Source organism: Streptomyces sp. NPDC003943, assembly GCF_053605265.1.
On sequence record NZ_JBSGIW010000001.1, the window covers coordinates 1 to 221874 of the forward strand.

Consider the following 221874-nt stretch of genomic DNA (forward strand, 5'->3'; position numbering starts at 1 on the left):
GTCGGTGAGCACGTACCAGAAGAAGAAGCCGACGGCGAAGACGGCGCCGAGGGCGGCGACCACCCACTTCTTCCGGTACATCTGCCAAAAGAAACGACGTCTTAGATCCCCCTATGACTACCTGCGGCGGTGGCTACGTCAGCGCGGGATCTGCCATCGCATTGTCCGGCAAGGGTGGCGAATCCTCGCACGACCTGGGCGCCATCTCTGGGTCGTCGCAAGGACCGTGTCCTGGCTGGCCGGCTGCCGCCGACGGCTCCACCGCCGCTACGAACGCAAGGCCGAACACTTCCTTGCCTTCGTCGGCATAGCCGCGGTCCTCATTGGCTGTCGGCGTCTCGTCCGAATGCCCAGGTGACCTCTGCACGGACCGAAGGGAGGCCCCACGGCTCGACAGCCCCGGTGACCAGGTCGGCAAGGAACTAAACCATCCCTCCGGTGTAGTGCCACCACCCACCGTTGCGTGAAGCGACGGTGACCGCCCATTCCCCGGGTCCGGCAGGGCTGGTTGACCACAGAAAGAAGTCGCCCTGAAGAGAGGTCGCCCAAGGAAGCAAACCGCCTGGTGAGGGATACGGGCACAGCGGGACGGCGAGCTCCGCGTCCTCGCACCACTCGGCGACGATCTCCAGATCGTCGCGGACGCCTTGCACCCAAGCCTGCTCCTGGCCGGGGACCGGCGTGACAGCCCGGAGGAAGTCACCCAGGTCGAACGCCGGATAAAGGCTGCACAGCAGCTTGAAGTCTGCAGGGAGGGCCATGCCCAGCTCAGTCTCCACCACGCCCCAGTCCACGCTGGCCAACATAGGCAGCTGATGTGCGGCAAGGCCGGGCACAGCCCGTTCCAGATAGGCGACCGACTCCGACGGTTCTGTCAGTCGGAGCCGCGGTGCCTGAGTCCCAATGAGGTCGTCCACCCACTCAGATTCTCAGGCCCGCCGCGCACGGCGTCTCCGGGTTCCGAGAGCCAAAAGAGACAACCTCTAAGAGGAGGCGCCGCTCAGGAGCCGATTCCGCAGGCACCACGATGAGGAGTTGCTGAGGCGCTGACAATCAGTGCCAGGGCCCGCAAGGGGACCAGGGTCAGCCGTCGTCTGGGGCGCGCCCTCGCACGGGTGACAATCTGTGCCCCGGGGACCGCTATGCCCTATCTCTGGACTTGTGATCAACCTCGGCGCCGAAGCCGAGGGCATCCACCAGCTCCCGCATGACGACTTCAGCGCGAAGGCGCTCGACCACCAAGGACCATACGTGAACGTGCGTAGGAAGATCACCGTGCTGGCCATGGCCACCGCGCTGACAGCCGGCCTGGCCGCGATCGGTTTCCCGGCATCGGCTGCGGAATGCGGTGTCCGCTCAGACGGCCGACTGTACTGCGGCAACAAGGCCGGGGCCAAAGGGTATGCCGACCGCTCCTACCGTTCGGCGACCCGTGGCCAGCTCAACGGCACCTTCAGCTGGTTCCAGTGCTGGGGCCACGGCGACCCCCACCCGGGTGGCAATGACATCTGGTACTGGACCCAGCTCGACAACGGGGCCTGGGGCAACGTGCCTGCTGTCGATGTCAGCACCGGCCAGGACCCGGCCCCCGGTCTGCAGGAATGCTGAGTGACGGCACCGACAAGCCGCTCTGCACCGGCTGCGTCGCCCCAGGCCGTGCCCGTAAAGTCGATGACTCGTTGCTCCGTTCGTGGTGCGTCGACATGAACTGACTGACGAATCGTGGGCGTTGATCGCTCCGTTGCTGGCGCCGGGCCGGATGGGCAGACCTGTGCGGGACCGGCGCCAGGTCGTGAACGGGATCCTGTGGAAACTGTCCACCGGGGCCGCCTGGCGTGACCTCCCGGAGCGTTACGGGCCGTGGAAGACGATCTACGAACGCTTCCGGCACTGGTCGGCCGACGGGACGTGGGACCGGCTGCTGGCGCATGTCCAGCAGCACTCCGACGCGATCGGGCAGGTGCACTGGACGATCGCGTGCCTCGACTCGACCACCGTGCGGGCGCATCAGCACGCGGCCGGGGCCCGAAAAGGCGGCCCGGGGAAGGCGAAGCGCTCGGCCGGTCACACGGCGGCCTGACCAGCAAAATCCACGTCGCCTGCGACGGCCACGGCCGGCCACTCGCGTTCACGATCCCCGGCGGGAACGTGAACGACTGCACCCAGCTCGAAGCCGTCATGGACCGGATCCGTATCGCGCGTACGGGTAACACAGAGCAGCCCACTCGCTGTCCTCGATCACCGTGCCTGGGTAGTTGGTAGCAGCTCCGGAACGGTGCTGGCGCAGGCGCCGATGACGATGAGCGTGACCTGCTGCTCGGGCGCTAGACAGGCCGAGACCTCCGGCATGCAGTAATGACGCCGGTGTGCGTCTTCCGCGTGGTCGTGGAGACATCCGAGGCGCCGCCATAGCGTGTGGTCGTCGCGCTCCTCAGGGTCCAGGCTGCACGTCGCGTCCTCGACCGCGTCGGCGAACGGGCCGCTGAGCCAGCTGCCGGACGACACAGGCAGGGACCGGATCCAGGCCGCCGCGTGACTGCCGGCCGTCTCCGCGCGGGCCAGCGCCCCCTCCTCACCGGACCACGGCATCCGCGGTTCCGGTCCGGCTCCGGCTCGACATCAAGAGGGGGCAGGTGGGGAAGAGAGACATACCCGGCTGGCTGGATGGGCCTGACCGTGGTTGGCGGCGAGGAAATGCGAAGGCGGTAACTGGCGGCGTGTTGTCAGGATGTCCGAGCTCAACACCCGATGGGAAAGGACCCGACGGCTATGGCGCGTGCCATCACGTTGATCCGCTCTGCCTCCCTGTCCGACGTCGCCGAGTATGCCTACGCGGCCACGGCGCCCGCCGAGTCACGCCTGGTCTTCCTCGCCGGGGCGTGTCCACTGAACGAGGACGGTTCCACGGCAGCGATCGGTGATTACGCGGGTCAAGCCATGAAGGCCCTCGAAAACATGAAGGCTGCCCTCGCCGCCTCGGGCGCGTCGCTCCAGGACGTCATCAGTACAAGGGTTCTCGTCGCGTCGGCACGGCGAGAGGACCTGGTGGCTGCCTGGGAGGTAGTCCGAGACTCGTTCGGCGACCACGACGTCCCGAGCACGTTGATGGGCGTCACCGTGCTCGGCTACAAGGACCAGCTCGTCGAGATCGAGGCCATCGCCGCCGTGCTCGATTCCTGAGCCCGCTGCACGCTGGGCGGCGGCGTGATCAGCAGCCTCCAGCAAGGGCATCCCGATGCCGAGCCGGCAAGAGATCCAGTGCCTCCCGAACTCAGGTTCTGGCTCACATTCTGTGGTCCATCCACGCTGCGTGACCGTTGATCTTTGCCGTACCTCCCGCCAGATCGTCTTGAAACGACCAGGGCTGCCGTGCGGTGCCCGAGAGTTCGGGGCCGTGAACGATGCGCTGCTCTGGTTGGAAGAGCTTCGGTTCTTGTCGGACCACGAGGTCGCGGTGACGTCCGCGGAGGAGGACGGCGAGGCGATCTGGATCGGCGTCATACGCAGGTCTGCCGGTGCCGAACGTCCTGACTCCGGAAGGTGGTCGACTCGGATCCACGGGTCCTACCTGCGGTTTCCGGCGGACCTACCCAGTACAGGGGGCGTGTGGTGTGGCGCTTGCAGGTCCGTCGGTTCGCCTGCCGTGCCCCCGCGTGCGGACGGAAGGGGTTCGTTGAGCAGTCCCGGGGCTGACCCGCCGCCATGGCAGATTGACCGAGCACCGCGCTCAGCCTTGGCCGAGGTGGGCCCAACTTTGGCTGGCCGCGCCGGCGGCCTTGCGAAGATTCTCGGCGTTTCCGTCAGCCGGGGCACGGTGCTGCGACTGGTCGAAGCGATGCGTGTCTCGCCACCGGTCCTGTCTGCGAGCGCCGTTCGCCCTGCCTGGTTCCCAGGCCACGCCGGCGCCGGCTCCCGAAGCTGGTGCTCGCCCGGACCGAAGGGGTACGGGTTCGCCGATCGAACCGCGAAAAGCACTGAGCTTCACTGTGGACAGCAGCTCGCCGGTGCGCGGGAGGCGGGCGGTGAGGTCGTGCCGGCGAACGCGCCGTCGGGGATGCGCAGCGCGAGCCGGTCGCGGTGCAGGACGTGGAGCACGTCGAGGATGTGCCCGGTACCGCGCACCGGGCGGAACATCCAGGAGATGTGCGCGGTGTCATCCGGCCGTGCGTAGGTGAGCAGGTCGCCGAACTTCAGCGCAGACGCTCAAGCGGGTGTAGGCGGCTGGAAGTGCCAGACCCCTCCTCGAAGACGACCGGGTCCTCGATCCCGGCCTCGTCCAGGACGCGGTTCTGCCGGGCTGTCAACTGCTGGTCGGTCGGCACACGCATGTAGACGAGACTGGCCACGCTGCTCCCCGCTCCTGTCGGCGCATCGGACCTCGTGTCATCTAGCCCTGTCGCCAATCGCCATCGGGCTCATCGGGTCGGAGCCGTCGTCAGACCCCTGAATCACAGGGCTCCTTGGACGCACGCCACCGCTGTCGTCATTCGATCGTTTGACGACAGGCTGCCGACGCGTCCGGGTGATGCAGTCGAGACAGGCTGCTGTCTGCCATCGGTGAACACCACCCCGAGCGGACGCAACGGTCATTACCGTCCAGTCGCATGACGACGGTCACAACCCGTACGGTCGTATACCCGGCCGACAACCTGACGATGATCGGATACCTCGCGCTCCCGGCCGGTGCCGAGCGCCGGCCCGCAGTCCTCATCGGCCCCGAGGGGATGGGGCTCAGCGATGTCGAGCGCCGGCGGGCCGAGGCTCTGGCCGAGCTGGGGTACGTGGCCCTGGCCTTCGACCTCCACGGGGGACGCTATTTGGAAGACCCAGGGGAAATGTTGGCCCGTTGCATGCCGCTGCTCGCCGATCCCGACCGCATGCGAGGAATCGGTCACGCCGCGCTCAACGTGTTGCGTGCCGAACCACGGGCCGACCCCGACCGGATCGCCGCCGTCGGCTACGGCACCGGGGGCGCAGTCGCACTGGAACTCGGCCGCGATGGCGTCGACCTGCGTGCGATCGGGACAGTCAACGGACTGACCACGGGCCGACCGGGCGAGGCGGCACGCATTCGCTGCCCGGTATGGGCCGGGGTCGGCTCGGAAGACCCGATCATGCCGCCCGCGCAACGGGAGGCGTTCACCGCAGAGATGCAGGCCGCGGGCGTCGACTGGCGCCTCGTGGTCTACGGAGGGGCCCTTCACGCCTTCCACCACCCACCGGTCGACCACACCGTGCCTCCCGGCGTCGGCTACCACCCACGGCACGCACAGCGAGCCTGGCGTGACATCGTCGCCCTGCTCGCCGAGTGCCTGCCCGTCACGGATTGATCCGATCGGCTCCTGATACTCACTCCTGCCCTCCGTCCTCTTCTTCGTCCAGTTCTGGGGCGTCCGGGTCGCGCAGCGGGCGCAGGGCGCCGGCGGCCGGGACGCCGGCTGTGAAGCTGTAGCGGCCGAGCAGGTTCAGGTTGCGGTGCTTGCGCGGCGACAGGCGGCCGATGTCCCCGTCTCGGATCTCGTGCATCATTTTCGTTTTGCCCGAGCACACCCCGGACGGACCAGTCAGCGTGATGGAGGACTCAGATCACTGGAACCCCGGCCCCCACCCGCCCCACCTCCGGGGTGACGGCACCCGTGGTGCCACCGTGCCCCTGCTTCACAGCAGCCACGCTCTCCGCTAGCTGGCTGCCGGCGACTGCTGACGGTCACGCCGGGACCAGCAGCGCGCCTCCAGACCGCGCGGCGCCCTGTTGAGGTGCGTCGCAGGATTTCGGGTTCCGGTCTGGCGTAACCGGAATCACAAATCGTATAATTTCGGGCATGGAGCAGGTTGAGCCTCGGACCAGCTGGACGTTCGTCACGAACCACGCCCGGATCCTCGCCATGATCCTTCGCGATCCTGAGATCCGGCTGCGTGACATGGCTGACGGCTGCGGGCTCACGGAACGGGCGGCCGGGGCCATCGTCGGCGATCTGGAGAACGCCGGATACCTCACCCGGGTACGTCACGGCCGGCGCAACCACTACCAGGTCGCGTCCGGGACCCTCTTCCGCCACCCGGCCGAGGGTCACCACGAGGTCGCGAACCTTCTGCGCCTGTTGCTCGACCTCGACCCCCGGGCCGGAGCGACCGGCCACCCTTCCACGGATGGTGACCACCGTGAGCGTCAACCGCACGGCTGACCCGCGCACCGGCGCGGGACATGGGCCCACCGTGCCGCCGCCCCCCGCCAGGCCTTCTTCCCGAGGTATCGGGGCGTGAAGGGAGCAGGTAATGTCCCCTCTTCCCGACCGGCTGCCCGTCAGCGCGGCGGAGCACATCAGCGGCACCGTGCACCCTTCCGTCGTCGGTGTGGTCTTCGCGCCGGGGCCGCAGCGGGTGCTGGCCCGCGTGCGCGGCGAGATCGACATGGAAGACGGCGACGGGCTGCGCGGGGACCTCATCGCGGCTCTGGAATCCAGCCGCGACGGCCTCGACGTGGACCTGTCTGCCGTCACCTTCTGCGACACCACCGGTCTGCACATCCTGCTCGACCTGCACCGGCTGGCCCTTCAGGCCGGGAAATCGCTGGTGCTGACCGCCCTCAGCCGCCCGGTCGCCCGCCTGCTGCGCCTGAGCGGGGTGCAGCACGTGCTGACCGTCCGCTCCTGGCCAACGCCCGCCCGGCAGGAAAGCGCGCCCGTCTTCCGGGAGGCCGCTGTGTCGAGTGATCAGATCGGGCTGGGCGAGGTACTGGCAGCAGCTGAGGGCGCCGCGCCGGTGCGCTCCCTGGATGTGGTGGCGCGCAATCTGCGCGACCGGTTCGATGCCAGGTACGTGTCGTTCCTGTTCGTCGACATCGTCGGCCGACGCCTGCTGCGGGTCCACGACACCACGGCCGAGCCGGGACGGCAGCCTGCCGAGCAGGTCCCGCTGGCGGGCAGCAGCATCTACGACGACGTGCTGCGCAGCCAGAAGCTGGTGGTGGCCGAAGACGGCCAGGACGGGCAGCGGGTGCTGGCCCCAGTCACCAACCGCGGCGACACCATAGGTGTCTTGGAGCTGTTCCTCGCGCAGGCCACCCCGGAGGTACGCACGCAGGTCCAAGACGCCGCGCACGCGCTGGCGTACATCATCGTCACCGACCGCCGCTTCACCGACCTCTACCACTGGGGCAACCGCACCGGCCCGGTCAGCCTCTCCGCGGAGATTCAGCGCCAGCTCCTGCCCTCCGCCTCCTGCTGCGAGGCCCCCGAGTTCACCCTGGCCGGCGCTTTGGTCCCGGCCTCCGACATCGCCGGCGACACCTACGACTACAGCCTTGACACCCGCACGCTGCACCTGTCGATCACCGACGCCATGGGCCACGACGTCAGCGCGTCCCTCATGGCCACCCTCATGGTCAACGCCTCCCGCGGCGCCCGCCGCGCCGGCGCCGACCTCGCAGAACAGGCCCGCCAGACCCACCAAGCCCTCCTCGACCACGGCCACCGCAGCATCGCCACCGGACAACTCCTGCGCATCGCCCTGGACGGAACCCACGCCCGGCTCATCAACGCAGGCCACCCCTGGCCCTACCTCATGCGCGCCGGCACGGTCACCGAACTGCAGCTGGCTGTGAACATGCCCTTCGGGATCCCCCAGCAGGGCGCCTACCAGGTCCAAGACCTCGACCTGCGCCCCGGCGACCGGCTCCTGCTCCACACCGACGGCATGCAGGAACGCGACGCCGTGGTGGTGGACCTGCCCGCCCTCCTGCGCAAGACCGAAGCCGAACACCCCCGCGAGGTCGTGCGCACCCTGGTCGGCGCGGTCACCGACGCCTACGGCGGCCGTCCGCCGAAGGACGACGCCACCGTCCTGTGCCTGGACTGGAAAGGTCCCCAATCCCCTGCCCCGAGCTCGCCGCCGGCCCGGTCGACCCGCCGATGAGCTGGATCTGGGGCCATGGCGACGGCAGAGCGTTCTCGGAACGGCGGCACGGGCTCGATGGTGAACGGGTCCGCGGTGCCGGTGAGTTCCAGCAGGCACAGGAAGGATCCCAGTACTCCAGTCGTAGATCGTGATCTTGCCGGCTGAGGCTGGGCGCTTCGGCTGATCCGTGGGCTCCTGCAGTTGGCCGATCCGATCCGTCCAGGGCCTTCACTGGGGCGACGAGATCCGCTCCCCCGCCCCTCCTGGCCCCCTGCCCCCTGCCCCCTGCCCCCAGCCTCCGTTCCGGGATGCGATGGGGACGAGCCACTGGTGCCTGTTTGGCTTTGTTCATGAGAACGAACAGCAGATGTTCACGACTTCGGGAGGCACCGCCGTCTGGCACCGTTCGATTGCGGCAGCAGTAGTCGTGCTGCAACCTCCGCGGCCGCCGCGCCGACCGTTGCTGCCCTCCGTGCCATCCAACGCAGTTGCGGGAGCCAGATGCGATCCTGCACGCATGAACCATCTCGGCGACACGCGCCTGCGCACCTGGACGCTGCGCTTCATGGCCCTCCTGGCAGCCGACACCCAGGATCAACTTGCCTGGCTGGGCACGCGTGAGCTGGAGACGAAGGACGTCATTGAAGAGGTGGAACTGCTCTGCCGCGTCTCCGAAGGACTCGCGGACCGCGGAGTCTTCGAGCACGAGGATCTGCGCGATCTTCGTGCCATCGGTCGTCGCCTCGACGAGATCGATTCCACCTGCCGCGTCGGCCTCTGGGGCAACGCCCTGACCACAGATCCGGCCTGGAAGGACATACGTTCTCTCGCCCGCCAGTTTCTCCTCACGAGCCTGGGTGATTGGCGCCAGTCCCTGCCACGTCCTGTGGGCCCGCCCACGGGCTACCACTGAGCCGTCCAGGCGGCCCGTCAGGCCTCGGCAGCCGACTCTCCGGTCGAAGCTCAAGCAGTGTTCGAATTCTCGGTGGGCTCTAGTGCCTCCCGAAGTTGTGAACATCTGCTGTTCGTTCTCATAAACAAAGCCACCTGTTCTCATCCGTTGTGCTTCATAGAAACTTGTCGCCTTCGTTCGACTCCACGCACGACAGGAGACCGCCCGGTGCGGGTTGCGGCCTGCAGACCGATCGATGCCGAGCCAGCTGACCGCCGGTACGCGTCGGCCTTGCGGCCTGTCCAGCGGATCACGGCCGGGGCCGACTGAGTACGTGCCCGCCCGAAGTTGAGCGGTCGTACCCATGCCCGGGGCGCCCCGGAGATGAACATGGGCTTTCCTTGACTGCAGGAGCCGACCATGGACCCCGATACGTACGTCAAGCTCTATGGCCCCGGCCGGCCGGCGTCGCAGCGCCGTGGGACCGGCGTCGCCTTGATGGCGGGTGTCTTGTGGGCGGTTTCTCTCCTGCTGTTGGGGTGTCTGGGGTTCCTGGCGATGTGGGCAGAGGCCGACAGGGGGCCGACCGAGGGGATGCCGCTCCGATGGGTGCTGATCTGCCTCGCCATCGCAGCCGTACCGAGCGGCCTGCTCTGCATACCGGTCGTACGTCGCCTGTCCGTCCCCGCCCGCATGCTCGTCACCGGCCTCGCGATCTGTTCGATCGTGGTCGGCCTTGCGTTCCGGATGGCCTAGAGCGGTTAGAGAAGGTCGTGATCAGTGGTCCTCGGCGCGAAGCCAAGCCTCGGTCCGCTCATCCGCGCGATCACCGCCCTCACGATCGCAGACGGCCCTGACGGCCCGGACAGCTGGCATCGCGCTCCCGCACACCGAGTGACCGAGCTGATCCGCGACGCCCTTCAGGACGATTCAGGCACGCCAGCCGCTCCCCCCCTGCACCCCTCCATCCACACGATGGGCGTCGCCTCACTGCCCGGAAATTCCGACGATCCGGGACTCCTGGATCAGCTAGGAGGTTTCTTCCGGATCTTGATGCCGCGTGCGGAGTCGGCATCGTGAACCCGCCCGGGACTGCCGGAGCGCGGAAACGACGCGGAGGGGGCGGGTGTGCCACGCTGCGGACGGCAGGCGCGGCGCATGGGACAGAGGTGGGAGGGCAGCAGTGTTCAACATCGCGACCGGGCCTGGCCGGCACGTCTGGTTCACCGAACTCCTCGGCAACGCCATCGGCCGCGTCGAAGCCCTCCTGGGCCGTGGGGGGGCGGCCCGAACGTCACCGGCCCGGCCGACCCCGACGGGTCCAGGCCACGAAAGTCCCCGCCGCTTGCCGCCCTGCGGCACCGGGACACCCCGGGGGCGGCCTCGTTCTGCCGCTGACCACACATCTGGGCCCGGCCTGGACCACCCGGTTCCCCTAGCGCGCTCGGAGTTGAGGACGGGCTCCAGCCCGTCCGGCGGCTCCCATGGGATCTCCTGAAACGATCTCGGGTCCACGTATCGCCCGCAAGGGCATCGAGACATCGCAGCGGCTAGGCCGCCACCGCTGGACCATGGAGCGCACCATGGCTCGGATCGCCGGCTGCTGCGGTCTCCACCGCTGCTACGAGCGCAAAGCCGAACACTTCGTGCCCAGCACCGCCTGCACGCCCATTCGACCGTCACTGGTCACGGGGCTCGTCGACCGTCCGGTCGGCGGGCCCGCACCGTCAGGCCTTCGGAGCCAACCGGTCCAGTTCGCTGCCGATGGCATCCCGCAGCACATCGTGCTGTGGGCCGAGCTTGAACTGCTCGTCACCCCACCGTTCACGCGGATACAGCCACACCGGCTTGCCCACCAGCTCCGCGGGTTCCCACTCGAACCGCGGCCAGACATGGGCATGCAGGAACGGGTCCGTGTTGCCGAGGATCTCCAGGTTGACCCGGCGGAAATCCGGGTCCAGCTGGCGGCAGACTCGTTCAACCGCTTCTCCGAGTCGGTCCATGCCGAAGAGAAACGACAGCCGCTGGCTCTCGGCAGGTCAGTCAGCCGTTGCACACCCGGCTCGTCCACGAGGAGAACGGAGTACCCGGACTGGAACTGAACGTCGCCGATCACCGCGAATCCAGACTCAAGCCGCCGCAACGCGGTCGGATTCTCGCCCCGCAGAGCAGCTCCGATCCGATCCATCCGCCACTCACCAGGCATAGCCCGACCCTACCCACAGGCGATAAGACCTGCTCTTCGCTCCCCACCGTTCACTGTCCTACCCTGCCCTGCCCTCGCTTCGATCGGCGAGGTTGAAGGCCAAGACGGGTCTCACGGGCGCATTGCGCTCTTCCCTCCAGATCGGCGGTTCACTCTGCCCGCGCTCGCGACGGTGCGGGAGGACCAGGGCCGGCGCCTCGACCGTCGGCGATCACGGTGGGGCGGCAATTCAGCTGCAGGATCACGCGGCTGCAGCAGGCGGTGCGGAAATTCCTCGCCATGTTGTGAGGCGCGACGTCTCAGCCGTACGGCGAAGGGCCGGCATACCATCGTGGAACGGTGCGCCGCACCTGCGCGATTGGGGTCCGAACGAACGCGCCCACTCGGTGAAATAGCCCGCCGCATCGGCGAGGAGGCCAGCCGCACCTGAGTGGTTGTACAGCGTGGCCCTTCCGTCCCGGACAGGGACGACGACCTGGTTGGCGACTGTACGACCGGCAGCTACGTTCGAGGTCGCCGGACGCGGTGTCCCGTAGGGGTAAGCCGACACGTACGTCGACGCGATCGCGTTCGTGACCGTCACGTTAACGACGATGGCGGACACGCCGGTGGCCGGTACCCCGCCCCGGCCCGCGACCTGAAGGTTCACGATCTTGCCCGCATCGATCTTGGTCTTGAGCGCTCCCACCCCGGCGACGGTGTTCAGGATCCGGGCCGGGGCAGCCGGGGCCACGTCCTTGAACCGGTCGCCCTGCCCGGCCGTGTTGGTGAAGTACCCTTCCACGTCTGCCAGGAGATCGACCGAACCGGCCTGGTCGTAAAGCGTGATCCTGCCGTCCTCGACCGGGGCGGTCACCGGGCTGGCCACGGTCTGGCCCGCGGTGACGTTCAGGTTCGACGTGGCCGCACGCGGTGTCCCGTACGGGTAGGCCGCAACGTGCGGGGAGTGTCACTGTGCCGCCGGGTCCGGCCTGCGCCTTCGGTGCGCCGATGCCGTTCACGGTGTTGAGGAGGCGGAGGGGTGGTGCACCGCTCCTTCGGATGCAGGTGCTGGGTACGGCTCCGCCCCGATGCCGTTCAGCACACGCCAGCTCGCTGGTCAGGCGGGCTTGCGGATGATGCGTTCGCAGATGGCCTCGGTTTCGGCTTCGTGCGGACGTCGAGACGGCGGTTGATGAGCAGGAGAGTCTCGTAGGCGGAGGTGACGCCTTGGTTGTTGCGGGACATGAGGTTGGTGACGGGGGCCAATGCCGGCGAAACGAGGTGTTTCGACGGGCATCGGTCAGGTAGCGTGCGAACCATGTCGAGTCCTGAGTCAGACAAGGTGGGGGCTTTCGGTCACGCCGTCAGCCCCCTGAACCACTGAGTTCGTAGCTCCGCCGTCGCGCCGCTTTCTGCGGTGGGCCGAGCGCGCCATCCGGGCTGGCCGCGGTGACGAGATGACCTTCTCGTGCCTCTCCTCACCTCGGAGCCACTCGATGCCTCTCCCGCTGTATTTGCTTGCCGTGGCGGTCTTCGCCATGGGCACCTCGGAGTTCATGCTCGCCGGCCTCTTGCCGGACATCGCCTCAGATCTCGACGTCACAGTCGGGGCAGCAGGCACCCTCACCTCGGCCTTCGCCATCGGCATGGTCGTCGGCGCCCCCCTCGTAGCCGCGCTTGCCCGTAACTGCCCCAGGCGCTCCAGCCTTCTCGCGTTCATCCTCGCTTTCGCGGCAGCCCACGCCATGGGCGCCCTCACCACGAGCTTCCCGGTCTTGTTCGCCAGCCGGGTCGTCGCCGCGCTCGCGTACGCAGGGTTCCTCGCGGTCGCTCTGACGGCTGCCGCCACTCTCGTCTCGCCGGACAAGAAGGGCCGCGCGCTGGCCGTGCTGCTGTCAGGCACCACGGTGGCCACGATCGCCGGTGTCCCTGGTGGGTCGGTACTCGGCACATTGCTCGGCTGGCGCACCACATTCTGGGTCGTCGCCGCACTCTGCCTGCCCGCAGCTCTCGGCATCCTGAAGGGGATCCCGGCGGGACGTGGGCAGGACGAGACGGCCGGCGGGCCAGTCCTGCGAGCGGAGCTCGCCCAGCTCAAAAGGCCCCCGTTGATTTTGGTGATGTTGCTCGGCGCGCTGGTGAACGCGGCAACCTTCGCAAGCTTCACCTTCCTCGCCCCCGTCGTGACCGGCATCGCCGGGCTGGACGAGCTGTGGATCTCTGTCGTTCTGGTGCTCTTCGGCGCCGGTTCCTTCGCCGGGGTCACCGTCGCCGGCCGGTTGTCCGACCAGTGTCCCGGCCTGGTCATCGCGATCGGTGGTCCACTGCTGCTGATCGGCTGGCCGGCCCTCGCGATGCTGGCTGACGAGCCGGTCGTCCTGCTCATCCTGGTGTTCGTGCAGGGCGCGTTGTCGTTCGCGCTGGGCAGCACGCTGATCACGCGGGTGCTCTACGAGGCCGCAGGAGCTCCCACCATGGCCGGCTCGTATGCGACCGCGGCACTCAACGTCGGTGCCGCCGTCGGCCCCCTCATCGCCGCGACCACCCTCAGCGCTGAGGAAGGAAACGTGGGGCCGCTGTGGGCAAGTGGGCTGCTGGTCGCCGTCACGCTGCTCATCGCGTTGCCCTTCCGCACTGTGGTTACGGTCGGCCGAAACGCCGAGGGGGTCCGGTGACGCTCGCGAACGCTCCCTTGAACATCGAGGGACGCCGAAGGCTCGTGGAGCGCTGCCGCAGCCGTCCGATCGCCCATGTGGCGGCCGAGGCCGGTGTCTCCCGCACTTGCCTGTCCAAGTGGAAGAACCGGTACGACACGCACGGCGAGAGGGGGCTGCTGGACCGTTCCAGCGTCCGGCACTGCTCACTGGATCAGATCCCGCCCGAGATCGTCGACCGGATCGAGCAACTGTGGCGGGACAACTGTGGTCCGCCACAGGAGTCCCGACTCCACGTCCGTACCTGAGCGGGATACGGATGCGCACAGGACGGCTGGGGTTGATGAGAACCTGGGAAAACGGCCAGGGATGCTCTTCGTTCCCCACTCGGTTGCCGTCGGCAACGAGGGCCAGGGCCGTCCGTTCGTGGAGTGCGCGGGTCGTGCCGAGCGGTCAAGGTGGCTCACGGGGCCCCGTGAGCCAGACACCAGCCGCGAAGTGGGTCGCGGGTAGCCTCAGCCCCGCACCCTCAGAACGGGTTCCGGAAAGACGGTGCCGGTCAGTTCCTCGGAGATGGTCCACAGGCGGCGGGCGGTGGCCGGGTCGCTGGCCGCCGCCGAGCGGCCGGCCAGGGCGGGCCGCGCATCTCGAACATGCCGTCGGGGCCGACGAAGCTGCCGCCGGGCAGGTCCTGGACGGCCGCGTAGAGTGGGTTGAGCGCGCCCGCCTGGCCGTCCTGGGCGATGAACTTGTTGCCGAGGCGGAAGAAGAGGCGCCGCAGGGTGCTGGCGTCGTTGCCCTGGAGGTTGGTGGCGGCCCAGCCGGGGTGGGCGGCCAGCGCGCGGACGGGCGAGCCGGCAGCGGCGAGCCGTCGCTGGAGCTCCAGGGTGAACAGCAGCATCGCCAGCTTGGACTGGCTGTAGGCGGTCATCGGGTCGTACTCGCCGGTCAGGTCGAGGTTGTCGAAGTGGATGCGAGGGCTGCCCGGGGCCTTATGCGCGGTGGACGACAGGGACACCACACGGCCGGTGATGTGTGGCAGCAGCAGGTTGGTCAGGGCGAAGTGCCCCAGGTAGTTGGTGCCGAACTGCGTCTCGAAGCCGTCCTTGGTGCGGCCCTCGGGGACGTTCATGACGCCGGCGTTGTTGATGAGCAGGTCCAGGTCACCGTGCCAGCCGTCGGCGAACTCGCGCACCGAGGAGAGGTCGGCCAGGTCGAGCTTGCGAACCTCGACGCTGCCGTTCACCGTCGCGGCGGCGGCCTCGCCGCGCTTGGCGTCCCGTACGGCGAGGACGACGTGCGCGCCCGCGGCGGCCAGGGCCGTGGCGGTGGCGAGGCCGAGGCCGCTGTTGGCGCCGGTTACGACGGCGGTGCGGCCGGTCTGGTCGGGGATGTCGGTGGTGTTCCAGGGCTGGGTGTGCGTGTTCTTTGCCATGAGTCCAATGTATGCACTGACCACAATGTATGCAACATTAACAATGTGGGTGTCGCTCACACCCGGCTAGGCTGAGGGCATGACGAACCGCCCGTACCACCACGGAGACCTCCCCGCCGCGCTGCTCGCACGGGCCGAGCAGACGTTGCACGAGAAGGGAGCGGGCGCGCTGTCCCTGCGGGAGCTGGCTCGCGAGATCGGGGTGAGCCCCGCCGCGCCGAGTCGCCACTTCAAGTCCAAGCAGGCACTGCTGGACGCCCTGGCACTAACCGGGTTCGAGCGGCTCGCCGAGGCCATCGAAGCCTCGCAGGAAGGCGCTGGTGAGGCGTTCGCCGACCGACTGGATGCTGCGGCCCGCGCCTACGTGGGCTTCGCCGTGGCCAACGCCGCACTGCTCGACCTGATGTTCTCGGTCAAGCACAGCCCGGAGGCGTCGGAAGCACTGGGAACGACTGCCCACCGGTGGTCTGAGCAGCTCCTGGAGCTGATCAGCGACGGGCAGCACCGGGGCGAGGTGCGCCAGGGGCCGCTGGAGCGTGTGGCCCTGCCGGTCTTCGCTGCGCTGCACGGATACGCCGGACTGGCGGTGAGCGGCATGCTGCCGCCCGAGGTGGCCGAGCACGGCCTGGATGACGTAATCGAGGGCATCGTGCGCCAATGCAGGCCGGAGTAGATCGCCGCGACCACCCCCTCGAAGGCAGCGAGTCCGCCCACAACGCGCGCCTCGCGCTGGGGGGCTTCGCCCACCCGGGACCGTGCGCACCACCCCCGGATCTGGCTGGCTATCGGGCGGCCACTCCGCCGTCGCGCCCGGCCGCAGGTCGGCGCCCTGTGGGTGGGGAATCCAGGTGAGCAGGTCTGTCCACTCCCTGAGCACGGGGTGGGGAAATTCAACGAGCCTCATCAGGGTCGCCATCGCGGCGCAGGCGCGTGCAGCCAGGCTCGAGGTCTTAGCGCTGTGACTGCATAGGTTCACCGGGTTGCTCGTTGTGCTGGTTGGAAGTAGATACTTCCAACCAGCAGGGGAGGCGGGATGGCACCACCGGTGATGATTCGGAGGCTAACGGAACTGGAGGGACAGAAGCTCCAGCGGATCGTGAAGCGGGGCAGCACGAGCTCGGTGCGGTTACGCCCCGCCACCCAGTCCTGGCAACCCAACGACGCTAACGAGCACGCCTCCGCCGCGAGAGAGGCATCCGCTGGGGTGGGCGTCCGCTCCGAGCAGCCGCCTAACCAGTCAGCGCTCCAGACTGTCAGGGCACCAGCGCCGCGTGCAACGCGTCGAACATGTCACGCAGGTCCTGGGTGGGGGTCGGATCGAGTTCCATCTGAAGGTGGCACATGGTGTCGTCCCCGTTGGGGGTCAACCGCACGAAGAGGGCGAATCCGTCCCCAACGGGCTGAGCCTTCAATGCCAGGGGATTATTGCGGCCAGGCGTCACCACAGCCGCGAAGCCCACACCTGACGCCGCGTCCAGATGCGAGAGTATTTGCCCCGCGAAGTCCGCGACTTCAGCATCACTGAGGTTCGCGGCGAAGTCGGCTGTCAGCCGGGAGCACCAGTCGGCACTGACTCGCCAGGTGCCGCCACCGGTCCGAATCAGATCCAGCCACGCATCATCAGTGCCGAGGCGCATATGCGGCTCCTCCATCCCAGCCCTCCGGCATCCACTCGTGGGCTCAAGATCCTATAGCGCGAATCACCGCCGCGGGTTTCGCCGGGCGCATCCAACAGGCCATCGACCCGGAGAGCCTTCCCGCTCAGAGCACTAGTTCACGGCGCATCATCGTAGAAACGCCACACTCCAGTCGGCCATTGCGGAAGCCAAATGACCGGTAGTGACCAGGCCGTCGACGTCGACCCTTTGAAGGCGACAAGAAACTCAGGCGGACGAGACTGTGGACTCCATCATCCTGAACAGGTTGGTGATGTCCTTGTGGAAGGTGAACTCGCGCAGGAGCGTGGTCCAGCGGCCTTCTTGGCACCGCCAGACGAAGTTGTAGAGCACCGGAACTCCCTCCTCGGCCCTGCGCATGATGATCGTCCCATGGCCGTCGTACACGCTGGTGGCCAGAAGACTGACGTCGTCGAGTGACTCACCCACCTTCAGTCCCTGGTCCCGCAGAGCGCGGAAGCGGCCCATGAACTGGTTCTTCGTCAGGGTCACCACCTGGCCTTCTTCGTCGAACCGGATGTTCTCGAATCCAGGGTCGTAGAGGGCATCCAGCGCGTCCACGTCCATGGCCAGGCCGGCGTTCAGGTACTCCCACATACGATCCACGAGCGACTGGTTCACGAACGACTCTCCCTCATCACGGGTCCAAACACAGGGGTTTCATCGGCGGTCGTGGACGGCATGAGCGTTCACGGACGCCACCGGCCCCATCCCCAAGGTCGTGGCCCCCACCAACAGAACGCCGACAGGTCGGTGTCCCCCACCGACAGACGTGCGACAACCTCTGTACTCACACTGCGTACGCGGCCACAGTGTCGACGCCGAGTGCCGTTTGGGGCCTGCGATCTTCTTACCCGCGTCGATGCCCTGCCCCGGGCCGTGTATCTTACTCCAGCCGTAGATCGTGATCTTCATGTCCGTGCCGTGCCGGGCTGGTCACCGGTAGCCTGCAGGCGTGGGTGAGATCTGGGACGAACGGCGGCTGGTCGCGGACGGATTCGAGCATGTATATGCCGAGTTGGAGTGGTACGACGGTCCCCGCGACGGTCTTGTCGACGTCGACGGGGTGCCTCACTACTTCCAGTGCCACGACCTGGACTTCTCCGTTGCACCGGATGAGTACTTCGTGTGGCCAGCGGACGAGACCTTGGTCGCGCTGGAGCGTGAACAGTGGGCGATCTTCGTCGCGTGGAACGACTGCTACGAAGCGGGAACCGCCGGGATCGACCGTCATCCTGGTCAGGGAGGTATCGACCCCCGGTATGACGAGCTGACGGCACAGCTCACCCCACACCGCCAAGTGCCGGCAGATGCGAAGCTGCTGGTTGCCGAGTGGCGGTTCGACGGCAAGGGCCTGGCCGGACTCGACGAACACCAGGTTCGCCGCTTCGGGTCCTGGTCCCGCTGGGTCACCCTCGCCATGCTCGCCCATGCCTTCCTCGCTGTCGTCCGAGCCGACGAGCACAACCGCCAGCCGATACCGCAAGGCCTCATACCGCTCACCTGCAACGAGATCCACCGCCTGTTCATCACCCTCGTCATTCAGCCCACCCACGATGCCGCCCACCGGCTCGACTGGTCCGACTGGCGACGCCGCCACCAGGCCCGATCCAAGACCAGCCATTTCCAGCGGCAAGCCGCTGAGGCATGAAGATCACGATCTACGGCTGGAGTAATCTGGGAAGGTTCTCAGTAGTCACCAGAACTGCGGATGTTCCTGAATGTTCGCCGAATATGGCGGCACCGCCTTTGTCATTCCGCTCGTCAACCAGCTTCGCAGATCGACGTATCGGTCAGCGAAAAGGGGCCCTGCCGTCCGCGGCAGAGGTGACCGAGGGCTGGTCCGGAGCGCGAGAGAGGTGTGCTGTTCCTCGTTCTCCGGCGGGGCTTATTGCAGTGGGTTCCCGGAGTCCGGTGCCGGGGACGACGAGGTTTCGTGTGACCTCGTACAACACAGCCGACAACGCAGCGCGTGCACGCCGACGGCCTTCGCGGTACGGCCGCCCGTCTGCGAAGACAGGTCGGTCTCCTCGCTGGGGCATCCGCGACAGACCATCGGCGGAGGTGACAACTACCCGTGCACTCAGAATCTCCTTCGTATGCATGGAAGGAAGGGGGTCACCGCGACCATTGCGCAAGCACCAACAGTGGTCTCCCATCTGGGACACACCGAAGCTTGGCGATGTTCAGCGCGTTCGGACGGCAGCTGGGGCCAGCGGATGTGGTTTGCCTTCGATGGCGGTGGCGTGCTGACGTCATTGACGGTGTGTCGACTGCTCGTTCGCGGAGTGCGGCCGTCGGTCGTCTGTGTCGGCGGCGCGGAGGACTTCGCGGATCAGCAGGTCGAGGTCGTCCGTGGTGGTGCGGTAGTTGCACAGGCAGGCGCGCAGGACTGTGCAGCCCTGTACGGACACGGTGGCGAGGTAGGCACGTCCGCCGGCCTGGACGCGGTGGGCGACCCGAGCGTGAAGGTCATCCGCGTCGCCGTCAGGGTGGGCGATGCGGAAGCAGGCGACCGGCCAGGGGCCGCCCGCCACCAGTTCCAGCCGGGGGTGGGCGGTGATCTTGTCTCGTAGCTGGTCGGCCAGCGTGAGGTAGTACTCGATCAGGGTGGTGACGCCGGCACGGCCGAGGTGGTGCAGGGTGGCCCACAGGGCGAGGGCCCGGGTGCCGGGGCGGGTCAGCTCGATGGTGGCGTGGGAGAGCCACGGGAGCGCGTCCGGTTCGCCGGCAGTGAGGTAGGACGCGCGGTGGGCGAAGGCCGTGTGCAGGTGCTCTGGGTCCGGGACCAGCAGCGCTCCGCATCCCACCGGCACACTGAGCGTCTTGTGCGGGTCCACGGTCAGCGAGTCGATGTTTCCGACACCCCGGTAAAGGGGGGCCAAGGCCGGGACGGCTGCGCCGAGTCCGCCCCAAGCGCCGTCCGCGTGGTGCCACATCCCAGTACGGCGACACAGGTCGGTGACCGCATCAAGCGGGTCGACTGCGCCGGTGGCCGTGGTGCCCAGGGTGGTGACGGTGCAGAACGGCAGCAGGCCGGCGTCCAGGTCGGCCGTGACCGCGGCACCCAGGGCGGCAGGCTCCAGTCGGTCGTTGTCGTCGGTAGGGATGGGACGCAGCCGGTGGGCGGGCAGACCGATGCAGGCCGCGGCCCTGGCGACGGACATGTGCGCCTGGGCGCTGTAGTAGAGGGTGAGGCGAGCATGGTCACGGTCGTAGGCGGGGCCGTCGCCCGAGCCGCGCCGAGTGAGGAACCAGGTGCGCGCCGTGGCCAGGGCGAGCAGGTTGGCCATGGAACCGCCGCTGGTCAGCACCCCGCCCGTGGTGTCTGGCAGCCCCGTCAGATCGGCGAGCGTTCGCACAGTGCCGCGCTCGATGTCCATCAGGGCGTTCTCGCCCATGCCACAGGTTGCGTTGATGGCACCGGCCAGCAACTCGGCGATGATCCCGGCCGGCGCGGGCGGAGAGTTGACCCAGGCGAAGAAGGCGGGGTGCCCGTTGCCGGTCGGGAAGGGCGCGATCTCCTCGCGCACGAAGTCCAGCACCTCTCCCAGCTCCGCGCCGGCGCGGGGCAGCGGTGCCTCGCGCAGCCGGGCCCGCCGCTGCGCTGACATCCGACGGCTGACCGCGTCGGCCGGGAGGGTGCTCAGGTACTGGGACACCCACTCCGCCGCAGCCACGAGTTCGTCCCGCAGGACCTTCGGGTGGACTCCCGGCGGCATCGGGTCCAAAGCCGGGACGGCTGCGCTGCCAGGAGCCGAAGAGAGCTCACACAAACGGTGGGTCATGACGGCGTTTAGTGCCTTTCGTTGTGGCAAGGCCCCAGGTCAACCACCGAGGACCGTGATCGTAACGAGCGGCCCCGCCAACGGGCACGCGGACGGGCGAAACTCGACGCAGCCATCGGCAACCGGACAAGCAGCTGATCCCCACGTGACAAAGCCGCGACAGAGGCGACCGGGAAGCGAACAGTCCGGCCGTGAGCGCTCGGGACTGTCTCGAAGTGTGATGTGCGTAGCGGTGCGAGGCCATCCGTCATGGCCCACCCGCCAGCCCGCCCTTCAGCCCGTCCAACGCCCCTCGTTGACGCGCTCCGCGTGACAGTGCTCCCACCACGTCGTCGCTGCCCTCGCCGTGAGATGACGACATCAACTGCGAGACCAGACAGGAGCCCAGCCTACGACCACCTGCGCCGATGGCTGCGTCAGCGCGACCTCCGCGACCGCATCTCCCGCAAGGGCATCGAGTCCTCGCAGCGGCTGGGCCGACGTCGGTAAGTGGTCGGAGGAACCGTGTCCTGGCTGGCGGGCTGCCAGTGCTTACATCAGCGGTACGCACGCGAAGCGGGACCCTTCCTCACCTTCGTCGGTTACCGCCGACTGCTCCGGTGAGCCAGTCGGCCGGGCGGGAGGTTCGGCCAGCACCGGTGGTGTCAGTGACGGCTCGTAGGGTGCGCTGGTATTCGACGAGGACCTCCTGAGGGCTGTTCGTGCCGCTGTGAGGAGCTGGTCGCCGAGCTGCAACAGCTCCATCCCGCGGGACGCGTCCTGCGGCAGCAGGTACGGCATGGAGCTGTCCGAAGGTCGCCTTTGCCAAGCACGTACACCGGCACCGCCATGTCAGTTCTGCTTCGGAAGCTCGGTAGTCGGCCCCGGGCGCTTGCGGCCCGCGTCCCGGCTCTGCGACGATCCGCGGCGGTCGCGCAGAGACGTGGCGAGGGCCCGGGGATGCAGGCCGCTTGGATCCTGCGGCGCCAGGTTGCAGTGAGGCGGGGGATGGGCGTGGGGGGACGCGTCACCTTCAGGGCGGGGCCGTGGGCGCAACTGCGCTGATCCTGTTCGGCGGACCGGTTGCCGTCGGAACGGCCGCGGGATATGTCAGCGGTGGCCGGCTGCTGGGCGTGCGGCTGCGACGGCTGTGGCTGCTGTGGCTCGCGGCCGCTGTGCAGGTCGCTCAGTTGGCTACGACCAGTCTTCCCGGCGCTGCCGGACGCTCTCTCAGGGCACCGCTGCTTGCGTTGGCCTTCGCCCTTGCCCTGCTCTGGCTGGGTTTCAACGCTCCGGGCAGACCTTGGCCGTTGAAGACCGGGGTGGGACTGACACTCACGGGTGCCGTTCTCAACGCTCTGGCGATCGCCGTCAACGGCCGGATGCCGTGCAGCCTCTCCTCGGCGACCGCCGCCGGTTTGCGCGCCGGGTCCGAGACTGCCAAGAACGTGCCGGCCGGGCGCAGTACCCATCTGCTCGCCCTGGGCGACACCATCCCTCTTCCGCCTCTGCACGCCGTCGTCAGCATCGGCGACGTGCTCCTGGCGATCGGCGCGGCCCTGCTCGTCGCAACCGCCATGCACCACCCAGCCAACGCCGCTGAAGAAAGGAACCAGCCATGTCCCGCACCCTCACCTGGCAGCGCCTGGCGCTGATCGCGTTCACCCTCGTCTCGGTCGCCGTGCTCCTCTACACCCTCGGCGCCCCCGACTGGACCGGCGGCTGACAGTCGGCTTGGTTCACGCCCTGGTACGGCGCCACGATGCGGCCCGCCGGAGTCCGGCGGGCCGCATCGTGGACCTGGGTCAGTTCCAGGACCACATCTGCCATGCCCCGCCGTTGCAGGGGAACCACATCGCCTGGCGGCTCTGTCCGCCGTCCAGGCACTTGGACGCGTCGTGTGCCCAGCGGAAGCGGTAGTAGGTACGGCCGCCGGCGGAGCCCGCGTACTCGACGGTCCACCTCTGCCAGTCGCCGCCGTTGCACGAGAACAGGCCGGAGCTCTGTCCGCCGTCGAGGCACAGGCCCGCGTTGTCGCGCAGCTGGTAGGTGCTGTCCGTAGTCGGGGCGATGTCCTGCCAGATCTGCACCGGGGAGCCGTTGCAGTCCCAGGTGCTGACCCAGCCGCCGCCCCCGTCAAGACACTGGCTCTTCGCGAAGTTGTACATCTCGCCGTTCCGCCAGGCGGCGTTGGCACTGCCCGCCGTGGCGAAGGTGACGCCGCCGGCGAGCGCGAGCGTGGCGGCGGCCGTGGCGAGGGCCCGTCGGGCAGTTCGGAGCTTGAGCATGGTGCTGGTCTCCTCAATCTGACGAGTCGTGCGCTGATCGGGCGTTGCGGATGCTTCCGGTCGTACCGCGCAGGCGTGGCAGGCGACTCGGTCGGAATTCCGCGCCTCGAGTGCGGAGTGTGAGGGCACACTCCGCACTCCTTGCCCGCCCACTGGTCTTCCGTGAGCACCGCTGCGGTGACGCTATGGACACGCGTCCGTCGGCCGTCCTAGATTCGTCCTAGTGCGAGGTCGGCGGGGGGTTCGACGCTGATCGCCGAGTGCCGGGGGGAGCATGAGGTTCGGCGTGCTGGGGCCGTTACACGCCCAGATCACCGGGCGCGAGGTCAGGTTCGACGGGCCGCGGCAGGCCAAGATGCTGGCCGCGCTTCTGCTCGACGCCAACGACCTCGTGGCCATGGAACGGCTCGTCGCCGTGATGTGGGACGGGAAAGCACCCGCCACCGCGGTCCGCCAGGTTCAGGACGCTCTCTCCGGGCTGCGCCGCAACCTCGCAGCGCGCGGAGCACCCGCGTCCTTGATCAGCACGCGGCGTGGCGGATACCAGATCCACCTGGCCCCGGATCAGCTCGACCTGCTGGAGTTCGACCAGGAGCGGCGCCTCGCCGAACGGCACAGGGTCCCGTTCGACCAGGCGGTCGCACTGCGGCGGGCGCTGGCATGCTGGCGCGGAAACGCCCTGGTCGACATCGCCAGCCGGGCCCTGGAGCTCGACGCGGCACGGCTGAACGAGAAGCGCGCGGCCACGCACAAGCTGTGCCTGAGCATCGAACTCGACCTGGGGCGTCATCGTGAGGTCATCGACGAACTGACCGCCCTGCTCCGTGAGCACCCCTACGACGAGCACGTCGCCGAACACCTGATGGTCGCCCTCTACCGGTGCCGGCGACAGGGCGAGGCCCTGCAGGTGTACGAGCGGTTACGCCGGACGCTGGCCGACGAACTCGGCGTCGATCCCACTCCGCCGCTCCAGACGCTGCATCAGCGCATCCTGACCGCCGATCCCGTCCTGGCGGCTCCGGTACCGGAGAGCGGTCCCGCGGACATCCCGTCGGAGAGTCCCGACGCGACGGCCACCGGGCCGACGATGGCGATGCCCGTACGTCAACTGCCGCTGGACGTACCGGACTTCGTGGGCCGGGCGGAGTCGCTGGCCGAGCTCGCCGGACTGCTCGGCGGGTCGGCGCCGAACCGGGCGCCGGTGGCCGTCATCGTGGGCGGTCCAGGGGTCGGCAAATCCTGCCTGGTGACGCATGCCGCGCGGCTGGCGAGTGCCGCGTTCCCCGACGGCCAGCTCTACCTCGACCTCGCCGCCACATCGGACGAGCCCCGGGACCCGGGGCTGATGCTGGCCGAGGCGCTGCGCGCGCTCTCGATCGCCGGCAGTGCGATCCCGAACGGCCTGTCCGAGCGCGCCGCGCTCTACCGGTCGCTGCTGGCGGACCGCCGCATGCTGGTGGTGCTGGACGATGCCGGGCACGCCGATCAGGTGCTGCCCTTGTTGCCCGGGTCCGACGGTTGTGCCGTGTTGATCACCAGCCGCACGCTGCTGACGCAGCTTCCCGGCGCCCGGCACATCGACCTGGACGTGCTGAGCCCGGCCGAGGCACGGGAGTTGTTCACCGGCATCGTCGGGCGGCGGCGAGTCGAGCGGGAACCGGCGGAGGCCGACTCGATCCTCGGCTGCTGCGGCAACCTGCCGCTGGCGATCCGGATCGCCAGCGCCAAGCTCACCGGCCGCCCGGCCTGGTCGCTGCGGGTGTTACGGGAACGGATCGAGGACGAGTCCCGGCGGCTGGCCGAGCTGAGGGTCGGGGATCTGAGCGTGCGAGCCAGCATCGAACTGAGCTTGCGGCTGCTGCCGGCCGACGCGGTGCGCGCGTTGAGCCTGCTGGGTCTGCTCGGTGCCTACACCCTGCCCGGCTGGGTGGTCGGCCCGCTGCTGGGTCGCTCGGACGCCGAGGAGGTGCTGGACACCCTCGTCGACGCGAGTTTGGTGCGGCTCACCGCCACCGACGCCATCGGTCAGCCGCGCTACCGGCTGCACGACCTGATCAGGACCTGTGCGGTGGAGTTCGCCGCGCAGCTGCCGGCGGCGGACAAGCGGGACGCGATTGTCCGGGTGCTGTCCGCCTGGCTCGATCTGACCGGGCGTGGTACCGCTCGGCTGCCGGCCGGGCTGCTGGCCGGCGAGCCCGGCTCGGCGCCGCGCCTGTCGCTGCCCGACGCGGTCGTGGACCGGCTGATGGCCGACGCGGTCGGCTGGTTCGACGCGGAACGCGACACCCTGCTCGGCGCGGTGAAACTGGCTGTGGACTGGGGGCTGGACGAGTCGGCCTGGGAACTGGCGGCCGGCCTGGTGACCTACTACGACCACCGGTGCCTGTACCAGGACTGGGAGCACGGGCACCGGCTCGCGTTGGACGCGGCCGAGGCCGCCGGCAACGTGCGCGGCGCATCGGTGCTGCTGCGCGGTCTTGGCCAGCTGCACATCTACCGGGACGAGTTCGACGGGGCGACCCGCGCCCTGGAGTCCTCCGTCGAGCTGTGTCGGGACGCCGGGGACAAGCGCGGCGAGGCGTTGTCGGTGGCGATGCTGGGCACGGTCAGCCGGGTGCAGGGCCGTGACGACGAAGCTTTCGAGCGGGTCGAGCAGGCGCTGGCCATGGCGGTCAGTGAGGGCGACCGGCACCTCGAAGCGCAGCTGTCCTGCTCGATGGCAGTGATGCGGCTCATGCAGGGCGACCTCGACGAGGCGGAGTCCTGGTTCGACGAAGCCTTGCGTCAGGCCAGGGCGCTCGACGACGGGCATCGGGTGGCGGTCGTGCTGCGACGGTTCAGCCGGCTGCACGACAGGCGCGGTGATCCGGACGAGGCGCTGCGCTGTCTGCGGCAGGCGCTGGCCACGTTCGAGAAGCTGGCCGACGAGCGGTGCGCCGCGTACACGCTGCTGGAAGTCGGCCGCGTGTACGCCGGTCGGCACGACCGGGACCGGGCGAGGCCGGCGTTGGAGCGCGCGGCGGACCTGTTCCACCGGCACGGCGACCGTCAGGACGAGGCCACGTGCTGGCAACTGATCGGCGACCTGGACGCCGCCGCCGGCGTCCACGACCTGGCACGCCGGCACCGCGGGCGGGCGCTGCGGCTGTGGCAGACGATCGGCGACATGAACCAGACGACGGCTCCAGCGCGACCGTCGTCGCCGTGACCTGGCTGACGCGGTACGTGCCGAAACGACGTCCGGGCGAGTCATGTACGGCACTGTGCGTGCCGGAAACCTCATTCAGGCGGGCCGCAGTTCTGCAACCGGCTGAGAAGAGCCCTCCCCCGGCCCAGTCGCGGCATCTGGCCCGGCCCGGCCCTCGGCATGATGATCAACGTGCTGCCGCGACTTGCCTGTCTCGTGGTCGCCAACGCCTGTACTGCGCTGCGCTGCCCCTGCTGTCGGTCGGCGACCAGGACAGCCCTTCCCTACTTCGGATGCCGATTCGCCCCAGGCGGCAGCCGCCCGGCCAAGCCCTCATGGACCTGCTTCATTCTCGTAGCGGGAACGACGCGCGTGCCTGCCACTTCTCGCCGTCGTGAACTATGAGTTCAACCGACGAGACGTGAGCCGTGAACGGGAGCCTCGTCGCGAGGTCGGCCTCGATCTCCTCCAGGACGGCGTCCTCCTGACCCTGAGCGATGGTCAGGTGCGGCACGATGTCGATGAATCGGCCGCCGTACGGCGGAGCCTCAGGCCAACGATGAGCGATCGCCTCCGTGAGCTGCCGCAACTGCGTGTCCGGTTCGGGGACGAGATAGAGCGCTTCCGGAAATCGTCCGCATCTCTCGAACCGCAGGTCAAAGGCCGGGTGGCTGCCCAGCACGTCCGCGAGTGCGGAGTGGACCACCAGCGCATCTGTTCGGCTCGCGTCGAGGAACGGGAAGAGCACGGTGACGTGAGCGGGGACCCCGGCCCGGGCCGAGGGGTCGAGCCGTTCACGCCACGTGCTGACGGACGGCTCCGCCTCCGGTATCCGGACGATGAGAGCCGTCTGGCCCACCTGGAACGCACTGGTGCTGTCATCTGTCATGACACCGCATGGTGTCAGTTCTGCCGCAGACAGCACGAACGGCGGCCTGGCGGGCGTTGGAAGCCCTGGTCGGCGTACGAGGGGACGATGCCGACGACCGGACACCGAAGTCCGGTCCGGCCGCGCCAATCGACCTCTGACTACCCACAGCCGACCGGACCACGGCCATTCCGGGCGCACTTGTAGAAACTTCTGTACTTGCCGAGCGAAATGCGGATGCGGATTGTCGGCACGGGTGCTTACTATCCCGGCCATGCCAAGACCCTTCGGATTCGCCTTTACTCAGCGCCCTGACGGCACCGTGACGATCACCCACCAGGGCCGTCCGGCGGGTACGTTGCGCGGCGCGCGTGCCCAGAAGTTTCTTGCGGAGGTCGAACCGGGGGATGCCCAACTGGTGATGGCACGCTGGACCGGTGCCTACAAGCACGGCAATGAGCGCACCGCGCGTAACCACCCACGTAATCGGGCGTAGGGCCTGTCGGTCGGTTCTCCGCGCCGCCCGTCACCTACGTTGAGGGGTAACTATCCGGCCGCCTCAACCCCTCAGTCAAGGAGAGAGAGCTGACTCCGCATTCCCTCGCGTTCTATGTGGACGTGGTCATGTCCGGAACGGTGCTCGGTGCCAGGCCCACGGACAGTCCCGACCAGGTCAGCGCGATCGTCGGTTCCGACTTCGCCGAGAACTCCCTTGACGACCACACCATGTGGCGCGACTACGGATTGGTCGAGTTCTTCTGGGTCCGGGAGTCGCCCGACCACCCCTGGGAGGGGCACCACTTCACCCTGCAGGTGCATCGGCTTTCGTACTGGGGCAGCAACATCGTCAACAAGACGATTCGCGAGCGGTACGGTCGCTTTGACCGTCACCTCCGCTTCGACAAACTGCAGCGGCTGCTGGCCAACCGCGGCGTGCGCCTGGAGGACGTACCGGACGCCAATGCCCCGGCCTTCACCCTGCATTGGCAGCCCGCATCCAAGGTGTCCGTCATGGCGCTCCGGGAACGCGAGTGGGGGCGGCGCCGGCGACGCGGTAACGATCTTGTCGGCGACGTGCACAAGATCTCGTCGTCAATGACCGCCGAGCAAGTGGCTTGGAACAGAGCACGCTACGGCCGTCAGGGCGGCTAGGGCTGGACGACACTCCCTGGTTCGTCCAGCGGCCAGCTCGTGCCGCCCGGTTCGTACACGGGCGAGGCGCTGAGGCTCATCCCTCGTCGCTGGCGCGCCTCGCGCGGAACGCCGCTGCCTTGACCCGGTTCTGGCAGGCCGTCGAGCAGAACTGGCGGCCGGCGTTGCGGGATGTGTCCACGTAGACCCGGTCGCAGCGCGGGGCTGCGCAGATGCCGAGGCGGCCGGCGTAGTCGCCGCCGAGGGCCATGGCGAGGCCGGTGGCGCAGCCGGCGCTCCAACCGACGGCGTAGGTGTCGTCGGCGCCGTGGAAGTGGACCTGCCACGGCTCGCCGGGGGCGCGGTCGAGCTGGGGGCGGGCACCGGTCTCGTACAGCAGCGCGTTGAGGGCGGCAGCCGCGTCGTCGAGACGGTCGGCGGCCACGGATTCGAACACCGTACGCAGGGCGCGGGCGGTTTCGGCCAGTCGGTCGGCCTCGTCGAGTCCGAGGTCCGGCCCGGCGGAGAGCGCCGCGCGGACCGCTTCGACCCGCTCGGCGCCCTGGGGGGCGAAGTACTGACGGCCGCGTGCCTGACCGTCGGTCAGTGCGTTGACGAGTGCCGCCGAGGCGTCGAGCAGGGTACGCATGTGACTGTCGAACAACACTTGACCAGTTACCTTTCACCTGCCTACGGTGGCCGTCACCGACAATAGACGATTGACCAGTGACGGGAGGCGCTGTGCTGCGCTCCGAACCGCTGCCCCGCACCGTCCGCCTGCTGCTGCTCGCCCGGATCGTCAACCGACTCGGAGCCTTCTCGCTGCCCTTTCTCACCGCGCTGATCTGTGCCGACCACGGCGCGAGCCTGACCACCGCCGGGCTGGTCAGCGCCGCCTTCGGGCTCGCAACGATCCCCTCACGGCTGGCCGGGGGACGACTGGCCGACGGGATCGGCCGGCGCACGACCATCGTGCTCGGCCTCTGCGGATGCGCCGTCGCACAGCTGGCCATCGCGGCCTCCGCATCGCTCACCTGGGCGGTCGCCGGCGCGGTGCTGCTCGGGCTGGCCTTCGAGCTCTACGAGCCGCCCAGCCAGGCGATCATCGGCGAGTCCGTGCCCGAGCGGCAACGGGTGCGTGCGTTCAGCCTGTTCAGCGCAGCGCTCGCGGCAGGCGGCATGGGCGCCGGACTGCTCGCCGCCCTCGTCGGACACTGGGACCTGCGATGGCTCTTCGTCGCCGACGCCGCCACCTGCCTGGCCTGCGCGCTGCTGATCCGGCTCGCCCTTCCCCATGACCGTCCGGCACGAGCCGCAGCGGACCAGGACCACACCACCGTACGACCGCTGAGGGACCGAGCCCTGTTGAACGTCCTGGCCACCGGAACCGCCTACGCGCTCATCAACCAGCAGACCGTGATGACCCTGCCCCTCGCGCTCGTCCGGCAGGGCCTGCCCGCGGCCGATGCCGGACTGCTGTTCACCGCCACCGCGGCCACCACCGTGCTCGCCCAGCCACTGGTCCGGCTGCCCTGGACGAGCAGGCTCACGACACCCGCCGCTCTCGCCCTCGCCCATCTCCTCCTGGCCGCGGGCCTGACCGGCTACGCCTTCGCCCGCGGCCTGCCCGCGCTGCTCACCGCGGCCGCCGTGTGGAGCCTCGGCGACCTGCTGGTCATGGGCCGCATCTACGCGCTCGTCACCGACCTGGCACCACCCGGCGCAACCGGCCGATACCTGGCCGTCTTCGGCACCAGCTGGGGCTTTGCCGCGACGCTCGCCCCCGTCCTCGGCACCCAGCTGCTCGCCCGTGCGGGGACGACCACGCTGTGGTCCACGATGGCCGCGTCCTGCCTGCTCCTCGCCGCGCTGCACCTCCGGGTGACACCACAGTCACCCCGCCTACCCGGTGCCACGGAGGCTGTCCGCCACCCGGCCCGGGGCGCCGCATAGCGGCAGCGAACCCGGCCCGCGAACCGGCGTTGTCACAAAGCAGGTTGCCGGCGGAACTTTCGTACAACGGCCAAGTGGGTGACGACGTGGACCGCGCGTGAGATCCGCGTGAGATCCGCGTGGGTGAAGCCTGGCCGCCCGCTCTGTCGTAGGGGGCCCGTAGGGTGCGGCCATGTCTGTGCCTGACCTGGTGCCCATCCGATATGAACCCGACCACCGCACGTCCACCATCGGGTGGTGGGAAGGCGGACAGTTCTTCGCGCATGTCAGCGGCGTCTTCGCAGGGCGAGGCGGTGACCAGGAGCGAGTACTGCGGCGGTGGTATTCCGTACTGCACGAGTTCGACGCCGCAGGTACACATACGCGCTCCCGCATCGAGTCGGCGGGTCTGGCCACGGACGGACCGGCGAGGGCTTCGGTGGTGGCAGCCGCGCGAGAGCGCGTGGAGGAGTGGCTGGGCTCGCTGCCCGCGGTGAGGTTCGGGGACATCGCGACAGCGCCGTTCTCGATCGACGTCGACGGGATCCGGTTCGGCCTGGTCCGCGAGTGCCACGGGGAGTATCCCGAGGGTGAGGAGCGCGAGGACTGGGCGGAGTTCTATCCGGAGCGGCTCGGATTCGGCGCGCCCTGGGACGGGTCTTACGACACGTGACCGAACGCCGCCACCAGCCGGCGGTGACGCGGCACTGGAAGCCGCCGTGCCTGCCGGGTTGCTCCTCGGGTGCTCTTCCGCCCTTCCGACGCTCCGCTCCCCGACGTCGACACGCCGGCCGATCTGAACCCGCGGTCGGGCTGACGCTCATGTCATCGTCCGCCAATCCGCGGTGAGCGGGCGCGGCGGCTTCCGTGATCTGCCGGTCCGCGACCTCTATTGCCGAGGTTTGCGACTGAGCCCGATCATCCGGTCGGCGACGTCCAGGGGCAGAGCTGGGTTCATGGCCGCCTCGTCAGCGGTTTCCGCGTCGCGCAGCATCGCTACGAGGATGGATGCGGGCAGTCGGTGGTCGCGTAGCGCGGCGGAGCGGATGTGCCGCTCGGGGTCGCTGAGGAGCCGGACGGCGGACGCGGGCGTCAGGCGCGGGTCGGTCGCGGCGCGGTAGCGCACCTCGGGTTCCGTGTCCCGGGTGAACCGTTCCACGAGCTCGGCGGACGACAGGGGGTCGTCCAGCGCGAGTTGCCGCATGCGCGGGTCCGGGTCGTCGGCGTACCGCAGGAGCCCTTCACGCGGGAAGTTCGGGTGGTTGCGTGGGCGACCAGGAAAGCTGAGGCTGCCCGTCCACCACTTCCAGACCCGCAGCAGCATGCCGGCGGGCGCGTCCTCGCAGGATTCCGCGAGGAAGAGCTGCACGACACGGTCTTCGTCGACCGCTAGTTTCCCGACCACGTCCTGCGGAAGGCGCGGGGCGCGGGCGACGCTCCTGCGGACGAGCGGGTGAGCGGAGTCGGCGAGGCGGCGCATGGCGGCGGGATTGTCGTGGAGCGCGGCGACCCAGGAGAGCGTGCGCTCTCGCGAGGTCGGGTCGAACTCGAAATCGATCGTGGCCCGTTCCTGTTCCGTGAGGTCGGGGCGTAGGGCTACCCGGTGGCGCACGTGGGCGTCCGCGTCCCTGCCGAGTTCGGAGACCAGGTCCGGCTCCAGGTGCGGATTGTCGGCGAGGGCGGCGCGCTCGGCGGGCTCGCCGTGGCGGACGAAGTGTTCGGCCGGCGCCCGGTCCAGGCGGCACGTTTTCAGGACGTCGTCGGGCAGGCCACCCGCGTCGAGGTCCGAGCTCGTGACCGGGTGTTGCCGGTGGTGGGCACGGCGGGCAGCGGTCCGCACCCCTGCCACGGGGTCGGCGAGGAGCGCCTGGTGCTGCGCGTCGTCCAGGTACGGCCAGGCGGTCCGGCAGGCGGTGGCCCGGACGGTGCCGTCGGCGTCGGCCGCCAGGGCGACGCCGACCGGTACGGGCAGGCCGGTCAGACGCGCGGTCTCCTGCCGCACCCGCGTGGACCGGTCGGCGGCGAGCTGCCGGCAGGTCTCCTCGGTGACCTCGGCGCGCCGGTCGGCGGCGAGCAGGGCCAGGATCCAGCGGTGCTTCTCGGACTCCTCGCCGAGGATCAGGCGCTCCCAGTGCTCCTTCGTGAGATGCGGATGCACCTCGGCGAGGGTCTGGCGCACTCTCCATTCCGGGTGCGTGAGGGCCGCCTCGAGCGTCTCGCGCGGCAAAGTGCCGTACAGGTTCCAGGTGTTCAGCCCGAGCAGCCGGTGCCGGAGCTCGGCGGGCACGGTCTCGTTCCGCGCGAGCCCGCCGGCCCACGCGTGGCGGAGCCGCTCGGCCAGTCCACCTTCTCCGAGTTCGTCGAGGAACTCGAGGAACTCGATGAACTCGGACCATGCCGCTTCGCGCTCCTGTGCTGTTTCCCGTACGGCTTCGTGCGCCGCCTCCTCGTTCCGCTCGCTGAGCCGGTCCAGGACGGAGAGCCGGATCCGCTCCCCCGCCACGGTCACGGCGAGCAGCGTCTCGCCGTCCGTCGACATCGTCTGGAACCCGTCGCCGTCGCCCAACAGTGCGTACGCGTCCACCTCCGCGGCCAGCCGGGCGTAGGCCCAGATCGCCTGTCCGCCGTCGACGAGAACGACGCCGTCCTGATCAGCCAGCCCCGCCGCGTCGACGAGTCGCCGCCAGTGCTCCCTGAACGCTTCCGTGGCCGTGCGAGGCAGCACGGCTGCCGGCGCCGGTGCCGCCCATGCGAGCAACCGGCGTGCGCGGTTCGGCGGCATCCCCCGGTCCACGTGCCAGGTTCCCACCCGTTCCAGCCCGGCCCGCTCCAGTGCGTGGGTCAGTTGCTCGGTTCGGCTCCTCATGCGTTCATCATCGCTGGTCCCGCCGGGCACACCGGAGGTGCTGACGGCTTCAAGAACCGAGGCATCGTGCAAGGGGGCCGGCACGAAGCCAGAGCACCGCCGGCAGCTACCAGCCCCCCTCCACCGGCCCGATCGGCTGCAGCCCAACCTCTCGGGCCAGCCATTCGGCACGCGCCACGTCGTCCCGCCGGAAGTGAACGAAGACCGTGTGATCCGTGGCGGGTGTCTCCCGGTACACGTCCTGGCTGTTGATGGCGATCTGGACGTAAGCGTCCTTGTTGCGGATGTCCAGGCCGAGTTCCGGAACGGCGGGCCAGCTGAAGAAGTCCCAGTCGATCGAACCTGGCCCGGAGCCGATCACACCGAAGAAGGTCTCTTCGATCGACCCGACCGGCTGGCTCTCAAGGTGGAGCGTGACCGGGAGAAGTGCCTCTGCCCGCGGGTCCCCCGATGAGATCAAGCGCCGGATCTCATCGCGGGACTCGGGGCGGTACGGGTCGTCAGGGCTGATGACAGCCTTCGGGAAGGCGGCAGCCATGTTCTGCGCCTCGGCCGGCGTCAGCGCCTGCGCCTCCGCGCTGACCTGGAACTTTTCCATGGGGATGGCAAGAGCGAGTAGGCGCTGCACCGCATGGTGGGCGTCCCTTAGATCAGGAGTGCGCAGAACCGGCAAGGCGTTCGAAGTGCTCATCCGCGGCAGTGTCGCAGATCCAGCACCGCACGCTTACCCGAGTTTGCGCCGCGCGCCTGCGTTTCCGGCTCCACAGCTACCCGCAGGCAGCGACCCAGCCCTCGCCGCCCGCCCTCGACGCACCAGATGACGCGGTTTCTCAACCTCGCGGCCCGAAACGGCTACGGGGATCAGGGCTTCGAAGGTACTGGAGATGCCGGGTCCCACCGAGGCGGAGTGACGAAACGGAATCGATGTGTCCCTGTCAAAGTCATTGAAAAGCCATGTGACATGTGCAATTTTACAGCGCAGCCCGTCGCGGACGGGACCCCTACTCCCCTCTCCAGGAGCGAATCTTGCGCGCCATGGCCGTCGCCACCGCCCTGTTCATAGCCGCCGTCGCGGCCTCTCCCGCCCAGGCCGCCTCCCAGGCCCCTCAGGCCTCTCAGGCCGATCCCCAGGCGGATCACGCCTTCGCCGACCCGGGCCAGCGCCCGGCCCACGGCAATGTGCAAGGCGCTCTCAGCGCGACCGGGACCACCGGCGGCAGGCTGGAATCGCGCATCCTGCCGATCGTCCACAACTGCAGCCCGTCGCTGCGGATCCGCGCCCAGGAGATGACCACCGACCAGCTGAACGCGACCTGCGCGAGCCTGGCGAACCAGGACGCCTACTTCCACAGCGTGGTCAACGACCAGGGACCGGTCGCGGACGACTACAACACCACCCTGGAGGTCGACGTCTTCAACTCGAGCGCCGACTACAAGACCTACGCGGGGAGGATCTACGGCATCGACACCAACAACGGCGGCATGTACCTGGAGGGAGACCCCGCGAAGACGGGCAACCAGCCGCGGTTCATATGCTACGAGCGCACCGACGTGAGCCCCGGCTGGCAGATCTGGAACCTCAACCACGAGTACACGCACTACCTCGACGGCCGCTTCGACCTGTACGGCGACTTCAACGCCAGCCAGACCACCCCCACCGTGTGGTGGGGCGAGGGCGTGGCGGAGTACATCTCCTACTCCTACCGCGGTGTCACGTACTCCAACGCGCTGACCGAGGCCGGCAAGCACACGTACTCCCTGCGCACGCTGTTCGACACCACCTACGACAACAGCGATGTCACCCGCACCTACAACTGGGGCTACCTCGCCGCCCGCTACATGATCGAGAAGCACCCGGCCGACGTCGCCACGGTCCTCGCCTACTACCGCACCGGAAACTGGACCGCCGCCCGTTCCTTCCTCACTTCGCTGGACTACGAGAGCGACTGGAACGCCTGGCTGACGGGCGTGGCGACGACCGCCTGACCCGACCCGCACTCCTGCGCACGGACGCCGAAGGCTCCGGAAGCGGCGAACATCCCGACCGGTCAAGAGAATCGGTCGGGATCTCGTCACTGCCGGCGCGCGGAAGAACGGATCTGCCGGTCGAGCCACCCGACGCCGCCCGGCTGTGCTCCCACCGTCGTGACCACGGCCCGGCCCGAACAGGAACCGCTCACCCCGTCCGTCCGTCATGTCCACGGGGGCCTCCAGAGGCTCAACGCTCTTTCGCGCTTCACCACCGAGTCCGAGGAGACACATGGCCGACACCGTCAACTCGCTGGCCACCCGCTTTCACGAACTACTGGTGGCGCTCCAGACCGACGGTCCCGCCGCCGTGGGCACCGCGGGCTTCCACGATGTCGTCGCGCGTTCCACGGCGCTCGGCCCCGACGGCGCGTGGCTCGTCGCCGCGGGCCAGGCGGGCCTCGGCGTCCTGGCCTGCGCGTACGGACAGGCGGATCAGGCCGTCTTCCACTTCGACGCCGCGGTGGCAGCCGGCTACAACGACTGCGTGACGCTCCACGCCGCCCCCTTGCGTCCGCTGCACGCCGATCCCCGGTTCCGGGCCCTGTACCAGCGGATGCGCATCACCGAGGCCGACCTCGACGAGCTCTTGTGGCTGCACCAGGAAATGCAGCACATGTCGAGGGAGGCCCAGCAGATGAGCGTCGACAACATCGGCCGCGTCGACACCGGCGTGTCACTGCTCCCCCAGGCCCCCATGCCGACCCGCGAACCGAACACCCCCGGGGTCCTGGTCACCCGCATCGATCTCGCCGCGACCCAGACCGCACTCCAACAGGCCGTCATGAAGGCGGAGTTCCAGCGCAGCTCCGGCAATACCAGCCTCAGTCTCATCGACGACTCCTGGGACCACCCCCGTGCCCGGCACGATGCCTGGCACGCCGACGAGCTGGATTCCCGGCGCCTGCGGGCCGCCGAGGCCCGGGCTTTCGTCGAACGTCCCGGCGCCGGCACCGTGCTCATCCCGTGTCCGCCGCTGGGCTCGATCACCTACCCGAGCTGAGGAGGGCCGAACCGGCGCGATGGGCGGTGCGGGCGGTGCACGCTCGTGCCGGATGAGCTGCTGATGGAGGTCCTCGACAAGGCGAGCTGCGCGTTTCGTCTTCCTTCTCCCCCCGGCGACCGGGGGTTGATTCGAGGTAAGGGTACGAACCGGCAGGAAAGTAGCGATACCGGCGTAACCAGACACGCGAGGTTCCGGCCTCAGCCTCCGCGGTTTGTCCCTGAACTCTCCCGAAATTGTCCGTGATCGGTAACGGACGCATCCGCGGGCCGCCTAGCGTCGTCCTGACAAGTGGTCGCAAGGCGACCAGGAGTTCACTGAGGAACCGCGGGAAAGAGTGGGGGCGGACATGGCGCGGCACGGTAGTGCGCGGGGTTGGTACGGCAAGCTGGTCGGGGCGGCGCTGGGGGTGACCGTCCTCGCCACCGGCGCCTCGGTTTGGACCGCGCAAGCCGACCCCACTGGCGACGCGCCGCCGAAGGCGAGCACGCCGGCCACGCCGAGCAACGACGTCAAGCGGGTCTCGGCGGTCATCGCGCACGCCTCGGACGCCGGTGCGCGGGGCGTCAACATCACCATCGACGACGGCCCCGACCCCGTGTGGACCCCTCAGGTACTCGACGTGCTGCGGGAGTACGGGGTGAAGGCCACGTTCTGCATGGTGGGAACGCAGGCGAAGGCCCACCCCGACCTGGTCAAGAAGGTCGTCGCGGACGGACACCGGCTCTGCGACCACTCCGTGTCGCACAACACCGCGATGGACAAGGCCTCCCAGGACTACCAGAAGCGCGAGATCCTCGACGCCGAACGCATGATCACCGAAGCGTCCGGAGGCGTGCGCCCCGTCTACTACCGGGCGCCCGGCGGGGCCTTCACCCCCTACAGCCGCAACCTCGCCGCCTCCCGCGGCATGCGTCCTCTCGGCTGGAACGTCGACACCAAAGACTTCGAACGCCCCGGCACCGACGCCATCGTCGCCACCGTCGAACGCGAACTCCCCAACGGACCGACGCTCCTCTTCCACGACGCCGGCGGCGACCGGTCCCAAACGGTCCAGGCCCTGCGCCGGATCCTTCCCCGGCTCAAGGAGCAGGGCTACACCTACGGCTATCCCGTCCGCTGAAGCCCCGGCCCGGGGCCCAGGGCCACCCCCGGCCCCTCGGCCCCTGGGCCTCGGCCTCGGGACGCCCAGCAGCGCGACGAAGCCGGGCATTCGACGCCCTGAGGCCTCGGTCCAGCATCACTGTCAGACCCTCACGACATGATGCATTCATGACCGCGATTCCCGCCGCTGAGGCGCGCCCTGTCCTGTCCACCCGTGCCGATTACGAGTCCTCGCTCGACCGGTTGCGTGAGGCGTCGCGCGCCTACTACGGCGGCGGGAACAGCCCGTTGGACGATGCTTCGTTCGACGCGCTGCGCCGCTCCCTACTGGACTGGGAAGCCAGGCATCCGGGCGGGACGGCCGGTTCGCCGACCGGCCTGGTCGCTGACGGTGCCGCGCCCGAGGGCGACGTCCCGCACACCTCGCGGCTGCTCAGTCTCGACAACGTCTTCAGCGCCGAGGAGCTGACCGGGTGGGAGGCGTCGTTGAAGCGGCGGCTCGGCCACGAGGTCGAGGGCGGATTCGCCGTCGAGCCGAAGTTGGACGGTGCGGCCGTCGCCGCCCGGTACCGCGGCGGCCGGCTGGTGCAGATCATCACGCGTGGCGATGGCAGCCGCGGCGAGGACGTCAGTCATGTGATCGGCAGCATCGTCGGTCTGCCCGAGCGGCTGGCCGAGCCGGTCACCTTCGAGGCCCGCGGTGAGGTCCTGTTCACGCAGGAGCAGTTCGAGACCGCGAACGAGGTGCGTGCGGCGCACGGGGCGGCGCCGTTCGCGAACCCGCGCAACGGGGCGGCCGGGACGCTGCGGGCGAAGGACCGGCCCTACCGGCTGGAGATGACGTTCTGGGCGTACGGCGCGGTCGACCTGGACGGCGGATCGTTCCTGACCGCTGGGGCGACGCACAGCGAGGTGCTGGCCGCCGTCGCCGGGGCAGGGGTGCAGACCACGGGCGCGACGCCGGCCGGGCTGCGCGTGGTGAGCACGATCGCCGAGGCCCAGGCGCGGGTGGACGCGATCGCCGCCATGCGCGCCGGCCTGCCCTTCGGCATAGACGGCGTGGTCATCAAGGCCGACAGCGCCGCCGAGCAGGCGGCCGCCGGACTCGGCAGCCGCTTCCCGTACTGGGCGATCGCGTACAAGCTCCCGGCCGTCGAGCGGCAGACCGTCCTGGAGGGCGTGGAGTGGGCGGTCGGGCGCACCGGCGCGATCGCACCGACCGCCGTCCTCGCGCCGGTCGACATCGACGGCACGACGGTGTCCCGGGCCACCCTGCACAACCCGGCCGACATCGCGCGCCGCGGCCTGCACCTCAAGGACACCGTCACCGTCTACAAGGCGGGCGACATCATCCCCCGCGTCCAGGCCCCGGTCGTCGAGCTCCGTCCTGAAGACGCCGTGCCGGTCCCCCTGCCCGAAGCGTGCCCGAACTGCGGTGGCGCGATCGACAAGAGCCAGGAGCGGTGGCGGTGCGCCAAGGGAACCGCGTGCGCGCTCGCCCCGCTGATCGAGTACGCCGCCGGGCGCGACATCCTCGACATCGACGGCCTGGGCAGGACGTACGTCAAGGCCCTGATCGACTCCGGGCTCGTCGCCGACGTCGCCGACCTGTTCACCCTGACCGAGCAGCAACTGACGGACGCCTCGGGCAGCGCCAGGCGCGGCACGAAGCTCGCCGAGCAGCTCGAACTGGCCAAGGCCCGCCCCCTCAGCCGCGTCTTCTGCGCGCTCGGCATCCCGGGCACGGGCCGCAGCATGTCGCGACGGATAGCCGCCCACTTCGGCACCATGGACGCGATCCGCAAGGCCGGCGCGGAGGACATGCAGGCCGTCGAGGGCATCGGCCCCGAGAAGGCCCCCGTCGTCGTCGCCGAGCTCGTCGCTCTCGCGCCGGTCATCGACAAGCTGATCGCGGCGGGCGTCAACATGGCCGAACCGCAGCCGGACACCGCCGCCACCTCGCCCGCCGGCGACCGGCCGCTGGCCGGCAGGACCGTAGTGGTCACCGGCAAGATGACCGGTCGCCTCGAAGGCTTCAGCCGTACCCGGATGAACGAACTCGTCGAACGCGCCGGCGGCCGCGCCGGAAGCAGCGTCAACGCGAAGACGTCCTGCCTCGTCGCCGCCCCGTCACCGTCGGGCAAGCCGAGCTCGAAGGCCAACGCCGCGCAGAGACTCGGCGTCGAAGTCCTCACCCCGGAAGAGTTCGCAGATCTCGTCGCCGACTACCTCACGTGAGTGCTCCCGACCGCGCTCGCCGCGAGGGCCGGCGTCGCGCGGCACTTCGGCGGCGCGGTCCTCGACGGCCACGGCGCCGGGAAGGAGGCCATGGCCCTTCGCGGCCGTCCGGGCCGTCTCGATTCGGCCGGCCGCGGCTTGCCGGCCGGCCGCCTCGCGGCAGGCGGTTCGCGTGCGGGTCACGTGCTCACCGGAGGGTCCTCGTCTCCGGCCATGTCGTACTCGTCGACGTCGAGCTCGGCGCCGGTGGCGATGAGGAAGTCCAGGACAAATGCGGGTGATCTGCTCGTCGACACGCAGGTCCGGTTCCCGGCAGGTGAGCACCCACGAGCACGGTGCCGCCTCGACCGCGGGGGCCGAGACAAGGGGCTGCCTCTCGAACGCCCCCAGCCATTCCCCGTAGGGAATTGTCGCCACCCACAACGGTCGAGAGCATGGCCGGCATGGACATCGGTGTACTGCTTCCGACCGGAACCGCCCAGTGGGGCCCGGACGACGACCCTCGTGAGCTGATCACCCTCGGCCGTCACGCCGAACGCCTGGGCTTCTCCTCGCTCTTCGTCAACGACTCCCTGATCAGCCCGCGCATCGAGGCGCTCACGATGCTGGCCGCGCTCGCCCCGGCGACCGAGACCGTGACGCTGGGCACCGCTGCGCTGATGCCGTTCCTGCGCCGGCCGGTCCAGGCCGCGCAGGCACTCGCGTCGATCGACCTGCTGTCCGGTGGCCGGCTCGCCGTGACCGTCGGCGCCGGCTTCCCCGGCCGCTTCGGACGGCCCCTCTACACGCTGTCCGAGGTGCCGTGGGAACGCCGCTTCGCCCGCCTGGACGAGACCGTGGCGCTGTGGCGGGCTCTGTGGGACGGTGCCGACGCCTTCCACGGCGAGATCCTCCGGTTCGACGGCATCCCGCCCATGACCAGGCCGTACCGGGCCGGCGGCCCGCCGATCTGGCTCGCCGGCGCGACCCCAACGGCGCTGGCCCGCGCGGGCCGGACGTACGACGGATGGCTGCCCTACCCGCCCGACCCCGCCGACTACGCATCGGGCCTGCGCGACATCCGCAAGGCGGCGGCCGACGCCGGGCGCACGGCCGAGGACATCACCCCGGCGCTGTTCGTCACCGTCCGGATCGACGACGACATCGAGGGCGGCCGCCGAGCGCTGGACGCCTACGCGCGGGCCACGTACGGCATGCCGCTGCAGGAGCTGGAGAAGATCCAGGCGGTCGTCGCCGGCTCCGCCGGGCAGGTGCTCGAGCGCCTGGGACGGTACGTCGCCGCCGGCGCTCGGCACGTCGTCGTACGTCTCGGCGCCGTGGACCTGCGCTCCCAGCGCGACCAGCTCGAACGGGCCGCAGACCTGATCGCCGCCGTCCGGCAGGGAGCGGATCGCCCCTCCGCCTCGGAAGGCTCTTGAGACCTCCCGGACTGGCGGCGCCGCGGGCGATCCGCGGAGGCCATGCGTTTTCGCCGCCGCCGGAGCCCCCTCATCTCTCATGGCGGGCACGTGAGTTGAGGTTCCCTTGAGGTGAAGTTGGCACTCCCTGATTACTTGTCAGTAGCATGCGGCGCGCAGGCCTGCTCGCATCACCGACCACTCATGTCCCAGGGGGACCCTTCCGCATGTCCATGCGTACCCTCACGCGCACTCTGCGCGTGTCCGCGCTCGCCATATCCGTGGCGGCCACACTCAGCGCCTGCGGCCAGACGACGCCTGCTCCGTCGGCCGCCGGCAGCACCGGCGAGACCGCCTTACCCACGCACTCCCGCCCGGCCGACGAGAGCCTGCCCGCGGCGGCCACCGGCAGCCCGGAGGCCGCCCTGGCCGGGGGCCGGCCGACGGCCTCGTCCGCAAGGACGTCGGCCCGTCCGGTCGACGTCGGCACCGCGAAGGCGCCCGTCATCGTCTCCCCCTCGTCGTCCGGGTCGGGGACGCCCGCCGTCGTGGACGGCACGCGCGGCCTCAGCCTCGACGCCTATGACCGGCGGACCGGCAAGGCAGTCCTCACGATGCCCGGCGCCGGCAAGGGCGCCCCGAGTCCCTCCGCCACAGCGGCGGCCGTCGCAGCGGTCCGGCCCGGGCAGCTGATCGACAGCCCGCCGTCGGCCGTCGCCCCGCGCGGCGCGCTGCTCGCGATCACCGGCGTCGAGCGCACGGGCGACGGGAAGCTCGAGGTCAAAACCCGTCCGGCGACCGTATCCGAGCTGCTCGGGAAGAGCTGGGCCGACATCAAGAGCGCCCTTGACCCGCGAAAGATCCAGGTCACGCCGAAGCTCAAGGACCTCAAGGCGTCCTACGTCCCGAACCCGGACGGCGCCCGGGGATCCGCCTCCGCCGTGCTGCAGCTGGACGCGAACACCTCCGTCCCGCTGCCTGGCGGCACCAAGGCCACACTCACGGGTTCGGTCTCGCTCGATCCCAGCGTCGTCTTCTCGTACCGAGGCGCCCACGGGATCCTCGCCCCGGAGCAGGCCAAGGTCGGCTTCGATCTGGGCGCGCACGCCGACTGGCGCCTCACCGCGGGTCTCTCCGGCTCCACGGGAGTCAGGATCCCGATCGCCACGCTCACCGCTTCCCCCGTGGTGATGGTCGGCGAGGTTCCCGTCGTCATCGTCCTCAACACCACCGTGTACGCCGTCGCCACCGCCGACGGGACCGTCTCCGTCGACACCACCCAGACCTTCGACGGCAGTTGGGCCATCCACGCCGACTACACGAAGGCCGGTGGCTGGACCTCCGCCACCGAGCCGGTCAGCACCAAGGTGTCCCCGGTCAAGGCGACGTTCACCGGCCGCGCCTCGGTCCGCACCGGTCTGACCGCCGAAGGCTCCGTCGCCCTCTACGACGCGGTGGGCCTGAAGGCCACCGTCGAGCCGTACCTCCGCGCGGACGTGGACGGCACGGTCAGTATCGACTCGGGCGACGGCGTGCCGGCCGTCCGAGGCAAGGCCGGGCTCTACGGCGGGCTCGACGTGAACGGGGCCGTCCTGGCGCGCATCGCCATCCTGGGTACCCCGCTGTTCGAGAGGTCCATCCCGTTCCGGCTCTACCACGACGAGTGGACGATCGCGGCCCACGAGGCGGACGCCCCGCTCCCCGGCACCCCACGGCCGTCCGCCTCGCCGGACAACTGACGAGGCGTCACTCCAGCGTGTCAGAAAGGCGTTTGCCACGCGGGGCTTCCACCGGTCGGCCGCTGAGCGGCCGACCGGTGGTTCGGCTGAGTGGTCCGGCTGGGAGGTCCGGCTGGGTTCAGTCGGCTTCGGCCTGGGCCTCGACGTCCTCGATGCCGCTGGGCCGGCCCGCTCGAATCCAGCGCACGTAGAGGCCGCCGCCGATGGCGAGGGTGGCCACGAGGGAGAGGATCGGCCAGCCGCGGAGGAGGTTGACCAGGAGGGTGAAGGCGACCGCGGAAGCGGCGATGCCGTTGACGGCGGCGAGCAGCGGCTTGCGCTCGGTGCGGGCGAAGCGGGTCATGGCGAGCAGGCCGACCAGGAAGCTGACGAACACGGACACCGCGTAGAACAGCACCAGCTCCTGCTCCTTGCCCGCGGCGGCGACGATGATCACCGCGGCGGCGGCGAGGAAGACCACGACCGACCAGTACGGGGTGTGATGCTTGTTGGTGCGGCCCAGCACCGTCGGCAGCACGCCGGGGCGTTCGTCGGTACCCGCGAGGGCCTTCAGGAGCCCGGGGCCGGCCTGGAAGGAGGAGCTGGCGGCGGCGAGGAGCAGGAGCGAGCTGGTGAGCTGGAAGGCGCCGTAGAGCCAGCCGGGTCCGGCGGCGGCGTGGGCGATGTCGGCGATCTGGGTGGAGTCGGCGCCGGGCAGGCCGATGTGCAGCTGCACGGCCAGGGCGGTGAGGGCGAGGGTGAGGCCGCCGACGATGACCAGGAGCAGGGCGAGGGTGCCGCGGCCGAAGCGCCGGCGGTGGGTGTCGTCGAGCTGGCCGAGCTGGGCGATGGCGGTGGAGGGCGCTTCGACGCCGGTGGCCAGTGCCATGGCGACGGGGAAGGCGAGCACGACGGCGAAGACCGCGGAACGGCCGGGGTCGGTGTGGGCGGGTGCGGTGCCGGTGCTGTGCGGGGCGGTGAAGCCGAGCACCACCACGGCGACGGCGGCGAGGACGAACACCACGGTCATCGCGGCGAACAGCAGCCGGCCGCCGTGCCCGAACCAGGTCAGCCCGGCCACGAGCACCAGCAGGACCAGGGCGAGCGGGATGCGGACCGGCGCCAGGGCGGGGAACAGGGCGATCACGGCGCTCGCGGCGGCCGCGATCGAGATGCCGATGGTGAGGACGAAGTCGACCACCAGGGCACCGATCGGAAGGAACGTCCACCTCGGACCGAACGCCCGCCCGGCTGCCGCTGCGGCGCCGCCGCCCTTGGGGAAGCGGCGTACCAACTGCCAGTAGTTCGCGGTGACCACCACGACCAGGCCGACCACGAGGGACATGGTGGGCAGCAGCAGGGCGAGGTCGCCGTGCAGGGCGTGCAGGGCGGCCTCGATCGCGTAGGCGACGGAGGAGACCGGGTCGGCGATCACGGCGAACGCGAACGCGAAGAAGAGAACGGAGCGGCGCGGGCCACGCACTGGCGGAACCGGCGCCGCGGCAGTGCGTGCGGCGGTCTGGGGAAAGGTCACGGCGGAACCCTTTCGGGAAGGACGGGACGACTTCACGCCGACCAGACTTCCCGGCACACCTGGCAGGAAATGTACGTCAAGAACCCGTCAGTAGCGTGTCAAGGAACCGTTAAAGAACGTCGGCCCTCGAACGGCTCGCGTGCGCGCAAGCGCCTCTTCGTCGGCGTTCTCCCGGCGTCTCAGAGGAAACTCAGAGCATTCGTGTGCGCCTCGCACCGTCGTGAGGGGCGATCCTTGAGACGCCATGAACATCACACGCTCCGGTCGCCCCGCCCTCACCCGCCCCGACGGCACCCCGCTGCGGGTCCTCGTCGTCGACGACGATCCCGACCTCGCCGAGGTGCTGTCCGGGGCCTTGCGCTACGAGGGCTGGCGGATCCGCACGGCCGACGACGGGGCCGCGGCCGTCGCCGCGGCCCGGGAGCTGATGCCGGACGCCGTCGTCCTGGACGTGATGCTCCCGGACACCGACGGCCTGGCGGTCCTGCGCGCGCTGCGTGCGGTGCGGCCGGATGTCTGCGTGCTCTTCCTCACCGCCCGGGACACGGTGGAGGACCGCGTCGCGGGCATCACCGCGGGCGGCGACGACTACGTCACCAAGCCGTTCAGCCTGGAGGAGGTCGTCGCCCGGGTGCGCGGGCTGTTGCGCCGGGCGGGCATGGCCCGGCAGTCGGCGGAGGGCGCGCTGCTGACCGTGGGCGATCTGGTGATGGACGAGGACGCCCACGAGGTGACCCGGGCGGGCAGGCTGATCGACCTGTCCCCGACCGAGTACGACCTGCTCCGCTTCCTGATGCGCAACCCGCGGCGCGTGCTCAGCAAGGCGCAGATCCTCGACCGCGTCTGGTCGTACGACTTCGGGGGCCGCGCCCATGTCGTCGAGCTGTACATCTCGTACCTGCGCAAGAAGGTGGACGCGGGCCGCGAGCCCATGATCCACACGGTGCGCGGGGCGGGGTACGTCCTGAAGCCGGCCTCCGCATGAGGTGGCCGCCGGCGTGGCCGCCGAGGTGGCCGCTTCCCCGCACCCTGCGCGCACGGCTGACCTTCGGGCTCGTGGTGCTGCTGGCGGTCTGCTGCGCCGCCGTCGGCGTGGCCGCGGTCGTCGGGCTCAAAGGCCTTCTGACCAGCCGCCTCGACGAACAGCTCGCCGAGGCCGGCGCCCGGTTCCCGGCGAGCCTGGAGCACGGCGGCCGGCTGCCCGACGACCACGACGGCGACGAGCACGGCGACACGCGCCGCCAGCCCGCGGGCACGTTCGGCGCCCGTCTGCGCCACGGCACGGTCACCGACGCGGCCGTCGTGCGCTCCGACGGCACCGCGTACGTCACGCTGACCGCCGCCGACGTGGCCCGGCTCGCCTCGGTCCCGATCGACGGCAGGGGCCACACCCTCGATCTGGCCGCCCTGCGCGACTACCGGGTCATGGCGGCGTCGGGAATCGACGGCGACGTACTGATCACCGGACTGCCCTGGGAGCCCGTCGAGGCTCCCGTCCACCGCCTGGAGCTGGTCGCCGGGATCGTGTTCGGCGCGGCTCTCACCGTCACCGGCGTCGCGGGGGCCTTCTGGGTGCGCTGGTCGCTGCGCCCGCTGAGCCGAGTCGCCGCGACGGCGACCAGGGTCAGCGAACTCCCGCTCGCCAGCGGCGAGGTCACCCTGCCCGCGCCCGTCCCCGAGCCGGATCCGCGCAGCGAGGTGGGCCTGGTCGCCGGCGCCTTCAACCGCATGCTCGGCCACGTCGAGAGCGCCCTCTCCCAACGGCATGCCAGCGAGGAGCGGCTGCGCAGTTTCGCCGCGGACGCCAGCCACGAGCTGCGCACGCCGGTCGCCACCGTACGGGGCCACGCCGAACTCGCCCTGCTGCACCCGGGTCCGGTGCCACCGGAGGTCACCCGGGCCCTGGAACGCATCGTCGCCGAATCCGGCCGGATGGGCGCCATGGTCGACGACCTCCTGCTGCTCGCCCGACTGGACGCGGGCCGCCCGCTCGAGGCGCTGCCCGTCGACCTCACGCGCATGATCCTCGACGCGATGACGGACGCCCAGGTGGCAGGGCCGGCCCATCGCTGGGAACTGGACCTCCCCGAGGAACCGGTGACGGTCACCGGCGACGAGCACCGCCTGCAGCAGGTTCTCGCCAACCTGCTGGCCAACGCGCGTTCGCACACTCCCGCCGGCACCAAGGTGACGGTCACCCTGGAAACGGACGAGGCGACCGCCACCGTGAAGGTGCACGACAACGGCCCCGGGGTCCCCGAGGACGTTCAGCCGAGCGTCTTCGAACGCTTCACCCGTGCCGACCGCCGGACGAAGGACGCGGGCGGCGGCGCGGGGCTCGGCCTGTCGATCGTCGCGGCCGTCGTGAAGGCACACGGGGGGAGCGTGCGCCTGGAGAGCGGACCGGGGTCGACGACGTTCACGGTGCGGCTTCCGCGAGGAAGCGCCTGAGCCGGAGCAGGATGCGCACGCGGCAGGTCAGTCCTCGTCTCCGTGCCCGCCTGTCGCCGTCTGGGAGAAGCCGTCGTGCCACGCGGCCTTCGCGCCCGAGTCGCCGATCCGGTACACGTCGACCGCGGCGCCCACGGCCACGACCAGCGACAGCACCACCGCCACGATCCGCACCGGCGCGGCGGACCAGCGCGCCCCCGTCGAGGCCCCGGACGCGGAAACGGGCGCGGACGGGGACGGGGACGCGGACACGGCGCCGCGGCGCGCCGTCCACCAGACGACGACGGCCAGCGCGAACAGGCCCGCCGCCCAGGGCAGCAGCCCGTCGCCGAGCTGGGCGTGCCGGCGGACCAGCGCGTCGCTGTCGACGTGCCGCTCCAGCCACTCGCCGGCCTCCGTGGCGAGCGGCACGCTCCCGAGCGTGACCAGGGCGAGCACCGGCAGCGCGATGCCCATGCGCCGCGCCACCGTCGGCCGGACCGCGCCGGCGACCAGCGCGAGCGCGGTCAGGGGGACGAGCACGATGACGAAATGCACGAGCAGGATGTGCGCGGGCAGGCCGTTGACCAGGCTCACGTGGGCTCCTTCGCTGGATGGGGGTTCACACCATGTGTCGAACAGGTGCGTAAGGCTGGCACGCGAAGCTCTCAGCTTCTTCTGAGCGCTCTCGCCAGGAGCCCGGTGCGAGAAGACCCCGTGTCCGTATCGTGCCTGCCTCCTAGACTGGAAGACGTGGTCCGGACCAACGAGGAGGTCGAGGCGCTCCTTCAGGAGTACGCGGACCTCATCGCCATCACCGGGGGCGAGGCGTTCAAGGCGCGCTCCTACGAGAAGGCGGCACGTGCGATCGGCGGTTACCCCCGCGACGTGTCCCACCTCGACGCGGACGAGCTGCGGGAGATCCCGGGAGTGGGCAGGTCGATCGCCGAGAAGGTCGTCGAGTACTTCCGCACCGGCAGGGTCGCGGTGGTCGAGCAGCGGCGGGCGAGCATCCCGGCGGGGGTGCGCGAGCTGATGGCGATCCCCACCCTCGGTCCGAAGCGGGCGATGACGCTGTACCAGGACCTGCGGATCTCCTCGGTGGACGAGCTGGCCGACGCCATCAAGGCGGAGCGGTTGCGCGACCTGAAGGGCTTCGGGGAGAAGACCGAGGCGAACATCCTGCACGGCATCGACCTCATGCGGCAGGCGGGAGGGCGGATCCTGCTGAGCACCGCCGTGGAGACCGCCGAGGACATCGTCACGGACCTGTCCGGGATCAGCGGCTGTGAGGACTGCGCGTACGCGGGCTCGCTGCGCCGCATGCGGGAGACGATCGGCGACATCGACATCCTCGTCGCCGCCGACCGGTCGGCGCCGTTCATGGCCGCGCTCACCGAGCTGCCCTCCACCGCCGAGGTCCTCGTGCACGGCGCCAAGAAGACGTCCGTCCGGACGGTGAAGGGGATCCAGGTCGACCTGAGAGTGGTGCGACCGGACTCATGGGGCGCCGCCCTGCAGTACTTCACCGGATCGAAGGCGCACAACATCCACACCCGGACGATCGCCGTCCGCTCGGGGCTGAAGCTCTCCGAGTACGGCCTGTTCGACGCGGAGAGCGGTCAGCGGATCGCCTCCCGGTCGGAGGAGGAGGTGTACGGCCGGCTCGGTCTGCCGTGGATCCCGCCCACGCTGCGCGAGGACCGTGGCGAGATCCAGGCGGGTCTGCGCGGCGAGCTGCCCGAGGTCGTGACGGAGGACGACATCAGGGGCGACCTGCACACGCACACCGACCTCACCGACGGCCTCGCCCCGCTGGAGGAGATGGTGGTGGCGGCCGCCGCGCGGGGCTACGCGTACTACGCGGTCACCGACCACGCGCCGGACCTGGCCATGCAGCGCATGACCGACGAGAAGATCCTGGCCCAGCGCGAGCACGTGCGGTCGCTGGACGGCAGGCACCGCAGGATGCGGCTCCTGCACGGCACCGAGCTCAACATCGGCCCCGACGGGGAGGTGGACTGGCCCGACTCCTTCCTCCGGGGCTTCGACATCTGTGTGGCCTCGGTGCACTCCCACTTCGGCCTCGACCGGGACGCGATGACCCGACGGCTCGTCCGCGCCTGCGAGAACCCCGGCGTCAACATCATCGGTCACCCCACCACCCGGCTGATCGGCAGACGGCCGGGCGTCGACGCCGACCTCAACGCGGTCTTCGCCGCCTGCGCCCGCACCGGCACCGCCCTGGAGATCAACGCCCAGCCCGACCGTCTCGACCTGGGTGACGAGGACATCCTGCGGGCCAGGGACTTCGGGGTGAAGTTCGCCGTCGACACCGATGCCCACTCGCTCCCCCAGCTGGCGTGCCTCCGCTACGGCGTGGGCACGGCGCAGCGAGGATGGCTCACTCCCGACGACGTGATCAACACCTGGCCGCTGCGGCGGCTGCGCACGTTCCTGCGCAAGAACCGGAGCACCTGACGTGTCCGGTGCCGGCGTCGTCCGACGACGAGGAACGGCTCCGCCGAGAGGCAGCCCTCTCACTCCCGGCCGGGCGGCATCGGGATGCGCCAGTCGAGTACGGTCCCGCTCTCCGGGGCCGGCCGCCCTCGAACGGACAGTTCACCGCCCAGTCGCTCGGCCCGCTCGGTCAGGTTGCGCAGTCCGCTGCGGGCGGCGCCCGGCGGGACGCCGACGCCGTCGTCGTTCACCGTCACCGCCAGGATGCCCTCCCCGGCGACCACCGCCACCTCCGCGCGGCGGGCCTGGGCGTGCCGGGCCACGTTGGTGAGCGCCTCGCCGATCACCGCGACGACCTCCTCGGCGGCCTCCGCCGTCACGTCGGTGTCGAGCAGGCCCTCCATGCGCAGGGCGGGGGCGAACCCGAGCGTCGCGGCGGCCTGGTCCACCGCCTTGACGATGCGGCTCCTGAGTTTCGGCGCGGTTCCGGGGGATTCGTGCTCCCGGAGGCCGAAGATGGTCGACCTGATGATCTTGATGGTGGCGTCCAGGTCGTCGATCGCCCGCGTCAGCCGGTCGGCGGCCTCGGGGTGCTCGACGAACCGACGGGCGCTCTGCAGTGTCATCCCGGTGGCGAACAGGCGCTGGATCGCCAGATCGTGCAGGTCCCGGGCGATCCGGTCGCGGTCCTCCAGGAGGCTCACCTGCTCGGCGTCACGGCGCCGGTCGGCCAGTTCGAGGGCGAGGGCCACCTGCCCCGCGAAACCGGGCAGGTCGATGATCTCGGCACCCGAGAAGGCCGACCGTCCACGGCGCCGCGCGAGGATGAGCACTCCGCTCAGCCGCTCCTTGGTGCCCACGGTGACGGCCACCGCCGGTCCGAAGCCCTTCCAGCGTTCGGGCTGCACGGTGACGCGCACGTCGTTCTCGACGTCCGCCGCGGTGATCAGGCCGTCACGCGTCAGAGCCGCGGCGGCGAGGGTTCCTTCGCTGCTGGGCAGCACGACACCCTGGTGGGCCTCCGCCCCTTCGCCGCTGGCCAGCGATCCGCGCAGCTCGCCGCCCGGCCCGACCAGGTAGAAGACGCCGATGTCGGCGTCGGCGATGTCCACCGCCCGCTCCAGCATCCCGTCCAGGACCTCGGTCTCCCCCACACCGGACAGGAGCGCGCTGGTGAAGTCGGAGCTCGCCGCCAGCCAGCGCTGGCGCAGCCGGCCCTCCTCGTAGAGCCGGGCGTTCTCGATGGCGATGCCGGCGGCGACGGCCAGCGTCGTCACCACGGCCTCGTCCTCGGTGTCGAAGTCGGCCCCGCCCCGTTTCTCGGTGAGGTAGAGGTTGCCGAACACCGCGTCGCGGACGCGGATCGGGACACCGAGGAAGGTGTGCATCGGCGGGTGGTTCGGAGGGAAGCCGTACGAGGCCGGGTGCTCGGACAGTTCGGTCAGACGCAGCGCCCGCGGGTTGCGGATCAGCTCGCCCAGAATGCCGTGTCCGGACGGCAGTGGGCCGATCCGCTCGCGCAGCTCGTCGTCGATGCCGATGGGGACGAACTCGGAGAGCCTGCGGTCGTCGCCGATGACGCCCAGGGCTCCGTACTCGGCGTCCACCAGCGTCACGGCCGCCTCCACGATGCCGCGCAGCACCTGCGACAGGTCGAGCTCCCGGCCGACGGACATGACGGCTTCGAGGAGTCCGTTGAGCCGGTCCCTGGCGCCCCGGACCTCGTCGATGCGCGCCTGGAGCTCGTCGAGCAGTTCGTCCAGTCTCAGCCGTGGCAGCCGCGCATTCGCGGACTCGGCGTCCTCCCGGGTCATCGATACCTCCGGTCGCGTCAGGCACGCGGACGGCACCTGTCGTTCCCGCCTTCACGGTAGCGCCGGTGGCCCGGCCGTTCCTGCTGGGCTCGTCCGCCGGAAGGCGGTCCTGACCAGACGTGCCGCGAGGAATCCGGCCGGTGCGCAGGCGGCGGCGACGGCGACGCCCGTCCAGCCGAGCGGTTCGGTCTCCAGGACCGAACTCAGGAACGGGACGTACAGGGCCGCGCCGGCCAGGAGGGCGGAGGCGAGGACCGAGAGCGGCAGGAAGGGGTTCTCCCTGGTGAGCAGCCGGGCGCGGAGGCCCAGGACGACGCCGAGCTGGGCGGCGAGCAGGGCGAGGAAGAGGACGCTCTGCCAGGCGAGGCCGAGGGCCTGGGCGGCCAGTCCCGCGCCGAGCGTGGCGGTGGTGACGACGGCGGCGAGAAGGAGCAGCCGCTGCCAGGCGCCGCCGCCGAGGATGTGCTGGTCCGGCGGGCGGGGCGGACGTCGCATCGCACCGGGGGCGGCCGGTTCGGCGCCCATGGCGACGCCGGTGAGGCCATGGGTGAGGAGGTTGATCCAGAGGATCTGACCCGCCCGGAGGGGAAGGGGCAGTCCGAGCAGCGGGCCGGTCAGCATGACCAGGATCTCGGCGGCGCCGCCGGCCATCCCGTAGATCAGGAAGCGGCGGATGTTGTCGTAGACGCGCCGCCCCTCCTCGACCGCCGCCACGACCGTCGAGAGCTCGTCGTCCGTGAGGACGAGGTCGGCCGCCTGCCGCGCCACCTCGGTGCCGCGCTCCCCCATCGCGACGCCGATGTCGGCCCGGTGCAGGGCGGGGCCGTCGTTGACCCCGTCGCCGGTCATGGCGGTCACGGCTCCCCCGGCCCGCCATGCCTCCACGATGTCCAGCTTCTGCTGCGGGTCCGTGCGGGCGAAGACCCGGACGGCGGTGAGGTCGGCGACCCGGCCGGCCGTCACGTCCGCACCCGTGATGACCTGCCCGTCCGCCTCACCGCCTCCGTCGTCCCCCAGGAGCGCCACGCGGGACGCCACCGCCCGCGCGGTCGCGGGGTGGTCTCCGGTGATGAGTACGGGGGTGATGCCGGCCGCCCGGCACGCCGCGAGGGTGGCGGCCGCGTGCGACTTGGGCGGGTCGCTGAGCGCGACCAGGCCGAGCAGCGTGAGGCCCGACTCCGCCGCGGTGATCCTCTCCGGCACGTCGTCCCGCACCCTCGAGGCCACCGCGAGCACCCGGTAGCCGCGCTCGGCAAGGTGCGCGGCCTCGTGGCGGGCCTCCGCGACCGCGCCGGGCCCGTCGTCGAGAACAGCCGGGTCCAGTACGGCTTCGGGGGCGCCCTTGAGACAGACGAGCACCCGGTCCTGGCCGGCCGCGTGCAGCGTGGTCATGCGTCGGCGGAGACTGTCGAAGGGTGCCTCCGCGATCCGGGGCCGGGTCGCCACGAGCTCCGCCGGGTGCGGGCAGCCCGCCTTGGCCGCGGCGGTGAGCAGAGCGGCCTCCATGGGGTCGCCGAGTGCCGTCCAGCGGGCGCCGGGCGTGGCGGGGTCCGGCGGCCGCAGCGTGGAGTCGTTGCAGAGGGCGGCCACGGTCAGCAGCTCCCGTACGGACGCGAGTTCGCCTTCGCGGGCCGGTCGCCCGTCGACCAGGACCTCGCCCTCGGGCTCGTACCCCACGCCCGTGAGTTCCGCGCTCGCCTGACGGGTCCGGACGTGCTGGACGACCATGCGCCCCTCGGTGAGGGTGCCGGTCTTGTCGGTGGCGAGGACGGACACCGAGCCGAGCGTCTCCACGGCGGGCAGCCGGCGCACGAGGGCGTGCCGGGCGACCATGCGGCGTGCGCCGAGGGCGAGGGCCAGGGTGACGACGGCGGGGAGGGATTCGGGGACGGCGGCGACGGCCAGGCTGATGGCGGTGACCGCCATCGTGCCGGGCGGGAGCCCCCGCGCCAGGCCCAGCGCGAAGACCAGCAGGCACAGGCCGAGCGTCACCGCGGCCAGCACGCGCCCGAGGGCGGCGAGGCGTCGTTGCAGCGGGGTCGGCTCACGGCGGTCGTCGAGGAGGGCCGCGATGCGGCCGAGTGCGCTCGCGGCACCCGTGGCCGTGACCGTGGCCACGCCACGGCCCCGCAGGACGACGGTGCCCGCGCTCAGCGTCGCCCCCGTGTCCTTGTCGACGGGCGTGGACTCCCCGGTGAGCATGGACTCGTCGAGCAGCAGGGCGGACGCCTCGGCGAGTTCGGCATCGGCGGGCACGATGTCGCCCTCGCCCAGGAGGAGGACGTCGCCCGGAACGATGCCGGCGGCCGGCAGGTCGCGTACGGAACCGTCGCGGCGAACGCGCGCGTGCGGGGCGCTCAGGGCCGAGAGGGCGGCGACGGCGTTGTCGGCCCGGATCTCCTGGGCGACGCCGACCGTGGTGTTCACGAGGACGACGAGCGCGATGACGATCGCGTCGGGATGGTCGCCGATCGCGAGGGTGAGCGCGACGGCCCCCAGGAGCACCACGATCAGCGGGTCGCGCAGCTGCGCCAGGACGCGGCTGCGGAGCCGTACGGGCTTCCTCGCCGAGACCTCGTTGGGGCCTTGCTCCGCGAGCCGACGGGCGGCCTCCGTCGCGGTCAGGCCCGTCGCGGTCCCCGCCTCTCGGGTCGACGCGGCTGCCGGGGTCGTCATGGTGGGCTCACGCGACGGGGGTGTTTCCGGTCATGTCGTCCTCCCGTGGCCGAGTCCGGTCCCGGACCCGTGCCGGGGGATGAGCTCCACCGGGCAATGGGACACGTTCCGCGACCTCGGCCACGGCGCGCACGTGCTCACGGACGGGCGGGCCCCCGCCGCCGCCCGGGTGGACGGTGACCCGTCCACGCCGACGACGACCCTGCCGAGGCCGGGGCGGTCCGTGGTTCCGTCCATGGTTCCTCCTCGTCCGGGTCTCCGGCTCTCCGGGTCGCCGGGGGTGCGGTCCGGAGGATCCCTCTCACCCTGACATTCCGTGTCAGGTGACTGGAGGGCCGCTGGGGGCAGGGCAGGGGCCAAAGGTCCCTTGCCGCTCACGCGGGTCCGGTCGGGCCCGGGGTTGCACCGTTCGGCCCTCACAGGTGGTCCGGCGCGCGGCGGACGGTGGTGTAGCGGGGCGAACCGCCCGGGGGCGCGGCCGCCCGGAACAGTGAAGAGGAGGCCGGACGATGAAGCACCTGAAGGTCGGCGCCCTGATGACCGACAGCGTCGTCTCCGTCATCCCCACGACACCGTTCCGGGATGTGGCGAAGCTGCTCGCCGAGCACGACATCAGCGGTGTGCCCGTCCTCGACGAGGACGACCGGGTCGTCGGAGTCGTCTCGGAGTCCGACCTGCTCGCGCGCCGGCGGCTGACCGCGCGGGAGCTCATGACCGCGCCGGCCGTCACGGTGCACGCCGAGGAGACCGTCACCGACGCGGCCCGGCTGATGGTCCGTCGTGGCGTGGAGCGCCTGCCGGTCGTCGACGAGGAGGAACGGCTGGTGGGGATCGTGACCCGCCGCGACCTGCTGTGCGTCTTCCTCCGCCCGGACCGGGAGATACGACGCCGCATCCGGCAGGACGTGCTGGTGGACGCCATGGAACTGAGCGACGACGCGGTCGACGTGCACGTGCTGGACGGCGTGGTGACGCTCGAAGGCCGGGTCAGGCAGAAGGACCAGGCCCGGACACTCGTCGGACTCGCCGAACGGATGGACGGCGTCGTCGCCGTCGTGGACCGGCTGTCCGTCGGCGAGACCCGCACGCCCCTCGCCTCCCCGGCGCGCGGCGCGCGCGACATCACCTGGTGACCCGCACGGAGCAGGACGACGGACCTGGTGACCCGCACGGAGCAGGACGACGGGCAGGACGGACGGCCCCGGCGCCCGGACAGGATCAGCCCGTGGCATCGGTGGCCTCCACGGCCGTGTGCTGCGGGCCGCCGAGCGCGACCTTGATGGCTCCGGTGTCGGCCGCGCGTCCGAACACGTCGTACGCCTCCTCCATCTGCCCCAGTTCGAAGCGGTGGGTGACCAGTTCGCCCGCCGGCAGCCGTCCGGCCGCCATCATGCGCAGCAGCATGGGCGTGGACGAGGTGTCCACGAGGCCGGTGGTGATCGTGACGTCCTTGAACCAGAGGTCTTCGAGGTGCAGCGTCGCGGGCTTGCCGTGCACTCCGATGTTGGCGACCCGTCCGCCCGGCCGGACCATCCGCGTGCACATCTCGAAGGTGTCCGGGACGCCCACGGCTTCCATCACGACGTCGGCGCCCAGACCGTCCGTCAGATCCTCGACGAGCCGGTCCGGTTGCTCGCCGGCGGACGCGGTGGCGTCGGCGCCGAGCTTGCGCGCCACGGCCAGCCGGGCTTCGTCGAGGTCGACGGCGATGATCCGGCCGGGGCTGTAGAGGCGGGCCGTCGCGACGGCGGCGAGGCCGACGGGGCCCGCGCCGACCACTACGACGGTGTCGGCCGGCCGTACCCCGCCGTTCAGGACACCCACTTCGTAGGCCGTGGGGAAGATGTCCGCGAGCAGGACGGCGTCGAAGCTGTCGACCGCGCTCGGCAGCAGGTGTACGGACAGGTCGGCGAACGGCACGCGGACGTACTGCGCCTGCGTCCCGTCGATGAGGTGCCCGAGGGCCCAGCCTCCACCACCGCGGCACTGGCCGTAGCTGCCCTCGCGGCAGAACCGGCAGCGGCCGCAGGACAGGATGCAGGAGATCAGGACCCGGTCGCCGGACCGTACGGTACGCACGTCCCGCCCGGTCTCGACGACCGTGCCCACCGCCTCGTGGCCCAGTACCCGGCCGGGCGTCACCTCCGGCACGTCGCCGTTGAGGATGTGCAGGTCGGTACCGCAGATGGTCACGACGTCGACCCGTACGATCGCGTCCTCGGGATCCTCGATGCCCGGGTCGGGTACGTCCTGCCAGGCGATACGGCCCGGTCCCTGGAATACGGCTGCCCTCATGGTTGCCCACCCACTTCCGTCGCGCGTGCGCGTGTCCTTCGCTGCCAGGCTCGGAGCTGCCCGGCAGCGGCACATGTGCCGATCGGCCCATGGAAGAGGGCCGCTCGGGCCCTGGGGCCCGGGCCGGCGTGGATGCGACCGTGGAGACCGGCCACGCTCCGAAGGAGGGCTGACCATGCCCGAGGCAGCACAGGCTTCGGCCGCCACGGCTCCCACGGCCCCACGACCGGCCCTGCTGACCTTCCTGGGCGGCGTGGGCACGGTCACCGGCAGCAAGTTCCTCGTCGAGAGCGACCATGCGCGGATCCTCGTCGACTGCGGCCTCTTCCAGGGTTTCGCGGACCTGAGGCGCCGCAACTGGGAGCGCCTCGCCCGCGACGCCGCGGACTTCCACGCCGTGGTCGTCACCCATGCCCATCTGGACCACTGCGGCTATCTGCCCCGCCTGGTGCGGCAGGGCTTCCGGGGGCCGGTCCTGGCCAGCGCGCACACCGCCCGGCTCGCCGGGATCGTGCTGCGCGACAGCGCCAGACTGCAGATGGAGGCCGCACGGCACGCCAACGAGCACGGCTGGTCCAAGCACCGCCCCGCCAAGCCGCTGTACGACGACGCCGACGTCGAGAAGACCATGACGTTCTTCGACCCGGTCCCCGTCGGCGAGGACGTGGAGATCATGGCCGGGACCCGGCTCACCCTGCACCACGGCGGGCACATACTCGGCTCGGCCTGGGCCCGTCTCGCCCTGGAGGACGGGCACACCCTGGCCGTCTCGGGCGACCTGGGACGGCCCGGGCACCCGCTGCTGCTGCCGCCGGAGCCGTTCTCCGGCGCCGACGTACTGCTCATGGAGTCGACCTACGGCGACCGCCGGCACGACCAGGAGTCCGCGCGGTCGGCGTTCGCGGACGTCATCGCCCGGACCCTCGCCCGGAACGGCACCGTCGTCATCCCCGCCTTCGCCATCGACCGCACCGAGGTCGTCCTGCACGAACTGACCAGGCTGCGCGAGTCGGGATTCCTGCCGCGCTCGGTGCCGGTGTACGTGGACAGCCCCATGGCGCTCGCGGCCCTCGACGTCTACCGCGACGCCGTGCGCGAGCGGTCCGCCGAGCTGCGGCCCGAGATCCTCGCCGAGGGCGAGGCCGCGCTGAGCCCGGCGCCGTTCCTCGCCGCCCGGACGGTGCAGGAGTCCGTCGACATCAACAGCGCTCACGGGCCCGCCGTCATCGTCTCCTCGGCCGGCATGGCCACCGGCGGCCGTGTCCTGCACCATCTGCGCCGGCTGCTGCCCGACTCGCGCAACGCCGTCGTCGTGGTCGGCTTCGCGGCGGCCGGCACGCGGGCGCGGGACCTGGTGGACGGGGCACGTGTGCTGAAGATGTTCGGCGAGTACGTGCCCGTACGCGCCGAGGTCGCCGACGTGCCGCACTTCTCGGCGCATGCCGACGCCGGGCAGATCGTCGACTGGCTGCGCGGCGCCCCCGCCCCGCACACCACCTACCTCGTGCACGGCGAGCCGGGCGCGTCCGGGTCGCTGCGCGACCGCATCGACCACGAGCTGGGCTGGACGGCCGTGGTGCCCCGCTCCGGTGAGGCCGTCCTGGTCCGCTGAGCCGGGCCCTTCGGGTCGCGCGTCGCGTCCGCCGCACTCGCCGCCACCCGCTGCCCACGCCGGCGTCGACGCCAGGCTCGCCGCAGTTCGTCCGTGCCCCACACCACCACGGGGAACGTCAGGATCAGCAGGACGACGTCCACGGGGAGGGCAGCGGTGCCGAAGAGGTGCTGGAGCGGCGGCGCGTAGACCAGGGCGGCGGTGAAGGCGAGCTCGAAGGCGATGCCGGCGAGCAGCAGCCGGTTGGAGAACACTCCGATGTCGCGGAGTGCGGCGTGGTCGGTGCGGGCGGCGAAGGCGGTGCCGACCTGGCAGGCGACGATGCCGGCGAAGCTCGCGGTGGTGGCCGTCAGGTAGGCGTGGTGGAGGGGGCTGCCGGTTCCCGTCGGGTCGCCGGGCTGCCAGCCCGCGCGCCAGAGCACGTAGAAGAAGCCGGTCATCACGAGGGTGGCCGAGACCATCCCCAGGTAGCCCCAGCTGCGGACGAGCATGGCGCGAGAGATCACGCTCTGGTGCGGGGGCCGGGGCGGGCGTTCCATGATTCCGGGTTCGGAGCGCTCCCTGCCGAGAGCGAGGGCGGGCAGGGTGTCGGTGCCGAGGTCGATGGCGAGGATCTGCAGGACGGTGAGGGGCACCGGGACGGCGCCGGCGGAGAGCGCGAAGACGAGGAACGGCACGATCTCCGGGGTGGCGTGGGTGAAGATGTAGACGATGAACTTGCGCACGTTGTCGTAGACACGGCGGCCGGACTCGATCGCCGTGACGATGGTGGCGAAGTCGTCGTCGGTGAGCACCATGGCGGCCGCCTCGCGGGCCACGTCCGTGCCCGAGCGGCCCATGGCCACGCCGATGTGGGCGCGGTGCAGTGCGGGGGCGTCGTTCACCCCGTCGCCGGTCATGGCGACGATCCGGCCATGGGCCCGCAGGGTGTCGGCCACCTTCAGTTTGGTCTCGGGCGAGGAGCGGGCGAAGACGATCTCGGCGTCGCCCTCCACCAGGAGCCGGTCCAGCTCGTCGTCGTCCAGCGACTCGGAGGCCGCGACGACCTGCAGACGGGGCAGGCCGATGCCGACTTCGCGGGCGACGGCCGCGGCCGTCGCGCCGTTGTCGCCTGTCACGACGTGCACCTTCACCCCCGCCTCGTGGCAGCGGCGGACGGCGGCCGCGACCTCGGGGCGCGGCGGGTCGTACAGACCGACGAGACCGAGCAGGGTCAGCCGCGACTCGGCGTCCTGGCGGCGCGACGGCCGCTCGGCGGCGGTCGGCAGATCGCGGACGGCCACGGCGAGGACCCGCATGCCTTCCCGGGCCAACCCGTCCGCCGCCGCACGGGCACCGTCCTCGTCGGCGCCCGGTCGCAGCCGGGTCAGGACCGCCTCCGGGGCTCCCTTGACCAGGACGCGTGCGCGATCCGCCGCCTGTTCGTCCCTCTGCACCACCGACATCAGCCGCAGCCGCGGATCGAAGCGGAACAGCCCGAGCCGCCCCGCGTCTCGCCGGTCGGGGTCCACCGGGGCGCCGCGCTCGGCGGCGCCGGTGACGAGGGCGGCCTCGGTCGGGTCACCGTGCGGTTCGCCGTCGGCGTCGAGGGTGACGGTGGTGCAGAGGGCCGCCGTCCGGATCAGCTCGTCGGCCCAGGGGCCCGGTTCCGGGCCGTGGTCCGGCGTCCACAGGGCGCGCAGTCGCATCCGGTTGCGGGTGAGTGTGCCTGTCTTGTCCGTGCAGATCACGCTCGTGGAGCCGAGCGTCTCCACCGCGCTCAGCCGTTTCACCAGGGCGCCCCGTCGGGCGAGGGCGCGGACGCCCACGGCGAGGGCCAGGGTGATGGTCGGCAGCAGTCCCTCGGGGACGTTGGCGACGAGGAGCCCGATGGCGAACATCAGGGAGTCGGTGACGGGAAGTCCCACCGCCACCCCGACGAAGAGGAAGACGACGCCCATGCCGGTGGCGACGCCGGCGATGAGCCAGGCGACCTTCTTGACCTGTCTCTCCAGCGGGCTCGGCTCACGACGGGTGCGCTGGCTGAGCGCGGCGATCCTGCCGAGTTCGGTGTGGTGGCCGGTGGCGAACACCACGGCACGGGCCTGGCCTTCGACGCAGGTCGTCCCGCTGAAGACGAGGTTCGGCTCCTCCAGCAGCGGGGCGCCGAGGAGCCCGGCGGCGGCCATCCGTTCGGCGGGCACCGACTCCCCCGTGAGCATCGACAGGTCGACTTCGACCCCGCCCTCGGTGACGCGCGCGTCGGCGGGGACCTTGTCGCCCTCCTCCAGGAGGATCACGTCCCCGGGCACCAGGTCCCGTGCCTCGACGGTCAGTTCGCTGCCGTCACGCACGACGAGGGCGTGCTCGGGAAGATAGCGCGCGAGGGTCTCCACGGCCCGCTCGGCCTGGCGTTCCTGAAGCAGCGCGAAGGCGGCGTTGACCGCGATGACGGCCAGGATCGCCCAGCCGAGCACCGCCAGGTGCGCGACGAAGGCGAGCCCGGCGGCGGCCCAGAGCAGCAGCGCGAGGGGGTGGACCAACTGTCCGGTCAGCTCCCGCGCGAAGGAGGAAGGTGCCTTGCGCCGTACCTCGTTCGGGCCGTGGACGGCGAGGCGCCGGGCGGCCTCGCGGGCGGACAGCCCGTCCGGACCGGTGGCGAGTTCACGGCGCAGCCGGGGCAGCGGCTCGCTGGGGTCGAAGGGAGGCGCCTCGTCCGCTCCCCGGGCCTGCCGCTCGGCCGCGGTTCCGCCCGTACGGTCATTCATCGGCGGTCCCGGAGCCGCTTCCCCTCCGGAGCCGGCCGGACCAGACGGGTTCGACCTGTGCCCATTCCCGCTCCCAGGCGGCGAGGCGACGGCCTTCGGAGCGCCTTCGTACGAGGGCGAGGACGCCCGCACCGGACGCCGTTGCGGCGCCTGCCGCTGCCGTGCCGCCCGCGAGCGCGGTCAGCACGAGGTCCGCCGTGCTGTCCGGCGGGCGGGCGGGGCTGCCGCGGTCGTCCACCCAGATGGTCAGCGTGCGCCCCTGCGGCGTCCGCGGCGGGACCTGGACCGTTCCGGACCTGCGTACGTGGTCGGGGTACGCCCAGACCGCCGGGGCGGAGGACTGCGGCTTGGCACCGGGCCGGACGGCGACGGGCGGGTCCTCGGCCCGCGCCGTCGTGGTCGCCCGCACCTGGTGACGGTGGGCGGCGAGATCCCGGTTGGCGTCGGTACCGGCGTTCCACAGCAGGACGGCGGCCACGGCGCCGCAGATCAGGGCGATCGTCAGGACGATGATCGAGGAAGCGCGCAGGGCAGAGCCGCCGCCGGCCGGGACGGGCCGGGGGCCCGAGGTCTCCGGGTGACTCATGTGGCACCTCCGGGGTGGCGGGTGCGCCGTGGGTGTGGCACCTCCGGGGTGGCGTGCGCCGCGGGTTTCGGCGGCGCCGCTCAGCGCTCGGGGCCGAGCTCGCCGCCGATGTGGTGGGCCCATTCCTGGATCCGCTCCGGATTGCGGAAGTCCCCGCCCTTGCCGTGACTGACCATGGACCGGGCGATGCGGCCGGGTGTCCCGGCGGTCACGGAGCCGCCGAACGTGATGTGCTCCCGCGCGCCGAGTTTCTTCATGCGGCGGGCCACGCCGCGCACGGGCGGGATGTCGTGCTGTTCGGCGGAGCTGTCGACGGGGCCGCTGCTGAAGAGCCAGACGGGCCGGTCTCGGAGCTGCGCGGCGTTGCGCCGGGCACAGCGGCTGGCCTTGCCGCTCCAGCGTCCGGCGTAGAGGGCGCCGCCGAGTACGACGCCGTCGTATCCGCTGACGTCGTCGACGGTGTCGGCCGGCTGGACGACCGCCTCGATGCCGTCGGCCCGGAGCGTCCTGCCGATCTCGTCGGCGATGCCCGCGGTCGCGCCGTGCTTGCTGCCGTACGCGACCAGTACGCGTGGCGTGTTCATGACTGCCCTCCCTCGGCCGTGTCGTCGGCTCGCCGCACGGGGATCTTCCGTCGGGTCTCCGTCTTCTCCTCGGGCATCGGGACGCGGATGGTGAGGATGCCGTCCTTGTACGAGGCGTCGACGTCGTCGGCGGGGATCGTCGAGGGAAGCCGTACGGTCCGGCGGAAGGATCCGTAGCGGAACTCCGAGTGCTCCTTGTCCTCCGTGGTCTCGCTGTGCTCCGCGGTCACCGTGATGAGGTTGTCGTCGACGGTGATCGTGAAGTCGTCGGGGTCCATGCCGGGCAGTTCGGCGCGCAGCACGTACCCGCCGGCGTCGCTGGAGACCTCCACCGGGATGGAGTGCGCGGCGGTGGCGGGGCGCCATCCGGGCAGCCCCGGGAACTCGCGGTTGAACCAGTCGTTGAAGTCGGGGAAGAGGCTGTGCCTGCGTTCCACCTTGTCTCCGGTCATCGTTCTGCTCCTCGTTCCGCTCCCCGTGTGTTCCTGCCCCCCCACGCCTTGTCGTTCTCCCACCGTGGCACGCGAGGACGGTGGTATCCCCGTGCTGAGCGGGTCAGCCGGTCGGGGCCGGTCGGTCCGTACGGGTCCGGGACCGGTCGGCCCCGGACGAGGTGCCGTCTGTCTCTCCTGTCTCCGGCAGCGGAACGGTGATCACGGGGCACTCGGCGTGGTGCAGCAGTCCGTGGACCGTGGACCCGAGCCGCATGCCGGAGTAGCCGCCCCGGCCCCGGCGTCCGACGACCACCGCCAGGGCCTCCAGAGACGCGCGGGTGAGCTCCTCGACGGGGTGTCCGCGCATGACCACCTGCTCCACGTCTACGTCCGGATGGCGATCGGCGCAGCCGGCGACCGCCTCGGCGAGCAGTCGGCGGCGGTCTGCCAGGTCCTCGGTCTCGTCTCCGTGGGACAGCAGGGGGCGGGGCCATACCCAGACCGCCATGAGCCGTGCCTCGCGCAGGCTCGCCTCCGCCGCGGCGAAGGCGACGGCGGCCCGGCAGTCCGTGCTGCCGTCCACGCCGACGACGATCAGCGGCGGGTGGACGGAGGTGTGCTCCGGTTCGCGGATGACGACGACGGGGCAGTCGGCGCGTGCGGTCAGCGGGACGACCACCGACCCCTCGCTGATCATCTCGGCTGCCCTGCCGAGGCGGCGTGAGCCGACGACGGCGAGTGCGGCGCCCGGTGTCCTGTCGCGCAGCACGGCGGCCGGCGTCCCGTCCACGAGTTCCGTCGCGGTCCACAGCCCGTCGTGCACTTCCCGTACCAGGTCCTGGGCGTTGGCGAGCGCCGACTCCGCTCGGATCCGCAGGGAGCTCTGGTGGGCGATCGCGGCGTACGGGAGCCGGTCGTGAACCGGAGGCACGGCGGCCACCAGGCGCAGTCGCGCGCCCCGGCGGCCGGCCTCGTCGGCGGCCCACATGAGAGCCGGAACGGACAGCTCGCGGGGGTCGATGCCGGTCAGGATGTCGCTCATGGCTCCACGTCCCGGGTCACCAGGGCGGACGGGACGATCTCCACCGGGCAGTGGGCGTGGTGGATCAGGGTGTGGGCGACGCGGCCGAGGGACGGCACGACGCCCAGCCGTCGCCTGCCGCGGCCCATCACGAGCAGGTCCGTGTGGGCGCTCGCCTCGACGAGGATTCCGGGGGTGCTCGTGCCCGTCTCCACATGGTGCCCGACGATCAGCTGGGGGTAGACCTCGCGGACCCGGTCGGCGAGGGCCTTGACCTGGTGCACGCGCTGTCGTGCGACCGCGTCCAGGTCGTCGAGCATGGTCGCGACGCTGCCCACGTGGGTGAGCACGTTCCAGACGCTCAGGATGCGCAGGGCCGCCTTGCGGGCGTCGGCCTCGGCGGCGGCGAGCAGCAGCCAGTCCAGGTCCGTCATGTCGTGGACGGCGGCCGTCACCGAGCCGGTCTCGGGCCGCTCGTTCTCGCCCCGTACGACGATCACGGGACCTTCCGCCCGGGCCGCCACGCCGAGGCCGACCGAGCCGAGCATGAGGGCGGAGAAGCCACCGAGCCCCCTGCTTCCGACCACGATCGTCCCGCGACGGCCGGCCGCGTCGCACAGTCCGGCGACCGGCTCCCGGCGGCTGAGCTCCTTGATGACGGCAAGCTCGGGAAAGCGCTCCTGGGCGGCCTCCGAGGTCGCGGTCAGCAGGTCCCGGCCCGCCTCGCGTACCGCCTGTAGGGTCTCGGCGTCGGTCCAGTAGGCGCGCCCGTCGGTATTGGCGGCGTGCACGAGGTGCAGGGCACGACCCCGGCGGTCCGCCTCGGCGGCGGCCCAGAGCGCGGCGGTGCGTGCGATCGGCGAGCCGTCGACTCCTGCGACGACGTCGCCGAACTCCGGCCGGGCGAGCATCTCGCTGGTCATGGTTCCTCCTGCGGAGTACGCCCCGCGGGGGCCGGAAAGGACGCCCCGGGAAGGGCACCTCCCACGCTGGCACCACGGCGGTCCTCCTGAGGATGGGCCGTTCGGCCCTGATCGAGACCTGCTCGGCCCCTCCGGGGCGCGGGCCGGCAGGCACAGCCTGAGGTCCTGGAGTCCTCGCGCCGTCAGGCTCCAGGACGCCGGCGCACGCCCCGGCCACGCACGGCCCCGGATCAGGAGGCAGGTCATGACAGCCCAGGTCACCATCGGTCTCGACGGCTCGGAGGAGAGCATCACCGCCGCGCACTGGGCGACGAGGGAAGCGGTGCTCCGTGAAGTGCCGCTCCGGCTCGTCCACGTGGGCGAGTGGCCCGACGCGCCCGAGATCCCCGTCTCGTACGCCCGTGACGCCTTGGACCGGGCCGAGAGCCTGCTCGCGGACACGGCGAAGCGGGCGCGGAAGGAGTACCCCGATCTGGAGGTGATCACCGAGTACGCCCGCGGCCGGGCGGCCGAGGTACTGACCGCCGCCGCGAACGAGTCGGATCTGACGGTGCTCGGCTCGCGCGGGCTGGGCGGCGTCCTCGGCTTCGTCGTCGGCTCGGTGTCCCTCGCCGTCGTCGGAGCGGCCCGGCAGCCGATCACCCTCGTGCGCGCGGGGAGCCGTGCAGGGGGCGAGCGGCGGACGCCGCCCGGCGGCGAGATCGTGGTCGGCGTCGACATCCACCACCCGTGCGACACCCTGCTCGGGTTCGCGTTCACGGAGGCCGCTCGAACCGGCCTGCCCCTCCGTTTCCTGCACAGCTGGACGGTGCCCGCCTCCTACGGCTACGCGGCGACAGTGGATCCGGGGATCGGCGAGGAGCTCGGCGATCGACTCCTCGAAGGTCTGGACGATCTGCTGGAGCCGTGGCGGAAGCGCTACGACGGCGTGGCGGTCAAGGCCAGGGCCGTCGTGGGGTCCGCCGCGTACCAGCTGGTCGCGGCGGCGCAGGACGCGGATCTCGTCATCGTGGGACGCCGGACCCGGAAGGTCCCGGTGGGCCCGCACCTCGGCCACGTGGCACATGCCGTCATCCACCACAGTCCCGCACCGGTCGCGGTCGTGCCCCTGGCGTGAGCCGACGACGGCGAGCCCGGGGCCGGGCAGAGGGGTGCCGGGGGGTGCATGGCCACGCCGGGGGCGCCAGGGTGGGCGGTGGGCCCTCTTTCCGGTGAGTTCACGGCCGCGGCGCAGCCGCCTCGCGTGAGTGCGTGAAGTGCTGGACACGCGCGTCCGGGCCCGGGAAGACCAGGGTGACGCGGCCCGTGTCCGACCAACGGACGTCGAACGGCGGGGTGCCGTCCGCGTGGTGCAGACCGACGATCTCGCCGTCGCGGCCCGCGTCGCCGACGGTGACACCGCCGACGATCAGCCGGTCGCCGAGGCGAGCCCACAGACCGGCGCGGTCCGCGTCCGGGTGCTTTCGGGTTCCGGTCCCGGTCATGGCCCTCTCCTCCCGGCACGAGCGCGGAGCCACGGCGTACGGGAGCAACGCTGTCTCCGTCCGGGGTCTCCGTCCGGGGTCTCCGTCCGGGAGCCACGATCTCTCCGCGCCCTTGCGGCTCTTCCCTCCACGCTGGCGGGCCGGCCGACCTGCCGCATAGGGGCTAACGGTCCCGGAACGGGACCGTTCGGCACTCCTGTCGAAAAGGTCGGCGCATCAGGGTGGGACCCACGAGGACCGCCCGTCCGGTGAGGGAGGAGCGTCATGCAGCACCGCAGGATCGACGCGCTGATGACCCGTGAGGTGGTGAGTGTCCGCGGTGACGCGCCGTTCAAGGAGATCGTGCGCGTCCTGGCGCAGCACCGCGTCACCGCGGTGCCGGTGGTGGACGGAGAGAACCGGGTCATCGGTGTCGTCTCCGAGGGCGATCTGATGCGCAAGACCGCCGACCAGGCCATGGCACCGGGAGACATGCCTGCCGTGCCGGGGCTCGAGGCGTGGGAGCGGGCGAAGGCCGAGGGGACCCGCGCGGAGGAACTGATGTCGGCACCGCCGGTGTGCGCGCGCCCCGAGTGGACCGTGACGGAGGCGGCGCGTCTGATGGAGGTGCAGGGTGTCAAGCGGCTCGTCGTCGTCGACGACGGGGACCGGCTCGTCGGCATCGTGAGCCGCCGGGATCTGCTGTCGGTCTTCCTCCGCGACGACGACGACATCCGCCGCGAGATCGTCGAGGACGTCCTCGGCGCCACCCTCGGCCTCGATCCGGCCGAGCTGACCGTCGACGTGCGAAGCGGCCGGGTGGAGCTCGGCGGCAGGGTGCGGTACCGGAGCATGATCCCGGCGATCGAGCGCATGTGCGCGACGGTCGACGGGGTGGTCTCGGTCTCCGCCATCCGGCTCACGTACGAGAAGAACGACAGCGCACCGGAAGGTGGACGATCATGACACAGAGCATCGTGGTCGGCGTCGACGGCACGGAGCAGGCGAACGCCGCCGCCGAGTGGGCGGCGGAGGAGGCCATGCTGCGCGAAGCCGGGGTGCACCTGGTGCACGCGAAGGAGGCGTGGCCGGCGTCCGTCGTCCCCTTCGCGGCGCGGGAGTCCGAGGAGCCGTGGGCCGAGGAACTGCTCGCGCGGACCGCCGAGCGGCTGCGCGAACGGCATCCGGGCCTTTCGGTGACCACCAGGCTGCTCCCCGCGTCCCCCGTCCCGGGCCTCGTGGCCGCGGGCGAGGCGGGCGACCTCCTGGTGCTGGGTTCGCGCGCGCTGGGCGGTGTGGCCGGCTATCTGGTGGGATCGGTCGGTCTGACGGTGGCCGGTGTCGTCGAACGGCCCGTCGTCCTCGTACGAGACCTCCCCGGTATCCCGCCGCGCGGCTCCGTCACCGCGGGGATCGACGCGCAGAACCCCTCGGACGCCGTCCTGGAGTTCGCGTTCGAGGAAGCCGCACGCCGGAGGGTCGGCGTGGACATCGTCCACACCCAGCAGCTTCCGCTGTACGCGACGCTCGGGCCGGCCATGGTGCCGGACATCCGGGCCGCCGTGACCCCCGAGATCGAGCGTTCCCTGGACGACCTCCTTGAGCCCTGGCGCGCCAAGTACCCCGACGTGACGGCCACCCTCCGCGTGGTGATCGGATCAGCCGGTGTCGAACTGGTGCAGTCCGCCGACGACGCGGCTCTCGTGGTGGTCGGCAGACGTACGCGGCGTTCGCCGCTGGGCGCGCACGTCGGCAGCGTGGCCCACGCCGTGCTGCACCACAGCCGCGCCCCGGTCGCCCTGGTCCCCCACGACTGAACCCGCCGGCACTGCACCCACCTCACCCCGCGGCACCGCACCCGCCTCACCCCACGGGCGTCACCGCGCCGCCCCGCGTCATCCGTGCGGGGCCGTCGGCCGCAGCCGTACCGCCGTGACCTTGTACTCCGGGCACGAGGTCACGGTGTCGGCGTGCTCCGACGTGAGTGAATTGACGGCCTCGTCCGGGAAGTGGAACGCGGAGAAGACCTGTCCGGGCGCGAGGTCGGATCCCACCCGGGCGATCAGCCGCGCCTGTCCGTGGCGGCTGTCGACGACGACGGGGGCGCCGTCGCGCACCCCGTACCGTGCCGCGTCCTCGGGGTGCAGGTCGAGACGGCCGTGGGTGTCGAGGACGAGGTTGCCGCCGCGCCGGGTCATGCTGCCCGAGTTGTAGTGGGCCCAGCGGCGGCCCGTGACGAGCAGGAGCGGGTAGTCGGCGTCCGGTTCCTCGCCCGGCGGGAGATACGGAGCGGCGCACAGGTGGGCGCGGCCGTCCGGGGTCGCGAACTCCTCGGCGTACAGGGTGGCTTCGCCCGGCTGGTCCGGTGCGGGGCAGGGCCAGGGCACGGCGCCCTCGCGGTCGAGGCGGGCGTGTGAGATCCCGGCGAAGAGCGGGGTCACGCGGCCGCATTCGGCGAGGGCCTCGGCGGGGGTGGGGCAGCCGAGGTCGGCGCCGAGTGCGGCGGCGACGGCGTGCACGGCAGCGAAGTCGGTACGGGCCCCGCCGGGCGGGGCGACGGCCCGCCGTACCCGCTGGAACCGGCGGTCGAAGTTGACGAAGGTCCCGTCCTTCTCCAGCCAGGAGGCCACGGGCAGGACGACGTCCGCGTGCCGGGCGGTCTCCCCCAGGAACAGTTCGTTGACGACGACCAGCGGGCAGGCGTCGAGGGCCTCGGCGACGCGCCTGCTGTCGGGGTCGGTCGAGCACACGTCCTCGCCGATGATCCACAAGGCCCGCAGCCGGCCCTCGCGGGCCGCGTCGAACATCTCGGGGATCCGCAGACCCGGCTTCCGCGGTACCGGCCGGCCCCAGACCGCTTCGGCGCGGGCGCGGGCCTCGGGGTCGGTGACGCGGCCGTAGCCGGGGAGGAGGTCGGGCAGGGCGCCCATGTCGGAGGCGCCCTGGACGTTGTTCTGGCCGCGCAGCGGGCTGATGCCGAATCCTCGTCCGGTGCCGCCGACGGCGCCGCGCAGGATGGGCAGGTTGGCCAGGGTGCGGACGCCGTCGGTGCCGTGCAGGTGCTCGGTGACGCCGAGCCCGTACAGGACGGCCGGGCGCTCGGCGCGGCCGTAGAGCCGGGCCGCTTCCGTGATGTGCTCGGCCGGGACGCCGGTGATCCCGGCGACACGATCGGGCGGGTAGTCGGCCAGGAGTGCGGTGAGTTCGTCGAGCCCGGTGGCGCGTTCGCTCAGGAAGCCGGGGTCGGTCAGGCCCTCGGCGACGAGGACGTGGGCCAGGCCGTGGAAGAGGGCGACGTTGGTGCCGGGCCTGGGGCGCAGGTGCAGGTCCGCGTGGCGGGCGAGGCCGACGGCCCGGGGGTCGGCGACGATCAGCGTGGCGCCGGACAGGGCCCGTTGGAGGAGCCGGGCGCCGACGACGGGGTGGGCCTCGACGGGGTTGGCGCCGACGACGAGGAGGCAGTCGGCCGTCTCCACGTCGTCGAAGGGGTCGGTGCCGCCGGCCCGTCCGAAGGACGCGGTGAGCCCGGCGGCGGACGGTGCGTGGCAGAGGCGGGAGCAGTTGTCGACGCTGTTGGTGCCGATGACGGTCCGCAGGAACTTCTGTACGAGGTAGTTCTCCTCGTTGGTGGCCCGGGCGGAGGAGATGGCGGCGACCGCGTCGGGCCCGCCCTGGTCGACGGCGGCGCGCAGTCCGTCCGCGACGACGCCGATCGCCTCCTCCCAGCTCACCGGTGTCAGGACGCCGGCGCGGCGGACGAGAGGTTCGGTGAGCCGGTCCGGCGAGGTGAGGTAGCCGTACGAGAAGCGGCCCTTGACGCAGGCGTGCCCCTGGTTGACCGGCCCGTCCCGGGCGGGGAGGACGGCGGCGACCCGGTCGTCGCGGACGACGACGTCGAGGGTGCAGCCGACTCCGCAGTACCCGCAGGTGGTGCGGGTCCGGCCGGGATCGGCGTGCCGGGAGGTGAGGCCCCGGCCGGGTCCGGGCTGGGTGATGGCGCCGGTGGGGCACGTGTCGACGCAGCCGCCGCAGGCCACGCAGTCGGATGCGGCCCAGGGCCCGCCGGTGCCGGGGGCTACGACCGTGTCGGCTCCGCGTCCCGTGAGGGTGAGCGCGAAGGTGCCCTGGACGTCGGAGCACATGCGGACGCAGCGCCCGCAGGCGATGCAGAGGTCGCGGTCGAGGTGGACGTACGGATGGGTGTCGTCGCGGCCGCGCGGCTGCGTCGGGGCGGATCCGTCCGGAGTGATGCCCGCCTCCCGGCAGGCTTCGGCGAGTTCGCTCGGCGTGTCGTCCCCGAGCGCGTGGGGCGGAAGCGCCGAGGCGATGAGGGCGAGGGCGTCCCGGCGCAGGGCCCGTACCTCGTCGCCGGTGGTGTCGACCGTCATGTCCGGTGCGGCCGGGGTGACGCAGGCGGCGACGGTCCGCCCGTCGGCGTGGACGAGGCAGGTGCGGCAGGAGCCGGCCGGCCGGAGGCGGTCGTCGTGACAGAGGGTGGGCAGTTCGGCGCCGGCGGCGCGTACCGCGTCGAGCAGGCTCGCTCCGGCCGGCAGTTCCACTGCGACACCGTCGACCTGAAGGTGTGTCGTCGGGAGGTGTGTCATCGGCCGTTGTGTCATCGGTTCCACTCCGTCAGGGCGGCCCCGTAGGCGCGGGCGAGGCTGCGGACGGCGACGGGCACGCGGCGGCCGAAGGCACAGAGGCTCGCCTCGCCCATCAGCCGGGCCAGCCGTTCGTACGCCTCCCCCGGCGCGCCGCCTCGTTCGCGGGCGAGTTCGAGCCCCCGTCTCGTGCCGACCCGGCAGGGCGAGCAGGCTCCGCAGCTCTCGTCGGCGGCGAACTCCCAGACGTGCCGGAGGAGCCGGTGCGGGTCGGTGTCGGCGTCGAAGGCGACCAGGCCGGCGTGGCCGAGTGCGGCTCCGTGGTCGGCGAGCGCCTGGGAGGTGAGCGGCAGGTCGAGGTCGTCGGCGGAGAGGAAGCCGCCGAGGGGGCCGCCGACCTGGAGGGCGACGAGTGCCCGGCCGTCCTTGAGTCCGCCTCCGTGTCTGCTCACGATCTCCCGTACGGGGGTGCCGAGTTCGACCTCGTACGCGCCGGGGCGGGCGAACCGCTCGGAGAGGCAGACCAGCTTCGTACCGCTCTCGCCGGCCGCGCCGCGCCGGGCGTAGGCGGCGCCGCCGTGCTGGACGATCCAGGGCACGGTGGCCAGGGTCTCCACGTTGTTCACCACGGTGGGCGCGTCCCACAGTCCGCGGTCGGTCGGGTACGGCGGCCGGGGGCGCGCGGTGCCGCGGGCGCCCTCCAGGCGGGCGATGAGCGCGGTCTCCTCCCCCGCCACGTAGGAACCCGCTCCTTCGACGATCTCGACGAACGGCTGCGGCCCGGCCGCCTCGACGGAGGCGGCGAGGTCGCCGGCCGCCACCGCGTCCTTCACCGCCCGGCGCAGGCGGGCCACCGCTCTCGGGTACTCGGAGCGCACCAGCACCGTTCCCCGCCGGGCGCCGCAGGCGAAGCAGGCCAGGGCCAGCCCGGCGAGGACCCGCTGCGGGTCCTCCTCCATCAGCAGCCGGTCGGCGTACGAGCCGGGGTCGCCCTCGTCGCCGTTGGCGACCACGACCGCACCCGGCCCGCCGGCGACCGCGGCCCACTTGGCCGCCACCGGGAAGCCGGCCCCGCCGCGCCCGCGCAGCCCGGAGGCGGCGACCTCCTCGCGTACGTCGTCGGGGCGCAGCCCGGCCGCCGCCCGGCGCCACACGTCCCAGGCGGACTCCTCGTTCACGATGCCCGCGAGCAGGACGGGCGCCCCGGTGGTGTCGGCGGCGGGAATGCCGGGCGCGCGCGGCTCCGTACGACCGGCGAGCTGGTCGGCCAGGTCGGCCCCCGCGCACGGGCGCGTGCCGTCGAGGGCCGCGGGGCCCGCGTAGCAGTAGCCGAGGCAGCGCACGGTCTGCAGCGAGGTGCGGCCGGCGTCGTCGACCTGGCCGGCCGTCACGCCGAGCGCCTCCTCGGCCTCCGCCAGGTGCCGGCCGCCGCGGGCGGCGAAGCACGCCGTCGCGGTGCACACGCGCACGTGCCGCTCGCCGCGCGGGGCGGCGAGATCGGCGAAGTACGTGGCGGGACCGAGCCCCGCGGCGGCCGGGAGTCCGGCCGCCGCCGCGACCTGGGGCGCCCATTCCTCCGGCCCCGCGGCGGTCGCCGCCCTGATCCGCTCCAGCGCGGCCGGCAGCAGGCCGCCGCGCGCTCCGTGCCGTGCGGTCAGCTCGCGGAGCGCGTCACGGGGTCCGCCCGGCTCCGCGGGCGCCCGTCCGGCCATGGTCCCAGGGTGACCGGGCGCGTCCGCGCCCGCATCCCGGCGAGGTCCCTGGGCGGAAGCTATGGCTCCGCACTCCGCAGGGTGCTCAGGCGCCTGCGGTACTCCTCCTCGTCGATCTCACCGCGAGCCAGCCGCTCGGCCAGGATCTGCTCGGGCGCCGTGGGGCCCTGACGCGCCGGCCGTTCCGCGGCACGGTCCAGCGAACGGAAGATCAAGACGACGGCGGTGATGAGGAGGCCCCAGAACAGGACCATGCCGGCCGCCATGGCGAACCAGCCCCATCCGTTCATGCCGTTGCCGTACCAGAACATCATGTCCACCTCACGCTCCCGGCGGCCGGACCGGCACCCGCGGAGCGTTCCTGTCCCGGTCCGGCCGGCCACTCCCACGGTGCCCCGGCCGGGACACGGCGCACAGGGCCGACCGGATCCCCCGCCGGGACCGGTCGGGCACGGAAGGGGACGAACGGCCCTTGGGGCCGGGATCCCGCCTCCGGGACGGTGGGAACCGGCAGGGCTCCGCGCCGACGACGCGGGCCACTGCCGGGAGGCATCATGATCCGGATCACCGGGAGACCGCCCGGCGCGGACGACGCGCCCCGGCCGTGGCGGATGCTGCTCCTGGCCACGGTCGGATTCACCCTCTGCTTCTGGGCATGGGCCCTGCTCGCGCCGCTCGGCCCGCGGCTGCGCGACGACCTGGGCCTCAGTTCGTTCGAGCAGTCCCTGGTGGTCGCCGTGCCGGTGGTCGTCGGCGCGCTCGGCAGGATCCCCGCCGGGGCGCTGACGGACCGCTGGGGAGCCCAGCGGATGTTCCCCCTCGTCGCCGCGCTGACGATTCTGCCGGTGCTGTACCTGGGGCATCTCGCCGACTCGCTGCCGGAGGTGCTGGCCGGCGGCTTCCTGCTCGGGCTGGGCGGAACCGCCTTCGCCGTCGGCGTCCCGTTCGTCAACGCCTGGTATCCGCCGGCGCGCAGGGGCGTCGCCCTCGGGATCTTCGGCATCGGCACCGGCGGCACCGCCCTGTCGTCGTTCACGACCGTGCAGCTGACCGACGCCGTCGGGCGTGCCTTCCCGTTCGATCTCGTGGCCGGCTGCCTCGCCGGGTACGCCGTGGTGGCCCGGTACCTGCTGCGCGACCGTCCGGGACGCGCGACCGCGGCGGGTTCGCTCCGGTCCCGCACCGCACTGGCCGCGCGCACGCCGTCGACCTGGCACCTGGCGTTCCTGTACGCCGTGTCCTTCGGCGGGTTCGTCGCCTTCAGCGTCTACCTGCCCACCTATCTGACCCGGGCCTACGAACTCAGCCGCTCGGACGCGGCGCTGCGGACCGCGGGCTTCGTCGTCCTCGCGGTCGCCATGCGGCCCCTGGGCGGCTGGCTGTCGGACCGCATCCATCCCGTCCCCGTGCTGACGGGGTCGTACGGGCTCGTCGCCGTGTGCGCACTCGTCGCCTCCTTCGAGGCGGATCTGGTCCCGGTCGGAACCGCGGCCTTCCTCGGCATGGCCGCCGGTCTGGGCGCCGGCTCCGGGGCGGTCTTCGCCCTCGTGGCCCGGCTGGTGCCGGCCGAGCGGGTCGGCTCGGTGACGGGCCTGGTGGGGGCGGCGGGTGGTCTCGGCGGCTTCTTCCCACCGCTCGTGATGGGCGCGGTCGACAGCGTCGCACACGACTACACGTGGGGCTTCGTCCTCCTCGCCGTGACCGCCCTGGTCGCGGGGGCTCTCACCGCCACTGTCGTCCGGCGGCGCGTGCGTGTCTCGGCGGACGCGTGACCCGGCCCGCCGGTTCCGGATTGGGCCGTTCGTCCCCCCTGCCCGGGCCAGGATGGCCGTGGCGGCCGGCTTCCTCCGGGTTTCGTATGGAAGGCATGAACAGCGACCGGCCTCTCCTCGTCGCCACGGGAGTCCGCAAGATCTACCGGACGGGCTCGGTGGCGGTCACCGCCCTGGACGACCTGGATCTCGTCGTACGCCACGGCGAGCTCGTGGGGGTCATGGGCCCGTCCGGTTCCGGCAAGACCACCCTGCTGAACTGTCTGTCCGGGCTCGACGACATCGACGGCGGCCGGGTGGAGATCGACGGCCGTGACCTGTTCGCGATGTCGGACGCCGCGCGCACGGAGCACCGGGCCCGCACGATGGGTTTCGTCTTCCAGTCGTTCAACCTGATCCCCGTCTTCTCCGCGGTGGAGAACGTCGAACTCCCGCTCCTGCTCGTCGGCACCCGGCCGCGCGAGGCGCGCCACAGGGCGCTGGCCATGCTCGACCGGGTCGGCCTCGGCCACCGGGTCGGGCACCGGCCCAGCGAACTGTCCGGCGGTGAACAGCAGCGGGTGACCATCGCGCGCGCCCTCACCGGCCGGCCGGCCATCGTGTGGGCGGACGAACCGACCGGCAACCTCGACAGCGCCATGGCCGATCAGGTCATGGACCTGCTGTGCGAACTCAACCGGGACGAGGACCAGACGATCGTCCTGGTCACCCACGACAGCACCATCGGTGCCCGTGTCCCCCGGCTGATCCGGATGCGCGACGGGCGGCTGGTCGACGACCTTCCGCAGCGCGTCCCGGCCACGGAAGCAGCCACCGACGCGGCCACCGACGCCCCCCGGGGCCGATGATGTATCCCAACCTCCTGGCCCCGCTGCTCATCGCACTCGCGCTCGTCCTCGTAGCGCTCGCCCTGGTCGCGGTCCGACAGCCGGTCTCGCGTCGCCTGGCCTTCCGCCAGCTCGCCCGACGGCGCACCGAGGCCGCACTGGTCATCGGTGGATCGGTCCTCGGCACGGCCATCATCATCGGGGCCCTCGTCGTCGGCGACACCCTCAACTTCTCGGTGCGCCAGGAGGCCTACCGCACGCTGGGCCCGGTGGACGAGCGCGTCGTGGCACCGCCCGGCCCGGCCGGACGCGCGGTCACCGAGCGGCTCGCCGCCCTGCGGACCGGCCCGGACGTCGACGGCGTGCTGACCGCCCGGACCACCCAGGCATCGGGCGTCAGCCGCCCTGAGGGCCGTCCGGTCGCCGAACCGCGCGTCCTGGCCTGGCAGATGGACTTCGACGAGGCGTCCCGCTTCGGTGCGGCGGGCGGGAGCTCCGGTCTCACCGGGCCCGACCCGAAACCCGGGCAGGTCGTGATCAACGCGCCGCTGGCCCGGTCGCTGCGCGTGGGCGCCGGGGAGCCGATCACGCTCTACCTGTTCGGGAACCCGCACACCTACCGCGTGGAGCGGGTGGTGCCGGAGCAGGGTCTGGCCGGCGTCGGCCTGGGCGGCAGGCTGAACCGTGACGCGTTCCTGGCTCCGGGAACCCTGGACGCCGCGGCCCGGGCCGCCGGCACCGAGGCGCGTGCGGTCACCTTCGTGTCCAACCGCGGCGGTGTCGAGGGCGGCGACGCCCTGACTCCGCAGGTGACCTCGGACATCCGCGAGGCGCTGGGGCCGCTCTCCCGCCAGACGACGATCGACACCCCGAAACACACGGTCCTGAGGGATGCCAAGCAGGCCGGGGACTCGCTCGGCGCGCTGTTCCTGATGATCGGCAGCTTCAGCATCATCGCGGGCGCCCTGCTGCTCGTGAACATCTTCGTCATGCTGGGCGAGGAGCGGAAGGCGCAGATGGGCATGGTGCGGGCGATCGGCATGAAGCGCTCGCGTCTGATCGGGTCCTTCACACTCGAAGGGGCCGCCTACGCGCTGCTCTCCGCGCTGCCGGGCGCGGCCATCGGAGTGGCCGTCGGCTGGGGCGTCGCCGTGGTGGCCGCGGAGATCTTCCGCGGCTGGTCGGTCGGCGGCAGCAGCATCCGGATCGCCTTCGCCGTCACGCCCACCAGCATCCTGAACGGGGTGGCCATGGGCCTGCTCATCGCGTTCGCGGCCATCCTCGGGACGAGCACGCGGATCAGCAGGTTCAACATCATCGCCGCCATCCGGGACCTGCCGTCGGCACCCGGGCGCGGCCCGCGCCGCAGACTGCTCGTCGTGTGCAGCGCCCTGTCGGTCCTCTTCGCGGTCGCGGCCGTGCCCGCCGTGGCCCGCAGCCAGGCCGACGCCACCTACCTCATGCCGGCGCTCGCCCTCGCCTTCGCCACCCCCGCCCTGCTGCGGGTGATGTCCCGGCAGGCCGCCACCACGCTGGTCGCGGGCTCCGTACTGGCCTGGACCCTGCTGGCACCGGTCCTGCGCCCGCGGATCTTCGACGCGCCCTCCATGTCCGTGTACGTCATCCAGGGCGCCCTCGCCGCATTCTCCGCCGTGGTGCTCGTCAGCAACAACCAGAAGACGCTGCTCCGCCCCGTACGGCGCCTCCTCGAGCGCCCGTCGGAGTCGGGCCTGGCGGCGCGGCTCGCGGTCGCCTACCCGCTGGCGAAACGGTTCCGTACGGGCGCAACGCTCGTGATGTACACGCTGATCGTGTTCGTTCTCGTCCTGCTGACGGAGATCTCCGGCATCCTTCGCGCCGGCGTCGACGGAGTCGTCACCGACGCCACCGCCGGCTACTCCCTGCGCCTCGACTACAACCCGCAGGTCGCGGGCGACCGGCTCGTCGCCGGGCTTCGGAACGGCCCGTCGGCTTCCGGCATCGACACCGTCACGCCACTGCTCAACGGCACCGGCCGGGCCACCGACCCCGGCCACCGCAGCACCCAGCTCCTTGACGTCGCGGCCGTGGGAGTGCCGAACGGCGCGATCACCGGCATCACCTTCCGTGAACGGCTGCCCGGACTCGCCAACGACCCGGCGGTCTGGCACGCGCTCGCCGCCGATCCCCGTTACGTCGTGATCGACGCCTTCTTCGGGAGCACCGGCGGCCCGGCCGGCGACTACTACGACCCCGGCGACACCCTCACCGTCACCGACCCGCGGACCGGCCACAGCGAACAGAAGATCATCGCGGGCGTCCTCAGCAACGGGATGGTCTTCTACCCGGGCACCGGCGCCAGTTCGACCACCTACCCCGTGGTCATGGGCGAGCAGAGCATGCGCAACCTGTTCGGCGACCAGGCCCAGAACGCCTCCGCCCTCGTCAGCACCCGACCCGGCACGTCCCCCGACACCCTGGCGACCCAACTGCAGGGCGAGCAGTTGTCGTCCAGCCTGGTCGCCACCCCGATCGCCTCCGAGATCCGCCACCAGTTCGACTCCAGCACCGCCTTCTTCCGCCTCATGCAGGGCTTCCTCGCCCTGGGCCTCGGCGTGGGCATCACCGGCCTCGGCGTCGTCATGGTCCGCGCCGTGCGCGAACGCCGGCGCACCATCGGAATCCTGCGGGCCCTCGGCTTCCGGGCGCGGACCGTCCGCCGGTCCTTCCTCTGGGAGAGCGCCTTCGTCGCGGCGGAGGGAATCGTGCTCGGATCCCTGCTCGGTGTCCTGACGACCTGGCTGATGTACCGCAACAGCGCGGCCTTCGAGGGCCTCGAAGGCGGGTTCCCCGTCGAGTGGGCCGGCATCCTCGGCCTGGCGGTGGCCACCTTCGTCGCCTCGCTCCTGGCCACCGTGGGTCCGGCCCGCCGCGCCGCGGCCATCCGCCCCGCACGCGCGGTCCGCGTAGCGGACTGACCCGCGGCTCCCGGCCCCTGAAGGTCGCGCCGCGGCTACGGGAAACTACGGGAAGTGGGGGGAACCAGGCGGGCGCGGCGCGCCGAGCCGCCCGGCGATGCCCTCGGCCCAGTCCTCGATCGCCGCCCAGTCCCGGTGGTCCCCGTAACGACAGCCGAGCAGACGGAAGAACACGGCTCCTCTGCGGTCGAGGTGCTCGCGCCGGATCACTCCCGAGAAGCGCCGATGCTCCTGCGGACGCACGGCATCGACGAGCGCGGCGATCCGCGGCTGCACCGCACGTTCCGCGAGCCCGCGCAAGGGCCTGGGCAGGGCGGCGGACATCCCGACGCTGAACATCCACACCGGCAGCTCCCGCAGCTGCCCGGCCCCGCCCCGGACGACGGCTTCCGCCTCCGGCAGCCAGGCCCCGTCATGAACCGCGCTCCCCACCACGTACGCGTCGGCCTGCGGGAGCCGCCCTCGGTCGGAGCCCGTACGCAGCGGCTGCACGTCGACACGGTGACCGCTCGCGCTCAGCCGGGTACCGATCCGCTGGGCGATCTCCTGGGTGGAGCCGTGCCGGGACGCGTACAGGATCCGCACGAGAACCATGACGCTCCTTCCGGGTCGGCTCGGCACCTCTCCCACACCGGCGCTCGATCAGCTCCAGTCTTCGTTGCGTCGGTGACGATCAAGTCCCACGGCGTCGAACTCGTCCTCGCCCAGGCTCCTTCGTGCACCGAGCCTCCGCAGCGCCTGGGAAATCGGACTGATCGTCCGTGAGAACCGCTTCTTCACGGGTGCATCCAGTGGTCCGAGCACGAGCGCTCCGCCTTCCCAGACGGCTGCTCGCTGCTCGCCGGCTCCCCCGAAGTACTCGGCTTCCACATAGGCGATCGGCCCGGTGGAGGACCAACGAGCGAGGAGGTTCTCGAAGCCCCCCGGCAGCCGCCAGAACCCCAGGTCCTCACTGTCGCTGCCACTCGTGACGGCATCGAAGACATCGTCGGTCATCGGCATCAGCGACAGGCCCTGACGAACAGGCACCACCCGAGCTCCGGGGACCTCCCGTGACGCGACGCGCAGGATCTCCTCGCCCGCGATCACCGCATGCAGTACGTAACCCACCCCGAGTCCCTTCCGGTCGATCGTCCCCTCATCCTGCCTGCTGCCTGACACACCGCGCATGAACCCACGTGCCTCCCCCTGCGGCTCCCCCTCACTCCGACCGACGCCGTGTCACCTCACCGGCGCGGCTCGCAGAGCCTGCGGCCGGCTCCGCCTCCGCCTCCTCCTCCGCCGACAGCAGGAAGTCCGCGAAGTGCTCGGTCAAGGGCTCGCCGGTGAGGGGTTCCAGGAACAGGAACTGGCCCTGAGGGTTGACCTCCAGCCACACCGGCTCCCCCTGCGGAGTCAGCTTCAGGTCGACGATGCCCATGCGCAGGCCGAGGCGCCGCAGGACCGTCGTCACCTGGCGATGGAGGGTGTCGGGTACGCGCCACGGGCGGATGGGGACGTCGAGGTCGGGACGCCAGTCCAGCTCCTGCGTCTCGATGAGGGCCGCGTACATCCGCTCGCCGAAGCAGTTCAGCCGTACATGGTGGCGTCCCTCGATGTACTCCTGGTAGGTGGCGGGGCAGACCTCGAACGAGGATGCCGGGAAGGACTCCGGGGAGTCGATGCGACGGGTCCACAGCGACGGGCCCCGCGCGCCGACCACGGGTTTCACGATGGCCCGGCCGACCTCGCGGGTGAAGGCGACGACCTCCTCGCGGGACTGCGAGATCAGGGTGCGGGGCACGCGGAATCCGGCGTCACGGGCGACCGCGAGTTGGTAGACCTTGTCGGCGGCACGGTCGGTGGCGTCGGCCGGCGAGATCCACTGCCCGTGGAAGGAGGCGGCGAGAATGCCGCCGAGCGCGCCCCGGCAGTCGTTGTTGACCAGGCTGCGCTCGTGGGCGCTTGCCGCTCCGGCGGCCACGGTCTGGTCCGCCCGCGGCCGCCGCCACCACAGCACGCCGGCCTCCTCGGGTGCCACACGGGCACCGTCCGCCGTCATCACCGTGGTCGAGCCGAACCCGCCGTCGGAACGCCAGGACAACGCCCGTCGGCCGCCGATGCTGTCGCTCTCCACGATGTGGAACTCCCGGCCCCGGCGACGTACAGCGTGCTGCACGGCCAGCGCGTGGAGGTCCTCGTGGACCGAAACGGAAAGGATCACGCCAGACCGCAGTCGTCGCTGTGGCTGGCCTCGCCGTAGGAGCATCCCGTCTCGGACGCCACGCCCGCCAGGTTCTCGGCGACGATCTCCAGTCCGGTCGTCTGACGGACCGCCTGCTCCCAGGCCCGAAGCTGCTCGGGCGTCTTGAGCACCACGTAACTGTCGGGCTGGGCACGGAACACGACCGGCGGCGGCATCCTCACGACGTCGTCGTCATAGCCGTCCAGGGAGTCTCCGAGCTTGAAGTCAGGCATCCTGCCCACCTCGGAATCGGTAGAGACGTGAAGGATCGGGGAGGCATGCGCTCCCTTCCACGAAACCACCGATGGGATACGCCTGCATGTCGGGATGCGCCTGCGCGCTGGTCGGCCGCGGTCAGGAGCCGAAGGTGCGACGACGCGGAGGGGGAAGAGTGCCCAGCAGTTCCCAGAGCGGCGCCGAGCCGGCGGCCCACTGGGCGAGGAGCTCGCGGTCCACCAGGTGAAGACGCTGCGAACGGGCGAAGACAACGGCCTTGCTCGTGAATCGGCCGTTGGTGACCAGCACGACGACATCGCCCTTGTGGACGGGCCGTCCGGTCCCGTTGAGGACATGCAGGTCCGGAGTCCCCACCGCAGCACCCGCCAGACCGGTCTTGCGGTGCTTGCACTGGATCACCCACAGGCGGCCGAAGGGATCGGTGGCCTTCACATCGGCACCGTTGTCGCCGGCCCCACCGACCCGGGTCGTCCGGTGACAACCGTCGCGGCGCATCAGAATCCCGTACGGCTTCCTCGAACTGCCGGTGATGCAGGGCATCGATCTGCGGCAGCGCGTAACGCAGCCCCCGGTCCCGCAGGCGCTCCCGACGGGCGGCCTCTCGCTTCCGACGCACCCATGCCCCGCCGGCCGTCGCAACGGCCAACAGGAGCGCGACCGGCATCCAGGGATGTGCGGCCAGCCATCGAATCGCGCCGGCGACCAGACTCCACACCACCGCAAGCAGCAGAAGGCACAGACCGGCCCGCTCCCAGCCAACAGCCCGTATCTGCCGGCGGGTTGCCGCACCACTCCTCGACAGCGACCGGGCCGGCCGGCGGCGCGACGCCGGCTTCGCACGAGGACGGTGGCCGCCGGGACGGGACCGCCCACTCACGATCCGGCCTGCGAGATGCCGCGGACCAGCTGACCGATCCCGTTGAAGATGCCCTGGCCCACCGGAGTCGGAGCGATCCCGATTCCCAGGGCCAGGACGAGAAGCGCGGTGTTGCGCCCCCAGCCCTTGATCCCGGCGGGCCCGTCGAGCAGGGGACGGCCCTCGCCGAAGCCATCCATCACATGGGGAACGAAAGCAGGCGGACCTCTCCAGCAGGCCAGTGCGCACCCTCGCGCAGTGGCGTCCACATGGTCCGCAGCGGCATGATCACGGGCCCCTCGGGTTGTTCGACGTGGACGTCCTGCTCAAGGGTTCGCCAGCCGAGCCGCTGGTAGAGCGGGACCAGCGGTGGCCGACAGAAGAGAAGCCCGTGCTGTGGCCCCATCGTCCGTGCGTGGTCCAGGGCTGCCGATACGACCGCCCGCGCCAGTCCGTGTCCCCGCAGGTCAGGAGCGACAGCCACCCCGCCGACGCCCACCACCTGTGTGCCGACGCCGTCGATCGATAGGGGGAGTTTCAGTAGACCGGCGTGCGCGACGAGGCGGCCGTTCTGCCTGATGCCGAAATGATCTTTCTTGGGCAGCCATGTCAATCCGGCGTCTGCGACGCCGAAGGGATCCGCGCTGTCGCCGAGGATCTCGATCTGCTCGGTCTTCGTGTACTCCATGAGTCGCACCACGGTCGGCGACGCAGAAGAATGGCGATCTGTCATCTCACCATGATCTCTTCGTACCGGCCCCTGGCCAACTGAAGCACCAAGGAGGCCAACCGAGTTGCTCGGCCGCCCTGACGGAGGGCGGTCCGCAGACAGGTGCGGCCATCACTGATCAGGTTCTCGTCTACCTGATCTACGCCAATCGACTGGCCGCGCCGCAACACGGCAGCCGCTGCCCGTCAGCCACAGTGTTGCTGTTGACCGGCGTAAGGGATGGAGGATTGAATTCCATTTGCGAAAGCCGTTCACATCGGCTTGTTCTGTCGCAGCGGCGCGCCCGAACCGGACACTAGCGTCACCCTTCCGATACACCGGAAGGCATAGCGGCATGGCCTCGACGCACCACTCCAAGCAAGATCGGCCGGACAGCTGCAAGACGCCGTCTCATTTCGTACTGGGGAGAGCCCTTGCCACGAGCAGGGCGAGCCGGCGAAGGCGCTCGTAGTACTGGGTTCCTGCATGGTTGGCGATCTGAGGCATGACTCGGTCCAGGTCCTCGATGCAGCTCTGCAGGATGCGAGTGCGCTTCGGGTCGAGAGTGCCGCCGTTGTTCAGCCACGAAAGAACGCAGCCGGCGGTGTCCGCGTCGAGCAACACCATGTCTGTGCCCCCGAACTCGGCACCTCGCAGGTCGGCGGGAAAAGGTGCATGAAGGTGTTCGTGCCAGAGACGGGATACGTCCTGCGCCTGCTCAGTAGATTCGCTCACCTGCACCATGTTGCCGCAGCGGGAACTGGGCCCCGCACACGGGCCCGCGGTCATCTGCCTGCGCGGCTGGCCGTACGACATCCACGGCTATGTCGACGTCGCTCCCCTGCTGGCCGACCAGGGATACCGCGTGATCGTGCCCTATCTGCGTGGTCACGGCACGACGCGCTTCCTGTCCCCGCGTACGTTCCGGAACGCCCAGCGGTCGGCGATCGCCCTGGACGTCATCGCGCTCATGGACGCCCTCAGGATCCAGCGGGCGGTGATCGCCGGTTTCGACTGGGGTTCGCGAACGGGCGACGTCCTCGCCGCCCTATGGCCCGAGCGCGTGAAGGCCCTCGTCTCGGTAAGCGGTTACCTCATCACCAACCGCGCCATGCAGCTGGAGCCGATCTCGCCCGCTGCCGAGCACACCTGGTGGTGCCAGTACTACTTCGCCACCGAACGCGGCAGGGAGGCCATGGAGCGCAAGGACCTGCGCCACGACCTGACCCGGCTCGTCTGGAACCTCGTCTCCCCGACCTGGGAGTTCGACGACGCCGTCTTCGAGCGCACCGCTGCGGCGTTCGCGCAGGCCGTCGTCGACGTGGACCCCTTCTAGTGTCCGCGCTGGTGATCCGCCTGTGAGTTGAGCGCGAGGTGGTGGCGGACGGCTTGGGGAGGTTCCGGCCAGCTACTTGTTGGCGAGTCGGGCCTTCTTGACCCTGTTGCCGCAGGTGTTCATGGAGCACCAGCGGCGGTTCGCGCCGCGACTGGTGTCGAGGAACAGGCCGGCGCAGCCGGGGCCTTCGCATGCCTTGATCCGGTGGCGGTCGGGGCCTCCGAGTACGTGGATGGCGTCGGCGGCCAGCACGCCGAGCGCGTCCGGTACCGGCGCTTCCTTGCCGAGGTTCCAGACCGCGAGCCCGTTCTCGCCGAGCGCCGGCCTGGACTGCCCGGCCGCCGCGACCCTGTTCAGGATTGCCGCGTCACCCGGATCGGGCAGCTGGGCGACGGTGACGGCCAGTCCGGCACGGTAGATCGCTTCCCTCAGGCTGAGCGCACCCTGAAGTTCGGCCGGTGAGACGTCGGGGACGCCGAGCCCCGCGGCACGCAACCAGAGCTTCAGCCGGCCGTGGCTGGAGAGCCGCTCCCGGGGCGCCGCGCCGGCCCGGTCGCTCATCGTGGCAGTGAAGCGGAACGCCAGCACCTCGTTGTCCAGTCGGAACAGTTGACGGGCCTCCACGGTCACCACCTTCCGCACCACCATGGACCGCTGCTCGAACCAGCTTAGCCGGTTCGACACGGGCATCGACCCGCGTCACAATGGAACCGTCTCAGATGGTTCACAGGGGAGGTTGCGTGATGGGCGAGGTCGCAGTCATCGGTCTGGGCGGGATGGGGCGGGCGATCGCGCGCAATCTGGTGCGGGCAGGCCACGAGACCGTGGTGTGGAACCGTTCAGCGGGGCCTGCGGAAGAGCTCGCCGACGCCGGTGCTCTCCGCGTCACATCCGTCGCGGAGGCATTGCAGTGCCCGGTGGTGTTCTCGGTTCTGTCCGACGACGCATCCGTCGAGCAGGTCTTTCTCGACTCCGGGGTCCTTGGCGAGGCCCGGCGTGGTGCGGTCCACGTCAACGTGGCCACGGTGAGCGTCGAGCTGGCCCGCCGCGCCGCAGAGGAGCACGCCGCGCACGGGATCGGCTACGTCGCCGCCCCGGTGTTCGGCCGGGTCAGCGTCGCGGAGGCCGGTTCGCTGAACGTCCTCGCCGCAGGGGAGCCCGAACTCGTCGACCGGGTCCAGCCGTTCTTCGACGTGATCGGATCCCGCACCTGGCGCCTGGGCGAGCTGCCCGAGCAGGCCAACATCGCCAAAGTCCTGGGCAACTACCTGATCGCCTGCGCGATCCAGTCGCTCGGGGAGGCGGTCAGCGTCGCCGCCGCGGCCGGCGCCGACCCGGGCCAGTTCGTCGAACTGCTGGCCTCGACGCTCTTTCCCGGGCCCGTCTACTCCGGATACGGGTCGATGATCGCGCAGCGGACTTACCAGCCGGCCGGGTTCACCACGGCACTCGGACGCAAGGACCTCCACCTCGCCCTTGAGGCGGCAGCCGGCCAAGCGGTCTCCCTGCCGTTCGGCGAACTGCTCAGGGGCGTGTTCGACCAGGCGATCGCCGACGGTCGCGCGGCGGACGACTGGGCTGTGATCGCCGAGCAGCAGCCGCGGTGAACGCCACTCTCCCGTACGGCCGTTGACGCGCGGCGCCCAGCGACCGGCGGAAGTTCATCGACCTCATCGGCGAGACGAAACCGCGAACACGGAAGAGGCCCGGCCGGCCGCATAGCCCTGGGGTCGGCCCGGCGGCGGGCCGACGTCCGGCCCGCCGCCCCCTGTCAGGCGTCACGGAGGCTTCACCGTGACGAAGGATCAGGGTCCGCCTCCAGAACAGCCTGCAGTTCCGCGAAGCGCCGGTCCTGCGAGGTTCCCGAGGCCAGCTCGCTCAGCGCGTAGGCCGTGGTCTTGAAGCCGTCTCCGTGATGGAACTCCGCACCCCACGCACCGAGCCGCACCGCAGCCACCTCGTCCAGAGCCAGCCGTTGGGTACCCCACGGATTGACCGCCACGATCCCGTCAGGACCGACCTCGAGCCGGACCCGGAGAATCGCCCACCAGAAGAACGACGCAACGCCGACGGCCAGTCCCGTCCACACGCCGGCCAGCCGGGCCGTCTCCGGCCCTGGCGAGGAAACCCAACCCGCCCAGCCCCAGAGCGCCTTCACCCCCACGACAACCGGGATCGCATAGCCTGCCCCACGAGCCGTCCCGTCCACCCGCCACACCGACACCGAGTCCCCACCCCCGTCATCCATGCCCGCATTGTGAGCCGTCCAGCATGATCAAAGACATAGGGGCGCTCCCCCAGCATGCAGCCGTCCCGATCACACCGACGCCGTACTGCGCAGCATGCTCAGGCGCTGCCGGCCCTCACCCGGTTCTTTCCCGTTTACCCCGGCGTGGTCGGCGGATCAGTAGCGGGACGAGGAGACGCACCGGAAGCGCGGCACCGGCGGCGAAGGCGCTCCCGCCGACCGTCTGCAGGCGTCCGCTCCAGCCGTCCTTGGGCAGCCAGACCTTCACCTTGGCGTGGTCGCCCTCGCCCGGGTGGGTGCCTGCGGGCGCCTGCACGGTGACGGTGGAGCAGCCGAGCGGCTGGGCGGCGAGGTTCTCGGTGTCCGCCCGGGCGGTCGGCAGGTACAACGCGGCGGCGAGCGGCACGCCCGCCGCGACGGCGGTCACAAGTCGTCGCTTCATGGTTTCCCTGTCTGAAGCGGGTATCCGCCCGAAGCGGTGACGCGGATGCGTGACGCCTCCCGCAAGGCGAGTACGAGAAGAGACTGACACCTAGTTGGTAACCGGTCAAGATGGTTACGCGCTGAGAAGCGTCCGCGTGCGTCACGCCCGGCGCAGGGTTCATGAGCACACCTCGGGGCATGTCGTACGAGATGAGCCTCCGCGTCGATACCATGCGCAGCGTCATCCACTTAGGGAGTGAACGGTTGTGACCAGCCAGCCGGCCGCCACGCTCCGGGCGCGGATCGTCGATCAGGCCGCGTCGGATCTGGAAGAGAACCGTCGACGTCAGCAGGAGCTGACCGAGAAGGTGAAGTTGCTGAAGCAGGAGGAAGCCCTCCTGGTCGACATCCTCAAGCTCGCCGAACGGTACGAGGGGTTGGCGCAGGGCCCGGCCCGGCCCGAGCAGGCCCAGGAAGAGCCCGCGCCCAGCGGGACGACGTCGCGCCGGGCATCCGCTTCGGCCACCGCACGCACCGCCTCGCGGCAGGCGGGACGCAAGGCACGAACGGGGAAGACCGCACGGTCGGCCGCGAAGGGGACGTCGCCGCAGCCGTTGCTCGTAGACCTCCTGACGTCCCTGCTCGCCGGCCATGACGAGCCGCGCCTGGCGAAGGAGCTGCGGGACGAACTGGTGGAGAGGCACCCGGACCGCAACCCCACCCCCCAGGTCGTGCGCAACGCCCTGGAGTCGCTCGTGGCCGAGGGGCGCATCCAGCGTCACAAGCAGCAGCGGTCAGTGATGTACACCCTCGCCGAGTCCGCCTGAAAGCGCGGGGTCGCACACCCCGCCGGTGACTTCCCGCGCCAGACCGGCGACCCCGGACTTCCGGGAGCGAAGGTCGTAAGGTGGGACACGCATCTGTCCGTTCGTCGGCGCTTTGAGGATGTGAGGGCTTCGTGACGACAGCACGCGACCTTCTCATGGTCGTCCTGGGCGAGAAGGCCGACCGGGAGGTGCGTCCGGGCGATCTGTCGCTCGCACTGGCGGGGGCAGAGCTCGTCGACCTGCTGGAGGTCGGTGCGGTCGCGCTGCGGGCGGAACTCGTCGTACCCGTGGGAGACCCCCTCCCGGCCGGCGACCTCCTGTCGCGGGCGCTCGCCTCACTGCGCCGGGAAGAGCCGTACGAGTCGGTCGGTGACTGGCTGTGGCGCAGAGGCGATGGGCTGGCCGAGGCGTACCTCGCGGCTCTGGAGACGGAGGGCGCGCTCACCCGGCGGCGGCATCGCGGGCTCCCCCTCGCGGACGGTGCGCCGGTCCTGCAGGACTCGGCGGCGCGCCGCCGGGCCGCGGATCTGTGGTCTTCCGCCGACCCGGTGCTCGTGAGTCTCGCCGAGGAGCTGGGTTTCCGCGCCGAGGAGGCGTCCGAGCCGGGCCGCGTCGAGGCTCTCGACGACTCGGTGACGCTTGTCCTGGCCGCCGTCGGCGACGCGCTGCTGGAGCTGGAGGGCGTACGGCAGCGGCGGACCGTCGAGCAGGCGGCCTTCGACAACGTGTGGCGCGGCCCCGGCTGACCGGACCGGTCAGCCCTTGAGGGCGAAGAAGTGCATCGGCGAGTTCGGCCGGAATCCGATGCGCGGGTACACCGGTGCCCCCGCGACGGTCGCGTGCAGGGTGGCGCGGGTGAGGCCGGTGGCGCGGGCGCCCTCGTACAGCGCCTTCCTCGTCACCGCCTCGCCGTAACCGCGGCGCTCCCACTGCGGGTCGGTGGCCACGAGCACGACGAAGAGCCGGCCCTCCGCCTCCACCGTCGCGGCGCACGTCACCGGGACACCGTCCCGTACGCCCAGGTAGGCGTGCACCCCGTCCTTCCACAGCACGGAGCCGGCGAGGCCGTCCCGGCCGTCTTCCAGGGGGAAGCCGTAGGCACGGGAGTTGAGGTCCGCGTACGCCTGGAGCTGTTCGTCGGTCGACACCCGCACGAATGTCAGGTCCGGATGGACGGGCTCCGGCAGGGGCAGCAGGTCCCCGGCCATGCCGGTGCCGGGAAAGGCGTGCGCGAGGCCCGCCCGTTCGGCCGCCGCCTCCAGGCCGGGGCGTGCGTCGGCATCGATCAGGTCTTCGAAGACCCAGAGGAAGCCGGGCTGCCGCTTCGCGCGCATGACGTCCGCGGCTTCGTGCAGTCGCCGTTCGAGGAGCCCGGCGTCGGCGCCGACCTCGGTGAGGGTGACGCAGTTCCAGAAGGCGAAGCGGCAGTCGGCCCAGCGGACGGCGATGCCCGGGAGATCACGGACGTCGGCGTCCCTGTCCCGGTCGAGGACCATGGCCCGCCAGACCAGGGCCAGTTGCTCCATCGATTCGACGGAGTCCGCGAGAACAGTCACCGGAATACCTCACTTCGTCGAGACAAGTGGAAGGTCTCGACGAGTGAACCACGTTTCCGGTTTGCCCCACAGGATGCGGTCAGCGTTCCTCGGACTCCCGTGCGGCTGCCGGCTCCGGGCCCCGCCCCGTACCCCGGCAGGTCGTCTGAGGTGCCGGGGTGGGCGGGCCGGATCAGGTCAGGACTCGCCCCGCCGGGGCAGCCGCCAGCCGGCGCGGGGGAAGTGGCAGGTGTAGCCGTCCGGGTAGCGCTGCAGATAGTCCTGGTGCTCGGGCTCCGCCTCCCAGAACGGGCCCGCCGGGGTGACCTCGGTGACCACCGGTCCCGGCCACAGGCCGGATGCCTCGACGTCGGCGATGGTGTCCTCGGCGACGCGCCGCTGCTCGTCGTCCAGGTAGAAGACGGCGGAGCGGTAGCTGTCCCCGATGTCGTTGCCCTGCCGGTTCTTCGTGGTGGGGTCGTGGATCTGGAAGAAGAACTCCAGGAGGGCCCGGTAGTCGGTCGCCGTCGGGTCGAAGACGATCTCGACGGACTCCGCGTGCCCGTCGTGGTGACGGTACGTCGGTTCGGCCAGTTCGCCGCCGCTGTACCCCACCCGCGTCGCCAGCACACCGGGCTGCTTGCGGATGAGTTCCTGCATGCCCCAGAAGCAGCCGCCCGCCAGTACGGCCCGTTCCTCGCTGCCGGTCATCGCCCGTCACCGTCCTCTCGTACGTCGCGTCACTCCGGCCGGCCTCACGAGGCCGACCGGTCTGCCTGGGTGTGTCACCTCGCCGGGGGATGCGACACGCCCCCAGACTGACACAGCCGCCATCACCGGTCAAACAGGTGATGGCGGCTGAGCCGGCGGATTCCGGGACCGGGCGGTCAGTCCTGGGCGGCGTGCTGGCGCGCCCGGTAGTTCGCCGCCTTGACCCGGTTGCCGCACGTCCGCATCGCACACCACTCGCGGCGATGCCCGCGCGAGCGGTCGAGATAGACCTGCGTGCACTCCGGGCGGGCACACTCCCGCAGCAGCGCGGCCTCGTCCCCGCCGACCAGCTGCACCGTCTCTCGGGCGAGGTCCGCCAGCCCCTGGGCGACCGACCCCGACCGCATCACCCCGTCCGGTCCCAGCCGCAGCGTCACCGGCAGACCGGAGGCGTGCAGGTTCACCTCCGCCACCGACTCCGCCGGCAGTGAACGGCCGTCGAGCCGGGCGGCCACCAGGTCGTAGACCGCCTCACGCAACTGCACGGCGATCACCACGTCCGCCTCGCGGGCGCCGGGCGGGAGATCCAGCATCCCCGACTCCATGAACCAGTCGTCGAGGAGCCCGGGCGTGGCCAGCTTCTCCAGGGGAGCGGCGTTGCGCCGCGCCCGCAGCGTGCCGACGAAGTCCAGGCAGAGCGTCCCACAGGGAAATGCGTGATTCACGTAACCATACTGACCAGTGACAGGCCGCATGGCAAGTCCCGGCCCGCCGCCCACGGCCCGGTGGACGGGGAGAATCACCCCGAGCCGACGGCCCCGGAACTCCCCGCGCTCCGCGCGCTTCCCCGGGAGGGCCGGCGGGGTCAGCGGCCGAGGACGCGGATGGCGTTCTCCTTGAGGACGAGAGGGCGGACCTCCGGCTTGATGTCGAGGGCGTCGAAGTCGGCCAGCCATCGGTCGGGCGTGACGACGGGGAAGTCCGAGCCGAACAGCACCTTGTGCCGGAGGAAGGAACCGGCCGCCTTGACGAGCTGCGGCGGGAAGTACTTCGGGGACCAGCCCGACAGGTCGATGTACACGTTGGCCTTGTGCGTGGCGATGGAGATCGCCTCGTCCTGCCAGGGCACCGACGGATGCGCCAGGACGATCGTCAGACCGGGGAAGTCGGCGGCGACGTCGTCCAGGAGCATCGGGTCGGAGTAGCGCAGCTTGATGCCGCGCCCACCGGGCAGGCCGGCGCCGATCCCGGACTGTCCGGTGTGGAACAGGGCGGGGACCCCCAGTTCCTGGAGCACCTCGTAGAGCCGGTAGTGCTCGGGGTCGTTCGGCGCGAACGCCTGGAGGCTGGGGTGGAACTTGAAGCCGCGGACGCCGTGGTCGAGGACGAGCGCGCGGGCCCGGGCGACGGCGTCCGGCCGGTGCGGGTCGACCGAGCCGAACGGAACGAGGACGTCGGGGTGGGCGGCCGCGGCCTCGGCGATCTCCTCGCTGGACAGGGCGGGGTGGCCCAGACCCGTGGTGGCGTCCACCGTGAAGATCACGGCGGCCATCCGGCGCTCTCGGTAGTGCGCGGCGATCGTCTCGACGGTAGGGGTGCGGTCCTGGCCGGCCTTGAAGTAGGCGGCCGAGGCGTCCATCAGCTCGGCGTCGAGCGCGAGGTGACCGTGGGCGTCCTGCTCCACGTGCACGTGGAAGTCGATCGCGGTCAGGTCGGCTGGGTTCATCGGGGTGCTCACAGGTGTCCGGTCCTCTTCTTCGCGTCGAGGAGGAGGTTCAGAAGGGTGTCGCGTGCGGCGACGAGGTCGGCCTCCGGGGTCCCGGCCAGCTCGTCGGCCACGCCTTCGGTGATCGCGCGCGCCAGCTCGGGCGTGAGGCGTGGTGCGCCGAGGTCGGCCCACCATGCCTCCATGGGCGGGCCGAGGTGCTCCAGGACGTGGGCGATGCCGCCGGGGCCGCCCGACAGGTGCTGGTTGAGGAAGGGCCCGAGCAGCGCCCAGCGCAGTCCGGGGCCGTGGGCGATGGCCGCGTCGATGTCGGCGACGCTCGCCGCGCCCCGCTCGACGAGGGAGTACGCCTCGCGCCACAGCGCCGCCTGGAGCCGGTTCGCCACGTGGCCCGGCAGCTCCTGGCGCAGCCGGATCGGATGGCGTCCGAGCGTGCGGTAGAAGGCCATGGCCTTCTCGACGGCGGCCTCGGCGGTCCGCTCGCCCGGCACGACCTCGACCAGCGGGATGAGGTGCGGCGGGTTGAACGGATGCCCGACGAGGACCCGTTCGGGATGGACGGCGCAGGCGCGCTGGATCCGCGACGGCAGCAGTCCGGAGGAGCTGCTCGCCAGGACGGTTCCCGGCGGGGCTGCGGCGTCGAGTACGGCGAAGACCTCGTCCTTCAGCTCGGGGCGTTCCGGGCCGTTCTCCTGGACGAAGCCGGCGTCCGCGACCGCCTCGGCGAGGTCCGGGGTGAAGAACAGCCGCTGCTGGTGGGCGGGGACCGCCGCCCGGAGCCGGGCCTCCGCGCCGGGCGCGGGGTCGGTCGCGACGACCTCGTGCCCGTACTCCAGGAAGAGGGTCGTCCAGGAGGCCCCGATGACCCCGGTGCCGACGACGGCGACCTTCATGACGCGCTCCCGGGCCCGGTACCGGTCCCGGCCCCGGGGAGGGCCCGTGCGTCGGCGCCGCCGTCGGCCGCCCGTCCGGCGGCGAACGCGACGAAGGAGTCCAGGGAGCGCGGGTCGGCGAGGACGTCGGTACTGGCGACGGACTCGGGGCGGGCGCCGAGGAGGATCCGCTTGACCGGTACCTCCAGCTTCTTGCCGGTGCGGTTGCGCGGGATGGCGGGCACCCGCTCGATGACGTCCGGGACGTGCCGGGGCGACAGCGCCGAGCGGAGCGCGCGGGCGATGCTCGTGCGCAGGGCGTCGTCCAGCGCCACCGGTCCGGCGACGAAGAGCAGCAGTTCTCCGTTGCCGCCCTCGGGGTCCTCGATGTGGACGACGAGGCTGTCGTCGACCTCCGGGAGGTCCTCGACGACCGCGTAGAACTCGGCGGTGCCGAGCCGGACCCCGCCGCGGTTGAGGGTGGCGTCGGAGCGTCCGGCGACGATGCAGTGGCCCTCGGGCGCGAACCGGACCCAGTCGCCGTGCCGCCACACGCCCGGGTACTCCTCGAAGTACGCGGCCCGGTAGCGGGAGCCGTCGGTGTCGCCCCAGAAGCCGACCGGCATCGACGGCATCGGTTCGGTGATCACCAGCTCGCCGAGCTCGCCGACCACCCGCTCGCCCTTGCTGTCGTAGGCGTACGCGGCGACCCCCAGGCAGGGCCCGGAGATCTCCCCGGCGCGCACGGTCTGCAGGGGGCTGCCTTGGAGGATGCCGGTGCACACGTCGGTGCCTCCGCAGCCGACGTTGAGGAGCACCCGGTCCCCGAACTGCTCGGCCACCCAGCGGAATCCGTCGGCGGCGAGCGGGCTGCCCGCGGCGCCGAGCTGCCGCAGCCGCGACAGGTCGAACTCCTCGGCGGGCCTGATGCCGGCCTTGCGGCAGGCCATCAGATAGCCGGGGCTCACGCCCATCAGCGTCGCTCCGGTGTCGGCGGCGATCCGCCATTGCTCGCGCAGGTCGGGGTGGACCGGGTTGCCGTCGATCATGACGATGGACGCGCGGACGAGCAGGGCGGACACCAGGGTGTTCCACAGCATCCAGGCGGTCGTGCTGAACCAGAGCATCCGGTCGCCCGGCTTCAGGTCCCAGCTGAGCGCGTTGTTCTTGAGGTGCTCCAGGAGGATGCCGCCGTGCCGGTGCACGATCGCCTTGGGGATGCCGGTGGTCCCGGAGGAGAAGAGCACGAAGAGCGGGTGGTCGAACGGCACGGCCTCGAAGGCGAGTTCCGCCGGTCCTTCCGTTTCGTCCGGTGCGGCGAGCAGCTCGGTCCAGCCCAGCGCGTCGGGCAGGGTGTGCTCCCCGTACGGGACGTGGACGATCCGTTCCACGGTGGGGAGCCGGGAGGCGATCTCCGCCACCTCGGCACGGCGGTCGATGTCCCGGTCCCCGTAGTGGTAGCCGGCGACGGTGAGCAGCACCTTCGGTTCGAGCTGGGCGAACCGGTCGACCACGCTGCGGGGGCCGAACTCGGGTGCGCAGGCGGCCCATACGGCGCCGAGGCTCGCGGTGGCGAGGAAGGCCACCAGGGTCTCGGGGATGTTCGGCAGGTACGCGACGACCCGGTCGCCCTTGCCGACGCCGAGGCGGCGGAGCCCGGCGCGGGCGCGGGCCACCTGGTCGCGGAGCTCGCCGAAGGTCAGCTCCAGCGGCGCCCTGGTCTGGGAGTGGGCGACGACCGCGACGGCGTCCGTGTCGTCGGCGGACCCCTCACGTCCGAGGGCGTGCTCGGCGTAGTTGAGGGTCGCGCCGGGGAACCACTCGGTGTCCGGCATGGACCTGCGGCCCAGGGTGGCCGTGGGCCGGGCGTGCGGCCGGACGTCGAAGAACTCCCAGACCGACGACCAGAAGCCGGCCAGATCGGTGACGGACCACTGCCACAGGCTGTCGTAGTCCGGGAAGCGCAGCTGCCGCTCCGACTCCAGCCAGCGGAGGTAGCGGCCGATCTCCGAGTCGTCCCTGACGGTGGGGCCGGGCGTGCTGAGGATCTCGTTCATCGGGCGGCCCTTCCGGTGGTGACCTTCGCGGCGCGGCCGTCCAGGAAAGCCCGCATCCGCTCCTGGGCGTCGCCGCTGCCGGCCGCGACGGCCGACATGAGGGATTCGAGCAGGAGGCCGCCGGAAGGCGAGGCCTCGGCGATCCTGGGGAGGGCCTGGAGGACCGCGAAGTTGGTCAGCGGCGCGTTGGCGGCGATCCGGCCGGCGAGTTCGAGGGCCTTGGCGCGCGCCCCGCCCTCGTCAGTGAGGTACTGCGAGAGGCCGGCGGCCTGGCCCTCGGCCGCGTCCAGGACGCGGCCGGTGAGCATCATGTCGGCCATCCGGTGCGCGCCGATCAGCCGGGGGATCCGGACCGAGCCGCCACCGCCGACGAAGAGCCCGCGCTGCCCTTCCGGCAGCGCGTAGAACGTGGACGGGTCGGCCACGCGGATGTGCGCGGCGGCCGCAAGCTCCAGGCCGCCGCCGATGACCGCGCCCTTCAGCGCGGCCACCACGGGGACACGTCCGCCCTCGATCGTGTCGAAGACGCGGTGCCACATGAGCGAGTGCTCCAGGGCCTCCTCGGTGGACCGCTCGGTCAGCTCGCCGAGGTCGAGCCCGGCCGAGAAGTGGTCGCCCTCGGCGTCGAGGACGACGGCCCGCACGTCGGGGCCCGGCTTCCGGAAGAACTCCTCGATGCCCAGCACCGTGGCGTCGTCGAGGGCGTTGCGCTTCGCCGGGCGGCGGAGCGTCAGGACCGCCACTCCGTCGCGCCGGTCAATGGAAAGCGTGGTCAAGGGAAGGCTCCTCAATCATCAGGAATCCTGAGTATCGGAGGGCCTGCCGCCGCCGAGCAAGGGGTTGGGCTAGAATTTTCGACAGGAATCCTGATGATGGGGAGAGCATGTGAAGGACGTCGCTCCGCCGTCGTTGCTGTACTCGGTGAAGCAGGTCGAGCTGGCCACCCGCGCCCGGCTCGACGAACTGCTCAAGCCCTCGGGCGTCACCGCTCTGCAGTACACGGCGCTGACCGTGCTGGAGCGCCGGGACGGCATGTCCGCGGCCGAGCTCGCCCGCAACTCCTTCGTCACGCCCCAGTCCATGTCCGATCTGGTCGGCGCGCTGGAGCGGCGGGGTCTCATCACCCGCTCCCCGGACCCGGCGAGCCGGCGTCGCCACGTCATCAGCCTCACCGACGACGGCCGCGACCTGCTGGCCCTGCACGCGACGGCCGTCGAGGAGTTGGAGGACGAGATGCTGCAGGACTTCACGGCGGGCGAGCGCGCCGTCTTCCGCGACCTCCTCAACCGCGCCCGCGCGGCGCTCGGTTAGCGCTCCGGCCCGATCGCGTCGCCGACCCGCTCGGCTGGAGCTCCGGCCCGTCCGGCAGCCAGCTGCCGTGGAACCCGTACGGGACCCGGGCCGGCAGGTGGACGACGGCGACCGGGTCGGCGGCGAGGTCGGCCGCGTCGAGCACGACCAGGTCGCTGCGGCCCGTAGCGGCGTCGTGGACGTACGTCACCAGCCAGCCCGGCCCGCCGGCGGTCCCGTCGGCCGGGGCGAACACCGCCTCGCCGGGGGTGCGGCCCGGACCGAAGTCGTGGGCCGTCGCGGCTCCGGTCCGCAGGTCGTACCGGAGCAGCGCGTGCGCGCTGGTCATGTGCCCGAAGTCGGCCTGGAGGCCGGTCAGTCGGTCGTCGACGCGGGGGAACTCGCCGGGCCGGTCGTCGCACTGCTCCTCGTGGACGGTGCCGGTGGCCGGGTCGAGGGTCCACTTCCAGAGCACGGCCTCCTGGGCGCCGGTCACGGACCCGGCACGGTCGCGCCGCCACAGTTCCGGGTAACGCATGACGTGCGCGACGACCGTCCCGTCCGGCGCGTCGTACGCGTTGAGGACGTGGAACACGTAGCAGGGTTCGACGTCGAACCAGCGGACCCGGCCGTACGGGTCGTCGCGGCGCAGCAGGCCCAGCCGTGCCCCGTACGCGTCGTCCCAGCGGTAGGGCATGCCGGCGCCGAGCAGGGCGGGGTCGAGGACCACGGGCAGGTCCATGAAGACGACGTGCCCGTCGGTGAGGCCGAAGTCGTGCATCATCGTCGGCCCGGGCACCTCGACGGGCCGGCTGACGGTCAGTTCGCCGGAGGCGTCGGCCCGGTGGTAGGTGAGGTAGGGGACGGTCAGGATGCCGTAGCCGAAGAAGTGCAGCTCCCCGGTGACGGGGCAGGCCTTGGGGTGCGCGGTCATCGCGGTGGTCAGCCGGCCGCCGAAGTCGTACGGGCCGACGGTGCCGAGGTCCGGGGCGAGTTCGTAGGGCAGGGCCGTCTCGACGAGGGCGAGGGTGCGGCCGGCGTGCCGGATCACGTGGGTGTTGGCCGGTCCGGCGGCGAGGTCGCGGCGGCCCTGTCCGTCGTATGTCCGGGCACCGCCGGTGAGACTCTTGGTTCGTACCCAGCGGTTGCGGTAGTCGACGGCCCGGCCGCCCTCCAGGCGGACGCCGTGGACCATGCCGTCTCCGAAGAACCAGTGGCCGGAGGCGGCGTCGGCGGGGTTGGGGCCGTTGCGCAGGTACCAGCCGGACAGGGCGTCCGGGATCCGCCCGGTGACGGGCAGGTCGCGCGCGGTCAGCTCCTCGGCGACGGGCGCGTAGTTGCCCGACAGGTGGCGGGGCGTGCCGTCGGTGGGGGTGTCGGTGCTCATCGGGCGCTCGCCTTGGCCTGGGTGGCGGCGACGTAGCGGCTGGTGAAGAGCATCGGGAGGACGAAGCCGGCGGCCTGGACGAGCGTGGCCGCGGTGGAGTGGCCCTGGCCGGCGTGGGCGAGCAGTGCGAGACCGGCGGCCGTCAGCGCGAAGGCCCCCGCCCACACGCCGCTGATGACGGTGTTGGCCCGCACGAAGGGCCGCAGTCCCCACACCTCGCGGGGCGTGCTGCGCTTGGCGATGCCCAGGGTGAAGGGCTTGCGGATGAGCAGCGAGACCCCGGCGACCAGGGCCAGGACGGCCGAGGAGAGGGCGGCCGAGTAGCCGTGCACGGGCGAGCCGGGGTCGGTGAAGGCGATGCCGGCCAGGACCGCGAAGAAGGCCGCGGAGCCGGTCTCGATGATCAGTGCGTCGAAGCCGACGCCGTCGCGGCGCTGCTGGACGATGATCGCCGCCGCCGCGAGCAGCGCGGCCAGGGCGCCCCACTGCCACTGGGCGGACGGAATCACCGCGAAGACGATCCACGGCAGGAAGGTGCGCAGGTACGACATCGGAATCCCCCGGTCGGTCAGTCAGTCGGTCCGCCGGTCGGCCCGGCCGGACTCATATTCCTGTTGTGACATGTCGAAAGTAGACCTTCCTAAACTGACATGTCAAGGATGGAATGTAGAGTGGGGGTCATGAGCCTTCGCCACGCCCTTCTCGGACTCCTGTCAGAGCGCCCCGCCAGCGGCTACGACCTGCTGAAGCGCTTCGAGACCTCCCTGGCCAACGTCTGGCCCGCCACTCAGAGCCAGATGTACTCGGAGCTGTCCAAGCTGGCGGCGGCCGGACTGATCGACGTGTCGGCCGAGGGCCCGCGGGGCCGCAAGGAGTACACCCTCACCGACGAAGGGCTGGCGGAGCTGCGGCACTGGCTGACCGAGACCAGGCCGCAGCGCAACACCCGCAGCGACATCCTGCTGCGGGTGTTCTTCCTGGGAGTGCTCACTCCCGAGCAGGCGCGCGGCTACCTGACCGAGCTTCAGGAGCTGTCCGAGCAGGAGTACGAGGACCTGCGCCGGCTGGAGGCCTCGATCGACTGGGGCGACGACCCGCTGTCGGTGCACGGCCGGATCGCCCTGGAGTACGGGCTCCGGTTCAACGCGATGCGCCGGGAGTGGGCACAGTGGGCCGCGGGGCAGCTGCGCTGACACCGCGTTCGGCGGCAGGGCGGCGGCGTCCGCCGCCGCTCAGGCCCGCACGGGCCGCGCCTCCCTCGTCCCACCCGCCTCCGGGCCCGCCGCTGACACCTGCCAGGCCGCCCGGCCCAGCAACAGGCACAGCGGCGTGTAGAGCAGCAGGTTGAGCCAGTAGAACGTGTCGGCAGGATCGGCCCAGGCCCCCGTCACCCAGACCAGTCCGACCGCGCCACGGGCCAGCAGTCCGGCGGCCACCGCCCGGCTCCCCCAGCGCGGCAGCACGGCGGGCAGCCGGCGGGCCAGGGCCGGCAGCCGGCCGCCGTGGACCAGCACCAGCGTCGCGCCCGAGAAGAGCAGCCCCGCGAGCGGGACCAGCCCTTGCGGGGTGAACGGCACCTGGGTGTTGAGCACCAGCTGCGAGAGCCGGTGCGTGCTGTGCACCGGCCAGGTCCGCCCGGTGGCCCAGTACAGGTGGATCAGCCCGTCCACCGCCAGCACCGCGCCGATCGCGGCGGCCTTGCTGCGGGTCTTCGCCGACTTCACCGGCTTCATGTCGTCACCTCACGGAGTGTCAGGACGCTTGGACACCCGAAGGAGCGCCCCGGCCGTCGATCCGTTCCTGTGACGAGGAACACTGCGGACGCGCGAAAGTCGCAGGGAACGTTTCGCCGTCCCGGAGCCTCCCTCCACGGACCGCTGTCACCTATCGACGGAGAACGCACCATGCAGGAGCCACCGCCCGGCCTTGCCGAGCTGGTCCGGGCCGCCCAGGGCGGCGACCAACTCGCGGTCGGCCGGCTGCTGGACCTGATCACCCCGTACGTCCGCCGGCTCTGCGGCCCGATCGCGCTGGACGACGGCGCCGACGCGACCCAGGAGGCGCTCATCGCGGTGTTCCGCCGACTGCGCCAACTCCGGGACCCAGAGGCCCTGTTCGGCTGGGTCCGGGCCATCGCCGTACGGGAGGCGGTGCGGTACGCCACCCGCGCGGCGCGCTCGCAGCCGGCCGAGCTCGGCGAACTCCCCGCGCCCGGCGACCCCCAGCTCGCCGCGGACATCCGCGACGTGCTGTCCCGGCTCTCGCCCCAGCACCGCGCCGTACTGCTCCTGCGCGACCTGGAGGGGCTGGACGAACGGCAGACGGCGGCACTGCTCGAGGTCGCGCCCGGGACGGTCAAGTCCCGGCTCTCCCGGGCCCGACTCAGCTTCCGAAAGGCATGGCAGCAGTGACCGAGACCCCGATGCCGCAGTGGCCCGTCGCCGACTTCGACCCGGTGCGCCGGCTGCACGTGATCGCCGCGAGCACGCCCGGATCCGCGCGGATCGGCGAGGCCGTTCTCGACGCGCCGTTCGAGCGGGTCTGGTCACTCGCCCAGGACCTGGAACGCACGATGCCACTGTGGATCCCCGATGTCCGCACGGTCCGTATCCTCACCCCCGAGTCGGCCGGTGCTCCGCTCCAGGCCCGGGTCCACGGCCACACCCGGCTCCGCGCGACCTTCGCCATCGACCTGTCCCCCGGCTGGTGCCTGATGCAGAGCCGCCTCGTCCTCGGCGGCATGGCGGCCCGCCCCGAGACCGACCGTACGACCCGCTTCGCCTTCCTCGGCGGCCTGCGCTTCCCCGGCGCACGCCTCCTCGCCCCCGCGCTGCGCCCGTTCGCGGGGGATCCCGTCGCCCGGTTCGCCGCCCTCCTCGACGGGGAGCAGCCCTGAGGAAGGTCCGGGTGCTGCTCGTCGGCACGGGCGACGAGCGGCCCCGGGTCGGCAACCATGGCAGTAGGACACATTCGCGGCGCGAGCCATGCCTCCCGCGGCGGCGGCGCGCGGCGCACGGTGGCGGACGCGAGGAGGAACGCCATGATCGTCGACTGCGCGCACTATCGCGACGGGCGCCGCCAGCAAGAGGGCCCGATGCCGCTCGAACAGGCGGCCGCGTGCCGCGAAGAGGGTGGTTTCGTCTGGCTGGGTCTCTTCGAGCCCGGGGAGCCGGAAATGAGCGAGGTGCGCAGGAGTTTCGGGCTGCACGAGCTCGCCGTCGAGGACGCCCAGGCCTTCCACCTGCGGCCGAAGGCCGAAAGGTACGAGGACGGCACCGAGCTGATCGTCCTGCGCACGGCGCGTTACGACGACGACCGCGAGGAGATCGACACCGGGGAGATCAGTGTCTTCCTCGCCCACAACTTCGTGATCACCGTGCGCCAGGGCATCGCCAGCGAACTGCACGGCGCCCGTGCACGGCTCGAAGGCCGCCCCGAGCTGCTGCGCTCCGGCAGCGCGTCGACGCTCTGGGCCATCCTCGACCAGGTCGTGGACAGCTACGCGCCCGTCGTGGCGGAACTCGACCGGGACATCGAACAGATCGAGGAAACGGTGTTCTCCGGCGCGGTCGCCCCCACCGAGCGGATCTACTTCCTGCGCCGCGAGGCCACGGACTTCTACCGCGCCGTGCACCCGCTCCTCTCCGTGCTCGCCCGCCAGCTGCAGCCCGGCAAGGCGCCGCCCGAGCTGCTGCCGTACCTCCACAACGTGCACGACCACCTCCTCCTGGTGAACGAGGAGGTGGCGGCGCAGCGTGACCTCCTCGCCACCGTGCTGGAGGCGAACATCGCGGTGGTCTCCGTCGAACAGAACAAGATCAACCTCCGTCAGAGCGCGACGATGGAGCAGCTCACCATCCTCGCGACCGTGTTCCTGCCGCTGTCGTTCGTGGTCGGCTTCTTCGGACAGAACTTCTCCTGGCTGATCGCTCACATCGACGGTTTCACGGCCTTCGTCGTGGTCACCGCAGTCGGACTGCTGCTCCCGTGCCTGGCCCTGTTCCTCTGGCTCCGCCGCCGGCGTCACGCCCAGCCACCGGCGCCGGACATGACCCAGAGGATCTGAGCCGGCGCCGACGGTCCCGCGACCGGCCGCCGGCCCGGAGCATCATCGGAAGTGGGGCGAAGGGTCGACAAGAAGAGGCGATGAGCGATGAGGCTGGCCTTTCTCGAGAGCCTCTACGCGGAGCCGGGGCCGTACGTCTCCGTGTACCTGAACACCTCGCGGGACGGCGACCACCCCGAGCGCGCGATCGCGTTGCGCTGGCGGCGGCTGCGCGAGAGCCTGTCCCGGCAGGGCGCCGACGCGGCGCTGCTGAACAGGCTGGAGGCGGTGGTCGGCGCCGACGCGGAGGTGCCGGGCGTGCACGGGCAGGCCGTCTTCGCCGCCCACGGCACGCTCGTCCTGGACGGGGAGCTGCCGATCCCGCCCGAGCACGACTCCGCCCGCTACGGCACCCTGCCGGACGCGATGCCCCTGGTCGCCCAGCACGTGCCGGAGATCCCGTACCTGGCCGTGGTCGTCCACTACGGCGGCCTGCCGACCGCCGAGACGCACGGCTGGGTGACGCTGGAGGCGGAGGCCGGCACCTGGCCCGCGTCCACCGTGACCCCGGGTGAGCGCCTGCACCGCAGGGTCGCCGTGTCGATCTGGCACCGCGCCTCCGCACGGATCGGCCACCAGCTGGACGCCTGGGCGCGGCGGATCCACGCCGACGCCGTCGTCGTGGGCGGGAACGAGTGGGCGTGCAACGTGCTGGTGCGCCGGCTGCCGCGCAGCCTGCGGGACCGGGTCGTACGGGTCGGCGGCCCCACGCCGACCGATACGGGGCGGGCCCTGCTGGAACCGCAGCTCGACCAGGTCCTCCGCGGCCACATGGCCGCTCACGACCGGGAGATCGTCGACCTCTTCGTCCGCCGGCGCGCTGTCGACGGGCCCGTGGCGGAGGGGCTCGCCGCCACCGTCGCCGCCCTCCAGCGGGGACAGGTCGCGGCGCTCCTGCTGAACCGGCCGCCGGGGTCCCCGCCCTCGCCTCGGCTCTGGGTGGGCTCCCGGCCCACCCAGCTCGCCCTGACCGAGGCGGAACTCCTGTCCTTCGGCGTGCGCGCCCCACGAGAGGAGCGCGCCGACGAGGCGCTCGTGCGGGCCCTCGTCGGCACCGGAGCCGAGCTCGTCGTCGTACCGGAGGACGAGCTGCGGCTGTACGAGCAGGTCGGCGCGCTGCTGCGGTACGGCGACGGGGGCGGCCGTCACTCCCCTCAGCGCTGATACGTGCCCACCAGGGCGCCGGACGCCAGCTCCCTGCCCTTCAGGGCGCGGTGCACGTCCTCGGCGCCGGGGTGGCCGTGCAGCGGCAGCGGCTCCGACAGGGCGTACAGGCGGAAGAAGTAGCGGTGCGGTCCGTGGCCCGGCGGCGGCATCGGGCCGCCCCAGCCCACCTGCCCGAAACCGTTGGGCCACGGCAGGCCGCCCTGGGGTTTCTGCCCCTCCACCACCCCGGTGGTCCCCGGGTCGATCCCGGTGACCAGCCAGTGCACGAAGGTCGTCCCCGGCGCGTCCGGGTCCTCGCACAGGAGCACCAGCTCCGTGGCCTCGTGGGGCACTCCCGACCAGGTCAGGGGCGGCGAGACGTTCTCGCCCTCGCCGCTGTAGCGGCGGGGGATCACCGTGTGGTCGTCGAACGCGCTGCTGCTGATGTGAATTCCGCTCATGCGCGCCGCCATACCCGCGACGAAGGCACCGCCACCGGTCCACACCGCTATCCCCGCCGTTCGGCCGAACCCGGTCGAACGGCGGGGAGGTCCTGGGCGGCCGGGTCCGGTCCGGCCGCCGCGCGGGTCCGACGGTCCTTACTGCCAGTCGTCCCAGGGCGGGTCGATCTCCTCCGGGTCGAAGGGCGGCTCGTCGTCGTCCGGCGGCTCCGGGTAGTCGGCCGGCGGCTCCGGGTGGTCGGCCGGCGCCGTCGGCGCGGCGGGCTCAGTTCCGGCGAACTCCGCCAGGACGGCGAGGACGCCCTCGCCGTATTTGGTGAGCTTGGCCTCGCCGACGCCGCCGACCGTGCCCAGCTCCGCCACCGTGCCGGGCAGCAGCGTCGCGATCTCGCGCAGCGTCGCGTCGTGGAAGACGACGTACGCCGGGACTCCCTGCTCGCGGGCCGTGGCGGCCCGCCAGGCGCGCAGGGCCTCGAAGACCGGGACGGCCGTCGGCGTCAGGTCGACCGGCACCCGAGCACCCTTCGCGGAGCGCGAGCCCGAACCGGTGCCCGAGCCCGGCGCCGCGTCCTTGCGGAACGGAGCGGCCGGCTTCTGCTCCTTGCGCATCGGGACGCTGCGGCGCCCCGCGAGCACCTCGCCGCTGGCCTCCGTGAGCACGAGCGTCCCGTAGTCGCCCTCGACCGCGAGCAGCCCCAGCGCGAGGAGCTGGCGCACGACACCTCGCCACTCCGCCGTGCCCAGGTCCGCCCCGACGCCGAACACCGAGAGGCCGTCGTGCTGGAACTGGACGACCTTGGCCGTCTTCTTGCCCTGCAGGATGTCGATGATCTGGCCGGCGCCGAACTTCTGGCGCCGTTCCCTGGCCAGCCGCCACACGGTGGACAGCAGTTTCTGCGCCGCGACCGTGCCGTCCCAGCACTCGGCCGGTGTCAGGCACGTGTCGCAGTTGCCGCACGGCCGGCCCGACTGGCCGAAGTACGCGAGGAGCCGCACGCGCCGGCACTCGACGGTCTCGCAGAGCGCGAGCATGGCGTCCAGGTGCGCGGCCAGGGAGCGGCGGTGCGTCTCGTCGCCCTCGGAGCCGTCGATGAGCTTGCGCTGCTGGACGACGTCCTGCAGGCCGTACGCGAGCCAGGCGGTCGCCGGTTCGCCGTCACGCCCCGCTCGGCCGGTCTCCTGGTAGTAGCCCTCGACCGACTTCGGCAGGTCGAGATGGGCGACGAAGCGCACGTCCGGCTTGTCGATGCCCATGCCGAACGCGATCGTGGCGACCACCACGACCCCGTCCTCCCGCAGGAAGCGCGCCTGGTTCGCCACACGCGCGGCGGCGTCCATGCCGGCGTGGTACGGCACGGCGTCGATGCCCTGCTCCACCAGGAAGGCCGCGGTCTTCTCCACCGAGGACCGGGACAGGCAGTAGACGACTCCGGCGTCCCCGGCGTGCTCGGTCCTGATCAGCTCCAGGAGCTGCTTGAGCGGGTTGTTCTTGGAGACGATGCGGTACTGGATGTTCGGCCGGTCGAAGTCGGCCACGAAGTGCCGGGCGTCCTCCAGACCGAGTCGCGCCGCGATCTCCGCGTGCGTGGCCTCGGTGGCGGTGGCCGTCAGCGCGATCCGCGGCACCTTGGGCCAGCGCTCGTGCAGCATCGACAGGGTCAGGTAGTCGGGCCGGAAGTCGTGGCCCCACTGGGCGACACAGTGCGCTTCGTCGATCGCGAAGAGCGACACCTTGCCCCGGTCGAGCAGCTGTCGGCAGCCCTCCGTGCGCAGCCGCTCGGGAGCGAGGTAGAGCAGGTCCAGCTCGTCGTCGAGAAACGCCCGCTCGACGGCCTGCCGCTCGTAGGGGTCCTGCGTCGAGTTCAGGAACCCCGCCCGCACCCCGAGGGCGGTGAGCGCGTCCACCTGGTCCTGCATCAGCGCGATGAGTGGCGAGATCACGACGCCCGTGCCTTCTCTGACCAGCGCCGGGATCTGGTAGCAGAGCGATTTGCCGCCGCCGGTCGGCATCAGGACGAGCGCGTCGCCGCCCGCGACGACCTGCTCGATGATCGCCTCCTGGTCGCCCCGGAAGGAGTCGTAACCGAAGACACGGCGGAGCACGCCGACCGCGTCGGAGGTCGCGGGAGCCTCGGGGGTCTCGGAGGGCGGGTGGGGGAGGTCGGATGAAGCGTCGGTGAGTGCCACACGAAAAGGCTAGTGGCCTGCACTGACATCCCGGACCACCGGCCCGTTGACGATCACGGGTCTCCGACCCCCGCCCCCACCACCCCGGCCCGCCGGGCGGGGCCGGACCGGGGAGCGAGCCGGCCTCTCAGCGGCGCTTCCGGACGACCGCCATGCCCTCGTCCAGGTCGATTCCCATCCCGCTTCCGGACGTCCTGGTTTGCAGGAGGCGGCACAACCACGCAGGGCGACCGACTCCCACCAGTACGTGTCGGATCGACGCCGGCACGAAGGAGACAAGCACCGACATGCGTCAACGCCCTTGCGCCGCAAGCCGTTCCACGCTTCGCGTCGGCGCATCCGCAAAGCCGTCGCAAAGATTCCGTAGTCATGATCGACGATCCGGGTCAGGCTCCGAGGCGCGGGGGTAGCGTGGCGCAGCGGACAGCCTTTTCGATCAGGCACGGGGGTGTCGTGATGTCGTTCGACGAAGAGTGGGCCGCGGAGAAGGCGGCCGTTGCCATGCGGCTGAACGGGGCCGGCAGTACAGGGGGTTCGGCCGCCGCGAAGGGCTCGGCCGACTACGTCGTGGAGGACGACGATCTCGGCGAGATCGGGCACGCCGCGTACGGCCTCTTCAACGGGCTGGAGCCCGCCGGGAAGCACGCGAGCACGGCGAGCGAGAGCGCGGGCACGAGCCTGAAGGGCGACGGCTTCGACTCCGGTGCGGCCCTGAGCGAGGTGAACAAGACGTGGGAGACGCAGGTCAAGACGCTGCTCCAGGCCTGCGCCCACATCTCCAACCACCTCAACTACACGAAGAAGTCCGCCAGGGCCGAGGACGACCTGATCGCCGCCCAGCTGCGCATCGTCGGCCCCGTCGCGCCCGGCGCCGACGGCGCCGTGTCCGCCTCTCAGATCGACAAGTACTTCCGCTAAGGAGCCGAACCACCCATGCCCACGTTCGAGCAGCTCCTGAACGCCAAGCTCGGCCCGATGGACACCGCCGCCACCCAGTGGACCGAGATGATCGCCAAGCTGACGCAGCTGCAGACCGACGCGTCAGCCATGAAGACGAAGGCCGACAAGTCGACCTGGCGGGGCGAGAACGCCTCCGTGACGAAGGAGTTCGTCACCAAGACGGCCAAGGAGTTCGGCGACGCCGTCACCGAGGCCACGTCCGTGCGCGACCTCCTTCAGGACGCGCACACCCTGCTGAAGTCCGCGCAGGACGACCTCAAGGCCGCGTACGACAACCCTCCGCCGGGCATCACGATCTACCCGAACGGCGTGCTGAGCCACCGCGTCCATCCCGACCGGCGGTCGGCCGACAGCACCGAACCCGTCGCCACCGAGGCCCAGTTCGACGCGCTGCGGGAGAAGCTGGAAGGCATCCTGAAGCGCGCGGCCGAGGCCGACGAACTGTGCGCCTGGGGCCTGCGCGCGCTCGTCAAGAACCACCCCAACGATTTCGGCAGCACGGACATCGAGGGTGTCGCCGAGGCGAAGAAGCTGCGCGAGGAGGAGCGGCAGCAGACCGCCAACGGCCGCGAGGCGGCCAAGCTGTACGCCCGCTGGGACTACCTCGACGGCAAGGAGCGCGAGCGGCTGCTCACGCTCGTCGAGGGCGGCAAGGACTCGCCCGCGTTCGCCGCCGAGCTGATGACGAACCTCGACTACAACGGCCGCAAGGACCAGGAGGCGGTGCTGCTGCTGGCCGGCAGCCTGGAGCACGGCGGCCGCGACGGGCAGGTCTCGACGACCGACGCCCGCCTCTACAAGGCCCTGTCCGGCACGCTCGCCACGGCCACCGGGCCGGACTCGCCGATCGGCTCCCCGGGTGGCGTCACCTCGGCCTGGACGGACCGGCTCGTCGCCATGGCCCGCGACGGCAACGGCCTGCCGGACCAGCATCCGGGCCAGCTGAAGGGTGGCGCGGCCGGCCTGAACGCGCTCACCCGGCTGATGGCCGCGGACGCCGGCGACAGCCCGTACGACCCGAAGGACCCCAAGGACAGCCCGTTCCGCAAGGACAAGGGCGACCCGGTCTACAGCCAGGCGTTCCTGACCAAGGTCGGTGACAGCATTCGTGAGTGGGAGACGCACGACAAGCACGCCTACGACGGCGTCATGAAGAACTGGCAGGGCACGCAGGAGGACCCGATGAAGGGTCTCCTCAACGCGATGAGCCGCAATCCGTCGGCCGCCACCCACTACTTCGACCCGAACACCGGGGACAACCTGAAGTACTTCATGGAGGACCGGCACTGGCCGGGCGGCGACGTCCAGGACAAGATGCCCGAGGATCTGCAACGCAGCTCCGCGCGCGCCGAGTTCGCGGCCGCCCTCGACGCCGCGGCCACGGGCCGCGAGCCGGGCAGCCCGCTGCACCCGGTGGGCACCCACCACGACGGTGCGCAGACCGCCATCCTCGACCGGGTGCTCGACGAGTACGCCGAGGCGACGAAGAAGAACCAGAGCGCCGTTCCCGTCCCGATGCGCATGGCCATGGGGGAGATGATCGGTGACTACGGCTCCGACGTGCACCAGATCCTCGGCAAGAACATGGACGGGCCCACCGACTTCAACCACCTCGACATCGACCGCGGCGCCCTGACCCGGATCATCCGGTCAACCGCCGATGACCCCCAGGCCTTCGGCGTCATCCACGCCTCCCAGACCGCCGTGATCGCCGACGGCCTCGACCGTTTCCCGGCGGACTCCTTCCGCAAGGAGGACCCGGAGCTGCGCGCCTGGATCAAGCAGTCCTCGTCCGTCCTCGGCCACCTCGACGGCGTGCGCGGCGACGTCATCTACGACCTCGGCCAGGCACAGAAGGACGCCAACGGCTGGAACAAGATGATGAACTACCACGTCATCGGCACCCCTCTGACGGCCATCCCCGTCGCGGGCGACGCGATCCAGCGTTCGGTCGACGTGGCGACCGCCGAGTACATGAACGGTCTGAACGCCAAGGTCGACGCCGAGACCCGCAACAACATGATCAACCACTACGACAACGGCGAGCGCGAGATGTACGCCATGCTGCGTCAGATGGCGAAGGAGCGCGGCCTCGCCACGGCGGAGCTGGATGCGAGCCCCGGCGAGTACGAGGACGGTCTGCAGCCGACGGCACAGCAGTGGTACCAGAACGGAATGAAGGACGCCGACATGAAGATGGGCGAGCGCTACTGATGGACAGGAAGTACCTCGTGCTGCCCGCCGTCCTGGTGGCCGCGGCGGCCGTCGTGGCCGCCGTCCAGCTGTGGCCCAGCAAGCTGAAGGACCTGCGGGCCCAGAACCTGTGCCTGGGCATGCTCACCGAGCAGACCGCGGCCGGGCTCGACGACCGCAGGGGCGGCGAGCTGACGGTGGACGAGCACGAGCCGGAAGCGGCGAAGGGAGACCCGGTGTTCTCCACCATCTGCTTCGTCGGGCGCAAGACGGGCAAGGAGACGGCCTACCGCACCCAGTACACCCTCGACGTCCAGGCCACCGACGTCCTCGACGCCCCGGCGGCGGGCGCCGTCCCGCCGGGCAGCGGCCGCTCCGGCTGGGTGGGACCCCGTCAGAGCGAGGTCCAGCTTCCCGGCGGCTGCCCCGGGAAGATGCGGACGGACGCCCCGTACGTCACCGTCGTCCTGAAGGTCGCCCCCGGCGTCGCCGTGGCGCAGAACTGGAACGACAAGGCACTGACCGAGGCGTCCCGCAAGATCGTCCTGGAGGCGGTGGACAACCTGTCCGAGCAGTACGGCTGCGAGGCGTAGGACCGGCGCCGGGAGACGTCCTGCTCGGCGAGGCCGCCTCTACTTGCGGCCGACGCCCGCGTACATCGCGACGTCCGGCGTCGGCGTCTCCGGCCGCCACGCGGAGCAGGACACCACTCCGGGCTGCAGCAGCTCCAGGCCGTCGAAGTAGCGCGCGATGGCGGCCGGGGTCCGCTGGGTGAGCTTCGGCGTGCCGTGCTCGTTCCAGAACGCCACCGCCGCGTCGACGTCCGGCATGTCGGGGTGCGTGACCGTGTGGGACAGGACGAGGTGGCTGCCGGGGGCGAGCGCGTCCAGGAGCCGGCGCACGATCGCGTACGACTCCGCGTCGTCCTCGACGAAGATGACGACCCCGAGCAGCATCAGCGCGACCGGCTGCGAGAAGTCGAGCGTCTTCGCCGCGGCGGCCAGGATCGTGTCGACGTCCCGCAGATCGGCGTCCAGGTAGTCGGTGCGGCCCTCGGGCGTCCCGACCAGCAGGGCGCGGGCGTGCGCGAGGACGAGCGGGTCGTTGTCCACGTACACGACACGCGCGTCGGGGGCGACGCGCTGGGCGACCTCGTGCGTGTTGTCGGCGCTCGGCAGCCCCGTGCCGATGTCCAGGAACTGCCGGATGCCCTCCTGCTCCGCCAGGTACCGCACCGCCCGCCCCAGGAACAGCCGGTCCGCCTTCGCGTACTCCCCGATCCCGGGATGCAGCTCCCGGATCCGGTCGCCGGCCTCCCGGTCGACCGGGTAGTTGTCCTTGCCACCGGTCCAGTAGTTCCAGATCCGGGCGGTGTGCGGCCGGGAGGTGTCGATGCGCGGTTCGATGTCGGTCACCGTCCCAACGTATCGCAGCGGACATCAACTCCCTTATGGGGATGTCCCTTTGACCTGCTCACCGGAGGGACGCAGACGTTCGGCCAGGAAGGCCAGGATCTCGTCACGGGCCCGGACGGTGGGGTGGCCGGCCTCGTCGACGAGATGGGCGGTGACGACGCTGTGCGGCGTACCGACCAGCTCGGCGAAGAACGGCGGCGGCTCGGGATTCGCCGCGCTGTCCGGGAGGACACGGCCGTCGAAGGCATCGCCGAGCAGCGCGCGGTACGCGGCGAAGCGGCGACCCGTGCACCAGCGGTCGCCCTCGAAGCGGTAGGAGAGGACGGTCAGTCCGTCGCGGGCCACCCGTTCCCGGATCGCGCGCGCGTCCGCCGCGTCGAGTTCGAGCCCGCCGGGGTCGTCGAGGGGCAGGGAGGGGTGGTTGACCACGGGCGCGATCACGGCCGGCTCAAGGGCCATGGTGAGGGCGAAGTTGCCGGTGAAGCACAGTCCGATCGCACCGACGCCCGGACCGCCGCACTCGGCGTGTGCCCGGCGCGCCAGACCGCGCAGCCACGCCGCGACCGGGCTCGTACCGCCCCCGGCGAACGCCCGGAACTCCGCGCTGACGCACGCCCGCCGGACCACTTCCCCGCCGCCCTCGACCGTCGGGAAGGCGCCGTCGGTCCCGAACAGGGAGGGCACGTGGACGGTGAAGCCCGCGTCCCGCACCCAACGCGCGAGGCGCAGCACGTCGGGACTGATGCCGGGCATCTCGGGCAGGACGACGACGGCGGGCCCGGAACCGGCCGTGTGGACCGTCTTCACCACACCGTCCACGTCGATGAGCCGGTGGGTGAAGTCGTCGATCGGATCGTCGGCGGAAGAAGTCATGGACTCAGCGTCGCCCGCCGGACGGGAGTCGGGTGAGAGGCGACATCGCCAGGTACACGGGTAATCTCGCCATCATGAGCGCACTGCGGATCGGGGTCCTGGCGTATCCGGGCTGCTTCGGATCCGAAGTCTTCGGCGTGCCGGACCTGTTGACGATGGCCGCGCACGTCGCGGGGCCGGACGGGCCCGGTTATCAGGTGGCGATCGTCTCGCCGCGCCGCCAGGTCACCGCCTCCGGCGGCGCGCGGCTGGACGTCGGCCCGCTGCGTGAGGTCGACGTCCTCGTCGTCCCGGGCTTCGAACTGCTGCCGGACGCGGACCTCGACGCACGCCTCGGTGCCCTCGCCCCCGAGATCGCGGCGATCCGCGCGCACTTCGCCGCCGGCACCGCCGTCGTCTCGCTCTGCGTCGGTGCCTTTCTGCTCGGCGACGCCGGACTGCTCGACGGGCGCCGCGCCACGACGTCCTGGCTCCACGCGGACGCCCTGGCCGGCCGCCGCCCCGCCGCCGACGTGCGACCCGAGGAACTCGTGGTCACGGACTCGGGCGTGACGACGACGGCCGCCTTCAGCGCCATGTACGACTTCGCGCTGGACCTGATCCGCCGGCACGGCGGGCCGCGCGTGGCCCGTACGACCGCCCGGCTCGCCCTCGTCGACGACGCGCGCACCTCCCAGACCCCTTACGTCGACGCCCGGCTGCTCCCACAGCCCGGCCGCGCGTTCTCCGAGCGGGTGATGCGCCACCTCGACCAGCACCTCGCCGCCCGCTACGACCTCGCCTCTCTCGCCGCCGCCTTCGGCGTCAGCACCCGGACCCTGCTGCGCCGCTTCGCCGCCGAGACCGGCCGCACCCCGCTCGCCCACCTCCAGTCCTCGCGCGTCCGCCGCGCCCGCCACCTGCTGGAGACCACCGACCGTACGGTCGCTGCCATTGCCACGTCCGTCGGCTACGGCGATCCGGGCACCTTCACGGCCCTCTTCAGCCGGCACACGGGCCACCCGCCGAGCACGTACCGCGCGGTCTTCCGCCGTCGCGGGAACGCGGACGGTGACGCGGAGGCCGGCACCGGTGCCGATGCCGATGCCGATGCCGAGGCCCGTGCCCTGCCCGATGTCCGTGCCGCTGCCGCTGGCCTCCGGCGTGCGGACTGTTCGTGAGTCCTCCGGTCCCAGCGCGCTCAGCACGCCCGCCCGCGCCGCCGCCCTGCCGAACTCCGGCATGGCAGCCGGACACAGCCACCGGCAACGGCGGAAGCGGCCCGCGTTCAGCTCTCCTGTCGCTCCAGCCGCTCCACCTCGCGGCGGGCCCGCTCGGCCAGTCGCCGCGCCCGCTCCAGGGCACGCTCCGCGGCCTTCGCCTCGGCACCGGCCTTCGCCGCGGCCGTGTCCCGGTCGAGTCGGGTCTGCCGTGCCTCCTGCAGTTCGCGCTCCAGACGGTGAACCTGCTCGGCCGCCTCTTCCGCCTTCGCCGCCGCCACCTCCTGCTCCCGTCGCACCTCGCCGAGCTCCCGCTCGTGCCGGTCGACCTCGGCGTCGGCCTCCGCCACCGCCGTACGAGCACGCTCGAGGTCGCGCAGCCGCTTCTCCTCCGCGCGGCTCGGCTTCTCCTTCGGCATCGGCTGCTTGGCCGGCGCCGCACGGGCCGGCTTCTGCTTCGACGTCGGCTGCTTGGCCGGCGTCGCCGCGCGGGTGGGCTTCGTCTCCGGGGCGACGGCGGCGAAGTCGACCGCGGCCTCCGGAACCTTGGCCAGCCGGCCCTTCGCCCACAGCTCGGCAACATCTGGATGGGCGAGCACGCCCTGAAGGGTCTGCTCGATCTCACTCAGCACCGTGTCGCTCACCGGCTGCCCGGCCTCGCTCGCCAAGGCCGCGGCCGTACGGGCGAGCGTGGCGACGAGCTGATGCCGCTGCCTGCTCGCCGCGCGCAGCTGCTCGGCGTCGAGCGTCCGATGCGCCTCCCGCAGCGTCTCCCCCAGCGCCAGGAACTGTCCGGCTTCCTCCGGCCGCCGGCGAGCGAGCAGGTTCGCGACCCACACCGCGAGCGCGGGCCGGCGCAGCGCGGCGATCGCCTTCGCCGCCACAGGGTCCTTCGCCTTGCGGGCCTCGGCGACGTACGCGTCCCGCGCCGCGACGAAGTCGCCGGGCTTCAGGCCGTACAGCTCCTCCGCCACCTTGTCGACATCCACGTTCCCACTGTGCGCGGCACGCGCCGTACGGGTACGGCCGCGGGGCCGCCGCTCCTCCGGTTGCCGGGCGTGATCACCCGCTCGGCCCGACCCGCGCCCTTTCCGCAAGCCACTCCTGACCGGTGCACGTACGGTCGGACACGGCTTCCGCCAGGACGGGTGCGATCGTCTGGGCGCCCACCCTGACCATCGGCGTCGGCAAACCGGCGACCGTCGACATCACCGTCCTCTGGAGTGGCACCGGCCCTGAAGCGGCACCTTGGTCCCCATCCCCCGTACAGGGACGGCGTGTCGATGGTTGAGTGGGTCCATGGACAACTTGGCGATCGACGAGAACCTGGTTCGCGCTCTGGTGCGTGAGCAGCATCCGGACCTGGCGGAACTGGACGTGCGTGAGGTCGTCGGCGGCTGGGACAACCAACTCTGGCGTCTCGGAGACGAGTTGGCGGTCCGTCTGCCTCGTTCGGAGCGTGCGCCGTCCCTCCTGCGCAAGGAGCACCGGTGGCTTCCCGTCCTGGCCCCGCGCCTGCCGCTTCCGGTGCCGACCCCTGTACGGGTGGGCGAACCGTCCGCGCGCTTCCCGCGCCCCTGGAACATCGCGACCTGGGTTGCCGGAGAGCCGGCCGACCGGGCCCCGATCAGCCACGACAGCGCGGCCGACACCTTGGCGGGCTTCCTCAAGGCACTCCATGTGGAGGCGCCCGCGGACGCACCGGTCAGTCGTGATCGCGGCGTTCCGCTCAAGACGCTCTCGGACGGTTTCGAAGAGGGTCTCGCGGAAGTCGAAGTCGCCTTCGAAGGCGATGCCGCCGAGCTCCGGAAGGTCCGGGACATCTGGGACGCGGCCGTCGCCGCTCCGGATTGGGACGGCCCGCCCGTATGGCTGCACGGCGACCTTCATCCAGCGAACGTCGTCGTCTCCGACCGGACCCTTTCGGGCGTGATCGACTTCGGTGACATGTGCGCCGGCGACCCGGCGGTCGATCTCGCGGCCGCCTGGATACTGCTCCCGGCGGGCGCGGCCGTGCGGTTCTTCGACGCGTACGGGGATGTGGACGAGGCGATGATCCTTCGTGCCCGCGGGTTGGCCGCCGGGAAGTGTCTCGCCCTCATCCTCATCGGCCGGGCCGGCGACCGGGGCCTGCCGGGCGGCAAACCGACATGGGGCCCCGCGGGCCGAGCCGCGCTCGAGCGGGTCCTGGCGTCAGTCCAGTAGGCCGGCGGACCTGCCGTCCGGACCGACGTGCGTGAAGCGCGCAGCGGCCGCGGCGGCCTTCACGCCGCAGGCTCGATGCCGAGTTCGGCGAGCAGGCCGCGGACACGTCGCCCGATCTCGTCGCGGATCGGGCGGACCGCCTCGACGCCCTGTCCCGCCGGGTCGTCGAGCTTCCAGTCGAGGTAGCGCTTGCCGGGGAAGTACGGGCAGGCGTCGCCGCAGCCCATGGTGATCACCACATCCGAGGCCTGCACCGCCTCGGGCGTGAGGACCTTGGGGGTCTCGGCCGCGATGTCGATACCGACCTCCTCCATCGCCCGCACCACGGCCGGATTCACACCGGCCGCGGGGTCGGAACCCGCCGAGCGGACCTGGACGCGGTCCGCTCCGAGACGGTTGAGGAAGGCGGCGGCCGTCTGGGACCGGCCGGCGTTGCGGAGAAGACCGGCGCCGCCCCGGACAGCTGCTGCGGCTCTGCCGACCGGCAGGCCGCGGCCGCGGCCCGGTAACCCGTTGTCCTCGGGGGGGACACCTGTCGACCCCACCGCCCCTGCTAGAACAGTGACCGATGGGCATCAGAGAGCGTGAACGCAAGGTGTACCGGCCGCTGCGGCGGGCCGGGCTCGAGGTCGTCCCGGACGCCGTGCCGGACGGGACGATGCCGTTCGTGCACGGATACGAGGGCGAGGACATCGCCGGCGGATTCTCCCACCCGTACGACACTCCACGGCTCGTCGAGCGACTGAACGCGGACTGGTACGACCTCGCCGTGTCCTCTGGCCTTCTCGACGACCGGCGTGAGTTCCTCGTCCAGCTTCCGCAAGGCACCAGGACACACCGGGCAGCCCTGCAGAACATGCACGACGGCATCACCACGCCACCGCCGGCGCTCTGGACCCGGGTCCGGCTGCTCGATCGGTGGGACATCATGGGGCGCGGCGCCGCCTCGGCGTTCCTCGGCGTGCACGCGGGCCACCCGGGCTTCGCCATGATGGCCCTCGACGGCAGCGTGTACCTCGTCTGCTCGACGGGCGAAGTCGGCGTCGACGTCCTCACGGTGCCGCACCCGGCCCGCTCGGCGAACGTCCTCCGGTACCTGGAGTGGACCGTCGCGTACGACAGTCCGCACCTCAACCGCGAGTACAAGGAACGGATCGCCTCCTGGCTCGCGGGCCGCACCCCATCCGGGGTCGGCCCTCCCTGCAGCTGACGCCGGGCGTCCGTCCGGGCTGGCGGCGCAGGCCGAAGACGCTGCGAAATTGCGCTGCCTTCGCGCAACAGCCCTGTCTACGGTGGCCCCGTGAAGAACGATCGACGCCTCCGGCGGCTCGTCACCGACCAGGGGACCTGGTACTGGTCGGTGCGGCAGCGGCTGCGGCCCGACTACGACGCCTGTCGCTTGGTGTTGTCCCTGTTCCCGGACGCGACGGGTCCGGGAGGGCGTTCCCGGCGGCGGCTGTCGCTGGTGTTCCGGCCGACCGCGGGCCGTGTCATCTCCAACTGCTACTTCGAGTCGGGCACGGTCGTCCGGCTGTCCGACCGGAGCCGGCTCAATCTCCACGAGCCGGGGGCGGTTCGGCGTCTGCTGGATGCCGCTGCGCCCGTCCTGGAGAGCCGGGCGGGGCAGCGGCACGTCGAAGTGGACGGCTGGACCTGCTTCGACGCGGTCGTCGACGGCGGACGCGGCCCGACATGCACACCTGCACCGCGCGCCGTACCGTCGCAGTAACACCCCCGATGGGTGCTTCTGTAGGCGGCCCCGCGTAATTCGCACGGCGCGGGGCCTGCCCAGGTCGTCGGGCCTGCACATGACGGCTTGAGGCCCGGTTCGAAACCCCTTGGACGGCACGCGGACCGGCTTGCTGGAATAGGAGACGTCAGCTGCCGGAGTCGAAGGGAGTCGCCGATGACCGAGATCAGGCTGCATCTCTCGGTGCGCGACCTGGCCGAGGCGGACCCGCCGTCCTGCGGTTGGGCCGGCTCCTCCAAGCACGTGCGCGAGCTCGTCCGTAGGACGGCTCGCTCCAGCGGTACGAGGCGATGTGCGCGCTGATGCGCAAGGAGCCGGCGTGACGGCGGAGTTCGCGGAGTTCGTCGCCGAGGCCGCATCCGACCCGGCCGTCGTCGGGCTCGTCCTCAAGGGCTCCAGGGCCCACGACGGCATGACCACCTCTCACTCCGACCACGATCTCTACGTCATCCTCGACGACGACGCGGCGAGTGAGCTGGCGGCGCTCGACGGCTACCGCTCCGCACGGCTCGACCTGGTCGTCACCACCCTCGAACGGTTCCGCAGGCCCGCCGACTGGGAGCGGTATGCCATCGCCCGCTCCCGGGTGCTGCTCGACCGCCGCGACGGTGAGGTCGCCCGTATCGTCTCCGCGATGGGGCGGCTGGGCGCCGAGGACGCCTTCCGGTCCGGCGCCGCCCTGCTGGACGCCTACGCCAACGCTCTCTACCGCTCGGTCAAGAACCACCGCGACGGCGACGCGCTCGCCGGCCACCTCGACGCGGCCGCCAGTGTCGGCTTCCTGCTCGACCTGCTGTTCGCCCTGGCCTGCCGACCGCGCCCCTACAACAAGTACCTGGCCTGGGAGCTGGACCGGTTCCCGCTGCCCGGCTGGGAGAGCTCCGCGCTGCTCGACACCGTCACCCGGATCACCGCGACCGGCGAAGTGGCGCCGCAGCAGCGGCTCTTCGCCCGGGTCGAGGCGGCCGCCCGGGCGGCCGGGCACGGGGCGGTGCTGGACGCGTGGGGCGAGGACCTGCTGCTGATGCGGCCCCGCCCGGACTCCCCCGACGACAGCCCTTGAGCGCGGCCGGTCATTCCACCGGCCAGGTGTGGACCGGCGCGTTGAGGTGCATGAAGTCGATGTACTGGCTGGTCATCCGGCGCAGGGCGGCGGGCCGGTCGAGGTGGGCGATGTCGTGGAGGTGGTGGAACATCTCCGTCTGCCACACGGCCCCGTTGCGGGCGGAGACGCAGCGCTGCTCGATGATGCCGAGCAGCGGTTCGCGCCAGCTCGTGTCCAGGCCCAGGGTCTCCAGGCCCCGGTGGGCGAGCGGGAGGAGCCGGCGCAGGACCAGTTCGGTCGCGGGCACCTGGCCGGTGCCGGGCCAGAAGAGTTCGGCGTCGATGCCGCGTCGGGCCGCCGTGTGCAGGTTGTCCTCGGCGGCCGCGAAGGACATCCGGCTCCACACCGGCCGGTCCTCGTCGACCAGGGCGCGGACGAGACCGTAGTAGAAGGCGCCGTTCGACATCACGTCGGCCACGGTCGGCCCGGCCGGCAGCACGCGGTTCTCCACGCGGAGGTGCGGGACGCCGTCGACGACCGCGTAGACGGGACGGTTCCAGCGGTAGACGGTGCCGTTGTGCAGGGTGAGCTCGGCCAGGTGGGGGATCTCGCCGCGGTCGAGGGTCTCCTCGGGGTCCTCGTCGTCGCAGAGCGGCAGCAGCGCCGGGAAGTAGCGGGTGTTCTCCTCGAAGAGGTCGAAGACGCTGGTGATCCAGCGTTCGCCGAACCACACGCGGGGCCGCACCCCCTGGATCTTGATCTCGTCGGGCCGGGTGTCCGTGGTCTGCTCGAACAGCGGGATGCGGGTCTCGCTCCACAGTTCCTTGCCGAAGAGGAAGGGCGAGTTCGCGGCGAGCGCGACCTGGACGCCGGCAATGGCCTGGGCGGCGTTCCAGTGGGCGGCGAACTCCTCGGGCGCGACCTGGAGGTGGAACTGTGTGCTCGTGCAGGCCGCTTCGGGCGTGATGGTGTCCGCGTAGGTCCGCAGCCGTTCCACCCCGTCGATCTCGATGAGCAGGTCCTCGCCGCGTGCGGCGAAGATCTGGTCGTTGAGGAGGTGGTAGCGCGGGTTCTCGGACAGCGCGGCGCGGTTGGCGTCCCCGCGCTCCAGAGTCGGGAGGGTCCCGATCATGACCAGGTGCGCGCCGATGGCGGCGGCCTTGCCCTCGGCGTGGTTCAGAGCGTTGCGGATCTCCTCCTCCCAGGTGTCGGGGCCGCCCTCGGTGAGACGGCGCGGCGGGATGTTGATCTCCAGGTTGAACCGGCCCAGCTCGCTCGACCAGGCGGGGTCGGCGACGACCTCGAGGACCTCCGTGCTGCGCATGGCGGGTCTGGCGGTCTCGTCGACGAGGTTCAGCTCGATCTCGAGGCCGACCCGCGGCCGCTCGACGTCGAAGCGCGCCTCGCGCAGCATGCGGGCGAGGACATCGAGGGAGGCGTGCGTCCTGTCGCGGAAGCGGCGACGGTCGTCACGCGTGAAGGTCAGAGCCGGGACGTCACGTCCCATCGGATCCTCCCGGGGCTCGGCGGCACGGATCCTTCCTCGTTACCTTCAGCGTGCCACCGGCTGGCTCGCCCTGCGACCAGCGGCGGCAGCCCCGGCCGCCGCCGCCCTGGCGGACTTTCCGCCGGCTTTCAGCCGACCAGCCCGGGCGGCCACGGCCTCTCCCACCCGGACGACGGCGGTCACATGATCGTCCTGATACGTCCCGGGGATTCGGCCGGCCCGTGCCCGCCGTGTTTTCCTTGGTGGGAACCCCATCGAAGAAGGCATGGCACTCATGAACCGCTCGGCCCGTACGGGAGATCTCACCGGCCTCGCCGCTCTCACCGGCGACACCGGTACCCCGCCGCTCCCGGCCGCGGAGCGCTTCGACGACATGGAGCTGCCCGAGGCGGTCCTGACGACGCTGGCCGCCCAGGGCGTCACCACCCCGTTCCCGATCCAGTCCGCCACCCTGCCCAGCGCGCTCGCGGGCCGCGACGTCCTCGGCCGCGGGCGTACGGGGTCGGGCAAGACGCTCGCCTTCGGGCTGGCGCTCCTGGCGCGTACGGCCGGCCGGCGCGCCGACGCCAAGAAGCCGCTCGCGCTGGTCCTCGTACCGACGCGCGAGCTGGCCCAGCAGGTCACCGAGGCGCTCACGCCGTACGCCGAGGCCCTGAGGCTGCGGCTCGCCACCGTCGTCGGCGGTCTGCAGTCGGGCCGGCAGGCCGGCGAGCTGCGTGCCGGGGCCGAGGTCCTCGTCGCCACCCCGGGCCGCCTCAGGGACCTCGTCGAGCGCAGGGACTGCCGCCTCGACCAGGTGGAGATCGCGGTCCTCGACGAGGCCGACCAGATGGCGGACATGGGCTTCCTGCCCCAGGTGACCGAGCTGCTCGACCAGGTGCGGCCCGGCGGGCAGCGGATGCTGTTCTCGGCCACGCTGGACGAGGACGTCGAGTCGCTGGTGCGCCGGTATCTCGAGGATCCGGTGGTCCACGCGGTCGACCTCACCGAGGAGACCGGGTCCAAGGTCGAGCACCATGTGCTCCACGTCCACGGGGCCGACAAGTTCGCCACCGCCACGGAGATCGCCTCCCGCGACGGGCGCGTGATCATGTTCCTGGACACGAAGGCCGCCGTCGACCGGTTCACCCGGCACCTCGTGGGCAGCGGGGTGCGGGCCGCCGCGCTGCACGGCGGCAAGTCCCAGCCCCAGCGGACCGACACCCTGGAGCGGTTCAGGACCGGTGCGATCAGCGTCCTGGTGGCCACGAACGTCGCGGCCCGCGGCATCCACGTCGACGACCTCGACCTCGTCGTCAACGTCGACCCGCCCGCCGACCCCAAGGACTACCTCCACCGCGGCGGCCGTACGGCACGGGCCGGGGCCTCCGGAAGCGTCGTCACCCTGGCCCTGCCCGACCAGCGCCGTGACCTGGCCCGGCTTCTCGCGGACGCGGGCGTCCGGCCCCGGATCACCAAGGTCCGCCCCGGCGAGTCCGAGCTGCGGCGCATCACCGGAGCCAGGACGCCCTCCAGCACCCCCGAGACCGGCAAGCCCGCCTCCGCGGGCGGCGACCGGCGCGGCGCGGCCTTCCGCGGCATGGGCACCGTCCCGGGGAAGCCCGGCCGCGCGAAGAACGAGTCCCGCAGGTCCGCCGAGGCACGGCGCACGGCCGAGGCCCGCAAGGCCGCCCGCGTGCGACGCGGCTCCTAGGCGCGGCGCGGCTCACAGGCGACGCAGCCCCAGGCCATCCAACGGCGGTCGTGGGGCTGCCCGGTGACGGCGCCTCAGGCATCAGCCGGGGATGTGTTCGCCGTCCACCCGTACCCGCAACCGTCCCTTCGTCTCCAGCCGCGCCAGCCGTCGCTGCTCCTTCGCCGCCCATCGCCGTACCCGGTCCGGCTCCAGCACGCCGCCGTGACCTGCGTGCAGCCGTTCGGGGCCGAGGTCGAGCATGCGCCGGAGACTGGCGAGGTTGGCGAGCGGATCGTCGTGGAAGGGAGGGTTCCACGGCCGGCGGGGCAGGAGTCCGAGGAGCGGTGTCGCGATCAGGTCCCCGGCGACGAGGTCGCCCGCCTCGGTGAGGACCGACATCGACCCGGCGGTGTGGCCCGGGGTGGGGACGATGCGGGCGTCGATGCCGTAGTCGGCCAGCGGCGTCTCCCCGCGGACGAGGAGCTTCGGGGTGAACGGCTCGGCCCGGACGTGGAAGGGTGGAAGCGTGGCCAGCAGCCTGCCCAGCCTTCCGGTGGGCAGGTAGGGCTCGCGCACCCGGCCGCTGGTGTACTGCCGGAGGTCGCCCACGTGCGCGGCGATCGGTGCCCCGGTGAGACGGCTCAGTTCGGCGGCTCCGCCGAAGTGGTCGATGTGGCCGTGGGTGACGACGATCAGGGAGACGTCGTCCGGGTCCACCCCCTGCTCGGCCACGCGTTCGTAGACCTTGCGGCCGCTGCCGGGGACTCCGGCGTCGACGACGACCGGCCGGCGGCCGAGGAGCAGATAGGCGTTGACGTTCCGCTTCCCGAGGACCGGGAGGGGGATGACCTTCGTGCCGGGCACGGAATACTCCGTTCAGAGTGATCAGGTTCGGATGGCTCGACGCTATGAGCACCGATTGAGCCGATCCATGCCTGTGATGCGCGCTTTCATTGCCGTTCGTCTCACGCCAGGCCGAGGCGTGGACTACGCTGCCGGCATGGACGCGCTCGCGGATGTCCTCGCCGCAGCCAAGGTCGGCGGCAGTGTGCTCGCCCGGGTCGACGTGGCGGCACCCTGGGGCATCGAGTTCCCGAAGCTGCCGATCGCGGTCTTCCACACCGTCGTCAGCGGCTCCTGCTGGCTGCGCCGCCCGGGGACCGAGCCGATCCGACTCGTCACCGGCGACCTGGTCCTGCTGCCCGTCGGCGCCGGCCACGTGATGTCCGACGCCCCGAGCGGCCCGGCGACCGCCTACGACGACCTCGTGGCCGCGCGGCCCGGACACCGGGGGTCGGAGATCCACGTTCCGGGACCCGGGCCCCGCACCCGGATCATCTGCGGCGGCTACCGCTTCGACGGACGCGTCTCCCGTCCGCTGCTCACCCTCCCGCCGGTGCTGGTGCTGCCCACCGCCGACGGCGGGACACCCGAGCGGAGCGAGCTCGCCGACATCCTGCGCATGCTCACGGCCGAACTCGCCGAACCCCGGCCCGGTTCCCAGACGGTCATCGACCGGCTGACCGACGTGCTGTTCGTCCACATCCTGCGCCGGTGGACCGCGGACCGGGACGAGCACGGCGCCTCCTGGATCCTGGGCCTGCGCGACCCGGAGACCGCCGCCGCCATCTCGCTCCTGCACGAGGACCCGGCCCGGCCCTGGACCGTCGAGGAACTGGCACACCGGGTCGGCGTCTCGCGCGCCACGCTCTCCCGCCGCTTCACGGAGCTCGTCGGCGAGCCACCCCTGGCGTACCTCACCCGCTGGCGCCTGGAACTGGCGGGCCGGCGACTCCGTGACAGCTCCGACGCGCTGCCGGCCGTGGCCAGAAGCGTCGGCTACACCTCGGTGTCGGCGTTCTCCCGGGCCTTCACACGTCAGTGGGGAACACCGCCGAGCCACCACCGCAGCGCCCGTCACCCGCCCTGAGCCCCAACGTCCGCCGCCCCGCGTTGCCGTGGCTCCCACGTGGGTGGACACGGTGCGGTTCCCTCCGGCTTCCGCTCGCCGTTCGCACAGCGACACGTAGACAGTCGCCATCCGCAACGCGTGGTACGGCAGGTGACGCCACGTCGCTGACCCGGCACGCCCGCCCCGGCGTCACCGCCCTTGGTGGTGACGCCGGGGCGTCGCGGTGCGGCCTGGGCCTCGGGACTTCCTCGTCGCCGACGGCTACTTGCGGTGGTCGTGGTGCTTGAGGGAGTCCATGATGCCCGCGGCGCGTTGCCGGGCGTTGTGCGCGGCCTCTCGTACCTTTGCCTTCGCCTGGTCGGTCCGGCCCTCGGACTGGAGCCGCTCGTTGCCGGTGAGCTTGCCGACGGCTTCCTTCATCCTGCCCTTGACCTTGCCCATGGCGGCGTTGTGGCCCATGGCGCCGGCCCCCTTCGTCGCTGGATCGGGTACGGCGTCCACACTAGGAGCGCTCGGGTGATTCCGCCTGTCGGTCCCGTGCCCTTGTGACGCCTGCCTTCCGGATCAGGCCGTGGGGCGGCGGGCGCGGAGCAGGCGGACGCCCTTCACGACGTGGACGCCGGTCACCAGCGCGAAGCCGGCGAGGCCGAGCCAGGACCAGGACTCCGCCACCACGCTGCTCAGCAGCAGGCCGCCGAGGAGCAGCAGGGTTAGCGGCTCAGGCCTCGGTGGCCATGGCCGGGAGCGGCCGCCAGCTGACGGGGACGTCGCGCATGACCAGGGCGCAGTCCAGGGTCGCGCTGCCCGGCGGGAAGCAGTCCGGGTCGTCGAAGAAGGACGACGTGGCGGAGCGGACCCGGCCGGCTGCCACGTGCCAGGCGTCGGTTCGCAGTTCCATGCCGTCCAGGTGGCGGCCGGAGCCGGTGGCCGAGTAGCCCTTCGCCCCGCGCTGGAAGAATCGGGAGGCCTCGGCGAGATCGGCGAAGAGCTCGCTGTCCCGCAGTTCGTCGGCAGGCTCGACGGTGACGTCCACGCGGGTGTCGCCGTCCCATGTCCTCAGCGCGACACGCATCCGGTCGGGCGTCTCGTGCACGTCGAAGTCGGCGCGGCCGTGTTCGCCGGGGAAGAGGCGGCCGCCGGCCCAGGCGTTGAGCCGTGAGGCGGTGTCGCGCCGTGGGATGTAGACGCCGGTCTCGACGCCGTCCGGTCCGTCCCACTCGACGGCGATCCGATGTGCCGCGTTCTCGCTGCGCAGTCCGAACGCCTTGGGCGCCCAGGCGGGCCGGACGCTTCCCAGGCGCAGCAGGCAGATGCCCGCGACCGCGTGGCCGTTCACGAGTTGCGGGCGCAGCGGCCCGGGGAGCAGGCGTGCCGCGGCGTCCGGGGCGACCCGGTAGTTCACCAGCAGCCGTCGTTCGACGACGCTGGACAGGCGCGGGTGTCTCATGATTCCTCGCTCTGCGCCGCGGGGCGCCATCTGGTGTGGCGGAGCACTATCTGCTCGGGACACACGGCGCTGAGGAACCGCCCGATGCTGGTGGCCAGGCGGTCCTCGGCCAGCGTGTAGAGAATCCGGTTGCCCTCCCGTCGCTCGGTGACCAGTCCGGCGCTCTTGAGCACGCCGAGATGCCGTGAGATGGAGGGCGCGCTGATCGCGAACCGCGCCGCGATCTCGCCGGCCGCGAGCTCGCCGCCTCTGAGGTACTCCAGGATCTGGCGCCTCGTCGGATCGGCGAGGGCGCGGAAGGCCCCGGCCTCGTCCTGAGCTTCTGTCATGCTCACTATTTAGCACGTCAGCTAAATACCTAACAAGCAAGTAGGCTCTGCCCGCTGGAGTCGCTGGGTGCACTGATCGCCGCAGTCGTCTCCGCGCGCCGCTCAGCGAAAGGTCCTCGTGAACCGACACGCCCATGCCTGTTGTGACCGTCAGCGCACTCCGGCCCTGGACGGGTCCAGCCGGTGAGCTGGTGGGGGTGGCTGCTCGTCGCGTGGCTGGTCGCCCAGCCCGTCCTCGCACTGCTCTGGCACCTGTTCATGCGCACCCGCAAGCAGCAGGATCCCCCGTGAAGATGGTGGGTGTCGAATATCGGATGTTGGATGTCGGATGTCGGATGTCGGATGTCGGATGTCGGATGTCGGATGTCGGCGAAGCCTGATCGTGGCTACAGTGACAGAGTGCTCAACTCTCGCAAGGTACACAAAGAGGACGCCTGGGACGGCGTCGTCGTCGACAAGGTCCGCAGACTCACCGACGGCTCCAACCTCTACCACTACGTCGAGGTCCGCCTGCAGGACGGCACCACCAAGAAGGCCCGGATCGAGAAGGCACTGTGGGAGTCGCTGACCACGGGCGACCGCCTCGTCAAGGAAGCCGGTGCCACGGCCCCGACCAGGGCACCTGCCTGAGGGACGCCACCCGGTGACGGGTCCCGAGCCGGCCCGCTCAGGTGTCGAGCGTGTGCCCGGTCGTCGCGTCCACGTGGTCCGGGACCTCATCGTGGCGATCGCCCACCGTCAGCGTCCCGGTGGGTTCGAACATGAGGATCGCGGCGCCGGACGGCGCGTACGGCTTGTGTTCCGTGCCCCGGGGAACGGTGAAGACCGCCCCTTGGTGGAGCAGCACCGTGCGCTCTCCGTGGGGCTCGCGCAAGGAGATGTGCAGCTCTCCGTCGAGGACCAGGAAGAACTCGTCGGTGTCGTCGTGGACGTGCCAGACGTGTTCGCCCTCGACCTTGGCGATGCGGACGTCATAGTCGTTGACGCGCGTGACGATGCGGGGGCTCCACAGGGCATCGAAGGAGGCCAGAGCCCTGTTCAGGGAGATGGGGTCGTTGCTCATGGGCTCATCCTGAGCCGTTTCGCACCGCTGACGTGAGTGCTACGAATCGCACATGGCGAAAGAATCCTCGCAGACACCGCCCGCGGCGGGCGCACACCGGGTCGTCGTGATCGTCGACGAGAACTCCAACCCCTTCGAGCTCGGCTGTGCGACCGAGGTCTTCGGTCTGCGCAGACCCGAGCTCGGCCGTGACCTCTACGACTTCAGGCTCTGCTCCCCCGAGCCCCGCACCCTGATGCGGGACGGGTTCTTCACGCTCACGGAGGTCGCCGGACTGGAAGCCGCCGACACGGCCGACACCTTGATCGTCCCCAACCGTCCCGACGTCGAGGTGCCCCGCCGGCCCGCCGTGCTCGACGCCGTACGGCGGGCACACGCGCGCGGCGCACGCCTGGTGGGCTTCTGCAGCGGCGCCTTCACGCTGGCCGAGGCCGGAGTCCTGGACGGGCGCAGGGCCACCGCGCACTGGCAGTGGGCGGATTCCTTCCGGGCCCGGTTCCCTTCCGTCCGCCTCGAACCGGACGTGCTGTTCGTGGACGACGGTGACATCCTCACCGCCGCGGGGAGTGCGGCCGCGCTCGATCTCGGGCTGCACGTGGTCCGTCGCGACCACGGCGCGGAGGTCGCCAACGCGGTGAGCCGGCGACTGGTCTTCGCGGCGCACAGGGACGGCGGTCAGCGGCAGTTCGTGGAGCGCCCCATACCCGACCTGCCTGACGAGTCCCTGGCGCCCGTCCTGGCCTGGGCCCAGGAACGGTTGGACTCGCCGCTCACGGTCGCTCGCCTCGCGGCCCGCGCGGCGGTCAGTCCCGCGACGCTGCACCGCCGCTTCCGGGCTCAACTGGGAACGACGCCGCTGGCGTGGCTCACGGGGGAACGGCTGGCCCTGGCATGCCGGTTGATCGAGCGAGGCGAGTCCCGGCTGGAGATGGTCGCGCGGCGCAGCGGACTCGGCACCACTGCCAATCTGCGCACGCTGATGCTCCGCGAGACGGGCGTCACTCCATCGGCGTACAGACGTAGGTTCGGGCCGGAGGCGAAGTGACGGCGCCGGGGCCCGCCGGTCACCGGCGGCGGCGGACGTGGGGGCGTCGGACGAGGGGCGGTCAGTACAGGGCGTCGCCCATGGGGGAATCGCCACCCGTGACGTACGCGCGGATCGATGCCAGGTACTCCTCGCGGCTGACGCGGCCGTCGCGGTCGCTGTCCAGTGCCTCGAAAGCGGCGTCGGCGTTGCCGGCCCGATTGCCCAGTGCCTGGCGGAGCGTCGTGAACTGCGACCTGTCCAGGGCGCCGTCCTGGTCGGCGTCGAAGAGGTCGAACAGAGCGCCGAGAGCGTACTGGCAGATGTTGTCGAACTTCTCGGCGTCCACCCAGGCGACGTACTCCTCGTAGGTCATCACGCCGTCGCCGTTGGCGTCCATCGCGGCCCATGCGCGTTCGCCCGTGGCGCGTGCGGCGATGACGAGGGGGTCGTGGTCGTCGCGCCCGGCCGCCTGCTGGGCCCGTTCGATCCGGACGAAGTAGTCGTGCCGGGAGGCGACCCCGTCCCCGTCCGTGTCCAGCATCGCGTAGATGCGGGCCTTCGGGGTCACGAGGTCGGCCGGGGCCAGGGGCGGTTCGGTGCGAGGGAGCGCCATTCGGGTCTTCCTTCGGGTGGGGGTCGCGTACCGGTCGTCCGGGCTTCGCGACCGTCCGGTACGGCGGCCTTCCAGCCGCCACGGCCATGATCGACGGGCGAGCCCTTCGCGTCCGGACGACCCGCCAGGAGCAGGCGGAGGAGAGTCCCTGAGGGCGATGCGACGCCGGCTCCGGACGGCGTCCGGTACGAAAAGCCGCCGCTGCCGCCCCGAGCGGGCGCGCCGCCGGTCCGCGCACCTGCTCACCGGGCAAGGCCCGCGCCATCGGGGACGACCCTGACGGTCCCCCAGGTCCTCCCCGACGCGACGTCCGGGTTGCACGTCAATTCACCGTCCTCCGGTTCACCCTGTCAGGTGGCGCGGGTTCGCCAGGCGGCAGTGGCATCCGGTCAGCGCGGGCGGTGCGCGAGGGGGTGGAGTGGCCCGGGTGCGGAACGGGGCGCTCCGGGAGGCACGGGAGCGACCGACAGCGCTGAGGCCCAGGGTGCCGGCGCGCGCAAACCTCCCGGGCCGGGGTGGCCGGGACCTCTTCGCCGCGACTGTACGGGACCCGCCGGCGGGCGGTGAGCTACGGAGCGTTCCTCGCCCCGCCGTCCCGTCCCGCCCGCGCCGCGGGCGTCACGGGCCGCAGGGCGGCAGCGCACCGTCGACAGACCGGAGACGTCAGCATGAGCACACCTCCCTCCGCCCCGCTGCGGGTGGCCCTCGTCAACGGAAGCTTCGAGCAACCGGCCGTCACCGACATGGCGTTCCTTCCGGACGCCTCCCAGACGCAGGCCCCGCGGCACGTCCCGGGCTGGCTGACCACCGCCACGGATCACATGATCGAGTTATGGCACTCAGGGTTCAACGGCGTGCCGTCGGCGGAGGGCGAGCAGTTCGCCGAGCTCAACGCCAACCAGGTCTCCACGCTCTACCAGGACCTGCCGACCACGCCCGGCACCAAGCTGTACTGGCGGCTCTACCACCGCGGCCGGCAGGGCCAGGACACCATGGCCCTGGACATCGGCGCCCCCGGCGGCGTGGTCGAGCAGCGCAGCTTCACCGACGGCAACACGGCATGGGGGTACTACACCGGCACCTACACCGTCCCGGCCGGCCAGACCACCACCCGCTTCGCCTTCCGCTCCGTCTCGGCCGCGGGCGGCAACCAGGGGATCGGCAACTTCCTCGACGGGATCTTCTTCGGCACCGCACCGCACGTGGTGCTCACCAAGACCGCCGTCCCGGCCGGCCCGCTGGACGTCGGTGACGTGGTCACGTACCGGATCACCGCGACGAACGAGGGCGGCGGCGCCGCCGAGCGGCTCACCCTGACCGACGTACTGCCGGCCGGCACCACGTACGTGCCCGGCTCCCTGCGCGTGATCGACGGTCCGAACACCGGTGTGAAGACCGACCGGGCCGGAGACGACCAGGCGCACTACGACGCCGACGCCCGCGCGGTCCTCTTCCGGCTCGGCACCGACGCCTCCGCCACGCAGGGCGGAAGCCTGGCCAACACCGCGTCCCTGCCCGGCGGCACGACCGTCGAGTACCGGGTCGTGCTCGGTGTGGAGACGGCCGGGACGCGCGTCACCAACACGGCGACCGCCGCGTACGAGAACCGGCTCGGCCCCACCCCCGAGCCGCTCACGGCCACGTCCGACGAGGCCGTCACCGAGGTCCGCCCGGCGGCGGACCTGGACGTCGTGAAGGCGGCCGACGCCACCACCGTGACCGTCGGACAGACGGTGAGCTACCGCGTGACCGTCCACAACGCCGGCCCCAGTCCGGCGACCGGAGTGACCGTCGCCGACCGGCTCCCGACCGGCCTCGTGTTCCTCTCCGCCGACGCCTCCCGGGGCGCCTACGACCCCGGTACCGGACAGTGGACGGTCGGCGAACTCGCCGACGGCGCCCGAGCGACGCTCACCGTACGAGCGAAAGCGACCAGGACCGGGCGGATCACGAACACGGCCTCGGTCACCGCCGTCGAGAAGGACCCCGACCCGTCCGACAACACCGACTCGGTCGTCATCTGCGTCGAACCGGTCCCGCCCTGCTGCGACCCCTGCCCGCCGCGCGCCTAGGCCAGGTCGTCACAACGCGAGGACCGTCCCGGTCCGGAACCTCCCCACGATCCCGTTCAGGCCTTCGGGCCTTTCGGGCCTCGCGGACCTGCGGAGGCCACGGACCGGGACTCCTCGCGAAGTGACCGGCCGGCGGTCCCGTCACGCCCGGCCGGGGCGGCGGAGCGCTACGACATGGTCGCGCTCTGCCGTCGGTGGCCGTCGGATCCGCGCGTCGCGCTCCTACAGGATCATCGCGCGTCCTTCTGCGAGAGTGGTCACCGGTGTAACTCTCCATCCGCAGGGCAGGAGGCGCCAGGTGACACAGTTCAGCGGACCGGCCGCCCGGTACGCCGACCTGGCGAGGCGGCTGCGTCATGATCCCTTCGTCGTGCAGACGCTGCGGTCCACGGCGGCGGCGACCCTGTCGTACCTCGTCGCGCTCTGGCTCAGCAGTGAGCCGGCGCCGCTGACGGCGCCGCTGACCGCGCTGCTCGTCGTGCAGGTGACGCTCTATTCGACGCTCACCACGAGTCTGCGCCGGGTCAACTCCGTCGTCGTCGGCGTCCTCATCGCCATCGCGTTCAGTGCGATCGTCGGGCTGTCCTGGTGGAGTCTCGCCCTGGTCATCCTGGCCTCACTGGTCGTCGGGCGGTTCGTGAAGGTGGAGGAGTTCATCCCCGAGGTCGCCATCAGCGCGATGCTCGTGCTCGGCGTCACCCAGGTCGCCCACACCGCCTGGGACCGTGTCCTGGAGACCCTGATCGGCGCCGTCGTCGGACTGCTCTTCAACCTGCTGCTGGCGCCACCCGTCTGGGTGGACACGGCGGGCGACTCGATCGAGGACCTCGCCCGCCGGATGCGCAGGCTGCTGCTCGACGTGGCGGAGGAGTTCGCCGGGGCGCCCCCGGTGGAGCGGGCGGCGGCCCGGCTGCACGAGGCGCGGCGGCTCGACAACGACGTGGCCGACGTGGACGCCGCGCTGCGCACGGCCGAGGACAGCCTGCGGTTCAATCCGCGGGTCAAGGAGGGCCTGCTGCACCGCATCGTGCTCCGCACCGGCCTCGACACCCTGGAGATCTGCGCCGTCGTCCTGCGGGTGCTGGCCCGCAGCGTCACCGATCTGGCGAAGGTGCGCGCCGGCGAGGACCTGCTGCCCCGTCCGACCGCCCTCGCGCTGCAGGAGACGGCCCAGCACACCGCAGACGCCTTCGTCAGCTACGCCGTCCTCGTCACGGCCCCGGACAGCGAGGCCGCCGAGGCGGCCGAGACCCGGCTGGCCGGCGAGCTGCGCGCCGCCCGGGCCCGCCGGGCGCACTCCGCCGAGCTGCTGCTGGCCGGCGCCCTGCAGGAGCCCGGCCACTGGCAGCTCTACGGCGCCCTGCTCGCCGACTTCGACCGCGTCCTCGACGAACTGGACCCCGAACACCGGGGCCTGCGCCTCATGGAGGAACTCGACCGCCACGCGCGCGAGCGGCAGGAGCGGCGAGAGCGGCGCCTCCGGCTGACCCCGAGGCCCGGCCGGGCTCGCGCGGAGCGCTGACCGGGCCCGTACCGCGTCAGCCCTGGCACACGCCGCGCGTGTAGTCGTACGTCGCGGTGGCCTGCGAGTACGTCCACTGCCGCGCGAGCAGCCCGTCCGCCAGGTCGCGCGCGGCGGCGGGGCTTTCGATCACGTAGCCGAAGTCCTGGAGCCAGGAGGGGTACAGGTTCTTCGAGCCGATGTAGAAGGCCGAGTCGTCGACCGAGACCAGCTTGTGGTGCTGGGCGTACGGCTTGCCGTCCGCCCAGGCCGGCCGGTCGGAGGCGCGGAAGGTGGCCAGCTGCAGGTTCTGGCACATCGCGGCCCTTGCCTTCGGCGCGTCACCGGTGAGGGCCTGGAGGCGGCCGCGCAGGGCGTCGCTCACCTCGGACAGCGACTTGATCTGCGAGTAGCCGCCGCTGCCGATGGTGCCGCGGTTGGCCGGGTCACTGACGACGATGCGCACCTTCACGCCGGCGGCGAGTTTCGCGGCAAGGGTGTCGTAGAGGCGGATGTCGTAGCGGGGCAGCGGCGGGCAGGTCGCGTTCATGTCCTGCTGGGAGATCTCGACGTGCCGGGTCGCGCTCGCGACCAGGGCCCGCAAGGCGCTCTCCTCCGGGTTGACGGTGTCGTAGTCGCGGTCGGCGTTGGTGTAGTCGTGGACGCCGAATCCGCAGGTGGTGTCGGAGGCCGTCGGCAGGACGGGCCGGAACGACGAGGACGGGTCGCTCTGCCGGATCCCGACGCCGAGGCCGCCCACCGCGAGGGCGGGGACGTCGCCTTCGCCGGCGGGGGCGGCGGGCCGGGGCAGGGTGGGCAGGCAGCCCGCGCCGTTGGAGGAGGCGAACCAGACGGTCGTCCAGTTGCTCTTGTTGCGGCAGGTCCAGTCCCACAGCGTGTCGAGGTAGCGGCCGGCGGAGCCCGCCGCCGGGCCGGACAGGGCGAGGTCGACGTCGTTCACCGGGTGGGTGGTGTCGAGGTAGTCGTCCTTCCAGCTGTTGATGCCGCCGGTGATCACCGAACTCCCGTCCACCACCACCAGCTTGGAGTGGTTCCAGGAGAAGCCGGTCTTCGACGTCGTCATCGAGGCCACGTTGAGGGTGACGCTCGCGGCCGCCGGGCCGAGCTTGGTCACCAGCTCGTCGCGGTAGGAGGACGGGATCACGTTGGCGTGGTAGACCGGGGCGGCGCCGACCAGGACGCGGACCTGCAGCCGGTTGCCCTTCTGCGTCGCCTCCTTCAGGCCGGCCACGATCGCGTCCTGGAAGGCGCCGTTGGGGAACGGAGCCAGCGTGGATATGTCCACGGTGTGCCGGGCTCCGGCGATGTCCTCGCGCACCTTCTCCAGGAGGCGTCGGGAGCCGGGGCGGTCGGTGCAGCCGGGGTCGCCCCAGCAGCCGGGGGTCTGGAGCAGCCAGTCGGAGGCGCCGGGGACGGAGGCGCCCAGCCGGTTGCCCTCCGTGCGCTCCCACACGGAGCCCTCCAGGCCCGGCGAGACCTGACGCAGGGACTGCTCCACCACGTCGAGGTGCGGGGTGGGAGCGTCGGCGAACGCCGGGGCAGCGGACAGCAGGAGGGTGGAGAGGGCGAGCGGAAGGGCCGTCGTGCGAATGGTGCGGGCCAATGTGGTTCCTTGCCTGGGGGGTGGCTCGGGCCGATCGCACCGTGAGCGGGCGTCGACCTTGATCAACTCCCGTAAGTTACCAGCGCGTATTCCCCAATTCACCCCAGCCCCGGCTGCTTTCGGCCGTTATCGCGCCACGCCGTCCGCTCTCATTGGTGCCCGTGCTCCAGCAGGGCGCAGACGAACTTCTCCTCGGTCGCCCGCAGCCGGGCGAGCAGGGCCGGGTCGAGCGTGAGCTGGCTGCTCACGGACACCGTGACGGCGCGCCGGCCGTCCGGGGTGGCGGCGGCGAACTGGGTGTAGCCGGGGGTGTTGCCGGTGTGGCCGAGGACGACGCCGCATCGGGTGGTGTAGCGGAACAAGGCGAGCCCGGCCGCGTTCTCGCCGGGACCGGCGGGTTCGGAAGCACCGCCGGGCAGGAAGTCCCGCTGGGCGTGGCGGGTGGCCGGGGTCAGCAGCCAGGCCCCGGCATAGCCGCCGATGAAGGTGGAGAGGTCGGCCGGGGTGGAGACGATGCCGCCCGAGGCCCAGGCGCCGGACGCGCTGATCGCCTCGCTGATGTCCTCCGGCGGCTCGCCAGGGGTCGTGTCGTAGCCGTGCAGGAACGGGCGGGGCAGTCGGTAGCCCTGCGGCAGGCTGGTCTCGTGCAGTCCGAGCGGCCGGTACACCAGGTCGCGCAGCAGGGCCTCGTACGGGCGCCCCGTGGCCTGTTCGGCCATCAGCGCGACCGCGATGTTGTCCGAGTTCGAGTAGGCGTAGCGACTGCCGGGCGGGAAGGCGAGGTCCTGGTCGGCCACGAAGTCCAGCAGCCGGCGGGAGTCGAAGTGGTGCCTGGGGTCGGCGCGGACGATGTCCTGGAACGCCTTGCTCCGGCTGAAGTCGGGGAGGCCGCTGGTGTGCTGGAGGAGCTGGCGCAGCGTCACCGCGTGCCAGGCGGCGGGCAGGTGCGGCAGCCGTTCGCCGATCGTGTCGTCGAGGGCGAGGGCACGCCGGTCCACCAGGCCGAGAGCCACCGCCCCGCTGAACGCCTTGGCCGCGCTCGCGATGCGCATGTGGTCCTCGGCCCGGGGCGGGCGTCCGGTGCCCAGCTCGGCCGTGCCGGCCCGGTAGACCCGCCGTACGCCGTCCCTGGTGAGCACGGCGATCGCGCCGGGCGGCCCGCCCGGCGCGGCCACCAGGCCGGCCAGGGCCCGCTGGAGTCCCTCGTCATGAGGCCCGTGGCCGGCGGGCGGGGGCCCGTCGGCGGAGACGGGCGCCGCCAGGCCGGTCAGCACGGCGCCGGCCGCGAGGGCCGCGGCGACCGCCCTCCTGACGGCGCACCGACCGGTACGGGCTGCGGGGAGGGAAGCGGGCATGTGTGGCCTCCTCAGGCGCGGCGATGGCGCCCGCGGGCGCGACAGGGGTCCGACGCACCCAGCATCGGCCCGCTCCCCGGTCGCCGCTGCTCCACCGCATCCGCCCCTACTCCATCTGGCCCTGGGGCGTGCTGCGGCCGCGCGTCACGGCGGCGGCCCGCGAGGGCGCCGCGCCCCTTCAACTTGCTCTCTCCGGACGGAACATGAGCGATTCGGACCGCCTGCTACGGTGGCCTGATGTCATCGATCAAGAAGTTCCAGGTCACCTTCGACTGCGCGGAAACCGTGCGCCTCGCCCTCTTCTGGTGCGAGGTGCTGGGGTACGTCGTACCGCCGGCACCCGAGGGTTATTCCTCTTGGGACGATTACGCTCGCTCGGTGCCGGCCAAGGAACAGCCGCAGTATTTCGCGTGCACCGATCCCACTGGCGAGGGGCCGCGGCTGCTTTTCCAGCGCGTTCCCGAAGGAAAGGCCGTCAAGAACCGGGTGCATCTCGATGTGCGGGTCGGCACCGGGCTCGTGGGCGACGAGCGCCTGGCCGCCCTCGAGGCCGAATGCGCGCGGCTGAGCGCGCTCGGCGCGGTGCACCTGAAAACGCTGTACGCCGACGAGGAGAACGAGTCCTGCATCAACATGCAGGACATCGAGGGGAACGAGTTCTGCCTCGACTGAGTCCGGTCTCACCACTCCCCCGCGAGGCCCGGTCGCAGCACCGGGCCTCACGGGCTCCGTTGAGGTGACAGAGGCTTCGACCGGAAGGGATGAAACGGGGCATATTATCCCGCGCCGCCTATGGTCCGAGCATGCACACGGCGCACTCTCCTGTCAGCACGCCCCAGCCCCCGTACGTTCCGGCCGACGCTCCCACGCCCCCGCCCACCGCCCGGCCGAGCCGCCTCGCGGCCGCGGGCGCGGCCCTGGTGCCGGCCGCCGCCATGCTCGGCGTCGGCCTGTGGGGGCTCGACCGCGGCACCATGTGGCGCGACGAGTCCGCGACGTTCCAGATCGCCCGGCGCTCGGTGCCGGAGATCTGGCGCCTCCTGGGCGGTCTCGACGCCGTTCACGGCGTCTACTACCTCCTCATGCACGCCGTCCTCGCCGTGCGGGCCGACGAGGTGATGCTGCGGCTGCCGTCGGTGCTCGGCGCGGCGTGCACCGCCGGACTGGTCGGCGCGATCGGCTGCCGGCTGGCGCGTCCCCGGGTGGGCCTGTGGGCCGGGCTGCTGTACGCGGCCACCCCGTTCGCGTCCTTCTACGCGCAGGAGGGCCGTTCGTACGCCCTTGTGGCGGCCGGTGCCGCCCTCGCCACCTGGTGTCTGCTGAACGCCGTCGAGCACGGCTCGTTCGGACGGTGGGCGGGGTACGCGGCGGCCATCGCCGGCACGGCGCTGCTGCACGAGTTCGCCCTGCTGATGCTGGTCGCCCACGGGGCCACGGTGCTGTCGGCCCGGTCCCGCCCTGGGGCCTGGCGGCGGTGGGCGGCGGCCGCGGGGGCGGCGGTCGTGCCGGTGGTGCCGCTCGCCGTGATCTCTTCGGGCCAGGGCGACCAGATCTCGTGGATCCAGGAGCCGGGATCGGCTGAAGTCGGGCTGCTCGCACTGCAGTTCGCCGGACCGGACGTCCGGGTGCTCACGGCCGCGGCGGTGCTCGCCGGGCTCGCGGTGCTGCGGCCGCTGCGGCGAACGGGTCCCGTCGGCCTGACCGCGGTGGCGCTGCCGCTCGTCGTCCTGCCGGTGGCGGTGCTCTTCGCGGTGTCGTCCGTGAAGCCTCTCTTCGTCGACCGCTACCTGCTGTTCGCCTTCGCCGGCGTCCCCCTGCTGGTCGCCGCCGGCCTGGAGCGGCTCCTGGGCTTCCTGCGCGCCGCGCCCTGGCGGCCGGTGGTGGCGGTGGCCGGTGTCGCGGCGGTCGCCGCCGCGTTCTGGTGCCAGCTCCCCTTCCACCAGCAGGAACGGGGCAGGGGCGGCCGCATCGACGACCTCCGGGAGGTCGCCGCGTACGTGGCCGCCGAGACCCGGCCGAACGACGCGGTGCTCTTCGTACCGTCGTACCAGCGGCACATCTTCCTCAGCTACGACCGGGAGTTCACCGGCCGTCGCGACATCGCCCTGAAGACGGGCGCGGCCGCGTCGGGCACGTTCTACGGCGAGGAGCTCGACGCGGCGCGGGTGGAGGAGCGGATCGGCGCGGAGCGGCAGGTGTGGGTGGTGGCCTGGCCCAGCGCCTGGAGCGAGCAGTGGTTCCACGAGGACCCGAAGATCACCACCCTGCGCAAGGGATTCGACCTGGTCCGCAGCACGAAGCTGAAGAGCGCTCTGGTGCAGCTGTACGTGCGCAGGTAGACCGGCGCCTCCCGGTCCGACGCCGGTCCGGGACGCCCCATCCGTCGAACATCTGAGCCCGGCACGTGCGTACGGTCGCGGCCGACCCACCGGGCACAAGGGGCGGGCTCACACGTGCGGGTGACGGCGCCGGACCGGGCCGCCGGGGCGGCGCGGGGCATGCGGAGCGGGGAACACCCCGCGGAATCGGAAGGGAAGGGATCGGCCGAACAGCCGAACAGCCGAATTGCCTCCGCAAAAATAGGCCCGTATGCACATACGCTTTCGCTGCGTTTTCCGAGAGTTCCGCTTCTGCCCGCTGATCCGGCCGGGTTTTCCGGCGGCTCACGCCCGCAAGGCGGAAGGCCATTCCACTTCCCATTCCTGGAGAAACACATGCGCGTTGCCGTGACCGGTGGCAGTGGTTTCCTTGGGTCACATCTGTGCGAAGCGCTCCTGCGGCGCGGTGACTCGGTGGTGTGCCTGGACGACTTCTCCACGGGCGACCCGGAGAACATCGCTCCGTTCCTGTCCCGTCCGGGCTTCTCGTTCCAGCACGCCGACGTGAGCGTGTCGGTGGAGGTCGACGGGCAGGTCGACGCCGTCGCCCACCTCGCCTCCCCCGCCTCGCCTCCCGACTATCTGCGCAGGCCGCTGGAGACCCTCAGGGTCGGCAGCCGCGGCACCGAGAACGCGCTGCGGCTGGCCCTGCGCCACGACGCACGTTTCATCCTCGCGTCGACCAGCGAGATCTACGGCGACCCCCTGGTGCACCCGCAGGAGGAGACGTACTGGGGCAACGTGAACTCGATCGGCCCCCGCAGCGTCTACGACGAGGCGAAACGATACGCCGAGGCCGTCTCCGCGGCCTATCACCGCACCCACGGACTCAACGTCGGCATCGCGCGCATCTTCAACACCTACGGGCCGAGGATGCGCCCGCACGACGGCCGGGTGGTGTCCAGCTTCATCACCCAGGCCCTGACCGGCGAACCCCTGACGATCTACGGCGACGGCAAGCAGACCCGCAGCTTCTGCTACGTCGACGACCTGGTCCGCGGCCTCGTGGCGCTCCTCGACTCCTCCGAGATGGGGCCGTTCAACCTGGGCAACCCGGTCGAGCGGACCGTCTCCGAGCTCGCCGAGACGGTCCTCGCGATGACCGGGTCGCGTTCCGAGGTGAAGCACCACCCGCTGCCGGTCGACGATCCGGTCCGCCGCCGGCCGGTGATCACCCGGGCCCAGGAGGTACTGGGCTGGCAGCCGGAGATCGACATCACCGAGGGCCTGCGCAGGACCGTCGCGTACTTCGCCGCCCGCCCGGAGCGGCTCGGCGCCTCGGCCGCGGCGATCCGCGGCGGCCAGGACGAGACGGTGCCGCTGGCCTCGGTGAACGGCGCGGCCCCGGCGGCGCAGACGATCCCCGGCCCGGCTTCCGCCACCACCGGTGCGACGCCCGCGGCGGCGGCCAGTCCGTCCGGCTCGGGCGGCTGACTTCGCGGGGCGGTCGCGCAGGCCCGGCCGCGCCTCCCCGGCGGACCGAGTGCGCACCGCCCCGCCGCGCCTCCCCCGGCGGCGGCCGCTGCCCTCCGGCCGCCGGCTGCCCCGGTTCCCGCCGCCTCCTCCGTATCCCACGGTCCGCTGACGCACCGCCTGGAGAACTCGCTGACATGACGTCGTTGGAGCAAGGCCCCGCCCTGAGCATCGGAACCGTCCAGGATCCTCCCCTCCCCTCCCCCGCCCCCGGCTCACCGGAGGAATGGGAGGCGCTCGGCGCGGAGATCCGAGCCCTGTCCGACGGCTCCGTGGCCGCCATCGGCCCGGACGGGCCGGTCCTGGCCGGGCCGCCGCGCCGGCTCGACACGCTTCCGTCCAGCTTCGTACGGGCCTTCTCGCGCCTCGACCGGTTCCTCGTCGTCCTGATGTCCCTCGGCTGGGCGGCCTGCCTGGTCTGGTTCTGGAGCTGGTGGCTGCAGCCCTCCCACCGCATCGGCTGGCTCGGTCTCGTCGTCAACAGCGCGCTGCTGCTCTACCTGACGTACCTGCCGGTGCACTTCCTCGTCGCGCTGATCCGGATGCGCCGCACCGATCCGGCCGTCGAGGTGCCGGCGCTCCACACCGCCTTCGTCGTCACCCGCGCCCCTTCCGAGAGCTGGGACATCGCCCGCGCCACCCTCGAGGCCATGCTCGACCAGGACTTCCCGTACGCCTACGACGTGTGGCTGTGCGACGAGGACCCGACCGAGGAGATCCTCGACTGGTGCCACGACCACGGCGTCGCCGTCTCCTGCCGGCGCGGCCGTCCCGACTACCACCGGGCCGAGTGGCCGCGGCGCACCCGCTGCAAGGAGGGCAACCTCGCCTTCTTCTACGACCACTGGGGCTACGCCCACTACGACGTGGTCGCCCAGCTCGACTGCGACCACGTCCCCGGGCCCCGGTACCTCGCCGAGGTCGTCCGCCCGTTCGCCGACCCGGCCATCGGCTACGTCGCGGCGCCCAGTATCTGCGACTCCAACGCCGCCGAGTCCTGGGCGGCCCGCGGCCGGCTCCAGCGCGAGGCCATGTTCCACGGGCCCGTGCAGCTGGGCCACTCGGCCGGCCTCGCTCCCGTGTGCATCGGCTCCCACTACGCCGTCCGCACGCAGGCCCTGCGGGACATCGGCGGCCTCGGGCCGGAGCTCGCCGAGGACTTCTCCACCACCTTCCTGCTCAACTCGGCGGGCTGGCACGGCGCGTTCGCGATCGACGCCGAGGCGCACGGCGAGGGCCCGCTCACCTTCGGCGCGATGATCACACAGGAGTTCCAGTGGTCCCGCAGCCTGGCGGTGATGCTCCTCGGCATGCTGCCACGCCACCTGGGCCGGATGCCCCTCAAGCTGCGCATGCGCTTCTCCGCCGCGCTGCTGTACTACCCGCTGCTGGCCGCGGCCACCGTCATGGGCATCGTGCTGCCGCCGCTCGCCGCGGTCACCGGCACGCCCTGGATCAACGTCAACTACTTCGAGTTCCTCGCCCACTTCTGGAGCATGTCCGTCTGGCTGATCCTGCTGACACTGCTCTGCCGCCGCCGCGGACTGCTGCGCCCCAAGGACTCCGCCGTCTTCAGCTGGGAGATCTGGCTCTTCGGTCTCTCCCGCTGGCCCTACGTGGCCTGGGGCGTGCTCGCCGCCGTGATGCAGAAGCTGCGGCCCCGCCAGATCACGTTCAAGGTCACGCCGAAGAAGCGCGACGGCCTGGAGCGGCTCCCGCTGCGCACCGTCGCCCCGTACCTGCTGATCACGACGTTCCTGTCGGGCTCGGCGCTCGTCGGCCAGTTGACCGGCCCCGCCGTGGGCTATGTCTTCCTCTGCCTGCTCGGCGCCACCTCGTACGCCGCGGTGCCGCTCGCGATCGGGGCGCTGCACGTCAAGGAGACCGCCCGCGCGACCGGAGTCCCCTTCTTCCGGGCGCTGCGCACGGCCGCGCTGCCGCTCCTCTGCGGCCTGCTGTGCCTGGCTCCCCTGGCGCTCGCCGCCGTCCTCTTCCCCACCTATCTCACCGGCTTCTACGCCTGGTGACGGCCCGGCCCGCCCGGCCGATCGAGAAATGAGGTTCCCGATGCCCCGTACGGTCCTTGTCACCGGTGGCGCCGGCTTCATCGGCAGCCACACCTGTGTGGAACTGCTCGGCTCCGGACACGAGGTCGTCGTCCTCGACGACCACTCCAACAGCTCGCCCGAGGCGCTCGAACGCGTCGCCAAGATCGCGGGGCGGCCCATCGCGGCGGCCCACGTCGGGGACGTGCGCGACCGCCGGACCCTGGATGCCGTCTTCACCCGCCATCCGATCGACGCGGTGATCCACTTCGCCGCCAAGAAGGCGGTCGGCGAGTCGGTGCAGATCCCGCTCACCTACTACGACATCAACGTCGGCGGCACCACGGCCCTGGTCTCGGCCATGCACGACCACGGCGTGCACCGGCTGGTGTTCTCGTCGTCCTGCTCGGTGTACGGCGACACGACGACCGTCCCGCTGAACGAGCAGTCCCCGGTCGCGCCGACCAATCCGTACGCCAGGAGCAAGCTGACCTGCGAGCGGATCCTCACGGACGCGTGCCGGCACGTGCCCGAGCTGCGAGTGCTCGCGCTGCGGTACTTCAACCCGGCCGGCGCCCACCCCACCGGGCTGCTCGGCGAGGACCCGCACGGCGTGCCCGACAACCTGATGCCGTACCTCGCCCAGATCGCCGTGGGCCGCCGCGACGAGCTGAGCGTCTTCGGCGACGACTACCCGACGCCCGACGGCACCGGGATCCGCGACTACATCCATGTCGTCGACGTCGCCGAGGGGCACCGCGCCGCCCTCGACCACATCGACGACGAGCCCGGCATGCGCGTCTTCAACCTCGGCACCGGGCGCGGCGCGTCGGTCCTGGAACTCCTGCGCGCCTTCCAGGAGGCGTCGGGGCAGCCGATCCCGTACCGCGTCACCGAGCGCCGGCCCGGCGACGTCGCGGAGCTCGTCGCCGATCCGTCGAAGGTCTACGAGGCCTGGGGCTGGGCCGCCCGGCACAACCTGGCCGCGATGTGCCGGGACGCCTGGCACTTCCAGCAGCAGAACCCGTACGGCTACGCCCCCTGACCCTCCGCCTCGGCCGTCCACCCCCTCGAACTTCTCTTTCCCCCCCACGCAGACAGGAGCACCACGCATGCGGTTGACCGTCATCGGTACGGGATATCTGGGAGCCGTGCACGCCGCGTGCATGGCCGACATCGGACACGACGTCCTCGGTGTGGACGTCGACGCCGAGAAGGTGGCCGACCTCGCCGAGGGCCGACCGCCCTTCTACGAGCCGGGCTTCGAGGAGGTCCTGACCCGGGCGCTCGGCTCCGGACGCCTGCGCTTCACCACCGACCTCCGCGAGGCGGCGGCGCACGGCGAGGTCCACTTCATCTGCGTCGGCACCCCGCAGCAGGCCGGCTCCCCGGCCGCCGACCTGCGGTACGTGGACGCCGTCGTCGACGGACTGGCCCCGCACCTCTCCGCGCCCTGCCTCGTCGTCGGCAAGTCCACGGTCCCGGTGGGCACGACCGCCCGCCTGACCGAACGCATCGCACGTCTGGCGCCACCCGGCGTGCGTGCGACGGTCGCCTGGAACCCCGAGTTCCTGCGCGAGGGGTTCGCCGTCGACGACACGCTCCGGCCGGACCGGATCGTCGTCGGCGTGACCGGTGCGGACGCGGACGAGACGATGCGCCGGGTGTACGCCCCGATGCTGGCGGCGGGCACCCCGTACATCGTCACCGACCCGAACACGGCGGAGCTGGTCAAGTCCGCCGCCAACTCCTTCCTCGCCACGAAGATCTCCTTCATCAACGCGATGGCCGAGATCTGCGACGCCGCCGACGCGGACGTCGTCACGCTCGCCGACGCGCTCGGCCACGACACCCGGATCGGCCGGCGCTTCCTGAACGCGGGGGTCGGCTTCGGCGGCGGCTGCCTGCCGAAGGACATCCGGGCGTTCAGGGCCCGCGCACGTGAGCTGGGCGTCGGGCAGGCCGTGGCGTTCCTCGACGAGGTCGACGAGATCAACCGGCGGCAGCGGAGCCGGACCGTCGCGCTCGCCCGGCGGCTGCTCGACGGTGACCTCACGGGACGGCGCGTGACGGTGCTGGGCGCGACGTTCAAGCCGGACAGCGACGACGTACGGGATTCGCCGGCCCTGGCCGTCGCGGCCGAGCTGCACCGGCAGGGCGCCCAGGTCCGGGTCCACGACCCCGAGGGCGCGGCGAAGGCCGGGCTCGCCCACCCGGAGCTGCGCTGCGGCGCGGACCTCCTGACGGCCTGCCGGGGCGCGGAACTCGTGCTGCACCTCACCGAATGGGAGCAGTACCGCGAGCTGGATCCCGTCAAGCTCTCCCGTGTGGTCCGTACGCCGCTGCTGATCGACGGACGCAACGCGCTCCCGCACGACGCGTGGCGCGCGGCCGGCTGGACCGTGAAGGCGCTGGGCCGCCCGGCACCGCGGCCCGAGCGGCGACGGGCCGCCGCCACGGCGGCCGGGCAGCCGCGGCGGACGATCATCGTCTCGCCTGCGGCCGCCGGTCCGGACACGTCCGCGGTGCCGGCGGGCGCGCTACCCGTCGGCTCCTGAGGCAGAAGCGGCGAACCGGCCGGGCGCGCTCCGCGTCCGGCCGGTTCGTCCAGGGCCTGTCCGGGGCCCCGGCCTCGGGCTCAGCCGGCAGCGGGCTGGACGGCTCCGACCGCCGGCGTCGACGGCAGTTGGTTGCCGAAGTAGTCGACGGGCCCGGGGTCGATGCCCAGGCTCCGCGGATCCAGGCCGCGGGGCACCGCGCCCTCGCAGCGGGGCTCCAGGTTCTCGGGGCCGGCGCCGTCGGTGACCGGCGCGGTGAGGCCGCTCAGGCACGGGTCGCTGTCGAGGCCGGTCGGACTGCCGTCGAGCGTCTCCTGGCCGGACGCCGTACGCCAGTCGTCGAGGGACGCGTACCGGCTCGGGCCCCACTCCAGGGCCCAGTGTCCCGTGCTGTAGTAGTCGTTGCCCTGCAGCCGGAGGGTGCTCTGGCCGTACGCCGACTGCGCCTCGATCAGGGGGCCGCCGTCGGTGGCGAGGATGTTGTTGGCGACGCGCACGCCGGTCATGCCGTCGCGCAGCCGCAGCGCCGGAGGCCGGGCACCCGCCTCCTCCGCGGAGGCGAGGCCCGTGGTCCGCATCACGACCGTGTTGTGGTGGATGTCGAGGTTCTTCATCCGGGTGCCGTAGGCGACGATGCCGCCGTACTCGGGCAGTTTCCGGGCGTCGTCCCAACTCATGTTGAAACGGACGACGTTGTTCTTGTGCGCGCCGGTCGGCTGACCCGAGTAGACGAGCAGACCGGGACCGTCGTTGCCGTAGGCGAGGTTGTACTGCATCACGGAGTCGGACACGTTGTTGTCGAGGCCGAGGCCGCCGCCGTCGACGTGCGAGCCGGTGCGGTTGTGGTACGACGTGTTGCGTTCCAGGACCACGCGCTTCGAGTCGTAGACCCAGATGCCCTCGGGGCCCTCCTCCGCTTCGGCCGACGACCTCGCGCCGTTGTCGTGGGCCACCGAGCGCATCACCCTCGCGTCCTGCACGCTGCCGAGCGAGATGCCGCTCCCGGTGTTGCGCTGGTCGCTCCGCGGATCACCGGTGTTGGCGTACGCCTTGACGCCTTCGATCCGGATTCCGGAGTGCGCGTACGCGGGGTGCGCGGCCCGGAACTCGGGGCCGTAGACGACGATTCCGGTCTCGAGGTTGTCGTGCACGGAGACGTCGGTGATCCGCACGTCGCCGAAGCCGACGACCGCCTCGTCCTCGGCGCCGACGCTGATGCCGTTCTGGAAGCTGCTCGCCTCCACGTTCGTGATGCTGACGTGGCTGAGCCGGCGGCTGCCCGGAAGGGTGTTGCGCAGCGCGATGCCGACCCCTTCGCGCCGCGACTTCCGGTCGCCGACGAGAGCGATGTTCCTGACGTCGACACCGGCGGTGTTGCGCACGGTGATGCCCGAGGTCCCCCGTGGGGCGATGGTCGCGCGACCGGCGCCGTACGACTCGATCACGACCGGCTTCGCCGCGCTGCCCGCCTCCTCCTCGTCCAGCGTGATGCTGCCGGCGAACCGCTCACCGCCCTGCAGCCGGAGGCGGTCTCCCGGCTGGAACCGCGCGCTGTCGGCGTGGTCGAGGGTCCGCCAGGCCTTCGCCGGCGACATGCCGTCGTTGTCGTCGTCGCCGTCGGGGCTCACGTAGAAGGTGAACGGACCACCGCTGGCCGGACGGGCCGGCCGGTAGACACCTGGTACGTGTACGTCACACCCGGTCAGCAACAGCAGCAGCGCGGCCGAGACTCCCGCGGCGGCCCTCAGTGTCCGGCTCCGGCTCTCCGCTTTCACGTACACCCCTTAGATCTGTTTTCACACGACATACCCCCATATGGGGACAGAGTGCCAGAAGGGGTACCCGCGAAACGCCGATGACAGCACGGCAACCGAGTCACGTACGGGGACTTTGTGACGTGCGTCTTGCAATCACATGGCCGGCGCCTCCGAAAGCTTCCGGCGGCGTGGATCACGGCCACAGAATGACTCGTCATCAGGCCTCGTTCTCCTCCGATTCGGAGGAGTCCCTCAGCCTCTCAACCTCCCACCCCTGAGAAAGTCACCCGACCATGCGCAGAACCGGCACACCCCCGCCGGCCCTTCACTCGTGCCCCACCGACCCCTTCCCCGGTGCGGCCGCCACCGCACCGGCGCGCGGGAAGGCGGCTTCATGCTCCGCCATGTGACGCGCAAGGCGGCGGGCTGGCTGGCCATGATCGTGATCGCCACGAACGTCACGTACGTACTGGCCGCCTGGTTCCTCGACCCGAGGTCCAACTACAAGGACACCCGCCCGGTACGCACCGAGGCGGAGATCGACCAGGCCCTGGCGCCGTACAACCTGGACCCGCGGGTGCCGTTGGTGGACCGGTGGTGGCACTGGTTCAGCGACGTGGTCCTCCACTTCGACTGGGGGAAGTCGCCGCTGGGGGCGTCGGTCGACTCGGAAATCGGTTTCCGGGTGCTGGTCAGCGGCCAACTGGTCACCGCGGCGACCCTCTTGTCCGTGCTCGTCGGTGTCGCGCTCAGCGTGTCCGGCGCCTCGCGGCAGTACGGCTGGTGGGACCGGATCACCCAGCTGGTGTCGGTGCTGCTGTTCAACATCCCCACCGCCGTCGCCGCGTTGGCCGTCGTCCTCGTCGGGATCTGGCTCAACCAGAGCGTCGGACTTCGCTTCCTGTACGTCGCGGGAGAGAAGTCCCCGACCGTCGAGGGGCTGCTGCCGACCGTGGTCGACCGGATGCAGCACCTCATCCTGCCGACCCTCAGCCTGACCCTGCTGGGATACGTCGGCTATCACTTGACCCAGCGCACACTGCTTCTCGACGCGATCGGCTCGGACTTCGTGCGCACCGCGCGGGCCACCGGGCTGACCCGCGCCCAGGCGATCCGCCGCCATGCGCTGCGCGCCTCGCTGATCCCGACCGCCACCTCGGTCGCGTTCGGCATCCCCGCCATCTTCACGGGCGCGGTCATCACCGAGACGGTCTTCGGCTGGAACGGCATGGGCCAGTACTTCATCCAGACCATCGTCAAGAACGACGTGCACGGCACCGTCGCGGTGGCGGCGTTCGGCGCGGCCATGACCGCGCTCGGCGCGATCCTCGCGGACATCGCCGTCGTCGTCCTCGACCCACGGGTGCGGGTGAGCTGACATGGCCATAACCGTGACCCCGGCTCGCCCTCTCGGCGGCGGCCGGCTGTACCTGCGGCGGTTCGCCCGCAACCGCGGGGCGCTGCTCGGCGTGGCGCTCTTCGCTCTCCTGGTGCTGTTCAGTGCCTTCGGGGGTCTGTTCACCCACTTCACCCACACCGACGCGGACTTCACCGCGCTCACCCAACCGCCCAGCGCGGCCCACCCCTTCGGCACCAACCAGGGCGGCAACGACGTCTACGCCGAGGCGGTGCACGGCCTGCAGCGTTCGCTGGTGATCGCGGTCAGCGTGTCGGCGCTGACGATCCTGCTGGCCGCGGTGATCGGCGCGGGAGCCGCGTACCTCGGCGGGAGGGTGGAGAAGCTGACCCTGGCGGTCATCCACTTCCTGCTGGTGGTGCCCTCGTTCCTGATCCTCGCCCTGGTCTCGCACCGGCTCGCGGGCGACTGGCGGGTGCTGATCCTCGTGCTCACCGTCTTCGGCTGGATGACGACCGCCCGGGTGGTCTGGTCGCTGTCCACGTCGCTGCGCGAACGCGACTACGTGCTGGCCGCCGAGTTCATGGGGGTGCGGCCGTGGCGGATCGTGGCGCGGCACATCATCCCCAACCTGGGTTCCCTCCTCGTGGTCAACCTGACCCTCGGCGTCGTCGCCACCGTGCTGAGCGAGACGGCGCTGTCGTTCCTCGGCTTCGGCGTGCAGACCCCCGACGTGTCGCTGGGCACCATGCTCGCCGACGGCTCCGGCACCATCACCAGCGCCCCGTGGCTGTTCGCGTTCCCCGCCGGCCTGCTCGTCCTGCTCACCGTGTCGATGACGCTCGTCGGCGACGGCCTGCGCGACGCCCTCGACCCCACCTCGACCTCGGCGGCCTCGGGAGGCGCACGATGACGTTCACCCTGGCCCCGGCCCCCGCGTCGCCGTCGCGCGACACCGAGCAGACCCCGGTGCTCTCGGTGCGGGACCTGCGGATCTCCTTCCCGTCCGAGGCGGGACCCGTCGCGGCGGTGCGCGGGGTGAGCTTCGACGTGCTGCCCGGCCGGACGCTGGGCATCGTCGGCGAGTCCGGGTCGGGCAAGTCCGCCACCGCGATGGGCGTCATGGGGCTGCTGCCGCCGACCGCCCGGGTGTCGGGCGAGGTCCTGCTCGGCGGCCGCGACCTGGTCGGTCTGAACGACAGGCAGCTGTCCCTGGTCCGCGGCAAGGACATCGGCATGGTCTTCCAGGACCCGCTGTCCGCGCTGACCCCGATCTTCTCGGTCGGCCGTCTGCTGTCCGACGCGCTGCGCGTGCACCAGGACCTGACGAAGCAGGCCGCGTGGAAGCGCGCGGTCGAACTGCTCGACCTGGTCGGCATCCCGGAACCGCACCGAAGGGCACGGTCGTTTCCGCACGAGTTCTCCGGCGGGATGCGCCAGCGCGTGGTCATCGCGCTGGCCATGGCGAACGCGCCGTCGGTCATCGTGGCCGACGAGCCGACCACCGCGCTCGACGTGACCGTGCAGGCCCAGATCCTGGACGTGCTGCGGACCGCGCAGGCCGAGACCGGTGCCGGGGTCGTGCTCATCACGCACGACCTCGGCGTGGTCGCCGGGTACGCGGACGACGTCGCCGTGATGTACGCGGGGCGGATCGTGGAACGGGCGGGCGCCGCCGAGCTGTTCCGGCGGCCCACGATGCCTTACACGATCGGCCTGCTGGGCGCGGTGCCCCGTCCCGACGCCCCGAAGGACCGCCCGCTGGTGCCGATCGGGGGCGAACCGCCGTCGCTGGTGGGACTTCCGTCCGGGTGCCCCTTCGCGGACCGCTGCCCTGCCGCGCTCGACCGCTGCCGCACCGAGGAGCCCGCCGCGGCACCCGTCGCCGGGCACGGGCACGTCGCCTGTCTGCGCGCCGACGAGATCGCCGACGGCCGGCTGAAGGCGGACGAGCTCTTTCCGACACCGGTCCCGGCCCCGGCCGCGGCCCCCGCCCCGGCACCGGCGGACGGCACGGACTGCACGGACGCCACGGACGGCACAGGCAGCACAGGCAGCACAGGCAGCACAGGCAGCACAGGCAGCACAGGCGGCACAGGCGGCGTGAACGGCACGGACGGCGTCAACGGCGCGGACACGGACGGCGCCGGCTCTCCGGGCGATGTGGTGCTGCGGGTGTCGGGTCTGACCAAGACCTTCCCCGTCACCAAGGGCGCGTTCCTCAAGCGCCGCGTCGGCACGCTGCACGCGGTCAGCGATGTCGGATTCGAACTGCGGGCCGGTGAAACCCTGGGGCTGGTGGGCGAGTCCGGCAGCGGCAAGACCACGACCCTGCTGGAGATCCTGCGGCTCAGGCCGCCGGAGAGCGGCCGGATCGAGGTCGCGGGCACGGATGTCGCCGACCCCGGCTCCGCGGCGCGGCTGCGGGAGCTCCGCGGCGCGGTGCAGATCGTCATGCAGGATCCGATGGGCTCCCTCGATCCCCGGCTCCCGGTCGTCCAGCTGCTCGCCGAGCCGCTTCAGGCGGTCGGCGCCGACCGGGCGGCGATCCGGGCCCGGGTGGCCGAGCTCCTCGGCCTGGTCGGCCTGGACGCGTCGGTGGCGGACCGCTTCCCGGCGGCCCTGTCCGGCGGGCAGCGCCAGCGCGTCGGCATCGCCCGCGCCCTGGCGACCCGACCGCGGATCGTGGTCCTGGACGAGCCGGTCTCGGCCCTGGACGTGTCCGTGCAGGCCGGTGTCGTCAACCTGCTCGCCCGGCTCAAGCGCGAGCTGGGCCTGGCGTACCTGGTCGTCGCACACGACCTGGCCGTGATGCGGCACTTCGCCGACCGCATCGCGGTCATGTACCTCGGGCACATCGTGGAGACCGGCAGCACCGAGGCCCTCTTCGAAGCCCCCCGGCACCCGTACACCGAGGCCCTGCTCTCGGCGATCCCGGTGCCCGACCCGGAGCGCGAGCGCTCCCGCGAGCGGATCGTGCTGGAGGGCGAGCAGCCGAGCGCGTCGAACCTCCCGCAGGGCTGCGTCTTCGTCGACCGCTGCCCGCTGTACCGGCTGCTCGACGACGGACTGCGGGACCGGTGCCGCACCGAACGGCCCGTCCTCGGCCCGGCGACGCCCGGCTCCGGCCACCGCCACGCCTGCCACGCCCGCTGACCGCGGGCCCTTCTCGCAGACCCCACGTCGACACCGCAACCCCTGGTGTCGCGAACCAGCTCAAGGAATGAGGATCCACTCCGTCATGCGATCGAGAATCGCCGTCCCCGCGGCCGCCCTCACCGCGGCCCTCACTCTCGCCGTCTCGGCCTGCAGCGCCTCCGGCTCCGGCACCACGGGCGCCGGCCCCGCCTCCGGAAAGGGCGCGACCCCCAGCCAGGCCTCGGCGAAGGTCGACTACAACCCGCAGCCCTACGACAACGTCAAGGACGGCGGCACCTACACCACCGCGGGCACCATCGACGACCAGGGCAACCCGTTCAACGCCAACGCGACGCTCACCGCCAAGCGGGTCTGGTTCTGGTACAACCCGGACGTCATCACCTACTCCCCCACGGGTGAGGCGCAGTACAACCCGGACTACCTCAGCGACGTGAAGGTCAGCGACACCGGCGGCAACCAGCGGGTGGTCCTCACCCTCAACCCCAAGGCCACGTACAACGACGGAACCCCGATCGACTGGACGGCCGTCAAGGCGACCTGGCAGGCCAACAACGGCGCGGACAAGAAGTACAACGCGTCCGACACCGAGGGCTACAGCCACATCACCTCCGTCACCCGTGGCGCGGACGACAAGCAGGCCGTGATCGAGTTCAAGGGCGCAGCCCCGTGGTGGTCGAGCCTCTTCACCACGCTCCTGCACCCCAAGGCCGCCACCGTCGCCAACTACAACGACGCCTACGTCAAGAAGGTCCACCCCGAGTGGGGCGCCGGCCCGTACACGGTCGGGACGTTCGACGCCAAGGGCGGCGACCTCACCTTCGTACGCAACCCCAAGTGGTGGGGCAAGAAGGGCAAGCTCGACAAGCGCGTCTACGTCAACCTGGAGTCGGCCGCCGCTGCCAACGCCTTCAAGAACGGTCAGATCGACTACACCTCCGCCGGCGACGCCGAGGGCCTGAAGCGGCTCAGCGGCGTCCAGGGCACCGAGATCCGCCAGGGCGGCAGCCCGTTCGCGTACTCCTTCTACGTCAACGCCAAGTCGCCCAACCTGAAGGAGGTCGAGGTCCGCAAGGCGCTCCTGGAGAGCATCGACCGGACCCAGATCGCCAGGATCCAGTTCCAGGGACTGGGCGGCTACAGCGAGCCGCTGCCCGGCTCCCTGCTGCTCTTCAGCTTCCAGAAGGGCTACTCCGACAACGTCGGCGCCGTGATCAAGCACGATCCGGCGGAGGCCAGGAGGATCCTGGACGCCGCCGGCTGGAAGCCCGGCAGCGACGGCATCCGTGAGAAGGACGGCAGGAAGCTCACCGTCTCCTACACCCTGCGCGGCGACGACCCGCTGGAGAAGGCCACCGCCGGCGCCCTCGTGCAGATGCTCAAGCCCGTCGGCATCCAGGTCGGCCTCAAGAACTCCACCGACGCCGACTTCGCCAAGATCCTCGCCGACCGCAGCTTCGACATCTTCCTCGTCGGCAACCGGTCCCCGGACCCGTTCGGCGCCCGCTACCTGTGCGAGTTCTACTGCACCGACAGCGCCTCCAACATCGTGAGCATCGGCTCGCCCGAGCTCGACAAGAAGATCCACGCCGTCGCCGCGATCGCCGACCCCGACCAGCAGACGGCCCGGGCCAACGCCGTCGAGCGCGAGGCACTGGCGCAGTACGGCTACCTGCCCCTGTTCAGCGGCCCGTCCATCTACGGCGTCAAGAACGGCCTGGCCAACGTCGGCGCCACCATCTTCGGCACACCCTTGCCGGAGACCGTGGGCTGGCAGAAGTAGCCGTTCCGGGGACCGCGACACATCTGGGCGGAACCCTGGGCGGGACATGAGCGGGCGGGACCTCGGGTGTGCCGGGCACCCGGGCCCGCCCGCCCGTCCGTACGCGGGCCTCCGCGCCGCGCTTCAGTGCGCCTGCGCGTACAGCTCCTCCACCAGACGGGCGACGGCCTCCGGCTCGCGCAGCGTCGGGTAGTGGTCGGAGGCGGCGAGGCGGGCCAGTCGGCAGCCGGGGATGCGCGCGGCCATCTCCTCGTTGCAGCGGACGAGCTGCGGGCGGTCCAGCTCGCCGAGCGCCAGCACCGTCGGCACCGCGATCTCGCCGAGCCGGTCGAAGGCGGGCGGATCGGCGTGCTGATGGCCCACGTTGGCGAACCAGGCCGGCAGCACGGCCCTGAGGTACGCCGCCGCGACCGGGTCGGACTCGGGGGTGCCGCCCGCCGCCTGCCCCCACAGGCCGAGGCCGAGCCGGACGATGCCCTCCGTGTCGCCGGCCTCGGCGAGACGCCCCAACTCCTTGTAGAACTCCTCCTCGTCGAGGTCGTATCCGCTGACCCCGGGCACGAACAGCGCGAGACCCGCCACCCGCTCCGGCGCGTCGAGCGCGAGGTTCAGCGAGGCGGCGCCGCCCATGCTGGAGCCGACGAGCACCGCACGGTCCAGGCCGAAGTGGTCGAGGACGGCGGCGAGGTCGCCCGCGGCGGTGTACGACGTGACCGGTGCCGGGGAACGGCCGTAGCCCCGGGCGTCGTAACGGATCAGCCGCTGCCGCCCGGTGAGCGAGGCGAGCACCGGGTCCCAGATCGTGGAGTCCCCGACCCCAGGATGGACCAGGACCATCGGCAGCCCGTCCCCTCCCGTGTCGTCCGCCCACACCTCACCGCCGTCGACCCGCACCATGGTTTCCATGCGCCCAGTGTGGTCGGCCGCCGGAGCGACCCGCCAGCCACGAACCGGGCGTGTCGGCGCCGGGTGACGCATCAACCGGAACGGTGCGTCCTCAGGTGCGGTGCGCCATGATGAGGGCGTGGACTTCGAGCCGTACCGGGGTGAGTTGCTGGCGTACTGCTACCGGATGCTGGGCTCGTTCCACGAGGCCGAGGACCTGGTGCAGGAGACGATGCTGCGCGCCTGGAAGGCCCGCGACCGCTACGACCCCACGCGCGCGTCGGTGCGGACCTGGCTGTACCGGATCGCGACCAACGCCTGCCTGACGGCGCTGGAAGGCCGGGCGCGGCGGCCGTTGCCGTCGGGGCTCGGCGCGCCGAGCGAGGATCCCGGGGCGCCGCTCGCTCCGGCCTCGGACGTGCCCTGGCTGCAGCCGTTCCCCGACACGCGCCTTGATGTGGAGGTACGGACCGACATGCGGCTCGCGCTGGTGGCGGCGGTGCAGGTGCTGGCGCCGCGGCAGCGGGCCGTGCTGCTGCTGCGCGAGGTGCTGCAGTTCACGGCCGCCGAGGTCGCCGAGCAGCTGGGGACGACCGCCGCGGCCGTCAACAGTGCGCTGCAGCGGGCGCGGGCCGCCCTGGCGGACGTGGGTGGCGGGGAAGAGGTCACGGAGCCGGACGACGCAGCGGCTCGTGCGGTGGTCCAGCGATACGCGCGGGCCTTCGAGGCGGCCGACGTCCCCGGGCTCGTACGGCTCCTCACGGACGACGCGGTCCTGGAGATGCCGCCGGTGCCGCTGTGGTACCGGGGCGGGCGCGACTACGGCCTGTTCATGGAGCGGGTGTTCGCGATGCGTGGCACGGGCTGGGCAACGGCGCCGCTGACCGCCAACGGGCAGCCGGCACTGGCCGCGTACGCGCCGGAGCCCGGCGGCGGGCACCGGCTGCACACGCTGCAGGTCTTCACGGTCACCGGCGACCGGATCGCGCGCAACGTCGTGTTCGCCGATCCTCGCGTCTTCGAGGCGTTCGAGCTCCCCGGGCGGATTTCCGCGGACGAGTTTCGCCGGCCGCGATGAGTGGGGCCGGTGCCGCCGGTACGTACCGGTGGGCATCGATCGAAGGGACACCCATCGTGAGCGTCATCGTCATTCAGTTCGTCAGCCTGGACGGAGTCGTGTCCGACCCGGACGGCTCCGGAGGGACGCCGGCCGGCGGCTGGGCGTTCCGGCACGGATCCGAGTCGGTGGCCGGGGACAGGTTCCGGCTCGGCAGCACGCTCGACGACGGCGTCCTGCTGCTGGGACGCCGGACGTGGCAGCTGTTCTCGCGCATCTGGCCCGGCCGGGACGACCCGTTCGCCGCGCGCATGAACGCCGCGCCGAAGCTGGTCGTCACGCGCTCGCTGACCGACGTCTCGGCATGGGCGAACTCCCGCACCGTCGACGGCGGCCTCGTCGACGCCGTCAAGAGCCAGGAGCGCGAGCGGCGCGATGTCGTCGTCACCGGCAGCCTGAGCGTCGTACGGGCGTTGATGGCGGAGGGACTGGTCGACGAGTACCGGCTGCTGACCTTCCCCGAGGTCGTCGGCGCCGGGCAGCGCCTCTTCCCCGATGACGGCCCGCGCGCCGATCTGGAGTGCGTGTCCGTCGAGCGGACCGGCGCCGCGGTCCTCACGAAGTACCGGAGGGCGGTGCGCCGACGGTTCGGGGCAGCCGGGCTCTCTGAGCTTCCGCTGCCCGGCCCGCAGGAGTGACCCGCACTCGCGGGGCCGTCGTCGGCCGGCGGCCTCGCCGCTACCATCGGCATCGTTCGCCGGGCCGTACGCACCGCGGCGGCGCGGGCGCGGCGAGGGAGAGACTGTGGCAGGGAAGCGTCCGGTCGGGATGGGGCCGTGGCGGTTCGTGCTGTGGTTCGGCACGGTCAGCATGCTCGCCGACTTCGTCTACGAGGGGGCTCGCTCCGTCACCGGACCGCTGCTCGCGTCGCTGGGCGCGACCGCGCTGGTCGTCGGTGTGGTCACGGGCGCCGGAGAGGCCGCGGCGTTCGGGCTCCGGCTGGTCTCCGGCCCGCTCGCGGACCGCACCCGCCGCTTCTGGGGTCTGGCCATCGCCGGGTACGCGCTGACGGTCGCCTCCGTCCCGCTCCTTGGTACGGTCGGAGTGCTGTGGGTGGCGTGTGCCCTGGTGATCGCCGAGCGGGTCGGCAAGGCGGTCCGCTCCCCGGCGAAGGACACCCTGTTGTCCCACGCCACGGCGGCGACGGGCCGGGGGCGGGGCTTCGCCGTGCACGAGGCGATGGACCAGGTCGGCGCCCTGGTCGGTCCCCTGCTCGTGGCCGGTGTGCTGGCGCTGACCGGCGGTGATTACGGGCCCGCGCTCGGCGTGCTCGCCCTTCCCGGCATCGCGGTGCTCGGCGTCCTGTTCTGGCTGCGGGCCCGGGTGCCGGATCCGGAGGCCTACGAGCGCGAGGCGGCCGCCGCGGCCGGACCGGCGCCGGAGCACGGGACGGGGGACGCGCGTCTGCCGAGGGCGTTCTGGTCGTACGCCGCGTTCACAGCCGCCACCACGACCGGGCTCGCCACCTTCGGCATCCTCTCCTTCCACCTGGTCCAGCGGCACCTGCTCTCCGCCACCTGGGTGCCGGTGCTGTACGCGGCGGCGATGGCCGTGGACGCCCTGGCGGCGCTGGCCACGGGATGGCTCTACGACCGCCACGGCCCCCGCGTGCTGATCGCCCTGCCGGTGCTCACGACGGGTGTGGCGATGCTGGCGTTCACCGACACGGTGGGCATCGCGGTCGCGGGTTCGCTGGTGTGGGGTGCGGCCATGGGCATCCAGGAGTCCACCCTGCGCGCCACGGTCGCGGACCTGGTGCCCAGCGGCCGGCGGGCGACCGCGTACGGGCTGTTCGCCGGCGTGGTCGGCGCCGCGAGCCTGGCCGGCGGCGCGCTGATCGGCGGCCTGTACGGCTACTCGATCCCCGTACTCGTCACCGTGGTCGTCGTCGTCCAGCTGCTGGCGGTGGTGCTGCTGGTCGCCACCCGCGCTTCGCGGCGCTGATTCCGCCGGTGTCTCGATGCTCGTCTGGGAGGGGCGTTCGGCACACGCCATCGCCCGGCCGGCCCGTCGCGACGGCATACGCCATCGCCCGGCCGGCCCATCCGCGTCGCTCGTCGCGCTGACCGCGCGGCGCGCCGCCGTGGCAGGGCCGGGCGCCACCGGCCGTAGTGGTGCGGGAAGAATCCTTCGATCCGCCGGAGAGCCCCATGCACCAGCGCCGCGCCGCGGCCGTCTCGCTCGCCGCCGTCACCCTGGTCAGCGTGGGCTGCACATGTGCCGCAGCCCCGCCCGCTCACGTGGCCGACGACCCGGCCGGCGACGAGGTCGAGGGTGACTGATCCGATGGCCGTCGACGAGCCCGCGAGGCCCGGAGGGACGAAGCGCGGACGGGTGGTACGGGCCCTGCTCTGGGCTCTGCTGCCGGTCGCGGCGGCGGTCGGCGTGTACTGGTACGGACGCGCGCACACTCCTGTGTACGACACCAGCCTGTTCGGCGCCCGCTTCGGCGACGCCCAGCGGTTGAAGTCCGAGCTCGGCACCGCCCTCCTCGGCCTCGCGCTGATCCAACTGCTGCTCGCGCTCTGGCTGTACGGCCGGCTGCCCGGCGTGGGGCCGGCGCCGCGGCCGGTCGGACTCGTCCACCGGCTCATCGGCCTCGCGGCCTTCCTGCTCTCCCTGCCGATCGCCCGGCACTGCCTGGTCGCCTACGGCGTGCAACTGACCGACGCCCGCACCGCCCTGCACTCGTTGAGCGGCTGCTTCCTCTACGGAGCCTTCGTCGCCAAGGTGATCGTCGTCCGCCACCGCCGGCTGCCGGGCTGGGCGCTGCCCGTGGCCGGCGGCGCCCTCGTCCTGGCGATCGCGCTTCTCTGGTACACGGCGGCCCTCTGGTATCTCGACGACGCGCACGCGCCTGGCTTCTAGGACCTGTCCGGCCTGCTGGGCGTCGAGCGCGGCCGCCCTCGTCGGCCGAGATCGATTGTCAGTGGTGGGTGAGACGGTAGGAGCATCCAGTCGGAAACGAGGGGGAGCTGCCCGTGTCCGGGAACCAGAACTACATCAACCACGTCGCTCTTGTGCTGGACGCCAGTTCGTCCATGTCGCACCTGAGGAACAAGGTCGTCGAAGTCGCCGACCAGCAGATCGCGTACCTCGCCCGCCGGTCCAGGGAGCTGGACCAGGAGACCCGTGTCACGGTGTACGTCTTCGCCGACAAGGTGGAGTGCGTCATCTACGACAAGGACGTGCTGCGGATGCCGTCGCTGAAGCAGCTGTACCGGGTCGGCGGGATGACGGCTCTGCTCGCCGCCACGCTGAAGTCGCAGCGGGAGCTGGCACAGACCGCTCAGCTCTACGGTGACCACAGCTTCCTGACGTTCGTCCTCACCGACGGGCAGGAGAACGCGAGTCACCGCTGCCCGGACGCCCCGGCCAGGAGTCCGCGTGAACTCGTGGCCGCCGTGGCCGAGATGATCGAGACGCAAGAGGACAACTGGACGCTGGCGGTGCTGGTGCCGGACCAGATGGGCAAGCGCGAAGCCGTCCAGTGCGGGTTCCCGAAGGACAACATCGCCGTCTGGGACGCGACGAGCACGCAGGGGCTGGAGGAGGCCGGGCAGGTCATCCAGGAGGCCACCGAGAAGTTCATGGTGGGCCGCACGAAGGGCATCCGGGGAACGCGTGCCGTGTTCTCCATGGGCGCGGAGACGGTCAACAAGGACACCATCAGGGCGGCGGGCCTCACGCCTGCGAAGCCGTCGGAGTATCAGCTGATCCCGGTGACCCGTGACGCCGGCATCCGCGACTGGGTCGTCGAGAGCGGGCACACGTACCGCACCGGGGGCGCGTACTACCAGCTGAGCAAGTCGGAGAAGATCCAGGCGCGGAAGCAGATCGCGGTGCTGGAGAAGAAGACGGACCGCATATACACGGGGCCCGAGGCCCGGGCGCTGCTCGGCCTCCCTGACGTCGAGGTCCGCGTCAAGCCGGACCACAACGACGACTTCACCATCTTCGTGCAGAGCACCAGCGTGAACCGCAAGCTCGTGGCGAACACGCGGCTGCTGCTGATGATCTGACGGGCCGACGGGCCCGCGCCGCCCCTGAGCGCCGTGCGCGGAGCGCGCGGCGCCCGACGCCCGGCGTCAGTCGTCCGAGGGAGCGAGCGCCCGTGCCGCGCGTGCCAGGGCGTTCCGCACCCGGTCGGTGTCCGCCTCTGTCGTGCGCCAGTTGCTGAAGGCGGCGCGCAGCGCGGGCGTTCCGTGGAGGACCGTGGGGGTGAGGAACGCCTCGCCGGAGTCGGCGACCGTCCGTGCGAGGGTGCCGAGGCGCTCCGGGGTCGGGGCGTCGGTGAGCGTGAAGCAGACGACGTTCAGGTGTACGGGCGCAAGGAGTCGCAGCTCCGGCAGGGCGGAGATGCCCTCGCCGAGCCGGCGGGCCAGTGCGGCGCAGCGCTCGACGATCTCGGAGTGGCCTTCGCGCCCGTACGCGGTCAGGGAGAACCAGGTGGCCAGGGCGCGCAGCCGCCGGGAGTTCTCCGGGGTCAGGTGGAGGAAGTCTGGGGTGCCGGTGGGCAGGCCGAGATACGGCGACTCGTTGTGGAAGACGCGCACCTGGAGGTCCTGGCGGCGGGTGAACTGGACGGCGGCGTCGTAGGGGACGTTCAGCCACTTGTGCAGGTCCACGCAGATCGAGTCGGCGGCGTCGAGCCCCTCGACGAGGGAGGCGTGTACGGGGGAGAGCGCGGCGAACGCGCCGAAGGCGGCGTCCACGTGCAGCCAGAAGTCGTACCGCTCCTTGAGGGCGGCGATGGCCCGCAGGTCGTCGAAGTCGACGGTGTTCACGGTGCCGGCGTTGGCGACCACGACGGCGGGCCGCCCGCCCAGCGCTTCCAGCGCCTCGGCCAGCCGGGTGACGTCCACGGCCTCGCGCTCACCGCCGAGGAGCGGCACGGAGCGCAGGCGGTCGCGGCCCACGCCCAGGACGGACAGCGCCTTGGTGATGCTGGAGTGCGGGCTGCCGGACAGCACGTCGACGGGGCCGAGCGCGGCGGCTCCCTCGCGGGACACCGAGACGCCCAGGCGTTCGCCCAGCCACTCCCGGGCGACGGCCAGTCCCACGGTGTTGGACATCGTGGCGCCGCTGACGAACGCGCCCTGGTGCGCCTCGCTCAGCCCGAAGAGCTCGCGCAGCCAGCCCAGCGTCTCGCGCTCCAGCGCGTCGGCGGTCGAGCCGCCGCCGCTGGAGCCGTTCTGGTCGTAGGCACCGGTGAGCCAGTCGCCGGTGAGGGCCGCCGGGGTGGCGCCGCCGGTGACGAACCCGAGGTAGCGCGGCCCCGCCGAAGCGGAGAATCCGGGCTCCCAGCGCCGGGCGAACTGCTCAAGCGCGCCCTGCGCGCCGACGCCGGCGGCCGGGAGCGGACCGGGATCGGGGGCCTTCGCCGCGCCGGCGACCGGCCGCTCGCCGAGCTGGGAGAGCTCACGGGCCGCGAAGTCGCGGGCGGACTGGAGGAGTTCGGGGAGCCGGTCGAGATCGGCGGCGAGCGTGGGATGCATGGCCGCAGCGTAAACAGGCCATCGGGGTGAGCACGGGGGCCAATCTCGGATAAGTGGCCTTGGATATGGGATCCACATGCTTCTGGAGCGGCTCGCGTGGCCCTGGAGGAGTCCGCGCGCGGGCCGTCAGGTCATCCGTTCGACCAGGTGGGCCAGAGTGCCTTCGGGGCTGCCGGATGCCCCTCGCGAGACCTCGCCCACGTTCCCGCGCTGGTCAGGTGGTGTCTCGGAGGACTCGACGGCAGGCGTGCGCCCCCTTCGCGCGCCGGCGCACCTCCTGAAGGAAGTCGAGCGCCGGTCGCTCGCCAAATGGCGCCGTCCCGCCCCCAGCGACCCTGCTGCTTCCTTCTGCGCCGGTCGCGCCTCCTGGTGAGAGAGCAGCGGCGCGCGCTCGCTGAATCAAGTGAACCCGGCCGGGTGTGTGTTGGTCCGCTTATGTCATCGGGCAACTTCCCGTCCGGCGGTTGCATCCGTTGAGAGGGACACGATGACGAGCCACGCTACCGAAGCCGAGCTGGAAGACCTTCTGAGCCAGGCCCTGCACGCCACGGGAACAGACGGGCGATGGGTGACCGACGCGGACGACATGTGGTGCCGTGTCGCACCCCGGTCCGGGTCCGGGGCGCGGCGCGAGCAGGGCTGGAAGCTGCATGTGTCGGCGACGGCCGCGTCCGCTCCGGCGGTCCTCGCGAAGGCGCTGGAGGTGCTGCTGCCGCAGGAGTCGACGTTCAAGTTCGCCCGGTCGCGGGAGAAGGTGAGCGCGCTCAACTCCAGGGCCACGCCCCGGGGGAGCTCGGGCAAGTTCATCACCGTCTACCCTCGCTCGGACGAGGACGCGGTCCGGCTCGCCCAGGAGCTGCACCGGGTGACGGCGGGGCTGGCGGGGCCGAGGATCCTGTCGGACCAGCCCTATGCCGTGGGCAGTCTGGTGCACTACCGCTACGGCGCCTTCGTGGGCCGGCGGGGGCTGTCGGACGACGGTCTGCTGGTGTGGCTGATCGAGGACCCCGACGGCAATCTCGTCGAGGACAAGCGCACCGGCCAGTACGCCCCTCCCCCCTGGGCGGTCTGTCCCTTCCCCGCCACGGTGCCCGTGGCGCCGCGGACGGCGGCCGCGGCGAGCGGGCCGGTGGTGATCGGCGGTCGCTTCGCGGTACGGGAGGCGATCCGGCACACGAACAAGGGCGGCGTCTACCGGGGCACCTGCGTGCGCACCGGCTCCCCGGTGGTGATCAAGGAGGCCCGGCCGCACGTGGAGGCCGACTCCTCGGGCTACGACGTGCGGGACTGGCTGCGCGCCGAGGCGCGGACGCTGGAGAAGCTCCAGGGCACGGATCTCGCTCCCCTCTCACTGGGACTGTTCGAGCACGGCGGGCACCTGTTCCTGGCCCAGGACGAGGTGCCGGGCGTGGCCCTGCGTACGTGGGTGGCCGAGCGCTTCCGCGACGTCGGTGCCGAGCGCTACCGCGGTGAGGCACTGGCCCAGGTGGTCCGGCTGGTGGACCTGGTCGCCTCGGCGCACGCCCGCGGTCTGGTCCTGCGGGACTTCACGCCCGCCAACGTCATGGTCCGCCCGGACGGTGAACTGCGCCTGATCGACCTGGAACTCGCCGTCCTGGACGACGACTCCCCGCTGCCGACCCGGGTGGGGACCCCCGGGTTCAGTGCCCCGGAGCGCCTGGTCGACGCACCCGTCTCACCGACAGGCGACTACTACAGCCTCGGCGCCACGGTGTGTTTCGTCCTGGCCGGGAAGGTGCCGAACCTGCTGCCCGAGGAGCCCGGCAGCAGGCCCGCGGAGCAGCGGCTCGCGGCCTGGCTGGAGTCCTGTACCGAGCCGCTTCGCCTGCCGGAAGGTCTGGTGGAGATGATCCTCGGGCTGATGCGGGACGACCCCGGCGAACGCTGGGACCCGGCACAGGCCCGCGAGGCCCTCCACAGGACGGACCTGGCATCGGCGAACGCGGCGACACAAGTGCCGGCACCGACGAAGGCGGCGCGGCCCGGGTCGTACGGCGCGACCTGCCGGACCGCACCCGACGACGACAGCCCGTACGACGCGGTGGCCGGGATCGTGAACCACCTCGTCGACTCGATGACCCCGGCGGACGAGCGGCGGCTGTGGCCCGTGTCCACCATGGCCGGCGAGGCCGACCCCTGCACCGTGCAGCAGGGCGCGGCCGGTGTCCTGGCCGTACTGACGCGGTACTTCGAACTGTCCGCCGACCCGCGCCTGCCCGAGGTGATCTCCACCGCAGGCCGCTGGATCGCCGACCGCACCGACCTCCGCTCCGTACGCCCGGGCCTGCACTTCGGGGGCCGCGGGACGGCCTGGGCGCTGTACGACGCCGGGCGCGCCGTCGACGACCGCCGGCTCACCGAGCACGCGCTGGCCCTGGCGCTGGCGCCGCAGCGGTCCACGCTGCACTTCGACATCACCCATGGCGCCGCGGGCAGTGGCCTCGCCGCCCTCCACCTGTTCCGTCGCACCGGTGACGCGCGCCTCGCGGAACTGGCCGTCGAGGCGGCCGACCGGCTGGCCGCCGCCGCACGGCGCGAGCCGTCCGCCGTGAGCTGGCCCATTCCCGCCGAAGCCGCCGCCGCGGAGGGCGCGGCCGGGGAGAGCGGCAAGCGCTACCTCGGCTTCGCCCATGGGACGGCCGGCATCGGCTGCTTCCTGCTCGCCGCCGCGGCGGTCTCGGGCGCCGACGCCCACCGGGAACTGGCGCTTCAGGCGGGCGAGCACCTGCTGGCCGCCGGCCGGCTCGTCGGCGGCGCGGCCCAGTGGCCCGCCCAGGACGGCGACGTGCCCACGGCCCCGTACTGGTGCCACGGCTCGGCAGGCATCGGCACGTTCCTCCTGCAGCTGTGGCAGGCCACCGGCGACGACAGGTACGGCGAGGCGGCCCGCCGCAGTACCCACGCCGTCGCGGAGCGCGCCACCCGCGCCGCCCTGACCCAGTGCCACGGACTCGCGGGCAACGGCGACTTCCTCCTCGACGTGGCCGACGCCACCGGGGATCCCGCCTACCGCTTCATGGCGGAGCGCCTCGCCCGGCTCATCGTCTGCGAGCGGGCCGAGCGCCGCGGCCACGTGGTCTTCCCCAACGAGTACGGGGACGTCTCGACCAGCTGGAGCGACGGGTCCGCGGGCATCCTCGCCTTCCTCCTGCGGACCCGCCACACAAGCCCCCGGCACTGGATGGTCCAGCTGCCGGAGTGAGCGACAGGGTTCCCTGTCGCCGACCAGAGAAGAAAAGGGAGAAAGCCATGGAAAACCAGGACCTCGAGCTGATCGCCCGCCTTCACGCCCTCCCGGAGACCGAGCCGGTCGCCGTTGACGGATCGTTCTCCGGCACGTGCGAGTGCATCGGCCTGCTGACGCTCCTCAACACCGTCTGCATCGGCATCAGCTGCGCGTAGCACCGCGGCACGGTCCGGCCGGCGGCCACAAGCCCGGGAGGCCGCCGGCCGGACCACTCCTGTCCGTCACACGAGTGTGTCCCCTCCCCCGTCTCCGCGCACACCCTGCCTGGCCGCGGGCAGCGAACCCGTAAACGAGGTCCAGACGACATGCAGCCACCCGCCGGTGATGACGATCCCGCCCGCGCGGCCCTCCTGACGGCCGCCGTCACCAGCCCGCACGCCACCCCCCACCCGTCTGCCCCGCCGGTGTACGCGATCAGCACGCGCGGTCTGGTCAAGAGCTACCCGGGGCCCCAGGGCACCACCATCCACGCCGTACGCGGACTGGACCTGGACGTGCCACAGGGGCAGACCTTCGCCTTCCTCGGCCCCAACGGAGCGGGGAAGTCCACCACCATCGCGATGCTGTGCGCCCTGGCCCGCCCGACCGCCGGTCACGCCACCGTGGCCGGCGCCGACGTGCTCACCGAGCCCCACCGGGTACGGCAGCGGGTGGGCATGCTCTTCCAGCACAGCGCCGTGGACCCGGACCTGACGGTGGAGCAGAACCTGAACATCCACGGACGCCTCTACGGGCTGCGCCGCCGCCACGCCCGCCGGCGCGCGGAGGAGGTGCTCGACATGGTGGGCCTGGCCGACCGGCGCCGCTCCCCCGTGCGCACCCTGTCCGGCGGCATGCGGCGCCGCCTGGAGATCGCCCGCGGCATGCTGCACGCCCCGAGCGTGCTGTTCCTGGACGAACCGACCACCGGGCTCGACCCCCATGCCCGCGCCCAGGTCTGGGAGCACCTGCGCGCGCTGCCCGGCCGCCACGGCAGCACGCTCTTCGTCACCACCCACTACCTGGAGGAGGCGGAGAACTGCGACGCGATCGCCATCATCGACCGCGGCCGCCTGGTGGCCCAGGGAGCGCCCCGCGCGCTCAAGGACGCGATCGGCGACGACCGGGTCGTACTGCACACCAGCGACGACGCGCTGGCCCAGCACATCGTGCGGCGGATCGCGCCGGCCGGCCGGACCGTCACGGCGGACGCGGGCGGCGTCTGTCTGCGCGTGCCGGGTGGCAGCGCCTTCATTCCCCGCCTGTGCGCGGCGCTCGAGGGCCACGGCATCGCCGTGCACGCCGCTTCCGCGACCCCGCCCACGCTCGACGACGTCTTCTTCCACCACACCGGGCGCAGCCTGAACGCCACCGCGGCCGGCCAGCAGCCGGCCGGCGCCGCCACGTCCGCCACGTCCGCCGCTGCCACAGAGACCGGAGGCGGCCGATGACCACACTCCCGCTCCCCACCACCGTCGCCTCGGACGGCTTCGGCGGCGAACGGCCCAGCCGCCTGCGGCGCGAGATGCGCGCGATCGGCGCCCTGGTCCACCGCGATCTGCTGCGCCTCGCCGGCCAGCGCGCCCACACCGCGCTGATGCTGCTCCACCCGGTGCTCTATCTGCTCATCCTCGGCGGCGGACTGACCGCCCTCATCCCCCGCGCCTCGCTGGGCGTCGGCTACCAGACCTATCTCTTCCCCGGCATGCTGATGATGACGGTGCAGACCCCGGCCCTCATGGTCGGCGTCCGTCTGATCACCGACCGGGAGAGCGGCTATCTGCGCGAGCTCCTGATGGCTCCGGTCAGCCGCGTCACCCTGCTCCTGGGCAACTGCGCCGGCGGCACCATCGTCGCCACGGCCCAGGGCGCCGTCCTGCTCAGCCTCGCCGGCGTCGCCGGCCTGCCCTACGACCCGCTCCTGCTGGTGCTGCTCCTCGCCGGCATGGTCCTCGCCTCGTTCACCATCACCGCCCTGGCCCTGGCCCTGGCCGTGAGCCTGCGCAGGTCGGAGACGTTCCACATGCTCCTCGGCCTGGTGATGATGCCGCTGCTGTTCCTCTCCGGCAGCTTCTTCCCGTTCAAGGCGCTTCCCGGCTGGGCCCACACCCTCGCGGCCGTCAACCCCCTCGCGTACGCGGTCGACCTGCTGCGCCGTCTGATCGCCTGGCAGGTACCGGGGCAGGAGGCGGTGAGCGGCATCGCATGGGCGGGCCGGCAGCCGCCGCTGCCTCTTGAGGCCGCCCTGCTCCTTGCGGGCGGCGCCGTCGCCCTGTGGTGGGCGGCCCACCGCTTCAACCGCCCCGAATGACGCCCCCGAGACCGCGGTGCGGCGCCGGCCTGGACCGGCGCCGCACCGTGGCCCGCACCGCAGCATGGCCCGTACCGCAGCGTGGCTCGCGCCCAGGTGGGCGTCAGCGGCTCTCGCGCAGCACCATCGCCGAACCGCCGCCGCGCCGCTTCGGCTCGGCGACCGCTTCGAGCCGGCCGCCGGGCAGGAATTCCAGCGCCGCCACGGCCCCGATCTCCGGGGAGGGAGTGAAGGTGCTCGGGGCCGGGACGAAGCGGTGACCCAGTGCTTCCAGTGCCCCGCGCTCGGCGGAGTCGAGGAAGGCCGGCTCGGCCTCGGTCGCGACCCGGTTGCGCTGGGACAGACGCGGCGCCGCGACGGCCTCGGGCAGCGGCATGTCCAGGTCGAGGCGGTTGACGAGGGTCTGCAGCACCGTGGTGATGATCGTGGCCCCGCCGGGGGAACCGACGGCGAGCATCGGCCTGCCCTCGTCGAGGACGATCGTCGGCGACATGCTGCTGCGCGGACGCTTGCCGGGCCCGGGCAGGTTCGGGTCGGGGACTCCGGCGGTCAGGGGCGTGAAGTCGAAGTCGGTCAGCTCGTTGTTCAGCAGGAACCCGCGGCCGGGCACCGTGATGGCCGAGCCGCCGGTCTGCTCGATCGTCAGGGTGTACGAGACGACGTTGCCCCAGCGGTCCGCGGTCACCAGGTGCGTGGTCGAGGGGCCCTCGTACGGCTCCTGGCTGCCCGTGCCGCGGGTGCAGGCCGAGCCCGGCGCCCGGGGGTCGGCCGGCGCCAGCGGACTGCTCAGCGCGGTGTCGGGGCTGATCAGGCAGGCCCGGTCCTTCGCGAACTCCTTCGACAGCAGTTCCCGCGTGGGCACGTCCGAGAAGGCGGGATCGCCCACCCAGCGGTTGCGGTCGGCGAACGCGATCCGGCTGGCCTCCAGGTAGTGGTGCAGCGCCGAGATCCTGTCGGCCTTCGACAGGCGGAAGTTCTCCAGGATGTTCAGTGCCTCGCCCACGGTCGTGCCGCCGGAGGAGGACGGCGCCATGGAGTAGACGTCAAGGCCGCGGTAGGTGGTGCGGGTCGGCTCCCGGCGCAGCGGCGTGTAGCGGGCGAGGTCGGTCCTGTCCATCAGGCCGGGGCGCACCACGCGACCGGAGCCGGGCGCGACCGGCGGGTGCTGCACGGTGCGCACCACGTCGCGGCCGATGTCCCCGCGGTAGAGCGCTCCGGTCCCCTCACGGGCGAGCTCGCGGTACGTGCGGGCGAGGTCGGGGTTGCGGAAGCGGGAGCCGACCACGGGCAGTTCGCCACCGGGCAGGAACAACGCGCTGGTGGAGGTGAAGGCGCGGAAGCGGTCCTCGTTCATCGCCGTCTGGGCACGGAACTCGTCGTTGACGACGAAGCCGTTCTCGGCCAGGCGGGTGCCCGGCCTCAGCGCGGCCGCCAGCGGGATCGTGCCCCAGTCCTTCAGCGCCTTGTCCCAGGTGGCCGGGGTGCCCGGGACGCCCACGGACAGACCCGAGTTGACCGCCTCGGGGAAGGGGATGGCCTTGCCGGTCGCCGGGTCGGTGAACGAGTCGGAGCGCATCGCCGCCGGAGCGGTCTCCCGCCCGTCGATCGTGGACACCTTCCCGGTCCGGGCGTCGTAGTAGACGAAGTATCCGCCGCCTCCGATGCCCGCCGAGTAGGGCTCGACGACACCGAGCGCGGCGGCGGTGGCGACCGCCGCGTCCACGGCGTTGCCGCCGCGCCGCAGCACGTCGAGCCCGGCCCGGGAGGCGTACGGGTTGACGCTGGCGACCGCGCCTCCGCTGCCGACCGCGACGGCCTGCTTGGCGGGCGGGGAGAGGACGGCGCCGCCGTCGGGCGTGCCGGCGGCGGCGGGTGGCAGGAGCGGGAGGAGGAGCGCCGCCGCGGATGCGGCGACGGTGGCGGTACGACGGACGGCGAGACTCAAGACAGCCTCCGATGACCTGCGTTGACGAGGGGAATGATCAAAACCCTGGCATCCGCCCAGGCTGGTCGGCAACGACTCACCGCAAGATTTGCGGGAGTTCTGAGGTTTCCGGCCGGTAGCCCCGCCGGGGCCGACGGAGCGCGGGCTCCGCCTTCGACCGGAGCTCGCCGGCTACGGCGCCGTACGGCTGAAGGACCGGCGGTACGAGCGCGGTGGCACCCCTCGGCGTCGTACGAACTGCGCCCGCAGCACCGCCGCGCTTCCGAAGCCGACCTGGCGGGCGATCTCCTCGACGGGCAGGTCGGTGGTCTCCAGGAGTTCCTCGGCGCGGCTGAGCCGGAGGCCGAGCAGCCAGGCGTGCGGGGTGGTGCCGGTCGAGGCGGCGAAGCGGCGGGCGAAGGAGCGCCTGCTCATCAGGGCCCGGCGGGCCAGTTCCGCCACCGGGAGCGACTCGTGCAGGTTTCCCTGGGCCCAGGCGAGCACCTCAGCGAGCCGGTCGTCGTGGCAGTCCTCCGGAACCGGGGCGGCCAGGTACTGGGCCTGTCCTCCGTCGCGGTGCGAAGGCAGCACCAGGTCCCGGGCGATGGCGTTGGCCGTCGCGGCGCCGTACTCCCGTCGCAGCAGGTGCAGGCACAGGTCGAAGCCCGCGGCGGCCCCCGCGCCCGTGGCGATGCGACCCTGGTCGACGTAGAGGGCGTCGGGTTCGACGGCGACGTCCGGATGGCGCTCGGCCAGCAGATCGGCGAACCGCCAGTGGGTGGTGGCGCGCCGCCCGTCCAGCAGGCCTGCCGCGGCGAGCGCGAAGGCGCCGACGCAGTGCGCGGCGACCAGCGCGCCCCGCCCGTACGCGGCCGCCAGCGCGTCGAGCACCGCGGGCGGGGGCGGCGTCCGGAAGTCCGCCCACGGCAGGGCGATCACCAGGTCGGCCGTGGCGAGCCGCTCCAGCCCGTGCTCGACCATCAGCGGCAGGCCCACGTCGGTGCGGACCCGCCCGGGCCGGTCGGTGCAGAGCGCGAAGTCGAAGCGCGGCAGTTCCTGGCCGCGCGCGTCGAACACCTCCGCGACGATTCCGGCTCCGAGCATGCCGACACCCGGCGGCGCATAGGCGGTGATGATCTTGAACGGTGGCATTCCGGCAGTGTGCCATGAGCGGCGCACGCGTTGGCACGATTCCTGCGATCAGTGGCACCACGGCCACTCGTGGCACGACCGGCGGACGAGAAGACTAAGGGCCATGACGAACGCACCGCTCGGCCGCAGCGCCGCCTACACGATCCTGACCACCGGCTACACCCTCTCCACCGGCCCGGGAGTGGCTGCCACCGTGTCCTACGTCCACGACGGCGACCGCCATGTGATCGTCGACCCGGGCATGGTGGCCGGCTGCGACCGCATCCTCGGTCCGCTCGCCGAACTCGGGCTCACGCCCGACGACATCACCGATGTCGTCCTCAGCCACCACCACCCCGACAACACCATGAACGTCGGGCTCTTCGGCCAGGCCCGCGTCCACGACCACAAGGCGATCTACCACCACGACCAGTGGACCGACCGCGACGCCGAGGGGTACGAACTCTCCCCGTCCCTCCGGCTGATCCGCACCCCGGGGCACAGCGCCGAGGACATCACCCTGCTCGCGGGTACGGACGCGGGCGTCGTCGCCTTCGTCGGCGACCTGTGGTGGCGGCCCAACGGTCCGGTCGACGACCCCGTCGCCCCCGACCACGACATCCTGCGGGCGTCCCGGCTGCGGGTGCTCGACGCGGCATCCGTGATCGTGCCCGGCCACGGCCCCGCCTTCCCCGCCGACGACTCCGCACCGCGCTGACCAGGCCCGGCTCCCGCCGCTGCCGCAAGCCGGGGTACGTATCCTGCGGTCATGGACGACCCCGTACCGACCGCCCGCGCACTCGTGCAGGAGCGGTTTCCCGCCGCCCGGGCGGCCTTCCTCGCCGGCAGCGTGCTGACCGACCGCCGCACGGCCACCTCCGATCTGGACATCGTGGTCCTCCTGGACGGGCCGCCCGCCCCCAGCCGGGAGAACCTGGTCCACCGCGGCTGGCCCGTGGAACTGTTCGTGCAGACCGAGGCCGACTGGCGGAACTTCGCCGACCAGGAGACCGCCAAGCGCAGTTCGCCGCTGCTCGCCATGTGCTGCGAGGGCATGCTCCTGGTCGACAGCGACGGGCTCGGCGCCACGCTGCAGGCCGAGGCGGGCCGGCGCCTGGCCGCCGGCCCGCCGCCGCTCTCGGACCGCGAGCGGGACTACCAGCGTTACGTCCTCACCGATCTGCTCGACGACCTGCGCGGCTGCACGGATCCCGCCGAGCGGATACACCTGGTCGCCCACACGCTGCAACGCGCCTCCGAACTGGCCCTGCTGTCCGGCGGCCACTGGCTCGGCACCGGCAAGTGGCTGTCACGGCGGCTGGCGGCGGCCGCCCCTCGGCTGCACCTCGCGCTGACCGAGTCCGCCGCGCGGGCGGTCACCGGAGACACCGCCGCCTTCACCGCCGCCGTGACCGAGGTCCTGGAGCGAGCCGGCGGCCCGCTGTGGGACGGATACGCCATCCGATAGGCGGCACGGGCCACCGCCGCACCGCGCGGACCCCGTTCGCATGGACGTCCACCCGCCCGGCCCACACCCAACCCTGGGCTGACCCCCGTTCAGGAAAGTACGATCAAGCGATGTCCGACATCACCGAGACCACGCCCGGCTGGCTGAGCTCCGACGAGCTCAGCGCCGCCAGGGCCCATATGCCGATCCTGTACGTCGAGGCCGTACCCGTACGCGTGGACGACGCCGGCGAAGTAACCAGCATCGGACTGCTCCTGCGCATCGGCGCGGACGGAACCATCAGCCGCACCCTGGTCTCCGGCCGCGTCATGCACCATGAACGGATCCGCGACGCACTCCTGCGTCACCTGGAGAAGGACCTCGGCCCCGTCGCCCTGCCCCGGGTCCCGGCCTCCCTCCAGCCCTTCACCGTCGCCGAGTACTTCCCGACGGCCGGCATCACCCCCTTCCACGACCCACGTCAGCACGCCGTGTCCCTCGCCTACATCGTTCCCGTCACCGGCGACTGCCGGCCGCGCCAGGACGCGCTCGACCTGGTGTGGGTCAGCCCTCAGGAGGCGGCGTCGGTGGCCCTGCAGAGCGAGATGCCGGGCGGTCACGGCGTCCTGCTGAAGCAGGCCCTGGCGCATGTGGGGCACGTGTACTGAGTCCGCGGCCCGGCCTCACTCCCACGGCCAGCGGGCGTCACGACCGGCGTCCAGCAGTGGGATCATGCCGAACGCCGCGTCCGTGAGGCCGCCGAGCGCGTGCCGGTTGCCGCCGCCGGAAGGCATCGCGGCCTCGCGGTAGCCGGCCATGTTCCACATGTACACGGGGACGTGCTTCGGTATCAGGTCGTCGATGCGGGTCTCCGGCATGCCGTTGTACGCGTAGCAGTTCGACGGCAGCCAGCCCGGTCGCGTCTGCTCGTCGGTGACGACGACGACCCGGTCGTGACCCGCGTAGTACTCCTTGACCGCCGACGGGATGTCCGTGCCGGGAATCTGTCCGAACCGCTCGACCAGGCGCAGCACGCTGCCGCCCCGCGGAACGGCGATCTCCCGGGCGCTCTGCCCGAACTCCACCAGCGTCGGTGCCTGGGCTCGTACGGCGAGCGCCGCGCCGAACACGGCGGCCTGCTCGGCGAGCGGGATGTCGGACCGGTTGGGCGTGGAGTACCCGTACCCGGGGAACATGCTCGGGCTGCGGTCGACGAGGATCAGCGTCCGCCCCGGCAGGGCGGGCACGTTGGCCAGCGAGTGGCCGAGGGCCTGCTCCAGGGCGTGGCCCCAGCGCAGAGACGGCGCCGCCCGGTACGCGGCCCAGAACCGGAACGGGAACATCCGGGAACGGCGTACCTCGTCGGCGTCGGCCAGCCGCGCCGCGACGCGCGCGGCGGTCTCGTCGCCGACGCCGGCCTCGTCGAAGTTCCGCAGGTTCCGGACGAGCGCCATCAGCCCCATGGACGGGATGACCGCCTCCCACGCGGTGGCGTCCATGGGGCCCTGGAGCCAGCCCGCGAGCGCCTCCCACGTCATGCCCGCCTTCGCCAACGCGTCCCGCTGCTCCGGGTCGTGGAGCAGCGGGCGCCGGTCGGCGACGGGCAGTCTCAGCAGCGACGCGCGCCGGACGAGCATGTCCAGCCGCGGCGGGATGTCCTCGCCGCGGCCGTGGCGGCGGTCGATGGCGTGCTTGAACAGCTCGCCCTGCCACGGCTTGTCCGGGTGCGGAGCGGCGTGGACGAGTTCGAGGACGTCGCCGAAGCGGTAGCCCCTGGCGTCGGTGTCGTACGTGAGCAGGGAACGCTCGTTGTAGAGGCGCCGGACGGCGTCGGCGACGCCGCGCTTGACCGGCTTCGGCAGGCGGCGCCCGTAACGTGCGGTCCAGTAGCCGAGCATCTCGCCGGGCTCGTCGGCGCGCTGGAGCACGGAGTCGATGACCGAGCGGTTCGACCAGGACGCGACGCCGGGGCCGGAACCGGCCGCCCGGGCGGGCACGGCCCGGGCGGCACCGTCGGCGTCGAGGCGGGCCTTGACGAACTCGGCGGCGCCGACGAGCGACGCCGTGCGCATGTTGCCGCCCGTGCGGAGCCATGCGAGCAGTCCGGCGGTCCAGGCGGGGTCCTCGACGGCGAGCTGCCGCACGAGGGCGGTGAAGCGGTCGTCCCGGGCGTCGGCCTTCTCGTAGAAGGTGTCGGAGCCGACGGTGTTGGCGACGGCCAGGAGGAACAGCTCGCTCCTGGCGTCGCGCAGGTGCCCGGCGGCGCCCTCGTGGGTGCGCGTCGGCTCCCCGGTCGTCGTGACGGGCGAGCCTGCCGACGGGCGGGCCCTGCGGAGGTTGAAGCGTGCCATGGGGGTTCCCCTCACGTGTGGAGGGGAGGCGCGGCGTGGGGGTGCCCGAGATCGGATCGGATGGGGAGACAAGGTGCTCTGGGCCGCTGAGCTACCGGCGCCCGAAGCGCCGGGCGGGATTCGAACCCGCGTCACCCCATTAACAGTGGAAGTATCCCCGGCCTGCGCACCGGGCACCCCGCCGCCATCTGCCTCCCGAGATCAGTAGTGGCCTGCGGCGTGGTTTCTGTGGAAGAAGTATCCGCGGGCCTGCGCACCGGGAGGTGCTGGTGGATCTCACCGTAGCCGTGCGTCCCTCCCGCCCCAACCGGTTTTCCGGCAGACGTCACGTGCTGTCCCGATCCCGTCGATCTTTGGCCCGCGGCCGGTTTTCCGGTGGGCGGGCCTTCGCGCAGGATGAGCGCATGGCTCTTGAGATGCGCGAACGCTGCGAACGCTGTGAGACGACCGCCCTGCCCGTCGACGCCCCCGCTCGGATCTGTACGTACGAGTGCACGTTCTGCGTGCCGTGCTCCGATGCCATGAGCGACAGGTGCCCCAACTGCGGTGGGGAACTGGTGGCCAGGCCGCGCCGCGCCGTCTGAGGCTCCCCTGTCACGACCGCGACGACTGCGGTCCGTCCCGCCGGGCCCCCTTCCCGGGGCCCTGGGCGTCCAGTGCCTCGTCGAGGGTCGTGGCGGCCATGATGAGGGAGAGATGGGTGAACGCCTGCGGGAAGTTGCCCAGTTGCTCGCCGCTCGGGCCGATCTCCTCGGCGAACAGGCCGACGTGGTTCGCGTAGGTGAGCATCTTCTCGAAGGTGAACCGGGCCTGCCGCACGCGTCCCGCGCGGGCCAGCGCGTCCACGTAGAGGAAGGTGCAGAGGCTGAAGGTGCCCTCGGCGCCGCTCAGTCCGTCCGGGGAGGCGACCGGGTCGTAGCGGTGGACCAGGCTGTCGTGGACGAGGCCGTGTTCGATGGCGTCGAGGGTGGTCAGCCAGAGCGGGTCGGTGGGGTTGAGCAGGCCGGTGCGGGGGATCAGGAGCAGGGAGGCGTCCAGGACGTCGCCGCCGAAGGACTGGACCAGGGCCTGGCGTCGTTCGCTCCAGCCGCGGTGCAGGACCTGCGCGAAGATCTCGTCGCGGGCGGCCCGCCAGGTGTCGAGGGCGGCGGGCCGGCCGAACTCCTCGGCGAGGCGCAGCCCGCGGTCGAAGGCGACCCAGGACATCACGCGGCTGAAGGTGAAGTCCCGCTGTCCGCCCCGGGTCTCCCAGATGCCCTCGTCGGGGCCGTCCCATGACTTGGCCAGCCAGTCGAGCAGGGCGGACACCGCCTGCCAGCCCCGGTAGGTGGGCTGGGTGTCCAGGCCCCGTCCCTGCGCGAGGGCGTACAGGGCCTCGCCGTAGATGTCGAGCTGCAGCTGGTCCGCCGCACCGTTGCCCACGCGTACGGGGGCGGAGCCCCGGTATCCCTCGAAGTCCTCCAGGATCTCCTCGGGCAGCCAGGGGTCGCCGTCCACCCGGTACATGATCTGCAGCGGCCGGGCCCCGCCGGCGGGTGCCGCGGCCCGTTCCGTCACGCGGTCGGTGAGCCAGCCGGTGAACGCGGCGGCCTCGTCCACGAATCCGAGGTCGAGCAGGGCCCGTACGGCGAGCGAGCCGTCGCGGATCCAGGTGTAGCGGTAGTCCCAGTTGCGCTCGCCGCCGACGCGTTCGGGAAGGCCGAGGGTGGCGGCGGCGACGGGAGCGCCGGTGGGCAGATAGGTGAGCAGCTTCAGGGTGATGGCCGAGCGGTGCACCATGTCCGGCCAGCGGCCGCGGTAGTGGGCGGTGCCCACCCACCGCTGCCAGAACTCGACGGCGTCCCACAGCGCCGTCTCGGCCGCGTGGGAGTCCGGCAGCGGCGGCGCCTCGGCCTCCGGGCCGTCCACGGTGAACGCGGCGCCGGCGAGGCCGCCTTCGGTGAGCGTGAGCCTGCCCTGGATGTCGTACGGGCCGTCCTGCTCCATGGGGACGTTGGACTGGAGGAACGCGGCGATCCCGGGCGCCCGGAAGGTGGCCGTGAGGCCGTCGAGGCTGGTCTCGTGCGGGTTGCTGCCGAAGCCGAAGCGCGGCCGGCATTCCAGGGTGAAGGTGACGGTGCCCCGGGTGCACCGCATCAGGCGCAGGATGGCGTGCCGGTCGGTGCGCCGCCCGGTACGGTCGGGGGGCATCCAGTCCATCAGCTCGCCGACGCCGTCCGGGGACATGAACCGGGTGACGAGCAGCGCGGTGTCGGGGTAGTAGAGCTGTTTCACCGTCACGTCGGGCGCGTCGACGGAGAGCCGGAAGTAGCCGCCCCGGTCGTGGTCGAGCAGCGCGGAGAAGATGCCGGGCGAGTCGAAGCGGGGGGCCGCGAACCAGTCGACCACGCCTTCGTGCGAGATGAGCGCGGCGGTCTGCAGATCGCCCACCAGGCCGTGATCGGCGATGAGCGGATAGCGCTTCATCCCTCCACTATCGGCGAGGGCGGCCGCCCCGGCCCGGCGGCACCGGGCCGGGAGCGGGGCGGCCGGCACCGGGCCGGAGCGGGGGGCCGCACGGGGCGGCGCCGGGATGCCGAAGCGACACCGATGGCCAACAATTGACCTGAGGACCGGCAGGTCGTGGTGGGGGCTGATCCAGCTGTTTTCCGCTCGGGGACCTTCCTATCCGCACGCGGCGGTGCCATGAACGCACGAAGCCCGGACAAGGGCGGCCGACCGGAGCCACGGCAGGACCAGAAGCACAGTCGCAAGCAGGCGCGCAAGAGCGGCCTCTACCGGCTCGGGCACTGGTGCGGCCGGCATTTCATCATCGTCATCGCGCTGTGGCTGGCGGCCGTCGCCGGACTTCAGATCGCGAACCGGACGGTGGGCGGCCAGTACTCGGACAACTTCTCCCTTCCCGGGGTGCAGTCCTCGGACGGCCTGAACGTCCTGACGGCGCACGATCCCGCGGCCGGCGGATACGGGGCCCAGATCGTCCTGAACCGGCCGTCCGGGCCGCTCACCCAGGAGTCGTCGGCCGTGAACTCGGCCGTCGCGGCGCTCCAGAAGCTGCCCGACGTGCTCAGTGCGCAGAACCCGCTGCCGCCGCCGGGCACCACCCCGCCGCCGCCCTCCTCGACCCCCAACACCGGGCCGCTGTCCACGGACGGCAAGACCGCGTACATCACCGTGCGCTTCAGCGTGCCGCCGTCCACCCTCGGCACCGACTACCTCAACGGCGTCGACGCCGCCGTGCAGCCGCTGCGCGCCGCCGGCGTGACCGTCGAGTACGGCGGCTCGCTCGGCGAGCTCGCCCGGCCCGCGCCCGACGACCGCACCAGCGAGGCCATCGGCTTCGCCGTCGCGATCGTGGTCCTGCTCATCGGCTTCGGCAGCGTGATCGCGGCCGTCCTGCCGCTGATCACCGCGCTCATCGGCGCGATCTGCGGCCTCGCGCTGCTGGGCCTGATGGCGGCGGCCTTCGCCTTCGGCACGGTGTCGCCGACCCTGGCCACCATGATCGGCCTGGGCGTCGGCATCGACTACGCCCTGTTCCTGATCACGCGGCACCGCCAGAACATCATGAACGGGCACGATCCGGCCGACTCCGCCGGCCTGGCGACCACCACCAGCGGCCGGGCCGTGCTCGTCTCCGGCTGCACGGTGATCATCGCCCTGTCCGGGCTGTGGGTCTCCGGCGTCACCTTCATCGGCAAGCTCGGCCTCGCCGCGGGCTTCACCGTGATCACCGCCGTCATCGCCGCGCTCACCCTCGTCCCAGCCATGCTCGGGCTCGTCGGCCGTCACATCGACCGCTTCCACGTGCGCAAACCCGTCGCCGAGACCGACGCCGAGCCGGGCGCCGCCGCGCACGGCACCTGGCACCGCTACGCGCAGCGCGTGGAGAGACGCCCGTGGTGGTTCCTGGTCTGCGGGGTCGTGACCCTGCTGATCCTGGCCTTCCCGCTGCTGTTCATCCAGCTCGGTCACATCGGCGACGGCGCCGACCCCAAGTCCTTCACGGACCGGCGGGCGTACGACCTGATCTCGACGGCCTTCGGGCCCGGCGCCAACGGTCCGCTGACGCTGGTGGTCGACCAGTCCGCCGTGCCCCCCCAGGACCGGGCCGCGCTCGCCACCAAGCTGCAGCAGTCGCTCACCGGTGTGCCGGACGCGGCCTCCATCACCCCGCTGCAGGCCACCCCCGACGGTGACGTCCTCGTCGGCACCGCCTACTCGGTCGCCTCACCGCAGGACGAGCGCACCACGGACCTCACCAACAACCTGGTCGACAACGTCCTGCCGCAGGCGGTGTCCGGGACGGACGCGAAGACGTACGTCACCGGCACCACGGCCGCCCAGGTGGACTTCCTCGACATCGTCTCCAGCCGGCTGCCGCTGATCATCGCGGTGGTCGTCGGGCTGGCGTTCCTGGTGATCCTGACCGTCTTCAGAGGCCTGCTGGTGGCCGTGAAGGCCGCCGTCCTCAACGTGCTGTCCATCGCCGCCGCGTACGGCGTGGTCGTGGCGGTCTTCCAGTGGGGGTGGGGCGGTCCCGCGCTCGGCGTGTCCGGGAAGGTGCCGATCGAGAGCTACGTGCCGATGATGATGTTCGCCATCGTCTTCGGACTGAGCATGGACTACGAGATCTTCCTGCTGTCGCGGGTCCGCGAGGCGTGGCTGCGCACGGGCGACCCGAAGGCGAGCGTGGCCCACGCCCTGGAGATCACGGCCCGGGTGATCACCTGTGCCGCGCTCATCATGGTCAGCGTCTTCGCGGCCTTCATCGTCTCGGACAACATCGTGGTCAAGATGCTCGGCCTCGGCCTGGCGGCGAGCGTGCTCATCGACGCGACGATCGTCCGGCTCCTCCTGGTGCCCGCCGTGATGACCCTGCTCGGCGCACGCGCCTGGTGGATCCCGCGCTGGCTCGACCGCATACTCCCGCACCTCGACACGGAGGGCGAGGCCGCGCTCGAGCGCGACGCGGCACCGGGCGACGGCGTGAAGGTGTAGCCCCGGGCACGAGGGTCCGCTGTCCGTTCACGGCGCGGTGGGCCGGGGAAGAATGGACGTCATGTCCCGGGAATCGGATCGGCGGATGCTCGAAGTCGCGGTCGAGGAGGCGCGCGCGGGTCTCGCCGAGGGCGGCCTGCCCATCGGCGCCGCGCTGTTCGCGCCGGACGGGCGCACCGTGCTCGGCCGGGGTCACAACCGTCGCGTACAGGACGACGATCCGTCCCTGCACGCCGAGACGGCCGCGTTCCGCGATGCGGGGCGCCGGCGCACGTATCGCGGTACGACGATGGTGACGACGCTGTCTCCGTGCTGGTACTGCAGCGGCCTCGTGCGGCAGTTCGGCATCTCGCGGGTCGTCATCGGTGAGGCGCGGACCTTCTACGGGGGGCACGACTGGCTGGCCGAGCACGGCGTGGAGATCGTCGTGGTGGACGACGCCGAGTGCGTCGCGATGATGACGGACTTCATCAGGGCGCGGCCGGAGCTGTGGAACGAGGACATCGGCGCATAGCCCGGCTCGACGCCCGTCGTACCTCCCTCAGCCGGTACGAAGGACGCGGAAACGACCGGGCCGCGCCGGGTCCCGGTCGGCGACCTGGAGGGGCGGCCAGGCCCATTGCCAGACGTCGATGCCCGGAACACGGGAGAAGCGGATCTTCCCGCGAGTGCCCTCGACGGCGACGTGCGGCCAGGAGGCGGCGATGCGGGTCCGGTCGAGGCCGTGTGAGCGCAGTACGTCGGCGAGGACGGTGACCGTGTCGTAGCCCTCGAAGGCGACGAAGGAGGGCGCTTCGCCCAGCCGCTCGCGCAGGGTCGTCCCGACGCGTGCGCCGAGCGGGCCGAGCGGCTCGGGCAGGTAGCGCAGGAACGGGATCGCCGTGCCGTCGTCGCCCAGCAGCGAAGCCCATTCGGGGAATTCCGGCTGCCCGGCCGGTGCGCCGATCAGGAGCTCGGCGAGGCGCCGGTCGTGGCGGACGGCCTTGACGACGGGCACCGCCGGCTCCGGGTGGCCGACCAGCAGCAGGAGGGCCGTCGCGCGATGGCGCACGAGTTCGTCGCACACGTCCGTCGGGGCGAGCGTGCTCATGTCGAGTTCGACGACGGTGCCGCCGCGAGGTGCGAGGTGGTCACGCAGGATGCGGGTTCCGGATGCCCAGTAGACGCTCGGCTGGATCGCCACGGCGATGCGGCTGTGGCCCGCGTCGAGGAGGAAGTCCGCGTAGAGGCGCCAGCCTTGGGACTGCGCCGGGGCGAGGCGCGCGACCCGGTCCGTCGGCTGTTCGGTGAGCGCGTCGAGGACGGCGGAGGAGCAGAGGTACGGCAGGCCGAGGGCGGCGGCCCGGGCGGCGGCGGCGCGGGCGACGACGCTGTGGTACTCCCCCGCCAGAGCCGTCACGCCCAGCTGGGCCAGCTCGTCCACGGCCACGGCGGCCTTCTCCGGATCGGCCGCGGTGTCGCGCACCACCAGCTCGAGTGGCCTTCCGGCGATTCCGCCGGCGCCGTTGACCTCGTGCACGGCCGTCTCGAGACCGGCGAGCAGGTGCCGGCCCGCCTCGGTCCAGCCGGGCCGGGACAGCGGGACGAGGGCGCCGATCAGGACCGACGGTCCGTCAGCCCGCGCCGCTCCGGGTGACGATGGTGACGTGGTCATGCGCCGGCCTCTTCCGGGTCGCTGTTGGTCGGGGTCAGCCGACTCGACACGCGGGCCAGCAGGTCGACGAGCAGCGCGCGCTCCTCGGCGCTGAACTCGTCGGCGATGTGCCGTTCGATGGCGACGGCCTTCGCGTCGGCCTGCGCGAGCAGCCGGCGTCCGTCGTCGGTGAGGTGCACCTCCGTCACCTTGCGGTGCCAGGGGTGCGGCCGGCGCGTGATCAGCTCCTTCGTCTCGAGGTTGGCGAGCACGGTGGCGATGGTCTGCGGGGTGACCAGGCACGCGCGGGCGAGCGCGGCGGCGGACAGCCCCGGGTGCTCGTGAAGCGTGTAGAGCGCCGCGTACTGCGGGACCGTCAGCCCGAGCGGCCGGAGGGCGGCGTGCTTCGCCGCCATCAGCTCCTGCTCGACCCGCTTGATGTGCAGGCCGAGGCGTTCGGTGACCGGCATGTTCATGGAGGGATCGTACGTCATCCATCCGATCGAACCCTGGCTTATGACAGAACTCTGATACATATAAGGCCTCTGTCATCGAACTCGTGCCGCTCGCGCTCTTCGCGTGCCGCTTCCTGGAGGCAATCCATGAACAGCCCCGAACTCCTCGACCACGTCGTCGCCGGGTCCGGCCCGGGCCTCGTCCTGATCCACGGCACCGGCGCCGACGCGACGTCGAACTGGGGGCCTCTCATCGACGAGATGTCGGACCGGTACACGGTCGTCGCCCCCAACCTGCCCGGCGCGGGCGCCACCGCCGTCGACCCCGCACCCCTCGACCTGGACGAACTCGCCGACCGGGTCGTCGCCACCGCCCGCGCCGCCGGACTGGAGCGGTTCCATCTGGCCGGTCACTCGGTGGGCTCGGCCATCGCCACGGCGGTGGCGGCCCGGCACCCCGAGGCCGTGACCTCGCTGCTCCTGCACGCCGGATGGGTGCGGACGACCCCGCGCGAGGCCTTCATGTTCGACCTGTGGGCGCGTCTGCTGCGGACCGACCCGGAGCTGCTGGCCCGCCAGTTGATCCTCAGCGCGATGGGCCCCGGTCTTCTCGGCGCTCTCGACGACGCCCAGTTCACCGAGATGGCCGCGGGTTTCACGGCCATGCTCGACGAGCGCATCCTCGGCCAGATCGAACTGGACGGCCGGGTCGACCTGAGCGAGGCCGTGGGGCGCGTCGCCGCCCCCACCCTCGTGGTGGCGAGCGAGGACGACCGGATCGTCCCGACCCACCACCAGCGCGAGCTGGCCGCCGCCATCGACGGCGCCGAGTACGTCCAGGTCCCCGGCGGACACGGGCTGCCGTTCGAGGACCCGGCCCGGTTCCTCTCGATCGTCACCGAGTACGTGGACAAGCTTCAGGCCCAGGCGCAGGCACAGGAGGGCGGGGCCTGAGCCGGGCCAGCGTACCGAGGCCGGAGTCAGCCGGCGCCGAGCAGCGCGCGCAGCCCGGCCGTTTCGATGACCTGGGCCCGCGACGGGAACACCCGGCGCAGCAGGACGTCGTGGACCTCGGGGTCCGGGTCGGCGACGCCGTCGGACAGGACGTAGAGCCGGTAGTCGCGATCGGCCGCGTCGGTGACGGTGGACAGGACGACACCGCCCGTGCTGATGCCGGAGACGACCAGCGTGGTGATGCCGCGCTCGCGCAGCCGGCGGTCGAGGTCGGTGGTGGACATGGCTCCGTAGCGGACCTTGCGCACGACGATGTCGCCGTCCTGGGGAGCCAGGCGCTCGTGGACGGCGGTGGCCGGGTCCTCGTCGTGCATCACCCGGTGCCGGGCCACCGGGGCGAAGGAGGTGTTCGCGGCCGGGACGGCGTCCCAGTCGGGTTCGGTGAAGCCGACGCGTACGTAGGCGATGGTGCCACCCTTGGCCCGTACGTCGGCGACGGCCCCTGCCACCCGGCCGAGCAGGGCCTCTCGGTCCGCTCCGTCGGGCAGCGCGGCCAGGATCGCGGGCTGGAAGTCCATGACGAGAAGGGCGGTGTGCGCGGGGTCGAGGGCAGGGGCAAGGTCGGGGGCGGTGCTCACGCGGGTGTTCTCCTTGCTGCGGCGATGGGTCATGCGTGGATACGGGACGGTTCCGGCTCGTGCCGCGGCGCCTCGTCGCGTCGGGGAAGCAGGAGCGGCGTGGCCAGGATGAGCAGTCCCGCGACCGCGAGGGCGGTGCGCGGGCCGGTGACGTCGGCGAGCAGTCCGCCGAGCGCGGTGAGGACGGCGATGGACGCCTGCTGGCCGACCGCCCAGGCCGACAGGGTGCGGGCGACCAGATGCCTGGGGGTGTGTTCGAGCCGGTAGGTGGCGAGCACCGGGGTGTACAGGCTCATGTTGACGATGATCGCCAGCTCGACGGCGATGACGGTGACGAGGCCGACGAGTCCGGGACGGACGAGGACCAGCCCGATCAGCCAGATCGCGCGCAGGGTGCCGACGGTACGGAAGACCCGGTGGCGGCCGTAGCGGGCCACGACGCGGGGGGCCAGACGGGAACCGACGAGTCCGCCGAGACAGGGAAGGGCGAAGGCGAGGCCGTACTGCCAGGGCGGGAAGCCGAGCCGGCGCAGCAGGAGCACGGCCAGCAGGGGCTCGGTGGCCATGATCAGACCGGAGACGAGCACGTTGTTGAGGTAGAGCGCGCGCAGGCCGCGATGGCCCATGATGTGCCGCCAGCCGTCGAGCAGTGCGCCGGCCCGGACCCGGCTGTCGCCGGTGGGCCGCGGCGCTTCCTCCCGGCCGCGGCCGGCGGTGAGCGCGAGTGCGGACAGCAGGTAGCTGAACGCGTCGGCCACCACGGTGACGACCGGTCCGAACACGCCGACCGCCGCCCCGCCGAGCGGCGGTCCGACCGCGATGGAGCTCCAGTTCGTGGACTCGAACCGCGCGTTCGCCACGAGCAGGTCGTCCGGCCGGACCAGGGCCTTGAGGTAGGCGCCGCTCGCCGCACCGAACGCGATCCTCGCCGCGGCGACCACGGCCGAGACCGCCAGCAGCTGGACGAAGCCGAGCCCGCCGAAGGCATAGGCGACCGGGATCGTCGCCATGGCCGCGAAGCGGGCGAGGTCCGCCGCGATCATGACCGGACGTTTGCGCCGGAACTCCACCCACGGCGCGAGCGGCACCGCGATCAGCGCGCCCATGGCCGGCCCCACCGCGGACAGCGCGGACACCTCGGCGGGGCCGGCGTGCAACACCAGTACGGCGATCAGCGGCAGGGCCCCGAACCCGAGGCCGGACCCGTAGGCGCTCACCGCGTACGCCGCCCACAGCCAGCCGAACGGCCGGCCCAGTCGTCTCCTGCCCACCATGCCCAGCACGCTCCCTCGACGTCCCACCCGAACCGCCCGAACAAACCGACGTTGATCAATATCGACGGATGAGAGCTAATCGAGCGGCACAACCGCAGGTCAAACAACCGCCCTGCCGTCTCCGCACAACCAACTGTTGTTCACTAAGGTGGTCGGCGTGGACATCGAAGCCGTACGCACCTTCGTCGCCGTCGCGGAAGCGGGCCAGTTCCAGAAGGCCGCCGCCGACCTGTCGATCACCCAGCAGGCCGTCTCCAAGCGCATCGCCGTACTGGAGCGCGACCTCGGTGTGCGGCTGTTCGCCCGTACGCCGCGCGGCGCCGAGCTCACCATCGACGGCCAGGCGTTCCTGCCGCACGCGCGCGAGCTGCTGCGCGCCGCCGAGCGGGCGGTGGCGTCCGTGCGCGCCGGGCGCCGTCCGCTGCGCGTCGACGTGCTCAACTCGCGCGGTGCGGCGTCGGGCCTGATGCGCGAGTTCCACCGCGCCTACCCCGACATCGAACTCGACGTGGTGATGCTGCTCGACATCGACACGGCCCTCGCCTCCATCCGGTCGGGTGCGATCGACGCGTCGTTCCGTGCCGTCGCCGCGCCCGGCCGGCCCCTTCCCGAGGACATCGAGTCCGTACGGGTGCTCGACGAGCCGCTCCAGCTGCTCACCGGCCCCGGCCACGCGCTGGCGGGCGCCCGGTCGGTGACCGTCGCCCGGCTCGCCGGGCACCGGATCTGGATGCCCGGCATCGTCCCCGGCAGCGAGTGGGCCGCCTACTACGAGGACCTCGTCGCCGAGTTCGGCCTCACGATCGAGGCGACCGGCCCCAACTTCGGCTCCGACGCGCTCCTCGACACCGTCGCCGACACTCCGGCCCTGGCCACCTTCATGAGCGAGCACACCCGGCTGGTCTGGCCCGCCGGCCACGGACTGCGCCGCATCCCGGTGACCGACCCGACGCTCGTCTACCCGCACTCGCTCCTGTGGCACCGCGACAACCCCCACCCCGCACTGGCCACCCTCCGCGCCCATCTCGCCGCCACGGGGGCCGGCCACGGCGCCGCCGGAACCTGGGCGCCGGACTGGGTTCTTCCGCGCTGAGCCGGCAGGCGACGGTGGTTCAGGCCGGGCGGGGGATGTACGCGAGTCCGTGCGCGCCGGGCTCGCCCAGCTTCGCGATGTCCAGCCTGGCCAGGGGCTCCAGCGTCTCCAGGTCGACCACGTCGACGGTGGAGGAGACGACACAGGCCACATGGGCGAGGCGTCCGTCGGGCGACGAGGTGATGGTCAGCGGGAAGAGCCCGACCTCGACGTCCCCGAGTCGCTTGTGCGTGTCGGCGGAGAACACCGTGAGGCGGCCCGGGGCGTGGCGGCCGAGCCGGGACACCGGGTCCGGAGCCATGCGCAGTTCGCCCGCGAGCAGCTTCCCGGTCGATGTCAGGTGCACCGGCAGGACGATGTCCTCGGTGGGCAGGATGTCGGTGACGGACGCGGCACGGGCGTCGATGACCCGGATTCCGGTGGCGGGCCGTTCGTCGGCGGGGCCGGAGAAGGAGCCGTAGGGCGCGGCGACGAAGGCGTGCGTGCCGTCGGCGGAGACGGCGAGCCCCTCACTGCCCGGCACCTCGACCTTCGCGGTGAGGACGCCGCGTTCGAGGTCGACGACCGAGACGAAGGGCGCCTCCTTGTTGGTGGCGAAACCCGTCCTGCCCGCCGGGTCGACAGCGAACCAGTGCGGGCCGGGCGCGTCCGTGTCGATCCGGCCCAGCGGACGACGGGTCCGCGTGTCGATCACGACGACTCCGCCGGGCCGGTCCTCCGTGCTCTCCACGCTGACGTAGAGACGGCGGCGCACCGGGTCGAGCGCCAGCCCGTGCGGCCCGTGTTCCGGGGCGAGGTCGACGACGTCGACGATGCGGCGGGTGTCGGGGTCGATGACGGTCAGTTCGGTGCGCCGGCCGCCGTTCGCGTGGTAGTAGCCCGAGTGGTAGGTGGTGGTGCACCACAGCAGGCGCTGCTCCGCGTCGAAGCACAACTCGTGCGGCTCGGCGAGGACTTCGGTCGTGCCGAGGTGCCGGTCGGAGGCGGCGTCGAAGAACGAGACGGTGGGTCCGCTCTGGCTGACGACCGCCAGCACATCGCCTTCTCGGCCGGCACGGGGGGACTGCTGCACAGCTGCTCCTTGAACAGGGTGAAGGGAATGCCACGCGGCTTCGCGGGCATCTCCCACTCTCCGCGCCGGCGGGCTCCCGCACCATGCAAAGATTGGCATCCGATCATTGCCTCAGACGTAAAGACGCACGTCAGTGGAGGTGAGGGAGCCATGGATCTCAACCTGCTGCGGGTCCTGGACGTCTTGCTCCAGGAACACAGCGTGACCCGCGCCGCCGAACGGCTCGGCACCTCGCCCGCGGCGGTGAGCCGTACGCTGGCCCGCCTCCGCCGTGCCGTCGGCGATCCACTGCTCGTCCGGGCCGGCCAGGGCATGGTCCCGACCCCGCGCGCCGAGGAACTCCGCGAGGAGGTCGGCGCGTTGCTGCGCGGCTGCGAGAACGTTCTTCGCCCCGGACCCGGTTTCGACGCCGCACACCTCCAGCGCACCTTCACCGTGCAGGCCACCGATCTGCTCCTGGTGGGCGTGGCCGGAACCCTCGCCGAGCGGATCCACGCGGAGGCCCCGCAGGTGGACGTGGTTTTCCTGCCGGAGGCGGTGGAGGGCGGCCCCGGACTGCGGCAGGGCTGGGTGGACGTCGAACTGGGCGTCCTCGGACACCTGGACCCGGAGATCCGCACCCGGCCGCTCACCCCGATGCCGCTGGTCGGCGTCGCCCGCAGCGACCACCCCCTCTTCCGGGGGCGGACGGACGCGCGCGTCGACGTGCGCCGCTTCGCCGCGGCCGACCACATCGGCATCTCCCGCCTCGGCAAGCGCCTCGGGCCCATCGACAGCGCGCTCGCGGAACTGGGGCTGCGGCGCCGGATCGCGGTCGTCGTGCCCAGCCACACGAGCGCCATGATGCTCGCGCGGGACACCGACCTCGTCGCGCTCGGTCTGGCCGACTGGCTGCCCGACACCATCGCCGCCATGGGTCTGCGGGCCTTCCCCATCCCTCTCGACCTGGCGCCCCTCGACATCGGGATGGCCTGGCATCCCCGCAACTCGGCTGATCCCGGGCACCGTTGGTTCCGTGAGCGGCTGGCGGCCGCCGTCCTGGAGCCGTCGAGGGCGGGGAACGACAGCCTCTAGGGTCCGAACGGGGTTCGCCCTCCCGGTTCGAACCGGCGATGGCGGCCCTCATCGGTCTCGTCGTGCTCCAGGAGTCGCTGCGCTCGTCGGAGCGGGTCGCGGTGCTGTGCGTGGTGGCGGCGTCGGCGGGTGCCGCGCACCGCGCACGCACCGACGTGTGACCCCTACCGCCGCCACGCCGACTGCGGCACTCTCTGAGTCCTGCGCCGATTCCTGCGACGAGTCCGTCCGTCACGTCCACGTCCACGTCCACGTCACGTCACATCACGTCGAAAGCGAGGATGCATGAAGGCCCCATCGCCCCTCCGAACGGCGACCGTCCTCGGCACCGCCGTCCTGGCCGTGCTGCTCTCCACCGCGACGGCCTACGCCGAGCCGCCGCACAACCTGCCCCAGAGCGCGGGCGGTTACGAGCAGTCCTTCTCGCCCGCGTACGACTACGACACCGACGGCTGCTACGCCACCCCCGCCATCGGCCCCGACGGCACCCTCGCTCCCGGTCTCAACCCGACAGGTGCCGTCAACGGCAACTGCCATGACCAGTCGGACCTGGACAACTCCCAGACGTACGCGCGCTCGAAGTGCAACAACGGCTGGTGCGCCATCGTGTACGCGAGCTACTTCGAGAAGGACCAGGCCCTGAACGGCATCAGCCTCGGGGGCCACCGCCACGACTGGGAGCACGTGATCTCCTGGGTCGACCAGGCGGCGAACCGGGTGGCGTACGTGTCCACCACGCAGCACAGCGAGGTGCGGACCTACGCCGCCTCGCAGGTCCGCTTCGACGGCTCCCACCCGAAGGTCGTCTATCACAAGGACGGCCTGAGCACGCACTTCTTCCGGCTCGCCAACAGCAACGACGAGCCGCCGGAGAACCACTACCACGACTGGCGCCACCCCCCGCTGGTCGACTGGAACGGATACCCCTCCCTCTGGCTCCGCGACCGGCTCATGACCGCGGACTTCGGCGCCGCCACCATCAAGATCACCGACAAGGACGACCGCTTCCGCAACCTCCTCAACGCCTCGAGGCCGGCGGGCATCCCCTTCGACCCCTGGGCCTGACCACCAGGGCACGGCAGGCATTCCGTAAAGTCGCCGTAAACACCTGAGGCTGGTGGGACGCACGGGAGTACGGTTCCGGCGCTCGGCAGTAGGAGATCGCGTGCGGCCGTAGGGGCGGCGCGCCTTACGCCGAAGAAGCCGGAGACAGTCCATGCGTGTGAATTCCGCACGGCGCAGACCGCGCCGCGGAGCGGAGCGCGGCGGCAGAACGGCGCTGGCCGTCGTCGCCGCCGCATTCCTGATAGCGGGGACGGGACCCGTCACCGCCTACGGGGAGGGCGACACGGGTTCCAGCCGTCACGAGGTGGCGGGCGAGGAGTCCCATGAACTCATGGAGTCCCTCGACTCGTTCAACGAGCCGAGGCTCTCCCCCGCCGACCAGGTGGCGCCGGGCGCGTACGCCGGTGCCTGGGCGCACATCAGGAACATGCCGGTCAGGACGGGGAGCTGGTCCGAGGTGACCACCTCCCCGTACGACGAGGACGCACTGCACTACCGTGACCAGTCGGCGTCCAACTCCGGTGCCGGCACGGGTCATTCGTCCGGCCGGATCGCGGCCCTGGCCACCGACCCCACGCACCGCGGCGTGGTCTACGCGGGCGCGGCGGGCGGCGGTGTGTTCCGGTCCGTCGACAACGGCGGGACGTGGACGCCGATCGCCGACGGGCTGCCCGCGCTGTCCGTGGGCGCCCTCGCGGTCGCGCCCGACGGCGCGCTGTGGCTGGCGACCGGCGAGGCCACGACCGCGTCCGACAACTACCTGGGCAGCGGCGTGTACCGGCTCGCGAACCCGGTGACCGGAACCTTCGGCGAGAGCGACAAGGTGGGCGGTACGGAGCTGGACTCGTCCTCCGTCCACACGCTCACCTTCGACAAGGCCGCCGGATACGTCTTCGCGGCCTCCTCGCACGGTGTCTTCCGGCGCCCGCTCGCCGCGGTGCAGTCCGCCGCCTGGACGAAGGTCCTCGCGCCCTGCGCGGGCGTCGGCATCAGCGGCGTCGGCTGCGGCGTGGACGTGCACTACGCGGACATCGCCGACGACATCGCCGTACAGCCCGGCAGCGACGGCAGGAAGCTGCTGGCCAACGTGGCCTGGCGCGGCGGGGCCGACTACAACGGCTTCTACTACTCCTCCGACGCCGGCACCACGTGGAAGCGCGCCAACCCGACGGGGGCGGTCAACCCCGCCGAGATCGGCAACGCGGCCTTCGCGTACGCGGCGGACGGCAGCAGGCTGTACGTGTCGATGGAGTCGCCCAAGCTCCTCAACAAGTCCTCCGGAGCCGGGGTCTACTCCGTCCTGGCCGGGGTGTACGTGAGCGAGAGCGGCGACGCGAACGGGCCGTTCAAGCAGATCGCGACCTCCTCGGCGCTGTCGGCCTCCGGCTCCGCGATGAAGCTCACGGAGATCGGCTCCGGCTACCAGCCCGGCTCCCAGGCCTGGTACGACCAGGTCATCGCGGTCGACCCGAGCGACCCGAACCACGTCTACCTGGGCCTTGAGGAGGTGTTCGAGTCCCGTGACGGCGGCGCCACCTGGAAGGCGATCGGCCGCTACTGGAACTTCGGCATGCCGTGCTTCTCGTACGACGCCGCCGCGAACTCCTGCGACGGCGACGTGATGCACTCCGACCAGCACGCGCTCGCCTTCTCGCAGTGGCAGGGCGGCACGCCGGAGGTGTTCGTCGGCAACGACGGCGGCGCCTACGCCCGGCCCACCGCGCAGACGACCGCCGGCTGGCGCAACCTCAACGAGTCCGGCACGCTGCGCAACCTCCAGTACTACTCGGTGCGCGCGGGCAGGCTGCCCGACGGCAGCGGCGAGGCGGTCTGGGGCGGCCTGCAGGACAACGGCGTCTCGCTGCTCGCGCCCAAGGGTGCCACGTACCAGGGTCAGCAGCTCAACCCGAACGGCGAGATGGTCGCGCCGTTCGGCGGCGACGGCGGCGACCAGCTGGTCAACCCGGACAACGGCTGCCAGACGGTCGGCGAGTACGTCGACCTCGCGCTGCAGATCACCGACAACTGCGGCTTCACCGCGAGCGACAACGGCGCCGAGGACGTGATCAGGGACATCGCGCCCGGCGACCCGGGCGCCCGCTTCATCGCCCCGTTCGCCGCGGACGAGACCGACCCGAACGGCCTGTGGGTCGCGGGCGGCCAGTACGTCTGGGGCAACACCCGAACCTGGCAGAGCACGTCGGGCGCCGACTGGACCCGGCTGTTCGACCTGGGCGCCGGCCACTCCGCCTCGGCGGTCGCCAGCCGCCACCACGTCACCTGGGTGGCCTGGTGCGGCCCCTGCTCCAAGGTCGACGGCACGTTCGGGCGCGGCATCGCCACCGACTACGGCGGCACCTGGCACCAGATAGCCCTGCCCGCCGCCTTCCCGAACCGCTACGTCTCCGGCGTGACCATCGACCCGTCCGACGCCTCCGGCAAGACGGTGTACGCGATCGTCAACGGCTTCTCGCGGCACTGGAACGAGGGCCCCGGCGCCGGCTACGGCCACGTCTGGAAGACCACGGACGGCGGCGCGACCTGGAAGGACGTCAGCGGCGACAGCGCCGCCGCCGACTCCTTCCCGGACGCCCCGGCCAACTCGGCCCTGATCACCAGGGACGGCACCCTCGTCGTCGCCACCGACCTGGGCGTCTTCACCAGCACCACGGCCGGCACCGGCCACTGGGCGCGCCTGGGCACCAACCTGCCCACCTCACCGGCGGTGTACCTCGCGCCGAGCCCGGACGGCAGCCAGGTCTACGTGGCCACGCACGGCCGCGGCATCTGGAGGACACCGACGCCGTGACGCCCGCGCCGGCCCGGTAACGGCGAGGCCCCCGGAATCCGTCTCAGGGATCCGGGGGCCTCGTGCGTCTCATCCGCGCTCGCGGAGCCGGAGGTACGCCTCCGGCTCCGCCCCGCCTGAGCCGATGGGCCAGCCGGGCGTCGCGTACGTCGGCCTCGTCGTAGACGCGGTACCCGGTCCGCGGGTCGCGGCGCGGGCGCACCAGACCGGCGCGCTCCCACTTGCGTGGCGTCGCGCCCGGCGACACGTTCATCGGGCCCCTCGGACGTGTTCGTCAGGGACGTCCCGGAGAACTGACGGCCCCGCGCCGGACCGTCACCCGCGTTCCTCCGCGAGTGCCTTGATGCCGCGGAGGGCGGCCTCCATCCCGGCGCGCAGTTCCCCGAGCCGGAAGGCGACGATCTCCTCCTCCCTGTCCGGTCGGCGGTCGATGGTGAGGGTGACCCCGCTGGGGCCCGGCCCGAGGAGGGCCGACTGCCGCAGCCGGGTGCCCTCGCCGTCGGCCTCGAGCTCGTACCGCCAGGTGGCGAGCGACTTCGCGGGGTCCACCGTCGGCGCTCCGTACCGGCCGTCGACGTCCGTGACGGCCCAGGCGAAGACCCGCTCCTCGTCCATCTCGATCACGTGGGAGACGGTCCGCCAGTCGCCGATCATCTCGTGGTGGTTGTGTCCCTCGAAGCGCGCGCCCGGCTCGGGACCTTCCGCGCCGTCGAGCCATGCGACGCGCTGCAGTTCCTTGCTGAGCCGCGCGGGCAGATGGATGTCGGTCACGAGCGCCCAGACCCGCGCCGCGGGCGCCTCGATGTGAACCTCGCACTCCACGCGCGGCCCGTCGGAATATCGCATGCCATCCCCCTTGGTTTCGGCTCCGGTTGATCATCCACGATCGCGATCCGGGGCCGCAACGGGGTTCGTGATCACGGATACGAGGTGACCGTGGACGGGACGGTGTCCGTGCCCGAGGTCGGGGCGCCCGTGGCGTTGATGACGTGGTTGAACTGCCCCTTGCCGCCGAGGGAGACGACGAGCAGGCTGTGGAAGCGGACGCCGGGCTTCACCGGGGCGCGGAAGCCGTGGTCCTGGCGGATGGTGGGATCGGTGTTGTAGTAGCAGTAGCTGCCGAGGCCCCAGCCCTCGTGGGTGGTGACGGAGTCGTCGACGCGGTAGGCCGCGTACCCCAGGTAGGGGCCGTCCTGGACGGCGGCCTGGTTCGGGGCGTCGTACGCCTTCTCGTTCTGGAAGAAGACGGTGCGGCCGCGGTCGCCGAACCATTCGACGTCGTACTTGTTGAAGTGCTCGACGAACAGGCCGGTGGCGAGTACGTCGTCGCCGTACACGCGGACACCGTAGTCGGCGCGGTTGGTGTCCCAGCCGACGCCGTCGCCGTGGTCGGCGCGCCAGACCCAGGTGTGGTCGATGATCGTGTCGTCGCTGTTGACGGCCATGGCGGTGGTGGCGCGGCCGGCGCCGGCGCCGCCGATGCGGAGGTAGACGTCCTGGACGGTGGTGGGGTCGGCCGCGTGGTCGGCGCCGGCACCCTGCGGGCCGATCTCCAGGAGCGTCGGCGAGTTCACCGTACCGGCGTCGATGAGGAGGCCGGCGAGGCGGACGCCGTCGACGTCACCGACGCGCAGGGCGGTGACACCGTTGTCCGGGACGATGGTGGCGAGGCCGAGGCCGAGCACGATGGTGCCGGGGCGGTTGATCTCCACCGTGCGGTCGACGTGGTAGACGCCCGGGGTGAAGAGCAGGTGCAGTCCCTGGGCGACGGCCTGGTTCATGGTGGCGGCCGTGGTGCCCGGCTTGACGACGTAGAAGCGGCTGAGCGGGACGGACTCGCCGGGCAGGGTGCCGGCCGCCCAGCTGACGCCGCGGGCGCCGGTCCGCTTGGCCGGGGCGAAGACCTTCAGCTGGCCGCCCTCGTAGTAGAGGAAGGGCTTCTCGCGGGAGATCGGGGTGGTGTCGAGCGTCGTGTACTTGGGCTCGGGGAAGGTGGTGGCCGGTGCGCCCTCGACTCCGGAGAAGACCTGGTTCCACACGGAGTTGGACCAGCCGCCGACGGCACTGTCGCGGGTGTACCACTGCTGCTGCGAGTAGTTGCCGATCTGGCCGTCGATCCGGCTGTCGGCGATGTAGCCGCCGCTGGCCCAGCCGTAGCCGGTGGGCGCGAGGTTGAGGCCGCCCTTGACGTGCATGCGGCGGAACGAGGACGCCTGGGAGACGGCCCAGCGGTCGGTGCCGTTGACCGGGTTCAGGGCCAGGTTCTCGGCGGAGCGCCAGAAGTTCTGGGTGGCGTTGCCGTTGAACCAGCCGGCGTCGACGGTCACGTCGCCGTTGATCAGGGTGTCGTCGGGGCGCAGCCCGAGGCCGGATATCTGGGTGTAGAAGCCGAGTTGGGCGTTGAGGCCGTTGTAGGTGCCGGGCTTGAACAGGAAGGCGTGCCGGCCGCTGCCGAACTGCGCCGACTCCTGCTGCCGGAAGACGTCGTCCAGCTGTGCCTGGATGTTCGGCGTGGACGGGTCGACGATGTGCACGTTCGGCCCGAGGTCGCCGCCGCCCGGCAGGGTCGTGCCGCCGTCGGTCGTGCCGTACACCTGGAACTCCCACAGCGAGTAGCCCCACCCGGTGGCCCGGGTCTGGCCGGTGAGGCGGACGTAGCGGGCGGTGCCGGAGACCGGCAGCGACTCGATGCCGCCGTGACCGGTGGTGGTGGCGTAGGCGGTGGTCCAGGTGGTGGCGTCGGTGGAGGTCTCGACGCGGTACGCGGAGCCGTAGGCGGTCTCCCAGTTGAGGTCGACCCGGCTCAGGGCGGCGGGGGCGCCGAGGTCGACCTGGATCCACTGGGGGTCGGCGAAGGCGCTGGACCAGCGGGTGCCGAGGTCGCCGTCGACGGCGGCGGTCGCCGGGGTGCCGGCGTTCTCCTGGCTGGAGGCGGTGACCGGCCGGCCCTGGGAGAGCAGGACCGGCACGGCCGCCGCCGACGCCCGCGCCGGTCCGGCCGGGGCGAGCGCGATCAGCCCGCCGAGGAGGGCGGTCATGAAAGCGGTGACGAGGGTGGTGAAGCGGGCGAGCGCCCGGCGTGGTCGGGAGCGGTGCAGGGTGTGGTACACGGCGGCTCCTTGTGGGTTTCTCGGTGGGGGGTCAGCGGTTCTGTGTCCGGTGGGCGCGGATGATGTCCGCGTACCGCCGGCCGCTGGCCTTGACCGTCCGGCGCTGGGTCGCGTAGTCGACGTGGACCAGGCCGAACCGCTTGTCGTAGCCGTAGGCCCACTCGAAGTTGTCGAGCAGGGACCAGGCGTAGTAGCCGGCCAGCGGGGCGCCCTTGCGCAGGGCGCGGGCGCAGGCCGCGAGGTGCTGCTCCAGGTAGCCGGCGCGCCGCGGGTCGTCGACCCGTCCGTCCGGCCCGACGGCGTCGGGGAAGGCCGAGCCGTTCTCGGTGACGTACAGCCGGCGCACGCCGTACTCCTCGGTGAGGCGCAGCAGGAAGGCTTCGAGGCCGTCGGCGTCGACGGGCCAGTCCATGCCCGTACGGGGCAGACCGGGGACGCGGACCTCGCGGGCGTACGGGACGGGGCCGGCCGGGTCGTCGGCGACGGTGACCGGGAAGTAGTAGTTCAGGCCGTGCCAGTCGAGGGGCGCGCCGATCACGGCCGAGTCGCCTTCCTGTTCAGGCAGCTCGACGCCGTACAGCTCGCGCATGTCGGCGGGGAAACCGCGCCCGTAGACGGGATCCAGCCACCAGCGGTTGCTGTGGCCGTCGGCGCGGACGGCGGCGGCGACGTCCTCGGGGCGGGTGGAGGCCGGTTCGATGGTGGAGTGGTTGGTGACCAGGCCGATCCGGGCGCCGGGGACGGCGGCGCGGAGTGCCTGGACGGCGAGACCGTGGCCGAGGAGGAGATGGTACGAGGCGCGGACGGCGGCGGTCAGGTCGGTCCAGCCGGGGGCCATCCGCCCTTCCAGGTGGCCGATCCAGGCCGAGCACAGCGGCTCGTTGAGGGTGGCCCACTGGCCGACCCGGTCGCCGAGGCGGGCGGCGACCACGGAGGTGTAGCGGGCGAAGTGCTCGGCGGTGTCGCGTTCGGTCCAGCCGCCCTGCCGCTCCCCCGGCCGGTTCCGGCCCGTCCGGTCCTGCAGCGCCTGTGGCAGGTCCCAGTGGTAGAGGGTGACGCTGGGCGTGATCCCCGCGTCGAGGAGGGCGTCGACGAGCCGGTCGTAGAAGTCGAGACCGGCCGCGTTGACCGGGCCGTCGCCGCCGGGCAGGACGCGCGGCCAGGCGATCGACATCCGGTACGCGTCGGTGCCGAGCTCCTTCATCAGGGCGATGTCCGTGGGCCAGCGGTGGTAGTGGTCGCAGGCGGTGTCGCCGTGGTCTCCGTTGTCGACGGCGCCGGGGGTGTGGGCAAAGGTGTCCCAGATGGAGGGGGCGCGGCCGTCCTCGGCGACCGCGCCCTCGATCTGGTACGCGGAGGTGGCCGTGCCCCAGGCGAAGTCCGCCGGGAAGGCGGCGAGGTCGAGCGGGGCGGTGGCGGAGGACGTGAGGGGGCGTGCGTAGGACACGAAATGCCTTTCCATGCCGGTGAACTGATTTGACGTCAGGTGAATCACTTGACCGCGCCCGCGGTGAGGCCGGCGACGAGGTAGCGCTGGAGCAGCAGGAAGCCGGCGACGACGGGGACGCTGACCACGAGGGAGGCCGCCATCACCTGGTTCCAGTACACGTCGTTCTGGGTGGCGTAGCCCTGCAGGCCGACGGCGAGGGTGCGGGTGGTGTCGTTGGTCATGACGGAGGCGAAGAGGACTTCGCCCCAGGCGGTCATGAAGGCGTAGACGGCCACCGCGACGATGCCGGGGACGGCGGCGGGCAGGACGACCCGGATCAGGGCGCCGACCGGGCCGCAGCCGTCGACCTTCGCGGCCTCGTCGAGGTCGCGCGGGATCGAGTCCAGGTAGCCGGTGAGCATCCAGATCGAGAACGGCAGCGAGAAGGTCAGATAGGTGAGGATGAGCCCGCCGCGCGAGCCGAACAGGGCGATGCCGGTGGCGTTGCCGATGTTGACGTAGATGAGGAACAGCGGCAGCAGGAAGAGGATGCCGGGGAACATCTGCGTCGACAGGACGGTCACCGTGAAGACGCGCCGGCCGCGGAAGTCGTAGCGGCTGACGGCGTACGCGGCGAAGACGGCGACGGTCACCGAGCAGACGGTCGCGGCGCCGGCCACGATCACCGAGTTCACGAAGTAGTCGGCGAGCGGGACGGTGCGCCAGATGTCGGCGTAGGGGCGCAGGGTGAGCCCGGAGGGCCACCAGCGGAACTTCCCCGAGACGTCCGCGAGCGGTTTGAGGGAGCTGGAGACCATCACGTACACCGGCAGCAGGACGAAGCCGGCGAGCAGGGTGAGGAGGATCCTCCGGGTCCACAGGAACGAAAGGGGCCGTGCGGCCGGGGAGTTACGCACGTCGGGTCCTCCGTCCGAGCGAGGTCAGGGCGAGGTAGAGGCCCGTGACGAGGAGCAGGAAGAGGAGAAGGAGGACGGACATGGCGGAGCCGGTGCCGAAGTTCCAGGTCTGGAAGGACGACTGGTAGATGTGCAGGGAGATCAGGTCGGCGGCTTCCGGTGCGGCCCTGCCGAAGAGGACGAAGGGGGTGTTGAAGTCGTTGAAGGTCCACAGGAAGAGGACGAGGATCAGGACCTGGTTGACAGGTCGCAGCGACGGGAGCGTGATGTGGCGGATCTGCCGCCACACTCCGGCGCCGTCGAGGGCGGCGGCCTCGTACAGGTCACCTGGGATGTTCTGGAGGCCGGCCGTCACGGTCAGGAAGGCGAAGGGCCAGCCCTTCCAGACGGAGACCGTGAGCAGCGCCCAGAAGCTGTTGTCGCCGATGAGCCAGAAGGCGGGGCTGTCGCCGATGCCGAGCTGGTCGTGCAGGACGTGGTTGATCAGGCCGTTGTCGCGCTGGAACATGAACGCCCAGGTGATGACGGCGGCGTAGACGGGCAGCGCGTACGGGACGAGGAAGAGGGTGCGCAGCAGGCCACGGCCGCGGAAGGGGTCCTGGAGGCAGATCGCGGCGGCGGTGCCGAGCAGCCAGCACAGCGTGACCGAGGCCAGGGTGAACGCGCAGGTCGTGGTGAAGGACTTCAGCAGGGCTTCGCCGACGGGGGCGTTGACGTCCACGGAGACGGCGAAGTTGTCGAGTCCGGTCCAGGGGGCGGAGGTCCAGTCCCGGATGAAGAACTGGGTGAGCTCCTTGAAGCTCATGGCGGCGCCGACGAGCATCGGCACGAGGTGGACGAGGAGTTCGAGCAGCAGGGCGGGCAGGAGCAGCAGATACGGGAGCGCGGTGCGGCTCCGGGGCTTCCGGGTGGCCGGGGCGGCGGCCGCGGGGGTCCCGGTGAGGCCGGTTCCGGGGCGCGCCTCGGGGGTGGCGGTGGCGGTCATGGCAGGGCCCGTGCCTACTTCTTCGGCATCTGCTGCTGGGCCTTGTCGAGCTTGGCGCGTACGGACTCGGTGGTGACGGGGCGGCCGGCGGCGGCGTCGGCGAAGAGCTCCTTGACGGCGGTGCCGACGACGGTCTCGAACTGGGACTCCTCGGGGACCTGCGGCAGCGCGGCGGCGCTGGTGGCAAGCGTGTCGCGGATGACGGCGAGCGCGGGGCCGGAGAAGGCCGGGTCCGCCTGCGCGGTCCTGACGGGCGGGACCGAGCCGTACGCCTCGTTGAGGATCTTCTGTTCGGCGTCGCCGGTCATGAACTTCACGAACTTCAGCGCACCGTCGCGGTTCCTGGTGTTGCGGAAGACGGCCATGTTGATGCCGGCGACCATGGAGTTGACCCGGGCGCCCTGGCCGGGGCTGCCGGAGGGGACGGGTGCGGGGGCGACGCCCCATTCGTCGGGGTTCATGCCCTGGGCGGCGAAGGTCTGCGCGGCGGTCTGCCAGAGCACCATCGCGGTGCGGTCCTTGGCGAAGTCGCTGAGCGACTGGTTCTGGGCGTACTCGGCGTTGCCGGGGGCGACGAGCCTGTCCGCCGCCATCAGGTCGACGTACTGCTTGACGGCGGCGACGGCCCCGTCGGAGGTGAAGTCGGCCTTGCCGTCGGGGGTGAAGAAGTCGGCGCCGTGCTGCTTGCCGAGCACGAAGACCTGGTGGATGTTGTTGGCAAGGTTGGCGCCCTCGACGCCGATGGCCGACCTGCCGTCCTTGGCGAGCTTCTTCCCGTCCTCGTTCAGTTCGTCCCAGGTGGCCGGCGGCTTGGTGATGCCGGCGTCGGCGAACATCTTCTTGTTGTAGTAGAGCGCGTAGGCCATGGAGTAGAGCGGCACGGCGGCCGGGTCCTGGCCGGCGGCGCCGGTGGAGCCGAGCGCGGACTCGACGAAACGGTCCCTGCCGCCGATCGCGGCGAAGTTCTTCTCGTCCCAGGGCAGCAGTGCGCCGCTCGCCTGGAGCGAGGCGCTCCAGGTGTTGCCGATGTTGAGGACGTCGGGGCCCTGCCCCGAGGTGGTGGCGGTGAGGATCCTGCCCAGCAGGTCGGACCAGGGCACGACCTCCAGCTTCACCTTGATGCCGGTCTCCTTCTCGAACTTGTCGAGTTCGGGCTGGAGCACCTTCTTGTCGGCCTCGACGCTCGGGCCCTGGTTGGAGGCCCAGTAAGTGAGGGTCCGGGGCTGGGAGTTGGAGCCGCCCGCGCCGTCGGCGATGCCGCCGCCGCAGGCGGTCGCGGTGAGGGCGAGGGAGAGGGCGAAGGCGCCGGTGACCGCGGCTCTGATTCTGCGCATGACTCCTCGGAACCCTTTCGAGTGAGGCTTAATTTAGGACGTGAGTTAAGCTCCGCAGGAAGGGCGCGTCAAGGCTTCGCGTCAGGTGTATGTTGCGGACAGTCCGCCGAACGGGCTGTGGAGAACGGGGGGTTGAGGTGCGAGCGACAAATGGCCGCACGGTGCGCGACCTGCGGCGGGAGAACCGCACGGCGGTGCTGCAACGGCTGTACTTCGACGGCCCGGCGAGCCGGCTCTCCCTCGGGCCCGCGACCGGGCTCAGCTCCGGCTCGGTCAGCAACGTGGTGGCCGAGCTGGTCGCCGAGGGCCTCGTCGAGGAGGCCGGCAGTGTCGACTCGGCGGGCGGCCGCCCCCGCACCCTGCTGCGGATCAGCGCCGGCAGCGGCTGCATGATCGGCGTCGACGTCGGCGAGACCCGGGTCAGGGTCGAGCTGTTCGACCTGACTCTCACCGAACTCGCCCGCACCGAACGCCCGTTGGCCGTCGAGAGCCGGGCCCCGCACGACCGGTACGAGGTCGGTCTCGTCGTCGGCCACATCCGCGACGCAATCGCCGAGGTGCTGCGGGCGGCGGACATGGACCCGGGACGGCTGCTCGGCGTCGGCGTAGGCGTGCCCGGGATCGTGGCGCACGGCGGGGCGGCGCGCGGACCGGGGCGCGCGGGCGGCGCAGGGGCCGGCGCCGTGGTCGAGGGCGGGGCGGGCGGCGGTTCCGGCGTCGGGGCCGGCGCCCGGGTCGGCGCCCGGGTCGGCGGCGGCGCGGCCGACGGTGCGGTCGTGCACGGTCAGACCATCGGCTGGGACGCGGTGCCGCTGGAGCGGATGCTGCGCGAGGCCGTCGACCTGCCCGACTCCGTCCCGTACTGGATCGACAACGGCGCCCGCACCCTCGGCCAGGCCGAGCTCTGGTTCGGCGCCGGGCGTGGCGCGCACAGCGCCGTCTTCGTGCTCTTCGGCTCCGGCGTCGGCGCCTGCGTGGCCACCGACCCGCTGGGGCCGGGCCGCGCCCTGGAGTGGGGCCATCTGACCGTACGGGTCCGGGGCCGGCGCTGCCGCTGCGGCGCGCGCGGCTGCCTGGAGGCGTACGCCGGCGCCGAGGCCATGCTCGAACGCTGGCGCGAGGCGGGCGGGCGGCCCCCGGCCGGCGCGGACGAGGAGACCGCGCTGGCCGCGTTGCTGGCCGCCGCCCACCCGGAGGACGGCTCCGGCAGCGCGCCCGACGCCACGGCGCTCGCCGTCCTGGACGAGACCGCCGAGTACCTGGGCGCCGGCTTCGCCGACCTCATCAACCTCTTCCAGCCCGAACGCATCCTGGTCGGCGGCTGGGCCGGACTCCAGCTCGGCGACCGCTTCCTGGACCAGGTGCGGGGGCACGCGCGCGAGTACGCCCTGCGCTATCCGGCCGCCCGCGTCACCCTCGGCCTCGGCACCCTGGGCCCGGAGGCGGTCACCGTCGGCGCCGCGATCCTCCCGCTCGCCGACTTCTTCGCGCGGGGCGGTCGGCGCGCCGAGCAGGCGGCCGGATCCGGCGCGGAGGGAGCGGAGGCGCAGCCGGCGTGGGCGACGACGGTGCGGGAGCGGGCGGCGCAGTGACGGGGGCGGGGCGAGACCGGACGCCGGCGAGATACTTGCAGAAGCCCAATACAAGCCCTAGCTGATATTTTACCCCATGGGGTATCCTGGGTCTCAGCCGCAGCTGGAAGGAGGCCCGGCCCCCATGACCGCCACCGACCCCGCGCTCACCGCCCTGGCCAGCGGATGGGGCGCCCTGTCCCTCCTGCACGGCAGGATCGAGAGCCACATCGAGCGCGCGCTGCAGTCCCGGCACGGCCTGAGCGTGCGCGAGTACTCGCTGCTCGACGTGCTCAGCCGGCAGCACGACGGCGACGGCGGCCACCTCCAGATGAAGCAGGTCGCCGACGCCGTCGTCCTCAGCCAGAGCGCCACCACGCGCCTGGTCACCCGCCTCGAGGACCGCGGCCTGCTCTCCCGCTACCTGTGCCCCACCGACCGCCGCGGCATCTACACCGACGTCACCCCCGCCGGCCGGCAACTCCTCGACGAGGCCCGCCCCACGAACGACGCCGCCCTGCGCGAGGCCCTGAACGAGGCGGCCCGGAACCCGGAGCTGGCGTCACTGGTCGAGGCGGTCGAAGCGGTGGACTCTCCCGCGCGGCGCTAGGAATCCGGCCTCGGCGGAACATCACGTCACCCGCGACATGTCCTTGTGCACGCGGCGCAGCACGTGCTCGAAGTACATCTTGTAGCCCGCGCAGTAGTAGTCCTTCGTCTCCAGGATCCTGGAGTCCTTGAGCGAGTGGAACATGCAGCCGCCGTAGCAGAGGTCGAAGAAGGCGCACGTCGAGCAGGTGTCCAGGACCCGGCTCTCGCGGGCGTCGATCCCGGCGAAGAGCAGGGTCCGGGCGACGTCCTGCGGCTGCATGTCGTGGATGTTGCCGTAGCGGAAGTCCGGTTCGCCCTGGAACATGCCGCAGGGGAAGAGGTCGCCGTCCGGGGAGATGCCGAGGAAGAAGCGGTGGCAGCTGCGGGTGTAGAAGCAGCTGTGGGTCACGGAGTCGCCGAGGATGCGGGCGATGTGCTGGCCGAAGGGTTCGACGGTGATGGTGGGGTCGGGGTCGTCGAACCAGACGTCGAACATCCGCACGAGGAACCGGCCGTACTCCTCGGCGTCGATGCCCAGGTCGGCCCCCAGGCTCGTGTCGGCGAGGCCCGAGCGCGTGAGGGGGTTGATCTTCATGTGGATGCGCCGGCTCTTGAACTCCTCGTAGACCGCCTCCGGTTGCTCGACGTTGTTGCGGTTGACCGTGACGATGGCGCCGGCCTCCCTGCCGCGTTCCTGCAGGCGTCGCGCGGCGTCGACGGTCGTCGCGTGGGCGCTGTCGCGACGCGAGGCACGAGCCGTACCGCTGCCGCTGCCGCAGCCGCCCCCGTCGCCCTGAGAACCCTCGTTGAGTACGGGCAGCATGCGCCGCGGCCGGCGGGACACGTCGGAGAGCGCGGGCGGACCGTCGAGGCTCAGGCCGATGCTCACGTCGTTGGCCAGCAGGAACTCCAGCATGGCGTCGTCGAGGTGAGTGGCGTTGGTCTGGGTGGAGTTGGTGTACGTGACACGGGTGGCGACGGCCCGCTGCTCGGCGAAGACGCGCTCGAAGAAGTCCCGGCCGCGCAGCAGCGGCTCTCCGCCGTGCCACACGAAGTGGACGGAGTCGAAGTGCTCCGAGTCGAGGAAGGCGCGCACCACACGCCGCGCGGTGTCGTCCTTCATCTTCTTGTGGAAGACGGACGGTTCGATGAAGCAGTAACGGCACTGCAGGTCACAGGCGTTGGTCACCTTGATGATCAGGGTGACGTCACGGCTGAGCATCATCGCCGCACCAGCCCTTCCAGTCGTCGCTCGACTCGTTCGAGACGCTCATCGACCTCCGCGAGGACCCTGTCGTCGACACGACGCTTCCGGCCCGGCTCGATCACGACCAGGCCGTACGGGTTGCCGAGGAAGTCGTACGCGCGGACGGCGGCGCCCGGAAAGCGCGAGAAATCCGACGCGTACCACTGCGAGCGGTGGTGGTCGGGCTCCTCGCGGCCTTCCCGGCGCCAGCCGTCACCCAGCGGGATGCGCACCACGACGCACGGACACAGACGGGCGGCCGCGCCGAGCAGGGCCAGACCGCCGTCCTTGGGCAGGTGCTCGATGACGTCGCCGAAGAGGATGACGTCGTAGGGGTGTTCCGCGGCGCGCCGGGGCACCAGGTCGCGGATGTCGCCGACGAGGACCTCGGTGTAGAGGTGCCGGGCGTGGGGCTGGATCCGCTTCTCGTCGATCTCGATGCCGTCGATCCGGGTGGTCCACTCGGAGGGCTGGATTCGGCCGTTCCACACGTCGAGGTACTGCCGGAGCAGACCGCCCCAGAGCCCGAAGCCGATCCCGGCGTCGAGCACCGACGCCGGGCGGCGGTCGACGATGGTCCGGAGGCAGTCCTCCATGCCGGTCCAGATGCTCAGAGGCATGGCTCTCGTCCTTCGTCGGTGTTCTGCCGGGATACGCACAGGGCGCGGCGCACTCCGGCCGCGAACGCTTCGTCGTGCACGCCGTAGCGGGCGTGGTCGCAGGTGTCCCAGAACCACTTCAGCGCGTCCGGGGCCGCCCGGCCGGCGATCTCCGCCAGCGGGTCCTGCCATGCGGTGGGCAGGGCGAGGTCGGCCGAGCCGCCGGAGCCGATCGGCTCCGGCGGCGGTGCGGGCGGTTCAGGCGGTGCGGGCGGTGCAGATGGCTCAGGCGACGCGGGAGACCCGGGGCCGTCATCGGCGAGGTGGGACAGCAAGCCGATCGTGGCCGAGCGGCCGAAGCGCCTCCGGGCCGTGGCCGACACCACCTGGCGGGCGGGCGGCCATGGGGCGCTCAGGACCTCGTAGACGGCTCGCAGCAGGAGGTCCTCGTTGACGTGGGGCGTGCCGGTGCGCGGGTCGGTCTCGGTGTCGACGAGCGTTCCGCCTGGTTGGGCGAGGACCTCGGCGAAGCCGTCGTAGCGGGGCGCGACGGCCGGGGTGCCGCAGGCCAGCGCCTCCGCCGGGGCCCGGCCGAAGGTCTCGAAGTGGCTGGTGGAGGCGGTGACGAAGACGTCGGCGAGGTTGTAGAGGTCGGCCAGCTGTGCGGGCGTGGCGCCGGTGATCAGATGGACGCCGGAGTCGGCGCCGAGGTGACGGCGGGCGGCCTCGGCATAGGCGTCGTCCACGACGTGGCTCGCGATCACCACCTGGAGGTCGGAGAAGAGCACGCGGGCCTTCAGTCCCACCCGGAGGAGCCGGTACAGGTCCTTGTCGGGCTCCGACCGCCCGGCGAACAGGAGCACCCGGCCGGGCGGGATCGCCAGGGCCTCGCGGGTCCTCGCGGCCCCGGGCCGCGGCCGGAAGAGCTCGTCGTCGATGCCGTACGGTTCGCCGACCGACGCCTGGACACCCCGCGCCGCGTAGAGCCCCGCCGAGGGCGTCGACCCCAGGAAGACGCGGTCTCCGGGCGCGGCGGAGCACCGGTAGAGGGCGATGGCGGCGATGTCGTACCAGCGCCTGGGGTTGAGGTACGGCAGCACCGTGACGGTTCCCGCGAACCCGTGGGCCCGCAGGAGGGCGGCCCACAGGAACCCGCCGGGCCCCTCGGTGACGACGGCGGGCAGGTGCGTGAAGCCGCGGAGGGCGTCGACCAGCCGCTCGTACGGCGGAAGCGCGGAAGGCCCGGCGTTGAGGGAGGGCGCGCCGGCCGCCAGCCGGACGGTCACCGGCAGGTGCTCGCCCAGCCAGTCCGCCTCCGCGCTGCGCGCGGTGTCCGTGTAGGGGAAGTAGCCCACGGTGGGCATGCGTGTCGTCCGTGTCGTCCCGTCTACCGCTCCGCGGCCGGCGGGTCCCCGGTCTCGTCGTCGGCGCGCCGGACGAGGACGTCGTAGGACGGGGGCTGGAGGCGGGGCACCGCCTTGACCAGCACCTCGTACGAGCTGTGCAGTTGGGGCTCGGACCGCACCAGCACGTCGTAGCCGGGCGGCAGCCCCGAGGAGGGGTCCGCGCCCGCTCTGAGCTCGTCGATCGACTTGCGCAGGGCCCGGACCTCCTTCAGCAGTTCGGCCAGCTCCTGCTCGTGTTCCCCCGCGGAGCGCCCCTCGGGACTGGACATCGCCACCTCGCCACGTGTTCGCCTGTCTTGCGGTGCAAACCGCCATATACCAGGCTGTGTGCCGTGTGATGCATGGATTACTGCAAGCAGCCGACCCGCGACTGTCGCTCGCACGGCGGTCGCACGGACCACCCGGGCCATGAGACGACGCCCAAGCGCTCGTCGGCATCCCGAGACCGTGCACTTCCGTACGGGCCCGCGGCGCGAGCGGCGGGTCGCGGCCCAGCAGGAAGACCCGCTGACGGGGCTCGTGGTCTCCTCGATCGCCTTGTACGTCGGCGACTGCCGGTGCCCCCGCCGCCTCTCGGACGGCCGCGACCCCCACCAGCGGCTCCTGCCCGCGGTCCGTGGTGCCGTGGGGCCGTGGGGCCGTGACGGCATCATCGGGTGGTTCAGAATCCGATGGCCTCGCGCAGGAGCAGGACCGTGCCTCGCCCGGGGACCGGGTCGGCGTTGAGGACGAGCAGACGGTTGACCGCGCTCGGCTGCCCGTAGACGGCCTGGGCGCGCGCGCTCTCCAGTACGAGGGCGTGCTCCTCGACCCGGCGCAGCGCGGTGCTCAGGTCCGGCACCACCTTCTGCGCGCCGACCACCCAGATCGCCCTCGCGGCGCCGCCGGCGGAGGCGGGCAGCTGACTGCCGCTGCCCGAGGCGATGACGAGCGAGCCGGTCTCGGTGACGGCCGCGACGCTGGCGACGAAGACGTCGGGGGTGGCCGTCAGCCGGCGGATCCCGTCGGACTCGGTCGCGCGGTCCATCTTCAGTACGCGCGGCCGGATGGCCTCGTAGCGGTCGCCCTCCTCGATGTCCTGCGCGATGCCGGAGAGCCGAAGCGTCTCGCTCGCCCCCGTGAACACGCCCGCGCCCTCCGGTATCAGGTCCTTGATACGGGTGCGGGCCGCCGCGGCGTCGTCGAGCAGCTCGGCGGTGAAACCGTTCGCCCGCAGCGCCGCGACCGCCCGGTCCAGACGCTCGGCGGACGCCGGTGCAGTGAATTCGCAGGTGGTACCGGTGGCCCCGGCCGCTTCGGCCGTTCCGGTCGGCCCGGTCGCCCCGGCCGGCCCATGGCCGTGCGCCTGCGCGTCGGGGCCGGGTGCCGAGCCCGGCAGCGGAGTGGTGTCGACGTACCTGACCTCGTACACCCGCTCGGCGAACTTCCATCCCTCCGGAGTGCGCCGGTAGGTGTCGTGGTAGATGGCGAAGTTCAGACCTGAGCGGCCGTCGAGCAGACGTGCGACCTCCTGCATGTAGGTGCGGCCGGTGGCGGTGTCGCCGTCGATCCGGATCGTGCCCGGGTGGCTGTTCTGCACGAAGAAGTCCCACTGGCTCTGCAGGCGTTCGCCCCCGGCCCGGATCTCCTCCCGGCCGATGAACTCGACCGGGACGTTGGGCATGCGCAGCACGGCGTCGGGGGTGAACAGCGCGGCGAGGCGGGAACGGTCGCGCATCATCGCCGCGTCGGTGAACTCCCCGCGCAGCGCCTCGATCTCGACCCGGTCCGCGATCTCCTGAAAGTCGTTCATATTCGGCGTCCTGTCCTGTGGGTGGAGGTGTTGCTTCACCGTTCCGACGACGCAGCCCCGCCGAGTGTGAGGCGGTCGAGCCGAGACGTTCGCGGGGCGCCGCTCCGTCCGGCGGGGGCGGAAGGCTCCGGCTGTCGCTCGGCGAGGGGCGGGGCGTCGGAAGGGCCGTGAGGAGCCGGCCGCGGGGCGAGGCGCTGCCCCGGGGCCCTCGGCGGAGGCCCCGGTAGGACCTCACCCCGTTTGCCGCCCCCTCCGGCGGGTCACCTGTGACGAGGTCAGCGGGACGCGTGAAGGAGTACAGCAGCATGGCGGGGACGGAACTGGACGAGTGCCGCGTCGACGCGGTCGACGTGCATGCCTTCGAGGTGCCCACCGACGGCCCCGACGGCAGGGAACAGGACGGCACCCTGGAATGGGGATCCACGACGATGGTTCTCGTCCGGGTCCACGCCGGCGGCAGCACCGGCCTCGGCTACACCTACGGAGACGTATCGGTCGCCTCCTTCGTCGCCTCGCAACTGGCGCCGCTTCTCGCGGGGCAGGGAGTCCTGGCGCCGCCCACCCTGTGGCACCGCATGGGCAGGCACATCCGCAACGCCGGCCGGCCCGGTGTCGGCGCCATGGCACGCTCGGCGGTCGACGTGGCCCTGTGGGACCTCAAGGCCCGGCTGCTCGGCCTGCCTCTGGTGCACCTGCTGCCCGCCTGCCACGACCGGGTTCCGGTGTACGGCAGCGGCGGCTTCACGAACTACCCGCTGGGCCGGCTCACCGAGCAGCTCGCCGGCTGGGTGGACCAGGGCATTCCCCGGGTCAAGGTGAAGACCTCCCGCGAGCCGGGCCGGGATCCTCGGCGCCTGACGGCCGCGCGCGAGGCGATCGGCTACGGAGTCGAGCTGTTCACCGATGCCAACGGCGCGCTCTCCCGCAAGGAGGCCCTGTACTGGGCACGGAGATTCCACGAGGAGTGGGACGTGCGCTGGTTCGAGGAGCCCGTCAGCTCGGCCGACCTGGAGGGGTTGCGGCTGCTGCGCGACCGGGGCCCTGAGCGTCTGGAGGTCGCCGCCGGCGAGTACGCCTTCACCACGCAGGACTTCGTCAACCTCGTGGAACCCCCCGCCGTGGACTGTCTGCAGGCCGACGTGACCCGCTGCGGCGGCATCACCGGCGTCCTGGAGGTTGCCGGTCTGGCGGCGGCCCGGCATCTCGACCTGTCCGCCCACTGCGCTCCGGCGATCTCCGCCCACGCGTTCTGTGCCGTCGGCAGGCTGCGGCATCTGGAGTACTTCCACGACCACGCGCGTGTCGAAGAGCTGCTGCTCGACGGCACCCTCTCGCCCGCCGGCGGCGTTCTGCGGCCCGAGCCGGGCCGCCCCGGCCTGGGCCTGGAGGTCAAGTGGGCCGACGCCGAGCGCTACCGCGTGTACGGGGCGCGCCCCGTCGGCTCACATGCGCACACGGAGAAATGAGACCCGGTGACCGGCGCCGGGATGCGCGAGCCCGTCGGACCGGCCGGGGACTCGCTGGCCGCGTGTCAGCGCTCACCCGGGCACCGCACCGTGAAGACTCTCCGGCATGGATGCCGTACTGCACGCGTTGTCGCTCACCGGCGCGATGACCTGGGAGATCACCTGGGCCCTGATTCTGGGTTTCGCCCTGTCCGCGGTCGTCCAGGCGGTGGTGCACAAGTCCACCGTCGCCTCGCTGCTGGGCGACGACCACCCCCGTACGCTCGCCGTGGCGGCCGGACTCGGCGCCGCTTCCTCCTCCTGCTCCTACGCCGCCGTCGCGCTGGCGCGTTCCCTGTTCCGTAAAGGGGCGCACTTCACGGCGGCGATGGCCTTCGAGATCGCGTCCACCAATCTGGTCGTCGAACTGGGCATTCTGCTGGCCCTGCTGATGGGGTGGCAGTTCACGGCGGCGGAGTTCGTCGGCGGCCCCGTCATGATCGTCGCGCTCGCGGTGCTGTTCCGCAGGTTCCTGCCGCGCCGGCTGCTGCGCGAGGCCAGGGAGCAGGCCGACCGCGGCCTGACCGGGTCGATGGAGGGCCACGCCGCGATGGACATGTCCGTCGCGGGGAACGGTCCCTTCATGCGCCGGCTCCTGTCGTCCCGGGGGTTCACGGCCACCAGCCATGTGTTCGTCATGGAATGGGCCGCGATCCTGCGCGACGTCGTCATCGGCCTGCTCATCGCCGGTGCCGTCGCCGCGTGGGTGCCGGAGACCTTCTGGCAGACGTTCTTCTTCGAGGGCCACCCGCTCGCCGCCAAGCTGTGGGGCCCGCTCATCGGCCCCCTGGTCGCCGTCGTGTCGTTCGTCTGCTCGATCGGCAACGTACCGCTGGCCGTCGTGCTCTGGCAGGGCGGCATCAGCTTCGGCGGCGTCGTCTCGTTCATCTACGCCGACCTGCTGATCCTGCCGATCCTGAACATCTACCGGAAGTACTACGGGGGGCGGATGGCCGTCTTCCTGTTCGGCACCTTCTACGTCGCCGTCGTCATCGCCGGATACGTCGTGGAGTTCGCCTTCGGCGCTCTCGGCCTCGTACCCGATCAGGCGGACGCCAAGGTTCCGACGGAAGGCGTCAGCTGGAACTACACCACCTGGCTCAACATCGTCTTCCTCGCCGTCGCGGCCGTCCTCCTCGTACGGTTCTTCCGCACCGGCGGGCGGAAGATGCTCCGCATGATGGGTTCGGCCCCGGACGCCCCCGGCCACGACACGCACTGAGGCGGGCGGTGGGGACACCGCCTCCTACGGCGTACGCGACGGGAAGGGCCAGGGGTCCTGCGACGCCGGGGGGCTCCAGCTCGGGGAGGGCTCGGGCGGCGCGAAGGGGCCTGCCTCGTTCTCCATGAGGAGGATCCCGACGAGGGCGAACACGACGCTCCCGATGATGAGCGCGAGACCTATGGGGTTGTCGGCGTTGTAGACATAGCGGTTGGTCCCCCACCGGCTCTTCTTGAAGATGGGCTCGTCGCCGTTCATCGCATGACTCCTCGTCGTGGCGGGGGCGCGGCCGGCAGAGGTCGGATCCGGCCGCCGTCGGGCAGGTGGGGCTCACGCCGCCGCGAGTCGCCACAGGGACGTGACCTCTCCCGCCCGGGCCCGGTACAGGGCGTCCGAGGGGTCCGTCGTCCGCGGGTGGCGTGGCCTGGTGCTCGTACGGGACAGTACGCGAAGGCGCGCGGACGCGATCGCGTCGGTTAGCCGGGTGGGTTCGCGCAGTCCGAGGCGTTCGGCCCCGAGAGGATCAGCGGGCCACCGCCGTCGGAGCTGGGCCTTCCCCACCTCCTCCGACGCCCGTACAGGCAGCCGGAAATTTGACGTGTTCCTGACGCGGGAGTCGCATCCGCGGATCCCTTTTCGGCCGTCCTCACCCGTGCCGAACAGGTTTCACGAAGGAGGCGCCATGGAGAGCGCAGTGGTCGGAGTCGTCGTCGTGGTCGTCTTCCTCCTGTTGCTGTTGCGCAGCGGGATGCGTGTGATCAACCAGGTCGAGCGGGGCGTCGTGTTCCGCTTCGGCAAGGCGCTGCCCGGCCATCGACAGCCGGGCATCACGTTCCTGATCCCCGTCGCGGACCGTATGCGGAAGGTGAACGTGCAGGTCGCGACGCTGCCGATCCCGACGCAGGAGGGCATCACCCGGGACAACGTGTCGGTCAAGGTCGACGCCGTCGTCTACTACCGGGTCACGGATCCCGCTCGCGCCGCGATCGAGGTGCAGGACTACGCCTTCGCCGTCGGCCAGGTCGCACAGTCGTCGCTGCGCTCCATCATCGGCAAGAGCGACCTGGACGACCTGCTGTCCGACCGGGAGCGGCTGCACGAAGGGCTCGCGCTGATGATCGACAGCCCGGCGGCCGGCTGGGGCGTCCACATCGACCGGGTCGAGATCAAGGACGTACAGCTTCCGGAGTCGCTGAAGCGGTCGATGTCCCGGCAGGCCGAGGCGGAGCGCGAACGGCGGGCCCGCGTGATCACCGCCGACGGCGAGTTCCAGGCGGCACAGCAGCTCGCCAACGCCTCGCGGATCATGTCCGACACCCCGGAGGCGATGCAGCTGCGGCTGTTGCAGACCGTCGTCGAGGTGGCCGCGGAGAAGAACTCCACGCTCGTGATGCCCTTCCCCGTGGAGCTGCTCCGCTACTTCGACCGGGCGGCGCGTCAGTTCGACGCCGGTCCGACGCCGGACATCGCGCCGAGCGCCGCGCCCGAGCAGCCCGAGCAGTCCGCGCAGTCCGCGCAGTCCGGCCCGGCGGACGCCTCCTGACCGACGGCCTCCGCTTCCGGTTCTCCCGGAGCCCGGAAGCGGGGGCACCGGGTTCGTGCCGGTCAGCTTCCGGCCGGTGTCGCCTGCTCGGCGGGGTTCGGAACCAGTTCGCTGGAGCCGCGCACCACCAGACGGGTGGGGACCATGAGGGTCCGGGCGCGGCTGCGGTCGCCGTCCAGGCGGGCGAGGGCGATCCTGGCTGCCGCCTCGCCGATCGCCGCCGGGTCCTGGGCCACGACGGTCAGGGCCGGTTCGAGGACGTCGGCGAGCGGGAGGTCGTCGAAGGTGACCAGAGCGATGTCCTTGCGCCCCGCGCGGGTGAGCTGGGCGATGACCCCGAGCGCCATGATGTTGTTCGCCGCGAACAGGGCGGTGGGGGGCTGCGGCAGGCCGAGGAGGGCGGTGGTCTCGGCGGCGGCCGAGTCCTGGCTGTGGGCGCCGGTCACCAGGGCGCGGTCGTAGGGCAGGCCGGCCTCGTCGAGCGCCGAGCGGTAGCCGGCGAGCCGCTCGCGCCGGGTGTAGAGCTTGGCGGGAAGGTCCCCGATGAAGCCGATCCGGCGGTGGCCGCGGGCGATGAGGTGGGAGACGCCTTCGTGGACGCCGGTCCGGTTGGAGCTGACGACGCAGTCGGCGGACAGTCCGACTCCCGGCCGGTCGAGGAACACCACGGGCAGACCGGCCGCGCGCGGGGCCTTGAGGTGGCTGTGATCGGCGCCGAACGCGGGGACGACCATCAGCATGCTGACGCGCCGGGCGAGGAAGGTCTGGATCAACGCCCTCTCGCGGTCCGGGTCTTCGGCCGACGAGCCCATGAGCAGGGTGAGCCCTCGGCTGCGTACGAGGTCTTCCACGCCGCCGGCGACGGTGCCGAAGAAGGGGTTGCCGAGGTCGGGCACGACCAGGCCGACGGTGGTGTCGGGTCCCCCGACACGGATGTTGCGGGCCATCAGGTTCGGTTGGAAGCCGAGCTTCGCGACGGCGGCGAGCACGCGCTCGCGGGTCTCCGGGGAACTGGGCCCGTCCTCGTTGAGCACCCGGGACACCGTCTTGGCGCTGACGCCCACTTCCCTGGCGACGTCGGCCAGTGTGGGGCGACGGTTCGCGGCCATGTACCACCGTTCCTGTGCGTTCGTCGGGCCCGGCCCCTGCCCGGGGCCGGGCCCGCTGTCCTGGCTGTGCGGCGACCCTGTGGTCAGCGCGGCGTTGCCCCTGCGGCGACTCAGTGGGCGGACACGCCTGCCGCCTGGGCGGCATCCGCGTCGGCAACGACGGTACCTCCATCGTCGCTCACCCTGAGCGCCCCCGTCATGATGGCGACGACCTCCGCCATGGAATGGTCGGACGGCTTGATCAGCGCCTCGCGACGGCCGAGCCGGTGGATGTGGATGCGGTCGGCGATCTCGAAGACGTGCGGCATGTTGTGGCTGATCAGGACCACGGGCATGCCCTTGTCACGCACGCGGCGGATCAGATCGAGGACCTGTCCCGACTCCTTGACGCCCAGCGCGGCGGTGGGCTCGTCCATCACGACGACGCTCTTGGCCCAGGCGACGGACCGCGCGACCGCCACGGCCTGGCGCTGACCGCCGGAGAGCGTCTCCACCGGCTGGGTCAGCGACCGCAGTCCGATCTTGAGATCGGCCATGTGGGCCGCCGCCTCCTGGCGCATGCGCTTCTTGTCGAGCATGCGCAGCGCGCTCCCGAGGAAGCCCGGCCGGCGCAGTTCGCGCCCGAGGAACATGTTGGAGGCGATGTCCATGGAGGCGGCGACGGCGAGGTCCTGGTAGACGGTTTCGATGCCGTGCTGCCGGGCGCTCTGCGGCCCGGTGAACCTGATGGGTTCGCCGTTCAGCCGGATCTCGCCCTCGTCGGGGGTGAGTGCACCGGTGAGGGCCTTGATCAGGCTCGTCTTGCCGGCGCCGTTGTCGCCGATGACGGCGAGGACCTCGCCGGGGAGCAGATCGAAGTCGGCGCCGTCGATGGCGGTGACATGACCGTATCGCTTGACCAGGCCGCGGGCCTGGAGGACGGGCGTGACAGCGGCGGTGCTCATCGTGCCTTCTTCCGGGAGATCTGGTCGACGGTCACGGCCAGGATCACCAGCACGCCGGTGATCAGGGTCTGGTAGATGGAGGCGACGCCCATCAGCTGGAGGCCGTTGCGGAACACACCGACGATGAGGACGCCGATGAAGGTGCCGAGGACGGAGCCGCGGCCGCCGAAGAGGCTGGTGCCGCCGAGGACGACGGCGGTGATGCTGTCCAGGTTGTCGGTCTGGCCCGCCTGCGGGTCGCCTACGCCGGTGCGGGAGACCAGGAGCAGTGCCGCGATTCCGTAGACGGCTCCGGCCAGGGTGTAGAGGCCGATCGTCAGCCGGGAGGTGCGGATGCCGTTGAGGCGGGCGGCCTCAGGGCTGTTGCCCAGCGCGTAGACGTGCCGGCCCCATGACGTCCCGCTCAGCGCGTAGGCGAAGAGCAGGAAGAGGGCGATCGTCACGAGCGAGCCGTAGGTGATGTCGGTGTTGCCCAGGGGGAACGTTGCACCGAGGGCGGTCAACGGCGCCGGGAGGTCGGTGATCGTCTGCTCGGCCGAGTAGATGTGGGTCAGGGCGAACGCCACGTTCAGCATGCCGAGGGTGACGATGAACGGCGGGAGCGGGATCAGCTGCACCAGCAGGCCGTTGGCCAGGCCGAAGGCCGCGCTGACGACCAGGCCGAGAGTGATCGCGACGAGTGGTGACAGGCCGCCCTCGGCAGCCGTCTTGGCGATGACGATGCTGCCGAACGCCATGACGGCACCGCAGGAGAGGTCGATGCCGGCGGTGAGGATGATCAGGGTCTGGCCGATGGCCAGCGTGCCCACGACCATGACCTGCTGGACGATCAGCGAGAAGTTGCCGCCGGAGAGGAACTGCTCGGTCGTCAGGGAGAAGAAGACACAGGCCAGCAGGAGGGCGACGAAGGGGCCCGTGGTCGGTGCGGCGAACAGCCTGCGGACCGCGGTCGGTCCTTTCAGCTGGTCGTAGGGCAGGGTGGTGGCAGTCATGGCGGTCCTTGCCGGGTGTCGATGATCGGCGGGTCGGTGTTCGTCAGGGGTACGGGCCGGATGGCCGGGTGCCGAGGGAGGCGTCCGGGTTCCGCCGCGCGCCCCGGCGCGCAGGGGCTCAGCCCCAGCACTTCTCCAGGCCGTACGCGGTGTCCTTGGCGTCGACACCCGGCTTGGCCGCGTCGGTGACGAGCGTGACGCCGGTGTCGGTGTACCCGGAGGCCTTCTTGCCGCCCTTGGCGAAGTCGGCGACCGCCTTGACGCCCCGGGACGCCATCTCGAGCGGGTACTGCTGCGAGGTCGCCGCGATCTTGCCGTCCCTGACGGCCTTCGTGCCGGTGCAGCCGCCGTCGACGGAGACGACCAGCACCTTCTTCTCCAGGCCCTTCGCCTTCAGCGCGGTGTAGGCGCCCAGCGCGGCCGGCTCGTTGATGGTGTACACGACGTTGATGTCCGGGGACTTCTGGAGGCAGTTCTCCATCGCCGTCTGGCCCTTGGCCTGGTCGCCGCCGGTGTCCTGCATGCAGACGATCGACGGGGCGCCCTCCGCGATGCCGAAGCCCTTGAGGAAGCCCTGGTGGCGCTGCACACCCACCGCGACGCCGGGCGCGAGGTCCAGGGTGGCGATCTTCACCTCCTTGCCGGCCGTGGCGGCCTTGGCGTATCGGCCGATGAGCTCGCCCGCCTTGACGTTGTCGGTGGCGAAGAGGGCGTCGGTGGCGTCCTGCGGCTCGGTCGGGCTGTCGAGCGCGATGACCAGGATGCCCTTGGCGCGCGCCTTCTGGAGGGCGGGGACGATCGCCTTGGAATCGTTGGGGGTGATGAGGATGCCCTTCACCCCGGAGTTGACCATGTTCTCGATGGCGGTGACCTGGCCCGCGTTGTCGCCGTCGAACTTTCCTGCCGCGCTGACCAGTTCGACGCCGTTCTGCTTCGCGGCCTGCTCGGCGCCCTCCTTCATCTTCACGAAGAACGGGTTCGTGTCCGTCTTGGTGATGAGCCCGACCTTGGTCCGGCCGCCGGAGCTTCCCTGCGCACCGGAGCCACAGGCCGTCAGGGCCAGTGCCGAGACGGTGGCGAGAGCGGTGAGCCCGAGGGTGCGGTTTCTGCGAAGCATGGCTGATCTCCTGCTGGGACGAGGGCGGGACGGGCGCGGTTCGAAGGCTGCGGCACCAGGGGCGACTGCCGTCGAACGCACGGGAGGCGGTGTCATCGTTGACCGATGTCATCGTTGACACCGCTTGCGGAGGATGATGAACTCCGTCACCCGGAAACGTCAATGCCTTGGCGCCGTCACGAATCGGCAACATCGCCCGCACCGCCTCACAGCGAGAGCAGCGCTCTCCGTGAGCTTCCTCAAGTCCCCTGCCAGCGCAGCCCTCCCGCGCTGCCCACCTGGAGAGAACGAGTCATGCGCCTGCCTCTGGTCACCGTCCTCGGAGAATGCGTCGCGGACGCCTTCAGCGTCCCCGCCGCCACGCCGGGCGAGCTCGCCCTGCGGGTCCTGCCGGGCGGCGGTCCGGCGAACACAGCCGTGGCGCTCGCCCGCCTGGGCACGCCCGCCCGCTTCCTGGGGCGGCTGTCCGACGACGTCTTCGGCCGCCTGTTCCGCGCTCACCTGGAGGCCTCGGGCGTCGATCTCACGGCCGCCGTGCACGCGTCCGAGCCCAGCACGCTGGCCGTCGCCGAACTCGACGCCCAGGGCCGGGCGGCGTACTCCTTCCACGCCCAGGGCACGGCGGACTGGCAGTGGACGGCGGACGAACTCGCGACGACGGACCTCGCCTCCACGGCCTGCCTGCACTCGGGCTCCCTGGCCCTGGTTCGCGAGCCCGGCGGCACGGTCGTGGAGGAGTTCCTCGCCCGCGCCTCCGCCACGGCCACGGTCTCCGTCGACCCCAACGTACGGCCGCTGCTCGTCGGACTGGACGTCTACCGCGAACGTCTGCCGCGCTGGTGCGCGCTCGCGGACATCCTCCGGCTGAGCGAGGACGACCTGGAGCTGCTGCTGCCCGACTGCACGATCGAGCGGGCCTGCGACGCCTGGCACGCGGCGGGCGTCCCGCTGGTCGTGATCACCCGCGGGCAGCTCGGCGCGGTCGCCTCGCTGAACGGTGACCGGGTCGTCGTACCCGCGCCCCCGACCGACGTGGTCGACACCGTCGGCGCCGGCGACTCCTTCACCGCCGGGCTCCTGCACCATCTCGGCGCGAAGGGGCTCCTCGGCGGTCGGCTGGCGGATCTGCGCACCGACGACGTCTTCGACGCCTGCGCCTTCGCCTCCCAGGTCGCGGCGCTGACCTGCGCCGTCGTCGGGCCGAACCCGCCGTGGGCCGGTCAGTTGCGGCTGCCGGCCCCCGCGGCCGGACGCACCGCCCGCTGAACGGGCGGACCGGACGAACTCGGCACCGGCCATTGACGCAGCGCCCGGAGCCCGCACATCATCACCTCCCAGCGGATGTCATCGCTGTCACCTGTCATCGATGACAGCCCGTCCCCCGGGTCGCCCCCACACCCGGCACTGCGCATCTCCCCCCGGCGTCGTACCGCCTCAGCGGACGCGGAAGCGACGCCGCCGCCCACAGTGCAGGAGAAACCATGAGTCGAGTCCCCGCACGCCGTCGTGTCCCCCTGCGCCTCGTCGCCGCCGTGGCGGCGACCTGCGCGCTCGCCGTCGCCCCGCGGGCGGCGGCGGAGGACAGCGCGCCGTACACGGAGACGTACCGCCCTCAGTTCCACTTCAGCCCCGCGAAGAACTGGATGAACGACCCCAACGGGCTGGTCTGGTTCAAGGGCGAGTACCACCTCTTCTACCAGTACAACCCGAGCGGCAACACCTGGGGCAACATGTCCTGGGGTCACGCCGTCAGCAGGGACCTGGTGCACTGGCAGGAACTCCCCCTCGCGATCCCGCACGACGACAGGGAAATGGTCTTCTCCGGCAGCGCCGTCGTCGACCGCGACAACACCACCGGATTCGGGACCAAGGACAACCCCGCGATGGTGGCCGTCTACACCAGCCACTACAAGGACAGCGGCAAGCAGGCCCAGTCGCTGGCGTACAGCACCGACCGCGGCCGCACCTGGACCAAGTACGCCGGAAACCCCGTGCTCGACATCGGGTCGAAGGAGTTCCGCGACCCCAAGGTCCAGTGGTACGCACCCACGCGGAGCTGGCTGATGACGGTGTCGCTGTCCGCCGAGCACAAGGTCCGGTTCTACTCCTCGAAGGACCTCAAGAGCTGGACGCACCTGAGCGACTTCGGCCCGCAGAACGCGGTGGGCGGCGTCTGGGAATGCCCGGACCTGTTCCCGCTGCCCGTCGACGGGGACCCCAAGCGCGTCAAGTGGGTGCTCGTCGTCAACATCAACCCCGGCGGTATCGCGGGCGGTTCGGCCGCCCAGTACTTCGTGGGCGACTTCGACGGCAAGCGGTTCACGGCCGACGACGACGGCTCCTACACGCCTCCGCCCGGACGAGTGGTGCAGGACTTCGAGGGGACCGACTACGGCACCTGGCAGACCGCCGGCACGGCCTTCGGTGACGGACCGGTCCCCGCGCCCGCGCCCGGGACCTCGGGCACGAGCGGAGTCGAGGGCCGCGGGTTCGTCGACAGTTTCCACGGCGGCGACGTCGAGACCGGCACGCTCACCTCCCCGCCCTTCACCGTCGACAGCGACTACCTCAACTTCAAGGTGGCGGGCGGCCGTCACCCGCACGTCCCGGGCTCGGTCACGGGAGACTCCCCGGCGCCCGCGGGAGAGGTTCTCGCCGACTTCGAGCAGGACGGCTACGGCTCCTGGACCACCACGGGCACGGCCTTCGGCAACGGCCCCGCACACGGCACGCTGCCCGGACAGAACACGGTGACCGGGCTCGACGGCAACGGCCTGGTGAACAGCTTCCTCGACGGCGACGCGACCACGGGCACCCTCACCTCGCCCGAGTTCACCCTCACCGCGAAGCACATCAACTTCCTCATCGGCGGAGGCCATCACCCCTCGGACTCCGACACGCCCACCGCCGTCCGGCTCGTCGTCGACGGCAAGACGGTGCGCAGCGCCACCGGCTCCGACTCGGAAGAGCTCAACTGGGCCTCCTGGGATGTCGGTGACCTCGCCGGCAGGACCGCGCACATCGAGGTCGTCGACCAGAACACCGGCGGCTGGGGCCACATCCTGCTCGACCAGGTGATGCAGTCCGACACCCCGGCGCGCCCCCGTTCGACCGAGACGGCGGTCAATCTCCTCGTCGACGGCGAGGTCGTCCAGAGCGAGACCGGCGGGAACGGCGGCAGTCTGGACTGGGCCTCCTTCGACCTGCGTGCCCATCGGGGCAAGCAAGCCGTCGTCCAGATCGTCGACATGAACCGGGGCGGCTGGGGCCACATCCTGGCCGACCACTTCGTCGCCGCCGACCGGCCGGCGATCCCGAGTGTCCGGCGGGCTTCCTGGGTCGACCACGGCAAGGACTACTACGCGGCCGTCTCCTGGGAGAACGCCCCGGACGGCAGGCGCCGCATGATCGGCTGGATGAACAACTGGCAGTACGGCAACGACATTCCGACCTCTCCCTGGCGCAGCGCGCAGAGCATTCCGCGCGAGATGGCGCTGCGCAACGTGAACGGCCGGCTCCGGCTCACGCAGCAGCCGGTGTCCACGGTGGAGTCGCTGTACGCGGGCACCGGGGTCGGCGTGCGCGACGTGAGGATCGGGGAGGGCTCCACGCCGCTGGCTGGAGGCCGTGCCGACGGCAAGGCGCTCGACATCCGGGCCACGTTCTCCCCGGGTGACGCCAAGCGGTTCGGGTTCACGGTCCGCACGGGCGAGGGGCAGAAGACGGTCATCGGCTACGACACCGAGACCGGGGAGCTGTACGTCGACCGGACACGATCGGGTGCGGTGGGCTTCAACGACGACTTCCCCGGCGTCCAGCGCGCACCACTGACGCTCCGGAACGGCAAGGTCGAGCTCCGCGTCCTGGTCGACTGGTCCTCCGTCGAGGTCTTCGGCGGTGACGGCGAGGCCGTGATCACGGACCAGATCTTCCCGAGCCCGGACAGCGACGGGCTCCGGCTCTTCGCCGAAGGCGGCTCCGCCCGCCTGGACAGCGCCGAGGTCCGGCAGGTGCGGTCGTACCGCGACTGACCGAGGAACTCAGCGGCGACGACGCGCCCCGAGCTTCGCCCCTCGCGACGGGGGCGGAGTGGCTGGAGACGAGGAGGACGCCGTCGACGTGGCCGGCCTCGGGACGCGTGTGCCGGCCTCGAACCGCGTGTGCCGGCCTCGAACCGCGTGTGCCGGCCTCGAACCGCGTGTGCCGGGGCCGGGACGCGTGTGCCGGGGCCGGGCCGGGGCTGTGCGTGTGGTTGCCGCCGGCTCGGGTACGCGCCGGCCGTGACCCCGGACGAAGCCCTGCGCCAGATCGCCTTCCTCCTCGAATGGCGCGGGGCGTCGCCGTACCGGGTGCGGGCCTTCCACACGGCGGCCGACGCCGTCTGCGGCCTGCGGCCGGGCCCGATGGACGCCGCCCAGGCCAGACGGCTGCGCGGGGTGGGCCCGGTGACCGCCGAGGTGATCTCCCAGGCCTCGACCGGGGAGGTACCGGGCTACCTCGCCCGCCTGCAGGCCGAAGCAGGTCCGGAGGCCCGAGCCGGCTGGGACCTGGCGGCCGCGAGCACCGGTGACTGCCACCTGCACTCGGACTGGTCGGACGGCGGCAGCCCCCTCGAGGACATGGCCGCCGCGGCCCGCGCCCTGGGCCACCAGTGGGCCGTTCTGACCGATCACTCGCCGCGGCTGACGATCGCCCACGGGCTGAGCCCCGACCGGCTCAGAAGCCAACTGCAGGCCGTGGCCGCCGTGAACTCCAGGATGGGCCCGGACTTCCGACTGCTGACGGGCATCGAGTGCGACATCCTCGAAGACGGCTCACTCGACCAGGAGGAGGACCTGCTCGGCCGGCTCGACATCGTCGTGGCATCCGTGCACTCCAAGCTCCGCTCGGATCCCGAGCCGATGACCGCCCGCCTGCTGGCCGCGGTGCGCAACCCGCACGTCGACGTACTGGGACACTGCACGGGACGGATCATCACCGGCCGGGGACGCCCGCAGTCCCGCTTCGACGCCGAGGCCGTCTTCGCCGCGTGCGCCGCGGCCGGCACCGCCGTGGAGATCAACTGCCGGCCCGAACGCCGCGACCCACCGGACGAGCTGCTCGCGCAGGCGGCCGCCGCGGGCTGCCGGTTCGCCGTGGACACGGACGCCCACGCCCCCGAACAGCTGCGCTGGCAGAGCTCCGGCTACGCACGCGCGGCACGCATCGGTCTGGGAGCGGACCGGCTGATCACGGCCTGGCCCCTCGGGCGGCTGCTGACGAGCAGAACCGGCGGAGGGTGAGCCACCGCCGCGCGGAACCCGATTACGTCGGCCGCCGCCGGGTAGTCGCGAAAGCGTCCTGACGATCAGCGTTCAGCACGTTCGGCTTGAACGAAACGCTCAGCCGCTCCGGTGGTTGTCCCGGTCGCGGGTCCGAGGAGGTCCGTCATGATTCCACTGCTACTCGTCCTTCTCCTGATCCTCGTGCTCTTCGGCACAGGCTTCGCCGTTCAGGCACTGTGGTACGTCGCGATCGCCGTGCTCGTCCTGTGGGTGCTGGGGTTCTTCATGCGCAGCGGGAGGGCACGCTGGTACCGCTGGTGACCCGAGGACAGAACGACAGAACAGACCGGTCCGCCGAGACGGCGGTCAGGGCGGCAGGAGCGTGCCGAGGGGGCCGAGATCGAGGTTCAGGTCCTCGAGGGTGAGGTCGTAGCGGTCACAGAGTTCGATCATCCGGTCGTGGAGGAGCATCAGGGTCAGGCCGAGCCTTTCCTCCTGCTCCTCGGTCAGGTCGCCCTGATCCACGCGGTGCAGAGCCTGACGTTCCATCAACTGCCGTAGCAGTTCGACGATGGTCAGAACGAGCTTGACGAGGTCACGCTCCACTGTGTCCGGGTCGCTGTGGAGACGGCGAGCAGCGTGCCGGGCTCCTCTTTCCACCGCCGACAGGTCGTCCGTGCGCGCCGGCAGCAGGGAGAAGGCGCGCTGTGCGGCCGCGGCGACCTCGTGACCGCGATCGCCCGCACCAGGGCCGGTGCGCTCAGAGGGGCCGGCCATCACGCGGTCCCTCCGGTTCGTGCGCAGCGGATTCGGGCGACAGGGCGTCCTGCGCACCCGGCATGAGTGACGTCAGGGCCCACTGATCGTCTCCCTGTGCCGCGACGATGACCGCGCGCAGGGAGATCTTGACGAGGTCGATGTCCGCGATCGACAGGACCAGGTCACCGGTGAGCACCACGCCTCCGCTCAGCAGCCGGTCAAGGAGGTCGATGAGCGCCACCTGTCGCTCCGCGAGCGCCTTCTCGTCGCCCGTCCTCACGGCCGGCGCACCTCCTCCGGCGCCTGCGGGTCCGTGAGCACCGCGAACGAGTAGGGAGCCCATGGCCCGGTGATCTCGACCCGGACCCCTGTCAGGTCGTGTGCCGAGCGCAGGACGCGTTCGCGGAACTCGCCGGAGCGCGTGCGCGGCACCAGATAGGAATCGTTGGCCACGTTCTCCCCGGTGCCGGTGGCGAGCCGGCCTTGCTGGGGCCGGTGGCGCGCGCGCTCCACGGCCACCTGGCCCGCCTCGGCCTCGATCCTGCGCACCGCCTCGGCCGCGGCGGTCCAGGCGGCTCCCTTCTCCTCGCGCTGCTGCCTGCGGCGGCGCAGATAGGCCCGCCCGGGGTCGGGGACGTCGTCGGTTGCGTCGTCCGGCGCGGCGGCCCCCTGGGGGGCCTCGGCATAGACCTTGACCCCCCATTCCACGTGGTCGGCGAACCGGGCCAGCATGCGGTTGAAGATCGTCTCCCCCCGGCGCAGAACGTCGCGCACCCGCTCGTCGTCCAGGTAGACCGTCGCCAGCCGGAGAGGGAGGACGGCGGTGCGGGAGGCGAGAGTCTCCACGACACCGTGGTGCGCCCGCGCCACGCGCTCGAGCCAGTCGAGGTCCTCCAGGTTGACCTTGAGCGCCGCTTCGGAGAAGTCGCTCTCCGGTACGGAGCCGACCGCGGCGGCGGTGTCGCCCGCCCGGACGAGCCTCACCTTCCCCGCTGCGATTCCTTCGACGCCCCGCAGCACCTCCGCTTCCAGGGATGCCGTCGGGCGCACGACCGCGTACGCGTAGCTCAGCTGTCCGTCCATGACGTCAGTCCCGCCGCTCCTCGTTCTCGGCCGGGTCGTCGGGTTCGTCGCGAGCCCGGGCCTTCCTGCCGTCCGGCTCCCGTCGTCTGGTTCTGCGTTCGGGAGCGGCGTGTGGCTCGTCCGCCTCCGCAGCACCCTCGGAGGTACGGCGTCGGCGGCTCCGCGACCCTTCCGGCAGCTGCGACCGGGGTTCGGGGCGGGCGCGAAGTGCCTTGACCTCGGCGCGCAGGCGCTCGTTCTCCTCTTCCAGCTCCTTCCCGTGGCCGGCTCGCGAGGACAGCGCCGGATCGTGCTCCCACCAGTCGATGCCGATCTCCCTGGCCTTGTCGACGGAGGCGACCAGGAGCCGAAGCCTGATCGTCAGCAGCTCGATGTCGAGCAGGTTGATCCGGATGTCGCCGACGATGACGATGCCCTTGTCCAGCACGCGTTCCAGGATGTCGGCGAGGTTCGCGCTCTGCTGCTGACCGTAAGGGGACAAGGAGCGCGTGACCGAGGTGCCTTCGGAGTCCGATGCGTCCACGACGGATTCGACCTCGCTCCCTGGGCGTCAGCTCTTCCGGCTTCGACGACTGCGCGGGCGTTCGTCTGCTTCTTCGGCCCCGGCCTCGTCTGCGTCCTCGGCCTCTTCTTCGCCGTCCTCCTCGTCCTCCTCCTCGTCCTCGTACTCGTCCTCCGGTGCCTCCTCGTCCTCCTCCTCGTCCTCCTCGTCCTCGTACCCCTCCTCCGGGGCCTCGGCCTCGTCTTCTTCGTACTCGTCCTCGCCCTCGTCCGTTTCGTCGGCGCCGGCGCCTTCGGCCTCGTCCTCGTAGCCCTCGTCAGAAGCCTCGTCCCGCGCTTCGCCGTCCTCGTCCTCGTCGGAGTCGGAGACGACCTTGCCGTCGCGGATCTCGCCGCGCCAGCCGTCCGTGGCCTCGCCCTTGATCATGACGAACGAACGGAAGGCCTTGAGGTCGAGCCGAGCGCGTCGGCCCTGTGCCCGGAAGAGGCTGCCCGCCTTCTCGAACATGCCCTTGGGGAAGTACTCCATGACCAGCAGGACCTTGGTCAGGTTCTCGCCGAGCGGGTGGAAGGTGACCACGCCCCTCGTGGTGCCCTTCGCGCCTTCCGTGGTCCACGCGATGCGTTCGTCGGGGATCTGTTCCGTGATGGTTCCCTTCCACGCCCGGGTCGACTTCGCGACCTTCACCTGCCACTGGCTCGTCGTCTCGTCCTGCTGCTCGACTGACACGACGCCCTTGGCGAAGCTCGGGAACTCCTGGAACTGGGTCCACTGGTTGTACGCCTCGCGCACCGGGACGCCGATGTCGATGTCCTCGATGACCTTCATGCTCTTGTGCCCCGCCTGAGAGGCCGAGGAGTGCGGCTCCTGCCCCCCGGCGCCCTTCAGCTTGTCCACGAGTGCGTCCTTGGTGTGGGCCGCGGTCTCCTTGGCGTGCGAGACCTTGTCCTTGGCGTTGAAGGTCGTGTCCGCGACGCGCGCGGCCACCGAAGTGAGTGCGCCCGCGCCCGGCGCGTGCTCGGCCAGTTTCCTGCCGGATTTGCCTGCCACGCGGGCCAGGACACGCGGGCCGATGTGCGCGTCGCCCAGCTTGCCCGCCGCGTCGCCTATGCGATGGCCCACGCCCTCCAGCGCCTTCTCCAGGCGCGCCTCGAGGTAGGTCTCGAACTCTTCTGCCAGCCGGTTCGCGCCGGGATTGCGGTCCAGCACCTTCTGTGTGCCGGAGGTCCCCGCGGAGCCCTTCGACCCCTGCTCCGAAGCCCTTGCGTCAGGCATCGTCCCGCCTCCTGGTACTCCTTGCACGGGTGCCCTTCGACGCGCCGGACGCCTTCCGGGCCGGTTGCTTCGCCGTTCCCGCGCTCTTGCCCGCCGGGGCCGAACGCCGCGAGGCGGTGGTGCGTCGCGGACGGGGCTCGGGTTCCTCGTCCTCGTCGGACGGCCCGCCCTCGTCGTCCTGTTCGTCCCGTGCCGCTCGCTCGGTGGCGCCCTCGTCCGTCTGCTCGTCGTGCTCGTCGTGCTCGGCGCTCCCGTCGGGGCGCTCGTCCTCGTAGCCCTCCTCGGCCTCCCGGCCGTCCCCCCCTTCCTCGTGTTCTTCTCCTCGCAGCCCCTCGGTCCGCCTGTGCAGGGCGTCCGCCAAGTGCTCGGCCTTGGCGTTGAGCACGCTGGTGGCGGCCGATTTCCCCGCGGTCACGAGTTCGCCGCGAACCTGCTGGTTCACGTTGCTCAGGAAGGGCGATGTCGCGATCGACCTTCCCAGCTGGCCGGGCTTGATCCGCGATCCGGCCAGCGCCATGGCCAGCCCCAACGCGAGTTTGCCCTTCTTCGTCCGTCCCAGCACATAACCGCCGATCAGGGCGGTGCCGATCTTGGCGTTGTTCATGACGGTGCTTCTCTCCTCGCCCCGGCTCGGGCCCCTGGCGTGCTGATGGGGGAAGCAAGGCCCCAGCAGCGCTACGTACCGGCGGACCCGGCCTTTCGGAGCTGGTACGCCCTGATCTCCTCCAGTCGCCGCAGGAGCGACTCTTCCTGCTCTTCGAACTCCTCTTCGCTCACGCGACCCGCCTCCCGCTCTCGTTCGAGCTCAGCGAGCTGCTCCTGAACGGGGCCTGGGTCGTAGTACTCCTGCTCGGCGGCCTGCACGACCTTGTCCAGGACCCATCCGACCCCTCGGATCGGGGCGGCGGGCAGCGCGAGGATCTCGGTCACCAATCCCACGGCGCCTCCTTGTGCGCGACGTCGGTCAGGCGAAGCTGTACGGGGGCAGCGGCCCACGGATCCGGATGTCGACTCCGTCGGGCTGCTCCTTGAGCAGCTCTTCGCCGGCTTTCGTGAACTCTTCGGCTCGTTCCTGGTCCACCAGGAACGAGGCGCTCAGGAAGTACTGCTGGGACGGCTCGGACAGGCGCTCGGCCAGGGCGAGCGGCCTCAGCGCCGCAAGCACGGATTGGGCGAGAGCCTCCTGCCGGGCCAGCATCTCGTCGTTCAGGAGCCTGCCCAGTTCGAGCCGGTCCTCGTACGTTCCACCACCCTCGCGCGTCGCTTCGTTCAACTCACGAACGGGTTTGGACTCCGCGAGGATTCGCCGCATGGCGGCTTCCTCCTCCTCGACCCCCTTCACGTTGAACTCCACGCGGTCGGTGAGTTCTTCGAGGCGCTGGGTGAACTGTTCGGCACTTCCGTCGAGCACCGCGCGGACAGCGTCGTCGTCCTCCGCGACGAAGCCGAAGCCCAGAGGCAGCGTGACACCATCGCTCCACAACCGCGTCTGTACGTCGTGGTGAGCCTCGACGTCGGGGCGCCTCACACTGATCTCCTCAGGAGCCTCGCTCACGACGGCGCACAGATCCCCTTGGCATACCGTGCGCAGGGCTTCTTCTCCACCCACACCGGTGAGGCCGTCGAGGCGGAGCGGGTGCGACGACTTGGTGATCGCGTAGACGTAGAGAGCCATCACTATTCGCCGTCCTCGGAAGAGCGCCGCGCCGTGCGGTGCTCGCGGCCGCGGCCCTCGGCGTGCTTGCCGTCGCCTCGCGGCTGCTTCTCGCGCTCCTCGTCGCGGTTACCGGCGAGGGAATCCGTGAACGCCTCGACGGCTCCGGTGAGTGCTCCCTTGGTCTTGCCCTTGGAGCCCGACTCGGTCGTCTTCTCCACGACGTCCGTCAGCTGGGCCGGGGCGTTGCGTCCGCTCTCCAGGTCGAGGCGGTTGCACGCCTCGGCGAATCGGAGATACGTGTCAACGCTGGCCACGACCACGCGGGCGTCGACCTTCGCGATCTCGATTCCGACGAGAGACACGCGGACGAACGCGTCGATCACCAGGCCGCGGTCGAGAACCAACTCCACCACGTCATAGAGATTTCCGGTCCCTCCACCCTGTCCGGGCATTCCGCCCCCCTGTTGCACGACAGACACGTCGACCTCCTTAAGGCCGAAAGTGCGGCATTACGCTCAGCTCTGGTCCCTGTCGATCTGAGCACGCGTATATCGTTTGCCGCGTTCGTATCCCAGCAACTGCCCGTCCGGACCCAGCGCAACCTCATAACTTGCCATGACGCTGGTCGTCTCCGGAATTCGTTCGAGCTCCACGACCTCGATCTCCGCCGCCCAGCCCTGGTCTGTCGGCTTCAGGGCGGACACGGACTCGGGAGCCCGCCCCAAGAGTGCCGTGAGCTGCTCTACGGCATACCGCAAGGCGACCGCGGCCGGCACCCGAGCCTGCTCGGACTCCCCCGCCTCCGCTTCCGCCTCAGGTTCGGATTCGGAGTCGTCGGACTCAGTGTCGTCGGGCTCGGTGTCGTCATTCTCGGATTCGGGCTCGCGCTCGGGTTCGGGCTCGCTCTCCGGCTCCGGCTCGGGTTCGGGCTCATCGGGATCATGCTTCTTGCGCTTGCCGACGGTACTCGTGACAGTTCACCGCCAAAGTTGGCATTTGCATCCTTGCGGCCAATCCAATTTCCACCATATCCGCGATATTTGACGTGCGCCATGAACGGTAATGGCCAATACGATCATCCACCGCTTACCTGGCATGAATGTGGCAAGCCCGGGAAGTTGCATGGTGAACGAGCGCACAAGGGAGGCGTATCCATGGAAGTTTCCGGAATCTTCAGCGCTCTCGTGATCGGGACCGTCATCGGCCTGCTCGGCCGACTCGCGCTTCCTGGTCGGCAGCACATACCGATCTGGCTCATGATCCTCATCGGTATCGCTGCGGCGCTTGGCGGTTCTGCCATTGCCCATGCGGCCGGAGTCGACGACACGAGCGGAGTCGACTGGATCGAATGGCTCATCCAGATCGGGCTGGCCGCGATCGGCATCGCCCTGGTGGACAGGGCCCGGGCAAGAAGAGCGTGATTGCGTCGACCAAGGACGGGTAGGCGCCGTACAGCCCCGCAAGGGGCTCGGAGGAAAGTCTGCTGAGGAGCTGATCCGCGTGGCTGGCGGCAAGAGGATTCGTGGCAAGGCCCAGGAAGCGATGGGCAAGACGAAGGGGACGGCCGGAGAGGCCACGGGCAAGGTCAAGGGCGCCGGGGACCGGGTGGCCGGCAAGACCAAGCACGCCGCCGGCGAGACCGAGCGGACCGTGAAGGGGACGATGGAAGAGGCCAAGGGCAAGATTCGCCGCCACACGTGACGGCGGCGTCACGACAAAGACCGGCCCGGACGGGAGTGGCGTCCGGGCCGGTCTTGTGACCGCTCTCGTCCGGGCCGGTCTTGTGACCGCTCTGCCGCCACCCGCGCGGCCGAGCCTCTTCAAGGTGCGGCGGCGAGTGGGCACCGCGTACCGTTGGCCCGCACCGACCCGCCGTGACCAGGCTTTTCCGGTGCGATGCGTCTGCTGTCACCACCGCCCGCAAGGAGCAGGACCCTGAGTACGTCGTTCGCGGAAGCGCTGTCCATCGGGCTGCTGGTGCTGGTACTGCTCTGTGCGGTGGTGCGGCCGTGGGGCTGGCCGGAGGCCGTGGTCGCGGTCCCCGCGGCCGGGCTGGTCGTCGTCACCGGCGCGATCCCGCCGGCGGACGCGTGGGCCGAGGCGGTACGGCTCGGGCCGGTGATCGGATTCCTCGCCGCCGTCCTGGTGCTGGCTCAGCTGTGCGACGGCGAGGGCCTGTTCCGCGCCTGCGGCGCGTGGATGGCCCGCACGTCCGCCGGGAGCCCGCGGCGGCTGCTGGCTCAGGTGTTCGTGGTCGCCTCCGTGATCACGGCGGTGCTCAGCCTGGACGCCACCGTGGTGCTGCTCACGCCGGTGGTGTTCGTCACCGCGGCCCGGCTCGGCGCCCGGCCCAAGCCGCACGTCTACGCCTGCACCCACCTGTCGAACACCGCCTCGCTGCTGCTGCCCGTCTCCAATCTCACGAATCTGCTGGCCTTCGCCGCCAGTGGGCTGACCTTCACGCGGTTCGCCGCGCTGATGGCGCTCCCGTGGCTGGCGGCCATCGCCGTCGAGTACGTGGTGCTGCGCCGGTTCTTCGCCGCCGACCTGGAGGCGGGCGCCCCGCCCTCGGCCGAGGTCACGACACCGGAGATGCCCCTGTTCGCCCTCGTCACCGTCGCCTGCACGCTCGCCGGATTCGTCCTGACCTCGGTCATCGGAGTCGATCCGGCCTGGGCGGCCCTGGCCGGCGCGCTCGTGCTCGCCGCCCGGGCCCTGGTCCGGCGCACCACCACCCCGGTCGCGATCGTCCGCTCGGCCGCCGTGCCGTTCCTGGCCTTCGTGCTGGCGCTCGGCATCGTGGTCCGGGCCGTCGTCGACAACGGACTGGCCTCCGCCCTCGGACACCTCGTCCCCGACGGCACCTCCCTGCTCGCGCTGCTCGGCACGGCGGCGCTGGCCGCGGTGCTGGCGAACGTCATCAACAATCTGCCCGCCACCCTCGTGCTCCTGCCGCTGGCCGTCCCGTCCGGCCCCGGGGCGGTCCTGGCGGTGCTGCTCGGCGTGAACATCGGCCCCAACCTCACCTACGCCGGGTCCCTCGCCACCCTGTTGTGGCGGCGCATCGTCCACGAGCACGACACGGACATCAGCCTGGGCGAGTTCACCCGGCTCGGACTGCTCGTCGTACCCGCCGCGCTGACCCTGGCCGTGGTGGCACTGTGGGGATCACTGCAGATCATCGGAGCATGAGAAGCACGCGTCCCGGGCAGCGGCGAGGAGGCGCCGGGCGTCGCGCACGGCGCGTTCGCCGGGCTGCGCGGCCGGGTCACCCCGCCGGGAGCAGGGTGGGGTCCGCCATGATCCGGCGGATCGTGGCCTGCGCGGCGCCGAGCACGGGTCCGCGCCGACCCAGGGCGGACGGGCGCAGCGCCTCCGGCTCCCAGGACCGGACCCTGACCCGGTCGGCCAGTTCGGCACGGACGGACGGCAGCAGCCACTCCGCCAGTTCGGCGTAGGTACCGCCCAGGACGAGTCCGTCCGGGTCGATGAGCTCGACGGCGGACGCGAGGGCGAGGCCCAGGGCTCGGCCCGCGCGGTCGAGCGCCGCCAGGGTCGGGGCGTGCCCGGCACCCGCCCGCTCGGCCAGCAGGGCGACCGGGTCGCCCGGCCGGCCGG

At 71.6% G+C, this 221874-nt stretch carries 200 protein-coding genes and 14 pseudogenes; 107 read left to right on the forward strand and 107 right to left on the reverse strand.

The features are described 5' to 3' along the window. Positions 1–112: 112 nt before the first annotated feature. Positions 113–358: pseudogene (locus ACWEV0_RS00005) on the forward strand (IS5/IS1182 family transposase); the annotation flags it as partial. Between the two features lie 64 nt (positions 359–422). On the opposite strand, the gene ACWEV0_RS00010 reads toward ACWEV0_RS00005, so the two are convergent. Then, positions 423–794, reverse strand: coding sequence for a hypothetical protein (locus tag ACWEV0_RS00010; protein ID WP_453144925.1), 372 nt, complete (start codon positions 792–794; stop codon positions 423–425). A gap of 367 nt (positions 795–1161) precedes the next feature. On the opposite strand from ACWEV0_RS00010, the gene ACWEV0_RS00015 reads away from it, so the two are divergent. Continuing rightward, on the forward strand, positions 1162–1608 hold the full coding sequence (locus ACWEV0_RS00015; RefSeq protein ID WP_453144926.1) for a hypothetical protein: 447 nt from the start codon (positions 1162–1164) through the stop codon (positions 1606–1608). A gap of 82 nt (positions 1609–1690) precedes the next feature. Beyond that, positions 1691–2235: pseudogene (locus tag ACWEV0_RS00020) on the forward strand (IS5 family transposase); the annotation flags it as partial. Positions 2236–2238: 3 nt separating this feature from the next. Here the strand turns inward: ACWEV0_RS00020 and ACWEV0_RS00025 are convergent. Beyond that, positions 2239–2589 (reverse strand): hypothetical protein, encoded by a 351-nt coding sequence (locus tag ACWEV0_RS00025; RefSeq protein ID WP_453145272.1) that lies wholly within the window; start codon positions 2587–2589, stop codon positions 2239–2241. Between the two features lie 180 nt (positions 2590–2769). On the opposite strand from ACWEV0_RS00025, the gene ACWEV0_RS00030 reads away from it, so the two are divergent. Next, the gene (locus ACWEV0_RS00030) at positions 2770–3180 is read left to right on the forward strand and encodes a RidA family protein (RefSeq protein WP_453144927.1); all 411 of its coding nucleotides are present in this window, start codon (positions 2770–2772) and stop codon (positions 3178–3180) included. A gap of 801 nt (positions 3181–3981) precedes the next feature. On the opposite strand, the gene ACWEV0_RS00035 is transcribed toward ACWEV0_RS00030, so the two are convergent. Continuing rightward, positions 3982–4122, reverse strand: coding sequence for a hypothetical protein (locus tag ACWEV0_RS00035; protein ID WP_453144928.1), 141 nt, complete (start codon positions 4120–4122; stop codon positions 3982–3984). Positions 4123–4190: 68 nt separating this feature from the next. Next, positions 4191–4328: a hypothetical protein gene (locus tag ACWEV0_RS00040; protein ID WP_453144930.1), complete on the reverse strand. Its 138-nt coding sequence runs from the start codon at positions 4326–4328 to the stop codon at positions 4191–4193. Positions 4329–4604: 276 nt separating this feature from the next. Between ACWEV0_RS00040 and ACWEV0_RS00045 the strand changes: the two genes are divergently transcribed. After that, on the forward strand, positions 4605–5330 hold the full coding sequence (locus ACWEV0_RS00045; protein ID WP_453144932.1) for a dienelactone hydrolase family protein: 726 nt from the start codon (positions 4605–4607) through the stop codon (positions 5328–5330). A gap of 19 nt (positions 5331–5349) precedes the next feature. Here the strand turns inward: ACWEV0_RS00045 and ACWEV0_RS00050 are convergent, their stop codons facing one another. After that, complete coding sequence (locus tag ACWEV0_RS00050; RefSeq protein WP_453145273.1) at positions 5350–5526, reverse strand: hypothetical protein; 177 nt, start codon at positions 5524–5526, stop codon at positions 5350–5352. Positions 5527–5822: 296 nt separating this feature from the next. Between ACWEV0_RS00050 and ACWEV0_RS00055 the strand changes: the two genes are divergently transcribed. The 6 genes and pseudogenes from ACWEV0_RS00055 to ACWEV0_RS00080 form a co-directional block, all read left to right on the forward strand. Continuing rightward, on the forward strand, positions 5823–6185 hold the full coding sequence (locus tag ACWEV0_RS00055) for a helix-turn-helix transcriptional regulator (protein ID WP_453144934.1): 363 nt from the start codon (positions 5823–5825) through the stop codon (positions 6183–6185). A 91-nt stretch (positions 6186–6276) separates the two neighbouring features. Next, positions 6277–6633: pseudogene (locus ACWEV0_RS00060) on the forward strand (STAS domain-containing protein); the annotation flags it as partial. A 69-nt stretch (positions 6634–6702) separates the two neighbouring features. Beyond that, a complete protein-coding gene (locus tag ACWEV0_RS00065) occupies positions 6703–7914 on the forward strand; it encodes a PP2C family protein-serine/threonine phosphatase (protein ID WP_453145255.1) in 1212 nt (403 codons plus the stop codon). Between the two features lie 499 nt (positions 7915–8413). Continuing rightward, positions 8414–8809 (forward strand): hypothetical protein, encoded by a 396-nt coding sequence (locus tag ACWEV0_RS00070; protein WP_453144936.1) that lies wholly within the window; start codon positions 8414–8416, stop codon positions 8807–8809. 399 nt (positions 8810–9208) lie between these two features. Next, positions 9209–9544: a hypothetical protein gene (locus ACWEV0_RS00075; protein ID WP_453144938.1), complete on the forward strand. Its 336-nt coding sequence runs from the start codon at positions 9209–9211 to the stop codon at positions 9542–9544. A gap of 758 nt (positions 9545–10302) precedes the next feature. After that, positions 10303–10446, forward strand: a pseudogene (locus tag ACWEV0_RS00080) (IS5/IS1182 family transposase); the annotation flags it as partial. A gap of 69 nt (positions 10447–10515) precedes the next feature. Here the strand turns inward: ACWEV0_RS00080 and ACWEV0_RS00085 are convergent. Continuing rightward, positions 10516–10994, reverse strand: a pseudogene (locus ACWEV0_RS00085) (HIT family protein). Between the two features lie 241 nt (positions 10995–11235). Further along, positions 11236–11850, reverse strand: a complete 615-nt coding sequence (locus tag ACWEV0_RS00090; protein WP_453144940.1) for a hypothetical protein — start codon at positions 11848–11850, stop codon at positions 11236–11238. A gap of 622 nt (positions 11851–12472) precedes the next feature. Here ACWEV0_RS00090 and ACWEV0_RS00095 point away from each other — a divergent pair. Together ACWEV0_RS00095 and ACWEV0_RS00100 are read left to right on the forward strand one after the other, a co-directional pair. Beyond that, a complete protein-coding gene (locus ACWEV0_RS00095; RefSeq protein WP_453144942.1) occupies positions 12473–13651 on the forward strand; it encodes a Cmx/CmrA family chloramphenicol efflux MFS transporter in 1179 nt (392 codons plus the stop codon). Further along, positions 13648–13890, forward strand: a pseudogene (locus ACWEV0_RS00100) (helix-turn-helix domain-containing protein); the annotation flags it as partial. The gene ACWEV0_RS00095 and the pseudogene ACWEV0_RS00100, both read left to right, overlap by 4 nt. Positions 13891–14145: 255 nt before the next feature. On the opposite strand, the pseudogene ACWEV0_RS00105 reads toward ACWEV0_RS00100, so the two are convergent. Further along, positions 14146–15065 (reverse strand): annotated as a pseudogene (locus tag ACWEV0_RS00105) (oxidoreductase). Positions 15066–15144: 79 nt separating this feature from the next. Here ACWEV0_RS00105 and ACWEV0_RS00110 point away from each other — a divergent pair. Further along, complete coding sequence (locus ACWEV0_RS00110; RefSeq protein WP_453144944.1) at positions 15145–15738, forward strand: TetR/AcrR family transcriptional regulator; 594 nt, start codon at positions 15145–15147, stop codon at positions 15736–15738. 580 nt (positions 15739–16318) lie between these two features. On the opposite strand, the gene ACWEV0_RS00115 is transcribed toward ACWEV0_RS00110, so the two are convergent. Next, positions 16319–16717: a hypothetical protein gene (locus tag ACWEV0_RS00115; RefSeq protein WP_453145274.1), complete on the reverse strand. Its 399-nt coding sequence runs from the start codon at positions 16715–16717 to the stop codon at positions 16319–16321. A gap of 231 nt (positions 16718–16948) precedes the next feature. Further along, positions 16949–17362 carry a nuclear transport factor 2 family protein gene (locus ACWEV0_RS00120; RefSeq protein WP_453144945.1) on the reverse strand — a complete coding sequence of 138 codons (414 nt, stop codon included), beginning with the start codon at positions 17360–17362 and terminating at the stop codon, positions 16949–16951. A 727-nt stretch (positions 17363–18089) separates the two neighbouring features. On the opposite strand from ACWEV0_RS00120, the pseudogene ACWEV0_RS00125 reads away from it, so the two are divergent. Then, positions 18090–18392 (forward strand): annotated as a pseudogene (locus tag ACWEV0_RS00125) (IS701 family transposase); the annotation flags it as partial. Between the two features lie 604 nt (positions 18393–18996). On the opposite strand, the gene ACWEV0_RS00130 reads toward ACWEV0_RS00125, so the two are convergent. After that, positions 18997–20463, reverse strand: a complete 1467-nt coding sequence (locus ACWEV0_RS00130) for a pyridoxal phosphate-dependent decarboxylase family protein (RefSeq protein WP_453145256.1) — start codon at positions 20461–20463, stop codon at positions 18997–18999. 1091 nt (positions 20464–21554) lie between these two features. On the opposite strand from ACWEV0_RS00130, the gene ACWEV0_RS00135 reads away from it, so the two are divergent. Next, complete coding sequence (locus ACWEV0_RS00135) at positions 21555–22163, forward strand: DUF5317 family protein (protein WP_453144947.1); 609 nt, start codon at positions 21555–21557, stop codon at positions 22161–22163. A gap of 150 nt (positions 22164–22313) precedes the next feature. Here the strand turns inward: ACWEV0_RS00135 and ACWEV0_RS00140 are convergent, their stop codons facing one another. Then, positions 22314–22796, reverse strand: a complete 483-nt coding sequence (locus tag ACWEV0_RS00140) for an RICIN domain-containing protein (protein ID WP_453144948.1) — start codon at positions 22794–22796, stop codon at positions 22314–22316. A 274-nt stretch (positions 22797–23070) separates the two neighbouring features. Between ACWEV0_RS00140 and ACWEV0_RS00145 the strand changes: the two genes are divergently transcribed. After that, positions 23071–26004: a BTAD domain-containing putative transcriptional regulator gene (locus tag ACWEV0_RS00145; RefSeq protein ID WP_453144950.1), complete on the forward strand. Its 2934-nt coding sequence runs from the start codon at positions 23071–23073 to the stop codon at positions 26002–26004. 325 nt (positions 26005–26329) lie between these two features. Here ACWEV0_RS00145 and ACWEV0_RS00150 read toward each other — a convergent pair whose 3' ends face one another. Next, positions 26330–26872 (reverse strand): 2'-5' RNA ligase family protein, encoded by a 543-nt coding sequence (locus ACWEV0_RS00150; RefSeq protein WP_453144951.1) that lies wholly within the window; start codon positions 26870–26872, stop codon positions 26330–26332. A gap of 253 nt (positions 26873–27125) precedes the next feature. On the opposite strand from ACWEV0_RS00150, the gene ACWEV0_RS00155 reads away from it, so the two are divergent. Continuing rightward, a complete protein-coding gene (locus ACWEV0_RS00155; protein ID WP_453144953.1) occupies positions 27126–27347 on the forward strand; it encodes a hypothetical protein in 222 nt (73 codons plus the stop codon). A gap of 128 nt (positions 27348–27475) precedes the next feature. Further along, positions 27476–28003 carry a hypothetical protein gene (locus ACWEV0_RS00160; RefSeq protein WP_453144955.1) on the forward strand — a complete coding sequence of 176 codons (528 nt, stop codon included), beginning with the start codon at positions 27476–27478 and terminating at the stop codon, positions 28001–28003. 76 nt (positions 28004–28079) lie between these two features. Here the strand turns inward: ACWEV0_RS00160 and ACWEV0_RS00165 are convergent, their stop codons facing one another. After that, a complete protein-coding gene (locus tag ACWEV0_RS00165) occupies positions 28080–28649 on the reverse strand; it encodes a CGNR zinc finger domain-containing protein (protein WP_453144957.1) in 570 nt (189 codons plus the stop codon). 59 nt (positions 28650–28708) lie between these two features. Here ACWEV0_RS00165 and ACWEV0_RS00170 point away from each other — a divergent pair, with 59 nt between their 5' ends. Continuing rightward, positions 28709–29935 (forward strand): MFS transporter, encoded by a 1227-nt coding sequence (locus tag ACWEV0_RS00170; protein WP_453144959.1) that lies wholly within the window; start codon positions 28709–28711, stop codon positions 29933–29935. A 421-nt stretch (positions 29936–30356) separates the two neighbouring features. Continuing rightward, positions 30357–30587: a hypothetical protein gene (locus ACWEV0_RS00175; RefSeq protein WP_453144961.1), complete on the forward strand. Its 231-nt coding sequence runs from the start codon at positions 30357–30359 to the stop codon at positions 30585–30587. 216 nt (positions 30588–30803) lie between these two features. On the opposite strand, the gene ACWEV0_RS00180 is transcribed toward ACWEV0_RS00175, so the two are convergent. Both ACWEV0_RS00180 and ACWEV0_RS00185 read right to left on the reverse strand, forming a co-directional pair. Next, positions 30804–32780: a PE-PGRS family protein gene (locus ACWEV0_RS00180; RefSeq protein ID WP_453144962.1), complete on the reverse strand. Its 1977-nt coding sequence runs from the start codon at positions 32778–32780 to the stop codon at positions 30804–30806. Positions 32781–32886: 106 nt separating this feature from the next. Beyond that, a complete protein-coding gene (locus ACWEV0_RS00185; protein WP_453144963.1) occupies positions 32887–33471 on the reverse strand; it encodes a hypothetical protein in 585 nt (194 codons plus the stop codon). Between the two features lie 503 nt (positions 33472–33974). Here ACWEV0_RS00185 and ACWEV0_RS00190 point away from each other — a divergent pair. The 6 genes and pseudogenes from ACWEV0_RS00190 to ACWEV0_RS00215 all read left to right on the forward strand — a co-directional run. Further along, positions 33975–34754, forward strand: a pseudogene (locus ACWEV0_RS00190) (collagenase); the annotation flags it as partial. 286 nt (positions 34755–35040) lie between these two features. Then, on the forward strand, positions 35041–35811 hold the full coding sequence (locus ACWEV0_RS00195; RefSeq protein WP_453144965.1) for a hypothetical protein: 771 nt from the start codon (positions 35041–35043) through the stop codon (positions 35809–35811). Between the two features lie 349 nt (positions 35812–36160). After that, positions 36161–36934: a polysaccharide deacetylase family protein gene (locus tag ACWEV0_RS00200; protein WP_453144967.1), complete on the forward strand. Its 774-nt coding sequence runs from the start codon at positions 36161–36163 to the stop codon at positions 36932–36934. A gap of 149 nt (positions 36935–37083) precedes the next feature. Then, the gene (ligA, locus tag ACWEV0_RS00205) at positions 37084–39153 is read left to right on the forward strand and encodes an NAD-dependent DNA ligase LigA (protein ID WP_453144969.1); all 2070 of its coding nucleotides are present in this window, start codon (positions 37084–37086) and stop codon (positions 39151–39153) included. 443 nt (positions 39154–39596) lie between these two features. Continuing rightward, a complete protein-coding gene (locus ACWEV0_RS00210) occupies positions 39597–40571 on the forward strand; it encodes an LLM class flavin-dependent oxidoreductase (protein WP_453144971.1) in 975 nt (324 codons plus the stop codon). Positions 40572–40777: 206 nt separating this feature from the next. Continuing rightward, positions 40778–42289, forward strand: a complete 1512-nt coding sequence (locus ACWEV0_RS00215; RefSeq protein WP_453144973.1) for a hypothetical protein — start codon at positions 40778–40780, stop codon at positions 42287–42289. A 118-nt stretch (positions 42290–42407) separates the two neighbouring features. On the opposite strand, the gene ACWEV0_RS00220 is transcribed toward ACWEV0_RS00215, so the two are convergent. After that, entirely contained in the window at positions 42408–43751 is a 1344-nt protein-coding gene (locus ACWEV0_RS00220; RefSeq protein ID WP_453144975.1) for an amino acid permease, read from the reverse strand. Positions 43752–44046: 295 nt separating this feature from the next. On the opposite strand from ACWEV0_RS00220, the gene ACWEV0_RS00225 reads away from it, so the two are divergent. Both ACWEV0_RS00225 and ACWEV0_RS00230 read left to right on the forward strand, forming a co-directional pair. Beyond that, entirely contained in the window at positions 44047–44787 is a 741-nt protein-coding gene (locus tag ACWEV0_RS00225; protein WP_453144977.1) for a response regulator transcription factor, read from the forward strand. Beyond that, positions 44784–46253 carry a sensor histidine kinase gene (locus ACWEV0_RS00230; RefSeq protein WP_453144979.1) on the forward strand — a complete coding sequence of 490 codons (1470 nt, stop codon included), beginning with the start codon at positions 44784–44786 and terminating at the stop codon, positions 46251–46253. The genes ACWEV0_RS00225 and ACWEV0_RS00230 overlap by 4 nt, the downstream gene beginning before the upstream one ends. Positions 46254–46280: 27 nt before the next feature. Here the strand turns inward: ACWEV0_RS00230 and ACWEV0_RS00235 are convergent, their stop codons facing one another. Next, positions 46281–46829 (reverse strand): DUF2231 domain-containing protein, encoded by a 549-nt coding sequence (locus tag ACWEV0_RS00235; protein WP_453144981.1) that lies wholly within the window; start codon positions 46827–46829, stop codon positions 46281–46283. A gap of 156 nt (positions 46830–46985) precedes the next feature. Here ACWEV0_RS00235 and polX point away from each other — a divergent pair, with 156 nt between their 5' ends. After that, entirely contained in the window at positions 46986–48713 is a 1728-nt protein-coding gene (gene polX / locus ACWEV0_RS00240; RefSeq protein ID WP_453144984.1) for a DNA polymerase/3'-5' exonuclease PolX, read from the forward strand. A 59-nt stretch (positions 48714–48772) separates the two neighbouring features. Here polX and ACWEV0_RS00245 read toward each other — a convergent pair whose 3' ends face one another. Both ACWEV0_RS00245 and ACWEV0_RS00250 read right to left on the reverse strand, forming a co-directional pair. Continuing rightward, complete coding sequence (locus ACWEV0_RS00245; RefSeq protein ID WP_453144986.1) at positions 48773–50506, reverse strand: GAF domain-containing protein; 1734 nt, start codon at positions 50504–50506, stop codon at positions 48773–48775. Between the two features lie 51 nt (positions 50507–50557). Next, positions 50558–53182 (reverse strand): cation-translocating P-type ATPase, encoded by a 2625-nt coding sequence (locus ACWEV0_RS00250; protein ID WP_453144988.1) that lies wholly within the window; start codon positions 53180–53182, stop codon positions 50558–50560. A 509-nt stretch (positions 53183–53691) separates the two neighbouring features. Between ACWEV0_RS00250 and ACWEV0_RS00255 the strand changes: the two genes are divergently transcribed. Then, positions 53692–54315: a CBS domain-containing protein gene (locus tag ACWEV0_RS00255; RefSeq protein ID WP_453144990.1), complete on the forward strand. Its 624-nt coding sequence runs from the start codon at positions 53692–53694 to the stop codon at positions 54313–54315. An 85-nt stretch (positions 54316–54400) separates the two neighbouring features. Here ACWEV0_RS00255 and ACWEV0_RS00260 read toward each other — a convergent pair whose 3' ends face one another. Further along, positions 54401–55477: an alcohol dehydrogenase catalytic domain-containing protein gene (locus ACWEV0_RS00260; protein WP_453144991.1), complete on the reverse strand. Its 1077-nt coding sequence runs from the start codon at positions 55475–55477 to the stop codon at positions 54401–54403. 175 nt (positions 55478–55652) lie between these two features. Between ACWEV0_RS00260 and ACWEV0_RS00265 the strand changes: the two genes are divergently transcribed. Next, the gene (locus ACWEV0_RS00265) at positions 55653–57089 is read left to right on the forward strand and encodes an MBL fold metallo-hydrolase RNA specificity domain-containing protein (protein ID WP_453144993.1); all 1437 of its coding nucleotides are present in this window, start codon (positions 55653–55655) and stop codon (positions 57087–57089) included. Here ACWEV0_RS00265 and ACWEV0_RS00270 read toward each other — a convergent pair. The 6 genes from ACWEV0_RS00270 to ACWEV0_RS00295 all read right to left on the reverse strand — a co-directional run bounded on the left by ACWEV0_RS00270 (position 56975) and on the right by ACWEV0_RS00295 (position 63384). Continuing rightward, a complete protein-coding gene (locus ACWEV0_RS00270) occupies positions 56975–59836 on the reverse strand; it encodes a cation-translocating P-type ATPase (RefSeq protein WP_453144995.1) in 2862 nt (953 codons plus the stop codon). The genes ACWEV0_RS00265 and ACWEV0_RS00270 overlap by 115 nt on opposite strands. Further along, positions 59829–60422 carry an Rv1733c family protein gene (locus ACWEV0_RS00275; RefSeq protein ID WP_453144996.1) on the reverse strand — a complete coding sequence of 198 codons (594 nt, stop codon included), beginning with the start codon at positions 60420–60422 and terminating at the stop codon, positions 59829–59831. The genes ACWEV0_RS00270 and ACWEV0_RS00275 overlap by 8 nt, the downstream gene beginning before the upstream one ends. 80 nt (positions 60423–60502) lie before the next feature. After that, positions 60503–61006 carry a flavodoxin domain-containing protein gene (locus ACWEV0_RS00280; RefSeq protein WP_453144998.1) on the reverse strand — a complete coding sequence of 168 codons (504 nt, stop codon included), beginning with the start codon at positions 61004–61006 and terminating at the stop codon, positions 60503–60505. Beyond that, complete coding sequence (locus ACWEV0_RS00285) at positions 61003–61458, reverse strand: Hsp20/alpha crystallin family protein (protein ID WP_453144999.1); 456 nt, start codon at positions 61456–61458, stop codon at positions 61003–61005. Before ACWEV0_RS00285 ends, ACWEV0_RS00280 begins: the two co-directional genes overlap by 4 nt. Positions 61459–61561: 103 nt before the next feature. Continuing rightward, positions 61562–62482, reverse strand: coding sequence for a universal stress protein (locus tag ACWEV0_RS00290; protein ID WP_453145001.1), 921 nt, complete (start codon positions 62480–62482; stop codon positions 61562–61564). After that, positions 62479–63384: a universal stress protein gene (locus tag ACWEV0_RS00295; RefSeq protein ID WP_453145003.1), complete on the reverse strand. Its 906-nt coding sequence runs from the start codon at positions 63382–63384 to the stop codon at positions 62479–62481. Before ACWEV0_RS00295 ends, ACWEV0_RS00290 begins: the two co-directional genes overlap by 4 nt. A gap of 244 nt (positions 63385–63628) precedes the next feature. Between ACWEV0_RS00295 and ACWEV0_RS00300 the strand changes: the two genes are divergently transcribed. Then, positions 63629–64501, forward strand: coding sequence for a universal stress protein (locus ACWEV0_RS00300; protein WP_453145005.1), 873 nt, complete (start codon positions 63629–63631; stop codon positions 64499–64501). 118 nt (positions 64502–64619) lie between these two features. Here ACWEV0_RS00300 and ACWEV0_RS00305 read toward each other — a convergent pair. Next, a pseudogene (locus ACWEV0_RS00305) lies at positions 64620–64820 on the reverse strand (DUF1918 domain-containing protein); the annotation flags it as partial. A 312-nt stretch (positions 64821–65132) separates the two neighbouring features. Here ACWEV0_RS00305 and ACWEV0_RS00310 point away from each other — a divergent pair. Continuing rightward, positions 65133–65813: a CBS domain-containing protein gene (locus ACWEV0_RS00310; protein WP_453145007.1), complete on the forward strand. Its 681-nt coding sequence runs from the start codon at positions 65133–65135 to the stop codon at positions 65811–65813. Beyond that, positions 65810–66664, forward strand: a complete 855-nt coding sequence (locus ACWEV0_RS00315; RefSeq protein WP_453145008.1) for a universal stress protein — start codon at positions 65810–65812, stop codon at positions 66662–66664. Before ACWEV0_RS00310 ends, ACWEV0_RS00315 begins: the two co-directional genes overlap by 4 nt. Positions 66665–66742: 78 nt before the next feature. Here ACWEV0_RS00315 and fdhF read toward each other — a convergent pair whose 3' ends face one another. Genes fdhF through ACWEV0_RS00330 form a run of 3 tightly spaced genes read right to left on the reverse strand, consistent with a single transcriptional unit; the run spans position 66743 to position 71474 of the window. After that, the gene (gene fdhF, locus ACWEV0_RS00320; RefSeq protein ID WP_453145010.1) at positions 66743–69466 is read right to left on the reverse strand and encodes a formate dehydrogenase subunit alpha; all 2724 of its coding nucleotides are present in this window, start codon (positions 69464–69466) and stop codon (positions 66743–66745) included. Beyond that, the gene (locus ACWEV0_RS00325) at positions 69463–71160 is read right to left on the reverse strand and encodes an NAD(P)H-dependent oxidoreductase subunit E (protein WP_453145011.1); all 1698 of its coding nucleotides are present in this window, start codon (positions 71158–71160) and stop codon (positions 69463–69465) included. Before ACWEV0_RS00325 ends, fdhF begins: the two co-directional genes overlap by 4 nt. Positions 71161–71219: 59 nt before the next feature. Next, positions 71220–71474 (reverse strand): SHOCT domain-containing protein, encoded by a 255-nt coding sequence (locus tag ACWEV0_RS00330; protein WP_453145258.1) that lies wholly within the window; start codon positions 71472–71474, stop codon positions 71220–71222. A 240-nt stretch (positions 71475–71714) separates the two neighbouring features. Here ACWEV0_RS00330 and ACWEV0_RS00335 point away from each other — a divergent pair, with 240 nt between their 5' ends. The 3 genes from ACWEV0_RS00335 (at position 71715) to ACWEV0_RS00345 (ending at position 76716) form a co-directional block, all read left to right on the forward strand. Further along, positions 71715–72932, forward strand: coding sequence for an MFS transporter (locus ACWEV0_RS00335; RefSeq protein WP_453145013.1), 1218 nt, complete (start codon positions 71715–71717; stop codon positions 72930–72932). Positions 72933–73027: 95 nt separating this feature from the next. Continuing rightward, the gene (locus ACWEV0_RS00340; protein WP_453145014.1) at positions 73028–73780 is read left to right on the forward strand and encodes an ABC transporter ATP-binding protein; all 753 of its coding nucleotides are present in this window, start codon (positions 73028–73030) and stop codon (positions 73778–73780) included. Further along, positions 73780–76716: an ABC transporter permease gene (locus ACWEV0_RS00345; protein WP_453145016.1), complete on the forward strand. Its 2937-nt coding sequence runs from the start codon at positions 73780–73782 to the stop codon at positions 76714–76716. The genes ACWEV0_RS00340 and ACWEV0_RS00345 overlap by 1 nt, the downstream gene beginning before the upstream one ends. A gap of 45 nt (positions 76717–76761) precedes the next feature. Here ACWEV0_RS00345 and ACWEV0_RS00350 read toward each other — a convergent pair whose 3' ends face one another. The 8 genes and pseudogenes from ACWEV0_RS00350 to ACWEV0_RS00385 all read right to left on the reverse strand — a co-directional run bounded on the left by ACWEV0_RS00350 (position 76762) and on the right by ACWEV0_RS00385 (position 81477). After that, a complete protein-coding gene (locus tag ACWEV0_RS00350) occupies positions 76762–77310 on the reverse strand; it encodes a flavodoxin domain-containing protein (protein ID WP_453145018.1) in 549 nt (182 codons plus the stop codon). A 48-nt stretch (positions 77311–77358) separates the two neighbouring features. After that, positions 77359–77826, reverse strand: a complete 468-nt coding sequence (locus tag ACWEV0_RS00355) for a hypothetical protein (protein WP_453145020.1) — start codon at positions 77824–77826, stop codon at positions 77359–77361. A 91-nt stretch (positions 77827–77917) separates the two neighbouring features. Further along, positions 77918–78919, reverse strand: a complete 1002-nt coding sequence (locus tag ACWEV0_RS00360; protein ID WP_453145022.1) for an ATP-grasp domain-containing protein — start codon at positions 78917–78919, stop codon at positions 77918–77920. After that, the gene (locus ACWEV0_RS00365; RefSeq protein WP_453145024.1) at positions 78916–79173 is read right to left on the reverse strand and encodes a hypothetical protein; all 258 of its coding nucleotides are present in this window, start codon (positions 79171–79173) and stop codon (positions 78916–78918) included. Before ACWEV0_RS00365 ends, ACWEV0_RS00360 begins: the two co-directional genes overlap by 4 nt. 121 nt (positions 79174–79294) lie before the next feature. Beyond that, positions 79295–79979: pseudogene (locus ACWEV0_RS00370) on the reverse strand (restriction endonuclease). Between the two features lie 71 nt (positions 79980–80050). Continuing rightward, the gene (locus ACWEV0_RS00375) at positions 80051–80233 is read right to left on the reverse strand and encodes a hypothetical protein (protein ID WP_453145260.1); all 183 of its coding nucleotides are present in this window, start codon (positions 80231–80233) and stop codon (positions 80051–80053) included. Next, a complete protein-coding gene (locus ACWEV0_RS00380; protein ID WP_453145026.1) occupies positions 80233–80721 on the reverse strand; it encodes a GNAT family N-acetyltransferase in 489 nt (162 codons plus the stop codon). Before ACWEV0_RS00380 ends, ACWEV0_RS00375 begins: the two co-directional genes overlap by 1 nt. Before the next feature lie 432 nt (positions 80722–81153). Further along, positions 81154–81477, reverse strand: a complete 324-nt coding sequence (locus ACWEV0_RS00385) for a hypothetical protein (RefSeq protein ID WP_453145028.1) — start codon at positions 81475–81477, stop codon at positions 81154–81156. A gap of 22 nt (positions 81478–81499) precedes the next feature. Here ACWEV0_RS00385 and ACWEV0_RS00390 point away from each other — a divergent pair. Beyond that, a pseudogene (locus tag ACWEV0_RS00390) lies at positions 81500–82045 on the forward strand (alpha/beta fold hydrolase); the annotation flags it as partial. Positions 82046–82150: 105 nt separating this feature from the next. Here ACWEV0_RS00390 and ACWEV0_RS00395 read toward each other — a convergent pair. Beyond that, positions 82151–82708, reverse strand: a complete 558-nt coding sequence (locus tag ACWEV0_RS00395; RefSeq protein WP_453145030.1) for a CGNR zinc finger domain-containing protein — start codon at positions 82706–82708, stop codon at positions 82151–82153. A 113-nt stretch (positions 82709–82821) separates the two neighbouring features. Here ACWEV0_RS00395 and ACWEV0_RS00400 point away from each other — a divergent pair, with 113 nt between their 5' ends. Then, positions 82822–83685 (forward strand): NAD(P)-dependent oxidoreductase, encoded by an 864-nt coding sequence (locus ACWEV0_RS00400; RefSeq protein ID WP_453145032.1) that lies wholly within the window; start codon positions 82822–82824, stop codon positions 83683–83685. Between the two features lie 182 nt (positions 83686–83867). Here the strand turns inward: ACWEV0_RS00400 and ACWEV0_RS00405 are convergent, their stop codons facing one another. After that, complete coding sequence (locus tag ACWEV0_RS00405) at positions 83868–84326, reverse strand: PH domain-containing protein (RefSeq protein WP_453145033.1); 459 nt, start codon at positions 84324–84326, stop codon at positions 83868–83870. 115 nt (positions 84327–84441) lie between these two features. Continuing rightward, entirely contained in the window at positions 84442–84768 is a 327-nt protein-coding gene (locus tag ACWEV0_RS00410; protein WP_453145035.1) for a hypothetical protein, read from the reverse strand. 247 nt (positions 84769–85015) lie between these two features. Between ACWEV0_RS00410 and ACWEV0_RS00415 the strand changes: the two genes are divergently transcribed. Together ACWEV0_RS00415 and ACWEV0_RS00420 are read left to right on the forward strand one after the other, a co-directional pair. Further along, the gene (locus ACWEV0_RS00415) at positions 85016–85576 is read left to right on the forward strand and encodes a hypothetical protein (RefSeq protein ID WP_453145037.1); all 561 of its coding nucleotides are present in this window, start codon (positions 85016–85018) and stop codon (positions 85574–85576) included. A gap of 131 nt (positions 85577–85707) precedes the next feature. Then, positions 85708–86322, forward strand: a complete 615-nt coding sequence (locus ACWEV0_RS00420) for a GPP34 family phosphoprotein (RefSeq protein ID WP_453145039.1) — start codon at positions 85708–85710, stop codon at positions 86320–86322. Between the two features lie 9 nt (positions 86323–86331). Here ACWEV0_RS00420 and ACWEV0_RS00425 read toward each other — a convergent pair whose 3' ends face one another. The 7 genes from ACWEV0_RS00425 to ACWEV0_RS00455 form a co-directional block, all read right to left on the reverse strand. Further along, a complete protein-coding gene (locus ACWEV0_RS00425) occupies positions 86332–87132 on the reverse strand; it encodes a GNAT family N-acetyltransferase (RefSeq protein WP_453145041.1) in 801 nt (266 codons plus the stop codon). Positions 87133–87309: 177 nt separating this feature from the next. Continuing rightward, positions 87310–87822, reverse strand: coding sequence for a peptide-methionine (S)-S-oxide reductase MsrA (gene msrA, locus ACWEV0_RS00430; RefSeq protein WP_453145043.1), 513 nt, complete (start codon positions 87820–87822; stop codon positions 87310–87312). Between the two features lie 176 nt (positions 87823–87998). After that, a complete protein-coding gene (locus ACWEV0_RS00435) occupies positions 87999–88547 on the reverse strand; it encodes a CGNR zinc finger domain-containing protein (protein ID WP_453145044.1) in 549 nt (182 codons plus the stop codon). A 140-nt stretch (positions 88548–88687) separates the two neighbouring features. Next, positions 88688–89548 (reverse strand): amidohydrolase family protein, encoded by an 861-nt coding sequence (locus ACWEV0_RS00440; RefSeq protein WP_453145046.1) that lies wholly within the window; start codon positions 89546–89548, stop codon positions 88688–88690. Between the two features lie 8 nt (positions 89549–89556). Then, on the reverse strand, positions 89557–90441 hold the full coding sequence (locus tag ACWEV0_RS00445; protein ID WP_453145047.1) for a 3-hydroxyacyl-CoA dehydrogenase NAD-binding domain-containing protein: 885 nt from the start codon (positions 90439–90441) through the stop codon (positions 89557–89559). After that, positions 90438–92477 carry an acetoacetate--CoA ligase gene (locus ACWEV0_RS00450; protein WP_453145049.1) on the reverse strand — a complete coding sequence of 680 codons (2040 nt, stop codon included), beginning with the start codon at positions 92475–92477 and terminating at the stop codon, positions 90438–90440. Before ACWEV0_RS00450 ends, ACWEV0_RS00445 begins: the two co-directional genes overlap by 4 nt. Further along, positions 92474–93253, reverse strand: coding sequence for a crotonase/enoyl-CoA hydratase family protein (locus ACWEV0_RS00455; protein ID WP_453145051.1), 780 nt, complete (start codon positions 93251–93253; stop codon positions 92474–92476). The genes ACWEV0_RS00450 and ACWEV0_RS00455 overlap by 4 nt, the downstream gene beginning before the upstream one ends. A 109-nt stretch (positions 93254–93362) precedes the next feature. Here ACWEV0_RS00455 and ACWEV0_RS00460 point away from each other — a divergent pair, with 109 nt between their 5' ends. Continuing rightward, positions 93363–93788 carry a MarR family winged helix-turn-helix transcriptional regulator gene (locus tag ACWEV0_RS00460; protein WP_453145052.1) on the forward strand — a complete coding sequence of 142 codons (426 nt, stop codon included), beginning with the start codon at positions 93363–93365 and terminating at the stop codon, positions 93786–93788. Here ACWEV0_RS00460 and ACWEV0_RS00465 read toward each other — a convergent pair. Further along, positions 93760–95154, reverse strand: a complete 1395-nt coding sequence (locus tag ACWEV0_RS00465) for a carotenoid oxygenase family protein (RefSeq protein WP_453145053.1) — start codon at positions 95152–95154, stop codon at positions 93760–93762. The two genes, ACWEV0_RS00460 and ACWEV0_RS00465, sit on opposite strands and share 29 nt — an antisense overlap. After that, the gene (locus ACWEV0_RS00470) at positions 95151–95705 is read right to left on the reverse strand and encodes a hypothetical protein (RefSeq protein WP_453145055.1); all 555 of its coding nucleotides are present in this window, start codon (positions 95703–95705) and stop codon (positions 95151–95153) included. Before ACWEV0_RS00470 ends, ACWEV0_RS00465 begins: the two co-directional genes overlap by 4 nt. Positions 95706–95834: 129 nt before the next feature. Here ACWEV0_RS00470 and ACWEV0_RS00475 point away from each other — a divergent pair, with 129 nt between their 5' ends. Then, positions 95835–96347, forward strand: a complete 513-nt coding sequence (locus ACWEV0_RS00475; protein WP_453145056.1) for a PadR family transcriptional regulator — start codon at positions 95835–95837, stop codon at positions 96345–96347. Between the two features lie 39 nt (positions 96348–96386). Here the strand turns inward: ACWEV0_RS00475 and ACWEV0_RS00480 are convergent, their stop codons facing one another. Continuing rightward, complete coding sequence (locus tag ACWEV0_RS00480) at positions 96387–96887, reverse strand: DUF3995 domain-containing protein (RefSeq protein ID WP_453145058.1); 501 nt, start codon at positions 96885–96887, stop codon at positions 96387–96389. Between the two features lie 171 nt (positions 96888–97058). Between ACWEV0_RS00480 and ACWEV0_RS00485 the strand changes: the two genes are divergently transcribed. The 4 genes from ACWEV0_RS00485 to ACWEV0_RS00500 all read left to right on the forward strand — a co-directional run bounded on the left by ACWEV0_RS00485 (position 97059) and on the right by ACWEV0_RS00500 (position 100423). Continuing rightward, complete coding sequence (locus ACWEV0_RS00485) at positions 97059–97565, forward strand: RNA polymerase sigma factor (protein ID WP_453145060.1); 507 nt, start codon at positions 97059–97061, stop codon at positions 97563–97565. Beyond that, on the forward strand, positions 97553–98050 hold the full coding sequence (locus ACWEV0_RS00490; RefSeq protein WP_453145062.1) for a hypothetical protein: 498 nt from the start codon (positions 97553–97555) through the stop codon (positions 98048–98050). The genes ACWEV0_RS00485 and ACWEV0_RS00490 overlap by 13 nt, the downstream gene beginning before the upstream one ends. Positions 98051–98194: 144 nt before the next feature. Next, on the forward strand, positions 98195–99220 hold the full coding sequence (locus tag ACWEV0_RS00495) for a CorA family divalent cation transporter (RefSeq protein WP_453145064.1): 1026 nt from the start codon (positions 98195–98197) through the stop codon (positions 99218–99220). Between the two features lie 87 nt (positions 99221–99307). Continuing rightward, complete coding sequence (locus tag ACWEV0_RS00500; protein WP_453145066.1) at positions 99308–100423, forward strand: baeRF2 domain-containing protein; 1116 nt, start codon at positions 99308–99310, stop codon at positions 100421–100423. Here the strand turns inward: ACWEV0_RS00500 and ACWEV0_RS00505 are convergent. Together ACWEV0_RS00505 and recQ are read right to left on the reverse strand one after the other, a co-directional pair. Beyond that, on the reverse strand, positions 100414–100866 hold the full coding sequence (locus tag ACWEV0_RS00505; protein WP_453145067.1) for a YbhB/YbcL family Raf kinase inhibitor-like protein: 453 nt from the start codon (positions 100864–100866) through the stop codon (positions 100414–100416). The two genes, ACWEV0_RS00500 and ACWEV0_RS00505, sit on opposite strands and share 10 nt — an antisense overlap. A gap of 138 nt (positions 100867–101004) precedes the next feature. After that, complete coding sequence (recQ, locus tag ACWEV0_RS00510; protein WP_453145069.1) at positions 101005–103053, reverse strand: DNA helicase RecQ; 2049 nt, start codon at positions 103051–103053, stop codon at positions 101005–101007. A gap of 456 nt (positions 103054–103509) precedes the next feature. Here recQ and ACWEV0_RS00515 point away from each other — a divergent pair, with 456 nt between their 5' ends. The 3 genes from ACWEV0_RS00515 to ACWEV0_RS00525 are packed head-to-tail and all read left to right on the forward strand — an operon-like array spanning position 103510 to position 106799. Further along, positions 103510–103971, forward strand: coding sequence for a hypothetical protein (locus ACWEV0_RS00515; protein ID WP_453145071.1), 462 nt, complete (start codon positions 103510–103512; stop codon positions 103969–103971). Positions 103972–103986: 15 nt separating this feature from the next. Continuing rightward, the gene (locus tag ACWEV0_RS00520) at positions 103987–106227 is read left to right on the forward strand and encodes a DUF6571 family protein (RefSeq protein ID WP_453145073.1); all 2241 of its coding nucleotides are present in this window, start codon (positions 103987–103989) and stop codon (positions 106225–106227) included. Further along, a complete protein-coding gene (locus ACWEV0_RS00525) occupies positions 106227–106799 on the forward strand; it encodes a hypothetical protein (RefSeq protein WP_453145075.1) in 573 nt (190 codons plus the stop codon). Before ACWEV0_RS00520 ends, ACWEV0_RS00525 begins: the two co-directional genes overlap by 1 nt. 39 nt (positions 106800–106838) lie before the next feature. Here ACWEV0_RS00525 and ACWEV0_RS00530 read toward each other — a convergent pair whose 3' ends face one another. Next, positions 106839–107621 (reverse strand): SAM-dependent methyltransferase, encoded by a 783-nt coding sequence (locus ACWEV0_RS00530; protein ID WP_453145077.1) that lies wholly within the window; start codon positions 107619–107621, stop codon positions 106839–106841. Positions 107622–107654: 33 nt separating this feature from the next. Then, positions 107655–108494 carry a dienelactone hydrolase family protein gene (locus ACWEV0_RS00535; RefSeq protein WP_453145079.1) on the reverse strand — a complete coding sequence of 280 codons (840 nt, stop codon included), beginning with the start codon at positions 108492–108494 and terminating at the stop codon, positions 107655–107657. 74 nt (positions 108495–108568) lie between these two features. On the opposite strand from ACWEV0_RS00535, the gene ACWEV0_RS00540 reads away from it, so the two are divergent. Next, entirely contained in the window at positions 108569–109654 is a 1086-nt protein-coding gene (locus ACWEV0_RS00540; RefSeq protein WP_453145081.1) for a GlxA family transcriptional regulator, read from the forward strand. A gap of 107 nt (positions 109655–109761) precedes the next feature. On the opposite strand, the gene ACWEV0_RS00545 is transcribed toward ACWEV0_RS00540, so the two are convergent. After that, the gene (locus ACWEV0_RS00545) at positions 109762–110682 is read right to left on the reverse strand and encodes a hypothetical protein (RefSeq protein WP_453145083.1); all 921 of its coding nucleotides are present in this window, start codon (positions 110680–110682) and stop codon (positions 109762–109764) included. 310 nt (positions 110683–110992) lie between these two features. Here ACWEV0_RS00545 and ACWEV0_RS00550 point away from each other — a divergent pair, with 310 nt between their 5' ends. Beyond that, complete coding sequence (locus ACWEV0_RS00550) at positions 110993–111898, forward strand: aminoglycoside phosphotransferase family protein (RefSeq protein WP_453145084.1); 906 nt, start codon at positions 110993–110995, stop codon at positions 111896–111898. 59 nt (positions 111899–111957) lie between these two features. Here ACWEV0_RS00550 and ACWEV0_RS00555 read toward each other — a convergent pair whose 3' ends face one another. Continuing rightward, a complete protein-coding gene (locus tag ACWEV0_RS00555; RefSeq protein ID WP_453145262.1) occupies positions 111958–112386 on the reverse strand; it encodes an arsenate reductase ArsC in 429 nt (142 codons plus the stop codon). 80 nt (positions 112387–112466) lie between these two features. Here ACWEV0_RS00555 and ACWEV0_RS00560 point away from each other — a divergent pair, with 80 nt between their 5' ends. The 4 genes from ACWEV0_RS00560 to ACWEV0_RS00575 all read left to right on the forward strand — a co-directional run bounded on the left by ACWEV0_RS00560 (position 112467) and on the right by ACWEV0_RS00575 (position 114711). Beyond that, positions 112467–113108, forward strand: a complete 642-nt coding sequence (locus ACWEV0_RS00560) for a hypothetical protein (protein WP_453145086.1) — start codon at positions 112467–112469, stop codon at positions 113106–113108. A gap of 90 nt (positions 113109–113198) precedes the next feature. Further along, positions 113199–113627, forward strand: coding sequence for a hypothetical protein (locus ACWEV0_RS00565; RefSeq protein WP_453145087.1), 429 nt, complete (start codon positions 113199–113201; stop codon positions 113625–113627). Between the two features lie 177 nt (positions 113628–113804). Next, on the forward strand, positions 113805–113951 hold the full coding sequence (locus ACWEV0_RS00570) for a hypothetical protein (RefSeq protein WP_453145089.1): 147 nt from the start codon (positions 113805–113807) through the stop codon (positions 113949–113951). 16 nt (positions 113952–113967) lie between these two features. Next, on the forward strand, positions 113968–114711 hold the full coding sequence (locus ACWEV0_RS00575) for a hypothetical protein (protein ID WP_453145090.1): 744 nt from the start codon (positions 113968–113970) through the stop codon (positions 114709–114711). Positions 114712–114721: 10 nt separating this feature from the next. Here the strand turns inward: ACWEV0_RS00575 and ACWEV0_RS00580 are convergent, their stop codons facing one another. Then, the gene (locus ACWEV0_RS00580) at positions 114722–116200 is read right to left on the reverse strand and encodes a glutamate-cysteine ligase family protein (RefSeq protein ID WP_453145092.1); all 1479 of its coding nucleotides are present in this window, start codon (positions 116198–116200) and stop codon (positions 114722–114724) included. A gap of 274 nt (positions 116201–116474) precedes the next feature. Between ACWEV0_RS00580 and ACWEV0_RS00585 the strand changes: the two genes are divergently transcribed. Then, positions 116475–117893: a DEAD/DEAH box helicase gene (locus tag ACWEV0_RS00585; protein WP_453145264.1), complete on the forward strand. Its 1419-nt coding sequence runs from the start codon at positions 116475–116477 to the stop codon at positions 117891–117893. An 81-nt stretch (positions 117894–117974) separates the two neighbouring features. On the opposite strand, the gene ACWEV0_RS00590 is transcribed toward ACWEV0_RS00585, so the two are convergent. Continuing rightward, positions 117975–118739 (reverse strand): MBL fold metallo-hydrolase, encoded by a 765-nt coding sequence (locus ACWEV0_RS00590; protein ID WP_453145094.1) that lies wholly within the window; start codon positions 118737–118739, stop codon positions 117975–117977. A gap of 136 nt (positions 118740–118875) precedes the next feature. Here ACWEV0_RS00590 and ACWEV0_RS00595 point away from each other — a divergent pair, with 136 nt between their 5' ends. Beyond that, on the forward strand, positions 118876–119805 hold the full coding sequence (locus ACWEV0_RS00595) for a cupin domain-containing protein (RefSeq protein WP_453145096.1): 930 nt from the start codon (positions 118876–118878) through the stop codon (positions 119803–119805). 243 nt (positions 119806–120048) lie between these two features. Here the strand turns inward: ACWEV0_RS00595 and ACWEV0_RS00600 are convergent, their stop codons facing one another. The 3 genes from ACWEV0_RS00600 to ACWEV0_RS00610 form a co-directional block, all read right to left on the reverse strand. Continuing rightward, the gene (locus ACWEV0_RS00600; RefSeq protein WP_453145098.1) at positions 120049–120246 is read right to left on the reverse strand and encodes a CsbD family protein; all 198 of its coding nucleotides are present in this window, start codon (positions 120244–120246) and stop codon (positions 120049–120051) included. 259 nt (positions 120247–120505) lie between these two features. Further along, positions 120506–121234, reverse strand: a complete 729-nt coding sequence (locus ACWEV0_RS00605; RefSeq protein WP_453145100.1) for a DUF2071 domain-containing protein — start codon at positions 121232–121234, stop codon at positions 120506–120508. Further along, a complete protein-coding gene (locus tag ACWEV0_RS00610) occupies positions 121231–121563 on the reverse strand; it encodes a metalloregulator ArsR/SmtB family transcription factor (RefSeq protein ID WP_453145102.1) in 333 nt (110 codons plus the stop codon). The genes ACWEV0_RS00605 and ACWEV0_RS00610 overlap by 4 nt, the downstream gene beginning before the upstream one ends. A 399-nt stretch (positions 121564–121962) precedes the next feature. On the opposite strand from ACWEV0_RS00610, the gene ACWEV0_RS00615 reads away from it, so the two are divergent. Beyond that, positions 121963–122193, forward strand: a complete 231-nt coding sequence (locus ACWEV0_RS00615) for a DUF7489 domain-containing protein (RefSeq protein ID WP_453145104.1) — start codon at positions 121963–121965, stop codon at positions 122191–122193. Between the two features lie 37 nt (positions 122194–122230). On the opposite strand, the gene ACWEV0_RS00620 is transcribed toward ACWEV0_RS00615, so the two are convergent. Further along, positions 122231–122626 carry a cupin domain-containing protein gene (locus ACWEV0_RS00620; protein ID WP_453145106.1) on the reverse strand — a complete coding sequence of 132 codons (396 nt, stop codon included), beginning with the start codon at positions 122624–122626 and terminating at the stop codon, positions 122231–122233. Positions 122627–122678: 52 nt separating this feature from the next. Here ACWEV0_RS00620 and ACWEV0_RS00625 point away from each other — a divergent pair, with 52 nt between their 5' ends. Beyond that, positions 122679–123671 (forward strand): GlxA family transcriptional regulator, encoded by a 993-nt coding sequence (locus ACWEV0_RS00625; RefSeq protein ID WP_453145108.1) that lies wholly within the window; start codon positions 122679–122681, stop codon positions 123669–123671. 61 nt (positions 123672–123732) lie between these two features. Here ACWEV0_RS00625 and ACWEV0_RS00630 read toward each other — a convergent pair whose 3' ends face one another. Further along, positions 123733–124266 (reverse strand): EF-hand domain-containing protein, encoded by a 534-nt coding sequence (locus ACWEV0_RS00630; RefSeq protein WP_453145109.1) that lies wholly within the window; start codon positions 124264–124266, stop codon positions 123733–123735. A gap of 668 nt (positions 124267–124934) precedes the next feature. Between ACWEV0_RS00630 and ACWEV0_RS00635 the strand changes: the two genes are divergently transcribed. Together ACWEV0_RS00635 and ACWEV0_RS00640 are read left to right on the forward strand one after the other, a co-directional pair. Next, positions 124935–126338 (forward strand): DUF7507 domain-containing protein, encoded by a 1404-nt coding sequence (locus ACWEV0_RS00635; RefSeq protein WP_453145111.1) that lies wholly within the window; start codon positions 124935–124937, stop codon positions 126336–126338. A gap of 298 nt (positions 126339–126636) precedes the next feature. After that, positions 126637–127860: an FUSC family protein gene (locus ACWEV0_RS00640; RefSeq protein WP_453145113.1), complete on the forward strand. Its 1224-nt coding sequence runs from the start codon at positions 126637–126639 to the stop codon at positions 127858–127860. Between the two features lie 16 nt (positions 127861–127876). On the opposite strand, the gene ACWEV0_RS00645 is transcribed toward ACWEV0_RS00640, so the two are convergent. Together ACWEV0_RS00645 and ACWEV0_RS00650 are read right to left on the reverse strand one after the other, a co-directional pair. Beyond that, positions 127877–129463, reverse strand: a complete 1587-nt coding sequence (locus ACWEV0_RS00645; protein ID WP_453145114.1) for a phospholipase D-like domain-containing protein — start codon at positions 129461–129463, stop codon at positions 127877–127879. Between the two features lie 149 nt (positions 129464–129612). Continuing rightward, positions 129613–130818: a serine hydrolase domain-containing protein gene (locus ACWEV0_RS00650; protein ID WP_453145116.1), complete on the reverse strand. Its 1206-nt coding sequence runs from the start codon at positions 130816–130818 to the stop codon at positions 129613–129615. 237 nt (positions 130819–131055) lie between these two features. Here ACWEV0_RS00650 and ACWEV0_RS00655 point away from each other — a divergent pair, with 237 nt between their 5' ends. The 6 genes from ACWEV0_RS00655 to ACWEV0_RS00680 all read left to right on the forward strand — a co-directional run bounded on the left by ACWEV0_RS00655 (position 131056) and on the right by ACWEV0_RS00680 (position 139272). Then, entirely contained in the window at positions 131056–131490 is a 435-nt protein-coding gene (locus ACWEV0_RS00655) for a VOC family protein (protein WP_453145118.1), read from the forward strand. A 131-nt stretch (positions 131491–131621) separates the two neighbouring features. Beyond that, positions 131622–133157, forward strand: a complete 1536-nt coding sequence (locus ACWEV0_RS00660; RefSeq protein ID WP_453145120.1) for a glycosyltransferase family 39 protein — start codon at positions 131622–131624, stop codon at positions 133155–133157. 375 nt (positions 133158–133532) lie between these two features. After that, positions 133533–134630, forward strand: coding sequence for a UDP-glucuronic acid decarboxylase family protein (locus tag ACWEV0_RS00665; protein ID WP_453145122.1), 1098 nt, complete (start codon positions 133533–133535; stop codon positions 134628–134630). A gap of 176 nt (positions 134631–134806) precedes the next feature. Then, on the forward strand, positions 134807–136696 hold the full coding sequence (locus ACWEV0_RS00670; protein ID WP_453145124.1) for a glycosyltransferase family 2 protein: 1890 nt from the start codon (positions 134807–134809) through the stop codon (positions 136694–136696). A gap of 40 nt (positions 136697–136736) precedes the next feature. After that, positions 136737–137759, forward strand: coding sequence for a UDP-glucose 4-epimerase GalE (gene galE / locus ACWEV0_RS00675; protein ID WP_453145126.1), 1023 nt, complete (start codon positions 136737–136739; stop codon positions 137757–137759). A 67-nt stretch (positions 137760–137826) separates the two neighbouring features. Then, positions 137827–139272 carry a UDP-glucose dehydrogenase family protein gene (locus tag ACWEV0_RS00680; protein WP_453145128.1) on the forward strand — a complete coding sequence of 482 codons (1446 nt, stop codon included), beginning with the start codon at positions 137827–137829 and terminating at the stop codon, positions 139270–139272. Positions 139273–139352: 80 nt separating this feature from the next. Here ACWEV0_RS00680 and ACWEV0_RS00685 read toward each other — a convergent pair whose 3' ends face one another. Beyond that, positions 139353–141047, reverse strand: coding sequence for a right-handed parallel beta-helix repeat-containing protein (locus ACWEV0_RS00685; RefSeq protein WP_453145130.1), 1695 nt, complete (start codon positions 141045–141047; stop codon positions 139353–139355). Positions 141048–141423: 376 nt separating this feature from the next. Between ACWEV0_RS00685 and ACWEV0_RS00690 the strand changes: the two genes are divergently transcribed. From ACWEV0_RS00690 to ACWEV0_RS00705, 4 genes are all read left to right on the forward strand, one after another. Continuing rightward, on the forward strand, positions 141424–142407 hold the full coding sequence (locus ACWEV0_RS00690; RefSeq protein WP_453145132.1) for an ABC transporter permease: 984 nt from the start codon (positions 141424–141426) through the stop codon (positions 142405–142407). A gap of 1 nt (position 142408) precedes the next feature. After that, on the forward strand, positions 142409–143299 hold the full coding sequence (locus ACWEV0_RS00695; RefSeq protein WP_453145133.1) for an ABC transporter permease: 891 nt from the start codon (positions 142409–142411) through the stop codon (positions 143297–143299). Next, positions 143296–145542 carry a dipeptide ABC transporter ATP-binding protein gene (locus ACWEV0_RS00700; RefSeq protein ID WP_453145134.1) on the forward strand — a complete coding sequence of 749 codons (2247 nt, stop codon included), beginning with the start codon at positions 143296–143298 and terminating at the stop codon, positions 145540–145542. The genes ACWEV0_RS00695 and ACWEV0_RS00700 overlap by 4 nt, the downstream gene beginning before the upstream one ends. Positions 145543–145627: 85 nt before the next feature. Continuing rightward, positions 145628–147325 (forward strand): ABC transporter family substrate-binding protein, encoded by a 1698-nt coding sequence (locus ACWEV0_RS00705; RefSeq protein WP_453145136.1) that lies wholly within the window; start codon positions 145628–145630, stop codon positions 147323–147325. 123 nt (positions 147326–147448) lie between these two features. Here the strand turns inward: ACWEV0_RS00705 and ACWEV0_RS00710 are convergent, their stop codons facing one another. Continuing rightward, positions 147449–148231 (reverse strand): alpha/beta fold hydrolase, encoded by a 783-nt coding sequence (locus ACWEV0_RS00710; RefSeq protein WP_453145137.1) that lies wholly within the window; start codon positions 148229–148231, stop codon positions 147449–147451. A 100-nt stretch (positions 148232–148331) separates the two neighbouring features. On the opposite strand from ACWEV0_RS00710, the gene ACWEV0_RS00715 reads away from it, so the two are divergent. From ACWEV0_RS00715 to ACWEV0_RS00740, 6 genes are all read left to right on the forward strand, one after another. Then, on the forward strand, positions 148332–149288 hold the full coding sequence (locus ACWEV0_RS00715; protein WP_453145139.1) for an RNA polymerase subunit sigma-70: 957 nt from the start codon (positions 148332–148334) through the stop codon (positions 149286–149288). A gap of 56 nt (positions 149289–149344) precedes the next feature. Further along, positions 149345–149965, forward strand: a complete 621-nt coding sequence (locus ACWEV0_RS00720; protein ID WP_453145141.1) for a dihydrofolate reductase family protein — start codon at positions 149345–149347, stop codon at positions 149963–149965. Between the two features lie 106 nt (positions 149966–150071). Further along, complete coding sequence (locus ACWEV0_RS00725) at positions 150072–151271, forward strand: MFS transporter (RefSeq protein WP_453145143.1); 1200 nt, start codon at positions 150072–150074, stop codon at positions 151269–151271. Positions 151272–151477: 206 nt separating this feature from the next. Then, positions 151478–151609, forward strand: a complete 132-nt coding sequence (locus ACWEV0_RS00730; RefSeq protein ID WP_453145145.1) for a hypothetical protein — start codon at positions 151478–151480, stop codon at positions 151607–151609. Positions 151610–151613: 4 nt separating this feature from the next. Next, positions 151614–152195 (forward strand): DUF6529 family protein, encoded by a 582-nt coding sequence (locus ACWEV0_RS00735; RefSeq protein ID WP_453145147.1) that lies wholly within the window; start codon positions 151614–151616, stop codon positions 152193–152195. Between the two features lie 113 nt (positions 152196–152308). Beyond that, positions 152309–153349, forward strand: coding sequence for a vWA domain-containing protein (locus ACWEV0_RS00740; protein WP_453145149.1), 1041 nt, complete (start codon positions 152309–152311; stop codon positions 153347–153349). A 66-nt stretch (positions 153350–153415) separates the two neighbouring features. Here the strand turns inward: ACWEV0_RS00740 and ACWEV0_RS00745 are convergent, their stop codons facing one another. Further along, entirely contained in the window at positions 153416–154825 is a 1410-nt protein-coding gene (locus tag ACWEV0_RS00745) for a pyridoxal phosphate-dependent decarboxylase family protein (RefSeq protein ID WP_453145150.1), read from the reverse strand. A 487-nt stretch (positions 154826–155312) separates the two neighbouring features. Here ACWEV0_RS00745 and lanL point away from each other — a divergent pair, with 487 nt between their 5' ends. From lanL to ACWEV0_RS00765, 4 genes are all read left to right on the forward strand, one after another. Next, positions 155313–158048 carry a class IV lanthionine synthetase LanL gene (lanL, locus tag ACWEV0_RS00750; RefSeq protein ID WP_453145152.1) on the forward strand — a complete coding sequence of 912 codons (2736 nt, stop codon included), beginning with the start codon at positions 155313–155315 and terminating at the stop codon, positions 158046–158048. A gap of 47 nt (positions 158049–158095) precedes the next feature. Then, the gene (locus tag ACWEV0_RS00755) at positions 158096–158248 is read left to right on the forward strand and encodes a VenA family class IV lanthipeptide (protein WP_403787650.1); all 153 of its coding nucleotides are present in this window, start codon (positions 158096–158098) and stop codon (positions 158246–158248) included. A 150-nt stretch (positions 158249–158398) separates the two neighbouring features. Then, a complete protein-coding gene (locus ACWEV0_RS00760; protein WP_453145153.1) occupies positions 158399–159523 on the forward strand; it encodes an ATP-binding cassette domain-containing protein in 1125 nt (374 codons plus the stop codon). After that, positions 159520–160383 (forward strand): ABC transporter permease, encoded by an 864-nt coding sequence (locus ACWEV0_RS00765; protein ID WP_453145155.1) that lies wholly within the window; start codon positions 159520–159522, stop codon positions 160381–160383. Before ACWEV0_RS00760 ends, ACWEV0_RS00765 begins: the two co-directional genes overlap by 4 nt. 103 nt (positions 160384–160486) lie before the next feature. Here ACWEV0_RS00765 and ggt read toward each other — a convergent pair whose 3' ends face one another. Together ggt and ACWEV0_RS00775 are read right to left on the reverse strand one after the other, a co-directional pair. Further along, positions 160487–162328, reverse strand: a complete 1842-nt coding sequence (ggt, locus tag ACWEV0_RS00770) for a gamma-glutamyltransferase (RefSeq protein ID WP_453145157.1) — start codon at positions 162326–162328, stop codon at positions 160487–160489. 171 nt (positions 162329–162499) lie between these two features. Then, complete coding sequence (locus tag ACWEV0_RS00775) at positions 162500–163459, reverse strand: GlxA family transcriptional regulator (protein ID WP_453145159.1); 960 nt, start codon at positions 163457–163459, stop codon at positions 162500–162502. A 103-nt stretch (positions 163460–163562) separates the two neighbouring features. Here ACWEV0_RS00775 and ACWEV0_RS00780 point away from each other — a divergent pair, with 103 nt between their 5' ends. From ACWEV0_RS00780 to ACWEV0_RS00790, 3 genes are all read left to right on the forward strand, one after another. Next, positions 163563–164156, forward strand: coding sequence for an MBL fold metallo-hydrolase (locus ACWEV0_RS00780; protein ID WP_453145161.1), 594 nt, complete (start codon positions 163563–163565; stop codon positions 164154–164156). A gap of 51 nt (positions 164157–164207) precedes the next feature. Beyond that, a complete protein-coding gene (locus ACWEV0_RS00785) occupies positions 164208–164906 on the forward strand; it encodes a nucleotidyltransferase domain-containing protein (RefSeq protein ID WP_453145163.1) in 699 nt (232 codons plus the stop codon). 119 nt (positions 164907–165025) lie between these two features. Continuing rightward, the gene (locus ACWEV0_RS00790) at positions 165026–165553 is read left to right on the forward strand and encodes an NUDIX hydrolase family protein (protein WP_453145266.1); all 528 of its coding nucleotides are present in this window, start codon (positions 165026–165028) and stop codon (positions 165551–165553) included. Between the two features lie 15 nt (positions 165554–165568). Here the strand turns inward: ACWEV0_RS00790 and ACWEV0_RS00795 are convergent, their stop codons facing one another. After that, complete coding sequence (locus ACWEV0_RS00795) at positions 165569–167236, reverse strand: TROVE domain-containing protein (protein WP_453145165.1); 1668 nt, start codon at positions 167234–167236, stop codon at positions 165569–165571. A 404-nt stretch (positions 167237–167640) separates the two neighbouring features. Between ACWEV0_RS00795 and ACWEV0_RS00800 the strand changes: the two genes are divergently transcribed. After that, entirely contained in the window at positions 167641–167820 is a 180-nt protein-coding gene (locus ACWEV0_RS00800; RefSeq protein ID WP_453145167.1) for a DUF1272 domain-containing protein, read from the forward strand. Between the two features lie 10 nt (positions 167821–167830). Here ACWEV0_RS00800 and ACWEV0_RS00805 read toward each other — a convergent pair whose 3' ends face one another. Continuing rightward, positions 167831–169702: a glycoside hydrolase family 15 protein gene (locus ACWEV0_RS00805; protein ID WP_453145168.1), complete on the reverse strand. Its 1872-nt coding sequence runs from the start codon at positions 169700–169702 to the stop codon at positions 167831–167833. Positions 169703–169921: 219 nt separating this feature from the next. On the opposite strand from ACWEV0_RS00805, the gene ACWEV0_RS00810 reads away from it, so the two are divergent. Continuing rightward, positions 169922–172237, forward strand: a complete 2316-nt coding sequence (locus tag ACWEV0_RS00810; RefSeq protein ID WP_453145170.1) for an MMPL family transporter — start codon at positions 169922–169924, stop codon at positions 172235–172237. 52 nt (positions 172238–172289) lie between these two features. Beyond that, entirely contained in the window at positions 172290–172751 is a 462-nt protein-coding gene (locus ACWEV0_RS00815; protein WP_453145171.1) for a nucleoside deaminase, read from the forward strand. Positions 172752–172778: 27 nt separating this feature from the next. On the opposite strand, the gene ACWEV0_RS00820 is transcribed toward ACWEV0_RS00815, so the two are convergent. After that, entirely contained in the window at positions 172779–173891 is a 1113-nt protein-coding gene (locus ACWEV0_RS00820; protein WP_453145173.1) for an ABC transporter substrate-binding protein, read from the reverse strand. Continuing rightward, positions 173888–174364: a MarR family winged helix-turn-helix transcriptional regulator gene (locus ACWEV0_RS00825; protein WP_453145175.1), complete on the reverse strand. Its 477-nt coding sequence runs from the start codon at positions 174362–174364 to the stop codon at positions 173888–173890. The genes ACWEV0_RS00820 and ACWEV0_RS00825 overlap by 4 nt, the downstream gene beginning before the upstream one ends. Before the next feature lie 108 nt (positions 174365–174472). Here ACWEV0_RS00825 and ACWEV0_RS00830 point away from each other — a divergent pair, with 108 nt between their 5' ends. Beyond that, a complete protein-coding gene (locus tag ACWEV0_RS00830) occupies positions 174473–175279 on the forward strand; it encodes an alpha/beta fold hydrolase (RefSeq protein WP_453145177.1) in 807 nt (268 codons plus the stop codon). Between the two features lie 26 nt (positions 175280–175305). Here the strand turns inward: ACWEV0_RS00830 and ACWEV0_RS00835 are convergent, their stop codons facing one another. Beyond that, a complete protein-coding gene (locus ACWEV0_RS00835) occupies positions 175306–175917 on the reverse strand; it encodes a cysteine hydrolase family protein (RefSeq protein WP_453145179.1) in 612 nt (203 codons plus the stop codon). A gap of 29 nt (positions 175918–175946) precedes the next feature. After that, entirely contained in the window at positions 175947–177191 is a 1245-nt protein-coding gene (locus ACWEV0_RS00840; RefSeq protein ID WP_453145181.1) for an MFS transporter, read from the reverse strand. Between the two features lie 157 nt (positions 177192–177348). Between ACWEV0_RS00840 and ACWEV0_RS00845 the strand changes: the two genes are divergently transcribed. Beyond that, positions 177349–178284, forward strand: a complete 936-nt coding sequence (locus ACWEV0_RS00845) for a LysR family transcriptional regulator (RefSeq protein WP_453145183.1) — start codon at positions 177349–177351, stop codon at positions 178282–178284. Between the two features lie 19 nt (positions 178285–178303). On the opposite strand, the gene ACWEV0_RS00850 is transcribed toward ACWEV0_RS00845, so the two are convergent. Further along, positions 178304–179356 (reverse strand): YncE family protein, encoded by a 1053-nt coding sequence (locus ACWEV0_RS00850; RefSeq protein ID WP_453145184.1) that lies wholly within the window; start codon positions 179354–179356, stop codon positions 178304–178306. A gap of 150 nt (positions 179357–179506) precedes the next feature. Between ACWEV0_RS00850 and ACWEV0_RS00855 the strand changes: the two genes are divergently transcribed. The 4 genes from ACWEV0_RS00855 to ACWEV0_RS00870 all read left to right on the forward strand — a co-directional run bounded on the left by ACWEV0_RS00855 (position 179507) and on the right by ACWEV0_RS00870 (position 184304). After that, positions 179507–180430, forward strand: a complete 924-nt coding sequence (locus ACWEV0_RS00855) for a LysR family transcriptional regulator (protein WP_453145185.1) — start codon at positions 179507–179509, stop codon at positions 180428–180430. Between the two features lie 38 nt (positions 180431–180468). Continuing rightward, positions 180469–180591 carry a hypothetical protein gene (locus ACWEV0_RS00860; protein WP_453145187.1) on the forward strand — a complete coding sequence of 41 codons (123 nt, stop codon included), beginning with the start codon at positions 180469–180471 and terminating at the stop codon, positions 180589–180591. Positions 180592–180715: 124 nt separating this feature from the next. Beyond that, the gene (locus ACWEV0_RS00865; RefSeq protein WP_453145189.1) at positions 180716–181495 is read left to right on the forward strand and encodes an NPP1 family protein; all 780 of its coding nucleotides are present in this window, start codon (positions 180716–180718) and stop codon (positions 181493–181495) included. A gap of 151 nt (positions 181496–181646) precedes the next feature. Further along, entirely contained in the window at positions 181647–184304 is a 2658-nt protein-coding gene (locus ACWEV0_RS00870) for a WD40/YVTN/BNR-like repeat-containing protein (RefSeq protein WP_453145191.1), read from the forward strand. A 106-nt stretch (positions 184305–184410) separates the two neighbouring features. Here the strand turns inward: ACWEV0_RS00870 and ACWEV0_RS00875 are convergent. The 7 genes and pseudogenes from ACWEV0_RS00875 to ACWEV0_RS00905 all read right to left on the reverse strand — a co-directional run. Continuing rightward, a pseudogene (locus ACWEV0_RS00875) lies at positions 184411–184539 on the reverse strand (MerR family transcriptional regulator); the annotation flags it as partial. Between the two features lie 80 nt (positions 184540–184619). After that, entirely contained in the window at positions 184620–185150 is a 531-nt protein-coding gene (locus ACWEV0_RS00880; RefSeq protein WP_453145193.1) for an SRPBCC family protein, read from the reverse strand. Positions 185151–185221: 71 nt separating this feature from the next. Continuing rightward, a complete protein-coding gene (locus tag ACWEV0_RS00885) occupies positions 185222–187342 on the reverse strand; it encodes a discoidin domain-containing protein (protein WP_453145268.1) in 2121 nt (706 codons plus the stop codon). Between the two features lie 103 nt (positions 187343–187445). Continuing rightward, positions 187446–188876, reverse strand: a complete 1431-nt coding sequence (locus tag ACWEV0_RS00890; RefSeq protein WP_453145195.1) for a GH1 family beta-glucosidase — start codon at positions 188874–188876, stop codon at positions 187446–187448. A 29-nt stretch (positions 188877–188905) separates the two neighbouring features. Continuing rightward, positions 188906–189760, reverse strand: a complete 855-nt coding sequence (locus ACWEV0_RS00895) for a carbohydrate ABC transporter permease (RefSeq protein WP_453145197.1) — start codon at positions 189758–189760, stop codon at positions 188906–188908. After that, positions 189753–190745 (reverse strand): carbohydrate ABC transporter permease, encoded by a 993-nt coding sequence (locus ACWEV0_RS00900; RefSeq protein ID WP_453145198.1) that lies wholly within the window; start codon positions 190743–190745, stop codon positions 189753–189755. The genes ACWEV0_RS00895 and ACWEV0_RS00900 overlap by 8 nt, the downstream gene beginning before the upstream one ends. Before the next feature lie 14 nt (positions 190746–190759). After that, positions 190760–192079, reverse strand: a complete 1320-nt coding sequence (locus ACWEV0_RS00905; protein ID WP_453145200.1) for an extracellular solute-binding protein — start codon at positions 192077–192079, stop codon at positions 190760–190762. A gap of 137 nt (positions 192080–192216) precedes the next feature. Here ACWEV0_RS00905 and ACWEV0_RS00910 point away from each other — a divergent pair, with 137 nt between their 5' ends. Both ACWEV0_RS00910 and ACWEV0_RS00915 read left to right on the forward strand, forming a co-directional pair. Beyond that, entirely contained in the window at positions 192217–193671 is a 1455-nt protein-coding gene (locus ACWEV0_RS00910; RefSeq protein WP_453145202.1) for an ROK family protein, read from the forward strand. Between the two features lie 124 nt (positions 193672–193795). Continuing rightward, a complete protein-coding gene (locus tag ACWEV0_RS00915) occupies positions 193796–194260 on the forward strand; it encodes a MarR family winged helix-turn-helix transcriptional regulator (protein WP_453145204.1) in 465 nt (154 codons plus the stop codon). A 21-nt stretch (positions 194261–194281) separates the two neighbouring features. Here the strand turns inward: ACWEV0_RS00915 and ACWEV0_RS00920 are convergent, their stop codons facing one another. From ACWEV0_RS00920 to ACWEV0_RS00940, 5 genes are all read right to left on the reverse strand, one after another. Continuing rightward, positions 194282–195466: a radical SAM protein gene (locus ACWEV0_RS00920; protein ID WP_453145206.1), complete on the reverse strand. Its 1185-nt coding sequence runs from the start codon at positions 195464–195466 to the stop codon at positions 194282–194284. Further along, complete coding sequence (locus tag ACWEV0_RS00925; protein WP_453145208.1) at positions 195463–196107, reverse strand: hypothetical protein; 645 nt, start codon at positions 196105–196107, stop codon at positions 195463–195465. Before ACWEV0_RS00925 ends, ACWEV0_RS00920 begins: the two co-directional genes overlap by 4 nt. Beyond that, positions 196098–197450 (reverse strand): glycosyltransferase family 4 protein, encoded by a 1353-nt coding sequence (locus tag ACWEV0_RS00930; RefSeq protein WP_453145209.1) that lies wholly within the window; start codon positions 197448–197450, stop codon positions 196098–196100. Before ACWEV0_RS00930 ends, ACWEV0_RS00925 begins: the two co-directional genes overlap by 10 nt. A gap of 23 nt (positions 197451–197473) precedes the next feature. Then, on the reverse strand, positions 197474–197761 hold the full coding sequence (locus tag ACWEV0_RS00935; protein ID WP_453145211.1) for a hypothetical protein: 288 nt from the start codon (positions 197759–197761) through the stop codon (positions 197474–197476). 392 nt (positions 197762–198153) lie between these two features. After that, entirely contained in the window at positions 198154–199284 is a 1131-nt protein-coding gene (locus tag ACWEV0_RS00940) for an LUD domain-containing protein (protein ID WP_453145213.1), read from the reverse strand. Positions 199285–199589: 305 nt separating this feature from the next. On the opposite strand from ACWEV0_RS00940, the gene ACWEV0_RS00945 reads away from it, so the two are divergent. Both ACWEV0_RS00945 and ACWEV0_RS00950 read left to right on the forward strand, forming a co-directional pair. Further along, positions 199590–200750, forward strand: a complete 1161-nt coding sequence (locus tag ACWEV0_RS00945; RefSeq protein ID WP_453145215.1) for an enolase C-terminal domain-like protein — start codon at positions 199590–199592, stop codon at positions 200748–200750. Between the two features lie 106 nt (positions 200751–200856). Continuing rightward, the gene (locus tag ACWEV0_RS00950) at positions 200857–202011 is read left to right on the forward strand and encodes a permease (protein WP_453145216.1); all 1155 of its coding nucleotides are present in this window, start codon (positions 200857–200859) and stop codon (positions 202009–202011) included. A 24-nt stretch (positions 202012–202035) separates the two neighbouring features. On the opposite strand, the gene ACWEV0_RS00955 is transcribed toward ACWEV0_RS00950, so the two are convergent. After that, on the reverse strand, positions 202036–202269 hold the full coding sequence (locus ACWEV0_RS00955) for a hypothetical protein (protein ID WP_453145218.1): 234 nt from the start codon (positions 202267–202269) through the stop codon (positions 202036–202038). A 424-nt stretch (positions 202270–202693) separates the two neighbouring features. On the opposite strand from ACWEV0_RS00955, the gene ACWEV0_RS00960 reads away from it, so the two are divergent. After that, the gene (locus ACWEV0_RS00960; protein WP_453145220.1) at positions 202694–203554 is read left to right on the forward strand and encodes a slipin family protein; all 861 of its coding nucleotides are present in this window, start codon (positions 202694–202696) and stop codon (positions 203552–203554) included. A 62-nt stretch (positions 203555–203616) separates the two neighbouring features. Here ACWEV0_RS00960 and ACWEV0_RS00965 read toward each other — a convergent pair whose 3' ends face one another. The 4 genes from ACWEV0_RS00965 to ACWEV0_RS00980 form a co-directional block, all read right to left on the reverse strand. After that, positions 203617–204663 carry a LacI family DNA-binding transcriptional regulator gene (locus ACWEV0_RS00965; RefSeq protein ID WP_453145222.1) on the reverse strand — a complete coding sequence of 349 codons (1047 nt, stop codon included), beginning with the start codon at positions 204661–204663 and terminating at the stop codon, positions 203617–203619. A 110-nt stretch (positions 204664–204773) separates the two neighbouring features. Next, complete coding sequence (locus ACWEV0_RS00970) at positions 204774–205607, reverse strand: ATP-binding cassette domain-containing protein (RefSeq protein ID WP_453145224.1); 834 nt, start codon at positions 205605–205607, stop codon at positions 204774–204776. Then, positions 205604–206599 (reverse strand): ABC transporter permease, encoded by a 996-nt coding sequence (locus tag ACWEV0_RS00975; protein ID WP_453145226.1) that lies wholly within the window; start codon positions 206597–206599, stop codon positions 205604–205606. Before ACWEV0_RS00975 ends, ACWEV0_RS00970 begins: the two co-directional genes overlap by 4 nt. A gap of 118 nt (positions 206600–206717) precedes the next feature. Then, the gene (locus tag ACWEV0_RS00980) at positions 206718–207716 is read right to left on the reverse strand and encodes a substrate-binding domain-containing protein (protein WP_453145227.1); all 999 of its coding nucleotides are present in this window, start codon (positions 207714–207716) and stop codon (positions 206718–206720) included. Between the two features lie 294 nt (positions 207717–208010). Between ACWEV0_RS00980 and ACWEV0_RS00985 the strand changes: the two genes are divergently transcribed. From ACWEV0_RS00985 to ACWEV0_RS01000, 4 genes are all read left to right on the forward strand, one after another. Then, positions 208011–208982 carry a carbohydrate kinase family protein gene (locus ACWEV0_RS00985; protein WP_453145229.1) on the forward strand — a complete coding sequence of 324 codons (972 nt, stop codon included), beginning with the start codon at positions 208011–208013 and terminating at the stop codon, positions 208980–208982. A 215-nt stretch (positions 208983–209197) separates the two neighbouring features. Further along, positions 209198–211747: a GH32 C-terminal domain-containing protein gene (locus ACWEV0_RS00990; protein ID WP_453145230.1), complete on the forward strand. Its 2550-nt coding sequence runs from the start codon at positions 209198–209200 to the stop codon at positions 211745–211747. Positions 211748–211996: 249 nt separating this feature from the next. Further along, positions 211997–212998 (forward strand): PHP domain-containing protein, encoded by a 1002-nt coding sequence (locus ACWEV0_RS00995; protein WP_453145231.1) that lies wholly within the window; start codon positions 211997–211999, stop codon positions 212996–212998. Between the two features lie 147 nt (positions 212999–213145). After that, positions 213146–213301, forward strand: a complete 156-nt coding sequence (locus ACWEV0_RS01000) for a hydrophobic protein (RefSeq protein WP_453145233.1) — start codon at positions 213146–213148, stop codon at positions 213299–213301. Between the two features lie 45 nt (positions 213302–213346). On the opposite strand, the gene ACWEV0_RS01005 is transcribed toward ACWEV0_RS01000, so the two are convergent. From ACWEV0_RS01005 to ACWEV0_RS01050, 10 genes and pseudogenes are all read right to left on the reverse strand, one after another. Continuing rightward, the gene (locus ACWEV0_RS01005) at positions 213347–213757 is read right to left on the reverse strand and encodes a gas vesicle protein K (RefSeq protein ID WP_453145235.1); all 411 of its coding nucleotides are present in this window, start codon (positions 213755–213757) and stop codon (positions 213347–213349) included. Beyond that, positions 213741–214082 (reverse strand): gas vesicle protein, encoded by a 342-nt coding sequence (locus tag ACWEV0_RS01010; protein ID WP_453145237.1) that lies wholly within the window; start codon positions 214080–214082, stop codon positions 213741–213743. Before ACWEV0_RS01010 ends, ACWEV0_RS01005 begins: the two co-directional genes overlap by 17 nt. Next, positions 214016–214822, reverse strand: a complete 807-nt coding sequence (locus ACWEV0_RS01015) for a GvpL/GvpF family gas vesicle protein (protein ID WP_453145239.1) — start codon at positions 214820–214822, stop codon at positions 214016–214018. Before ACWEV0_RS01015 ends, ACWEV0_RS01010 begins: the two co-directional genes overlap by 67 nt. Positions 214823–214826: 4 nt before the next feature. Continuing rightward, positions 214827–215303, reverse strand: a complete 477-nt coding sequence (locus ACWEV0_RS01020) for a gas vesicle protein (protein WP_453145241.1) — start codon at positions 215301–215303, stop codon at positions 214827–214829. A 69-nt stretch (positions 215304–215372) separates the two neighbouring features. Further along, the gene (locus tag ACWEV0_RS01025) at positions 215373–216599 is read right to left on the reverse strand and encodes an SRPBCC family protein (protein WP_453145243.1); all 1227 of its coding nucleotides are present in this window, start codon (positions 216597–216599) and stop codon (positions 215373–215375) included. Beyond that, on the reverse strand, positions 216592–217203 hold the full coding sequence (locus tag ACWEV0_RS01030) for an ABC transporter substrate-binding protein (RefSeq protein WP_453145244.1): 612 nt from the start codon (positions 217201–217203) through the stop codon (positions 216592–216594). The genes ACWEV0_RS01025 and ACWEV0_RS01030 overlap by 8 nt, the downstream gene beginning before the upstream one ends. Before the next feature lie 71 nt (positions 217204–217274). After that, on the reverse strand, positions 217275–217538 hold the full coding sequence (locus ACWEV0_RS01035) for a gas vesicle protein GvpG (RefSeq protein WP_453145246.1): 264 nt from the start codon (positions 217536–217538) through the stop codon (positions 217275–217277). A 25-nt stretch (positions 217539–217563) separates the two neighbouring features. Beyond that, complete coding sequence (locus ACWEV0_RS01040; protein WP_453145248.1) at positions 217564–218274, reverse strand: GvpL/GvpF family gas vesicle protein; 711 nt, start codon at positions 218272–218274, stop codon at positions 217564–217566. A gap of 2 nt (positions 218275–218276) precedes the next feature. Next, the gene (gene gvpJ / locus ACWEV0_RS01045) at positions 218277–218735 is read right to left on the reverse strand and encodes a gas vesicle protein GvpJ (protein ID WP_453145250.1); all 459 of its coding nucleotides are present in this window, start codon (positions 218733–218735) and stop codon (positions 218277–218279) included. Positions 218736–218771: 36 nt separating this feature from the next. Next, positions 218772–219068 (reverse strand): annotated as a pseudogene (locus ACWEV0_RS01050) (gas vesicle protein GvpO); the annotation flags it as partial. A 342-nt stretch (positions 219069–219410) separates the two neighbouring features. On the opposite strand from ACWEV0_RS01050, the gene ACWEV0_RS01055 reads away from it, so the two are divergent. From ACWEV0_RS01055 to ACWEV0_RS01065, 3 genes are all read left to right on the forward strand, one after another. Continuing rightward, entirely contained in the window at positions 219411–219677 is a 267-nt protein-coding gene (locus ACWEV0_RS01055; protein ID WP_453145252.1) for a GlsB/YeaQ/YmgE family stress response membrane protein, read from the forward strand. Positions 219678–219756: 79 nt separating this feature from the next. Continuing rightward, positions 219757–219957, forward strand: coding sequence for a CsbD family protein (locus tag ACWEV0_RS01060; RefSeq protein WP_453145253.1), 201 nt, complete (start codon positions 219757–219759; stop codon positions 219955–219957). Between the two features lie 234 nt (positions 219958–220191). After that, on the forward strand, positions 220192–221448 hold the full coding sequence (locus ACWEV0_RS01065) for an arsenic transporter (protein WP_453145270.1): 1257 nt from the start codon (positions 220192–220194) through the stop codon (positions 221446–221448). 76 nt (positions 221449–221524) lie between these two features. Here ACWEV0_RS01065 and ACWEV0_RS01070 read toward each other — a convergent pair. Next, positions 221525–221874 (reverse strand): ROK family protein (locus ACWEV0_RS01070; protein WP_453145254.1); only part of this gene is annotated, 350 nt, incomplete at its 5' end.

Coding starts and splice junctions, on each gene's coding strand:
- ACWEV0_RS00025 (WP_453145272.1), bottom strand. CDS start 2,589: ATGCCGTGGTCCGGTGAGGAGGGGGCGCTGGCCCGCGCGGAGACGGCC.
- ACWEV0_RS00030 (WP_453144927.1), top strand. CDS start 2,770: ATGGCGCGTGCCATCACGTTGATCCGCTCTGCCTCCCTGTCCGACGTC.
- ACWEV0_RS00040 (WP_453144930.1), bottom strand. CDS start 4,328: ATGCGTGTGCCGACCGACCAGCAGTTGACAGCCCGGCAGAACCGCGTC.
- ACWEV0_RS00045 (WP_453144932.1), top strand. CDS start 4,605: ATGACGACGGTCACAACCCGTACGGTCGTATACCCGGCCGACAACCTG.
- ACWEV0_RS00050 (WP_453145273.1), bottom strand. CDS start 5,526: ATGCACGAGATCCGAGACGGGGACATCGGCCGCCTGTCGCCGCGCAAG.
- ACWEV0_RS00055 (WP_453144934.1), top strand. CDS start 5,823: ATGGAGCAGGTTGAGCCTCGGACCAGCTGGACGTTCGTCACGAACCAC.
- ACWEV0_RS00070 (WP_453144936.1), top strand. CDS start 8,414: ATGAACCATCTCGGCGACACGCGCCTGCGCACCTGGACGCTGCGCTTC.
- ACWEV0_RS00075 (WP_453144938.1), top strand. CDS start 9,209: ATGGACCCCGATACGTACGTCAAGCTCTATGGCCCCGGCCGGCCGGCG.
- ACWEV0_RS00095 (WP_453144942.1), top strand. CDS start 12,473: ATGCCTCTCCCGCTGTATTTGCTTGCCGTGGCGGTCTTCGCCATGGGC.
- ACWEV0_RS00110 (WP_453144944.1), top strand. CDS start 15,145: ATGACGAACCGCCCGTACCACCACGGAGACCTCCCCGCCGCGCTGCTC.
- ACWEV0_RS00115 (WP_453145274.1), bottom strand. CDS start 16,717: ATGGAGGAGCCGCATATGCGCCTCGGCACTGATGATGCGTGGCTGGAT.
- ACWEV0_RS00130 (WP_453145256.1), bottom strand. CDS start 20,463: ATGCCGCCGGGAGTCCACCCGAAGGTCCTGCGGGACGAACTCGTGGCT.
- ACWEV0_RS00140 (WP_453144948.1), bottom strand. CDS start 22,796: ATGCTCAAGCTCCGAACTGCCCGACGGGCCCTCGCCACGGCCGCCGCC.
- ACWEV0_RS00145 (WP_453144950.1), top strand. CDS start 23,071: ATGAGGTTCGGCGTGCTGGGGCCGTTACACGCCCAGATCACCGGGCGC.
- ACWEV0_RS00150 (WP_453144951.1), bottom strand. CDS start 26,872: ATGACAGATGACAGCACCAGTGCGTTCCAGGTGGGCCAGACGGCTCTC.
- ACWEV0_RS00155 (WP_453144953.1), top strand. CDS start 27,126: ATGCCAAGACCCTTCGGATTCGCCTTTACTCAGCGCCCTGACGGCACC.
- ACWEV0_RS00160 (WP_453144955.1), top strand. CDS start 27,476: ATGTCCGGAACGGTGCTCGGTGCCAGGCCCACGGACAGTCCCGACCAG.
- ACWEV0_RS00180 (WP_453144962.1), bottom strand. CDS start 32,780: ATGAGGAGCCGAACCGAGCAACTGACCCACGCACTGGAGCGGGCCGGG.
- ACWEV0_RS00185 (WP_453144963.1), bottom strand. CDS start 33,471: ATGAGCACTTCGAACGCCTTGCCGGTTCTGCGCACTCCTGATCTAAGG.
- ACWEV0_RS00195 (WP_453144965.1), top strand. CDS start 35,041: ATGGCCGACACCGTCAACTCGCTGGCCACCCGCTTTCACGAACTACTG.
- ACWEV0_RS00200 (WP_453144967.1), top strand. CDS start 36,161: ATGGCGCGGCACGGTAGTGCGCGGGGTTGGTACGGCAAGCTGGTCGGG.
- ligA (WP_453144969.1), top strand. CDS start 37,084: ATGACCGCGATTCCCGCCGCTGAGGCGCGCCCTGTCCTGTCCACCCGT.
- ACWEV0_RS00210 (WP_453144971.1), top strand. CDS start 39,597: ATGGACATCGGTGTACTGCTTCCGACCGGAACCGCCCAGTGGGGCCCG.
- ACWEV0_RS00215 (WP_453144973.1), top strand. CDS start 40,778: ATGTCCATGCGTACCCTCACGCGCACTCTGCGCGTGTCCGCGCTCGCC.
- ACWEV0_RS00225 (WP_453144977.1), top strand. CDS start 44,047: ATGAACATCACACGCTCCGGTCGCCCCGCCCTCACCCGCCCCGACGGC.
- ACWEV0_RS00230 (WP_453144979.1), top strand. CDS start 44,784: ATGAGGTGGCCGCCGGCGTGGCCGCCGAGGTGGCCGCTTCCCCGCACC.
- ACWEV0_RS00245 (WP_453144986.1), bottom strand. CDS start 50,506: ATGACCCGGGAGGACGCCGAGTCCGCGAATGCGCGGCTGCCACGGCTG.
- ACWEV0_RS00250 (WP_453144988.1), bottom strand. CDS start 53,182: ATGACGACCCCGGCAGCCGCGTCGACCCGAGAGGCGGGGACCGCGACG.
- ACWEV0_RS00255 (WP_453144990.1), top strand. CDS start 53,692: ATGAAGCACCTGAAGGTCGGCGCCCTGATGACCGACAGCGTCGTCTCC.
- ACWEV0_RS00260 (WP_453144991.1), bottom strand. CDS start 55,477: ATGAGGGCAGCCGTATTCCAGGGACCGGGCCGTATCGCCTGGCAGGAC.
- ACWEV0_RS00265 (WP_453144993.1), top strand. CDS start 55,653: ATGCCCGAGGCAGCACAGGCTTCGGCCGCCACGGCTCCCACGGCCCCA.
- ACWEV0_RS00270 (WP_453144995.1), bottom strand. CDS start 59,836: ATGAATGACCGTACGGGCGGAACCGCGGCCGAGCGGCAGGCCCGGGGA.
- ACWEV0_RS00275 (WP_453144996.1), bottom strand. CDS start 60,422: ATGAGTCACCCGGAGACCTCGGGCCCCCGGCCCGTCCCGGCCGGCGGC.
- ACWEV0_RS00280 (WP_453144998.1), bottom strand. CDS start 61,006: ATGAACACGCCACGCGTACTGGTCGCGTACGGCAGCAAGCACGGCGCG.
- ACWEV0_RS00285 (WP_453144999.1), bottom strand. CDS start 61,458: ATGACCGGAGACAAGGTGGAACGCAGGCACAGCCTCTTCCCCGACTTC.
- ACWEV0_RS00290 (WP_453145001.1), bottom strand. CDS start 62,482: ATGAGCGACATCCTGACCGGCATCGACCCCCGCGAGCTGTCCGTTCCG.
- ACWEV0_RS00295 (WP_453145003.1), bottom strand. CDS start 63,384: ATGACCAGCGAGATGCTCGCCCGGCCGGAGTTCGGCGACGTCGTCGCA.
- ACWEV0_RS00300 (WP_453145005.1), top strand. CDS start 63,629: ATGACAGCCCAGGTCACCATCGGTCTCGACGGCTCGGAGGAGAGCATC.
- ACWEV0_RS00310 (WP_453145007.1), top strand. CDS start 65,133: ATGCAGCACCGCAGGATCGACGCGCTGATGACCCGTGAGGTGGTGAGT.
- ACWEV0_RS00315 (WP_453145008.1), top strand. CDS start 65,810: ATGACACAGAGCATCGTGGTCGGCGTCGACGGCACGGAGCAGGCGAAC.
- fdhF (WP_453145010.1), bottom strand. CDS start 69,466: ATGACACAACGGCCGATGACACACCTCCCGACGACACACCTTCAGGTC.
- ACWEV0_RS00325 (WP_453145011.1), bottom strand. CDS start 71,160: ATGGCCGGACGGGCGCCCGCGGAGCCGGGCGGACCCCGTGACGCGCTC.
- ACWEV0_RS00330 (WP_453145258.1), bottom strand. CDS start 71,474: ATGATGTTCTGGTACGGCAACGGCATGAACGGATGGGGCTGGTTCGCC.
- ACWEV0_RS00335 (WP_453145013.1), top strand. CDS start 71,715: ATGATCCGGATCACCGGGAGACCGCCCGGCGCGGACGACGCGCCCCGG.
- ACWEV0_RS00340 (WP_453145014.1), top strand. CDS start 73,028: ATGAACAGCGACCGGCCTCTCCTCGTCGCCACGGGAGTCCGCAAGATC.
- ACWEV0_RS00345 (WP_453145016.1), top strand. CDS start 73,780: ATGTATCCCAACCTCCTGGCCCCGCTGCTCATCGCACTCGCGCTCGTC.
- ACWEV0_RS00350 (WP_453145018.1), bottom strand. CDS start 77,310: ATGGTTCTCGTGCGGATCCTGTACGCGTCCCGGCACGGCTCCACCCAG.
- ACWEV0_RS00365 (WP_453145024.1), bottom strand. CDS start 79,173: ATGCCTGACTTCAAGCTCGGAGACTCCCTGGACGGCTATGACGACGAC.
- ACWEV0_RS00375 (WP_453145260.1), bottom strand. CDS start 80,233: ATGGATGGCTTCGGCGAGGGCCGTCCCCTGCTCGACGGGCCCGCCGGG.
- ACWEV0_RS00380 (WP_453145026.1), bottom strand. CDS start 80,721: ATGGAGTACACGAAGACCGAGCAGATCGAGATCCTCGGCGACAGCGCG.
- ACWEV0_RS00400 (WP_453145032.1), top strand. CDS start 82,822: ATGGGCGAGGTCGCAGTCATCGGTCTGGGCGGGATGGGGCGGGCGATC.
- ACWEV0_RS00405 (WP_453145033.1), bottom strand. CDS start 84,326: ATGGATGACGGGGGTGGGGACTCGGTGTCGGTGTGGCGGGTGGACGGG.
- ACWEV0_RS00410 (WP_453145035.1), bottom strand. CDS start 84,768: ATGAAGCGACGACTTGTGACCGCCGTCGCGGCGGGCGTGCCGCTCGCC.
- msrA (WP_453145043.1), bottom strand. CDS start 87,822: ATGACCGGCAGCGAGGAACGGGCCGTACTGGCGGGCGGCTGCTTCTGG.
- ACWEV0_RS00440 (WP_453145046.1), bottom strand. CDS start 89,548: ATGAACCCAGCCGACCTGACCGCGATCGACTTCCACGTGCACGTGGAG.
- ACWEV0_RS00445 (WP_453145047.1), bottom strand. CDS start 90,441: ATGAAGGTCGCCGTCGTCGGCACCGGGGTCATCGGGGCCTCCTGGACG.
- ACWEV0_RS00450 (WP_453145049.1), bottom strand. CDS start 92,477: ATGAACGAGATCCTCAGCACGCCCGGCCCCACCGTCAGGGACGACTCG.
- ACWEV0_RS00465 (WP_453145053.1), bottom strand. CDS start 95,154: ATGAGCACCGACACCCCCACCGACGGCACGCCCCGCCACCTGTCGGGC.
- ACWEV0_RS00470 (WP_453145055.1), bottom strand. CDS start 95,705: ATGTCGTACCTGCGCACCTTCCTGCCGTGGATCGTCTTCGCGGTGATT.
- ACWEV0_RS00475 (WP_453145056.1), top strand. CDS start 95,835: ATGAGCCTTCGCCACGCCCTTCTCGGACTCCTGTCAGAGCGCCCCGCC.
- ACWEV0_RS00480 (WP_453145058.1), bottom strand. CDS start 96,887: ATGAAGCCGGTGAAGTCGGCGAAGACCCGCAGCAAGGCCGCCGCGATC.
- ACWEV0_RS00485 (WP_453145060.1), top strand. CDS start 97,059: ATGCAGGAGCCACCGCCCGGCCTTGCCGAGCTGGTCCGGGCCGCCCAG.
- ACWEV0_RS00490 (WP_453145062.1), top strand. CDS start 97,553: ATGGCAGCAGTGACCGAGACCCCGATGCCGCAGTGGCCCGTCGCCGAC.
- ACWEV0_RS00495 (WP_453145064.1), top strand. CDS start 98,195: ATGATCGTCGACTGCGCGCACTATCGCGACGGGCGCCGCCAGCAAGAG.
- ACWEV0_RS00500 (WP_453145066.1), top strand. CDS start 99,308: ATGAGGCTGGCCTTTCTCGAGAGCCTCTACGCGGAGCCGGGGCCGTAC.
- ACWEV0_RS00505 (WP_453145067.1), bottom strand. CDS start 100,866: ATGAGCGGAATTCACATCAGCAGCAGCGCGTTCGACGACCACACGGTG.
- ACWEV0_RS00515 (WP_453145071.1), top strand. CDS start 103,510: ATGTCGTTCGACGAAGAGTGGGCCGCGGAGAAGGCGGCCGTTGCCATG.
- ACWEV0_RS00520 (WP_453145073.1), top strand. CDS start 103,987: ATGCCCACGTTCGAGCAGCTCCTGAACGCCAAGCTCGGCCCGATGGAC.
- ACWEV0_RS00525 (WP_453145075.1), top strand. CDS start 106,227: ATGGACAGGAAGTACCTCGTGCTGCCCGCCGTCCTGGTGGCCGCGGCG.
- ACWEV0_RS00535 (WP_453145079.1), bottom strand. CDS start 108,494: ATGACTTCTTCCGCCGACGATCCGATCGACGACTTCACCCACCGGCTC.
- ACWEV0_RS00540 (WP_453145081.1), top strand. CDS start 108,569: ATGAGCGCACTGCGGATCGGGGTCCTGGCGTATCCGGGCTGCTTCGGA.
- ACWEV0_RS00550 (WP_453145084.1), top strand. CDS start 110,993: ATGGACAACTTGGCGATCGACGAGAACCTGGTTCGCGCTCTGGTGCGT.
- ACWEV0_RS00560 (WP_453145086.1), top strand. CDS start 112,467: ATGGGCATCAGAGAGCGTGAACGCAAGGTGTACCGGCCGCTGCGGCGG.
- ACWEV0_RS00570 (WP_453145089.1), top strand. CDS start 113,805: ATGACCGAGATCAGGCTGCATCTCTCGGTGCGCGACCTGGCCGAGGCG.
- ACWEV0_RS00580 (WP_453145092.1), bottom strand. CDS start 116,200: ATGGGACGTGACGTCCCGGCTCTGACCTTCACGCGTGACGACCGTCGC.
- ACWEV0_RS00585 (WP_453145264.1), top strand. CDS start 116,475: ATGAACCGCTCGGCCCGTACGGGAGATCTCACCGGCCTCGCCGCTCTC.
- ACWEV0_RS00595 (WP_453145096.1), top strand. CDS start 118,876: ATGGACGCGCTCGCGGATGTCCTCGCCGCAGCCAAGGTCGGCGGCAGT.
- ACWEV0_RS00600 (WP_453145098.1), bottom strand. CDS start 120,246: ATGGGCCACAACGCCGCCATGGGCAAGGTCAAGGGCAGGATGAAGGAA.
- ACWEV0_RS00605 (WP_453145100.1), bottom strand. CDS start 121,234: ATGAGACACCCGCGCCTGTCCAGCGTCGTCGAACGACGGCTGCTGGTG.
- ACWEV0_RS00610 (WP_453145102.1), bottom strand. CDS start 121,563: ATGACAGAAGCTCAGGACGAGGCCGGGGCCTTCCGCGCCCTCGCCGAT.
- ACWEV0_RS00620 (WP_453145106.1), bottom strand. CDS start 122,626: ATGAGCAACGACCCCATCTCCCTGAACAGGGCTCTGGCCTCCTTCGAT.
- ACWEV0_RS00625 (WP_453145108.1), top strand. CDS start 122,679: ATGGCGAAAGAATCCTCGCAGACACCGCCCGCGGCGGGCGCACACCGG.
- ACWEV0_RS00630 (WP_453145109.1), bottom strand. CDS start 124,266: ATGGCGCTCCCTCGCACCGAACCGCCCCTGGCCCCGGCCGACCTCGTG.
- ACWEV0_RS00635 (WP_453145111.1), top strand. CDS start 124,935: ATGAGCACACCTCCCTCCGCCCCGCTGCGGGTGGCCCTCGTCAACGGA.
- ACWEV0_RS00650 (WP_453145116.1), bottom strand. CDS start 130,818: ATGCCCGCTTCCCTCCCCGCAGCCCGTACCGGTCGGTGCGCCGTCAGG.
- ACWEV0_RS00655 (WP_453145118.1), top strand. CDS start 131,056: ATGTCATCGATCAAGAAGTTCCAGGTCACCTTCGACTGCGCGGAAACC.
- ACWEV0_RS00660 (WP_453145120.1), top strand. CDS start 131,622: ATGCACACGGCGCACTCTCCTGTCAGCACGCCCCAGCCCCCGTACGTT.
- ACWEV0_RS00665 (WP_453145122.1), top strand. CDS start 133,533: ATGCGCGTTGCCGTGACCGGTGGCAGTGGTTTCCTTGGGTCACATCTG.
- ACWEV0_RS00670 (WP_453145124.1), top strand. CDS start 134,807: ATGACGTCGTTGGAGCAAGGCCCCGCCCTGAGCATCGGAACCGTCCAG.
- galE (WP_453145126.1), top strand. CDS start 136,737: ATGCCCCGTACGGTCCTTGTCACCGGTGGCGCCGGCTTCATCGGCAGC.
- ACWEV0_RS00680 (WP_453145128.1), top strand. CDS start 137,827: ATGCGGTTGACCGTCATCGGTACGGGATATCTGGGAGCCGTGCACGCC.
- ACWEV0_RS00690 (WP_453145132.1), top strand. CDS start 141,424: ATGCTCCGCCATGTGACGCGCAAGGCGGCGGGCTGGCTGGCCATGATC.
- ACWEV0_RS00695 (WP_453145133.1), top strand. CDS start 142,409: ATGGCCATAACCGTGACCCCGGCTCGCCCTCTCGGCGGCGGCCGGCTG.
- ACWEV0_RS00700 (WP_453145134.1), top strand. CDS start 143,296: ATGACGTTCACCCTGGCCCCGGCCCCCGCGTCGCCGTCGCGCGACACC.
- ACWEV0_RS00705 (WP_453145136.1), top strand. CDS start 145,628: ATGCGATCGAGAATCGCCGTCCCCGCGGCCGCCCTCACCGCGGCCCTC.
- ACWEV0_RS00710 (WP_453145137.1), bottom strand. CDS start 148,231: ATGGAAACCATGGTGCGGGTCGACGGCGGTGAGGTGTGGGCGGACGAC.
- ACWEV0_RS00730 (WP_453145145.1), top strand. CDS start 151,478: ATGCACCAGCGCCGCGCCGCGGCCGTCTCGCTCGCCGCCGTCACCCTG.
- ACWEV0_RS00735 (WP_453145147.1), top strand. CDS start 151,614: ATGGCCGTCGACGAGCCCGCGAGGCCCGGAGGGACGAAGCGCGGACGG.
- ACWEV0_RS00745 (WP_453145150.1), bottom strand. CDS start 154,825: ATGCATCCCACGCTCGCCGCCGATCTCGACCGGCTCCCCGAACTCCTC.
- lanL (WP_453145152.1), top strand. CDS start 155,313: ATGACGAGCCACGCTACCGAAGCCGAGCTGGAAGACCTTCTGAGCCAG.
- ACWEV0_RS00755 (WP_403787650.1), top strand. CDS start 158,096: ATGGAAAACCAGGACCTCGAGCTGATCGCCCGCCTTCACGCCCTCCCG.
- ACWEV0_RS00760 (WP_453145153.1), top strand. CDS start 158,399: ATGCAGCCACCCGCCGGTGATGACGATCCCGCCCGCGCGGCCCTCCTG.
- ACWEV0_RS00765 (WP_453145155.1), top strand. CDS start 159,520: ATGACCACACTCCCGCTCCCCACCACCGTCGCCTCGGACGGCTTCGGC.
- ACWEV0_RS00775 (WP_453145159.1), bottom strand. CDS start 163,459: ATGCCACCGTTCAAGATCATCACCGCCTATGCGCCGCCGGGTGTCGGC.
- ACWEV0_RS00780 (WP_453145161.1), top strand. CDS start 163,563: ATGACGAACGCACCGCTCGGCCGCAGCGCCGCCTACACGATCCTGACC.
- ACWEV0_RS00785 (WP_453145163.1), top strand. CDS start 164,208: ATGGACGACCCCGTACCGACCGCCCGCGCACTCGTGCAGGAGCGGTTT.
- ACWEV0_RS00795 (WP_453145165.1), bottom strand. CDS start 167,236: ATGGCACGCTTCAACCTCCGCAGGGCCCGCCCGTCGGCAGGCTCGCCC.
- ACWEV0_RS00800 (WP_453145167.1), top strand. CDS start 167,641: ATGGCTCTTGAGATGCGCGAACGCTGCGAACGCTGTGAGACGACCGCC.
- ACWEV0_RS00805 (WP_453145168.1), bottom strand. CDS start 169,702: ATGAAGCGCTATCCGCTCATCGCCGATCACGGCCTGGTGGGCGATCTG.
- ACWEV0_RS00810 (WP_453145170.1), top strand. CDS start 169,922: ATGAACGCACGAAGCCCGGACAAGGGCGGCCGACCGGAGCCACGGCAG.
- ACWEV0_RS00815 (WP_453145171.1), top strand. CDS start 172,290: ATGGACGTCATGTCCCGGGAATCGGATCGGCGGATGCTCGAAGTCGCG.
- ACWEV0_RS00820 (WP_453145173.1), bottom strand. CDS start 173,891: ATGACCACGTCACCATCGTCACCCGGAGCGGCGCGGGCTGACGGACCG.
- ACWEV0_RS00825 (WP_453145175.1), bottom strand. CDS start 174,364: ATGACGTACGATCCCTCCATGAACATGCCGGTCACCGAACGCCTCGGC.
- ACWEV0_RS00830 (WP_453145177.1), top strand. CDS start 174,473: ATGAACAGCCCCGAACTCCTCGACCACGTCGTCGCCGGGTCCGGCCCG.
- ACWEV0_RS00840 (WP_453145181.1), bottom strand. CDS start 177,191: ATGGTGGGCAGGAGACGACTGGGCCGGCCGTTCGGCTGGCTGTGGGCG.
- ACWEV0_RS00855 (WP_453145185.1), top strand. CDS start 179,507: ATGGATCTCAACCTGCTGCGGGTCCTGGACGTCTTGCTCCAGGAACAC.
- ACWEV0_RS00860 (WP_453145187.1), top strand. CDS start 180,469: ATGGCGGCCCTCATCGGTCTCGTCGTGCTCCAGGAGTCGCTGCGCTCG.
- ACWEV0_RS00865 (WP_453145189.1), top strand. CDS start 180,716: ATGAAGGCCCCATCGCCCCTCCGAACGGCGACCGTCCTCGGCACCGCC.
- ACWEV0_RS00870 (WP_453145191.1), top strand. CDS start 181,647: ATGCGTGTGAATTCCGCACGGCGCAGACCGCGCCGCGGAGCGGAGCGC.
- ACWEV0_RS00880 (WP_453145193.1), bottom strand. CDS start 185,150: ATGCGATATTCCGACGGGCCGCGCGTGGAGTGCGAGGTTCACATCGAG.
- ACWEV0_RS00885 (WP_453145268.1), bottom strand. CDS start 187,342: ATGACCGCCCTCCTCGGCGGGCTGATCGCGCTCGCCCCGGCCGGACCG.
- ACWEV0_RS00890 (WP_453145195.1), bottom strand. CDS start 188,876: ATGGAAAGGCATTTCGTGTCCTACGCACGCCCCCTCACGTCCTCCGCC.
- ACWEV0_RS00900 (WP_453145198.1), bottom strand. CDS start 190,745: ATGACCGCCACCGCCACCCCCGAGGCGCGCCCCGGAACCGGCCTCACC.
- ACWEV0_RS00905 (WP_453145200.1), bottom strand. CDS start 192,079: ATGCGCAGAATCAGAGCCGCGGTCACCGGCGCCTTCGCCCTCTCCCTC.
- ACWEV0_RS00915 (WP_453145204.1), top strand. CDS start 193,796: ATGACCGCCACCGACCCCGCGCTCACCGCCCTGGCCAGCGGATGGGGC.
- ACWEV0_RS00920 (WP_453145206.1), bottom strand. CDS start 195,466: ATGATGCTCAGCCGTGACGTCACCCTGATCATCAAGGTGACCAACGCC.
- ACWEV0_RS00925 (WP_453145208.1), bottom strand. CDS start 196,107: ATGCCTCTGAGCATCTGGACCGGCATGGAGGACTGCCTCCGGACCATC.
- ACWEV0_RS00930 (WP_453145209.1), bottom strand. CDS start 197,450: ATGCCCACCGTGGGCTACTTCCCCTACACGGACACCGCGCGCAGCGCG.
- ACWEV0_RS00935 (WP_453145211.1), bottom strand. CDS start 197,761: ATGTCCAGTCCCGAGGGGCGCTCCGCGGGGGAACACGAGCAGGAGCTG.
- ACWEV0_RS00940 (WP_453145213.1), bottom strand. CDS start 199,284: ATGAACGACTTTCAGGAGATCGCGGACCGGGTCGAGATCGAGGCGCTG.
- ACWEV0_RS00945 (WP_453145215.1), top strand. CDS start 199,590: ATGGCGGGGACGGAACTGGACGAGTGCCGCGTCGACGCGGTCGACGTG.
- ACWEV0_RS00950 (WP_453145216.1), top strand. CDS start 200,857: ATGGATGCCGTACTGCACGCGTTGTCGCTCACCGGCGCGATGACCTGG.
- ACWEV0_RS00955 (WP_453145218.1), bottom strand. CDS start 202,269: ATGAACGGCGACGAGCCCATCTTCAAGAAGAGCCGGTGGGGGACCAAC.
- ACWEV0_RS00960 (WP_453145220.1), top strand. CDS start 202,694: ATGGAGAGCGCAGTGGTCGGAGTCGTCGTCGTGGTCGTCTTCCTCCTG.
- ACWEV0_RS00965 (WP_453145222.1), bottom strand. CDS start 204,663: ATGGCCGCGAACCGTCGCCCCACACTGGCCGACGTCGCCAGGGAAGTG.
- ACWEV0_RS00970 (WP_453145224.1), bottom strand. CDS start 205,607: ATGAGCACCGCCGCTGTCACGCCCGTCCTCCAGGCCCGCGGCCTGGTC.
- ACWEV0_RS00975 (WP_453145226.1), bottom strand. CDS start 206,599: ATGACTGCCACCACCCTGCCCTACGACCAGCTGAAAGGACCGACCGCG.
- ACWEV0_RS00980 (WP_453145227.1), bottom strand. CDS start 207,716: ATGCTTCGCAGAAACCGCACCCTCGGGCTCACCGCTCTCGCCACCGTC.
- ACWEV0_RS00985 (WP_453145229.1), top strand. CDS start 208,011: ATGCGCCTGCCTCTGGTCACCGTCCTCGGAGAATGCGTCGCGGACGCC.
- ACWEV0_RS00990 (WP_453145230.1), top strand. CDS start 209,198: ATGAGTCGAGTCCCCGCACGCCGTCGTGTCCCCCTGCGCCTCGTCGCC.
- ACWEV0_RS01000 (WP_453145233.1), top strand. CDS start 213,146: ATGATTCCACTGCTACTCGTCCTTCTCCTGATCCTCGTGCTCTTCGGC.
- ACWEV0_RS01005 (WP_453145235.1), bottom strand. CDS start 213,757: ATGGCCGGCCCCTCTGAGCGCACCGGCCCTGGTGCGGGCGATCGCGGT.
- ACWEV0_RS01010 (WP_453145237.1), bottom strand. CDS start 214,082: ATGGGCTCCCTACTCGTTCGCGGTGCTCACGGACCCGCAGGCGCCGGA.
- ACWEV0_RS01015 (WP_453145239.1), bottom strand. CDS start 214,822: ATGGACGGACAGCTGAGCTACGCGTACGCGGTCGTGCGCCCGACGGCA.
- ACWEV0_RS01025 (WP_453145243.1), bottom strand. CDS start 216,599: ATGCCTGACGCAAGGGCTTCGGAGCAGGGGTCGAAGGGCTCCGCGGGG.
- ACWEV0_RS01030 (WP_453145244.1), bottom strand. CDS start 217,203: ATGAACAACGCCAAGATCGGCACCGCCCTGATCGGCGGTTATGTGCTG.
- ACWEV0_RS01040 (WP_453145248.1), bottom strand. CDS start 218,274: ATGGCTCTCTACGTCTACGCGATCACCAAGTCGTCGCACCCGCTCCGC.
- ACWEV0_RS01055 (WP_453145252.1), top strand. CDS start 219,411: ATGGAAGTTTCCGGAATCTTCAGCGCTCTCGTGATCGGGACCGTCATC.